This window comes from Neorhizobium alkalisoli (assembly GCF_002968635.1).
Lineage (GTDB): Bacteria > Pseudomonadota > Alphaproteobacteria > Rhizobiales > Rhizobiaceae > Neorhizobium > Neorhizobium alkalisoli.
This window is the reverse complement of record NZ_PVBN01000001.1, coordinates 56,178-286,391: the sequence shown is the minus strand read 5'-3', so window position 1 is coordinate 286,391 and position 230,214 is coordinate 56,178. Positions and strand designations below refer to the sequence as shown.

General features: G+C 59.8%; 210 protein-coding genes, 5 tRNA genes, 3 pseudogenes and 1 riboswitch (1 of these 219 cut by a window edge). Of the genes and pseudogenes, 92 read left to right on the top strand and 126 right to left on the bottom strand.

What is annotated here, in order from left to right; translation table 11 throughout:
- Positions 1-54: 54 nt before the first annotated feature.
- From C5L13_RS01385 to C5L13_RS01325, 13 genes are read right to left on the bottom strand one after another with little or no spacing between them, the layout of a single operon-like run.
- Positions 55-573 carry a flagellar basal body-associated FliL family protein gene (locus tag C5L13_RS01385; protein ID WP_105381470.1) on the bottom strand — a complete coding sequence of 173 codons (519 nt, stop codon included), beginning with the start codon at positions 571-573 and terminating at the stop codon, positions 55-57.
- A 40-nt stretch (positions 574-613) separates the two neighbouring features.
- Positions 614-1,333, bottom strand: coding sequence for a flagellar basal body L-ring protein FlgH (gene flgH, locus C5L13_RS01380; protein WP_105381469.1), 720 nt, complete (start codon positions 1,331-1,333; stop codon positions 614-616).
- Positions 1,330-1,887: a MotE family protein gene (locus C5L13_RS01375; RefSeq protein WP_105381468.1), complete on the bottom strand. Its 558-nt coding sequence runs from the start codon at positions 1,885-1,887 to the stop codon at positions 1,330-1,332. The genes flgH and C5L13_RS01375 overlap by 4 nt, the downstream gene beginning before the upstream one ends.
- Complete coding sequence (locus tag C5L13_RS01370; protein WP_245423235.1) at positions 1,884-2,963, bottom strand: flagellar basal body P-ring protein FlgI; 1,080 nt, start codon at positions 2,961-2,963, stop codon at positions 1,884-1,886. The genes C5L13_RS01375 and C5L13_RS01370 overlap by 4 nt, the downstream gene beginning before the upstream one ends.
- Positions 2,964-2,995: 32 nt before the next feature.
- Positions 2,996-3,478 (bottom strand): flagellar basal body P-ring formation chaperone FlgA, encoded by a 483-nt coding sequence (gene flgA / locus C5L13_RS01365; RefSeq protein WP_105381466.1) that lies wholly within the window; start codon positions 3,476-3,478, stop codon positions 2,996-2,998.
- An 18-nt stretch (positions 3,479-3,496) separates the two neighbouring features.
- Positions 3,497-4,285, bottom strand: coding sequence for a flagellar basal-body rod protein FlgG (gene flgG / locus C5L13_RS01360; RefSeq protein ID WP_105381465.1), 789 nt, complete (start codon positions 4,283-4,285; stop codon positions 3,497-3,499).
- An 18-nt stretch (positions 4,286-4,303) separates the two neighbouring features.
- Positions 4,304-4,639: a flagellar hook-basal body complex protein FliE gene (locus tag C5L13_RS01355; RefSeq protein ID WP_105381464.1), complete on the bottom strand. Its 336-nt coding sequence runs from the start codon at positions 4,637-4,639 to the stop codon at positions 4,304-4,306.
- Complete coding sequence (gene flgC / locus C5L13_RS01350) at positions 4,636-5,055, bottom strand: flagellar basal body rod protein FlgC (RefSeq protein WP_105381463.1); 420 nt, start codon at positions 5,053-5,055, stop codon at positions 4,636-4,638. Before flgC ends, C5L13_RS01355 begins: the two co-directional genes overlap by 4 nt.
- Positions 5,056-5,059: 4 nt before the next feature.
- Positions 5,060-5,446, bottom strand: a complete 387-nt coding sequence (gene flgB, locus C5L13_RS01345; protein WP_105381462.1) for a flagellar basal body rod protein FlgB — start codon at positions 5,444-5,446, stop codon at positions 5,060-5,062.
- 53 nt (positions 5,447-5,499) lie between these two features.
- Entirely contained in the window at positions 5,500-6,072 is a 573-nt protein-coding gene (locus tag C5L13_RS01340; RefSeq protein ID WP_105381461.1) for a flagellar protein, read from the bottom strand.
- Between the two features lie 7 nt (positions 6,073-6,079).
- Entirely contained in the window at positions 6,080-7,477 is a 1,398-nt protein-coding gene (fliI, locus tag C5L13_RS01335; RefSeq protein ID WP_105381460.1) for a flagellar protein export ATPase FliI, read from the bottom strand.
- A gap of 20 nt (positions 7,478-7,497) precedes the next feature.
- Positions 7,498-8,235: a flagellar basal-body rod protein FlgF gene (flgF, locus tag C5L13_RS01330; protein ID WP_105381459.1), complete on the bottom strand. Its 738-nt coding sequence runs from the start codon at positions 8,233-8,235 to the stop codon at positions 7,498-7,500.
- Between the two features lies 1 nt (position 8,236).
- Positions 8,237-9,013, bottom strand: a complete 777-nt coding sequence (locus C5L13_RS01325; RefSeq protein WP_170117183.1) for a DUF1217 domain-containing protein — start codon at positions 9,011-9,013, stop codon at positions 8,237-8,239.
- Between the two features lie 177 nt (positions 9,014-9,190).
- Here C5L13_RS01325 and motA point away from each other — a divergent pair, with 177 nt between their 5' ends.
- The 6 genes from motA to C5L13_RS01295 all read left to right on the top strand — a co-directional run bounded on the left by motA (position 9,191) and on the right by C5L13_RS01295 (position 14,475).
- Positions 9,191-10,060, top strand: coding sequence for a flagellar motor stator protein MotA (gene motA, locus C5L13_RS01320; protein ID WP_105381458.1), 870 nt, complete (start codon positions 9,191-9,193; stop codon positions 10,058-10,060).
- On the top strand, positions 10,060-11,013 hold the full coding sequence (locus C5L13_RS01315) for a FliM/FliN family flagellar motor switch protein (RefSeq protein ID WP_170117197.1): 954 nt from the start codon (positions 10,060-10,062) through the stop codon (positions 11,011-11,013). The genes motA and C5L13_RS01315 overlap by 1 nt, the downstream gene beginning before the upstream one ends.
- 66 nt (positions 11,014-11,079) lie before the next feature.
- Entirely contained in the window at positions 11,080-11,673 is a 594-nt protein-coding gene (fliN, locus tag C5L13_RS01310) for a flagellar motor switch protein FliN (RefSeq protein ID WP_105381456.1), read from the top strand.
- A gap of 28 nt (positions 11,674-11,701) precedes the next feature.
- Positions 11,702-12,754, top strand: coding sequence for a flagellar motor switch protein FliG (gene fliG / locus C5L13_RS01305; RefSeq protein WP_105381455.1), 1,053 nt, complete (start codon positions 11,702-11,704; stop codon positions 12,752-12,754).
- 201 nt (positions 12,755-12,955) lie between these two features.
- The gene (gene flhB, locus C5L13_RS01300) at positions 12,956-14,035 is read left to right on the top strand and encodes a flagellar biosynthesis protein FlhB (protein ID WP_105381454.1); all 1,080 of its coding nucleotides are present in this window, start codon (positions 12,956-12,958) and stop codon (positions 14,033-14,035) included.
- Between the two features lie 5 nt (positions 14,036-14,040).
- The gene (locus tag C5L13_RS01295; RefSeq protein ID WP_105381453.1) at positions 14,041-14,475 is read left to right on the top strand and encodes a hypothetical protein; all 435 of its coding nucleotides are present in this window, start codon (positions 14,041-14,043) and stop codon (positions 14,473-14,475) included.
- A 35-nt stretch (positions 14,476-14,510) separates the two neighbouring features.
- Here C5L13_RS01295 and visR read toward each other — a convergent pair whose 3' ends face one another.
- The 14 genes from visR to C5L13_RS01225 all read right to left on the bottom strand — a co-directional run bounded on the left by visR (position 14,511) and on the right by C5L13_RS01225 (position 29,192).
- Entirely contained in the window at positions 14,511-15,257 is a 747-nt protein-coding gene (gene visR, locus C5L13_RS01290) for a transcriptional regulator VisR (RefSeq protein ID WP_105381452.1), read from the bottom strand.
- Positions 15,258-15,269: 12 nt separating this feature from the next.
- A complete protein-coding gene (visN, locus tag C5L13_RS01285) occupies positions 15,270-16,007 on the bottom strand; it encodes a transcriptional regulator VisN (protein ID WP_105381451.1) in 738 nt (245 codons plus the stop codon).
- 380 nt (positions 16,008-16,387) lie between these two features.
- The gene (fliF, locus tag C5L13_RS01280; protein WP_105381450.1) at positions 16,388-18,061 is read right to left on the bottom strand and encodes a flagellar basal-body MS-ring/collar protein FliF; all 1,674 of its coding nucleotides are present in this window, start codon (positions 18,059-18,061) and stop codon (positions 16,388-16,390) included.
- 149 nt (positions 18,062-18,210) lie between these two features.
- Entirely contained in the window at positions 18,211-18,600 is a 390-nt protein-coding gene (gene cheT, locus C5L13_RS01275) for a chemotaxis protein CheT (RefSeq protein WP_105381449.1), read from the bottom strand.
- Between the two features lie 14 nt (positions 18,601-18,614).
- Entirely contained in the window at positions 18,615-19,172 is a 558-nt protein-coding gene (cheD, locus tag C5L13_RS01270) for a chemoreceptor glutamine deamidase CheD (protein WP_105381448.1), read from the bottom strand.
- Complete coding sequence (locus C5L13_RS01265; RefSeq protein WP_105381447.1) at positions 19,169-19,558, bottom strand: response regulator; 390 nt, start codon at positions 19,556-19,558, stop codon at positions 19,169-19,171. Before C5L13_RS01265 ends, cheD begins: the two co-directional genes overlap by 4 nt.
- The gene (cheB, locus tag C5L13_RS01260) at positions 19,558-20,598 is read right to left on the bottom strand and encodes a protein-glutamate O-methylesterase CheB (protein WP_105381446.1); all 1,041 of its coding nucleotides are present in this window, start codon (positions 20,596-20,598) and stop codon (positions 19,558-19,560) included. The genes C5L13_RS01265 and cheB overlap by 1 nt, the downstream gene beginning before the upstream one ends.
- Positions 20,595-21,503: a protein-glutamate O-methyltransferase CheR gene (gene cheR / locus C5L13_RS01255; protein ID WP_105381445.1), complete on the bottom strand. Its 909-nt coding sequence runs from the start codon at positions 21,501-21,503 to the stop codon at positions 20,595-20,597. Before cheR ends, cheB begins: the two co-directional genes overlap by 4 nt.
- Positions 21,500-21,967: a chemotaxis protein CheW gene (locus C5L13_RS01250; protein WP_105381444.1), complete on the bottom strand. Its 468-nt coding sequence runs from the start codon at positions 21,965-21,967 to the stop codon at positions 21,500-21,502. The genes cheR and C5L13_RS01250 overlap by 4 nt, the downstream gene beginning before the upstream one ends.
- 5 nt (positions 21,968-21,972) lie before the next feature.
- Positions 21,973-24,267: a chemotaxis protein CheA gene (locus C5L13_RS01245; protein ID WP_105381443.1), complete on the bottom strand. Its 2,295-nt coding sequence runs from the start codon at positions 24,265-24,267 to the stop codon at positions 21,973-21,975.
- Positions 24,268-24,283: 16 nt separating this feature from the next.
- Entirely contained in the window at positions 24,284-24,649 is a 366-nt protein-coding gene (cheY1, locus tag C5L13_RS01240) for a chemotaxis response regulator CheY1 (RefSeq protein ID WP_105370623.1), read from the bottom strand.
- A gap of 2 nt (positions 24,650-24,651) precedes the next feature.
- Positions 24,652-24,945, bottom strand: a complete 294-nt coding sequence (locus C5L13_RS01235) for an STAS domain-containing protein (RefSeq protein WP_105381442.1) — start codon at positions 24,943-24,945, stop codon at positions 24,652-24,654.
- Positions 24,945-26,564, bottom strand: coding sequence for a globin-coupled sensor protein (locus C5L13_RS01230; protein ID WP_105382027.1), 1,620 nt, complete (start codon positions 26,562-26,564; stop codon positions 24,945-24,947). Before C5L13_RS01230 ends, C5L13_RS01235 begins: the two co-directional genes overlap by 1 nt.
- A gap of 372 nt (positions 26,565-26,936) precedes the next feature.
- A complete protein-coding gene (locus tag C5L13_RS01225) occupies positions 26,937-29,192 on the bottom strand; it encodes a cellulose synthase (protein ID WP_105381441.1) in 2,256 nt (751 codons plus the stop codon).
- Between the two features lie 269 nt (positions 29,193-29,461).
- Here C5L13_RS01225 and bcsN point away from each other — a divergent pair, with 269 nt between their 5' ends.
- From bcsN to C5L13_RS01210, 3 genes are read left to right on the top strand one after another with little or no spacing between them, the layout of a single operon-like run.
- The gene (gene bcsN / locus C5L13_RS01220; RefSeq protein WP_105381440.1) at positions 29,462-30,460 is read left to right on the top strand and encodes a cellulose biosynthesis protein BcsN; all 999 of its coding nucleotides are present in this window, start codon (positions 29,462-29,464) and stop codon (positions 30,458-30,460) included.
- 57 nt (positions 30,461-30,517) lie between these two features.
- Positions 30,518-32,524, top strand: a complete 2,007-nt coding sequence (locus C5L13_RS01215; RefSeq protein ID WP_105381439.1) for a glycosyltransferase — start codon at positions 30,518-30,520, stop codon at positions 32,522-32,524.
- 9 nt (positions 32,525-32,533) lie between these two features.
- A complete protein-coding gene (locus C5L13_RS01210) occupies positions 32,534-34,930 on the top strand; it encodes a cellulose biosynthesis cyclic di-GMP-binding regulatory protein BcsB (protein ID WP_105381438.1) in 2,397 nt (798 codons plus the stop codon).
- Between the two features lie 7 nt (positions 34,931-34,937).
- Here C5L13_RS01210 and C5L13_RS01205 read toward each other — a convergent pair whose 3' ends face one another.
- The 12 genes from C5L13_RS01205 to C5L13_RS01150 all read right to left on the bottom strand — a co-directional run bounded on the left by C5L13_RS01205 (position 34,938) and on the right by C5L13_RS01150 (position 42,698).
- Positions 34,938-35,504, bottom strand: coding sequence for a DNA-3-methyladenine glycosylase (locus C5L13_RS01205; RefSeq protein WP_105381437.1), 567 nt, complete (start codon positions 35,502-35,504; stop codon positions 34,938-34,940).
- Positions 35,505-35,615: 111 nt separating this feature from the next.
- Positions 35,616-35,691: transfer RNA gene (locus C5L13_RS01200), tRNA-Phe, on the bottom strand.
- Positions 35,692-35,986: 295 nt separating this feature from the next.
- Positions 35,987-36,202, bottom strand: coding sequence for a DNA gyrase inhibitor YacG (yacG, locus tag C5L13_RS01195; RefSeq protein WP_105381436.1), 216 nt, complete (start codon positions 36,200-36,202; stop codon positions 35,987-35,989).
- Positions 36,203-36,266: 64 nt separating this feature from the next.
- Positions 36,267-36,887 (bottom strand): Maf-like protein, encoded by a 621-nt coding sequence (locus C5L13_RS01190; RefSeq protein ID WP_105381435.1) that lies wholly within the window; start codon positions 36,885-36,887, stop codon positions 36,267-36,269.
- 25 nt (positions 36,888-36,912) lie between these two features.
- Complete coding sequence (gene infA, locus C5L13_RS01185; RefSeq protein WP_004435948.1) at positions 36,913-37,131, bottom strand: translation initiation factor IF-1; 219 nt, start codon at positions 37,129-37,131, stop codon at positions 36,913-36,915.
- 131 nt (positions 37,132-37,262) lie between these two features.
- Positions 37,263-37,742 carry an arsenate-mycothiol transferase ArsC gene (locus C5L13_RS01180; protein ID WP_105381434.1) on the bottom strand — a complete coding sequence of 160 codons (480 nt, stop codon included), beginning with the start codon at positions 37,740-37,742 and terminating at the stop codon, positions 37,263-37,265.
- A 2-nt stretch (positions 37,743-37,744) separates the two neighbouring features.
- On the bottom strand, positions 37,745-38,218 hold the full coding sequence (locus tag C5L13_RS01175) for a UPF0262 family protein (protein ID WP_105381433.1): 474 nt from the start codon (positions 38,216-38,218) through the stop codon (positions 37,745-37,747).
- A gap of 2 nt (positions 38,219-38,220) precedes the next feature.
- Entirely contained in the window at positions 38,221-39,519 is a 1,299-nt protein-coding gene (gene hisD, locus C5L13_RS01170) for a histidinol dehydrogenase (RefSeq protein WP_105381432.1), read from the bottom strand.
- A gap of 55 nt (positions 39,520-39,574) precedes the next feature.
- Entirely contained in the window at positions 39,575-40,006 is a 432-nt protein-coding gene (locus C5L13_RS01165) for a DUF2948 family protein (RefSeq protein WP_105381431.1), read from the bottom strand.
- Between the two features lie 89 nt (positions 40,007-40,095).
- Positions 40,096-40,938 carry an oxidoreductase gene (locus C5L13_RS01160; protein WP_105381430.1) on the bottom strand — a complete coding sequence of 281 codons (843 nt, stop codon included), beginning with the start codon at positions 40,936-40,938 and terminating at the stop codon, positions 40,096-40,098.
- Positions 40,939-41,077: 139 nt separating this feature from the next.
- On the bottom strand, positions 41,078-42,370 hold the full coding sequence (gene murA / locus C5L13_RS01155) for a UDP-N-acetylglucosamine 1-carboxyvinyltransferase (protein ID WP_105381429.1): 1,293 nt from the start codon (positions 42,368-42,370) through the stop codon (positions 41,078-41,080).
- A 106-nt stretch (positions 42,371-42,476) separates the two neighbouring features.
- Entirely contained in the window at positions 42,477-42,698 is a 222-nt protein-coding gene (locus C5L13_RS01150; RefSeq protein ID WP_105382026.1) for a hypothetical protein, read from the bottom strand.
- Positions 42,699-42,857: 159 nt separating this feature from the next.
- Here C5L13_RS01150 and C5L13_RS01145 point away from each other — a divergent pair.
- Positions 42,858-42,932: transfer RNA gene (locus C5L13_RS01145), tRNA-Thr, on the top strand.
- 85 nt (positions 42,933-43,017) lie between these two features.
- Positions 43,018-44,388, top strand: coding sequence for a DUF6538 domain-containing protein (locus C5L13_RS01140; protein WP_245423203.1), 1,371 nt, complete (start codon positions 43,018-43,020; stop codon positions 44,386-44,388).
- Between the two features lie 430 nt (positions 44,389-44,818).
- Here the strand turns inward: C5L13_RS01140 and C5L13_RS01130 are convergent, their stop codons facing one another.
- Positions 44,819-46,657 carry a type I restriction-modification system subunit M gene (locus tag C5L13_RS01130; RefSeq protein ID WP_105381427.1) on the bottom strand — a complete coding sequence of 613 codons (1,839 nt, stop codon included), beginning with the start codon at positions 46,655-46,657 and terminating at the stop codon, positions 44,819-44,821.
- Positions 46,658-46,893: 236 nt separating this feature from the next.
- On the opposite strand from C5L13_RS01130, the gene C5L13_RS01125 reads away from it, so the two are divergent.
- Positions 46,894-47,436 carry a hypothetical protein gene (locus tag C5L13_RS01125; RefSeq protein ID WP_158693365.1) on the top strand — a complete coding sequence of 181 codons (543 nt, stop codon included), beginning with the start codon at positions 46,894-46,896 and terminating at the stop codon, positions 47,434-47,436.
- A 128-nt stretch (positions 47,437-47,564) separates the two neighbouring features.
- Here the strand turns inward: C5L13_RS01125 and C5L13_RS01120 are convergent, their stop codons facing one another.
- Positions 47,565-48,323, bottom strand: coding sequence for an abortive infection family protein (locus C5L13_RS01120; protein WP_105381425.1), 759 nt, complete (start codon positions 48,321-48,323; stop codon positions 47,565-47,567).
- A gap of 171 nt (positions 48,324-48,494) precedes the next feature.
- On the opposite strand from C5L13_RS01120, the gene C5L13_RS01115 reads away from it, so the two are divergent.
- Both C5L13_RS01115 and C5L13_RS01110 read left to right on the top strand, forming a co-directional pair.
- Positions 48,495-49,121 carry a recombinase family protein gene (locus tag C5L13_RS01115; protein WP_105381424.1) on the top strand — a complete coding sequence of 209 codons (627 nt, stop codon included), beginning with the start codon at positions 48,495-48,497 and terminating at the stop codon, positions 49,119-49,121.
- Positions 49,122-49,320: 199 nt separating this feature from the next.
- Positions 49,321-49,665 (top strand): hypothetical protein, encoded by a 345-nt coding sequence (locus tag C5L13_RS01110; RefSeq protein ID WP_105381423.1) that lies wholly within the window; start codon positions 49,321-49,323, stop codon positions 49,663-49,665.
- A 791-nt stretch (positions 49,666-50,456) separates the two neighbouring features.
- Here the strand turns inward: C5L13_RS01110 and C5L13_RS28605 are convergent.
- Both C5L13_RS28605 and C5L13_RS01100 read right to left on the bottom strand, forming a co-directional pair.
- On the bottom strand, positions 50,457-50,786 hold the full coding sequence (locus C5L13_RS28605) for a hypothetical protein (RefSeq protein WP_158693364.1): 330 nt from the start codon (positions 50,784-50,786) through the stop codon (positions 50,457-50,459).
- Between the two features lie 268 nt (positions 50,787-51,054).
- Positions 51,055-52,506 carry a hypothetical protein gene (locus C5L13_RS01100; protein WP_105381422.1) on the bottom strand — a complete coding sequence of 484 codons (1,452 nt, stop codon included), beginning with the start codon at positions 52,504-52,506 and terminating at the stop codon, positions 51,055-51,057.
- A gap of 647 nt (positions 52,507-53,153) precedes the next feature.
- Between C5L13_RS01100 and C5L13_RS29665 the strand changes: the two are divergent.
- From C5L13_RS29665 to C5L13_RS01085, 4 genes and pseudogenes are all read left to right on the top strand, one after another.
- A pseudogene (locus C5L13_RS29665) lies at positions 53,154-54,044 on the top strand (HD domain-containing protein); the annotation flags it as partial.
- Between the two features lie 219 nt (positions 54,045-54,263).
- The gene (locus tag C5L13_RS28600; RefSeq protein WP_158693363.1) at positions 54,264-55,706 is read left to right on the top strand and encodes an ATP-binding protein; all 1,443 of its coding nucleotides are present in this window, start codon (positions 54,264-54,266) and stop codon (positions 55,704-55,706) included.
- Between the two features lie 391 nt (positions 55,707-56,097).
- The gene (locus C5L13_RS01090; protein ID WP_105381420.1) at positions 56,098-57,498 is read left to right on the top strand and encodes a sensor histidine kinase; all 1,401 of its coding nucleotides are present in this window, start codon (positions 56,098-56,100) and stop codon (positions 57,496-57,498) included.
- Positions 57,498-58,160, top strand: a complete 663-nt coding sequence (locus tag C5L13_RS01085) for a LuxR C-terminal-related transcriptional regulator (protein ID WP_105381419.1) — start codon at positions 57,498-57,500, stop codon at positions 58,158-58,160. The genes C5L13_RS01090 and C5L13_RS01085 overlap by 1 nt, the downstream gene beginning before the upstream one ends.
- Here C5L13_RS01085 and C5L13_RS01080 read toward each other — a convergent pair.
- Positions 58,140-58,715, bottom strand: a complete 576-nt coding sequence (locus C5L13_RS01080; protein ID WP_245423202.1) for a hypothetical protein — start codon at positions 58,713-58,715, stop codon at positions 58,140-58,142. The two genes, C5L13_RS01085 and C5L13_RS01080, sit on opposite strands and share 21 nt — an antisense overlap.
- 526 nt (positions 58,716-59,241) lie before the next feature.
- Between C5L13_RS01080 and C5L13_RS01075 the strand changes: the two genes are divergently transcribed.
- The 3 genes from C5L13_RS01075 (at position 59,242) to C5L13_RS01065 (ending at position 60,712) form a co-directional block, all read left to right on the top strand.
- A complete protein-coding gene (locus C5L13_RS01075) occupies positions 59,242-60,039 on the top strand; it encodes a DUF1236 domain-containing protein (protein ID WP_105381418.1) in 798 nt (265 codons plus the stop codon).
- Positions 60,040-60,061: 22 nt separating this feature from the next.
- Positions 60,062-60,250 (top strand): hypothetical protein, encoded by a 189-nt coding sequence (locus C5L13_RS01070; protein ID WP_105381417.1) that lies wholly within the window; start codon positions 60,062-60,064, stop codon positions 60,248-60,250.
- Between the two features lie 63 nt (positions 60,251-60,313).
- Complete coding sequence (locus C5L13_RS01065; protein ID WP_105381416.1) at positions 60,314-60,712, top strand: DUF1236 domain-containing protein; 399 nt, start codon at positions 60,314-60,316, stop codon at positions 60,710-60,712.
- 74 nt (positions 60,713-60,786) lie between these two features.
- Here C5L13_RS01065 and C5L13_RS01060 read toward each other — a convergent pair whose 3' ends face one another.
- The 5 genes from C5L13_RS01060 to mscL form a co-directional block, all read right to left on the bottom strand.
- Positions 60,787-61,554: a polysaccharide deacetylase family protein gene (locus tag C5L13_RS01060; protein WP_105381415.1), complete on the bottom strand. Its 768-nt coding sequence runs from the start codon at positions 61,552-61,554 to the stop codon at positions 60,787-60,789.
- A 121-nt stretch (positions 61,555-61,675) separates the two neighbouring features.
- Positions 61,676-62,002 carry a hypothetical protein gene (locus C5L13_RS01055; RefSeq protein ID WP_105381414.1) on the bottom strand — a complete coding sequence of 109 codons (327 nt, stop codon included), beginning with the start codon at positions 62,000-62,002 and terminating at the stop codon, positions 61,676-61,678.
- A gap of 112 nt (positions 62,003-62,114) precedes the next feature.
- Positions 62,115-63,149, bottom strand: coding sequence for a UDP-glucose 4-epimerase GalE (gene galE, locus C5L13_RS01050; RefSeq protein ID WP_105381413.1), 1,035 nt, complete (start codon positions 63,147-63,149; stop codon positions 62,115-62,117).
- Positions 63,150-63,305: 156 nt separating this feature from the next.
- Positions 63,306-64,475, bottom strand: coding sequence for a pyridoxal phosphate-dependent aminotransferase (locus C5L13_RS01045; RefSeq protein ID WP_105381412.1), 1,170 nt, complete (start codon positions 64,473-64,475; stop codon positions 63,306-63,308).
- A 113-nt stretch (positions 64,476-64,588) separates the two neighbouring features.
- Positions 64,589-65,008: a large conductance mechanosensitive channel protein MscL gene (gene mscL / locus C5L13_RS01040; protein ID WP_105381411.1), complete on the bottom strand. Its 420-nt coding sequence runs from the start codon at positions 65,006-65,008 to the stop codon at positions 64,589-64,591.
- Positions 65,009-65,202: 194 nt separating this feature from the next.
- On the opposite strand from mscL, the gene C5L13_RS01035 reads away from it, so the two are divergent.
- A complete protein-coding gene (locus C5L13_RS01035; RefSeq protein WP_105381410.1) occupies positions 65,203-68,718 on the top strand; it encodes a hybrid sensor histidine kinase/response regulator in 3,516 nt (1,171 codons plus the stop codon).
- A gap of 197 nt (positions 68,719-68,915) precedes the next feature.
- On the top strand, positions 68,916-70,151 hold the full coding sequence (locus C5L13_RS01030; protein ID WP_105381409.1) for an OpgC family protein: 1,236 nt from the start codon (positions 68,916-68,918) through the stop codon (positions 70,149-70,151).
- Positions 70,152-70,172: 21 nt separating this feature from the next.
- Here C5L13_RS01030 and C5L13_RS01025 read toward each other — a convergent pair whose 3' ends face one another.
- Both C5L13_RS01025 and C5L13_RS01020 read right to left on the bottom strand, forming a co-directional pair.
- On the bottom strand, positions 70,173-71,705 hold the full coding sequence (locus tag C5L13_RS01025; RefSeq protein ID WP_105381408.1) for a UxaA family hydrolase: 1,533 nt from the start codon (positions 71,703-71,705) through the stop codon (positions 70,173-70,175).
- A 27-nt stretch (positions 71,706-71,732) separates the two neighbouring features.
- Complete coding sequence (locus C5L13_RS01020; RefSeq protein ID WP_105381407.1) at positions 71,733-72,434, bottom strand: FadR/GntR family transcriptional regulator; 702 nt, start codon at positions 72,432-72,434, stop codon at positions 71,733-71,735.
- Between the two features lie 249 nt (positions 72,435-72,683).
- Here C5L13_RS01020 and C5L13_RS01015 point away from each other — a divergent pair, with 249 nt between their 5' ends.
- The 9 genes from C5L13_RS01015 (at position 72,684) to C5L13_RS00975 (ending at position 81,665) form a co-directional block, all read left to right on the top strand.
- Complete coding sequence (locus C5L13_RS01015) at positions 72,684-74,288, top strand: sugar ABC transporter ATP-binding protein (protein ID WP_245423201.1); 1,605 nt, start codon at positions 72,684-72,686, stop codon at positions 74,286-74,288.
- On the top strand, positions 74,272-75,300 hold the full coding sequence (locus C5L13_RS01010; protein WP_105381406.1) for an ABC transporter permease: 1,029 nt from the start codon (positions 74,272-74,274) through the stop codon (positions 75,298-75,300). Before C5L13_RS01015 ends, C5L13_RS01010 begins: the two co-directional genes overlap by 17 nt.
- A gap of 96 nt (positions 75,301-75,396) precedes the next feature.
- A complete protein-coding gene (locus tag C5L13_RS01005) occupies positions 75,397-76,341 on the top strand; it encodes an ABC transporter substrate-binding protein (RefSeq protein WP_105381405.1) in 945 nt (314 codons plus the stop codon).
- A gap of 75 nt (positions 76,342-76,416) precedes the next feature.
- On the top strand, positions 76,417-77,430 hold the full coding sequence (locus tag C5L13_RS01000; RefSeq protein WP_105382022.1) for an aldo/keto reductase: 1,014 nt from the start codon (positions 76,417-76,419) through the stop codon (positions 77,428-77,430).
- A gap of 3 nt (positions 77,431-77,433) precedes the next feature.
- On the top strand, positions 77,434-78,252 hold the full coding sequence (locus C5L13_RS00995) for an amidohydrolase family protein (RefSeq protein WP_105381404.1): 819 nt from the start codon (positions 77,434-77,436) through the stop codon (positions 78,250-78,252).
- A gap of 4 nt (positions 78,253-78,256) precedes the next feature.
- A complete protein-coding gene (locus C5L13_RS00990) occupies positions 78,257-79,264 on the top strand; it encodes a zinc-binding alcohol dehydrogenase family protein (protein ID WP_105381403.1) in 1,008 nt (335 codons plus the stop codon).
- A gap of 10 nt (positions 79,265-79,274) precedes the next feature.
- On the top strand, positions 79,275-79,604 hold the full coding sequence (locus C5L13_RS00985) for an L-rhamnose mutarotase (protein ID WP_105381402.1): 330 nt from the start codon (positions 79,275-79,277) through the stop codon (positions 79,602-79,604).
- Between the two features lie 30 nt (positions 79,605-79,634).
- On the top strand, positions 79,635-80,369 hold the full coding sequence (locus C5L13_RS00980; protein WP_105381401.1) for an SDR family oxidoreductase: 735 nt from the start codon (positions 79,635-79,637) through the stop codon (positions 80,367-80,369).
- A gap of 18 nt (positions 80,370-80,387) precedes the next feature.
- Positions 80,388-81,665, top strand: coding sequence for an L-fuconate dehydratase (locus C5L13_RS00975; RefSeq protein ID WP_105381400.1), 1,278 nt, complete (start codon positions 80,388-80,390; stop codon positions 81,663-81,665).
- Positions 81,666-81,695: 30 nt separating this feature from the next.
- Here the strand turns inward: C5L13_RS00975 and C5L13_RS00970 are convergent, their stop codons facing one another.
- Positions 81,696-83,105, bottom strand: coding sequence for a mannitol dehydrogenase family protein (locus C5L13_RS00970; RefSeq protein ID WP_105381399.1), 1,410 nt, complete (start codon positions 83,103-83,105; stop codon positions 81,696-81,698).
- A gap of 196 nt (positions 83,106-83,301) precedes the next feature.
- Here C5L13_RS00970 and C5L13_RS00965 point away from each other — a divergent pair, with 196 nt between their 5' ends.
- On the top strand, positions 83,302-84,585 hold the full coding sequence (locus C5L13_RS00965; protein ID WP_105381398.1) for a cystathionine gamma-synthase family protein: 1,284 nt from the start codon (positions 83,302-83,304) through the stop codon (positions 84,583-84,585).
- A 128-nt stretch (positions 84,586-84,713) separates the two neighbouring features.
- Positions 84,714-85,265: a hypothetical protein gene (locus C5L13_RS00960; RefSeq protein ID WP_105381397.1), complete on the top strand. Its 552-nt coding sequence runs from the start codon at positions 84,714-84,716 to the stop codon at positions 85,263-85,265.
- A 14-nt stretch (positions 85,266-85,279) separates the two neighbouring features.
- On the opposite strand, the gene C5L13_RS00955 is transcribed toward C5L13_RS00960, so the two are convergent.
- The 8 genes from C5L13_RS00955 to C5L13_RS00915 all read right to left on the bottom strand — a co-directional run bounded on the left by C5L13_RS00955 (position 85,280) and on the right by C5L13_RS00915 (position 96,062).
- Positions 85,280-86,566: a mechanosensitive ion channel family protein gene (locus C5L13_RS00955; RefSeq protein ID WP_170117195.1), complete on the bottom strand. Its 1,287-nt coding sequence runs from the start codon at positions 86,564-86,566 to the stop codon at positions 85,280-85,282.
- Positions 86,567-86,696: 130 nt separating this feature from the next.
- Positions 86,697-87,089, bottom strand: coding sequence for a hypothetical protein (locus C5L13_RS00950; protein ID WP_105381396.1), 393 nt, complete (start codon positions 87,087-87,089; stop codon positions 86,697-86,699).
- Between the two features lie 750 nt (positions 87,090-87,839).
- Positions 87,840-88,451 carry an SOS response-associated peptidase gene (locus tag C5L13_RS00940; RefSeq protein ID WP_105382020.1) on the bottom strand — a complete coding sequence of 204 codons (612 nt, stop codon included), beginning with the start codon at positions 88,449-88,451 and terminating at the stop codon, positions 87,840-87,842.
- Between the two features lie 100 nt (positions 88,452-88,551).
- Positions 88,552-89,484 carry a hypothetical protein gene (locus C5L13_RS00935; protein WP_105381394.1) on the bottom strand — a complete coding sequence of 311 codons (933 nt, stop codon included), beginning with the start codon at positions 89,482-89,484 and terminating at the stop codon, positions 88,552-88,554.
- On the bottom strand, positions 89,481-90,314 hold the full coding sequence (locus C5L13_RS00930) for a HipA family kinase (RefSeq protein ID WP_158693362.1): 834 nt from the start codon (positions 90,312-90,314) through the stop codon (positions 89,481-89,483). The genes C5L13_RS00935 and C5L13_RS00930 overlap by 4 nt, the downstream gene beginning before the upstream one ends.
- Before the next feature lie 151 nt (positions 90,315-90,465).
- On the bottom strand, positions 90,466-92,682 hold the full coding sequence (locus C5L13_RS00925) for an FAD-dependent oxidoreductase (RefSeq protein WP_105381392.1): 2,217 nt from the start codon (positions 92,680-92,682) through the stop codon (positions 90,466-90,468).
- A gap of 177 nt (positions 92,683-92,859) precedes the next feature.
- Positions 92,860-94,068, bottom strand: coding sequence for an acetyl-CoA C-acetyltransferase (locus C5L13_RS00920; protein WP_105381391.1), 1,209 nt, complete (start codon positions 94,066-94,068; stop codon positions 92,860-92,862).
- A 200-nt stretch (positions 94,069-94,268) separates the two neighbouring features.
- Positions 94,269-96,062 carry an acyl-CoA dehydrogenase C-terminal domain-containing protein gene (locus C5L13_RS00915; protein ID WP_105381390.1) on the bottom strand — a complete coding sequence of 598 codons (1,794 nt, stop codon included), beginning with the start codon at positions 96,060-96,062 and terminating at the stop codon, positions 94,269-94,271.
- A gap of 474 nt (positions 96,063-96,536) precedes the next feature.
- On the opposite strand from C5L13_RS00915, the gene C5L13_RS00905 reads away from it, so the two are divergent.
- The 3 genes from C5L13_RS00905 to C5L13_RS00895 all read left to right on the top strand — a co-directional run bounded on the left by C5L13_RS00905 (position 96,537) and on the right by C5L13_RS00895 (position 102,398).
- Positions 96,537-100,418 (top strand): SEL1-like repeat protein, encoded by a 3,882-nt coding sequence (locus C5L13_RS00905; RefSeq protein WP_105381388.1) that lies wholly within the window; start codon positions 96,537-96,539, stop codon positions 100,416-100,418.
- 250 nt (positions 100,419-100,668) lie between these two features.
- Positions 100,669-101,595 carry a sulfite exporter TauE/SafE family protein gene (locus tag C5L13_RS00900; RefSeq protein ID WP_105381387.1) on the top strand — a complete coding sequence of 309 codons (927 nt, stop codon included), beginning with the start codon at positions 100,669-100,671 and terminating at the stop codon, positions 101,593-101,595.
- Positions 101,595-102,398 (top strand): TIGR02186 family protein, encoded by an 804-nt coding sequence (locus C5L13_RS00895; protein WP_105381386.1) that lies wholly within the window; start codon positions 101,595-101,597, stop codon positions 102,396-102,398. The genes C5L13_RS00900 and C5L13_RS00895 overlap by 1 nt, the downstream gene beginning before the upstream one ends.
- Here C5L13_RS00895 and C5L13_RS00890 read toward each other — a convergent pair whose 3' ends face one another.
- Positions 102,399-102,917 carry a winged helix-turn-helix transcriptional regulator gene (locus tag C5L13_RS00890; protein ID WP_105381385.1) on the bottom strand — a complete coding sequence of 173 codons (519 nt, stop codon included), beginning with the start codon at positions 102,915-102,917 and terminating at the stop codon, positions 102,399-102,401.
- A gap of 93 nt (positions 102,918-103,010) precedes the next feature.
- Between C5L13_RS00890 and C5L13_RS00885 the strand changes: the two genes are divergently transcribed.
- The 3 genes from C5L13_RS00885 to C5L13_RS00875 all read left to right on the top strand — a co-directional run bounded on the left by C5L13_RS00885 (position 103,011) and on the right by C5L13_RS00875 (position 105,182).
- Complete coding sequence (locus C5L13_RS00885) at positions 103,011-103,571, top strand: dihydrofolate reductase family protein (RefSeq protein ID WP_105381384.1); 561 nt, start codon at positions 103,011-103,013, stop codon at positions 103,569-103,571.
- A 141-nt stretch (positions 103,572-103,712) separates the two neighbouring features.
- The gene (locus C5L13_RS00880; RefSeq protein ID WP_105381383.1) at positions 103,713-104,699 is read left to right on the top strand and encodes an alpha/beta hydrolase family protein; all 987 of its coding nucleotides are present in this window, start codon (positions 103,713-103,715) and stop codon (positions 104,697-104,699) included.
- A 45-nt stretch (positions 104,700-104,744) separates the two neighbouring features.
- Positions 104,745-105,182 (top strand): universal stress protein, encoded by a 438-nt coding sequence (locus tag C5L13_RS00875; RefSeq protein WP_105381382.1) that lies wholly within the window; start codon positions 104,745-104,747, stop codon positions 105,180-105,182.
- Here the strand turns inward: C5L13_RS00875 and pdeM are convergent, their stop codons facing one another.
- Both pdeM and C5L13_RS00865 read right to left on the bottom strand, forming a co-directional pair.
- Entirely contained in the window at positions 105,183-105,911 is a 729-nt protein-coding gene (gene pdeM / locus C5L13_RS00870) for a ligase-associated DNA damage response endonuclease PdeM (RefSeq protein WP_105382019.1), read from the bottom strand.
- A 32-nt stretch (positions 105,912-105,943) separates the two neighbouring features.
- The gene (locus tag C5L13_RS00865; protein ID WP_245423200.1) at positions 105,944-108,526 is read right to left on the bottom strand and encodes a ligase-associated DNA damage response DEXH box helicase; all 2,583 of its coding nucleotides are present in this window, start codon (positions 108,524-108,526) and stop codon (positions 105,944-105,946) included.
- Between the two features lie 32 nt (positions 108,527-108,558).
- Here C5L13_RS00865 and C5L13_RS00860 point away from each other — a divergent pair, with 32 nt between their 5' ends.
- Together C5L13_RS00860 and C5L13_RS00855 are read left to right on the top strand one after the other, a co-directional pair.
- Positions 108,559-109,059: an RrF2 family transcriptional regulator gene (locus tag C5L13_RS00860; RefSeq protein ID WP_105382017.1), complete on the top strand. Its 501-nt coding sequence runs from the start codon at positions 108,559-108,561 to the stop codon at positions 109,057-109,059.
- Positions 109,060-109,086: 27 nt separating this feature from the next.
- The gene (locus C5L13_RS00855; protein ID WP_105381381.1) at positions 109,087-109,548 is read left to right on the top strand and encodes a carboxymuconolactone decarboxylase family protein; all 462 of its coding nucleotides are present in this window, start codon (positions 109,087-109,089) and stop codon (positions 109,546-109,548) included.
- Between the two features lie 18 nt (positions 109,549-109,566).
- On the opposite strand, the gene C5L13_RS00850 is transcribed toward C5L13_RS00855, so the two are convergent.
- Both C5L13_RS00850 and C5L13_RS00845 read right to left on the bottom strand, forming a co-directional pair.
- Positions 109,567-110,220: a YitT family protein gene (locus tag C5L13_RS00850; protein ID WP_245423199.1), complete on the bottom strand. Its 654-nt coding sequence runs from the start codon at positions 110,218-110,220 to the stop codon at positions 109,567-109,569.
- Positions 110,221-110,323: 103 nt separating this feature from the next.
- Positions 110,324-111,253 (bottom strand): class I SAM-dependent DNA methyltransferase, encoded by a 930-nt coding sequence (locus C5L13_RS00845; RefSeq protein ID WP_105381379.1) that lies wholly within the window; start codon positions 111,251-111,253, stop codon positions 110,324-110,326.
- A 133-nt stretch (positions 111,254-111,386) separates the two neighbouring features.
- Here C5L13_RS00845 and C5L13_RS00840 point away from each other — a divergent pair, with 133 nt between their 5' ends.
- Genes C5L13_RS00840 through C5L13_RS00830 form a run of 3 tightly spaced genes read left to right on the top strand, consistent with a single transcriptional unit; the run spans position 111,387 to position 113,496 of the window.
- A complete protein-coding gene (locus C5L13_RS00840; RefSeq protein WP_105381378.1) occupies positions 111,387-111,653 on the top strand; it encodes a DUF6460 domain-containing protein in 267 nt (88 codons plus the stop codon).
- 1 nt (position 111,654) lies between these two features.
- Positions 111,655-112,140 carry a CAP domain-containing protein gene (locus tag C5L13_RS00835; protein WP_105381377.1) on the top strand — a complete coding sequence of 162 codons (486 nt, stop codon included), beginning with the start codon at positions 111,655-111,657 and terminating at the stop codon, positions 112,138-112,140.
- Positions 112,141-112,143: 3 nt separating this feature from the next.
- Positions 112,144-113,496, top strand: a complete 1,353-nt coding sequence (locus C5L13_RS00830) for an MATE family efflux transporter (RefSeq protein ID WP_105381376.1) — start codon at positions 112,144-112,146, stop codon at positions 113,494-113,496.
- Here the strand turns inward: C5L13_RS00830 and C5L13_RS00825 are convergent.
- Together C5L13_RS00825 and C5L13_RS00820 are read right to left on the bottom strand one after the other, a co-directional pair.
- On the bottom strand, positions 113,472-114,563 hold the full coding sequence (locus C5L13_RS00825) for a quinone-dependent dihydroorotate dehydrogenase (RefSeq protein ID WP_105381375.1): 1,092 nt from the start codon (positions 114,561-114,563) through the stop codon (positions 113,472-113,474). The two genes, C5L13_RS00830 and C5L13_RS00825, sit on opposite strands and share 25 nt — an antisense overlap.
- Positions 114,560-114,910 (bottom strand): DUF952 domain-containing protein, encoded by a 351-nt coding sequence (locus C5L13_RS00820; protein ID WP_105381374.1) that lies wholly within the window; start codon positions 114,908-114,910, stop codon positions 114,560-114,562. The genes C5L13_RS00825 and C5L13_RS00820 overlap by 4 nt, the downstream gene beginning before the upstream one ends.
- Before the next feature lie 76 nt (positions 114,911-114,986).
- Here C5L13_RS00820 and C5L13_RS00815 point away from each other — a divergent pair, with 76 nt between their 5' ends.
- The 3 genes from C5L13_RS00815 to C5L13_RS00805 all read left to right on the top strand — a co-directional run bounded on the left by C5L13_RS00815 (position 114,987) and on the right by C5L13_RS00805 (position 116,983).
- Positions 114,987-115,394, top strand: coding sequence for a hypothetical protein (locus C5L13_RS00815; RefSeq protein ID WP_105381373.1), 408 nt, complete (start codon positions 114,987-114,989; stop codon positions 115,392-115,394).
- A gap of 87 nt (positions 115,395-115,481) precedes the next feature.
- Positions 115,482-116,129 (top strand): response regulator, encoded by a 648-nt coding sequence (locus tag C5L13_RS00810; protein WP_105381372.1) that lies wholly within the window; start codon positions 115,482-115,484, stop codon positions 116,127-116,129.
- Between the two features lie 188 nt (positions 116,130-116,317).
- Entirely contained in the window at positions 116,318-116,983 is a 666-nt protein-coding gene (locus tag C5L13_RS00805) for a S24 family peptidase (protein ID WP_105382016.1), read from the top strand.
- Between the two features lie 33 nt (positions 116,984-117,016).
- Here C5L13_RS00805 and C5L13_RS00800 read toward each other — a convergent pair whose 3' ends face one another.
- Entirely contained in the window at positions 117,017-117,901 is an 885-nt protein-coding gene (locus tag C5L13_RS00800; protein ID WP_105381371.1) for a transporter substrate-binding domain-containing protein, read from the bottom strand.
- A 59-nt stretch (positions 117,902-117,960) separates the two neighbouring features.
- On the opposite strand from C5L13_RS00800, the gene C5L13_RS00795 reads away from it, so the two are divergent.
- The 3 genes from C5L13_RS00795 to C5L13_RS00785 all read left to right on the top strand — a co-directional run bounded on the left by C5L13_RS00795 (position 117,961) and on the right by C5L13_RS00785 (position 123,095).
- Positions 117,961-119,484 carry a glycosyltransferase family 2 protein gene (locus C5L13_RS00795; RefSeq protein WP_105381370.1) on the top strand — a complete coding sequence of 508 codons (1,524 nt, stop codon included), beginning with the start codon at positions 117,961-117,963 and terminating at the stop codon, positions 119,482-119,484.
- Positions 119,485-119,683: 199 nt separating this feature from the next.
- Complete coding sequence (locus tag C5L13_RS00790; protein ID WP_105381369.1) at positions 119,684-121,849, top strand: McrB family protein; 2,166 nt, start codon at positions 119,684-119,686, stop codon at positions 121,847-121,849.
- A 13-nt stretch (positions 121,850-121,862) separates the two neighbouring features.
- Entirely contained in the window at positions 121,863-123,095 is a 1,233-nt protein-coding gene (locus C5L13_RS00785; protein WP_245423198.1) for an McrC family protein, read from the top strand.
- 354 nt (positions 123,096-123,449) lie between these two features.
- Here C5L13_RS00785 and C5L13_RS00780 read toward each other — a convergent pair whose 3' ends face one another.
- The 3 genes from C5L13_RS00780 to C5L13_RS00770 all read right to left on the bottom strand — a co-directional run bounded on the left by C5L13_RS00780 (position 123,450) and on the right by C5L13_RS00770 (position 128,006).
- The gene (locus C5L13_RS00780) at positions 123,450-124,937 is read right to left on the bottom strand and encodes a hypothetical protein (protein WP_105381367.1); all 1,488 of its coding nucleotides are present in this window, start codon (positions 124,935-124,937) and stop codon (positions 123,450-123,452) included.
- A gap of 60 nt (positions 124,938-124,997) precedes the next feature.
- The gene (locus C5L13_RS00775) at positions 124,998-127,307 is read right to left on the bottom strand and encodes an NACHT domain-containing protein (RefSeq protein ID WP_158693361.1); all 2,310 of its coding nucleotides are present in this window, start codon (positions 127,305-127,307) and stop codon (positions 124,998-125,000) included.
- A 144-nt stretch (positions 127,308-127,451) separates the two neighbouring features.
- Positions 127,452-128,006, bottom strand: a complete 555-nt coding sequence (locus C5L13_RS00770; protein WP_105381365.1) for a recombinase family protein — start codon at positions 128,004-128,006, stop codon at positions 127,452-127,454.
- A 260-nt stretch (positions 128,007-128,266) separates the two neighbouring features.
- Between C5L13_RS00770 and C5L13_RS00765 the strand changes: the two genes are divergently transcribed.
- The gene (locus C5L13_RS00765; protein ID WP_105381364.1) at positions 128,267-129,115 is read left to right on the top strand and encodes a hypothetical protein; all 849 of its coding nucleotides are present in this window, start codon (positions 128,267-128,269) and stop codon (positions 129,113-129,115) included.
- Positions 129,116-129,218: 103 nt separating this feature from the next.
- Here the strand turns inward: C5L13_RS00765 and C5L13_RS00760 are convergent, their stop codons facing one another.
- From C5L13_RS00760 to C5L13_RS00685, 15 genes are all read right to left on the bottom strand, one after another.
- Positions 129,219-130,679, bottom strand: a complete 1,461-nt coding sequence (locus C5L13_RS00760; RefSeq protein WP_105381363.1) for an HlyD family type I secretion periplasmic adaptor subunit — start codon at positions 130,677-130,679, stop codon at positions 129,219-129,221.
- On the bottom strand, positions 130,676-132,874 hold the full coding sequence (locus tag C5L13_RS00755; protein WP_105381362.1) for a type I secretion system permease/ATPase: 2,199 nt from the start codon (positions 132,872-132,874) through the stop codon (positions 130,676-130,678). The genes C5L13_RS00760 and C5L13_RS00755 overlap by 4 nt, the downstream gene beginning before the upstream one ends.
- A 108-nt stretch (positions 132,875-132,982) precedes the next feature.
- Positions 132,983-141,853, bottom strand: a complete 8,871-nt coding sequence (locus tag C5L13_RS00750) for an adhesin (RefSeq protein WP_158693360.1) — start codon at positions 141,851-141,853, stop codon at positions 132,983-132,985.
- Positions 141,854-141,862: 9 nt separating this feature from the next.
- Positions 141,863-142,423 (bottom strand): hypothetical protein, encoded by a 561-nt coding sequence (locus tag C5L13_RS00740; RefSeq protein WP_105381360.1) that lies wholly within the window; start codon positions 142,421-142,423, stop codon positions 141,863-141,865.
- A 226-nt stretch (positions 142,424-142,649) separates the two neighbouring features.
- Entirely contained in the window at positions 142,650-143,285 is a 636-nt protein-coding gene (locus tag C5L13_RS00735; RefSeq protein ID WP_105381359.1) for a hypothetical protein, read from the bottom strand.
- Positions 143,278-143,631 (bottom strand): hypothetical protein, encoded by a 354-nt coding sequence (locus tag C5L13_RS00730; protein WP_105381358.1) that lies wholly within the window; start codon positions 143,629-143,631, stop codon positions 143,278-143,280. The genes C5L13_RS00735 and C5L13_RS00730 overlap by 8 nt, the downstream gene beginning before the upstream one ends.
- 71 nt (positions 143,632-143,702) lie before the next feature.
- Positions 143,703-144,221, bottom strand: a complete 519-nt coding sequence (locus tag C5L13_RS00725) for a DUF805 domain-containing protein (RefSeq protein WP_158693384.1) — start codon at positions 144,219-144,221, stop codon at positions 143,703-143,705.
- Positions 144,218-144,700: a hypothetical protein gene (locus C5L13_RS29660; RefSeq protein WP_455363817.1), complete on the bottom strand. Its 483-nt coding sequence runs from the start codon at positions 144,698-144,700 to the stop codon at positions 144,218-144,220. The genes C5L13_RS00725 and C5L13_RS29660 overlap by 4 nt, the downstream gene beginning before the upstream one ends.
- Complete coding sequence (locus C5L13_RS00715; protein ID WP_245423197.1) at positions 144,697-145,092, bottom strand: DUF3768 domain-containing protein; 396 nt, start codon at positions 145,090-145,092, stop codon at positions 144,697-144,699. The genes C5L13_RS29660 and C5L13_RS00715 overlap by 4 nt, the downstream gene beginning before the upstream one ends.
- Before the next feature lie 6 nt (positions 145,093-145,098).
- Positions 145,099-145,899, bottom strand: coding sequence for a hypothetical protein (locus tag C5L13_RS00710; RefSeq protein ID WP_158693359.1), 801 nt, complete (start codon positions 145,897-145,899; stop codon positions 145,099-145,101).
- Between the two features lie 71 nt (positions 145,900-145,970).
- Entirely contained in the window at positions 145,971-146,885 is a 915-nt protein-coding gene (locus C5L13_RS00705; RefSeq protein ID WP_158693358.1) for a hypothetical protein, read from the bottom strand.
- A 113-nt stretch (positions 146,886-146,998) separates the two neighbouring features.
- A complete protein-coding gene (locus tag C5L13_RS00700; RefSeq protein ID WP_105381353.1) occupies positions 146,999-147,682 on the bottom strand; it encodes a hypothetical protein in 684 nt (227 codons plus the stop codon).
- A gap of 191 nt (positions 147,683-147,873) precedes the next feature.
- On the bottom strand, positions 147,874-148,131 hold the full coding sequence (locus C5L13_RS00695; protein ID WP_105381352.1) for a helix-turn-helix transcriptional regulator: 258 nt from the start codon (positions 148,129-148,131) through the stop codon (positions 147,874-147,876).
- Positions 148,132-148,256: 125 nt separating this feature from the next.
- Complete coding sequence (locus C5L13_RS00690) at positions 148,257-149,261, bottom strand: hypothetical protein (protein WP_105381351.1); 1,005 nt, start codon at positions 149,259-149,261, stop codon at positions 148,257-148,259.
- Between the two features lie 85 nt (positions 149,262-149,346).
- On the bottom strand, positions 149,347-150,570 hold the full coding sequence (locus C5L13_RS00685) for a tyrosine-type recombinase/integrase (protein WP_105381350.1): 1,224 nt from the start codon (positions 150,568-150,570) through the stop codon (positions 149,347-149,349).
- Between the two features lie 211 nt (positions 150,571-150,781).
- On the opposite strand from C5L13_RS00685, the gene C5L13_RS00680 reads away from it, so the two are divergent.
- From C5L13_RS00680 to C5L13_RS00670, 3 genes and pseudogenes are all read left to right on the top strand, one after another.
- Positions 150,782-151,195 carry a hypothetical protein gene (locus C5L13_RS00680; protein WP_205836802.1) on the top strand — a complete coding sequence of 138 codons (414 nt, stop codon included), beginning with the start codon at positions 150,782-150,784 and terminating at the stop codon, positions 151,193-151,195.
- Between the two features lie 100 nt (positions 151,196-151,295).
- The gene (locus C5L13_RS00675) at positions 151,296-152,165 is read left to right on the top strand and encodes a glycosyltransferase family 2 protein (RefSeq protein ID WP_105381349.1); all 870 of its coding nucleotides are present in this window, start codon (positions 151,296-151,298) and stop codon (positions 152,163-152,165) included.
- 68 nt (positions 152,166-152,233) lie between these two features.
- Positions 152,234-152,511 (top strand): annotated as a pseudogene (locus tag C5L13_RS00670) (hypothetical protein).
- A 10-nt stretch (positions 152,512-152,521) separates the two neighbouring features.
- On the opposite strand, the gene C5L13_RS00665 reads toward C5L13_RS00670, so the two are convergent.
- Together C5L13_RS00665 and C5L13_RS00660 are read right to left on the bottom strand one after the other, a co-directional pair.
- Positions 152,522-152,595, bottom strand: a tRNA-Gly gene (locus tag C5L13_RS00665).
- Positions 152,596-152,706: 111 nt separating this feature from the next.
- Positions 152,707-153,801 carry a 2'-deoxycytidine 5'-triphosphate deaminase gene (locus C5L13_RS00660; RefSeq protein ID WP_170117181.1) on the bottom strand — a complete coding sequence of 365 codons (1,095 nt, stop codon included), beginning with the start codon at positions 153,799-153,801 and terminating at the stop codon, positions 152,707-152,709.
- Positions 153,802-153,873: 72 nt separating this feature from the next.
- A riboswitch (SAM riboswitch) is annotated at positions 153,874-153,952 on the top strand.
- 43 nt (positions 153,953-153,995) lie between these two features.
- Between C5L13_RS00660 and C5L13_RS00655 the strand changes: the two genes are divergently transcribed.
- The 3 genes and pseudogenes from C5L13_RS00655 to C5L13_RS29455 all read left to right on the top strand — a co-directional run.
- Positions 153,996-155,180 (top strand): O-succinylhomoserine sulfhydrylase, encoded by a 1,185-nt coding sequence (locus C5L13_RS00655; RefSeq protein WP_105381348.1) that lies wholly within the window; start codon positions 153,996-153,998, stop codon positions 155,178-155,180.
- Positions 155,181-155,333: 153 nt separating this feature from the next.
- Positions 155,334-155,726: a Co2+/Mg2+ efflux protein ApaG gene (gene apaG / locus C5L13_RS00650; RefSeq protein WP_105381347.1), complete on the top strand. Its 393-nt coding sequence runs from the start codon at positions 155,334-155,336 to the stop codon at positions 155,724-155,726.
- Positions 155,727-156,003: 277 nt separating this feature from the next.
- Positions 156,004-157,835, top strand: a pseudogene (locus C5L13_RS29455) (methyl-accepting chemotaxis protein); the annotation flags it as partial.
- A gap of 73 nt (positions 157,836-157,908) precedes the next feature.
- On the opposite strand, the gene C5L13_RS00640 reads toward C5L13_RS29455, so the two are convergent.
- The 3 genes from C5L13_RS00640 to C5L13_RS00630 all read right to left on the bottom strand — a co-directional run bounded on the left by C5L13_RS00640 (position 157,909) and on the right by C5L13_RS00630 (position 161,249).
- Positions 157,909-158,895: an Hsp33 family molecular chaperone gene (locus C5L13_RS00640; RefSeq protein ID WP_105381346.1), complete on the bottom strand. Its 987-nt coding sequence runs from the start codon at positions 158,893-158,895 to the stop codon at positions 157,909-157,911.
- Positions 158,896-159,083: 188 nt separating this feature from the next.
- A complete protein-coding gene (gene argF / locus C5L13_RS00635) occupies positions 159,084-160,001 on the bottom strand; it encodes an ornithine carbamoyltransferase (RefSeq protein WP_105381345.1) in 918 nt (305 codons plus the stop codon).
- Between the two features lie 51 nt (positions 160,002-160,052).
- On the bottom strand, positions 160,053-161,249 hold the full coding sequence (locus tag C5L13_RS00630) for an aspartate aminotransferase family protein (RefSeq protein WP_105381344.1): 1,197 nt from the start codon (positions 161,247-161,249) through the stop codon (positions 160,053-160,055).
- A 406-nt stretch (positions 161,250-161,655) separates the two neighbouring features.
- Here C5L13_RS00630 and C5L13_RS00625 point away from each other — a divergent pair, with 406 nt between their 5' ends.
- From C5L13_RS00625 to C5L13_RS00615, 3 genes are all read left to right on the top strand, one after another.
- Entirely contained in the window at positions 161,656-162,189 is a 534-nt protein-coding gene (locus C5L13_RS00625) for a GcrA family cell cycle regulator (RefSeq protein WP_105381343.1), read from the top strand.
- A gap of 203 nt (positions 162,190-162,392) precedes the next feature.
- Entirely contained in the window at positions 162,393-162,830 is a 438-nt protein-coding gene (locus tag C5L13_RS00620) for a PACE efflux transporter (protein WP_105381342.1), read from the top strand.
- 144 nt (positions 162,831-162,974) lie between these two features.
- A complete protein-coding gene (locus tag C5L13_RS00615) occupies positions 162,975-163,631 on the top strand; it encodes a DUF6766 family protein (protein ID WP_105381341.1) in 657 nt (218 codons plus the stop codon).
- A 26-nt stretch (positions 163,632-163,657) separates the two neighbouring features.
- Here the strand turns inward: C5L13_RS00615 and phoB are convergent, their stop codons facing one another.
- The 7 genes from phoB to phoR form a co-directional block, all read right to left on the bottom strand.
- Positions 163,658-164,341, bottom strand: a complete 684-nt coding sequence (phoB, locus tag C5L13_RS00610) for a phosphate regulon transcriptional regulator PhoB (protein WP_105370536.1) — start codon at positions 164,339-164,341, stop codon at positions 163,658-163,660.
- Between the two features lie 26 nt (positions 164,342-164,367).
- Positions 164,368-165,081, bottom strand: a complete 714-nt coding sequence (phoU, locus tag C5L13_RS00605; RefSeq protein WP_105381340.1) for a phosphate signaling complex protein PhoU — start codon at positions 165,079-165,081, stop codon at positions 164,368-164,370.
- A gap of 45 nt (positions 165,082-165,126) precedes the next feature.
- Positions 165,127-165,942, bottom strand: coding sequence for a phosphate ABC transporter ATP-binding protein PstB (gene pstB / locus C5L13_RS00600; RefSeq protein ID WP_105381339.1), 816 nt, complete (start codon positions 165,940-165,942; stop codon positions 165,127-165,129).
- Positions 165,943-165,957: 15 nt separating this feature from the next.
- Positions 165,958-167,277 (bottom strand): phosphate ABC transporter permease PstA, encoded by a 1,320-nt coding sequence (gene pstA, locus C5L13_RS00595; RefSeq protein ID WP_105381338.1) that lies wholly within the window; start codon positions 167,275-167,277, stop codon positions 165,958-165,960.
- Positions 167,274-168,758 (bottom strand): phosphate ABC transporter permease subunit PstC, encoded by a 1,485-nt coding sequence (gene pstC, locus C5L13_RS00590; protein ID WP_105382013.1) that lies wholly within the window; start codon positions 168,756-168,758, stop codon positions 167,274-167,276. Before pstC ends, pstA begins: the two co-directional genes overlap by 4 nt.
- Positions 168,759-168,942: 184 nt before the next feature.
- Positions 168,943-169,977: a substrate-binding domain-containing protein gene (locus C5L13_RS00585; RefSeq protein WP_105381337.1), complete on the bottom strand. Its 1,035-nt coding sequence runs from the start codon at positions 169,975-169,977 to the stop codon at positions 168,943-168,945.
- Between the two features lie 194 nt (positions 169,978-170,171).
- Positions 170,172-171,452, bottom strand: a complete 1,281-nt coding sequence (gene phoR, locus C5L13_RS00580) for a phosphate regulon sensor histidine kinase PhoR (RefSeq protein ID WP_245423196.1) — start codon at positions 171,450-171,452, stop codon at positions 170,172-170,174.
- A gap of 166 nt (positions 171,453-171,618) precedes the next feature.
- Between phoR and ppk2 the strand changes: the two genes are divergently transcribed.
- The gene (gene ppk2, locus C5L13_RS00575) at positions 171,619-172,500 is read left to right on the top strand and encodes a polyphosphate kinase 2 (protein WP_105381336.1); all 882 of its coding nucleotides are present in this window, start codon (positions 171,619-171,621) and stop codon (positions 172,498-172,500) included.
- 3 nt (positions 172,501-172,503) lie between these two features.
- Here ppk2 and C5L13_RS00570 read toward each other — a convergent pair whose 3' ends face one another.
- Positions 172,504-173,787, bottom strand: a complete 1,284-nt coding sequence (locus C5L13_RS00570; protein WP_105381335.1) for a hypothetical protein — start codon at positions 173,785-173,787, stop codon at positions 172,504-172,506.
- A 239-nt stretch (positions 173,788-174,026) separates the two neighbouring features.
- On the opposite strand from C5L13_RS00570, the gene C5L13_RS00565 reads away from it, so the two are divergent.
- Both C5L13_RS00565 and C5L13_RS00560 read left to right on the top strand, forming a co-directional pair.
- Positions 174,027-174,983, top strand: a complete 957-nt coding sequence (locus C5L13_RS00565; protein ID WP_105381334.1) for an NAD(P)H-dependent flavin oxidoreductase — start codon at positions 174,027-174,029, stop codon at positions 174,981-174,983.
- 124 nt (positions 174,984-175,107) lie between these two features.
- Positions 175,108-175,183 (top strand) — tRNA-Thr (locus tag C5L13_RS00560).
- A 21-nt stretch (positions 175,184-175,204) separates the two neighbouring features.
- Here the strand turns inward: C5L13_RS00560 and C5L13_RS00555 are convergent.
- Entirely contained in the window at positions 175,205-176,098 is an 894-nt protein-coding gene (locus C5L13_RS00555; protein WP_105381333.1) for a glycoside hydrolase family 25 protein, read from the bottom strand.
- A gap of 186 nt (positions 176,099-176,284) precedes the next feature.
- Between C5L13_RS00555 and C5L13_RS00550 the strand changes: the two genes are divergently transcribed.
- Positions 176,285-176,992: a ribonuclease activity regulator RraA gene (locus C5L13_RS00550; RefSeq protein WP_105381332.1), complete on the top strand. Its 708-nt coding sequence runs from the start codon at positions 176,285-176,287 to the stop codon at positions 176,990-176,992.
- The gene (locus C5L13_RS00545; protein WP_105381331.1) at positions 176,989-177,915 is read left to right on the top strand and encodes a dihydrodipicolinate synthase family protein; all 927 of its coding nucleotides are present in this window, start codon (positions 176,989-176,991) and stop codon (positions 177,913-177,915) included. Before C5L13_RS00550 ends, C5L13_RS00545 begins: the two co-directional genes overlap by 4 nt.
- Before the next feature lie 96 nt (positions 177,916-178,011).
- On the opposite strand, the gene C5L13_RS00540 is transcribed toward C5L13_RS00545, so the two are convergent.
- Positions 178,012-179,127 carry an NAD(P)/FAD-dependent oxidoreductase gene (locus C5L13_RS00540; RefSeq protein WP_205836801.1) on the bottom strand — a complete coding sequence of 372 codons (1,116 nt, stop codon included), beginning with the start codon at positions 179,125-179,127 and terminating at the stop codon, positions 178,012-178,014.
- 113 nt (positions 179,128-179,240) lie between these two features.
- Between C5L13_RS00540 and C5L13_RS00535 the strand changes: the two genes are divergently transcribed.
- On the top strand, positions 179,241-180,194 hold the full coding sequence (locus C5L13_RS00535) for a D-2-hydroxyacid dehydrogenase (protein WP_105381330.1): 954 nt from the start codon (positions 179,241-179,243) through the stop codon (positions 180,192-180,194).
- Positions 180,195-180,211: 17 nt separating this feature from the next.
- Positions 180,212-181,057: a GNAT family N-acetyltransferase gene (locus tag C5L13_RS00530; RefSeq protein WP_158693357.1), complete on the top strand. Its 846-nt coding sequence runs from the start codon at positions 180,212-180,214 to the stop codon at positions 181,055-181,057.
- On the opposite strand, the gene xth is transcribed toward C5L13_RS00530, so the two are convergent.
- Together xth and C5L13_RS28890 are read right to left on the bottom strand one after the other, a co-directional pair.
- The gene (xth, locus tag C5L13_RS00525) at positions 181,054-181,827 is read right to left on the bottom strand and encodes an exodeoxyribonuclease III (RefSeq protein ID WP_105381328.1); all 774 of its coding nucleotides are present in this window, start codon (positions 181,825-181,827) and stop codon (positions 181,054-181,056) included. The two genes, C5L13_RS00530 and xth, sit on opposite strands and share 4 nt — an antisense overlap.
- A 9-nt stretch (positions 181,828-181,836) precedes the next feature.
- Entirely contained in the window at positions 181,837-182,013 is a 177-nt protein-coding gene (locus tag C5L13_RS28890) for a hypothetical protein (protein WP_170117180.1), read from the bottom strand.
- A gap of 200 nt (positions 182,014-182,213) precedes the next feature.
- Here C5L13_RS28890 and C5L13_RS00520 point away from each other — a divergent pair, with 200 nt between their 5' ends.
- Genes C5L13_RS00520 through nadE form a run of 3 tightly spaced genes read left to right on the top strand, consistent with a single transcriptional unit; the run spans position 182,214 to position 185,044 of the window.
- Positions 182,214-182,471: an acyl carrier protein gene (locus C5L13_RS00520; protein ID WP_105381327.1), complete on the top strand. Its 258-nt coding sequence runs from the start codon at positions 182,214-182,216 to the stop codon at positions 182,469-182,471.
- Between the two features lie 21 nt (positions 182,472-182,492).
- Positions 182,493-184,049 carry a class I adenylate-forming enzyme family protein gene (locus C5L13_RS00515; protein ID WP_105381326.1) on the top strand — a complete coding sequence of 519 codons (1,557 nt, stop codon included), beginning with the start codon at positions 182,493-182,495 and terminating at the stop codon, positions 184,047-184,049.
- A gap of 8 nt (positions 184,050-184,057) precedes the next feature.
- Positions 184,058-185,044, top strand: coding sequence for an NAD(+) synthase (gene nadE, locus C5L13_RS00510; protein ID WP_105382010.1), 987 nt, complete (start codon positions 184,058-184,060; stop codon positions 185,042-185,044).
- A gap of 66 nt (positions 185,045-185,110) precedes the next feature.
- On the opposite strand, the gene C5L13_RS00505 is transcribed toward nadE, so the two are convergent.
- The 3 genes from C5L13_RS00505 to C5L13_RS00495 form a co-directional block, all read right to left on the bottom strand.
- Positions 185,111-186,631: an amidase gene (locus C5L13_RS00505; RefSeq protein WP_105381325.1), complete on the bottom strand. Its 1,521-nt coding sequence runs from the start codon at positions 186,629-186,631 to the stop codon at positions 185,111-185,113.
- 162 nt (positions 186,632-186,793) lie between these two features.
- Complete coding sequence (locus tag C5L13_RS00500) at positions 186,794-187,906, bottom strand: GNAT family protein (protein WP_158693356.1); 1,113 nt, start codon at positions 187,904-187,906, stop codon at positions 186,794-186,796.
- Between the two features lie 124 nt (positions 187,907-188,030).
- Complete coding sequence (locus C5L13_RS00495; protein WP_105381323.1) at positions 188,031-188,423, bottom strand: PRC-barrel domain-containing protein; 393 nt, start codon at positions 188,421-188,423, stop codon at positions 188,031-188,033.
- Positions 188,424-188,692: 269 nt separating this feature from the next.
- Here C5L13_RS00495 and C5L13_RS00490 point away from each other — a divergent pair, with 269 nt between their 5' ends.
- The 3 genes from C5L13_RS00490 (at position 188,693) to pgi (ending at position 193,492) form a co-directional block, all read left to right on the top strand.
- The gene (locus tag C5L13_RS00490; protein ID WP_105381322.1) at positions 188,693-190,390 is read left to right on the top strand and encodes a long-chain fatty acid--CoA ligase; all 1,698 of its coding nucleotides are present in this window, start codon (positions 188,693-188,695) and stop codon (positions 190,388-190,390) included.
- A 138-nt stretch (positions 190,391-190,528) separates the two neighbouring features.
- The gene (locus C5L13_RS00485; protein WP_170117179.1) at positions 190,529-191,773 is read left to right on the top strand and encodes an alpha/beta hydrolase; all 1,245 of its coding nucleotides are present in this window, start codon (positions 190,529-190,531) and stop codon (positions 191,771-191,773) included.
- A 93-nt stretch (positions 191,774-191,866) separates the two neighbouring features.
- On the top strand, positions 191,867-193,492 hold the full coding sequence (gene pgi / locus C5L13_RS00480; RefSeq protein WP_105381320.1) for a glucose-6-phosphate isomerase: 1,626 nt from the start codon (positions 191,867-191,869) through the stop codon (positions 193,490-193,492).
- Positions 193,493-193,515: 23 nt separating this feature from the next.
- Here the strand turns inward: pgi and C5L13_RS00475 are convergent, their stop codons facing one another.
- The 4 genes from C5L13_RS00475 to pyrC form a co-directional block, all read right to left on the bottom strand.
- Positions 193,516-194,442 carry a carbohydrate kinase family protein gene (locus tag C5L13_RS00475; protein WP_105381319.1) on the bottom strand — a complete coding sequence of 309 codons (927 nt, stop codon included), beginning with the start codon at positions 194,440-194,442 and terminating at the stop codon, positions 193,516-193,518.
- A 75-nt stretch (positions 194,443-194,517) separates the two neighbouring features.
- Complete coding sequence (locus C5L13_RS00470; protein WP_105381318.1) at positions 194,518-195,213, bottom strand: orotate phosphoribosyltransferase; 696 nt, start codon at positions 195,211-195,213, stop codon at positions 194,518-194,520.
- A gap of 84 nt (positions 195,214-195,297) precedes the next feature.
- Positions 195,298-196,476 carry a GGDEF domain-containing protein gene (locus C5L13_RS00465; protein ID WP_105381317.1) on the bottom strand — a complete coding sequence of 393 codons (1,179 nt, stop codon included), beginning with the start codon at positions 196,474-196,476 and terminating at the stop codon, positions 195,298-195,300.
- A 121-nt stretch (positions 196,477-196,597) separates the two neighbouring features.
- Positions 196,598-197,635, bottom strand: coding sequence for a dihydroorotase (gene pyrC, locus C5L13_RS00460; protein ID WP_105381316.1), 1,038 nt, complete (start codon positions 197,633-197,635; stop codon positions 196,598-196,600).
- Between the two features lie 234 nt (positions 197,636-197,869).
- Between pyrC and C5L13_RS00455 the strand changes: the two genes are divergently transcribed.
- Positions 197,870-198,796, top strand: coding sequence for a tetratricopeptide repeat protein (locus C5L13_RS00455; protein WP_105381315.1), 927 nt, complete (start codon positions 197,870-197,872; stop codon positions 198,794-198,796).
- Here the strand turns inward: C5L13_RS00455 and C5L13_RS00450 are convergent.
- The 6 genes from C5L13_RS00450 to C5L13_RS00425 form a co-directional block, all read right to left on the bottom strand.
- Complete coding sequence (locus tag C5L13_RS00450; RefSeq protein ID WP_105381314.1) at positions 198,793-199,830, bottom strand: proline racemase family protein; 1,038 nt, start codon at positions 199,828-199,830, stop codon at positions 198,793-198,795. The two genes, C5L13_RS00455 and C5L13_RS00450, sit on opposite strands and share 4 nt — an antisense overlap.
- Positions 199,831-199,844: 14 nt before the next feature.
- Complete coding sequence (locus C5L13_RS00445; RefSeq protein WP_105381313.1) at positions 199,845-200,546, bottom strand: SDR family oxidoreductase; 702 nt, start codon at positions 200,544-200,546, stop codon at positions 199,845-199,847.
- Positions 200,547-200,618: 72 nt separating this feature from the next.
- On the bottom strand, positions 200,619-202,154 hold the full coding sequence (locus tag C5L13_RS00440) for a glycosyltransferase family 39 protein (RefSeq protein WP_105381312.1): 1,536 nt from the start codon (positions 202,152-202,154) through the stop codon (positions 200,619-200,621).
- Between the two features lie 116 nt (positions 202,155-202,270).
- Positions 202,271-202,347 (bottom strand) — tRNA-Arg (locus C5L13_RS00435).
- 138 nt (positions 202,348-202,485) lie between these two features.
- Positions 202,486-203,994: an ATP-binding protein gene (locus C5L13_RS00430; RefSeq protein WP_105381311.1), complete on the bottom strand. Its 1,509-nt coding sequence runs from the start codon at positions 203,992-203,994 to the stop codon at positions 202,486-202,488.
- A 160-nt stretch (positions 203,995-204,154) separates the two neighbouring features.
- On the bottom strand, positions 204,155-206,188 hold the full coding sequence (locus C5L13_RS00425) for a HAMP domain-containing methyl-accepting chemotaxis protein (protein WP_105381310.1): 2,034 nt from the start codon (positions 206,186-206,188) through the stop codon (positions 204,155-204,157).
- A 493-nt stretch (positions 206,189-206,681) separates the two neighbouring features.
- On the opposite strand from C5L13_RS00425, the gene rpmH reads away from it, so the two are divergent.
- The 4 genes from rpmH to yihA all read left to right on the top strand — a co-directional run bounded on the left by rpmH (position 206,682) and on the right by yihA (position 209,822).
- Complete coding sequence (rpmH, locus tag C5L13_RS00420; protein ID WP_025555461.1) at positions 206,682-206,816, top strand: 50S ribosomal protein L34; 135 nt, start codon at positions 206,682-206,684, stop codon at positions 206,814-206,816.
- Positions 206,817-206,843: 27 nt separating this feature from the next.
- Positions 206,844-207,236 (top strand): ribonuclease P protein component, encoded by a 393-nt coding sequence (gene rnpA, locus C5L13_RS00415; RefSeq protein ID WP_105381309.1) that lies wholly within the window; start codon positions 206,844-206,846, stop codon positions 207,234-207,236.
- On the top strand, positions 207,236-209,035 hold the full coding sequence (gene yidC / locus C5L13_RS00410; protein WP_105381308.1) for a membrane protein insertase YidC: 1,800 nt from the start codon (positions 207,236-207,238) through the stop codon (positions 209,033-209,035). The genes rnpA and yidC overlap by 1 nt, the downstream gene beginning before the upstream one ends.
- Before the next feature lie 127 nt (positions 209,036-209,162).
- A complete protein-coding gene (gene yihA, locus C5L13_RS00405; RefSeq protein WP_205836800.1) occupies positions 209,163-209,822 on the top strand; it encodes a ribosome biogenesis GTP-binding protein YihA/YsxC in 660 nt (219 codons plus the stop codon).
- 75 nt (positions 209,823-209,897) lie between these two features.
- On the opposite strand, the gene C5L13_RS00400 is transcribed toward yihA, so the two are convergent.
- The 3 genes from C5L13_RS00400 to C5L13_RS00390 all read right to left on the bottom strand — a co-directional run bounded on the left by C5L13_RS00400 (position 209,898) and on the right by C5L13_RS00390 (position 211,908).
- Positions 209,898-210,455 (bottom strand): fasciclin domain-containing protein, encoded by a 558-nt coding sequence (locus C5L13_RS00400; RefSeq protein WP_105381306.1) that lies wholly within the window; start codon positions 210,453-210,455, stop codon positions 209,898-209,900.
- Between the two features lie 182 nt (positions 210,456-210,637).
- Positions 210,638-211,369 carry an anti-sigma factor gene (locus C5L13_RS00395; RefSeq protein WP_105381305.1) on the bottom strand — a complete coding sequence of 244 codons (732 nt, stop codon included), beginning with the start codon at positions 211,367-211,369 and terminating at the stop codon, positions 210,638-210,640.
- Positions 211,366-211,908 (bottom strand): sigma-70 family RNA polymerase sigma factor, encoded by a 543-nt coding sequence (locus C5L13_RS00390; protein ID WP_105381304.1) that lies wholly within the window; start codon positions 211,906-211,908, stop codon positions 211,366-211,368. The genes C5L13_RS00395 and C5L13_RS00390 overlap by 4 nt, the downstream gene beginning before the upstream one ends.
- A 116-nt stretch (positions 211,909-212,024) precedes the next feature.
- Here C5L13_RS00390 and argB point away from each other — a divergent pair, with 116 nt between their 5' ends.
- Positions 212,025-212,912, top strand: coding sequence for an acetylglutamate kinase (gene argB / locus C5L13_RS00385; protein WP_105381303.1), 888 nt, complete (start codon positions 212,025-212,027; stop codon positions 212,910-212,912).
- On the top strand, positions 212,909-213,598 hold the full coding sequence (locus tag C5L13_RS00380) for a transporter substrate-binding domain-containing protein (RefSeq protein WP_105381302.1): 690 nt from the start codon (positions 212,909-212,911) through the stop codon (positions 213,596-213,598). The genes argB and C5L13_RS00380 overlap by 4 nt, the downstream gene beginning before the upstream one ends.
- A gap of 25 nt (positions 213,599-213,623) precedes the next feature.
- On the opposite strand, the gene C5L13_RS00375 is transcribed toward C5L13_RS00380, so the two are convergent.
- A complete protein-coding gene (locus C5L13_RS00375; RefSeq protein ID WP_105381301.1) occupies positions 213,624-214,397 on the bottom strand; it encodes an isocitrate lyase/PEP mutase family protein in 774 nt (257 codons plus the stop codon).
- Positions 214,398-214,489: 92 nt separating this feature from the next.
- Complete coding sequence (locus C5L13_RS00370) at positions 214,490-215,392, bottom strand: EamA family transporter (RefSeq protein ID WP_105381300.1); 903 nt, start codon at positions 215,390-215,392, stop codon at positions 214,490-214,492.
- A gap of 106 nt (positions 215,393-215,498) precedes the next feature.
- Between C5L13_RS00370 and C5L13_RS00365 the strand changes: the two genes are divergently transcribed.
- Positions 215,499-216,212: a pyrimidine 5'-nucleotidase gene (locus C5L13_RS00365; protein WP_105381299.1), complete on the top strand. Its 714-nt coding sequence runs from the start codon at positions 215,499-215,501 to the stop codon at positions 216,210-216,212.
- A 111-nt stretch (positions 216,213-216,323) separates the two neighbouring features.
- On the top strand, positions 216,324-216,935 hold the full coding sequence (locus C5L13_RS00360; protein ID WP_105381298.1) for a CREC-EF hand family protein: 612 nt from the start codon (positions 216,324-216,326) through the stop codon (positions 216,933-216,935).
- Positions 216,936-217,013: 78 nt separating this feature from the next.
- Here the strand turns inward: C5L13_RS00360 and C5L13_RS00355 are convergent, their stop codons facing one another.
- Positions 217,014-217,874 carry an LOG family protein gene (locus C5L13_RS00355; protein WP_105381297.1) on the bottom strand — a complete coding sequence of 287 codons (861 nt, stop codon included), beginning with the start codon at positions 217,872-217,874 and terminating at the stop codon, positions 217,014-217,016.
- Between the two features lie 135 nt (positions 217,875-218,009).
- Here C5L13_RS00355 and dapD point away from each other — a divergent pair, with 135 nt between their 5' ends.
- Genes dapD through C5L13_RS00335 form a run of 4 tightly spaced genes read left to right on the top strand, consistent with a single transcriptional unit; the run spans position 218,010 to position 221,313 of the window.
- Entirely contained in the window at positions 218,010-218,864 is an 855-nt protein-coding gene (dapD, locus tag C5L13_RS00350) for a 2,3,4,5-tetrahydropyridine-2,6-dicarboxylate N-succinyltransferase (protein WP_105381296.1), read from the top strand.
- A 21-nt stretch (positions 218,865-218,885) separates the two neighbouring features.
- Positions 218,886-220,079: a succinyl-diaminopimelate desuccinylase gene (gene dapE / locus C5L13_RS00345; RefSeq protein ID WP_105381295.1), complete on the top strand. Its 1,194-nt coding sequence runs from the start codon at positions 218,886-218,888 to the stop codon at positions 220,077-220,079.
- A complete protein-coding gene (locus C5L13_RS00340) occupies positions 220,066-220,686 on the top strand; it encodes a hypothetical protein (protein ID WP_105381294.1) in 621 nt (206 codons plus the stop codon). The genes dapE and C5L13_RS00340 overlap by 14 nt, the downstream gene beginning before the upstream one ends.
- Before the next feature lie 54 nt (positions 220,687-220,740).
- On the top strand, positions 220,741-221,313 hold the full coding sequence (locus C5L13_RS00335) for a hypothetical protein (protein ID WP_245423195.1): 573 nt from the start codon (positions 220,741-220,743) through the stop codon (positions 221,311-221,313).
- 3 nt (positions 221,314-221,316) lie between these two features.
- Here C5L13_RS00335 and truA read toward each other — a convergent pair whose 3' ends face one another.
- From truA to def, 3 genes are read right to left on the bottom strand one after another with little or no spacing between them, the layout of a single operon-like run.
- Positions 221,317-222,072, bottom strand: coding sequence for a tRNA pseudouridine(38-40) synthase TruA (truA, locus tag C5L13_RS00330; RefSeq protein ID WP_105381292.1), 756 nt, complete (start codon positions 222,070-222,072; stop codon positions 221,317-221,319).
- Positions 222,072-223,007 (bottom strand): methionyl-tRNA formyltransferase, encoded by a 936-nt coding sequence (gene fmt, locus C5L13_RS00325; protein WP_105381291.1) that lies wholly within the window; start codon positions 223,005-223,007, stop codon positions 222,072-222,074. Before fmt ends, truA begins: the two co-directional genes overlap by 1 nt.
- Positions 223,008-223,066: 59 nt before the next feature.
- Positions 223,067-223,582, bottom strand: a complete 516-nt coding sequence (gene def / locus C5L13_RS00320) for a peptide deformylase (protein WP_105382009.1) — start codon at positions 223,580-223,582, stop codon at positions 223,067-223,069.
- 205 nt (positions 223,583-223,787) lie between these two features.
- On the opposite strand from def, the gene C5L13_RS00315 reads away from it, so the two are divergent.
- From C5L13_RS00315 to C5L13_RS00305, 3 genes are all read left to right on the top strand, one after another.
- Positions 223,788-224,897 (top strand): DNA recombination protein RmuC, encoded by a 1,110-nt coding sequence (locus tag C5L13_RS00315; RefSeq protein ID WP_245423223.1) that lies wholly within the window; start codon positions 223,788-223,790, stop codon positions 224,895-224,897.
- Between the two features lie 49 nt (positions 224,898-224,946).
- Complete coding sequence (locus tag C5L13_RS00310; protein WP_105381289.1) at positions 224,947-225,846, top strand: ribokinase; 900 nt, start codon at positions 224,947-224,949, stop codon at positions 225,844-225,846.
- A 211-nt stretch (positions 225,847-226,057) separates the two neighbouring features.
- The gene (locus tag C5L13_RS00305; RefSeq protein ID WP_105381288.1) at positions 226,058-228,412 is read left to right on the top strand and encodes a methyl-accepting chemotaxis protein; all 2,355 of its coding nucleotides are present in this window, start codon (positions 226,058-226,060) and stop codon (positions 228,410-228,412) included.
- A 61-nt stretch (positions 228,413-228,473) separates the two neighbouring features.
- Here C5L13_RS00305 and C5L13_RS00300 read toward each other — a convergent pair whose 3' ends face one another.
- Positions 228,474-229,415: a nucleoside hydrolase gene (locus C5L13_RS00300; protein WP_105381287.1), complete on the bottom strand. Its 942-nt coding sequence runs from the start codon at positions 229,413-229,415 to the stop codon at positions 228,474-228,476.
- A 195-nt stretch (positions 229,416-229,610) separates the two neighbouring features.
- Between C5L13_RS00300 and C5L13_RS00295 the strand changes: the two genes are divergently transcribed.
- Both C5L13_RS00295 and C5L13_RS00290 read left to right on the top strand, forming a co-directional pair.
- Positions 229,611-230,039, top strand: a complete 429-nt coding sequence (locus C5L13_RS00295) for an Hsp20 family protein (protein ID WP_105381286.1) — start codon at positions 229,611-229,613, stop codon at positions 230,037-230,039.
- A gap of 44 nt (positions 230,040-230,083) precedes the next feature.
- Positions 230,084-230,214, top strand: the 5' portion of a protein-coding gene (locus tag C5L13_RS00290) for a BQ00720 family protein (RefSeq protein ID WP_105381285.1). 127 nt of this gene lie beyond the right edge of the window; 131 of the gene's 258 nt are visible here — the first part of the coding sequence; its start codon is at positions 230,084-230,086; its stop codon lies off the right edge, out of view.

Here is a 230,214-nt window from a genome sequence, read left to right as displayed (position 1 = left end):
GCAAAACCGGCCTGACGATGTCAGGCCGGTTTTGCCGTTTATGGTGGACTAGTCTTATTCTACCACGAAGGATCGGAGCATGATCTTGCCGACCTTGCCTTGCGAGCGAAGATCGACGCGCTCCTGGAGGTCGTCCTTCAGATACTGGAAGCCGCGTGGCCCTTCGATCTGCTGCAGCGAGACCGTGCGCATATAGGCGAGGATATCCTGATGGATATCTTCGGCAAGCGGCAGTTCCGGCGCGCCCTTGAAGGCCAATGCCACCTCAAGGCGGATCCAGTTCTCGGACGGATAGGCGAGATTGGTGGTGATCGGCTCGAGGAGAACGACACCCGCGGCTTCGGTAGAGATATGAGGAAGCCCCTCCTCCTTCTTGCCTTCGCCGTGTTCGCCGCCAGCGGCCGCTTCTTCATGCTTCGCGTCGGCTGCCGGATCCTTGGGGGCTATCATTCCGCCGACGAACCAGCCACCGCCGGCACCTACGAGCGTGAGGATGGCAAGGCCCGCGATCAGCATCACAGAACCACCCTTCTTCTTGCCACCGGCTTCGCCTGCCTGTGCTTCTTCCGCCATGGTCTTCAAACCCTCAAAAAGAGACCTTCGTCCGATGCCGTCAGAAGGGCGAGAACAGATCGACGACCTGCTGGCCGACCGGAGGCTGCTGAACTTCCATCAGGCGGCCGCGGCCACCGTACGAAATACGGGCTTCGGCGATCTTGTCGTAGGAGATGGTGTTCTGCGAATCGACATCCTGCGGTCGCACGATACCGGCGACGTTCAGGATGCGGATCTCGTGGTTGACGCGCACTTCCTGGGAACCGCTGATCAAGAGATTGCCGTTTTCGAGAATGCCGGTGACCACCGCGGCGACCAGCAGCTTGAGGGATTCGGACCGTTTGGTCTTGCCCTTGCCTTGCGAATCCGTGTTCGAGTCGGAGCCGAGATCGCCGGTGGCTTCCGCTTCCGGCGTCCAGCCGAAGAGGTTGCTCACGCCAAGCTCCCACTTCAGTCCCGTCGAATTGGTGCGGCTGCGTTCGGTCTCGTTGTCGAAGGTCGCCTTGTCGTTGATCTGGATATCGACTGTCAGGATATCACCCACGTTGAGTGCGCGCGCATCCTTGAACAGCGCCGCCTGGTTGTCGCTCCAGAGCGAATAGCCGCTTGCAAGCTGCCGGGGCTGCTTCGGGTAGGAGGACATCTGCGGCGTCTGCGCATATTGCAGGCCGCTGCCGATCGGACTCATCGACGGCGCATTGCCGATCTCCCTGATCGTCTGGCTTTGGCAGCCGGCCAGAAAGAGAACGGCCATGATGGCTGGAATGCGTTTCGTCATGAGGGCGCTTTCGGAGTATTGGGACGTGCTTTCGAGGTATTCGGATCAGTGGCGCTGGAAATGATCGTCGAGATCATGCCGGCTTTTTCCGGATCCATTTCACTCAGGAAAAGAGCGGACTGACGCGCCGGGAGCTGCATGATGATCGCCGCAGCAATCTCCATTCGCATCTCCTGAAGCTGCGGAGCCGCGGCGTCGGGTTTCATGGTCTTGAACATATCCACGAGGCCGGCCTGAGCGCGCGCAAGGAAGTCGTTGCGGCGCTTCAGCCAGTCCTGGTATTCGGTGGTGCGCTGCTCGAGCGTCTTGATGCGGGCATCAACGTCAGCCTGCAGCTTTTCAAGCTCCTGCTTCTGCAGCAGATAGCGCTGGTCCCGCGCGGCATCGGCGATGTTAGTGCAGAACTTCTGGATTTCGTCGTTGGTCGAGGCTTCCGAAATCGTCGCCGGCTGTTGTGCGCCCACCTGGGAGACCAGCGTAAGGACAGCGACTGCCGTCAGGACACGCCGTGCAAGCGTTTTGGATATGGAGATCGTGAACAGGGTCTCGGTCATTGCAGGACGAGCTCCGCTTGGAGGGCACCGGCGGACTTGATGCCCTGGAGGATGGCGATAATGCCATCCGGCTTGACGCCGATGCTGTTGAGGCCGGCGACGAGTGTCCGCAGATCCGGGCCGTTCAAAATCGCGACCTGGCCGCCATCCTTCATCGCCATGATGTCCGTCTGCTCCTGAACGGCGGTTTCGCCGCGGGAGAAAGGCTCAGGTTGAACGATCTGCGGTGTTTCCGTGACCTGCACGGTCAGCGTTCCGTAGCTCACAGCGACGCGCGAAACCTTCACGTCCGCCCCAATGACGATCGTACCGGTGCGCTCGTTGACGACAACCTTTGCGGGGGTATCGGTCTCGACCACCAGATTTTCGATCTCGGCCATCAGACGGGTCAGATCTGCGGACTTCGGTTTCTGGACGATGACTTCCTGGCTGTCGCGCGGCTCCGCAACCGGGCCGCCGTATCGGCGGGACGCAAAGGCATTGACGGTATCGGCGATGCGTACAGCCGTCGAGAAATCCGGATTGCGTAGCTGCAGGACGAGGTTGACCGAGTCCTTGAACTTGGATGGCAGTTCGCGCTCGATGATGGCGCCATTGGGAACGCGACCGGCCGTCGTGACCCCTTCGGTCAGCGTCGCGGCCTGCCCCTGGGCGGAAAAGCCGGAAACGATCAAAGCGCCCTGGGCAACGGCATAGATCTGGCCGTCGGCGCCGGAAAGCGAGGTCATCACCAGGGTACCGCCCCGCAGAGAGGTGGCATCGCCGAGCGAGCTGACATTGACGTCGATGCGGCTGCCCGGGCTTGCGAAGGGCGGCAGGTTCGCCGTCACCATGACTGCCGCAACGTTCTTTGCGTTCGCCTGGCTGCCCTGGGTGGAGATGCCGAGGTTCTGCAGCATCGCCCGCATCGACTGATCGGTAAAGGGCGAGGAGCGCAGGCTGTCGCCTGACCCCTGAAGACCGACGACGAGGCCGTAACCGATGAGCTGGTTGTCGCGGCCGGACTGCAGCGAGGCTATATCCTTGATGCGCGCGTTATCGGCGGATACCGGTACGGCCGCGAGGAGCGATCCCATCAGGACGAGTACGGGGATTAGCCAGTTCTTTTTCATTTCGCCATCACCTGTATCGTACCGTCGGCCATGACTGTGCCGCTGACCGTGACGCCCGAGTCGGTATTGCGTACGCGGATGACATCGCCGACCGCGGCATTCTCAAGCGGCGAGCCGGAGGCAGAGATGGTCATGTTGCCGATCGAAAAGGTCAGGCGCACGGATGAACCGCGCGTCACCGCAAAGGCTTCGCGCAGCGCAGAGGCCGAAATGGTGCGCCCCGGCAGCAAGGTACGCTTGGCGACCATGCCAACGACTTCCTGGGAGGAGCGGGCGTAATCGCCGGAGAGGTTCGGATTGGTAACCTCGACCTCTTCGACCTTGCCGGCGGAGATTTCCTCGCCCGGGTAGATGGTTGAGGTCGGCACGACGGCCGTTCCCATTCCGGCGAGAACGGGCGAACCCGCTCCGGCAAGGAGGGCAGCCAGCAACGGCATGGCCAGCGTGGCCCCGATGGCATTCTTCCGGCGAAACCTCATGTCTCCCGTCTCCTGTTATTACTTCAGGTTCTTACTGACGATCTGCGCCATCTCATCCGCAGTGGTGATGACCTTGGAATTCATCTCGTAAGCGCGCTGAGCGGAAATCAGGTCGGTGATTTCCTTGACCGCGTCGACGTTCGAGGATTCCAGGTAGCCCTGCTTCAGGTAACCGAAGCCCGGGTCTTCCGGGGCTGCAACGATCGGCTCGCCGGATGCGGCGGTCTGCGCGAACAGGTTGTCGCCGAGCGGCTGGAGGCCGGCTTCGTTGACGAAGTTGGCAGTGGTCAGCTGGCCGATTTCGGTGAAGTCGTTGGAGTTGCCGATACGGACCATGACCTGGCCGGTACGGGTGATCTTGGTTTCGCTCACATCCGCCGGGAAGGTAATGTTCGGTACGATCGCATAGCCGTCGATCGTTACCAGCTGCCCTTCCGCATTCTTGTTGAACGCGCCGGCGCGGCTGTAGAGCGTCGTGCCGTCCGGAGACTGGACCTGATACCAGCCGCGACCGACGATCGCGACGTCGAGGTCGTTTTCCGTATGCGACAGTTCACCCTGGGTATGGATGTTGCGCACCGCGGAGGTCTGCACACCGAGGCCGATATTGGCACCTTCGGGAACGATCGCCTGGTTGGCTCGGTTCGGCACGCCCTGGGCCCGCTCGCTTTGATAAAGCAGATCGGAAAACTCGGCACGCGCGCGCTTGTAGCCCGTGGTGTTGATATTTGCGATGTTGTTCGCGATGACTTCGAGATTGGTCTGCTGGGCATCCATGCCCGTTGCTGCGACGGAAAGCGCTCTCATGTCTTCGTCCTCAAAACTTTAGATCTGCATTTTCGTGATTTCGAGATAGGCCGAGACGATCTTGTCGCGGAGCGACATGGCCGTCTGCAGCGACTGCTGGGCTTCCAGCACCGCATCAACGACTTCACGGGTGTTCGCCTTGCCCTGGATCCCCTTGAAGGACATGGCTTCGGCGCCTTTCAGGCTGTTCATGGTGTCGGTCGCCATGTCGCCCAGAACCTGGGCGAAGTTCATGCCGGTGTTCTGGCCGGGCGTCAGCGCCGTGGTGCCGAGCGACGACCCCGTCGTAGAACCGATCTCCTCAATGCCGTTGCCGAGCGAAAGAGAGCTTACGTTTTGAATCTTGTCGATCATTGTCCGGCCTTCAGAAGGTCAATCGTCGCAGCGATCAGTTCGCGCGTCTGCTTGATGGTCTGGATATTGGCTTCGTAGGAGCGATTGGCTTCCCGCATGTCCGCCATCTCGATCAGCATGTTGACGTTGGGCAGCTTGACCATGCCCTTCTCGTCTGCGGCCGGATTGCCCGGGTCGTATTCCAGAGCGAATTTCGAGTTGTCGACGCCGAGCTTCTCGACCTCGACCACGTCGACACCACTTGCCTTGTCGAGCTCGGCACCGAAGGTGATCGTCTTGCGGCGGTAGGGGTCCGCACCGGGCGTATCTCCGGTCGAGCGGGCGTTTGCGATGTTTTCGGAAACGATGCGCAGACGGGTTGCCTGTGCTTCCATTCCCGATCCAGCGATCTTCAGCGAGGCTGAAAGCGGATCCATTTGCTTACCTCTTTACTGTCATCAGCATCATGCTGTGAAACGACTTCACGAGACCTGTGCTCAATTCGTATTGACGCTTGATTTCGCCCGTCTTCGACAGCTCTTCGGACAGCGAGACGGTATTGCCGGATTCCTGGACGCCGATTTCTTCGTTCAGTTCCGATTCCTTGATTTCGACCTCGTCGCTGATGTTGTTTGCAGCGAAGTGGGCGGAATGCGTGCGAGCCATCGGAACATATGTCTGCTCCAGAACGGCATCGAAGGGCGAGACGTCCTTTGCCTTGTATTTCGGCGTATTGGCGTTCGCGATGTTGCCGGCAACCACCTCTTGGCGTACGGAAAGCCACTCGGCCTGACGTGATGCCACTTCAAAGAGCTGAATCGGTTGCATAGGCTTATCTCCATTATTTGCCTGGAGCCTAGGCCGGTAACCTTGCGTCGGACTTACGGTCGCGACGTTTCTGCGTCCTGATAGACTTGTCCGTTGGACGTGATGATCACCCACTTGCCGTCGCGCTGCTCAAGCGTTGCAAGTTTGCTGTTGTCCGGCAGGATCGAGCCGACGCGGACCATGTACATGCCCGCCCCATCCTCGATCAGGGCACGGCCATTAGCGACATGCAGCAGCTTGAAGCCGCTTTTGCCCGGAAACGGCTGTTCTTCACGAAAAGCGCCCCTGTCACGCGCTTCGCCCACCGACGAAGTGGTGGCCGTCGTCAGCGCGTCCATGGGTTCGGGTGGGGTCGGCCAGTCCTCCTTGGAACTGTCGGTCATCGCGAGCGGCGAGACGTTGACGACCGGTCGTCCGACGCCGGGAGGCAGGTCCCGGGTGCGGCCGAGCTCGGTGGTGCGGATGCCGAACTTCTCTTCGTTGAAGAAGACATACCAGGGGAAAGACGCCGAGGCCGCTGCAAGAGCCACGCCAACCGCGATCAGGACCTTGTCGCCCAGCCGCGAAGAGGACTTTGCCGCTTTCAGCGGAGGCAGAGCCTCGTCTTCGTAATGTAAGTCGCTCATCGCACAATCACCTTCTTGCTATGGCGGTTGGCGGATTACCCTGCCCCGCGGCGGCCCGCAGGGCATTCGCCAGATCCGCGTAGGCGTCGAGAGCCGGCTTTTCTCCCGGCGTCTGTTTCAAGACCTCATAGATGACCGGCACCTGCTTGATCGCCATGTCGAGGTCCGGATCGCTGCCGGCGCGATAACCGCCGATGAGGCGCAGGTCGCGCGTTTCCTCGTAGCGATGCACCAGCGATTTCAGACGTGCGACCAGCTTCTCCTGGTCATCCGTCCACGCCTTTCGGGCGAGACGCGAGATCGAAGCAAGCGGGTTGATCGGCGGGTAACGCCCTTCCTCCGCAAGCGAACGGTCGAGCACGATATGCCCGTCCAGAATACCGCGGGTAGAGTCCGCAATCGGGTCGTTGTGGTTGTCGCCGTCGACGAGGATCGAGATGATCGCGGTGATCGTGCCCGTTCCCTCAACGCCCGGACCGGCACGCTCCAGAAGGCGCGGCAATTCCGTGAACACGGAAGCCGGATAGCCACGGGCGATCGGTGGTTCGCCGGATGCAACGGCGACTTCACGAATGGCATGCGCAAAACGGGTCACGCTGTCGGCGATGAAAAGAACGTTGTCGCCCTGATCCCGGAAATGCTCGGCAATGGTGATGGCAACCAATGGCGCCATTTTCCGGAGCATGGGGCTTTCATCGCTGGTCGCGACGACGGCTATCGATTTCGCCATGTTGTCGCCGAGCGTGTCCTCGATGAATTCGCGCACTTCGCGGCCACGTTCGCCGACCAGTGCGATCACCACCTTGTCGAAGGCATCGGCCCGAGCGAGCATGGACAGCAATGTCGATTTACCGACACCGGAACCGGCGAAGATGCCGAGGCGCTGGCCCAGGCAAAGCGGAGAAAAGATGTCGATAGCCCGGACGCCGGTCTTGAAGCCGGTCTCGACACGGCTGCGCGTCATCGAGGGCGGTGCGGTGTTGGCGATCGAACGGGGATTGTGGCCCTTGTTGATCGGCCCCTTGCCGTCGATCGGCTCACAAAGCGAGCTGATCGTCCGGCCACACCAGCTATCGTCCGGCGCGACGCGAAAAGCCCCCTTGCGGATGACGGTGTCGCCTATGCCGATCGGTTCCCCTGGCTCGATAGGGCTGACGTAGACGATGTCAGGCTCGACGCGAACCACCTCGCCCAGATGAATGCCGGTAGCGCTGCGGTGAGCGACGAATTCGCCGAGCCTTACATGCTTCGAAAGACCGGCAACGGTGTAATGTCCCGCGGCGATGGTCCTGACATGACCACCGTGAGCCACGGAAAAGGCAGGATCGGCATAACGTCCTACAAGCCCTGCGAGCTGTGCAAGCTTGCCGCCGTTGACTGCATCGAGGATAGCCGCTTCCATCATGGTGGGCTGTCTTTCCTATTTTAGCTGTTGGAGCCGCCGAGCGTCTTGATGGCGGAGCTCATCGAGTTCTCGCTGTCGCGCATCAGTGCCGAAATGCTTTCGAAGGCCCTATTGACCTGGATGAGCTGGGTCATCTCACTGATGCCGTTGACGTTGGACTGTTCGATATAGCCCTGCACCACGGAGTTCTGCATGCCTTCGAGAACCGGCTGGGGATTGTCGACCGGGATCACGCCCTCATTGTCATGGCGGACGAAGCCCTTGGAGATATCGGCGGTGAAAAGACCGAGAGTGGCGACCGGCTGGTTGTTCTGCATGATGATGCCGTCAGCGCCGGCCGTCGGGGGGCCGCCGTCACGGTTGAGCTGGATCGGTGCGCCGCCAGCGTCGAGAATCGGGTAGCCCCGAATGGACCGAAGCTGGCCGGCTTCATCCATCGTAAAGCGGCCGTCACGGGTCAGCACCTGACCGGCCGGGGTGTCGATCGCAAACCAGGCATCGCCCTTGACCGCAAAGTCCAGAGGATTGCCGGTGCGCTGCAGTTCGCCGGTGCGGGTCGACAGATAGTCGTTACCCTGCGTGACGAAGGCTACCTTCGCGTTGAGGTCGTTCTGGGTCTTGCTCAGAACTTCGTCGAACTTGACCTCCGTCGACCGAAATCCAACGGTATTCATGTTGGCCATATTGTCGGCGATCGTGTTCAAGCGGCGCTCGAGCGCGATTTGAGAAGAAATGCCGACGTAAAGTCCGGACTGCATATCATTTGCCTCCGAGTTTCAAATTGTTGATCGAGATCAGAAGATCGGTCGAAATGCCGGTCGACGAAGAGGTGAACAGACTGGCGGGATCGTAGCTTTCGGAGGAGTTCTCCAGTTCCCACATGGCGGTAAACCGCTCGAGGAATTTTCCGACCTTAGCCGGATCCTGGAAATCCTCGATATCGACGGCATCCTCGAAATATTGAGCCTGCCGTTCGATGTCTGCGCCAATGATCTCCTCGGGCAGCTGCAACGTGGTCCGCATCACCTCGGCGAGCGCGTCGTCTGCGAGGATCTCCATGCCGGATTTGATGGTTGGCGCCATGCGCTCGAAATAGAGCGCGAGGCGTACGCCCATGTTTTCCTCGCCCGCCTCTTCTTCGAGAGTCTGGCGCTGAAATTTATCGACGACGCCCTTCTGGGCCTTTTCAAAGGAGGTGGCCGACGTCCCAAAGGCTGCGAAATTCAGGGAGTCCACCAGCGAGGCGTAACGGCTGTCGGAAAGCTTCTTGGCAAAGTCGGTATCTGCGTCGGTACCTTCGGTCAGGACCTTTCGGATGAAGGCCTTGGCATAGGCCATGTCTTCCAGACCGTGGGCCTTCAGCGCGTAATCATAGACGCGTGTATCGGCCATGAAGTCGTCGATGGTTTTGATACTGCCGATCTTGGAAAGGTAATATTCCGTCTCGCGCGCAACATCCGGCTTCTCTGCAACCCGCGCCAGCGATTTCGGCAGGTCGCGGCTGATCATGGCATAGCTGGTATAGGTCGTGATCACGATGGCTCACCAAGGTCTGTGGAGCGGGCAATCCGGTCCGATCCTGGCGAGAACTATGCGCAAAGACTTGCGCGAAGCTGTCCCGGTTCTCCTTTGATCAAAGCGCTGAGAACCAGCCTCACGCAAGCCAGAGACCGTATCCCGAAACCGAACGATAACGATCGGCACAGGTTCACGATGAATATTATTATCGGCTTTATCATTTCGGTTGGCTGTATCCTCGGTGGCTTCATGGCCATGGGCGGTCACGTCGACGTTCTCGTTCAGCCCTTCGAACTCATGATCATCGGCGGCGCGGGCGTCGGCGCCTTCATCATGGGCAATCCGATGAAGGTCGTGAAGGATTCCGGCAAGGCGCTTGGCGAAGCTTTCAAGAATGCGGTGCCGAAGGAACGCAACTATCTCGACGTCCTCGGCGTGCTCTATTCGCTGATGCGCGACCTCAGAACCAAGTCACGCAACGAAATCGAAGCGCATATCGACAATCCCGACGAATCCTCGATTTTCCAGACTGCACCGACGGTGCTGAAGAACAAGGAACTGACGGCTTTCATCTGCGACTATGTCCGTCTGATCATCATCGGCAATGCCCGCTCACACGAGATCGAGGCGCTGATGGACGAAGAACTCGACACGATGTTCCAGGACAAGATGAAGCCGTATCACGCGATCACCGCGGTCGGCGATTCCTTTCCGGCCATCGGTATCATCGCGGCCGTTCTCGGGGTCATCAAGGCGATGAGCAAGATCAACGAGTCTCCCGAGGTCCTCGGCGGCCTCATCGGTGCGGCGCTCGTCGGCACCATGCTCGGCATCTTCCTGTCATACTGCGTCTGCAACCCCATCTGCTCGCAGATCAAGATCGTGCGCAGCAAGCAGCAGCGCCTCTACATCATCGTCAAGCAGACCCTGCTTGCCTACATGAACGGTTCCGTGCCGCAGGTCGCTCTGGAATACGGACGCAAGACAATCTCCAACAAAGAACGCCCCTCGATCGATTCGGTCGAGCAGGAAATGATGAATCCTGGTGGTGAAAAGGCGGCATGATGACGACCAATGAAACGATCCCAACAGTCGCGCCGGGAATGGACCTGGCGCTTCTCGCGAAACTGACCGGCGGGCTTGGTGACAAGAGGACCGTCGAGAAGATCAGCAGCGAATTTGCCCAACTCTACATGGAGTTCCTGCCGGACGTCTTTCACAGCGAGACCGGCATCCGCATCGGCGTTTCCTACGTCAGTTGCACATCCGGCCTGATGAACGACCTGGTCGCCGACCTCGGTGACGGGTTCGCCCTTACCGATGGCGGCCTTCGCAACTGGTCCCCGAATTTCGTGCTCGCCTGCGGCAACAGCTTCATCATCGCTCTCATGGAGCTGATGCTGGGAGCTGCACCGGAAACGATCGCGCAGCCGATCGATCGTCCTCTGTCCGAGATCGAACTGGATCTCGCCGTGATGGTCTTTGAGCGGATTGCCAGCGTACTCCGCTCCGGCGTCAACGCGTCTGGCGGTTTCGAGGCGAGCCTCGAACGTCCCCACAATGCCGAGGACCGGCCGAAGCCGGAAGAGGTTGCACGTCCGGAATTCGGCGTCGCGATCCGGATGGCGTTCGAACTCGGTGCGACCACCTCGGAATTCGCTCTCATCATTCCGCAGCGCGCCTTCCTCAAGACCAAGGTGACTGCGCCCAAGGCGAGAAACCAGGCTCCCAAGGCCAAACCGGAATGGACCGATCGCATGAATGACCAGGTGCGCCGCTCAAACGTAACGCTGGAAGCCCGCATTCGCCTGCAGAAACTCACTCTCGGCACGATTTCCCGGCTGGCGGCCGGCGACGTGATCGCCTTCCAGGACAAGCGGGACGTCCGGGTTCAGGTCAGCGCCAATGGCAAGGACATGTACTCGTGCGAATTTGGGAGATCGGGCGAACGTTATACAGTCCGTGTAAAGGATAACATCAGCACGGACGACGAGATACTCAGGCATCTGATAGGTTAGACCCGCATCGGCCTGTACACTTCGGCAGGGCAGGCTGACGCAAGTTTCAACAGGAATAATGACCGCATGGCTACGAAGAAGACACCTCTCACCGAAGACGACGCACTGATGCCTCTCGACAATGGAGTCGAGCTGGATCAGGCTATCGACGATCTGCGCGGCGTCTTGAAGGCTGACGCCGACGGCGATGTACCGGGCTTCGACGCCGATTTTGGCGCGTCCGCGACCAGCGATTTTTCCGCCGACACTCCGGCGTTTGGCGGCGGCTTCGAAGCACAGACCGACAGCTTCGGCGGCGGTGCAAGTTTCGGCAGCGACAACAGCTTCGGCGGCGGCAGCTTCGGTGGCAGCGATTTCGGCAGTCCTTCCGCCGCTGCGAGCTATCAGGAGCCGGGCAGCGCCCTGAATGCAAATCTCGACCTGATCATGGATATCCCGATCGACGTCGAGATCGTCTTGGGCACGAGCCGTATGCAGGTTTCCGGCCTGATGAGCCTTGAAGAGGGTGCCACGATCGCGCTCGATAAGAGGATCGGCGAACCGGTGGAAATCATGGTCAACGGCCGCCGCATCGGCAAGGGCGAGATCACCGTCCTTGAAAATGACGACACGCGCTTCGGTGTCAAACTGACGGAAGTACTGAGCACGAGAAGAACCTGATCCCTGTTTGGGACAGAGAGGGAAGACCATGATGGACTTTGAGGATTTCGGCGGTAGCGCGCTCTCTACAAAACCGTTGTCCCAGGCCGAAAAGGCTGCGGCGGTTCTCCTTGCCATGGGCAAGGGCATCGCCGGCAAACTTCTCAAATATTTTACTCAGAGCGAGCTGCAGAACATCATCGCATCGGCGCAGACATTGCGGACGATTCCGCCGGATGAACTCCTTCAGCTCGTCAACGAATTCGAGGACCTGTTCACCGAGGGCACCGGCCTCATGGACAATGCCGCGGCAATCGAAGGCATCCTCGAAGCAGGCCTGACCCCGGAAGAAGTAGACGGGCTGCTTGGGCGCCGCGCCGCGTTCCAGGGTTACGAAGCCAATATCTGGGATCGGTTGCAGGATGCCGACCCGGCATTCGTCGGCAAGTTCCTGTCGCGCGAACATCCGCAGACGGTCGCCTACATTCTTTCCCAAATGCCGTCGAGCTTCGGTGCGAAAGTACTGCTGCAACTTCCCGACAGCCGCCGCGCCGATATCATGAACCGCGCGGTCAATATGAAGGAAGTCAGCCCGAAGGCGGCGCAGATCATCGAGAACCGCGTGGTCGAATTGATCGCCGCTGTCGATGCGGAGCGCAATTCCAACGGCTCCAACAAGGTTGCCGAGCTCATGAACGAACTCGAGAAGAGCCAGGTCGACACGCTGCTCAGCTCGCTCGAAACGATCAGCAAGGAGTCCGTCAACAAGGTCCGTCCGAAGATCTTCCTCTTCGAAGACCTTCTGTACATGCCGCAGCGCAGCCGCGTCCTGCTGCTGAACGACGTCGCATCGGACATCCTGACCATGGCCTTGCGCGGCGCCAGCAACGAGATCAAGGAATGCGTGCTTTCGGCCATCAGCCCGCGCCAACGCCGAATGATCGAAAGCGACCTTCAGGTCCAGCCGGCCAGCCTCAACCCTCGGGAAGTGGCAATCGCCCGCCGCGCCGTGGCGCAGGAAGCGATCCGGCTCGCCAATTCCGGACAGATCCTTCTCAAGGAAGAGAAGAAGGAAGACGAGAAGCCTGCGGAAGCGGCCTGATATCACTGATAATGCACGAGGAAGAGAACGGAGTGGGTGACCACTCCGTTTTTCGTTTGTCGGCATGCAGGCCGACCCGGTCGCCCACAGTCTTTTTGTTGACTCGATTCGCGGCTAGCTGGCGATCGATTAAGATCATTGGTGATGGCGGCCGATTCGTTTGAGCCACGTCCTCGCAACCTGATCGATTGGTCCTGAGCCGTGTCGGACGAAGATAAAGACAGCAAAACAGAAAACCCGACCGCCAAGCGAATGACCGAGGCGGCCGAGAAAGGCAACTTGCCCGTCTCGCGCGAGGTGCCGCTGTTTGCGTCGATCCTCGCCTTCTATGTCTATCTCGTCTTTTTTCTTCCCTCGAGTGTTGCGAGGATCGGCGAAACGCTGAAGGACCTTTTCGAGCAGCCGGATCAATGGCGGCTCGAAAACTCTCCCGACGTCGTCTCGCTCAGCGCCCATCTCGGTTGGGCCGTCGCGGCCTTCCTTGTGCCGGCCATGCTGCTCTTCATCGTGTTCGGACTGGTCTCGGCCTTCGCACAAAATATGCCCTCGTTGGTGCTGGAAAGGGTGCGGCCGCAGATGTCGCGCATTTCTCCGGTGAAGGGCTTCACCCGTATCTACAGCGCCCCTGGATTTGTCGAGTTCGGTAAATCGATCTTCAAGATCCTGATCGTATCGATCATCATGTACTTCACGCTGCGGGGAGAATTCTTCGCCTCCCTGAATGCGATGTTTTCCGATCCGCAGGTGATTTTCGTCAAATTGAGCGCGATCGTCAGCAAGATGGTGATCGTCGTCTTGCTCTCTACCGGCGTGCTGGCGGCGGTCGATGTGATCTGGACGCGTTACCACTGGTATCAGCAGCTCAAGATGACCAAGCAGGAGGTCAAGGACGAATACAAGCAGGCCCAGGGGGATCCGATCGTCAAGTCGCGCCAGAGGTCCGTTGCGCGCGACCGCGCCCGCCGGCGCATGATCAACAACGTGCCGCGTGCCACATTGGTGATCGCAAACCCGACGCACTACGCCGTCGCGCTACGCTATGTGCGGGAAGAGAACGATGCGCCGGTGGTCGTCGCCAAGGGCCAGGATCTGGTGGCGCTAAAGATTCGCGAGATCGCGGAGTCGAACGGCATTCCCGTTTTCGAGGATCCGCCTCTGGCTCGCTCCATGTTTGCGCAAGTCTCGGTGGATAGTGTCATCCCACCTGCCTTTTATAAGGCGGTGGCAGAACTCGTGCACCGGATCTACGCGTCCCGGTCGCTCAAGAAACGGACACGCTGAGCGCTATGAAAAAATGCACCTATTCCACAGAACGGGAAGAAATCGTCGCTCAAGCAATCAGCCCGGTGGCCACCGAGCTGCGCTTACTCGACGCTGGTGATCTTATCTCGCTTTTGCGACTGGAGTGCTACAGCAGCCTCGCCGATCTCGTCTCGTCCGCAGCCGAGCTGTATTTTCATCCGGGTACGGTGAGTTTCGGTGCCGGGGGCGATTACAAGCTGGAATGGAGCGGCCAACCCGAAGTCGTTCTCGACCTGGAAATCAAACCGCGCGGCGTTTCTGTCTATGCAAGGTTGACCATTGCCGACCAAAAGGCCGGCCTGGAAATCGATCACATTTCCTTCCAGGAGCCGTCTGACGACCCGGACGACAATACCGCGTTCCTGGCGAAAAGCCTGCAGGAAGCGAAGTTCGTGAGAATGAGCGCGTCACAGATGTGACCGCGACACGGGCGATCCGATCTTCGTTTCGCCTGTCAGTGGATGTAGCCAAGCCTGATGGCCTTTGCGATCGCCTGAATGCGATTGACCGAATCGAGCTTGATGGTGGCGGAGCCGAGATAGGCATTCACGGTGTGAACGGAGAGCCCGAGGTTTTCAGCAATCTCCTCACTGATCCGCCCGTCTCCGGCCAGTTGCAGGCAGGCGATTTCCCGCTCGCTCAGCGATTCAGCCGGCACAGTTCGGCGCTCATCCAGCGCCAACAGATCCATCATCACCTGGCAGCTTCTGACGTGCTGGTCGATGACGACGTCGCTCGACACGTCTATGGATGTGGAGACAAAGGCCACATAGCCGTTTCCAAGTGCCCCCAATCGTACGGGAAATGCGATCCCTGAAAAGGGAACGACAGACGGCTCCAAGCGACGGGTCAGGGGAGAAAACTCTCCCGCATCCGAAAAACTGGCGTTTTCGGAGCCATCCCAAATCAGGGGAAGGAGCGACACCTCGATGTGTTCGAGCAGGACATCGCCGTACCCGTCGATGAACTGGCTGCTGCCCTCGGTCGTGCCGACGCCCCAGTTGTCCAGCTCGGAGATGAGCTTGCGCTTGTTCGGCAGGCCCGCGCCGGCAATGCGGAAAACCGCGAAATTGCGCGCCTTCAGGTTCTTCTGCATGGCAACGAGCTTGGGAAAGATATCCGACCGGCTCGAGGCGCGCTGAAGGCGCAGATACTGGATGCTTCCAGGTCCCTCTGCAATGCCGCTCCGCGTATAACCCATCGAAATTCGATCCTATACCAAGTTGTTGCGCACCGCATAGGCGATCGCCTCGGAGCGGGTCTTCGTTGCCGTCTTGCGCATCACGCTGGTGATGTAGTTGTTGATGGTGTTGCGCGATATACCGAGTATCACGGCGATTTCGTCGCTGGTCTTGCCTTCGGCAATCCAGAAAAGACATTCGAGTTCGCGCTCGGTCAGCTCGAAATCGCGTTCGGTCCGGGCGTCGGCGTTTTCGGCAAAACTGGCGCCATAGGCAGCCAACAGCCCCACTTCCTTCAGGCGTTCTTGCGAAAGGATGATCCCCTCGAGAAAAAGAAGCATGAGAGAAAAACGTGTCCTGCCTACGCAGAAGGTCAGCGAGCAATATTGCCGGCTGATATCGTCGGGCGGCGTCACGTCATCCGGCAGAAGGGCGAAACTGGGGGTCAGAAGCGAAAGACACTTCTCCAGCTCGGTGGAGCGAGCGTAGCCGCTGGCGAGTTCCGATCCGAGGCGACGCACAAGATCGAAAGGCCAGTTGGAGGTCACGATGAAATCGAGACCCTGCTCCTGGATCAGGTCATATCGGGCGAGAAGAAAGTGAGACGCGCCGACATAATCGGCGAGAAGGCGCATCACCGCCTGGACATTGTTGGAACCGGCCAACACCGAAAGGCGGCGAACCAGTTGTTCGCGCGACAGGACCCTGGACCCGACGGACTCCATATAGGGCCGCCCCTCCATCGCCATGTCTATCCCCGACAACTCCATCAGCTACTTGCTCCCTACCACGCCACGCGTTCCTGATGAACACGCACACGCGGCATTGTCACTGACGCACAACCGTTACCTTGACAAAACGATCCTCGATTTTCGGCAAAACGTCAAAAGCTACTTTGCGCAACCTCTTGTTTTTTGCCGGGCAAGGACTTCATGCTGGCCACCTCCCCGGCCTCGGAAACTTATGCGCGAATCAGGCCATTGTAGGAGAGGCCCTGCGAATTACCATTGGGCCAAGCATGGATTTCCCCAACTCCAGCCCGGTCCAAGTGATTCGCGCATCAGACGAATAAGCCAAGTCTGTGGCAGGGCTGAAAAAGAAAGGGCCGGATAAGTCCGGCCCTTGTCGATCATATTTTCGTGATGGGGTATCAAGCTGCCTTTTCGAGAGCCCATTTCCGGAGGATTTTCGCGGCCCGCTCTTCGGAAATCTCGACCATGCGGGCGAGGCGTTTCTCGGGGCCTTCCTTGACCCGACGGTTGAACCCGTCGCCCTCGTCGCCGCCCATCATGTCGCCTGCGCTGTCGAACCCGAAATCCGAGCCGAAACCATCCATGAGCGCGGGGCTGCCGCCGACCGGAGAGAAGTCCGGCAGTTCGAGACCTGCGCCGTCGGCAGCGGCCTCGCCGGCAACGCCGTTGCCGCTGACGGTGCGGATGAGCGGGCGCAGACCGAGCCAGACCACCAGGAAGGCAACTCCGACGAAGGCCAGCGAGTTGATGATGCCGCCGATATTGCGGGTCAGCACATCCATCAGACCAGGACCGCCGGCGGCCTCTTCGAGAAGCTGGTTCTCGAGGAAATCCATTGCGGTCAACGTGACCACGTCACCCCGGTTGGAGCTGATACCAGCGGCCGAGGAGACGATCTTCTGCATTTCGGCCAGATAAGCGTCAATCTTCGCCTGATCGGCGGGCTCGCCGACCATCTTGGCGATCCGGCCCTTGTTGACCACCACCGCGACCGAGACCTTCTCGATCTGATAGCTATTGCGCGTCGTGGCAGTGGTCTTCTGGTTGATTTCGTAGTTGGTCTGCTCTTCCTTCTTGTCGGACTGGTCGGAGGATTTCGGACCATTCGCACCACCCGGCTCCGGCGCCGCCTGCGGCACGTTCTGTTCGACGGTGGTTGCGTTGTCGTTCTGGGTCTGCTGAGACTTCGAAGCTTCCTTGGTGGTACGCACCGAACGCTCGACGCGCGAATTCGGGTCGAAGACCGTCTCCTGGACCTGCTGGCTGTCCGTGTTGAGAGAAGCCGTTACGCTGGAACGGAAGTTGTCCATCCCGAGGAAGGGCGCGAGCGCCTTGTCGATGTTGTTTTCGATTTCCTGCTGAACATTTTGAATGATGCTCAGCGACTTGTTCATTTCACTGCCGCCGAAATCGTCGCCGGAGGCAAGCAGCTGGCCGGTCGAATCGAGGATCGTGACATCGTCGACATCAAGGCCGGGGACGGCCGATGCCACTAGGTGACGAATGGACGATGCGGCCTTGCGGCCGGCCGTCGTGCTGGCGCGGATCATCACTGACGCGGAAGGTTTTTGTTCGCCTCTGCGGAAATTGCCGACATCCGGCATCACGATGTGAACGCGCGCTGCGGAGACGCCGCTGATCTGCTGGATCGACCTGCCGATTTCGCCTTCGAGGGCCCGGACCCGGGTAACCTCCTGCATGAAGGAAGTCAGGCCGAGCGAACCGACATTGTCAAAGAGCTCGTAACCGGCATTCGTGCTGTTCGGCAGACCGCGCTCGGCAAGCAGAAGGCGCGCCTTGCTCGTTGTTCCGACGGGAACCTGAATGCTCGATCCGTCACCGCCGACTTCGAAATCCATGTTCGATTCAGCCAGTGCCATGGTGACCTGGTTCAGGTCGGCAGTGTCCAGATTGACGTAGAGGGATTCGTAAGAGGGCTTGTTTACAAAAATGGCCGCGGCAAGGACGATCGCAATCGAGAGAACGCCAACAGCACCCAGAGCAATAAGTCGCGTCTGGCCTAGATTGGCCAGATTTTTAAAGACTTGTGAAAATTGAGCCAACAGATTCATTCTGTTCCCACATCGCAAACACGGAATAGAGCCTTCGCTCAAGCTGACCCTAGGGGGCGAAGCTTGTGCGAGCGTTTCGCAAGGCGATGGGAATGAAGATTGCAGGCGGAAGGATCAGTCGCTTCTGCGCATCGGGCCGAAACAGGTGGTCAGAAGAAGTCGAAGTCGCCGGCGGCCTTGCTCAGAGGCTGGGAATGGCCGTGGCGCATGCCGTTTGTCAAAGCCCTCTGCATGTCAGCCAGCTTGACGAGGCTGATCGCGGTCGAGACATCGACGGTCCAGCTTTCCGGAATGGTGCCGGTGATCGTGTCGATAAATTCGGCAATGCCACGCGTCTTCTGTACGGCCAGATCGATGCCCTGCAGTACCTTGATGCTGTCGGGGGATTCCAGGATGGCCATGCCTCCCAGTTCCAGCAGCTGGGGCTCGATGCGCTCGATCAGGTAGGCGACGTCGTGAAGCTCCGACACCAGCCGCATCAAAATCTCGGGTAGCGCCTCTTCCAGAGGAGCGCCTGACGGCTTTGCGATGTCGGTCATATCGTTCCTCATGCTTAAAAGAATTCGATCGAGCTTTCGACCGGCTTCGGCGCGACACGTGCCGGGCGCATCTCCAGCGCTACGGTCCGCTGAGCCTCGGCGCCGGTCAGCGGATACTGACGTGCCCGACCGCTGATGGGCCAATATTCCAACTTGCGCCCGTGCTCCCCTCCGGTGGAAGAGCCAACGACCGGAATCCCTTCGTCCTTGAGGAACTGCATCGCGAACGCGGCATTCTGTTCGCCGACGTTCGAGAAGCTCGCTATCGTCTTTGCCCCACCGAATATTTTCGCTTCCAGCCGGTCGCGCCGGGCGCCCTGCTTCAGGAGGCCGTTGATGAGAAGCTCCATCAGATGGACGCCATATCGAGTGGCATCACCGCCCGATGCCATGGCGCCACCCGAGCCGGGAAGCAAAAAATGGTTCATGCCGCCGACACCGGCGACAGGATCACGAAGACACGCAGCCACGCATGAGCCCAGGATCGTCGAAAGTACGACGTTCGGGTCGTTTACGACCTTGTACTCCCCTTGAATGATATGGACACGCTTGGCCGCAATGGCATCGTTCATTTCAATGCTCCAAACACCGCCTCGATGGCGGCCTTCATCTTCTCGATCGTGAACGGTTTGGCGAGGACATTGTTTGCCCCGAGCTGGGCTGCCCTTTGCACCAGGGCACGGTCGCCCTGGGCCGTCAAAATGATGAAGGCTGCTTTTTTCGTGTTCGGATTGCTGCGGACGGCTTGCAGGAAGCCGATGCCATCCATCTTCGGCATGTTGAAGTCCGAAATCACGAGATGGTGCGGCTGCTCGGCCATGATCTTCATGCCCTGCTCACCATCACCGGCCGAAGTGATCTGCTTGAAGCCGAGCTGTGTCAGGGCGTCGCTGAGCAGCAGGCGGCTGGTCACCTGATCATCGACGATCAGAACTTTAATTTTTTCAGCGAGAGACATTATTCGGTACCTTCTTTTCGGGCGGCTGTTAACTTCAACACTTCTTCTCCTATGGAGCCTAGCGGCAATTGTTGCTCGACGGCCCCGATTTCATGGGCGACCCTCGGCATGCCGTAGACCACACAGGTCTTTTCGTTCTGTCCGACGGTGCGCGCGCCCGCATTGCGCATCTTCAGCAGACCGGCAGCTCCGTCGCGCCCCATGCCTGTCAGGATGACCCCGACCGCATTGCGGCCTGCCAGATCGGCAACCGAGTCGAAGAGAACATCCACTGAAGGCCTGTGGCCATTCACCGGATCCCTTTCGACCAGTCGACAACATGGCGCCGACGGATTGGCTACCTGCAGGTGCCGTTCACCACCTGGCGCGAGATAGATCTTGCCGATCTCCAGCCGCGCGCCATCGGTCGCTTCCTGCACCACAGGAGCACAGATACGATTAAGACGTTCAGCAAAACTTTTGGTAAACGTCGAAGGCATATGTTGAGTAATTACGGTCGGTGGGCAGTTCTGCGGAAACTTTTGCAGCACCGTGATGAGCGCCTCGACACCACCGGTTGAAGAACCGATCGCCACAACCTTTCGACCGACCCGATACTCGGTGGCCGGTGCCACGGCTGGTGCCGGCGCGGCTGCACTCCGGCGATGGGCGGACCGGGCAGCGGCCTTCACCTTTTCGGCGAGATCCATGAAGGGGCGGGAATCTCCCGGGCTTGGTTTGCCGACGCAATCGAATGCGCCGATCTCGAGAGCCGCAAGCGTCGCATTGGCGCCGTGATGCGTCATCGCGGAAACCATGATCACCGGCATGGGACGCAGACGCATGATCTTCTCGAGGAACTCCAGCCCGTTCATGTTGGGCATTTCGATATCGAGGGTCACCACATCCGGATTGAGCTGCTTGATCGCCGCGCGCGCTTCGAGCGCGTCGCCGGCCTGGCCAACGACATTGACCTCGGGATCGGAATTGAGGACGGCGGTGATCAGTCCACGCATGGTGGGCGAGTCGTCGACGACGAGAACGCGAGCCGGAACGCTCATGCTTTCCTCCCTGCGTTCTTGCCGACATACCGATAGGTGGTGATGCCGATGTTGTCGAAGAGGTTTTTCGCGTCGCCGGAAACCCGTTCGGAGTGACCGATATAAAGATGCCCGCCGTCGCCTAGCTGCGAAGCAAAGCGCGACCAGATCTTCATCTGCGTCGGTTCGTCGAAATAGATGACGACGTTACGGCAGAAGATGACGTCGAAACTTCCCTTGAAGGGCCACTGGGCCATCAGGTTCAGTTCGTTGAAGGTGATGAGCTTCTTGACCTTGTCGTCGATCTGCAGCTTGCGGCGGCCGCCTGCGTCCACCTCGCGGAACCATTGCTTGCGCATGGCCGGCGTCATGGTTTCAGTGGCGTTCTCGTCATAGATGCCGGCGCGGGCCGCTGCCAGGATCTTGGGATCGATGTCGGTCGCGAGAATCCGGAAGTCGTAGTCCACCGCGTTCGGCAAAAGCGACAATACCGTGAGAGCGATCGAATAGGGCTCCTGTCCGTCGGAACAGGCCGCCGACCAGATCCGCACGCGACCGCCGCTCTTGGCGCGGTTGATCAGTCCCGGGAGCACTTCGTCACGCAGGTGCTCGAAGTGATGGTTTTCGCGGAAGAAGCGGGTGAAGTTGGTCGTCAGATGCGAAAGCATCTCGCGTCGCGCTGCCGCGCCTGCCGGCGATGCCACAAGCTCGCAATAGTCCCTGAACCCGCGCAACCCCAGTGCCCGGATGTGCTTGGACAAGCGAGAATAGACGAGCGATGCCTTGGAATCATTGAGATAGATCCCGGCATCCGAATAGATCATCGCCGCGATATCGGACAGGTCACGGCGCGACAGCGGGTATTCCCCGCTGGCAAGCACGTCGTCCGGTGACTGTCGGCTTTCAATGGCCCCCAAAGGCTTCATGCGGCTTCGCTTTCCTTTTCCGGGAAGAGGGCGTCCAGCTCGATCATGCAGATCATCCGCTTGTCGATGGCAAGAATTCCCCGGGCATATTGTTTCTCCAGATCGGAAGAAATTTCCGGAACCGGCTGGATATTCTCCTCGGTAATCGTGAGGATGTCGGAAACCGCCTCGACAAGCAGACCGACGATGCGGCTCTTGACCTGCGCCACGATGATGACGTGGCGGGCCGTCGGCTCGGCTTCCTGCATTCCAAGGCGAGCCGACAGATCGACGATCGGCAGAACCGCGCCGCGCAGGTTGATGATTCCCATGACGTAAGGCGGCGCATGCGGCATAGGGGTGGCGGGCGTCCAGCCGCGAATTTCCCGGACGGACATGATGTTCACGCAGAATTCCTGATCACCGATACGGAAGGCGATCAGCTCCCGACTTCCCTGAGCAAGATTTTTCACGGCGTACGACATACAAATTAACCCGTGGCTGCGAGTGACATTTCAGGTCTGAGCGACTGACCACGCGATGCAGCAACAACCGCGTCGACATCGAGGATGAGCGCGACGCGGCCATCACCAAGGATGGTGGCTGCGGCAATGCCCGGAACATGCGTGTAGTTGGCCTCCAGCGACTTGATGACCACCTGGCGCTGGCCCTGGATCGCGTCGACCATGAGGGCGCGCTGTCCGCCGCCTTCCGATTCCACCAGCAGTGCGACGCCTTCGACCGGGTTCGCCTGGGTAGACCGGTAGTTCAGGACCCGGCCGACATCGACGAGCGGGCAGAACGAATTGCGGATCGAGATCAACCGCTGGCTCGCGCCGAAGGAGTGGATCGCGGAAGCTTCCGGCTGCAGGGTTTCGACGATTGCAGTCAAGGGTACGACCAGCGTCTGGCCTGCGACCGTAACCACCATGCCATCGAGGACTGCGAGCGTCAGCGGCAGGCTCATGGTGAAAGTGGAGCCGAAGCCCGGCCGGGACGAAATCGAGATACGACCGCCCAGCGCCTGGATCGACCGCTTGACGACGTCCATGCCGACGCCGCGGCCGGAAATGTCGGAGATCTTGTCGGCGGTGGAAAAGCCCGCCATGAAGATCAGGTTGTCGATCTCGTCGTCCGACAGGTTCGCATCGGCGGCGATGATGTCGTTGTCGATCGCCTTCTGTCGAACGCGCTCGCGGTTGATACCGGCACCATCGTCCTGCAGTTCGATCAGGATGCGGCCCGAACGGTGTTTCGCGGTAAGCTTGATGGTGCCTTCCGGGTTCTTGCCGGCGGCTTCGCGCTTTTCGGGCGATTCGATGCCGTGGTCGACGGCATTGCGGATCATGTGGGTCAACGGCTCGGCGAGCTTGTCGATGACCGTCTTGTCCACTTCCGTGTTTTCACCCTCGGTGACAAGGCGGATCTGCTTGCCCACCATATCCGCGACTTCGCGGACGATACGGGACATGCGCTGGAAGACAGGCTTTACCGGCTGCGCGCGGATCGCCATGACCGAGTCCTGGATCTCGCGGGTGAGCTGTTGCAGCTCTTCGAGGCCCATGTTGATCGAAGACGTGCCTGTCGCGTCGTTCTCGATGACGCTCTGCGACAGCATCGCCTGATTGATGACGAGCTCGCCCACCAGGTTGATGAGGCGGTCGACACGATCGAGATCGACGCGGATCGTCTGTCCGGCCGAAGCGGCGGCGGCTGCGGCATTGTTCTGCGCCGCGGCTGCGGCGGCTGCGGCCGATTCTTTCCGTTCGGCAGCGCGAGCGGCAGCTCCGGCGGCCTTCGCAACGCTGGTCGCGGTCTCGGCGGCCGACACGGCTTCGGCAACGGTCTGATCGGCGCCGTGTTCGGCCTGCTTGTCGTCGTCCTCGGCGGACGGGGCATCGTCAAGGATCGAGAGGTCAAAGGGAACCGGTCTCATCGGCTGCTCTTCATCCGAAGAAGCCTCGTCGGCAAACTTCACCTCAAGATCGCAATCCCATTCGGCAAATTCGAAAACGATACGGATGTCGTCTTCGCTCTTGGTGGTCTTTACCGAGATCTTCCAGCTGAAATAGGACTCTTCCGGGTCCATCTTGTCGAGATCCGGCAAGGCATCCGTGTCGCAGGCAATGCTCATCTCGCCGACACGGGAGAGATCGCGCAGCAGGAGCGCTGCTTCATTGCCCTTGGAATAGAGCTCGCGGCGTGGCTTGAAGACGACTTCGTAGGTCGAGCCTTCGATTACCGGCTCCTCTTCCTGGCCGAAACCGTCAAATGTGAAGGGAATCGGCTGAAAACCGCTGTCGTCGGTGGGCTTCGGCGTTTCCGCCTTCGGCGCGGGAGCGGCAGCCGCGGCCGGCTTTGCGGCCGGTTTCGGCGCATCATGACCGGAGGCTGACGGCAGCTCGCCATGAGCCAGAGCTTCAAGTTCCTTGACGAGGCCGCGGGTCCTGGATTCGTCCACACTGCCACCGTCACGAGACGAGCTAACCAGATCGGCGAGCACGTCGGCAGACTTCAGCATGACCTTCAGCACGTCCTGGCCGGGTTCCAGCTTGCCGGAACGGACGCAGTCGAGGGTCGTTTCGAAAACGTGGGCGAAAGCGACCAGATCGTCGAGACCGAAGGCACCCGCCCCGCCCTTGATGGAATGAACGGCACGGAAAACGGCATTCACCGTCTCGGGGTCACGATCCCCGTCGTTCAGCTTGAGAAGACCCGACTCCAGTTCAGCGAGCTGCTCTTCGCATTCCTGAAAGAAGATCTCTTTGATTTCGTTCATATCCATCGGAGGAATTCCTGGCTCAGGCGGTTACACGCTCGATCGCATCAATCAGTTTGGCGGGATCGAAGGGCTTTACGATCCAACCCGTCGCGCCGGCCTGCCGGGCGCGGTTCTTCTTTTCGGCGTCGCTTTCCGTCGTCAGGACGAGGATCGGCACGGCGCGATATTTTTCGTTGCGACGAACGCCTTCGATAAAACCGAAACCGTCGAGGCGCGGCATGTTGATATCGGTAACGATCACATCCGGGTTGGCATCTTCGAGGACTTCGAGGCCCTCGACGCCGTCTTCGGCCTGGATGGTTTCAAAACCTGCATTGTTCAGGGTCACCAGAAGCATGTTCCGGATGGTCCGTGAATCGTCCACCGTCAGTACTTTTTTCTTCATTGCTAGATCTCCTTAGCAACCAAATTATCGATATTGATGCCGATCAGCTGCATCGTCTTCTCAAATGCGTCCGAAGCCTTTTCCACGACGAAGGACTTCTTGTCTTCTTTCCAGGCCCGGGCGCCTGCGACCAGGACCTGCGCGCATTGCACACCGACCCGATCGACATCCGAAGCGTCGAGCACGACGTCGCTTCCGCGCATGGAGATCAGCTTGCCGTGCAGGACCGATGCCTCGTTGAGGTCCAGCACCGCGGCCAGCTTCAGATTCTCCGGTCCAGCCTTCTTTGCTGCCATCAGCTTATTCCTTGTCGTTTCTGAAAGAGATGTTCCCGCTCGTCCGGGCCTTCGCTCGAGGCCCCGGCGATCGCGACGAGCGCCGGCGGATTGCGTGGGGCTGCAGGCCGACGTGTCTCCGCATAGCGGTTCTGCCGTTCGATCCGGAACTCACGGACCGTGCGGCCGAGTTCCAGAATCACGGTATGCAGATCGTCCGCACCTTCGCCTGCGCGAAGTGCCAGATTGCCGTTTGCGGCGACGCTCTCGCTCACCGATCCGACTTCCGCAGTCAGACGGTCGAGGCCCTGGGCCTGATCGCCCGTATCGCGGGCGATACCGGCGATCACATCGTTGATCGCCGAGACCTGGCGCACGATGCCGCCGATCGCATCCTGCGTGCGATGAACCATCTCGACCCCGGCATCGACCTGCGACTTCGTGCCGTTGACGAGCGTCTTGATCTCGCGGGCGGCCTCTGCGGAGCGCTGCGCAAGGGCGCGCACTTCCTGCGCAACCACGGCAAAGCCGCGACCGCTGTCGCCGGCCCGCGCTGCCTCGATGCCGGCATTCAGAGCGAGCAGATTGGTCTGGAAAGCAATGTCGTCGATCACACCGATGATCTGGCCGATCTTTTCGGCCGAGCTTTCGATATCTGACATCGCGCTGATGGCGCGGCCGACGATCTCACCGCTTGCCTCGACCGAACGGCGCGTTTCAGCCGCTGCCTTTTCGGCGGTTACCGTTTCCGTGGCGCTTCCCTTGACCTTGACCGCTATGTCGGTGAGCGCACGCGTCGCATCCTGCAGGCGCACCGCCTGCTGCTCGGAGGCCGCGGCAAAGGACTGAGCGCCCTCGGACAGCGATTGCGCGAGAGCGCCCGCTTTCTGCCCGTAGCTGTCCGATTGCTCGACCGAACTGCGGATGCCGGCGATCGCCTGGTTCAGAAGATCGGCAAGCTCGCGATAGGCTTCCGGTACGTCCGCGGGAAGACAGGCCGTGAGATCGCGGTCGGCGAGCGCCCTGACGACACCGGAGAAAGTTTCGATCGTCTGCACATGATCGGCCTCCCGCTGTTCGGCAAGGGCGCGCTGGTGTTTCTGGCGCAACTCGTTGAAACGGAGCGAAACCGCGATCTCGACATCCACCATGACGAGGCGGGTGATCGCACCGACGAGATCGAGAAGCTCCTGTTCGCGCTTGCGCCCGCCGGGCAGCAGCGATTTTGGAGCCAGGTCGGCGATCGCACCCGCGATCAGGTGCTCCAACATGACGCCATGACCGGCGACGTGCCAGCGCGGGTCGAGACCCATGCGGCTTTCCGTGTCGGAAAGAACCTTTACCCGTTCGGCATAAAGCGCGTCGAAGCGGGCGTCCGTCAGGACACCCCAATGGGATGCCTGAAGATCATGGAGCCGCTCGATCTGCTGCTCGCTGTCGAAATTGCGGGCTGCTTCTGGAAAGGACTGGAATCGTTGAAAGAGATCCCGCAGACCGGTCTTGAGATGGCGCTCCAGCTGCGGGCGGCAACGGCGCAGGAGATCGCGCAATTCGCCGTCGAGGCCGGCAAACGCCAGTCTCTCGCCCAGGCTGCCTGCCTGGTTCCGTCGCGCCTGATCCGATGGCGTTTCCTGCACCAAAACCATCCCCAAATTCGTCAATACCAATCCAAAGGATTGGCGGCATGCGGCTCCTGTCGGCCAGGCGCCAGAGATGAATCGGAGATGCTTGCCGGCACGGATCAATATCCGGCGGGCATGGGCAACGCGGCCACCGCAGGCTTTCCTGGATTTTCATGAGCGGATACCGGATTGTCACCGGTACGGCTTTGCGGCTTCATGCCTGGTGGGAGACCGCAGTCATCCCATTTCGCCGTGGTTTCCAATTTGTATGGTTAATTCCTTGCCTGAAGGTTAATAGGGGCAGAAGAGCACCCGTTTTAGCTCAATAAGAGACACAATACCCGCATGACGCGCGCCTCTCGCAAAATGCACCTGCGAGCCCCTTCTTCGTCAATTCATGCCTTCCATATCGGCCAGTCCGCGCAAGCCGGCCTTGTTGCCCATATCGGCGAGGGCCTGGAAAATACGGCGGGCGTCACCGAGCCTGCCAAGGTTCAAATGGGCATAGGCGCGCAACGCCATCAGATCCGTCTGTTCGGGGACAATCTGCGCCCGCTGATCAAGCACGATCAGTGCCTCGCGGTAGCGCCCGAGCTTGAAGGCGTTGAGCGCACGATCCGCCAGAATGGAGCTCTGCAGTTCAACTGCCCGTGCGTTCGTCTGCGGAGCATCAGCGGCGGCGACGGATGCCTGGTCGGTCAGGCCGGCACGCAGATATGCGAGGCTCTTGCCATAGGCTGCGTCGGAGCGCACCACCTCCGACGAACTCGCGTCGGCCGCATCGAAGGCTTTGGCCGCCTCCAGAGGACGGTTGAGGTCCATCAGGCACCAGCCTCTCGCCAGTGCAGCTTCCGGAGGCATCCGTCGCGGATCCTGTGTTGTCCAGCATTGCCCTCTCCGGGTCGTGGCCTGAACACGAGCGGCCCTGCGCGGCGCAGGCGTCTCAGCACGCACTTCACGAATGTCCGTCCGCGCAGTTCTGGAGGCATCCTGTGAAAGGCTTTCGTCCGAAGCCGAAGATTGCTCCCGAGCGCTCCGGCCGGCCGGTGGCTGCCGCTCCGATCCGTCCGGTTCGGCGACCTCGCCCAGTCTTGCTATGCGCTCCGAACGTCCAGCCCAGTTGCGTTGGATTTGCGCAACGCCGGCCTTGTCGCCAAGGTCGTTGCGCGTCAACGCCAGACCATAAGCCGATGGCTCATCATCCGGCTTCCAGGAGAGTGCTGCCTGAAACCACTCGGCGGCCGTTTCGATTTGCCGCATCGCACGGGCATACCAGCCGAACTGCTGGGCGGCAGCCGGATTGCGGGAGGCGATAACAACCGGCGCCATGCGCTGCAGGACCTCCTGCTGCAGCACAGGAGCCGGATCGAGCGCCAGCAGATTGGCAACGGCTGCGAGATAGGCCTCTTTGGCCCCGGGTGAGGAATCGCGCCAGCGATAGAGCACGACTTCAGCCTCTATCGGCGATTTCTGGGCGATCAGCGTCAGAGCCAGCCCTTCCGCGGCGGACGCCGTCTCATCATTGGTGAAGGCCCGCCGGAACCAGCGTTCCGCGCCGCCCAGGTTGTCGCGCCGATAGAAGTACCAGCCGAGCAGCAACGCATCGGACGTCATGCCGGAGGCTTCTGCGTTACGCTCGAGACGGGCGACGTATTTTTCGGGTACGACCAGCTTCACATCATCGTTGCCCTGCGCGACAAGGCGGCGGGCAATCTCGTCGCGCAGCGGCTCGAATTCCGGCTTGCCATCCGATGGCGTCCGCTCCTTTGCAAGCACCTCTTCCAGCATGTCCGCCGGCAGCAATTCGCTCGCCTTCTGCGCGGTCGCATAACGTTCCGAGGTGCTGTCGCAGTTATCGAGAATATAGACATAGGCGTCACGCGCCCTGCCCGGCTTCTCGGTCTTGGCGAAGGCTTCGGCGACACGCCAGAGCACGTCGACCTCGCTGCAGGTGAGCAGGCTTGAATTCTCAGCCGCAATGCGGATCACCGCTTCGAAGTTGTCGGCATCCGATGCGGTAACCAGACCAGCCCGCGCCTCGGCAAGTTTCAGGCGATCCAGCAGGTCGGTCGGAGGCTGCCATTCGGGCTCCGCAGCCTGGCGGTCGGAAATCGCCCTGCGCACGTCCGCGTAGCGGGATTGAGCATAGAGCTGCCACATATTCTCGAGCTGACGGTCGGTCGTGACCCGTGCCGCCAAAGGGTCGGCAGGCGGGGTCCAGTCCGGATAGAGAGTTCTCAGCCTGGAAATCTCAGCCTGCAGACGGGCATTGTCTCCCCGCGCGGCAAAATATCTGAGCGCGCTTTCATCGACCTCCGGCTGCGCTTCCGTTGCCTGAGGATTTGCAGAGAGTGGCGGTTCCGAAGGAGGGGCGGATGGTATTGGAACGGCCGGAGCCTGAGCGACGACAACCGGAGACGAAGCCCGCCCGGCCTCATCCGGGCGCTTCGGCTGGATGAGCTGGGCAACGATCCGCTCCGTCTTGGCGGCGAAAGTCGCTGGCTGTGCGGCCGTTTTTCCCGGCTGCGGGTTCGGCGTCACTGAACTGGTCAAGGTAGCCGGATCGACCATTACGGGACGACTGAGACCAAGGGCTCCCGCGACGGCAGCGCCCAGGATCGTCAATGCAATGAGCGAAAACCGCATAGCCACTCCGCGATCGTCCACAATCTCCGTCTACGCCTCATGCGGACGAACTTCGGCTCCCTACGCCAATAATTCCAAAGGAATGAACCGATATGGTTAACGAACAATTTAGATTTAACTCATCAAATGCCTGAGTCGACTCTTCGAAGACCGATGCGTGAAAACGAGGTTTCGCGCCTCGACATCTTGGAGCGACCGGCAGACGATGCACGTCTGCTATCTACGGTATTGCTTGGCATGACGGAAAAGCAACTGATGGGAAACAGAAAATGACCGGCCTCGGCCCTCTGAGAGCGGCGATTCTGAGCTTCCTGCTGCCGCTCCTTGCTGCCGGCTGCGCAGGGCAGCCGACGCAGATCGGTACGTTTGCGCGCAACGTTTCCGGCGAACAGGCCATGGTTTTGCCCCCTCCTGGCGGGCCGGCGATCGTGAGCGTCGTCGAAAGGCGCTTTGACAATGCGGTGGAACAGGACGTTTTCCTTGCCACTTCCGCCCTCACACCGGGCCAGAATTCAATCAGGGCGCAGTTCTTCGGCACGACCAGCCCCTTCAAGCTCAGCGACAACAAGTTGACTTCCACGCCGGTCACGGAGGGCGGCATCGCATCTGAAATGCGCCGCGCGCTGCCGGGCATCCGCATGACCCGCGCCTCGTTCTTTGTCCAGAACAACTACGGTCCCTTCGGCTACGCGTTTGGACGTGGGCCCGGCAGCGACCTCTGCATGTACGCCTGGCAGCAGATCCGATCGCCGTCGGGAACCATCTCGCCGCTTGCGAATTACGGTTCAATCCAGATCCGCCTCCGGCTTTGCCAGGCGGGCGGAACTGAGGAACGGCTTCTCGCGGTGATGTACAACTATACGATTGTGGGCTCCGTAGATGCCGGCGGCTGGAACCCCTATGGCGAGCCCAGGGCTGTCCCGTCCACTCTCGGCGGCGTCGGCGCGCCGATTTATCCCAGGCCGGCGAGCTCCGAGCCGATCGTCCCGATCATCCCGCCAAGGACGACCGTCTACACGAGCTCCGCATCAATTACCGTGCCCCAAGCGCAGCCTGCACCTCGACGGGCTGGCTCCATCGCTCCAGCTTCGGTGCTAGGTCCTGCCGCCGCGGGAAATCGGCCGAACGATGCCTCCACGCCTGCCGCAACTACCATCCAGGCGCCGCTCGTGCCTTCGCCTTCCGCGGGCGTGGAGGCGCGACAGGTAACTGTACCATCACCTTCCTGCGCCGACATGACGAGCGGAGCCCCCAATGCATGCCGATAAACCGCTCGCGATACGCCGACTGCTGACCGTTTTCCTTGACCGCTGGAGATAGCACCCATGCGGATGATCTTGTCTGCCGTCGTCTGGGCGCTCGCAAGCGCGCTGATCATCATCCTGGTAACCCTGCCGATCAATACGCGCACACAACTCATCACCAGCCTGCTGGTGGTCGGAGTGATGATGGTGATCCGGGCTCTGAAAGCCGAGGGCCAGTGGCGCCTTGTTGCGCTCGCCTTCGGTACGGCGATGGTGTTCCGCTACGTCTATTGGCGCACGACGAGCACGCTCCCGCCGGTCAACCAGCTCGAGAATTTCATCCCCGGCCTGCTGGTTTATCTCGCCGAGATGTACAGCGTGCTAATGCTGGCTCTCAGCCTTTTCGTGGTATCGATGCCACTGCCGCCCCGTCCGCCTTATGAAAGGCGCGGACGAGAGCTGCCGACTGTCGATGTCTTCGTACCGACCTACAACGAGGACGAAGAACTGCTCGCCAATACGCTCGCCGCCGCCCGCAACATGGATTACCCGCCGGATAAGTTCACGGTCTGGCTGCTGGACGACGGTGGCACCCTGCAGAAGCGCACCTCTGGCAAGGTCGCCGAGGCCCATGCGGCAGAGACACGCTATCGGGTGCTGCAGCAACTTTGCGACGAACTCGGCGTTCGCTACCTGACCCGCGAGCGCAACGAGCATGCAAAGGCGGGCAATCTCAACAACGGGCTCCAGCATTCGACGGGAGCGCTCATTGCCGTCTTCGACGCCGACCATGCGCCCGCTCGCGATTTCCTGCTCGAAACCGTCGGCTATTTCGACGAGGATCCGAAGCTCTTCCTCGTCCAGACACCACACTTTTTCCTGAACCCCGACCCGATCGAGCGCAATTTGCGCACGTTCGAAAAAATGCCGAGTGAGAACGAGATGTTCTACGGCGTCATCCAGCGGGGTCTCGACAAATGGAACGCCGCGTTCTTCGCGAGTTTCATCGGCCAGCGCAGCCGTTGGGCGCAAGGCATGATGCAAATCCTGCGCTTCCGCTTTCCGCCCCTGAAGCGCGGGCTCTCCATCCCGCAGCGTCTTTGCTACATGTCCTCGACGCTTTTCTGGCTCTTTCCCTTCCCGCGCACCATCTTCCTCTTCGCGCCACTCTTTTATCTCTTCTTCGACCTGCAGATATTCACGTCCTCGGGCAGCGAATTCATGGTCTACTCGCTTGCCTATATCGTCGTGAACCTGATGATGCAGAACTATCTCTACGGATCGTACCGCTGGCCCTGGATTTCCGAACTCTATGAGTATGTGCAGACCGTGCATCTTCTGCCGGCTGTCGTGTCGGTCATCCTCAATCCGCGAAAGCCCACTTTCAAGGTCACCGCCAAGGACGAATCGGTGTCCGCCAGCCGCCTGTCGGAGATCAGCCGCCCCTTCTTCGTCATTTTCTTCGTGCTGCTCGTCGCCTTCGGCGTCAGCGTCTATCGCATCTATACCGAACCCTACAAAGCCGATGTGACGCTGGTGGTCGGAGCCTGGAACGTGCTGAACATCATTTTCGCCGGGTGCGCGCTCGGCGTCGTGTCCGAGCGGGGCGAACGTCAGGCTTCGCGGCGGGTCAAGGTGAGCCGGCGATGTGAGCTGGGTGTCGACGGCCGCTGGTTCACCGCCACCATCGAGGACGTTTCAGCGCAGGGTTCGGCCCTTCAGATCTATGCCGAAGGCTTCAAGGATTTTGCGGTTGGAAAGGCTGGCACACTGCGCTTCCAGCCCTATAGCGACATGCCTGTCAGCGAGCTGCCGGTGGAAATCCGTCATTTCAACACTGTTGGCGATGTCACGTCGGTCGGCTGCCGCTATATGCCGCAAAAATCCACGGATCACCGCCTTATCGCAGACCTGATCTTCGCCAACTCGACACAATGGACGCAGTTCCAGATATCGCGCCGGCGCAATCCGGGATTGATCATGGGCTCGCTCTGGTTCCTGGGACTTGCGGCTTATCAGACGGTGCGGGGTCTTTCCTACCTATTCCGCAACACCGCCAATGATATGGCCGCAAGCGCGCGAAAATAGGAGAACGTCATGAAGAGAGCCCTGGCCTTCGTGCTTCTTCTTGCTGCGGCAGATATTGCCTCTGCCCAAAGCCCCACTCCCTTTGACATGAACCAGGAACGGGGGGTGGAACGTCTGCCATCCGCCCCTCCGCCTGCCACCACTCCCGGCGCACGGCCGTTTTCCCCCTCCCCGGTTCCGCCTGCCGGGGGTGATGCGCGTGCTCCTGCCGCCGGGCAACCCGCCCCGGCCCGGCAAGCTTCCACGCCATCGGAACTTTCTGCACGGCGCTATCTCGTGCCCGACAGGGCATTGCGGCTGCACGGCGAAGGTGAACAACGCTCCTGGTCGATCTATCTCACTCCGGATCAGGCGGCGGCTCCGGCCAAACTTCATATTGGCTACCAGAATTCCATCGTCGTGGCACCGGAAGCCTCGCGTCTGGCCATTACCATCAACGACACCCCTATCCACAACGACCAGATCGCCTCCCCGGAGGGCTTTCGCGACCGCGTGATCGGCATTCCCGCTGGAACCTTGAAGGCAGGCGCCAATCTCATTCGTTTTCGCGCCGACCAACGCCATCGTACCGACTGCACGATCGAGTCGACGTTCGAACTCTGGACGGATATCGACCCGCAACGGACATTCCTGACCTTCGATGCCCCAAATGCGGGCCGCTTCTCGCGCCTGGACGACATCCGCGCCGTGGGCGTCGACAACCAGGGCAATACTCGCTTCCGGCTGATCGTGCCTGCACTCGACCAATTGGGTGCGACGGACGTACTGATGCGGCTCTCCCAGGGGCTCGCGCTGATGAGCGGCATGCCGAACCAGTCCTTCACATTCGAGAAGACGCCTGGCGCTCCGCCGCAGCCGGGAGAACTCGCGATCTTCGTCGGCACCCATGACGAGCTGAGACCGATACTGCCTGCACTGTCCGATTCGAACAGAAACAGCGCCGCGGCAGGCTTCTTCGACTATCCCGGCACGGCTGGCGTTTCCACCTTCGTCCTTTCCGGCCCGGGCTGGCCGGCGATCGAAGGACTGGTCAACAGTCTGATTTCCTCCACGAACGGTTCGGCGACCCAAAGGCGGGAGACGCTCGCCACCCAATCCTGGCACGGGATAGACACGCCCTTCCTCTACTCCAACGCCGCTATCGACTTCACGCGCCTCGGCATCCAGAGCCAGGAGTTTTCGGGCCGCCTCTTCCGTACCCGCTTCACGATCGGCGTCCCTTCGGATTTCTATGCAAATGCCTATGGCGAAGCTCGCATCCTGCTCGACGCCGCCTATACGTCGGAGGTTCAACCGGGCAGCCATATCGACGTCTTCGTCAACGGCAACATCGCTTCGACCGTGCCTATCACCTCCGACAAAGGCGGCGTGCTTAGGCATCTTCCGATCAAGATGACGCTTCGGCACTTCCGGCCCGGCGTCAATACGATCGATATCGAAGCGGCGCTCCTGACCCGCCAGGATGCCGTTTGCGCGCCAGGTACGTCCGCCGATCCCAAGGCGCGTTTCGCGCTCTTTGGCAGTTCACAGTTTCATATGCCGAATTTCGCCCGCATCGCCCAGGTGCCCAACCTCGCAGCCACCGCGGGCACGGGATTCCCGTACCGGATAAGCCCGCCGCCTGTTTCTCTGTTTCTGGGGCGGATAGACGAACAGACGCTCTCTGCGGCCGCGACTTTCCTCGGCAAGATGGCCGAGGCAGCGCAATACGTCATCCCCGTCGATGTCACCACGTCGGCGGCGCGGGTATCCGGCGTCAATGCCCTGTTCGTCGGCGCCATCTCGGAATTTCCGGCAAATGTGCTTGCCCAGTTGAAGATCGACCAGGAGAGCCGCAATAGCTGGACACCGTCGGGCTCCACCTCGAGACCCGCCGGCGATCCGTCCCTGTCGCTGCAGGACTGGCAGCAGCGCGCCGGGACGAATTTCTTTGCACGGCAGTTCTCGGCGCTCGCGGAATGGGCAAAGGAGAATTTCGACCTTTCGGTTGCAATGCTGCGTTTCGCGCCTGCGACCGAAGAATTCTACAAGCCGCCGCCGACCGCGCAGCTGATCATCGCTCAACAAAGCGATCCGACAGAACTCGGGACCTGGACCGCGGTCATCTCGCCCGACACGGATTTGCTGGCCGAAGGGATGAAGAATTTTTCAGCCCGCACCGAGTGGGACAAGCTCAAGGGGCGCATTACGGTCTATGAAGGCGCGGACAAGGAACCGAGCGAGGTGCCGGTCAGCCAATTCCGCTTCACTCCGACGCAACCATTCTCGTTCGGAAACGCCCGACTGATCGCGGCAAACTGGCTTTCGGACAATATCATGTCCTATGCGCTGCTTCTGGGAGCCGGCAGCGTCCTGCTGGGGCTCGCGACCGGCGGCCTGCTTACCCTGCTCGGCCGCGACAAGTAAACAGCTCCTACGGGGTCGGAACGCCCTGGCCGGTAAACTTCTTGCTGACATACGGCGAGCCGGAAAGACCGAAACGCCACGGTTGGTCGACCGCCTGCGAAATGCCGATCCGCCGTCCGGTGACGATCAGCGGCGATATCCGCGGAGGAGTGAGGGCGAACGGCGGGGCGAGCAGCGACAGGCCGTTGTGCTCTATGGTTACCCCCAGCGCCTGGCAGACCCGCCCAGGTCCGGCGCAAAGCAGCAGGGGATCAGCCCTGCCGCGTCTTATCTCCATTTCAGCGAGCCCCCTGACCGGTTGAAGCGCCCTGACGAGCACTGCGCTGCCGGGACGGCATACGAAGTTCAGGCACCAGTGAATTCCGTAGGAACGGTAGACATAGGCGTGGCCGGGCTCGCCGAACATCACCGAATTCCGCGGCGTCGGGCCGCGAAAGCTGTGAGACGCAGGGTCGTCGGGCTCGTAGGCCTCGGTCTCGACGACGATCCCGCCAAGGCCCGACACATCGAGCTCGACGCCGATCAGATCGCGCGCCACCTCTACCGAATTTCTATCGAAGAACTGCTGATCCAAGGATATGTCCCGCGCACGTTATCGGCACATTGATAAAACGCTCGTGACGACTTGTCTTCAGCCGCTGGCGGACGCCAGAGCAAAATGAATTGCTGAATTTTCGGGAAATAATGGTGCCCGGAGGCGGATTTGAACCACCGACACGCGGATTTTCAATCCGCTGCTCTACCAACTGAGCTATCCGGGCATCGAGGCCATTCGGCCTTCCGGCCAAGGCCGGCGGGGGGTAACTCCCCCGGAAGCGAGCGGGGTTATAACATCTTGTTCGGCCATGTCCAGCACCAGAACCCACTTTTTTGACAGCTTTGCGAAATTCCCGATTTCATCAATAAAAACAGCACGGACCCCGGCCACCCACCTACCGTGACGTCAGCCGGGTTAACCGTTTCATCAAAGAGACGAAGACACACGCCAGGCCTCAAGTGCGGGCGCGCTCAAATTCGGACCGGGGAAAGGTCTTGAAACCGAGCCTGCTGGTCGGCTCAATCGCGCTCGTCGGAACCGTCTGCCTTGGTCTCGTCTTCTGCCACGGGAATGGCATAGGAGCCCGTCAGCCACCGCGACAGGTCGAGCGTGCGGCATCGGTCCGAGCAGAACGGATAATGTTCGCGCGACGAGGCCTTTCCGCATTCGGGGCAAGGTCTGGTTTTTCTCAGCGGCTCGACCTTGCCGCCGGTCTTGATGGGTTCGGATGCCATAGTTTTCAGAGGACTCCATTTCAAGGGAGACGACCACGGCCGCGGAGGCGGCCCCGGCTGTCTCTCAGGCTTCCGGCCAGACCGCAGCCACGTCGAAACCTTCGCCGGAGAGCAAGGTCGTCACCTCATAAAGGGGCAATCCGACGACATTGCTGTAGGAGCCGACGAGCTTCTGAACGAAGGTGCCGGCAATCCCCTGGATCGCATAGGCACCAGCCTTGCCGCGCCATTGTCCGGACGCGATATAGTTCTCGATTTCGCGGGTGGACAGCCGCTTGAAGCGCACCTTGGTCTGCACGACCTTCTGGCGGAACTGGCCACCCGGCGTCACCAGGCAGATCCCGGTATAGACCCAGTGGCCGCGTCCGGAAAGCAGGTGCAGGGCAGCCGACGCCTCTTCCGTATATTCCGTCTTCTCCAGAATGCGGCGGCCGACGGCGACGACCGTATCGGCGGAGAGGATATAGCTGTGCCGCCAGTTGGGATCGCCGTTCACTGCCGCGAACGCTGCCTCGGCCTTCTCTGTTGAAAGCCGGCGGGCAAGCGAACGGGGATGTTCGGACTTCTTCGGCGTCTCGTCGATATCCATCGGCATAAGCCGTGCGGGCGCCAGACCGGCCTGATTCAGGAGGTCGAGACGGCGCGGAGACCCGGAGGCCAGTATCAGCTTTTGTTCCAGCGCCATGGGTGCCCGCTGCAAAGGATGTGAGTTACTTGAAGCGGTAGGTGATGCGGCCCTTGGTGAGGTCGTAGGGCGTCATTTCGACAAGCACCTTATCGCCCGCTAGGACACGGATGCGGTTCTTGCGCATGCGACCGGCTGTGTGGGCAATGATCTCATGCTCGTTTTCAAGCTTCACGCGAAACGTCGCATTCGGCAGCAGTTCGGTAACGACGCCCGGGAATTCAAGGACTTCTTCTTTGGCCATCTAAAGGGTTTCTTCCTGTTTTTTGAATCGAGAGCGGGAGAAGACTTTTCCGCCCGCCCGAAAATGTGCGCGGAAACTACACAATCATGTCCGCTTTGTGAACCTCGCTTGAGAGCTATTCTCAATGTCTTTCAGGCCGTCTCGGCCGAACGGCGGTTCAGGCCCGAAAGTCGCTGCTCGATCAGGCGCCAGAGATGGTCGCGAACCTCGCGATAGGCGTCGAGCGTCTGGTCGCGAGTTCCCGTCGCTGCTGTGGGGTCCATGGTCGGCCAATAAACCACATCGATAGCATTGGAACGGGTCAGTTCCAGCGCTGTATGATGGGCTTCCGGCGTTAGCGTGACGATGAGGTCGAAGAAATCGTCTTCAAGTTCATCGAGCGTGCGGGGTTGATGCCGACCGATCGACAGGCCGACTTCTTCCAGCACGGCATCCACGAAAGGATCGCGTTCGCCGGCGCGCACACCGGCGGACTGGATGTAGATATCGTGTGGCAGGAGCCGTTTTGCAATGGCTTCCGCCATCGGCGAGCGGATGACGTTGAACCCGCACATGAAAAGGATGGCGCCTGGCCGCTTGCTTTTCGGTTCGGGCGTGGGCGCGGTTGCCATGCTCAGCCGCGCCAATAGAGAACGCAGACCAGGGTAAAGAGCCGCCGGGCGGTGTCGAAATCGACGCGGATCTTGCCGTCCAAGCGGTCCATCAGCGTCTGGGAGCCCTCGTTGTGAATACCGCGGCGGCCCATGTCGATCGCCTCGATCCGGCTCGGCGTCGAGGAGCGGATCGCCTCGTAATAGCTTTCGCAGATCATGAAGTAGTCCTTGATGATCCGCCGGAAGGGCGTCAGCGAGAGGATATGCGTGGCGACGTCCTCGCCAGCTTCGGTAGCGATGCCGAGCACCAGCTTGGAATCCACCAGCGAGAGCTTGAGCCTGTAGGGGCCGCCGGCATGACCGATGGGCTCGAACGAATTTTCTTCGACGAGATCGAAGATCGCGACTGCCCGTTCGTGCTCGACATCAGGGGTCGATCGCCCGATCGAGGCGTCGAGTTCGACATCGGAGAGCCGAAAGTCCCCCTGACCCATCCTCACCCTCCGTCATTCAAGCGGATGGCGACGGAACGGGCATGGGCATCAAGCCCCTCGGAATGGGCAAGCGTGATCGCCGCAGGTGCCAATTGACGCAACTGGTCCGGGCCAAGGCGCAGGATCGAGGTCCGCTTGACGAAGTCGAGCACGGACAGGCCCGAAGAGAAGCGGGCCGAACGGGCGGTCGGCAGCACGTGGTTGGAACCGCCGACATAGTCGCCGATGACCTCCGGCGTATGACGGCCGATGAAGATCGCGCCCGCATTGCGGATGCCCGGCATCAGCGCTTCCGGATCGGCGACCGCCAGTTCCAGATGTTCGGCCGCGATCCGGTTGGCGAGCGGCAGGGAGGCTTGGAGGTCCGGCACGAGGATGACGGCACCGAAATCACGCCAGCTCGCAGCAGCGGTTGCGGAGCGCGAAAGCGTCTTCAGCTGGCGCTCGACGGCCGCTTCCACTGCCTGACCGAGCTCGCGATCATTCGTGACAAGGATGGACTGGGCGCCCGCGTCGTGCTCGGCCTGAGCGAGCAGATCGGCGGCGAGCCAGTCCGGATCGTTTTCCTTGTCGGCAATGACGAGGACTTCCGAGGGACCGGCGATCATGTCGATGCCTACAGTTCCGAAGACCTGCCGCTTGGCGGCGGCCACATAGGCATTTCCCGGCCCGACGATCTTGGCGACCGGTGCAATGGTTTCCGTTCCATAGGCAAGGGCGGCCACAGCCTGAGCGCCCCCGATCCGGTAGATTTCCGTCACGCCGGCAATGCGGGCTGCCGCCAGCACCGCCGGATTGACTTTGCCGCCGCTCGCCGGAACGACCATGACGACACGCGGCACGCCGGCAACCCTTGCGGGGACGGCATTCATCAGTACCGAACTCGGATAGCTTGCCGTGCCGCCGGGCACGTATAAACCGACCGCTTCGATCGCCGTCCAACGCGAGCCAAGGCCGACGCCGATCGCGTCCTCATAAATGTCGTCTTTCGGCATCTGCCGCGCGTGATGCTTCTCGATCCGCTCGGCTGCGAATTTCAACGCGTCCAAAACCTTTGGATCGGTCTCGGCAAAAGCGGCGTCGATATCCGCTTTGCTTACCCGGATACCCGTTTTGGCAAGGTCTATGCCCTCGAAACGGGCGGAGTAATCGATGAGCGCGGCATCGCCCCGGGCGCGCACATCGTCGATGATGGCGCGAACCACGGCATTGACATCTTCCGACACCTCGCGCTTGGTGGAGAGAAAGGCGGAAAACTTCGCCTCAAAATCCTGCGATGCCTGCTCCAGCCAGATTGCCAAGCGGATATTCCTTCAACTCAAGATGACGTTCTATCACGGTCGGGGCGGTCCCGGGTCAGGGATGTCGGGGCCTCGATGCCGTTTCCCACGCGCCGCCGACATCCGCAAGAGCAACTTCGATGCATTCGACATCGAGCGCAATCGTGGCCTTGCCGGAGAGGACAAGTTCCACCGTTCCTTCCGGACCATCGCCCCTTTGCGTGAAGGTCACAGCAAGCAGCGACAGCACGTCGTCCTTCTTGTTCCGGTCGATGCCGCTCGAGCGGACCGCTTCCACACGCTTGAAGACGAGGCCGGCGCGACGACGCTCGAAGCCCTTCCGTTTCTTGCCGGCCTCTTCCCAGACGAACCGGTTGGCAGCCAACGAAAAGTTCTTTTCGGAAGGCGACCAGCGGACGTCGCCCACCTTGAATACCGCATCTTGCATGTGAGCGGAAATAATCCCCAGATCATCCGTATCCAGGGCCAGCAATTTGAGTTCGGTCATCGCCTTCGACTATCCATCCTGAGACGCGGACCCGCGCCATTGTTCCTAAAACCGAAATAGGATGCCGAGAGCTCGGACGCAACTCCAGGCTAGGCGGGAAAATCCGCTGAAAGGCTGGTTTTCTTCCAATCGTCGATCTGGCCAAGCCGCTCCTTCAGCTTGTCGGTGACCGCGCCATAGGCAATCGCGCCCAGCACCAGATGACGCGGCGCCTCGTCGGCTTGCGTTGCTGCGATCATCGCCTCGCCGGCGCGGACCGGGTCACCGGGCTGCTTTCCGCTATACCCGGCGGTAGAACTCATGCGCGCGCCTGCCGTCTCGGCATAGTCGGCGATGCGGCTGGGCGTCTGCTTCAGCGAACGGCCCGCCCAGTCGGTACGGAAGGGACCGGGCTCGACGCCGATCACCTTGATACCGAGCGGCGCGACCTCCAGGCGCAGGCTATCGGAGAACCCTTCGACGGCGTGCTTGGTCGCTGCGTAATAGCCGGAGCCCGGCAGGCCCATGAAGCCGGCCATCGACGTGATGTTGATGATGTGCCCGCTGCGGCGGGCGCGCATGCCCGGCAACACCGCCCGCGTCATGGCGAAAAGGCCGAAGACGTTTGCGTCGAACATGGCGCGGATTTCGTCCTCCTCGCCCTCCTCGATCGCCGCCTGATAGCCATAGCCGGCATTGTTCACCAGCACGTCTATGCGGCCGAATCTCTCTTCCGCCGCTTTCGCGGCAGCGTGGACCTGGCCGCTGTTGGTCACGTCCAGATCGAGCGCCAGGACGTTGTCCCTGCCATCGGCGAGATCGGCGACCCTTGCTTTGTCGCGGGCGGTCACGACCGTCGGCCAGCCGCGATCGAGCGTAAGCTTGGCCAGTTCGCGGCCGAAGCCGGTGGAACAGCCGGTGATGAACCAGACGGGATTGGAAGCTTCAGCCATGAGGAATCTCCGCGATATGCCGGATCAAGATGATGAGGCGGGAGGCAAAGGTGGAATGCCTGCGAGAGATAGGAATACAAAAAAGAACGGCAAGGGCAATGCCCCTGCCGTTCCCGCGAAATCCCGATTTCCAGGCCTGTCAGTCGCTGACGCGCTGAACCGTAGCGCCGCAACGGGTGAGCTTTTCTTCAAGCCGTTCGAAGCCGCGGTCGAGGTGATAGACGCGGCTCACCATCGTCTCTCCCTCGGCTGCCAGGCCGGCAATGACCAGCGAGACGGAAGCACGCAGGTCCGTCGCCATAACCGGAGCGCCTTTAAGGCGCGAAACGCCTTCCACTTTCGCCGTCTGACCCGACAGTGAAATCCTGGCGCCCAGACGGGCCAGTTCCTGAACGTGCATGAAGCGGTTTTCGAAAATGGTCTCGGTGATGTTGGAAACGCCGGAGGACCGGGTCATCAGCGCCATGAACTGCGCCTGCAGATCGGTTGGGAAGCCCGGAAAGGGTTCTGTGGTGATGTCGACCGGCTGAATGCCGTTGCCGTTGCGAACCACGCGAATACCGCTTCCGGTTTCGGTGATGTGCGCGCCGGCCATCCGCAAGGTATCGAGAGCACCCTGAAGCAGCGAGCCATCCGTGCCTTCCAGGGTCACGTCCCCGCCGGTCATGGCAACCGCCATCGCATAGGTGCCGGTCTCGATACGATCCGGCAAAACGCGATGACGAGCGCCTGAAAGCGTCGTTACACCTTCAACGGTGATGGTCTTGGTGCCGGCGCCGGAAATCTTGGCGCCCATTGCGGTGAGGCACTTTGCCAGGTCGACAATCTCCGGCTCGCGCGCGGCGTTTTCAATCACCGTGGTGCCCTTGGCGAGCGTCGCCGCCATCAGCATCACGTGCGTGGCGCCGACTGAAACCTTCGGGAAGACATAACGGCCGCCGACGAGCCCGCCCTTCGGCGCGCTGACGTTGACGTAACCGCCATCGATCTCGATCTCGGCCCCGAGCGCCTGCAGCGCCTCCAGGAACAGGTCGACGGGTCGGGTGCCGATGGCGCAACCACCGGGCAGCGAAACGCGCGCCCTGCCCTCGCGGGCGACGAGCGGGCCGATGACCCAGAAGCTCGCGCGCATCTTGGAAACCAGCTCGTAGGGAGCGGTGGTGTCAACGATCGTGCGGCAGGTAAAATTGACGGTGCGGGAATAGCCTTCTTCCTGGCGCTCCCGGCGGCCGTTGACGGCAATATCGACGCCGTGATTGCCGAGGATGCGCATCAGGAGTTCGACATCGGCAAGATGCGGGACATTTTCGAGCGTCAGCGTGTCGCTCGTCAGAAGGGATGCGATCATCAAAGGCAGAGCCGCATTCTTCGCTCCGGAAATCGGAATGGTGCCCCTCAGTTCATTGCCGCCGACGATTCTGATGCGATCCATGCGTTGTCACTCTTCCTTGTGCGAGTGCGAAAGGACGCGTCCTTAAACGAAATCCGCCGCTACTTCAATGATTGCTAAATTGGCCCACCGCCAAGTTCGGCATAGATCAGGATGATTCGTCCGTTTTTGCGGCAGGCAATCCCTGTGCCGTATCGGCTTCACCGGCGCGGCGGGAGCGGGCCTGGCTCTTGCGCCGCATCAGATTCTCGCGAAGCTTCGCGGCGGCGCGGGCCTTGCGCTCGGCTTCCCGGGCAGCGGCGGCGGCACGCGCACGCGCACCACGCGTTTCCTCCGCCTTTTCCGCTTGCGCGTCCTGTTCTTCGTCAATGGTCATGATTTTCCATAGCGAAAAAGCCGCTCCCGCGAAAGCCATGGCCATGTTTTCCCCATTCGGAGATAAGAACTTCGAATTTGCGGCTTGCGCTACCGATGAACCTATGGCAATAGGCCCCTCGCCGACGACGCGGACATTTCGCGCCGGCCAAATGCTGCTATAGCTCAGGGGTAGAGCACTCCCTTGGTAAGGGAGAGGCCGAGAGTTCAAATCTCTCTAGCAGCACCATTTTTCCTTGTTTAAACACAAGGACTTAGCACAAAATCAACGACTTACAGTTCCGTTTGCTACAGCACACTGCTACAGCGGAGCCATGACCGACATGCCATCATACCCTCGTCTGATAAAGCGCGGAAACGTCTATTGGTTCAGATCCTCGATCCCTCGCGACATCAAGCAATCCTACCCAAAGACGGAAGAGACTTTCTCGCTACACACGCGAGACTATCAGGAGGCGCTCAAGAAGTGGCGCGAAGCGTCAGCGGAAGTGGATCGGCGTTTCGCAGAGCATCGACTGCGCCGCCTTGAGCCACTCCTTCCCGAGTTGTCGGATGCACAGATCAAGCACGTTGAGGAAGTGTACTATTCCCACCTCCTAGACGAGGACGACGATCTCCGATTGGACGGGATGGATGAGCAGGAGTTCGCCTACTATCAAGAGCTGATCCACACTATGGAAACCCTCGATCGCGAAGGGATCGCCAGGGGTCGTCCGCCGGTTTATGCTCGCTCGGAGGCAGAAGAGGTCCTTACATGGGAAAACGTCGATCTGAAACTGGACCCAGCCTCCCCAAGCTGGCCGAAGTTAATCCGCGCGATCCTTAGCGCCAGTGTCCGTGCTGCGATCGCCAAGCGACAACGCAACGAGGGGACGCCGGTAGAAACTCCAGCGATGCCTCAGAGCAAAGCGACAGCTAGTAGCCCTGCGGCCTCGACGATCATCGAAGCATGGGTGACAGAGAAGAGCCGAGCCAAGGGCGGTTGGACCCCCGCAACGGCCAAGGCCAATCAGCTCTGGGCGGAACGCTTCATCGCGATGGCTGGTGATCGACCCATGTCCGAATACACCAAAGCAGATGCTCGCGAGTTCAAGTCCACACTACTGGCGCTCCCGCCGAACTGGACGAAGATCAAAGAGCTTGAGAAGCTGTCGATGAAGGAAGCCGGACGGCGAGCAACCACTTTAGGTCTGAAGCCGATGGCGGGAAAGAACGTCAACAAGGTTCTTGGCTTCGTCCGTGCTCTCTGGAACTGGGCAGAAGCCAATTACGACAACGTCCCAAGCAATCCCTTCGACGGTCTGAACGTCAAAATCAGCGGCAAGGCGCGTGACGAGCGTCACCCGTTTAAACGAGATGAGTTGGAGAAGATCTTCCGCTCGCCGATCTACACAGGCTGCAAGAGCGTCCGCTACCACAACACGCCGGGTGATCTGGTCCCGACTGACCAAGGTATCTACTGGGTCCCTTTGATCGGCCTGTTCACTGGTTGCCGGTCAGGCGAGATCATCCAGTTGCGCACCGAGGATGTGAAGACCGAAGGCGACATCGCCTATATCGAGGTCACCAGCGCATCTATCTTGGCGGTCTCGCGGTCGAGGAAGGCGGCGATGGCGGTCTGCTCTTGGCGCGGCGGGAGAAGCACCGGCATTCGGGAGTGCTCTTGCGGTTCAAGGTCCCACTGATTGGGGCGGATGCCCTTTGAAATGGACAGGTAACCGGCAGTGTATTCAGCGGATCGCAACAAGTAATGGAGGTATCTCGGCACTTCGGTGTGTTCCGCTTTGAACACGAAGTAGGCCGGGCTCACAATCCCACGGAATTCTGAAATCGCGACCGACCCTTGCCACGCCTTCATCTTATTGATCGCCAAATCACCCGGTTCGACGAGCTGGTAGGCACTCAGGTCATCGGAGGCCTTGTTGAAATTGTCATCTCGGCTGGCCTTTGGGACGACGCCGTAGTCACGATAAACAGAAAGCAGCCGCTCATCTTGGAAGCCACAACGCTTCACTCTTCGAAAGAGCGTCCAAAGGGGGCGGATCGTCCAGTGGTCAGGAAAGCTACCAAGCCATTGCAGGTGTGACTCTTTCTGGGCTGCATGCCGGGGGAGGTTCATGCGGAAAGCTCCCCGATCATCCGCAAAATGCGTCCGGTTACCTGCCTCAGATCCGCATCAATCTCCTCCAACGGTCGTGGCGGCTCGAAGACATAGAAGTGACGGTTGAACGGGATCTCGTAGCCCACCTTGGTCTTCTCGTGGTCGAGCCAGGCATCCTTGGCGTGGGGCAGAACCTCTCGGGCGAAATAGTCCTCGACCTGCTCCGACAACGGGACATTCTCGGTATCGCGCAGGGCGCTGTCGGCCTGTGGCTGACCCTTGGCCTTGCCCCGGGTTCCGACCACCACCTTCCCCTGCTCGTCCAGCAGCGGACGCTCCACCGTGATGGTGCGATAGCCGAAGGCCTCGTTGGGGAAGAGTCGGGACAGCGGCGCGAGCTTGACCTTGCCGCCCTCGGGAGCAACCGGCGGCGCGTCCCCGGCTGTCACGACCTCGCGTCCGATCTCCTTGCCATTGGCATCGAGGACAGTTGCGATCTGGGCCTCGGTGAAGCTGCCGAACAGCCGGGTGATGGTGGCGATGTCCGCCTCGCCGATTTCCTTGCGCTTGGAGCCGAGGCTCTTGCGCATCTTCTGCCAGAATGAGGAGCCGTCGATCAGCTGCGTCTTGCCCTTGCGGTGCGCTGGCTTGCGGTTGGACAGCACCCAGACATAGGTGGAAATGCCGGTGTTGTAGAACATGTCCGTCGGCAGTGCGATGATGGCTTCCAGCAGGTCGTTCTCCAGAACATAGCGCCGGATCTCGCTCTCTCCGCTTCCGGCCCCGCCGGTGAACAAGGGCGAGCCATTAAGAACGATGGCAAAGCGGCTACCACCGTCCACCGCCGGGCGCATCTTGGAAATGAGGTGCAGCAGGAACAGCAGCGAGCCATCGGACACGCGGGGAAGGCCAGGACCGAAACGTCCGTTGAAGCCCTTCTGCTCGTGTTCCACCCGGATCTCCTTCTCGACCTTCTTCCACTCGACGCCGAAGGGCGGATTGGACAGCATGTAGTCGAACTTCTGCCCGGCATGGCCATCATCGGACAGGGTGTTACCGAAGACGATATTGCTGACATCCTGCCCCTTGATCAGCATGTCGGCCTTGCAGATCGCGTAGGATTCCGGGTTCAGCTCCTGCCCGTTCATCACCAGACGGGCCTGTTCGTTGTGCTCGGCGAGGTATTCCTCGGCGATCGACAGCATCCCGCCGGTTCCTGCCGTCGGATCGTAGATCGTGCGGACCACGCCCGGCTTGGACAGGATGTCGTCGTCCTCGACGAACAGCAGGTTGACCATCAACTTGATGACTTCGCGAGGCGTGAAGTGCTCCCCGGCGGTCTCGTTCGACAGTTCGGAGAACTTGCGGATCAGATCCTCGAAGACAAGGCCCATCTGGTGGTTGCTGACCTTGTTCGGATGCAGGTCAATCCGGGCGAACTTCTCGGTCACCTGATAGAGCAGCTTGGCCTTGGCCAGCCGATCAATCTGGGCGGCGAACTCGAAGCGCTCGAAGATGTCACGCACGTCGGCCGAGAAGCCCCGGATATAGGCGTCGAGATTGGTGGCGATGTTGTCCTGGTCGCCCATCAGGCGGGTCATGTCGAGCCGGGAGGTGTTGTAGAAACTCAGGTCGCCGGTCTTTCTGCGCAGGAACGGCTCTGGGTTTACTCCGGCAGCGGTCTTGGCCTCGTATTCGGCAAGCACCGCTTCCTTGGTGGGTTCCAGAACGCAGTCGATGCGGCGAAGCACCGTGAACGGCAGGATGACCTTGCCATAGTCCGCTTGCTTGTAGTCCCCCCGCAACAGATCCGCGACCGACCAGATGAATGCCGAAAGTGCCTGTTGATTCATGCCATTCCCCGAATGCGTGTGCTGCGGATCTTTATGGCTGCCATGGTGAGAGGAGGCAAGGCGGGATCGGTTGCTGACCGTCGGAAATGTTTGGGCCAGGACCGTGCAAGGACCATCAGATGAAAGGCAATTCGCGGTTCCCCCCGGGTGGGGCGTCAATCCTCACTACAGCGCGTTGATCGTTTATCAACCGTTGGAAACTAGGCACCCCCACATGCAATTTTTGGGAGTTACCTATGTCACCAACGGGGAAGTATGTGATGTTTTGGGCGGGCGTGTTCGGCGCAACCGCAGCATTTTGCATGATCGGATTGAGCTGCGTAGTGGAGAGCCTAGCTATATTGATTGCGGCGGCAATTCTTATGTTTATTTCTTTTGCGGTACTTCATGCTTCGCGCACCAACATTGGCACCCTTGGGTTCTACAACTGGACGTCAAAAAATGTGATCGTTCCTCATCTTCATACCTCGCTATTCTTTAAGAAAGACGAAGAGAAACCTAAGCTCTGCCGGATTATTGCCGAACTCATGGATGCAGCAAAGGCGGTAGGCAATACGTACCCGGATACCATGGTGAGGATGTCATCCCCGCTCTGCAGCCCAACACTCATGAGGAAACTGGGGTTCACTCAGACTAAGTCAGATTTTTCGACGCGGCATCTCAGGCCCGCAGTGTATCGCGTTTTGCTCATGTTTACGTCGAGATCCAAACGTGCGTCGCTCAAGCTCAAAGTTGAACGATTTAGAACCACATGGATAGTGGCAGCACGGGACCTCTGATCCGGGTCCAAAAGGCACTTCACCAAAGTTACGTCACTAGGTTCCAGAGCTCCAAATGTTTGGCAAAAAGTTCTGAGCCACCCATCAGATACACGACTATCGCGCGATCCCCCCGGGGTACCCACTGCTCACGAGGATTGAGCGGCGTACGTCTCAACCAAGAAGGTAGCCATTGCACCCGAAAGGTTCACAGCGAGGCTAGCATGACGCTCTGAGGGTCTGACTGGGATCTTGCCACCGCGACCATGTGCATCCGACAATCTATTGCGCAGCGTACCCAAGCCATTGACCATCGTCATAGCACCACCGAGGATTGCCTTGATTGGCTCAGCGGTGTGCTGATCGGGTGCAAGGTTCAGTGCCTTGGCTGTCAAGGAGTAGAGCTTCGGAAGGTCATCTTTCTCACTGTATTCGCCACCCTTTTCATCAAGGATGCGCTTGCAAACCGTCTCCAAAAGGGTTCGAGCTACCGTGATAGCCCCTTCGGGATCATTGGCGCGACGTACCAAGGCCTTTGTCCAGACGGCGTGAACGCCATCAGCGTCGAAACTTGCCAGCGCATCCGACATTGCAGCATCCGCAGGGGCGCGACCCCGCCCTTCCAGATAATCCATGATGGGGGTGAAGGCTTCGCCAATGAGCTTTCTCCTTCTAGCATAGGTTCCCTCCTGGTATTTGATCCACCCCCAGAACGCAGACAAATCACGATAGGAGCGAACGAAGGCGGGGAGCAACGGCTTCATCTCGTCATCCTGAACTAACTCGCGGCGAAGGTGAACGTACAGTGCGTTGTCGCCGGAGCCTCCCGTTGCCGCATCAATCAGTGTCCCCTCCAGCATGGCGATCTTCTCAATCAGGCTCTCAGGAAGTTCTGCTGCGTCGATCATCTCCGTCCTCCTTTGGTTGCAGGAGAGGACACGGAGCAGGGGAGGATCGCAAGTGCCCAATAGGGTGTGCTTCTGGAGAACTAGCCCTTTGCTGGTTCGATAAATATCCATTGACAACTCAAAGCGAACTGATAATAAGCGAACCACTTAAATCGAACTTTGAGGTTCTCTATGCATCTCCGTGCCTACCTCCGCGCCAGTACCAAAGAGCAGAATGCAAGCCGAGCCAAGGATGACCTTCAGCGTTTCGCTGATGAGCGAGGAATGAAGATCGTGTCGTGGTATGTCGAGAACGAAAGCGGCGCGTCCTTGGCCCGTCCTGAGCTGTTTCGGCTGCTATCCGATTGCCTTCCCGGTGACGTGCTGCTGGTTGAGCAGGTAGATCGACTGAGCCGCTTGAATGCGGAGGACTGGGCGAAGCTGAAGACAGAGATTGCCGCTAAGCGGGTTCGGGTAGTCGCCTTAGACCTTCCCACGTCATACCAGTTGGCTAATACCGGAGACGACTTCAGCAGCCGGATGTTGGACGCCATCAATGGTATGATGCTGGACATGTTGGCTGCCATCGCTCGGAAGGATTACGAGGACAGGCGGAGGCGTCAGGCTCAGGGCATCGCCACGGCAAAAGCCAACGGCGAATACAAGGGTAGACCCGAGGACGCCAAGCGCAACGCCGAAATTATGCAAATGCTTCGGAATGGCAAGAGTTGGAGCGGCATCATGGCCGCTACCCGATGCTCTCGGTCCACCATAAGCCGGCTACTGCAGCGGGTGAAGGAGGAGGCCGAACTTCGATAGTCAGCTTTCTGCCGTCGAGCGACCGAGAACGGCGTCGCGATGCGTCTATGGGGAGGGGTAGCCAAATCATAAGGGTCACGCTGTTGGCCGCCTACGTTGGAATGGTGGCATTTCGAATAGGGGCCACAAGAGTTATCACCTACAAAGTCGTTTTGTCGTCTCGCACGGCGGCACTGCTACACAGTGAAAGGCTCACGAAATGACCATCGACACCTCCTCCTCGCTCTCCGTTCCACCCGCTTCTGCGACAGCTCACCGTCGCCAAATCCGCCGTCTCACCACCGAATTCCTTGCTGCGGACGGCTTCCGCTTCTTCTACGCCTCGTATTCTGTGGGCAATTTCCTTCCCGATGGCCATGAACGCGTTATCGTCAGCGACGACAAGAACCTTGCCCGTCTGGCTGCCGACGGTGCGGCCCCGTATGCCGAAGCTACTGTCTATATGGAAGAAGTTTCACCCGCCGAGTTCAACGAAATCCTCGACATTAACGGACGGCTCGATCCCAACCGCAAATGGATTATCGGCGTATTTCCCGAGGCATGATGGCCGATCGCCGTCCTTTGATGATGAACACATGTGCGGCCTCGGATCATTTCGGGGCCGTTCTATTTCAGGAACCGATGAAGAGACTTCTGATCACCACAGCCATCCCAAGTCGGGTGCCTCCGTTCCCCTTTTCACCGATGCCGGCTAACGAGACAGAATGAATAGGGACCACAATAGGTACGCTGGGGGTTCAACACTGTAGTTATAACCATGGTTAAAGCATGGGCCTGACCCGGTAGGTATGGACCCATGGTTGGAGACATGGGCATGACCATAGCTGCCCTTAGGTTTCCTGATGAGGAGGATGATCAATCATCATCACCTCCCTCCAAGGTCATGACTTGAGCCAAACCATTGTGGCTTCCCAAGCATGAACCTGGGGTGAAGCTTCGGCCTCTTCCCCTCGGAACTGTACCCATGGCATCCACCCAAGAGCCTCCATGTCTCTCCGGTGGTCTTCGCCTTGTCGCGAGGAGGTCGAAAAAGACCGAACCTCTCCGGCTTGAACCGAAGTCAATCCCAGTCCGGGATGGGTCTCGCTTTGACCGGATGCGAGGGCGACTTCTGGCATGTGTGGTCTTCATGCCTCGGCATCCGCCACGGCTTCTTCGTCACAATTCCACCAAAGACACGTTCGGGTTTTCCCTGAGCCTCATCCCCAGCCAGACTGCCGATGCCCCTGAATGCCTTTGACCGAGGGACGGGAAATAGCGCTCTGGCGACACCCCTCCACCCAAGCCGTCGACCCACCACCATCAACAGCAAAGGTACCTGTTCTGCAGCTTGACCTATTCCACCACCTGCGTCCGTCGATCACCATCGAATTGATCGGCTCCTACACTGCTCGGCATGTCGAAAGCGGCCTTACCGTCGACCACACTTCCAGCCGAAACCGTAACACTACCAAAGGTCCCATCTCTCCTTTGTGTCGTAAGCTCCTTGAGCTGGGCCACGATGCCGAAAGCCGGGTTCACGTCATCCGCAATCTGCCAGATCGGGTGCAGCCAATGCCGATCTTCAAGCGAGACCGTAGTCTTCGGGCATGGGCAGATGCCGACTGCGTCGAAAGCCAGACGGTGTCTGTGTCCGTCGCGAAACATAAGGCGTTCCCTCGACATCTTTTTTCCGGCCAGTGACCACAATCGTCCCGCTGCGGCCCCTCATCTCCATCAGCCGTACATGACAGTAGGAGTAATCACCCATGGCTACGCGAAAGACCTCAGGACCTAATCGAGTTCAAGCAGATGGAGTTTGGCCTCGGCAACATCTTCAAGGCTCGCTACCGGCTCCGGGAGAAGGCGGGTACACGTAAGCGGTATGATTTGAAAAGGTCATCTTCTTCGCGGAGAGGGAACTCGCAAGGATGAATCGAGAAGAGTAGGCGTATCACCGGGTTGCCGAGTTGGTGGTCACCGGCGAGGAGTCTTGTAGAGATTTGTCAGGTGGGGATGGCAGCTTAATCAACCCAGTCCCCTCCACCATAGTCTTTCTGCATTCCCGAGCGTAAACTTCGTCGGAATTGTCGGTCAAATAGTGGACCGCCAAGAATAGGTCGCTTGTCTGAACGAGTCCGATAGCCATTGACTCAGAGGAAGTCACGCATTTCTCCGTGAATTGCTGCGGTCGGGCACTTGGCTCCACTAACCGATAGCCATTCCCAAAGAGAATACCTTTAGCAGGACGAGTTACCTCATCACGCAGAAGATCCTCGTGAATGTTTGTTGAGAGCTGGCGCAGCTTGTCGATGTTGACCGGCTTGTTGTCTTTGCCTTCTGCTTCACCGAGCAAACGGCCCTCTCCACTTTCGAAGACAGCGTCAAACTCCGATGCACCGTCTTGATAATTTGTAGCACTGAACCCAAGAACGTGCAGGGCGGCAATGATGGCTGCTTCTAGTGGCTTTCCCGTTTCGTACAACAGGCCCCGCAAACCCGATGCCTTCGCAAGCTCGTCGCTTAATGCTGATCTTTTCCGATTAGCCTCTTCGATTTCAGTGTCTATCACTAGTAGTTGACGCTGGAGATCAAATTCTTTTGCAAGTAGGAATTGTTCTGATCCGGCCCAGGGCGGCTCTGCAGTTCGAGTGGCTGAGCCTGTAATTGCCTTCGCGATGCTTAAAATTTCGCTCAATAGATTGGACTCGAATTTTTTTCCCTTTGAGGTCAGAACAATGCTTTCACCGGCACAGTCCTCAAAAAATTCTTCATCATCGAAGTCAATATCTGGCAGTAACAGAATGGCTCCGCCGCTACTTTCTTCGGGAATGAGCATTCCAACAGGTAGTCCGCCATGCTTGGTAGTCAAACATGTTCCTTTGGATGCCTTGTCCCAGGTCGCGTAATAACGAGAAGCGGGGCCAAACGTCTTCCAATACGATGATAAAATCTCTCGGGCACTAGGAAGTAGGGACATTGCGGCCCCTTCCGAGCGTGTCCACTTCGCTGCGATAGGGATTGAGCTATAGTTGCTGATCAGGTCAACGATGCGTGTTCTTTTCTGATTTCTACCAGTACCCGAGGTTTGTATCTCTCCCGTTGCCACGTATACTTCTTTGGGCTCGGTAAGAAATACAACTACCAATTTTCCGGCAGTCGTTGCACTTGCAATTTCTCGCCGCCAATGTGCACAAGCTTCCTTCAGCTGGAAAGATTTAGCATCCGAAAGGGCTAGCTTACCATTGAACTGAGAGTTGGAGTAGTCGTGCGTGAGATACTCATAAATGTCGGGACGGAAGAGAATGATGTCCCAGTCAAGCAGAGACGCCTTAGCTTCAAACGGTACGTGCTCAACATGACCAGATGGCAGATCAAATCCGACGGCAACAAATTTCTTGCTCATTAGCAGCTCTAGCTTAGCTCGATGTGCGACACTTTCAAAACAATAGGGGCCACACTGGCATGTCCCAAGCCTTAACTCAGGATATTCCCCAGAAACCTTTCGTGCCCGAAGCCATTATTTCCCACCTCAAAGTTATCTTTGGGGTAAGGACGCTGTCGGAGGCCACGCTCAACGCAGCTGATCGCGAGATCGGAGCCATGGCAGCGTTACCAGCTTAATGTCGTGGTTGATGACCGCTGCCGAACCGTCCTCAAGGACTTCGAGACCGGAGAGAACTGCGTCGCCTCCGTCGGTCGGATGTTAAGGCCTACCGAGAGCGTATGAAGAAGGTGTCCAACGACCGACAAGGCGGCGGCTGAATGGAATGAAGAGCATTGTGAGGCAAGATACCCCCAGTATCGAAAATCGGCGACATGGTCCTCAACGACTGATTGGCTATAGAGGCCCCGGGTAAACTCGGGCTAGTGGCTGGGTTGAGACGCTTGTCCGACGATCGGTGCTGTCTGCGCCTACACTTTGAAAGGATCGGATCGAAAAGCCGTTTCGAACCGCCCAACAACACTCCATCGCATAAACATTGCTCAGCCAGGTAACCGAAGTTTTACTTCCGGTCCGCAAGGTATCTGACAAATGAATTGGAATTAGAAATGTCATTCGAACGCTCTCGCCTCTACTCAGAAGCCTTCCTGCAAGACCAGCCCGGGACTTCTCACCAAGAACAGGATTTTTTCAGGCAGCAGCTTATAGCTATGCGCGGCCGCGTAGAACCTTTAGTAGCACGTGTCTTGAAGGATATGCCGGGATACACGGTCCACGACATAACTCATCTAGATGCGCTTTGGGAGACTGCGAGTCTTGTTGCTGGAGATGCGCTTATTCTTAGGCCGTCGGAAGCCTTTGTCTTCGGAGCCGCTATATTATTACATGACGCCGCAATGTCACTTGCCGCATATCCCGGAGGGATTGACGAGCTAAAGTCGCTTGTAGAATGGGGTGACTTCGCAGCGTTAGCGAGCTCGTCCAAGGCCTCTTCCCCCACTGAAGGGGAGATCATGACGAACGTGCTAAGGATCTTACATGCCCGACATGCGGAAGAGCTGGCTACGCAGGGTTGGCCAAGCTCGCCTAGTGGCGCTACCGAGTTCCTGATCCAAGATAATGACATCAGGAGGTTCTATGGGCCTGCCATTGGTGTCATCGCTCAAAGCCATTGGTGGCCAATTACTCGAGTTGCGGCTAACCTCGATAGTCACCTGGGGTCGATGCCTCCCTATTCTAGTTTCAGCGTTGATCGACTCCAATTGGCGTGCCTTCTGAGGGTTGCGGATGCAATTCATCTGGATCGTCGGAGGGCGCCGCCATTCGTCAGAGCCTTGGAACGGCCACGAGGCGTATCCGACCTCCACTGGGCATTCCAAGGGAGGTTAAGCTTCCCAAGAATCGAGGGTGACGCACTGCAATTCACTGCCGGAGAACCTTGCCCGATTGGAGAGTCAGAGAGTTGGTGGCTCGGCTTTGACGCTCTTGTACTTGCGGATCGGGAGTTGCGGGAAACGGACCTTCTGCTTAGAGATCGTGGCCGAGTTGGTTTGCGAGCTCGGAGAGTCAAAGGGGTTCAAGATCCTCGCGAACTTGCACAGGATGTTCCAGTCTTAGGTTGGAAGCCAGTCAACTCACCATTTCACGTATCAGATGTTCCCCGGATTATCTCTATCCTAGGAGGCTCGAAACTCTACGGTAATGACTGGCGGGTTCCATTGCGGGAACTTCTCCAGAACGCGATCGACGCCGTCAGAGCGCGACGTCATCTTCAGTCAAACAGCAACTTAGGCCAAATCGATGTAGAGCTTTTCCTCAGAGGCGATGATTTCTGGCTGTCGGTTGAAGACGATGGCGTCGGAATGTCCGAGCATGTTTTAACCCACAATCTCGTCGATTTTGGCAGTTCATTATGGCGCTCAACAACGGTAACGGAGGAGTTCCCTGGGCTAGCCGCTAAGGGAATGAGCGCTATTGGCCGTTTTGGCATCGGCTTCTTTTCAGTCTTCATGATCGCGGAAGAAGTTAGAGTAATAACAAGACGGTTCGACCACGCGGCCTCCGATGCCTTGCAGTTGTTGTTCAACAATGGGGTGGACTCTAGGCCTGTGGTTGCGCCGGCTAGACCTGAGACGGCTCCACGCAACGGCGGTACACGTGTTGAACTAAAGCTCCACGGACGCCCCAGAAACGGTGACCGTTTCCAGTTTGTCGTACCGCGCGACAAGTCTCCTGAGCCGGACCCATATGAAAGCGCCTTCCGCGTTTCACTCTCCTCCGCAGATCTGTGCGAACTAGTGAAACAACTCGCGCCTTGTGCGGATGTGCTGATCCGTGTGACGGAGGAGCGCACTACAGCAGTAGCAGTGACACCGGAAGACTGGATCTCCTGCGCTCCCCACGAACTATTGGGACGCCTGATATCATCAAAGCCCAAGCTGCTCTCGGGTTACCTTCACCAACTAATGCGTCCAATTATAAGCGAAGATGGGAAGACTATTGGACGGGCCGCCATTTGGCCATCTCTCAGCGCCGGTAGCCAGACAGGTGTTCTGGTGGCTGAGGGATTTCGGGTTCAAGCTATTCCACACCTTGCTGGCGTTCTCGTGGGTAAAGTGGATACAGCTGTTCGCAACTCAGGTAGTGCAATCGCAGATGAAGCCGCCTTCAAGGAGTGGGCGACCGAACAAACGCCGCTAATTTCCAAGACAGCCATTCCCGACGAGACTAAAGCCCTAATGGCCGAGATCATATTGGAACTTGGCGGCTCCATCGGTGATCTTCCGATTATTCGGCGTGGAGACGTGTGGTATAGTGGGAAGAAAATGAAGACGGCCCTTCGCAGCATCAACCAGTGTACTGTATACGTTGGCGACGTGGACTACGACGAGGACGATGATGTATCAGCGAGTTCCTTTCACCATTGGTTCGAGCTGAGCAGCGATATCTTCGTCATCCCTAAACTAAGCTCCACCTTCACGTCGAGGTCACAGAAAAGCAGGCGGCGGTCAGATCGCCCCTCTCATCTTCTTCGGGAGTTCGACCGGCTTCTTCAGCAGGTTTGGAAAAAGGATTGGGAGGAGTTAGACGAGTCGGTTGTGATTGGTGAAGTAAATGGCACCGATATCTATCGAACTGCCACGATCTACAAGCGGAGCTAGCATTCTAGCGCCTGCAGCAGCTGTGCCCGAACGATAGCGATAGCTCAAATCTGCTTCGGCGGGCGGCTGACGTTTTCTTGTGACGCGAGATTGCAAGTGATACAGCGTCCTGCTACATCATCAAGAAGCAGTCGCAACTTAAGCCGTTGATTTTTATGTGGTCGCATTGAGATCTGAGAAAATTCAAATCTCTCTAGCAGCACCATTTCTCTCCGGAAAGATGACTTCCTATCGTCCGGACCAGCGATGAGCATTTGAAATTGCCTTCCTGTTCTTCCCCAGCCTTGCACGGCAGAATCCTCCACCGACCTATGCAACAAGTTGGGCCTTCGCGCGTTGCGGGGCATCGGCGTTCTTTGCGCCATCACGATTGAACGATGACCGGTGTCTCGTGCGGATAAGTGGAATTCTCAATCACTGGAACGATCAATCGCTTGCCAGGCAATTTCTTCTCGCGGGCGGGCTCGTCTCCTTCTGCGCCATGCTGCTTGTCGGAGCTTACGTCACCAGCCTCATCGAAGCTGCCGTAACCCGCAATTCCGCCGCGTCGACGGCGCTCTACGTCGACAGCATTATCGCACCGCTGCTCCCCGACATGAAAACCAGCAAGACACTCGATGACGTGACCACCCGAGCGCTGGACGAGACCTTTGGGCAGGGTGCGCTGGGCGGCAAGGTCATATCCTTCCGGCTCTGGCGCAACGACGGAACGCTCCTTTATGCCACAGACAAGAGCATGATCGGCAAGCGGTTCGAGCCCAGCGGCGATCTGAAAGCGGCATTTTCCGGTCAGATGGTAGCGCAATATGGGCCGGTCGAGGATCTGGAAAGCGAATTCGAGCGCTCGAAGGGCATTCCCCTTCTCGAAATCTACAACCCTATCCTCCAGCCCTGGTCGGGCGAGGTCGTGGCGGTTTCCGAGTTTTATGAAGCTGCCCAGGATTTTGAAACCAGCCTCCATCAGGCGCAACTGAGGAGCTGGCTTGCGGTCGCAGGCGTCACGGTGGCTTTCTTCCTTATCCTCTCGGCGATCGTATTTCGCGGAAGCCGCATCATCGACAATCAGCGGCAGGCCTTGACCCAACGGGTGGCCGAGCTTTCGGAACTACTTTCACAAAACAGGGCGCTGCATGCCCGCGCGCAGCGCGCCTCGCGGCGGGCGACCGCACTTAATGAAAGCTATCTGCGCCGTCTCGGCGCCGACCTGCATGACGGCCCCGCACAGCTCGTCGCCTATGCTGCCTTACGGGTGGATAGCAGGGTACTTACCGATCCGGCCACTCCGCCCAGCACCCGCGAAGAAGAGGTCTCGACCATCAAGGCGCGGCTGGACGAAGCCATGGACGAGATCCGCAGCATCTGCAGCGGCCTCGTCCTGCCGCAGATCGAAGCGGCGGAACTGCCGGACGTGCTTTCCCGCGCCGTAACGGCGCATCGTCAGCGAACCGGCTCGGACGTCGCTCTATCGATATCGGAGATCCGGCATCCACTTTCTCCTGCGGCAAAGATCTGCATCTATCGGTTTGTTCAGGAAGCCCTTAATAACGGCTTTCGGCATGGCGGCGGCGTCGGCCAAAGCGTGCGACAGACATTCGAGAACAGCAATGTGGTGATCGAGGTCTCCGACAGAGGTCCGGGCTTCGATCCGGCGATGGCGCGTCCGGAGGGACTGGGGCTCGCAGGTCTCAGGGAGCGGATCGAGAGCCTCGGCGGCACATTCGAGATTTCTACATCGAAAAACGGAACCAGGGTCAGGATGTCCCTGAACGTGCAGGAAATGGAGCAGGCCTGATGACAGCAGTCAAAATTGCCGTTGTTGACGACCACCCTTTATTTCGGGAGGGCGTGACCCGCAGCCTCGGTGAAATCGAAGGCTTGGAAATGGTTGGAGAAGGTGGATCGAGGGACGATGCCATACGCATCGTGCGAGAGATATGTCCCGACGTCATGCTGATGGATATTTCCATGCCCGGAAACGGCCTTGATGCGATTGCCGAAGCGCTCGATATCTGTCCTTGGCTGAAAATCGTCGTGCTCACCGTCTCGGAAGCAAGCGACGACATCGCCAAGGCGATCAAGCTCGGCGCAAAAGGATATGTCCTGAAAGGCGTGGGATCGAGAGCGCTTGCCGATGTGGTTATGACCGTCGCATCCGGCGAAAGCTATGTATCGCCGGCTCTTTCCGCCAAGCTTATCGCCGGCCTCTCTGCGCCGGCGGAAAGTGAAAAACCCGATCCGCTGGCGGAACTGACGGAGCGCGAGCAGGAAGTGCTAACCCTGGTCGCTTCGGGCCTCAGCAACAAAAGGGTGGCACGCGAACTCGACCTTCACGAGAAAACCGTCAAGCACCACATGACCCGGATCCTGTCGAAGCTGAAAGTGTCCAACCGGACGGAAGCGGCGCTCACTCTTCGCGACGCCACGGATCAGCGCTCAACGGCCGAACGACTTTAGGCGCGAAGCATCGGACGGCGTGGCAGCGCGGTTGACGATCGTCCTCGAACGGGAATCGCGCATCTCGTAACGGCCGCCGGAAAGCTTTTCTGTCGCGCCGTTGCCGTGGCGGACCGTGATCGAGGAACTACGGGGATCCACCCGAACCTCGGCGGCCCTCGACGAGGCCGGCGCCGATTTACTTGCCGAAGGGGTAGTCGCCGACGCGGATCCGGCACTCGTTCCGGCACCCTGAGCGGAACCGGCCGACGAGCCATTCCCGTTTCCATTTCCATTGCTGGCTCCACCACCGTTTTCGGAACCGTTTCCGTTTCCTGAGCCGTTTCCGTTACTTCCGGAATTGCCACTATCGTTCCCGTTACCGTTCCCGTTGCCACCATCGTTGCCGTTACCGCCGCCATTGCCATTGCCGCCACCGTTGTCATCTTGAGCCGAGGCAGCCAGCGAAGTCAGGCATGGCAGACCATGTGAATCGGTCGCCACCCGAAGCGGCAGGATGGCGAGGGCAATCGCCGTAAATGTCGTGCCGAAGGCCGAGATCTTACGCGTGGCCATCTGAAACTCCTGACATTATTTGGTTTAGATCTGTCGCTTTCGTCATAGCGATGAAACCGGATATTTCCTCACTTGTTCCGATTTCGCCAAAAAGCCCGCCGGTCGTCTGGTGACGATCGGCGGGCCAGATTCTGCGCTGAAAGGGACCGATGTCGCGCAGTAATCCTGAAATTCTTTTTCTCGTTAACCAGCGAGCGCCCCCAACGCAGTGACGACGATAAAAAGCCCAGCCACGGGAATAAGCAGCCACCGGGCCTGCAACACGCTGTTGTCCATGCGGAACCTCCTGAAGAAGCTCCGAGCCAACCGTATGATAGCTCGATGGTTCCGCGATTTCATCCCCCTTGGACCTTTGCGTCGGCCCATCGGACAAAAGGCCCAGAGACGGTGGGACTGAAGTCCCTTCTCGACCCGACTGAAGCCCAAAGGCAGGAACGCGGTCCTTTAGAGGGAGTTGAACAAGCGTATCGGGGCTCGTGCGGAGCTTCGGAGACGAAAATACACAAAAAACAATAGAGGAAACATCATGAAGGCCTTTATGAAACGCACGCTCGCGATTGCGCTTTTGGCCGGATCGACAATGTCGGTGGTGCCGGCAGTCGTGTACGCGCAGGAAAGCCAGAGCGGTACAGGCGCTCCCATCCTTCCCCGTAAGGGTTCCGGCGCGCAGGATTCGGATGCCAAGGCGCCACAGAGCGGTACCGCGGGTCAGTCCCAGGATATGGGCGCCACGACGCAACAGCCGTCAGCCTCCGGAAACGCCGGCAGCCAGAATGCGCAGAGCCAGGACGCTGATCCTAAAGTGAAGCCGAAGGGCGAAAGTGCCGGCCAGCAAAAACCGGCTGACGCGCAGAATGCGGAAAGCAGCGATCCAAAGAAGCCGCGGAGTGACGATACTGCGCAGCAGAAGCCCGCGGGTCAGACCGATCAGAGCGGCAATTCGACCGCCGCAGGCAATGAGTCGGACGCTGCAAAAACCAGTGATACCGCCGGCCAGAACAATACCGAACAGAAGAAGGATTCGAACCAGGCAGCGACAAGTGCTCCCTCGAACGAAACCACGGGCAGCATCAATGTCTCGACGGAGCAGAGGACGGAAATCCGCAGCATCCTCGTCGAGAACAAGGTCGAGCCTGTCGATATCGACATCAATGTGAGTGTCGGCGTCGCCGTGCCTACCACGGTGGAATTCCATCCGCTGCCGCCGCGTATCATCGAAATCGTACCTGCCTATCGCGGCTACGAATACTTCGTGCTGGCCGACGGCCGGATCATCATCGTCGAGCCGAGGACCCATGAGGTCGTCTACATCCTGGCCGGCTAACGCCCGTTCGTAGGAACCAACCATGAGAAACCGCGAACCTACAGTGATCAACAGAGATAGCGGCGGCGGCTGGGCCGTTGCCGCCATCCTCCTGATCGTCGTCATCACTGGCGGGTTTATTCTGTATGCGAGCGGTTATCTCGGAGACAGAAACGTCAATATCGACGTGAGCCTGCCGAAAGTCCAGGCGCTTGAACCCGTCACGAAATAGGCCCGACCATCCCGGGAAAGCGGCCCAAGACAGCCATTCCCGAACGAACAAAGGAGAATTGTCATGAATACCAAAATCATCGTTCTTTCCGCAATGGCCCTTGGCATGCTCGCTCCGGCCGCTTCGGCCCAGCAGGGCACTGTCAATGGCGCTGCCGGCGGCGCCGTCACCGGCGCAATCGTGGGCGGCCCGGTCGGTGCAGCAGTCGGCGGCGTTGTCGGCGCCATCGCCGGTACCGCGATCGACCCGCCGCCGCAGCGTGTTGTCAGCTATGTCGAACAGGCCCCGCTTCCGGCCGATCCGATCGTCGTGCAGGAAAGGATCGTCGTTGGCAAGCCGATCCCGTCGGCCGTCGTGTTGACCCCCATTCCGGATTCTCCGCAATATTCCTATGCGGTCGTCAACCAGCAGCGAGTGATCGTCGATCCGCAGACCCGTACGGTCGTCCAGATCGTCCGCTAGGACTGAAAATATCGAACGACTATTCAAAGAGGGGCCTGCGCGCCCCTCTTTACCGTTCAAGTTCAGCCCAGGTGCTAATGGGTGGTGCCGTCGTCGCCGGTCCCGCTCACGTCCGAGAGGCGAACAAACTCGAATCCTCTGCCCTTGAGTGTAAGAAGCGCGTGCGAAACGCCTTCGCCGGCCGCATGGGTCGGCTGGTTGATGTGGGCCAGTATCACGTCGCCATCCTTCGCTGCCGCAATACGTTTTTCGACGGTATTGGCATCGAGCAGGGACCCGCCATCGCCATTCAACGAATAGCCCGCGATCCGGTATCCCATGTCGCGAATCTGGCGTATCGCGGAAAGATCGTATTTTGCCGTGGAGCCGCGGAACCAATGCGGCTGGGCAAAACCCGCTGCCAACATCGCCTCCGCGCCACCAGCCACTTCCTGCCGGACGGCTTCCGGCGAACCGGCCGCCGCAATCCCATAGATGGAGGCTGGCACATCCACTGCAGGCACATGGTTTTGGCCGTGGTTTTCCAGTTCGAAGAGATCGAGATTCTGCAGGAAGATGTTCACTGCCTGCGGGTTTCTTCTGATCCAGCGAGCGGTGACAAAAATCGTCGCGGGAATTCTTTCGCGCACGAGAACGGAGAGAATCCGTTCGTCCGCTTCGCCCATGCAGGCATCGAAGGTCAGCGCCACCCGAGGCCGGGTTGCATTGCCGGAGCGCGCCACGTTCAGACGGGGCTCGATCAATTTCGGACCCTGCTGTGCACTTGGCCGGCCAGGCAGATTTTCGGCGCCCGCGGCAAAGACCAGGAGCGTAAGGAACAGGAAAGAGAAGAGACAGCGCATGAGATACCGGCGTTGGAACGACTCTCGCTAGCGCCAAATTCCTAAAATCTCCATGCGACCAACTGACCCGACAGAAAAAAGGCCGGTCTATGCCGGCCTTTTCGTAGCGAAGTTTAGTGACTTAGCAGTCGCTGGACTGGCCATTCGTATTGGCTCCAGCTTCTCCTGCCGAGGTGGAAGCACTGCCTGTGGCGTCTGGCGTCGAAGCAGAGGCCTGGGTCCTCAGGTTCGGAGCGCAGTTGGTGCGGGTGTCGGCGGTGCCGCTGCCCGTGCTGCCGCCGGTGGTGCTGTTGGTGGCGTTCGGATCCAATACCCGGTTGGCGTCGTCACTGCCTTGCTGCTGCTTCGAACCGGCACCGAGGTTCCCACCGCCGGTTCCCGATTGGGCGAAAGCGCTGGTAGCCAAGCCGAGGGAGAGAAGGGCTACAGTAAAAAGCTTGGAATTCATTGGGATTCCTCCATAAAAACCGGCTGAGCCGGTAGGTTTGTTTTGCCTACACGGACCCAACCGAAGAAAGCGGAGGAGGTTCCAGTTAAAATTTTGGTGTTCTCGTGGAACCCTAGAACCTGACGGCAGCCAGTCGGTGCTGCAGAGACCGAAGATCCTCGGCCTTTCGAGAAGCCAAGCCTCTTTCCCAGGCTATCGCCGTCTCGACGATGAGGTCCAGGCTGTCATGGCGCGGCGTCCAGTCGAGCAGCCGGCGGGCCAACGTCGAATTGGCGACCACGCTCGCAGCATCGCCGGGCCGGCGGGGGCCAAAGCGAATTTCGAATTTCCGACCACCGACCCGCATGACGGTCTGCAGAACCTCCAGGACCGAGTAACCGCGGCCATATCCGCAATTGGCGATCAGGGGCTCGCCGCCACGGCGCAGATAACTCAGCGCCTTGAGATGTGCGTCCACCAGATCGGAAACGTGAATGTAGTCACGAATGCCCGTACCATCCGGCGTCGGGTAATCCGTCCCGTAAACATCGACCCCGCGCCGCTTGCCGAGCCCTGCCTCACAGGCGATCTTGATGAGATGCGTCGCGCCATCGGTCGACAGCCCCGTCCGCCCAAGCGGATCCGCGCCGGCGACGTTGAAATAACGAAGAGCCACAAACCAGAAGTCGTGAGCCATGGCGGCGTCGCGGAGCATCATCTCCGACATCAGCTTGGATTGGCCGTAGGGATTTTTCGGCTGCAACGAGGCGCTTTCGAGCACAGGCGCGTCGTCCTTCTGGTCTCCGTAGACGGCAGCGGTGGATGAAAAGACGAAATGACGAATACCGGCTTCGACCGCGGCTGCCGCGAGCAATCGAGTATTGCCCGTGTTGTTTTCATAGTAATCCAATGGCTGGGCGACAGACTGGGGCACGACGATGGAGCCCGCGAAATGCAGGATGGCGTCGATGTGGTTTTCCGTGAAGATCTGCTGAAGGACCGCACGGTCGCCGACATCGCCGAGATAAAAACGCGCCTCGCCCGGAACCGCCCAGCGGAAACCCGTCGAGAGCCTGTCGAGGACAACGACCTCTTCCCCGGCATCGAGCAAAGCCCAGGCCATGTGGCTGCCGATGTAACCTGCACCGCCTGTCACCAGAACTGCCATGCTATTCTTCCCTGCCTCTTGTCTTTGGCAGGAGAGAACCACGGCCGGGCTTCAGCAATACTTACCCGACGCGACTTGCGACGGGTTTATCTCGCGTCAGGGCAAACCTACGCTTGAGCAGATCATTCAAATTTTATCGGTTCCTCTCAAATCGGCTCAGAGCCGGATGATATATTCCGCAAGGCGTCCGGCAGCCTCGGAGACCTGTTGCGAGTTGCGCAGGAAGCAGGCGCGCAGGAAAAGCTCTCCTCCCTCGCCGAATGCAGAGCCCGGTGCGAGCGCTACACCGATCTTGTCGACGATATCGAGCGCGGCCCTGCGGCTGTCGGTAATCCCGTCCACCTTCATGAAAGCGTACAAGGCGCCCTCCGGCTTCAAGGTCTCAACCCGATTGGTAGCGATCAAAGCATCGCAGAGAATGTCACGAGCCTTTGTCGCTCGGCCGATGTTCTCCTGGACGAAGTCATCACCCTCGTTGAGAGCCACGACCGCTCCGCGTTGCATGAACTGCGCCACGCCGGAATTCGAGTACTGCACCAGGTTTTCGATTACCTGGCCCATTTCAGGCGGAGCCACCAGCCACCCGACGCGCCAGCCCGTCATCGACCAGTTTTTGGAGAAGGAATTTGCAAAGATGATCCGGTCACCTTCCTCCATGATGTCGAGGAAGGAAGGAGCCCGCGCCGCGCCGCCGTAATAATAACGAGCGTAGATTTCGTCGGCGACGATCCAAAGACCGTGCTTGCGCGCGAGCGCCAGGATATTCTTCAAATCATCGGGGGTGGCCGTCCATCCTGTCGGGTTCGAAGGCGTGTTGATGAAGAGGCCCTTTGTCTTCGATGTGATCCTCGCTTCCAGCTTGGCGAGATCGAGTGACCAGCGGCCGCCGATGAAATCGAGCGGAAGCCCAACCGAACGGGCACCGGAAATGTCGATTGCCGAGATGATGTTCGGCCAGGTCGGCGACAGATAGATCATCTCGTCGCCCGGCGAGGTGATGGCTTGGACCGCCAGCATGATCGCGTGCATGCCCGAACCGGTCACATAAAAATGTTCGGCTGTCAGGCTGACGGCGAAATGCCTGGCATAATAGTCGGACAGTGCCTGGCGAAGTTCCGGAATACCTCTCTGCCAGGTGTAGAATGTCTCGCCGGCCAGCAGCGCATCGGTTGCCGCCCGGTTGATGAAGTCCGGGCTCGGCAGATCCCCTTCCCCCGCCCAAAGCGGAATCAGACCCTCCCGGCCACGGGCATGGTTGATGATCTCGACGATTCCGCTTTCAGGCGCGGAGACGGCGCGGGGGCTGAGGCTGGCTACTATCGACATGAAATCTTCCTGCGTGTTTTTCCCTATGTAACTCAGGAAAGCCCGAAAATCTCATGATAATCCGTGAGCCGGCGATCGATTCCGCTGATGATTTAGCCAGAGGTGATCAAGGATCACTTCGATTGAAGGATGTCTCTGATCTCGGTCAGAAGCTGGACATCGGCCGGCGGCGGAGCGGCCTCCGCCGGTTTCTTCTCCTCCATCATGCGCATCCTGTTCACCGCCTTGACCATCAGGAAAATGACCCAGGCGAGAATGAGGAAATTGATGAATACTGTAAGGAAGCTGCCATAGGCAAAAACGGCGCCCTGTTCGCGAGCCTGCGCAAGTGTCGGCGCGGTCACGCTGCTCGAGAGAGGCAGGAAGTAATTTGAGAAGTCAAACCCGCCGCCGGTGATGGCACCAACGATCGGCATGACGATGTCGTTCACAAGGGAATTGACGATTCCGGTGAAGGCGCCGCCGATGATGATACCGACCGCGAGATCGATCACATTGCCCTTGGCGACGAAAGAGCGGAATTCACTGATCATTGACATATGTACCCCCGGCTTGTCAGGTTTCGCTGCCACCGAAGATAGCGCGTTCCGGCGGTCGGAAAAGACGGAAATTTCCAGACGCCCGAACCGGGCCGCCTATTGAACTTTTTGCCGAGAGCGGCGCGATTTCCAACCGCATGCTTTTCCCCTAATGTTCAAGCTGCCGCAATTCCTTGCGGGGAGGAACGATGCTTCCAGGCTGGATCATATTGGCTGCGGCTTTCGCCTATGTGCTGCTGCTGTTTGCGGTGGCGAGCTACGGCGACCGGCGAAGCCGTGTCTTCGGCGTGCCCAAGAACGGCCGACCGGTCGTCTATGCGCTCAGCCTTGCCATCTATTGCACGTCCTGGACCTATTTCGGCGGCGTCGGGCTGGCCTCCCAGAGAGGACTGGAGTTCACCGGGATCTATATCGGCCCGATCCTGGCCTTTACCCTCGGCATGCCTCTGCTCAGACGGATCATCGATCTCGCCAAGGCGGAGAAGCTGACTTCGGTCGCGGATTTCATTGCCGCCCGCTACGGGAAGAACTCCACCGTGGCGATGATCGTCGCATTCATCGCGCTTATCGGTGCCGTTCCCTATATTGCACTGCAGCTCAAGGCGGTGTCGAGTTCGGTTGCCGCGGTGGTCAATCCGTCCGACTACGGCATCGGCAGCGGCAACCTCTATTTCATCGACCTCGCACTGATCGTGACGCTGTTGATGGCCTGCTTTGCGGTGATGTTCGGCACCCGGCATACCGATGCGACGGAGCATCAGGATGGGCTGATCCTGGCGGTCGCTATGGAATCCGTGGTGAAGTTGGCGGCCTTCGTCACGGTCGGTTTTTCCGTTCTGTTCGTGCTGTTCGATGGCCCCGCCGACCTGCTTGCCAAGGCTTCCGACAACCTGCTGGTCCAGTCGGCTCTAGCCTACGAGACGCCGCTCAGCCGCTGGCTGGTTCTGGTCGGGCTATCCGCCTTTGCAATCATCCTGCTGCCGCGGCAATTCCACGTGACGGTGGTCGAGAACCGCACCACGCGCGAACGCAAGGTCGCCGGCACGCTGCTGCCGCTCTACCTGATCGCCATCAATCTCTTCGTATTGCCGGCCGCGATGGCAGGCCTCGTGACCTTCGGCGGTATCGGCGACCCCGATCTCTATGTCCTTACGCTACCGCTCACCGGCGAACTGCAGGTCGTTTCGTTGATCGCCTTCATCGGCGGGTTTTCCGCCGCGACTGCGATGGTGATCGTCGAATCCGTCGCCCTGTCGATCATGGTATCGAACGACATCATCATTCCGATCTTTCTCCGGCAGCGCCTGATGGCCGCCCGCTCCGGCCAGCGGATGGATTTCACGAGAACGCTCCTCAATATCCGGCGGCTGGCAATCTTCGTGGTGCTGCTCCTCGGATATGGTTATTACCGCATGGCCGACAGCCAGTCCGGTCTTGCCTCTATCGGCCTGCTTGCCTTCGCGGCAATCGCTCAAGTGGCGCCTGCCCTATTCGGCGGCCTCGTCTGGCGGCGCGCCAATGCCCGCGGCGCGATCCTCGGCATGTCCTTCGGCTTCCTCGCCTGGGCCTATCTGCTTTTTGTCCCGAGCCTTGGCGGCCCGGACAATTCCTACGTAGCCGCAGCGATCCTCAATTTCATCTTTCCAGGCACGACGATATTTTCAGGCCCGGAAACCGATCCGCTCGTCAATGCGACCATCTTCAGCCTGTCGCTCAACACGCTCGCCTTCCTCCTCGGCTCCTTGTCCCGCAACCCGCGGCCGGTCGAGCGGATCCAGGCGGGCATCTTCGTCAAAAGGCATCTGCGCTCGCAGTTCGCCACGCGCGGATGGAAAACCCGCGTCAGCGTCGGGGACCTCAAGGCCGCCATCGCCCGCTATCTCGGCGAGGAGCGCATGCACCGCTCCTTCTCGAATTATGAAAGGACCGCCGGCCGGACCTTCGGCGACGAACAGCCTGCCGACATGGCTATGATCCATTTCTCCGAGCAATTGCTCGGCAGTGCGATCGGCTCGTCCTCCGCGCGGCTCGTCCTGTCGCTCATCCTGCAGAAGGCGGAAGACACCAATGCCGATACGGCCTGGCTGCTCGATCAGGCCAGCGAAGCGCTACAGTACAATCAGGACATGCTGCAGACGGCACTGTCGCAGATGGATCAGGGCATTGCCGTCTTCGACAATTCCGAGAGGCTCACCATCTGGAACCGCCGGTTCCGCAATCTCCTCGACCTACCCGAACAGGTTGGTCAGGTCGGTTATCCGCTTGCAGATATCGTCGCTCTTCTTTCGGAGCGGGGCGACATCGCTGCCGCTGATAAGGCGGAAGTGATCCGCCAGTTCCATACGCTCGACGCGCCGTTTTCCCTGGTGCTCTACGGCGGCGAGCGGATCATCGAAGTTCGCTCCAACGCCATGCCGGACAAGGGAATAGTCGCGACCTTCACGGATATTTCCGAACGCGTCGCCGCCGACAAGGCACTCAAACAGGCGAATGAGACCCTGGAGCAGCGCGTCGGGGAACGCACCGCCGAACTCACCCGCGTCAATCACGAACTCGCCGAGGCACGCGCCTCCGCCGACGAGGCCAATATCGGCAAGACCCGTTTCTTCGCCGCCGCGGGCCACGATATTCTTCAGCCGCTCAATGCCGCCCGCCTTTACTCTTCGGCTCTCGTAGAGCGGCTCGGCGGCGCCGACGCCGACAGTACGCTGGTACGCAATATCGACTCGGCGCTTGAATCCGTCGAGACCATTCTCGGTGCGGTTCTCGATATCTCGCGACTGGATACCGGGGCGATGAAGCCGCGCTTCACATCGGTCCCGCTCGATGATCTCTTGAAACGGATCGAGACCGACTATGCGCCCATGGCGCGCGAGAAGCAGCTGAAATTCGTGGTTATGCCCACATCGCTCCGCGTTCGGTCCGATGCCAATCTGCTGCGCCGTCTGGTGCAGAACCTCGTCTCCAATGCGATCAAGTATACGATCGACGGCAAGGTCCTGGTTGGCGCCCGCCGCCGGGGCGATCAGGTGGTCATAGAGGTCTTCGATTCCGGTATCGGCATTCCCTCATCGAAGTTCCGCACCGTCTTCAAGGAATTCGCCCGCCTCGACGAGGGTGCCCGAACCGCGACCGGCCTCGGCCTTGGTCTCTCGATCGTCGACCGCATTTCCCGTGTCCTCAGCCATCCGGTCCAGCTCTCGTCGACGCCGGGGCGCGGGACACGCTTCCGGGTGGAAATGCCGATCGATCTTTCCGTGCCGCAAGCGTCGCGAGCCGGCGATCAGCCGGAGCGGCGTCACCGTTCGCAGCCGCTCAACGGGCTTCGCGTTCTTTGCATCGACAACGAGCCGAGGATCCTCGAGGGCATGGCTCTGCTGATCAGCGGCTGGGGCTGCACGGTCGGCCAGGCGGATTCGATTGCGGCGCTCGACGACATCATTGCCCGCCGCGAGCCTCCGCCGGAGATCATCATCGCCGATTACCATCTCGATGATGGAAACGGCATCGATGCGATCCGCAAACTGCGGGCGGAATACAAGGCGGAGATCCCGGCTCTTGTGATCACGGCGGACCGCACGCCGGAAGTCCGTGCGGAAGCGGAGCGGCACGAGATCGGGGTACAACACAAACCCGTCCGGCCCGCGGCCATGCGCGCCTACCTCACGCAGGTTGCAAGCATCAAGCGCGTCGCCGCCGAATAGCCTTAATAAAACCCAACCTGCCGTTCATCGCGGGGTCATCACGCACTGTTTACGATATATCGAGTCTAAGCGTGTCGATTTGCCTGGAACTGTCCGGCTTTTTGCGGCGTTTAGGCGCGTGACATCCTGGCCCGCAGAGGCCTTACGGACCCACCGGCGCAAGCCATCGGGACCGGCAGAGACGGAGACCGCGACCGATGAAACGCTTTGATATTATTGATGGTATGCGAGGATATTTCCTCGTTTTCATGGTTCTGAACCATCTCATCTTCGCCGGCGGCTACTTCCTGGTGAAGATCAACCACAACCAGCTTGCCTTCGTGGAAGATGCCCAGGGGTTCGTGTTCCTGTCCGGCCTGCTGATCGGCATGGTCTATGCCAAGAAGATGATGAAGAGCGGTTATGCGGCTGGCCGTGCCGCCATCTACAACCGCGCCTTCGAGCTCTATCGCTACGCCATGGGCATCGTGCTGGTTGTGCTGGCGGCGCAGATGCTGCTGCCCGGCGCCTATACCATCTGGTTCAACTGGCTCGGCTACACGAATTTCGACGATCCGCTGCGTCTCGCCGCGATCGCGACTTTCTTCTATCAGCCGACCTTCATGGACATTCTGCCGCAATACATCGTCTACATGCTGTTTGCGCCGATGCTGGTTAAGCTCGTGCTCGAGGACAAGTGGCACTATGTCATTGCCGGCTCGGTGATGCTCTGGATGGCGGCCCAGCTCGGCCTGCAGCAGCTCGTCACCACCCCAATCCATGAAACGATCATGGGCGCGGACGACCAGGGTATCCGGGCCTCGTTCAACCTGCTCGGCTGGCAGATCGTCTTCTATTCTGCTCTGGTATTGGGTGCACTGACATCGGCCGGCAAGATCGACTGGAAGAAGATCCTTTCGCCGGAAAACACCTTCATTCCGAAGGCTGCCCTGCTGATGGTGCTTTTCTTCCTGCCGCTTCGCCTCATCACTGCGCATGAGCTGATGCCACCGCATATGATCGGCAAGTTCGCCTCGATGGAAATCCGCGCCGACTTCGGCCCGGTCTATCTCTTGAACTTCGCTGCCATGGCAATGCTGGTCACCTGGCTGATCGTTGCCGGTCCGAAGCACAAGGCCGCATGGGTACGCCGCATCGCCGCCGCGATCACCTGGGTCTTCTCGCTGAAGTATCTGCAGCTGCTCGGCCGCCACTCGCTCTATGTCTACGTGTGGCACGTCGCGATCGTCTACTTCGTCTACTATTTCGACGGACGTTCGCCCGAACTCAACGAGATCACCAAAACGGCAATTGCTCTCGTGTCGATCGGCCTCCTGTCGGTCCCCGCCCTCTGGCGCGAACGCGACAAGCTGTTTGGCGCAACGCCGGCTCCGCAACCGGTCAAGGCCCAGCAGTCGCAACCAGCTCGGCCTCAGCAGATGGTACTTCGATAGCAGAACCGACGGGGTGGTGGCTCAGGTCACCGCCCCGACCTGCCACGGAACGAATTCGTTGTCGCCGTAGTCGTAGATTTCGCTGAGTGTCTTTTTTCCTGACGCGACCGCGATCACATCCTCGAAAATCCGCCTCCCCGCCTCCTCGATCGTCTCCTCTCCGGTGACGATGCCGCCACAGTTCAAGTCCATGTCCTCCTTCATGTGCTCGTACATTTCGGAGTTTGTGGCGATCTTGATGCAGGGCGCCGGCTTGAAGCCCGAAACCGAGCCGCGACCGGTGGTGAAACAGATGACATTGCAGCCGCCTGCCACCTGTCCGGTTACCGCCACGGGGTCGTAACCGGGCGTATCCATGAAGACGAAGCCCTGGTCTGTTACGGTTTCTGCAAACTCGTAAACCGCCTTCAACGGCATCGAACCGCCCTTGGCGACGGCACCGAGAGATTTTTCCAGGATCGTGGTCAGGCCACCGAGCTTGTTGCCGTGGGAGGGGTTGTTGTTGAGCTCGTCGCCGTTGCGGGCCGTATAGTCTCGCCACCAGTCGATCCGCTGCAGCAGCTTCTGGGCAACGTCCGGCGTCACCGCACGACGGGTCAGCAAATGTTCGGCGCCGTAGATTTCCGGCGTTTCGGAAAGCACCGTCGTGCCGCCGTTGCGGACGATGAGATCGGAAGCATAACCCAGAGCCGGGTTGGCGGAAATGCCGGAATAGCCATCCGAGCCGCCACATTCGAGCGCCAGCTTCAGCTTCGACAATGGCTGCGGCGTACGCTTTGCGGCATTCACGCCCGGCAGCATTTCCTTGATGATGGCGATCGCTGCGTCGATGGTCTTCTTTGTACCGCCATGCTGCTGGATCGTCATGGTGCGAAGGCGGTCACCCTCTTCCATGCGGTAGTGTTCGAGGATCGGCGCGATCTGGTTCGTCTCGCAGCCGAGACCGATCATCAGGATGCCGCCAAAATTCGGATGCTTCGCATAGCCCTGAATGGTGCGGATGAGCAGCCGATAGCCCTCCGACTTGGTATTTAGGGCACAACCGCCGCCATGCGTCAGCGCCACCACGCCATCGACATTCGGAAAGCCTTCCAGCCCGCCCATGCGGTTGAAGTAGTCGGCGATGTAGCGCGACACCGTGGCGGAACAGTTCACCGAGGAGATGATGCCGATAAAATTGCGTGTCCCTGCCCCGCCCAGACCGCGATCATAACCGAGGAACGTGCGCCGCTCGGCTTCCGGCAGCATCCCCTTTTCCTCGATATCGACGCTGAACTGATGCTCGTGCTCCGATGGCAGCATGGCGAGGTTGTGCAGATGCACATGGCTGCCGGCTTGAATATCCTGCGTGGCGATCCCGATCACCTGGCCGTATTTCTTGACCTCGTGGCCGGCCGGGATGGGCTTGATCGCCACCTTGTGACCGCGCCCGATCAGTTCGCGCGCCACCAGGTCACGATAGCCGGTGGACCCGCCAGCCTGCATCGGCTTGCGCGCCACGCCCACATCGTCGATCGGGTTCAGGATGATGATTGGCGAAACCGCCTCGTTCATGTCTTGCTCCTCCCAAGGCGCCAGTCTTCAGCGGGCCTCGTTGTTCATCCACCGCTGCTTCGATTCTTCCAGATGCGCATGCATCATGGCCTGGGCGAGCAGCGGATTGCGCGCTTCCAGTGCGGCGTAAATCGCCTCGTGCTCGGCGAGCGCCGAACTCCAGGTTTCAGGCGTTTCGTAGCGCGCCCGAATTTGAGCCGAGAGCGGGCTGTGCCTCTCGTCGAACAGATCGCCGACAATGTGCGCCAGCACCGTATTTCCCGACTGATTGGCGATCGTCAGATGGAACAGGCGATCAAGGTCGAGCGGCTTTCGACCCTCGGCAATTTCAGCCTGCATCTGGCCCAGCGTCTGGCGCAGCGACTTCAGCCCTTCAGCGGTAATCTTCGACGCGGCCAACACTATGACCGCCCCTTCGACTGCGGCGCGAGCCTGCATCAGTTCCAGCGGGCTTTCGCCCATGGAACCGGCCTGCCATTGCCGGCGGTCCGGCTCGGCCGTCACATAAATGCCCGATCCCATGCGGATCTCGACGCTTCCGTCGATTTCAAGTGCAATCAGGGCTTCACGCAAAGAGGGCCTCGACACGCCGAGCTGCTGGGCGAGATCCCGTTCCGCCGGCAGCCTCGTGCCGATCGGAAAATGCCCGCCCTGAATGAGCGACCGGATCTGATCGGCGATCTGCTGATACAGCCGGCGCGGTTCCGCTGCCTTGATGAATCCGTTCATGGTTTCACTACCTTGAGAATGCGGCCTTACCATAACTACGGAAACCGAGGAGAGCAAGGCACAAATCATATCATTGAATTTTAAGTGTTTTTCTGACAGCAACGCCACAGGGCTCTCCAGAAATAGTGACCCTTCCGTCAAAGCCACAAAAATTGGCTTGACCAGTTTCGACGGCAGGTTTACGCATTATGGAACGCCCTTGGGAGGAGCCGAGGGCAGATCGGGCTATTCAGTCCTAGGGAGGAGATCATGGAAAGCCGGCCGGTAGAGCCCCGCGGAAGCGTTCTCGGCGTCGCCACGACGTCCACGAGCGGCTTGCCGGCTTCGAATGCAGGATTTCTGCTTCGCCTCGACAATATCAGCAAGGAATTCCCCGGCGTCCGGGCGCTGTCCAACGTGCATTTCGATCTTCGCCCTGGCGAGGTCCATGCGGTCTGCGGCGAAAATGGTGCCGGCAAATCGACCCTGATGAAGATCATCAGCGGCGTCTACCAGCCGAGCGGCGGCACGATCGTCTACAAGGGTGAGGAACGTCACTTCTCGTCGACGCGCGAGTCCGAAGCTGCCGGCATCGCCATCATCCATCAGGAACTCAACCTCGTCCCGCATCTCTCGGTCGCCGAAAACATCTATCTCGCCCGTGAACCGCGCCGCGGTTTCCTCGTCGACCGCAAGAAGCTGCGCGCCGACGCAAAGCGCTGTCTCGACCGGCTTGGCGTCGACATCAACCCGGCTGCCCCGGTGCGCGGTCTGTCGGTCGCCCAGTGTCAGATGGTGGAGATCGCCAAGGCGCTCTCGCTCGACGCCGAAGTGCTGATCATGGACGAGCCGACCTCCTCGCTCACCGAACAGGAGACGCGGCTTCTCTTCAAGGTGATCCGCGACCTGAAGGCATCCGGCGTCGGCATCGTCTATATCTCGCACCGGCTGGACGAAATGGCGGAGATCGTCGACCGGGTTACCGTGCTCCGCGACGGCCGCTACATCGCCACCGACGACTTCGGCGCCACCAGCATCGACGCGATCGTCTCGAAGATGGTCGGCCGGTCGCTGGAGGAAAAATTTCCGGACCGGACGTCCGTCCCGAGCGACGAGATCATCCTCAGCGCCGAAGGTCTTTCGCGCGCCGGCGTCTTCCGCGACGTCTCCTTCACTTTGCGCCGCGGCGAGATCCTCGGCTTTGCCGGCCTGATGGGCGCCGGGCGTACGGAAGTCGCCCGCGCCATCTTCGGCGCCGATCCGCTCGATGCCGGCACGGTCACGCTGCACGGTCAGACCCTATCGATCACATCGCCACGCGACGCCATCGCTGCCGGCATCGCCTATCTCTCGGAAGACCGGAAAGCTCAGGGCCTTGCCATCAAGATGCCGGTCGACGTCAACATGACGCTCGCCAACATGGAGGCGGTGTCCAACGGCTTCGGGCTGATCGACTTCGGCAAACATGCCCGGATCGCCAAGGAATATATCGATCTCTTGAACATCCGCACGCCGTCGATCAAGCAACCGGTCCGGCTGCTCTCCGGCGGCAACCAGCAGAAGATCATCATCGGCAAGTGGCTGTTCCGCAAATCGAAGGTGCTGTTCTTCGACGAGCCTACCCGCGGCATCGACGTCGGCGCGAAGCTTGCCATCTACCGGATCATGGACGAGCTCGCGGCCGAAGGCATCGGCGTCGTGCTGATCAGTTCCGAACTACCGGAAATATTGGGCATGACCGACCGCGTCGCGGTTTTCCACCAGGGCCGCATCACCGGCGTCCTGGAAACGAAGAAGACCGACCAGGAAGAGATCATGCGATACGCCTCCGGTTATGGCCGGCGGAATGAGGAAAGACATGGCAGAGATCACTGAAGTTTCCAAGCAGAAGAGCGTCTCGCTGAGCGACCGGCAGAAGGACGTCATCCAGAAGTTCGCCGCGCTCGGCAGTCTGTTCGTGCTGATCTCCGTTTTCTCGTTCACGAGCAGCGCCTTCTTCACCATCGACAACGGGATGACCGTTGCCCTGCAGGTAACTTCGATTGCGCTTCTCGGCATCGGCGCCACCTGCGTGATCATCACCGGCGGCATCGATCTGTCTGTAGGTTCGGTCCTGGCTCTCTCCGGCGTCGTCGCGGCGCTCGCCGTCAAGGATTACGGAACGCCGATCTGGCTCGGCATGATCATCGGTATCCTGACGGGATCGCTCTGCGGCTGGATCAACGGTTTCGTGGTAACGCGCCTGAGACTGCCGCCCTTCATCGCAACGCTCGGCATGATGCTGATCGCCCGCGGTGTCGCGCTCCAGATCACCGGCGCGCGGGCGGTTTCCGGCCTTGGCGAATCCTTCGGCGAACTCGGCAACGGCTCCTTCCTGCGCGTCGTGAATATCGGTGACGACGGCTTCCCGACGGTGATTTTCCCGGGCATTCCCTATCCGGTCATCCTGATGGTGGTGATCGCGGTCGCCGTCTCCTTCATGCTGAACCGCTCCGTTCTCGGCCGGCATATCTATGCCGTCGGGTCGAACCCCGATGCCGCCCGTCTCTCAGGCGTCAATGTCAGCCGCATCGTCAGCTTCACCTATGTGCTCTCCGGCACGCTCGCGGGCCTTACCGGCTGCGTGCTGATGTCGCGGCTCGTGACCGCCCAGCCGAACGAGGGTGTCATGTACGAACTCGACGCCATCGCCAGTGCCGTGATCGGCGGCACCTCGCTGATCGGAGGAGTCGGCACGATTTCGGGCACCGCGATCGGCGCGTTCGTCATCGGCATCCTTCGCAACGGATTGAACATGAACGGCGTCTCGGCCTTCACACAGCAGATCATCATCGGCCTCGTCATCCTGGTCACCGTCTGGATCGACCAGTTGCGCAACCGCCGCTGAGAAAGAACACGCGGTCCTTTGCCGCGACACTGTCAAGAGAGCGAGGAGCTCTCCTGAAACCGGCCGGTCAGGCCAATTAACAAGAGGAGGAATACAATGAAAAAGCTTGCTGCCGCACTGCTGACATCCGCAATCGCCCTTAGCGCGGCCTCGATGGCCCAGGCCGGCGAAATCGCCGTCATCGTCAAGACCGTCAATTCCACCTTCTGGCAGAATGTTCAGAAGGGCGCCGACGCCGCCATGAAGGCCGGCGGAGGCAGCAACACCCTGACCTTCCAGGGTCCGGCCGCGGAATCGGCGATCGCCGATCAGGTCAACATGGTCGAGAACGCCGTCAACCGTAAGGTTTCGGGCATCGTGCTGGCGCCTTCCGATCCGGACGCGCTGGTGCCTGCCGTGAAGAAGGCATGGGAGGCTCGCATCCCGGTCGTCATCATCGACTCCATGCTCTCCAAGGGCTCGGAGCAATATTACCAGTCGTTCCTCGCGACCGACAACAAGAAGGCCGGCGAGCTCGCCGCCAAGGCGCTGATCGACAAGGTCGGCAAGGAAGGCAAGATCGCGGTCATGTCCTATGTCGCGGGTGCCGGTTCCGAGATCGGCCGGGTCGGCGGCTTTACCGACTACATCAAGGCGAACTCCAAGCTTCAGATCGTCGGGCCGTTCTACTCGCAGTCCCAGATGGCGACCGCGCTCAACCAGACGACCGACGTGCTGGCCGCCAATGCCGACCTCAAGGGCATCTTCGGCGCCAACGAGCCGACCGCGATCGGCATGGGCCGCGCGCTGAAGCAATCGGGCAAGGCCGGCAAGGTGGTCGCGATCGGCTTCGACGGAAATCAGGACCTGCAGGAATTCGTGAAGGACGGAACGCTTGCCGGGATCGCCGTCCAGGGTTCGTTCCAGATGGGCGAACTCGGCGTTCAGACCGTGCTCAAGGCCGTGAACAAGGAAAAGGTCGAGAAGTTCGTCGATACCGGGGTCGTGGTCGTCACCAAGGACAATATCGAAAAGCCGGAAGCCAAGAACGTTCTCTATTAACCCTCCCCCCGCCTGGGCACGCGTCGCAAATGGCGCGTGCTCCCTTTAGTCAGTCGATTGCTCAAGGTCATATTGATGAAGGTCGCCGAAAAACGAGCCCTGCCCCGCCGCCCGGTCGAAATCACCCTTATGGGTCTTGGCTGCGCCCAGATGGGCAATCTCTACCGAAAGACGTCCTACGAGGAGTCGGCGGGCGCCTTCAAGGCTGCCTGGGACGCCGGCATCCGCTATTACGACACCGCCCCATTCTACGGCTTCACCCGCTCCGAGCGTCGGCTCGGCACGATGCTGACCGACCTGCCACGCGACGACTATGTCCTCAGCACCAAGGTCGGGCGCGTCATGACGCCGGACGAAACCATCGGCCCGGAAGAGGATGGCTATGTCGAACCGCTGCCGTTCCGCCCTATCTACGACTACACCCATGACGGCATCATGCGCTCGTTCGAGGCGAGCCAGCAGCGTCTCGGCATCCTGAAGCCCGACATCCTCTACATCCACGATATCGGCAGCATGACGCATGGAGACAAACACCAGCACTATTGGCAGCAACTGACCGACGGCGGCGGTTTTCGTGCGCTCGGAAAACTGCGAGATGAGGGCCTGACCAAGGCGGTCGGCCTCGGCGTCAACGAGTGGGAAATCATCCGCGACGCCATGCAGGTCTTCGACATCGACGTCGCCATGCTTGCCGGCCGTTATACGTTGCTGGAACAGCAGAGCCTTGCCTTCATGGACGAGTGCACCAAACTCGGCGTCGGCATCGTGGTTGCCGGTCCCTTCAATTCCGGCCTGCTCGCCGGCAACAAGAAGTTCAACTACACCGAGGCGCCTGCCGATATTCTTGCCCGGGTGGACGAACTGCAAGCCACATGCCGGGAGGAAGGCGTTTCCCTTCAGGCGGCCGCACTGCAGTTTCCCCTGGCGCATCCTGCGGCGATAACGGTGGTTTCAGGAGCACGCACTGCGGATCAGATCAAGTCGAACGTCGACTGGTTCGCGGAAGAGATCCCGACGTCCTTCTGGCGGCGCCTGAAGGAGCGCGGATTGATCGCCGAAGGCGCACCTGTCCCGCGCGAAGGCGCCTGAGCCATGCGGATCGACGCACACCAGCATTTCTGGCGGATCGCGGACCGGACGGGCCAATGGCCCCCGCCGGAACTCGCCGCCATTCACCGCGACTTCATGCCGGAAGATATCAAGCCGCTGCTTGATCAGGCCGGCTTGGATGGGACAGTGCTGGTGCAGACCATGGAGAGCGAGACAGATACAGTTTTCATGCTGGACCTCGCGGACCGCACGCCCTTCATTCTCGGCGTGGTCGGCTGGACGGATATGAAGTCCGCCGATGCTGCTTCCAATATCGCCCGGCTGGCGCAGCATCCGAAGCTCAAGGGCTTCCGGCCGATGCTGCAGGATATCGCCGACGATCGATGGATCAACGATCCTGTGCTCGATTCCGCCGTCACGGCGATGATCGAGCACGGTCTCGCTTTCGATGCGCTCGTCTTTCCACGTCATCTGGAGCCACTGCTGGCTTTCGCCCGCCGCCACCCCGGCCTACCGATCGTGATCGACCACGGCGCCAAGCCTCCTATCGCGGAGGGCCGGTTTATCGGCTGGTATGCCCGCATGAAGGCGCTCGCCGAACTGCCGAACGTCCATTGCAAGCTTTCCGGCCTGCTGACCGAAGCAGGCGACCAGAAGCCGCAGGCCGTACGCCCCTATGCCGAAACGATCCTCGATCTCTTCGGACCGGAACGGGTGATCTGGGGGAGCGACTGGCCGGTTCTCCGGCTGGCGGGCAATTATGGAGCTTGGCTCGGTCAATGCCTGGATATCGTGCCTGCCGAACATCATGCGGCGGTTTTCCGTGGCAATGCCAACCGCTTCTACCGGCTTGGAGTGTAAGTGAATGCTGACAATAATCTGTGACGAACCCGGCAAGCTCAGTGCCATCGACCGTCCAAAACCGGTTCGTGGAGAGAGTGAAGTTCTATTAAAACTCCGGCGTATCGGCGTCTGCGGCACGGACCTTCACATCTTCACCGGCAATCAGCCCTATCTTTCCTACCCGCGTGTCATGGGCCATGAGCTCGCGGCAACCGTGGAAGAGGCACCGGCCGGAAGCCGGCTCTCGCCCGGCGATACCGTGTCGATCATCCCTTATATTTCCTGCGGCCGCTGCAGCGCTTGTCTCAAGGGCAAGACAAACTGCTGCCGCAATATCGGCGTACTCGGCGTCCATCGCGACGGCGGCATGACGGAATATCTGAGCCTGCCGGAGGAATTCGTCCTCAAGGCGGAAGGCCTTTCGCTCGACCAGACCGCGATGGTGGAATTCCTGGCAATCGGGGCCCATGCGATAACCCGCGCGCGGGTGCAATCCGGCCAGAAGGTGCTTGTCGTGGGGGCGGGCCCGATCGGACTGTCGGTGGCGATTTTTGCCCAGCTCGACGGCGGCGACGTCACCATCATCGACAGCCGTGCCGACCGGCTCGAATTCGCCAGCCGGCATCTCGGCATCTCCTCCACCGTCACGCTTGGTGACGGCGACGCGGAGCAACTTTCTGCCGCGACTGATGGCGACTTCTTCGATGTGGTCTTCGACGCCACCGGCAATCCGAAGGCTATGGAGCGCGGCTTCGGTTTCGTCGGCCATGGCGGCACCTATGTGCTCGTCTCGATCGTCTCGAGCGACATCAGCTTCTCCGACCCGGAATTCCACAAGCGCGAAACCTCGTTGCTCGGCAGCCGCAACGCCACGCGGGCGGATTTCGAGCGCGTGATGCAGGCCATGCGCGCCGGGCAGGTTCCCGATGCCCTGATAACCCATCGAATGGCTTTGTCCGAAGTTCCCGAACGCTTTGCCGGACTGACCGATCCTTCGGCCGGTGTGGTCAAGGCGCTGGTAGAAGTCTGAGGGGGTCGGCATGCAAAGAATGGGCATGGTCATCGGCGTCGAGCCGGGAATGGTTGCCGAATACAAGCGGCTGCATGCCGCGGTCTGGCCGGAAATCCTCGATCTCATCAGCCGGTCCAACATCCGCAACTACACGATCTTCCTGCGGGAGCCGGAGAACCTTTTGTTCGGCACCTGGGAATATCACGGTGTCGATTTCGAAGCCGACATGGCAAAGATCGCTGCCGATCCGAAGAATCAGGAATGGTGGTCCTTCACAATCCCTTGCCAGAGGCCGCTCGAAAGTCGCAAGGAAGGTGAATGGTGGGCGATGATGGAAGAAGTCTTTCATCATGACTGACGCCGGCCGCCAAAGAGTTGAGGACATGACATGACGATCAGACTGGATGGAAAAACCGCACTCGTGACCGCTGCAGGCCAGGGCATAGGCCGGGCAAGCGCAATCGCGTTCGCCGAAGCGGGGGCTACCGTCTACGCCACCGACATCAACGAGCAGCTTCTCGCCGCCCTTCCGTCGCTGCCGAACCTGAAGACGGCGAAGCTCGATGTGCTCGACGATGCCGCCGTCAAAACCTGCGTCGAAAAAATCGGCACCGTCGACGTCCTCTTCAATTGCGCCGGCGTGGTTCACGGCGGCAGCGTTATCGACATGAAGGACAGCGATCTCGAATTTGCCTTCGACCTCAACGTCAAGGCGATGATCCGTACCATCCGCGCCGTGCTGCCGGGCATGCTGGCAAAACAGGAGGGAGCGATCGTCAACATGTCGTCCGTCGCTTCCAGCATCAAGGGCGTGCCGACCCGCTTCGCCTATGGCGTCACCAAGGCCGCCGTGATCGGGCTCACCAAATCGGTTGCCGCAGACTATGTCACGCAAGGCATCCGCTGCAACGCGATCTGCCCGGGCACCGTCGAAAGCCCTTCGCTGCAGGACCGCATGAAAGCCCAGGGCGACTACGAAACAGCTCGCGCCGCCTTTATCGCCCGCCAGCCGATGGGCCGGCTCGGCACGCCGGAAGAAATTGCCGAACTCGCCCTCTATCTCGCCGGCGCCACCTATACGTCAGGCCAGGCTTACGCAATCGACGGCGGCTGGACCATCTGACTTCACGAAGAGAGCCTCATGACCCGTATCACCGATCTCCGCGTCTTCGATCTCCGTTTTCCCACATCGCAAAGCCTTGACGGCTCCGATGCGATGAACCCGGATCCGGATTACTCGGCGGCCTATGTCATCCTCGATACCGATGGCGAAAACCTGTCCGGCCACGGCCTGACCTTCACCATCGGACGCGGCAACGACATCTGCTGCATGGCAATCAAGGCGATGCGGCATCTGGTGGTCGGCCAGGACCTTGAAGCCTTCCGCCAGAATCCCGGAAAATTCTGGCGGCACCTCACCAGCGACAGCCAGCTTCGTTGGATCGGCCCCGACAAGGGCGCCATGCATCTTGCCACCGGCGCAGTGGTCAACGCGTTCTGGGATCTTTACGCCAAGGAGGCCGGCAAGCCGGTCTGGCAGCTCGTCGCCGAACTGCCGGCAGAACAGATCGCCGATATCGTGGACTACCGTTACCTCACCGACGTGTTGTCACGCGAGGATGCCCTGGCGATCCTGAAAAAGGCGGAAGCCGGCAAGGTCGAACGGATCGAGACGCTGAAGCGCGAGGGTTATGCCTGCTACACGACGTCGGCCGGCTGGCTTGGTTATCCCGAGGAAAAACTCCGCCGCCTCTGCAAGGAAGCGGTCGATGCAGGCTTCAACCACGTCAAGATGAAGGTCGGCCGCGACCTTGAGGACGATATCCGCCGTCTCACCATCGCCCGCGAGGTGATCGGTCCCGACCGCTACCTGATGATCGACGCCAACCAGGTCTGGGAAGTCGGCCAAGCCATCGACTGGGTCAAGAAGCTTGCCTTCGCCAAGCCTTTCTTCATCGAGGAACCCACCAGCCCGGACGACATTGCCGGCCATCGCAAGATCCGCGAAGCCATCGGGCCGGTAAAGGTCGCGACCGGCGAGATGTGCCAGAACCGCATCATGTTCAAGCAGTTCATCGCGGAAGGGGCGATCGACATCGTCCAGATCGACTCATGCCGCATGGGCGGGCTCAACGAAGTTCTGGCCGTGCTGCTCGTCGCCGCGAAATACAATCTGCCGGTCTGGCCACACGCCGGCGGCGTCGGGCTCTGCGAATACGTACAGCATCTTTCGATGATCGATTATGTCGCGGTTTCCGGCACCAAGGACGGCCGTGTGATCGAATATGTCGACCATTTGCATGAGCATTTTGTCGATCCCTGCATCATCCGGAATGCCGCATACATGCCGCCCTCGCAGCCGGGTTTCTCGATCGAGATGAAGCCGCAGTCGATCGCGGATTATACCTTCAAGGGCTGACACACAAAGAGAGCTAAACGAACGCCGGCATCAGCCGGCGTTCAGCTTTTCAAGCTCCGCATTCACCCGCGCGCGCCATGCGCTATTCTCTGTGAGAGCCTGCGGAAAAAGGCCCGGGAGATCGAAGAACGTAGCCGAAGGGTCGCTGTCGGCGGACTTGGCTGCAGCCGTACGAAGCTCCTCGCGGCGCGGATCGTCGATATCCGGCGTGCGCTTGGCATAGGCAATCCACAGGGCGGTTACGAAAGCGCTCGTGCCCGCATCGCGACCGGCGGCCAGATCTTCCACCGCGCCGGCAAAGATGCGCTGCGGCAGTTTCTGGCTACCGTCCATGGCGATCTGCTTCGTCTTGTGGGCAACCGTCGGATTCTCAAAGCGCTCCATCAGTTCCGCCATATAGGCTTTAAGATCGATGCCCGGCACCGGATCGAGCGTCCTGGCGGCGGCATCCATGTGCTGCTGCGCAAGCGCCCGGTATTCCGGCACGGCCATGACGTCGCGGATATATTCCAACCTTTTCAACTGCCCGAGATAGGCCATCAGCGAATGGGTACCGTTGAGCAGCCGGAGCTTCATCTTCTCGTAAGGCTCGACATCGTCAACGAAAAGCGCGCCGCCCGCCTCCCATTTCGGCCGACCGGAAATGAAGTGGTCCTCGATCACCCATTGCAGGAAAGGTTCGGTATCGAGCGCCAGCTTGTCCGCGGCGCCGAGCAGCTTTTCGGCGCGCTCACGGGTTTCTTCCGTGGCAGCCGGCACAATGCGGTCCACCATGCTGCAGGGAAAGGCGCCCTGCGCAGCGATCCAGTTGGCGAGCGCGGGATCGCGGGCACCTGCCATTTCGATCACGAGACGGCGGACAATGCGGCCGTTGGTCGGCAGGTTGTCGCAGCAAAGCACCGTGAACGGCGCCAAGCCGGCGGCATGGCGGCGGGAGAGCCCCTCGACGATATAACCGACGACGCCGACGGGAGCCGTCGGATTGGCAAGATCTCCTGCAACCGACGGATGTTTGCGGTCAAGCCCGCCGGAGCCCGGATCGTAGCCGTATGCCTTTTCCGTGACGGTGATGGTGACGATCTTTGTTGCCGGATCGGCCATCAGCGACAGGATCTCGTCCCGGTCTTCGGTGCCGGAAAGTCCTTTCACCACCGAGCCGACGACACGGGCGCTGTCGCCGGCCGCGCTGCGGGCGACCACCGTATAGAGCCCGTCCTGGGCTCTCAGGTCATGGACGATATCGACCGAACGTAAGCTGACGCCGACAATGCCCCAATCGCCGAACTCCCTTTCCAGCGCCGCATCCGTATAGACGGCCTGGTGCGCCCTGTGGAATGCGCCGAGCCCCAGATGAACGATGCCGGGCTTCAGGGAAGCGCGGTCGTAGGCGGGTGTTGTCACATCGGCGGGAAGAGGTGTGGATGCGGTGAGACGCGGCATATTTGATCAACGATGCCCGGCACTTCACGAGGCATCCTCCCATTGAAACCGCATCGAGTGATAACCTTCGCCGGCAAGCATGGTCAACGGCATACTTCCGACATTTCTTGCTTTTCGTCTCATCCAGAAGGCGGCTTGAGAATGGCGGCTTGCACCTTATCTCCATGAGAGAATTTCTCATCCGCAGGAGACGGAAATGACGGCGCCTCACCCTTCGAAGACGCATATCGGCAATCACAAGCTCCATCCCGAAACGCAAATGCTGAATTACGGTTACGACCCGGAGCTTTCGGAGGGCGCCGTCAAGCCACCGGTCTTTCTGACCTCCACATTCGTGTTCAAATCAGCGGAAGAGGGCCGCGACTTTTTCGACTTCGTTTCCGGTCGCAAGGAGCCGCCGCCCGGCACCGGCGCAGGCCTCGTCTATTCCCGCTTCAACCATCCGAACAGCGAGATCGTCGAGGATCGCATGGCGGTCTACGAGCAGGCTGAAAGCTGCGCGCTCTTTTCCTCCGGCATGTCGGCGATCGCCACCACCCTGATGACCTTCGTCAGGCCGGGAGACAGCGTTCTCCACTCGCAGCCGCTTTATGGCGGCACCGAAACGCTGCTGGCGAAAACCTTCCTCAATTTCGGCGTTGCGGCGGTCGGCTTCGCGGACGGGGTGAACGAGGATACGGTGATAGCCGCGGCGGAAGAGGCGATGTCCAGGGGCCGCGTTTCGGTGATCCTGATCGAGACGCCGGCAAACCCGACCAACAGCCTCGTAGACGTCGCAATGATCCGCCGCGTCGCGGAGACTATCTGGGAGACGCAGGGGCATCTGCCGATCATTGCCTGCGATAATACCCTGCTCGGCCCGGTCTTCCAGCGACCGATCGAGCACGGCGCCGATATCTCGCTTTATTCGCTGACCAAATATGTCGGCGGCCATTCGGACCTGATCGCCGGCGCGGCGCTCGGCTCCAAGGCTGTCATCAAGCAGGTGAAGGCGCTGCGCGGGGCGATCGGCACCCAGCTCGACCCGCATTCCTGCTGGATGCTTGGCCGCAGTCTGGAGACGCTGTCGATCCGCATGGAAAAGGCGAATGCCAATGCGGCCGCAGTCGCCGAATTCCTGCAGAGCCATCCGCGGGTGGAAAAGCTGCACTACCTGCCATTCGACGACCCTCAGTCGCCGACCGGACAGGTTTTCGCACGGCAATGCACCGGCGGCGGATCGACCTTCTCCTTCGACATCAAGGGCGGGCAGCCGGCCTCCTTCCGGTTCCTGAATGCACTCGCGATCTTCAAGCTGGCGGTGAGCCTCGGCGGCACGGAATCGCTCGCGAGCCACCCGGCGACGATGACGCATTCCGGCGTGCCGGCGGATGTGCGCCAGAAGATCGGCGTGCTCGACAGTACCATCCGGCTGTCGATCGGCATCGAACATCCGGACGACCTGATCGCCGACCTCACCATGGCGCTCGATAAGGCGTGATGCGCCCGCTTTCCAAATCCTGGAAATCTGCTAGCAAAGAGGGCGGGTAAAGGGGATAGCGGCGGCCGCATGGCGACGGGAGCCTATGGGGTTCCGGAACATGGCGGCAGCCGGCAAAGGGGTTCGGCATGCGTTTTGCGGCAATTCTTTCGATCGGCCTCGCCATCGCTCTGGCGGGGTGTTCTCAGGTTGCGGAAAAGGCGGAGAGTGCCGCCAACCGCTCGTTCACCAGCTATGCGATGGGCAAGCCCTATCAGGAGGTCGCCAATCTCGGCCAGTCGCCGATGGCGCGGCTTTCCGGCTCGGAAGCGACGTTCGGACCGATGATCGGATCGACGCCGCTTGCAAACGGCATGACGATCTACCGGCATATGGCGCCGGGCGCCAAGACCGAGAGGGGCACGAATTTCGCCGGCCTGGTCGGCAGTTCGAGCGTTTCGCAGAACAACCGGCTTTCCTATTTCCTGGTCGGCGCCGACGGGATCGTCAGGGATTGGGCGACCGGTTCGGTGCAGGGAACGGCAAGCGACTGCGTGCAATATATCGGCGGCATCATCAACCGCTGCAGCGACATGCGGCAGTTGCAGGCTTCGCTGGCGCTCTACGACAGCCAGGTGGCGACCAAGGCGGGCCAGCCGATCTCCAGCTGGGGCGAGCCTTCCGCGCCTGCGGTGAACTGAGCGGTATCGCGAAATCATTTCTCTCCCCGGCCACGGCTGAATTCCACCGGTGTCTTCATGATGATCTCCCGGTGCGGGAAGGGTATGTCGATGCCGGATGTCTTGAAGGCATCCCAGAGCGCCAGCAGCACTTCTCCGCGGATGTTGGTGAGGCCGTTGGCGGGGTCGGAAATCCAGAAGCGCAGGCGGAAATCGAGCGACGAGGCGCCGAAGGCGGTGAGCCAGCAGACGGGCGGCTTATAGTTGTTGGCAACGCGCGGGACGGCGGAGGCGGTCTCGATGGCGATCCGCATCACCTCGTGCGGGTCGCTGTCATAGGACGTGCCGAAATCGACATCGATGCGGACATAATCGCTGGAGAAGGACCAGTTGACCACCTGCTGGGAGATGAAATCCTCGTTGGGAATGAGATATTCCTTGCCGTCGCGGGTGATGACGGAGACGAAGCGGGAGCGCAGATCCCGGATCGACCCGAACGTATCCCCGAGCGTGATGGTGTCGCCGGGCTTGATCGACTTGTCGAGGAGGATGATGATCCCCGATATGAAGTTCGACACCACTTTCTGAAGCCCGAAACCGACGCCCACCCCCACGGCGCCGGAAAAGATGGTAAGCGCCGTCAGATCGATACCGGTGGCCGACAGCGCGACCGCGCCGGCGACGACGATAAGGCTGATCTTGATCAGCTTGGTGATCAGCACCTTGAAGGACGGCGAGAGGTCGCTCGAGCGCTGCACCCAATGGCCGAGCACGTTTCCGAAAAGCACCGCGAGCCAGACGAGCGCGACCGCCAGCACGATCGCCTTGACGATGACGAGCAGCGAGAGCCGCACGGCGCCGAGCGTGATCGCCGCACCGTCCATGGCCGAAATCAGCGGTCCGTCGAGGCCGATCGCGTAAACCGCGACATAGGCCCAGCTGACGATCGCCACCAGCCGCGACAGGGTCGGGTTGCGGATGATCTTGGTGAGGACGGCGACCGCAAACCAGGCGGCGACCAGCGTCAGGACCGTACCAAGCAGCCAGCGCTGCGACGGCCAGGTTCTCGGCGCGAGCGCCGCATGGGCAATCCATAACCACAGGACGAGGTAGAGCCATCTGAGGCGCCGCATGAAGGCGATGATGACCCTGAGAAGATCCGGATTTCCCTTGATGCGGCGGGCGCGGGCTTCGAAGACCGGTTCGGTGCGCGACGCGAGGAAGGATGAGAGAACGAAGCCGACCGCGATGATCCCAAGCTGATAAAGCGTCCATTCGCTCAGAACAAAGGTCCTGAGCCAGGCTTCCAGCTCCTCGATCATCGGCATGAGATCCACGGCGGCGCGCCCCTTGTTCGGCTTGTTCCCTTCAACCCGTGGAAACGCCATTTGGTTCAACGCGGAGGCTAAAGGCACGCCGCCGAAGCCGTTTTACCGCAGGCAGCGGCTTACGCTACCATTGGTACGGGTCCTCCGTTTCCTTGCGGCCGTCATATTTCGGCCCGTCGTCTGCAGGTGGAAAAAGCTTGCAGAGGCCTTCGTAGTAGATTTTCGCGCGCCTTGCCTCTTCCTTGCGGGCGCAAGGCGGATAGGCGTCGTTGTAGCCGGCCTTGTATTGAGCGTCAGTGAGAAAGCCGACGCAGCGTTTTGCACGCCGGCACTTGCTTAAGCTGCAATCCTTCCAGAAGCCGACATGGGTGGCGCCGAATTGGCTTACCCTTTGCTGTATTTCCTGCTGCTGCCGCTCAGGCAGCCGACGGAACTCGCCCCACGTCATGCCAAAATACCAGGGCTCGGCATCCTCCTCTTCCTCTCTGCGTTTCCATTCCGCCTCGCTCAATGCCATCGCTCACTTCCTTCCGGGCATGTCTTTTCGTTCACGCAACCGGGTCGGTCCGTGGCTTGCTGGTACGGAGAGCCCACACGAATGCGGAACCTCATTGGAATTGTATAGTGTGGCTCCGCATTCGCGTGGCCTTCGGCGTCTTTTCGGGACTTCCGGTCCCTACAGGTGATCACCTCGCCCCGCTGCGTGGCTTCATTTGCGGTCTCCTTTCGGGAAACCCTGCCACTTGGACGGCTCAACCGAACCCGGCCCGGCGGCCAGGGGGAGGCTTGATAGGAATGTTCGTCTTTCGACGAGCACTTCATGGCTTTCACCTCTTCCACCGTCCCCGCACGTTACGGTTTTGATGAAAGCGCCGGCTCCCGCCTGCCCGCGAACGTCTCGCGAAACACTCCGGCGACGGAAGCGGGGGGATTGTAGGCATGGGTTTGGAGGACGGGGATAAGGAAGAGATTAAATTATTGATCTAGCAGTGCGCGGCCGGATTTTTCTCCGCCAATCGCTGCCGACGCGGGCTGCCGCCCCCCTCTGCCCTGCCGGGCATCTCCCCCACAGGTGGGGAGATCGGCTGGGCGCGCCGGCTTCCCCAAACAAGGACTGTCCCACAGGCGGATAGGGGGCGAGGCGGGAAAGCCACGCCGCTTGTGATCTCCCCCCTTGAGGGGGAGATGCCCGGCAGGGCCGAAGGGGGTGCGCCACCTTCACATTGAAAACTGGAACCGTACGCCGGTGCGACAGAAGACTACCCTCTCAATCGCTGCCGCCGCGCACCTCTTCCACCGCGAGCGAGCCTTCGGGCAGCGGCCGCAGAAGTTCGCTTTCGGGCTTTGTCAGATGCAGCCAGTGGCCCCAGTCTTCGGGCCGCAGCACCACGACCTGGCGGTTGTGGATGGGCGCGACATCCGGACCCGGCGTGGTGGTCAGCATGGTGAAGGCGGGCGGCTTGTTTCCTTGCCCCTCCCGCCAGAGGCCGGCGATCGCCAGGAACGGCGCGCCGGTGAGCGTGAAGCGGTGTTTCGCCTTCGGATATCTGGTGCCGGTAAATTCGAAAAAGGCCGAGGCCGGGATGAGGCAGCGGCGGCTTGCCGCAAAGCTGCGGCCTTCCGAGCGGAAGTTGAAGACCGGCCCGCCCTTCCTGTTTCCCCCTTTAGCCTCTGGCGGCGGAAAACCGAAGGTCATCGGGAAAAGCTCGACCGCCTCGTCTTCCGTAAGCCGCATCACCGGGCCGGTATCGCCGATGCGGATGTCATCGGCCTGAGGCAGCGCCAGTTCGCTCTCGTGGTCCGGCACCCGAAGCGCCCGCTCCTCCATCGCCTTGCGGTATTCCGCATAGCGGATGTGTTGTTCGTAGTCGTTGCACATGGGGGGAAGGTAGGGCGAGGAGGTAAGTAATTGAAGCATCAGAAGTGCCCTACCTGCTGCTCCTAATTACTTTGATCCTCAACCATGACTGCCAATCTGCTCACGCTGCTTCGCTCTTCATCAGGTGGTCGCCGATTTGCTCAACTGTCGTCATCGGTCGGAAGCGAATTTCTTCCTGATCAGCTTGCCTCTCAAGCTCGCGGATACTTTCCATAATCTTGTCAACCTGTCGCTGCGCCAGTTGAGGGTCATTCTCTGGCGGATGTTGCACGAGCATTTCATGGTTTCGGCCGAAGAAACCGGCTCGCTCGTCATCGCGAGAAATTTTCAAATCCCACATTCTACGCTTAATGCGATCAATCGAAGCTGCGTAACCACTTGTGGAAAGGATTCCAAAGTTCGCTACGATCTTTGAACCAGCGAAATCAATAAATACGCTGTGGGCACTCCCTCTTCGACGGCGAGCCTGTACTCGAATTTCTTCGCTAAACGCGTCGATCAGCTTTGGCTGCTTTTCTCCTACGTAATTGAGTAAGAGCTGGCCCAACCGATCAGAGGCGCGGTCAAATGCCTGAGGCTCTTCGAGATCGCGTCCTGCTATTGCTAGCTTTACAAGCGCACCGTTGGATATTTCCGGCACATAAACAGACGACATGCCCGCTAACCATGATGAAGCGATAATCTCTAAAGACACGCCTTCCGCGTCATGCGAGGGACCAATGGCTATGCCGGACATAGCGGCAAGATATTCACCAGACGCCAGAATGGGGTCAGCAGCCAAATCTAGTGCCAGTTCCTCAAGCGCCAGTTCGATTGCTAAGATGGCACCGGTGGCGTGATCATCGTAAAAGCACTGGAGACGATTAAGGCGGTTAGCCCGAGCGAGATGGGCGCTCTGCCCATCATATGCGATCGCACCGATGACCAATTGCTCAACTGACCCGATGATAGGGCGAAATATAACCGCAGCGCGCTTTGCCCTCACAAAGCCGCTTCGGGGTTGCGGAAATATCGTTTTGTCCAGAGCGTTCACATCAGTCGTCCTAAAGCATCCGCGGTCAACCGTCTTACTTCTGGAAGTCGATCGGTTAGAAATGCCAAAAGCGCTTCAAAATCATCATTCCCAATCAAGTCAGGAATGCGTCCGCGTTTGCCGACTTCCCTAAGATCAACGTTCTCGGCTTTCGCACATATCGCACCGATTGCGGCTATCAACTGATCCACTTCATCTTTGGAAAGATATGGCGTTACCCAGTTCTTTAGTCGATTGGTAAAAGCGGCAGATGCAACCAAATCAGCAGGAGCCCAATTAGGCCCAGAAAAACAGTAGCCCTGGTCAATCAACCAGAATGATCCACTTCCTGACAAAAGGATATTGCCAGGGTGGCGATCAATGTTGGCGCTCCATGTATCGAATTCGTAGACTCCTGCGAGATCGCCCCCTAGCAGGATTTCTACAATCTTTCGAATTGAGGCCGGTGAGAATGTCGTTTTGCTTACAAGGCTAGCCACTGATGGCGAGGCGACATCACCACTTGCGAATAAAATGTACCCGCCCTCGATACGTGGCGCATATTTTACTTCAAGATCACCCTCAGGGATGAAGGCAAGATACGCAGGCGGGACAGGCAAACCCAATGCTACCGCTGCCGCTGCGGCCATAATTTCATTGGCTAACTCCCTCGCCGGGATGTCCTTTATTATGGCAAATCGCGTCTCATGATCCGCTGTATAAATCTGGCCACGATAAGTTTCGCTGATATTTGCAATACCGCTGTCTTTGAATGAAGTAGCGCCGGCAAGAACGCGCGCGAAACCAATACCCAAACCGGCCTCAACTTGGCCGCCTCCAGAATCAGACAAAAGCTCCCCCTATGCACCCCTTTGAATTTAATAAAATCCCGAACTAGAATTTAGGCGAGTCTTTTTTTGAAAAATCGTTAAAGTTGAACAGAGGACAACCCCTCTGCAGCTCCTTCAGTTATCGCTGGCCGCTGGAGACATTAAAGGCGGCCTAAGCCGCCCTCTCCACTTTCCCATACGGGTCGAACCGCCCGTAGAACGTTTCGCCCTTGGCGGCCATGTCTTTCAACAGGTCCGTCGGCTTGAAGTGTGGGCCGTAGCTCGCCGCCAGTTTTTCGCAGAGCGCGACAAAATTCTTCAGGCCCATGCCGTCGATGTAGGAGAGCGTGCCGCCCGTATAGGGGGCGAAGCCGAAGCCGAGGATGGAGCCGACGTCGGCTTCGCGCGGGTCGGTGACGATGCCTTCTTCCACCGTGCGGGCGGCCTCGAGCGCGATCGTTACCAGGAGGCGCTGCTTCAGCACGTTGACGTCCACCGCGGAAGCGGGCTTCTGCGGGTAGAGCGTCTTCAGTTCCGGCCAGAGGTATTTCTTGGCGGGCTTGGCCGGGTATTCGTAAAAACCCTTGCCGTTCTTGCGGCCGCGGCGGTCGAGCACGTCGACCATCTGGTCGATGAGGGCCATATGCTCCGGCCTGACGGCGTTGGGCCCGAGATCGGCGATCGAGGCCTTCATGATCTTCTGGGAGAGATCGACGGCGACCTCGTCGTTCAACGACAGCGGGCCGACCGGCATGCCTGCCATCTTGGCGGCGTTTTCGATCATCGCCGGCGGAACGCCTTCGATCAGCATGTCATAGGCTTCGTTGATGTAGCGGAAGACGCAGCGGTTGACATAGAAGCCGCGGGTATCGTTGACGACGATCGGGGTCTTTTTGATGGCCGCGACGTAATCGAGTGCTGCGGCGATCGCCTTGTCGCCCGACTTTTCGCCGAGGATCACCTCGGTCAGCATCATCTTTTCGACCGGCGAGAAGAAATGCACGCCGATGAACTGGTCGGGGCGCTTGGAATTTTGCGCGAGACCGGTGATCGGCAGCGTCGAGGTGTTGGAGGCGAAGATGGTGGTTTCCGGGATCACCGCTTCCACCTGCTCGATGACCGCCTTCTTGACCGCGCGGTCTTCGAAGACCGCTTCGACGACGAGGCTCGCATCGGAAAGGGCGGCGTAATCCGGCGTCGGGGTGATGAGCGCGAGGAGCTTTTCGCCGTCTTCCTTGGTCATCCGGCCCTTACCGACCTGATCCGCCACCAGCTTTTCCGAATGGGCCTTGCCCTTGTCGGCGGCTTCCTGGTCGCGGTCGATGAGGGTGACCGGAATGCCGGCTGCCGCCGTGACATAGGCGATCGAGGCGCCCATGAAGCCGGCGCCGACGACGCCCACCTTTTTGAACTCCGTCTTCGGCGGGCCGGCCGGGCGGCGGGCGCCCTTGCCGAGTTCCTGCATGGAGACGAAGAGCGAGCGGATCATCGAGAAGGCTTCGGTTGTCTGCAGGATCTCGGTGAAATAGCGCTGCTCGACCTTCAAGGCCGTATCGAAGGGCAGCTGCAGGCCTTCATAGACGCATTTGAGGATGGCGAGCGCGCCCGGATAATTGCCGGCGCTCTCGCGGCGCAGGATCGCCGGGGCGGCCGGCCAGAGCTGGGCTGCTGCCGGCGTCCAGACGCCGCCGCCGGGCACCTTGAAGCCCTTTTCGTCCCACGGGGCGACGGGCTTCAGGCCGTCCTTGATCATCTGCTTGGCGGCATTGACGAGTTCGGCGGGCTCGACGACCTGGTGCACCAGGCCCATGGCCTTGGCGCGCTGGGCGGTCAGCGACGAGCCTGTCGTCATCATCTGCAGGGCATCCTGGGCGTTCGCGAGCCGCGACACGCGCTGGGTGCCGCCGGCGCCCGGGAAGATGCCGACCTTGACTTCCGGCAGGGCGATCTTCACCGACTTCGAATTGGCGGCGACGCGGCCGTGGCAGGCGAGCGACAGTTCGAACGCGCCACCCATGCAGGTGCCGTTGATGGCGGCGACCCAGGGCTTGCCGTTCAACTCGACCTTGCGCCACAGCCAGGACATGCGGCCGGCGGCATCGAAGAGTTTCTGCGCGGCGGTGGCCGGGTCCCTGGCCTGCTCTTCGGCGAGCATCGAGAACATCGACTTGATCATGGTGAGATCGGCGCCGCCGGAGAAGGACGACTTGCCCGACGTGAAGACGACGCCCTTGACGGCGCTGTCGGCGACCGTCGCGTCAACGATCCGGTCGATCTCGTCCATCACCTCCATGGTGAAGACGTTCATCGACTTTTCCGGCATGTCCCAGGTGACGAGTGCAATGCCGTCTGCGTCGGTTTCGACGGTGAAGTTCTTGTAGGTGCTCATGGTGGGATTCCTCTTCCCTGAAAATTTTATGGCGTGCCGTGCCGCCCCCTCACCCGGCCTCCGCTTCGCTCGGCCACCCTCTCCCCGAGGGGGAGAGGAAGATTGGCGGCGTTGCGGCTGTTTCCCTTCTCCCCTCGGGGAGAAGGTGCCGGCAGGCGGATGAGGGGGGCTAACCCCTCAGACGCGTTCGATGATCGTCGCGGTGCCCATGCCGGCGCCGATGCAGAGTGTGACCAGCGCGGTGTTGAGATCGCGGCGTTCCAGTTCGTCCAGCACCGTGCCGAGGATCATCGCGCCGGTGGCGCCGAGCGGGTGGCCCATGGCAATCGCACCGCCGTTGACGTTGATCTTGTCGTGCGGGATCTCGAAGGCCTGCATGTAGCGGAGAACCACGGCGGCGAAGGCTTCGTTGAGCTCGAAGAGGTCGATGTCGGAGATCTTCATGCCGGAGCGCGCCAGCAGCTTTTCGGTGACGTCGACCGGGCCGGTCAGCATCAGCGCCGGATCGGAGCCGATATTGGCGAAGTGGCGGATGCGGGCTCGGGGTTTGAGGTTCATCGACTGGCCGCCGGCCTTGGAGCCGATCAGAACGGCGGCGGCGCCGTCGACGATGCCGGAGGAATTGCCGGCGTGGTGGACGTAGTTGATCTTCTCGATTTCCGGATGGGCCTGGATGCCGACCGCTTCGAAACCGCCCATCTCGCCCGGCATCTGGAAGGACGGGTTCAATGAGGCGAGCGACTGCATGTCGGTGGTCGGGCGCATGTGCTCGTCGCGGTCGAGGATAACAAGGCCGTTCTGGTCCTTCACCGGAACGACGGACTTCTTGAAGTAGCCGGCTTCCCAGGCCGCACCGGCGCGCTTCTGGCTTTCGACGGCATAGGCGTCGACGTCGTCGCGGGTGAAGCCGTATTTGGTGGCGATCAGATCGGCCGAGACGCCCTGCGGCATGAAGAACGCCGGGAAATTGACGGACGGGTCCATGTACCAGGAGCCGCCGGACATGCCCATGCCGACGCGCGACATCGACTCGACGCCGCCGGCGATGACGATGTCGTCGGAACCGGCCGCGACCTTGCCGGCCGCGAAGTTCACGGCGTCGAGGCCGGAAGCGCAGAAACGGGAGATCTGCATGCCCGGTGCCTTGGTCGAATAACCGGCTTCAAAGGCGGCAGCTTTCGGGATAACGGCGCCGGCATCCATGACCGGATCGACGCAACCCATGATGATGTCGTCGACGGTGGCGGTGTCGAGGCCGTTGCGGTCGCGGATCGCTTCGAGCGTCTTGGCGGCGAGGCGGACGGAGGGCACTTCGTGCAGGCTGCCGTCCTTCTTGCCGCGACCGCGCGGCGTGCGCACATGGTCGTAAATGAAGACTTCGGTCATGGTGTCATCTCCCTGGGTGGCGCAAGGGCGCCGTAGAATTCTTTGTCTTCCCTCTTCTCCCCAGCGGGGAGAAGTGCCGAGCGAATGCGAGGCGATGAGGGGTCTCCCGCAAAGCCGGAGCCGGAAACAAGACCCGCCTTCGGCGCGCCGCCTCATCCGGCTCTTCGGGCCACCTTCTCCCCGAGGGGAGAAGCGGAAACTCAAAACGCCTCGGCCGCGAGTTCCATCAGGCTGTCGGCGCCGGCCTCGATGCGGGCTTTCCGCGTGGTCGTTTCCGGCATGATCTTCTCCATGAAGAACTTCGCCGTCACCAGCTTGTTCTTCAGGTAGTCGGCGCGGGCATCTCCGGCGGCGATACGTTCCTGCGCGGCCTTGGCCATCTTCGCCCACATGTAGCCCAGCGTCACGAGGCCGAAGAGGTGCATGTAGTCGGTGGAACCGGCGCCGGCATTGTCGGGCTTGGCCATCGCGTTCTGCATGAACCACATGGTGGAGGCCTGCAGGTCATTCAAGCCCTTCTTGAGCGCCTTGGTGAAGGGAGCCAGTTGCTCGTCGGCGCGGTTTTCCTCGCAGAAATCACCGATCTCCTTGAAGAAGGCCATGACGGCGCGGCCGCCGTTCAGCGCCAGCTTGCGGCCGACGAGATCGAGTGCCTGGATGCCGTTGGCGCCCTCGTAGATCATGGTGATGCGGGCATCGCGCACATACTGGCTCATGCCGTGCTCTTCGATATAGCCATGGCCGCCGAAGACCTGCTGGGCCATGACGGCGTGGTCGAAGCCCTTGTCGGTCATGACGCCCTTGAGGATGGGGGTCGCGAGACCAAGCAGGTCGTCGGCGTTCTGCCGTTCGGCCGCGTCTTCCGAGCGGTGGGCGATGTCCGACTTCAGCGCCGTCCAGAGCAGGAAGGCGCGGCCAGCCTCGTTGAATGCGCGGATCGTCATCAGCGAGCGACGGATATCCGGATGGACGATGATCGGATCGGCCTTCTTGTCCGTCGCCTTGGGACCGGAAAGCGAACGGCCCTGAATGCGCTCGCGAGCGTACATAACGGCATTCTGATAGGCGGTTTCGGCAATGGCGAGGCCCTGAAGCCCGACGCCGAGGCGTGCCTCGTTCATCATCACGAACATGGCCGCGAGACCCTTGTTTTCGGCGCCGATCAAATAACCGGTCGCCTCGTCATAGTTCATGACGCAGGTCGAGTTGCCGTGGATGCCCATCTTGTGCTCGATGGCACCGCAGGTCACGCCGTTGCGCTTGCCGAGCGAACCGTCGCCCTTGACCATGAACTTCGGCACGATGAACAGCGAGATGCCCTTGGTGCCATCGGGCGCACCTTCGATGCGGGCGAGAACCAGATGCACGATGTTGTCGGTCATGCCGTGTTCGCCGGCGGAGATGAAGATCTTCTGGCCGGAAATCTTGTAGGAGCCATCGGCCTGCGGTACGGCCTTGGTGCGCAGAAGACCGAGATCGGTGCCGCAATGGGGCTCCGTGAGGTTCATGGTACCGGACCAGGTGCCCTCGACCATCTTAGGCAGGTAGGTCTGTTTCTGCTCTTCCGAACCATGTACGAGGATCGCAGCAATCGCGCCCTGGGTAAGGCCCGGATACATCATCAGCGACATATTGGCGGACGACATGTATTCGCCGACGGCCGCATGCAGCGTGTAGGGCAGACCCTGACCGCCAAATTCTTCCGGCACGGCAAGACCGATCCAGCCCGCCTGGCAATACTGGTCATAAGCTTCCTTGAAACCCTTCGGCACCGAGACGGTACCGTTATCGTGGCGGGTACAGCCTTCCTGGTCGCCGGAAAGGTTCAGCGGAAAGAGAACATCCTCCGCCACCTTTGCGGCTTCGCCGATGATTGCTTCCAGCATATCGGGCGTGGCATCGGCAAAACCCGGAAGGTTGCCGTAGCGCTCCAGCCCCAGCACGTCGTTCAAGATGAAAAGCGTATCGTTTACCGGCGCCTTGTACACTGGCATGGTCGAGCTTCCTCCATATCCTCGTCCCGGGCCTTCGGCTCTTGGCGGGCCCGCAATTCCGCTAGCATAAATAATTGACGTTTGCGTAAACGTCAAATGTGAACAACGGGATTTTTCGTCGCGACGTCAAGTTCCTCCTACCCTTCCGACATCCGGTTAATACCTCAAGCGATCGCGAGGCTGGATGGGAGACGTGGGAAGATAGGGCGAGCAGGCGAAAGAGCATCACGACAAAAGAGGCCATGGACGCCAAAAAGGTTAAAATTTTCGGCCGGATTAACGGCTTGTTTACCACGTTTCGGGAAATAGTGGACCTTGGCACGACGTAGAGCATTCATCCGCAAGGGATGCCACGTCCGCCGAATGGCAAGTCCTGCGCAGGCGATCTCGAACATGCGGCTGAATTGACGGAGGAGAGCACTCCGGCCGGCCCTGGCGAGAGCTTGCAGGACCAACGTCGAAACGAGCGAGCAAATGACCGGATCACGATCGACCTCTCACCGTCATGGCGACCGCTCCTCCCTGGATGCGTTGAACCGCACCATCGAAGGGCTGGAGGCTCGTATCGAAGGACTGATGTCTGGAAAGGGCCGCGAAGGGCCCAAGCCGAAGACCGGCGACTATCGTGATCCGCGGCAGGAAGTGCGGGCCTCCGAACCGCGTACGGCCCCAGCCGCTCCCCATCGTACGCCGACCTTCTCCAACGACCCGCTTGCCGAGATCCGCGAGCGGCAGCGGATGCTGGATGCCGGACGCGAGCGCGGCACCCGGCCGGAACGTGTGCCTACGCCCGAGCGGCGGCGCGAGGAGCCCCGTTATGCCGAGCCCCGCCGCAACGAGATCCGGCCGCCGGAAGCGCATAGGCCATCCGATCGTCCGGCATTCCGCGCCGAACCGGCTCGTTACCCGGAGACGCGCCCTCTGCGCGAAGAGGCACGGCGGGCCGTGCCTCAACCACGTCCGCAAGCGCCCCAGCCGACGCAAACCGACAGTCTTCGGGACATTGCCCAGGCACTGATCAGCCTTCGACAGGACCTGAAACAGGATATTTCCGAGGGCGTGGCGCGGGAGATGAACGCGCTTCGCGGCGAGATCCGGTCAATCCGGTCGATTGCCGAGGATCAGCGGTTCGCAGACGATCTGCGCAGCGATCTTGCCCGGCTTGCCGGAAGCATCGACCAGCTCGGGTATCAGGCAACGCCGGAGGCTGCCGGCCTGCGAACTGAATTCGAAGAGCTGCGCTCGGTCATGGAAGGGCTTGCCCGCGAAGACTCGGTTCGCCGGATGGAAAGCCATTGGCAGGGTCTTGAAGAGCGGATGCACGATCTTGATTCGGCGGCTCTTCGCGAAGAGCTGATCGCGCTGGCCTATCGCATCGACGACATCAAGAGCCAGCTCGGCGAAATGAGCGACAGCCCGGCCATCCGAGCGCTCGAACAGAAGCTGATCGCGGTGGCGAGCGCCATGGAGCAGCTCGGTTCGCGCATGCAGCCGAATGACGCGATCATTGCCGAACAGTTCGCGAGCCTCGACCAGCGGCTCGACGAGATCAGCCGCGCCATCGCCGTCGGCGGCCGAGCTTCCGCGGCGGCTTCCATCGACCAGTCGTTCCTGCAGCGGCTCGAAGGCCGGATCAACGTGCTCTCCGACCAGATCGAGACGATGGCCCAGGCGACCAGCCGCCGGCCCGATCCGACCGAGGCGCTATCGGCCCGCATCGAGGCCCTGACGGTTCGCATCGAGGAACTTTCGGACGAACAGGCCGGTATGCGGCTGGAGGAGCGACTTGAGCAGCTTTCTCTGCTCATGGAACAGTCGCACAGGCCCATTCAGCAATCCGACCTCTCCGACCATCTCGCCGACATATCCCGCAAGATCGACGGGCTGGAACAGGGCACGGTCAACGACGTGCTTGCCGAGCGGCTCGATTACCTGGCCCGCCGGATCGAGGAAATGGATTTCCAGCCGCGTAATCAGCCGGCACCAGACCAGACAGCCTTCGGACGGATCGAGGACAGGCTGAGCGACATCGCCGCACGTCTGGATGAAGCGACGACCGCCCCGCGGGGCGACGAAAGCGCTCTGCGCAATCTCGAAGACCAGATCGCCCATCTTTCCGCTCTCATCAGCCAGCCTCAGCCGGCCGCCGGCGCCCTGCCCGCCGATTTCGATGACCGCATGAGCGCGATCGAAGGTTACATGGCGACCAACGACGAATATATCATCGAAGCCGCCCGTCAGGCCGCCGAGGCGGTGGTCGAGGTCTATTCCCGCAACACGGCGGCGGGCAGCCCCGTTGCGGCCTCCGATATGGCGGCACTTTCCGCGCTTGCCGACGATCTGCGGCATCTGGAGGACCTGACGCGCAGCTCCGAGGAGAGAACCCACCAGACGTTCGAAGCCCTGCACGGCACGCTGGTACAGATTGCCGACCGCCTGGACGGCATGGACGAGCGGCTGGCGGCTGCGGCCCACGCGGAACCCCAGCGCCAATATGCCGAGCCGGCACCACAGGAAGTTCGCCGCGCCGCCGTCATGCCGGCAGCGACGCCGCTTGCCGTCGCACCGGTGGAGATGGCGGACGAGGAGATCGCCGAGGCAAGAGCGCAGGCCGCAACCTTCGGCACCCGCGAAGCGATCGTCGACGACGCTCAGGAAGCGGACGTGATGCTGCACGCGGACCGCGCCGAGTCGAAGGCCGCGACGCCCGAGAAAGCTGCCAAGCCGAGCCTGCTGACCGAACTTTCGCGCCGCTTCCTGCCCGGCCAAAAAGACCAGGCACCTAAAAACACGCGCGCCCTCATCGACCCGACGCCGTCGATCGACCCGTCCAACGTTTTGCCGCTCGACCACGAGAACGATTTGCTGGAGCCGGGCTCGGGCGCCCCGGACGTGAAGAAAATCCTGGAGCGGGTCCGCGCCAGCCAGGCAGCCGGCGACTTCGACGGAGACCGGGCGAGCGGTACCGCCAAAGCGGACTATATCGCAGCGGCTCGGCGCGCCGCCAAGGTAGCCGCGCAGGAAGCCGATCCCGCAAAGCCCGTCTCGCCGGCCAAGGACATGCGCAAAGCGGCACAACCTTCATCCGGCGGCATCGGAAGCCTGCTTTCCCGGCACCGCCGCCCGATCCTGATGGCTGTCGGTGCCGTGCTTCTGGCTCTGATGGCGATGCCGCTTGCCAAGACGTTCACCAGCGGCGCGAAAGCACCCGAGACGCCTGCCGCGAGGATCGAAGCACCGTCCCAGCCTGCGGCACCTGCCAATGTCACCGGCCGCAGCGACACCTCGGCGATCCAGACCCAGCCCGCAACCGACGGCGCCGAGCCAGACGCCCCGCGGCCCGCAGCCGCGGAGCCTCCCCGGCAGATCGACGCCGGCAGCCACCTTACCGATCCGCAACCCACGGCAGGCGAGATTTCCGCAGTGCAGCCGGCCGGCACCCCGGTCGAAGCGACCGGCGGGTTCACTCCGCCCGAGAAGGCACAGGCGGAGGCGCAGATCGCGGTTCCGGCCGGTCTCGCCCCCAAGTCGCTCGCCGATGCCGCCGCAGCCGGCGATCCCAATGCGCTCTTCGAGATCGGCGCCCGCTTCACCGAAGGACGCGGCGCCAAGGCCGACCTTTCGGAAGCCGTCAACTGGTACAAGCTCGCCGCCGACCGCGGCCTTGCCCCGGCACAATACCGGCTCGCCAATCTCTTTGAAAAAGGTACCGGCGTTACCCGCGACCTCAACAAGGCGCTCAACTACTACAAACAGGCGGCAGAGGCCGGCAATGCGAGCGCCATGCACAATCTCGCGGTCCTCTATGCTTCGGGAGCCGCAGGCCAGGCGGATTATCCCGCTGCCGTCGAATGGTTCGGCAAGGCCGCCGATCTCGGCGTCTCCGACAGCCAGTTCAACCTCGCGATCCTCTATGCCCGCGGCAACGGCGTGAAGCAGGATCTCGAGGAATCCTACAAATGGTTCGCAGTCGCCGCCAAGGACGGCGACAAGGATGCGGCACAGAAGCGCGACGAGGTGGCGAACGCCATGCGCAAGGAGCAACTCGAAAGCGCCCGCGCCAAGGTCGATCGCTGGAAGGTGACGCCGCTCGATCCCAAGGCGAACTCGGTCAGTCTGCCCGACGAATGGGCCTCGGGCAAACCGCTCACCACCGCTTCCGTCGACATGGAAAAGGCGATCCGCAACATCCAGGCGATCCTCAGCAAGAACGGCTTCGACGCCGGCACGCCGGACGGCAAGATGGGCGCCAAGACGGTTTCGGCCATCAAGGCCTTCCAGACTTCCGTCGGCCAGGAGCCGAACGGCAAGATCAACGACGCGCTGGTGAAGGAACTCCTGGCGCGCAACAAGTAACTCGACTTACCTGACCGGACTTGAGGAGAAGCGGCATATTCATCACGCCGTCGCGAAAACGGTAAACCTGCCGCCTTATCCGACACTTGCGGTTTGACTCGTGCGGTGCCTGGGAGCATGACGGATGAAGCCCTTCATGCTCCGTTCACGCGGCATGTGAGATTGATTTCCCATCACCGCAGCGGGCGGATAGCCACATCGCGAGCTGCCCGCGGGGTGTCGCGTTTTTTTGCCTTGTCGGGGTTCGGCCGTGACTGTTTACCTGCCGATCGCAGAGCTGTCGGTGAACATTTTCATCATTCTCGGCATGGGCGCAGCCGTCGGCTTCCTCTCCGGCATGTTCGGCGTGGGCGGCGGCTTCCTGATCACACCGCTGCTGATCTTCTACAACATTCCGCCGGTGGTGGCGGTGGCGACCGGCGCAAACCAGGTCGTGGCTTCTTCGATTTCCGGAGCAATCACGCATTTCCGGCGCGGCACGCTGGACATGAAACTCGGCTGCGTCTTGCTGGTCGGAGGTCTCGCCGGCGCCACGGCGGGGGTCTGGGTGTTTTCGTGGCTCCGTCGGGTCGGTCAGCTCGACCTGTTCATTTCGATCCTCTACGTCGTGCTGCTCAGCACGATCGGCGCGCTGATGCTGCAGGAGAGCCTGCGGGCCTTGCGCCGCGCCAGGAACAAGGAGCAGCTGCCGCTCAAGCGCCCCGGCCAGCACAACTGGGTGCACCGGCTTCCGCTCAAGATGCGGTTCAAGAAATCGAAGATCTATCTCAGCGCCATTCCGGTCGTCGCGCTGGGCTTCGGCATCGGCGTGCTGACCTCGATCATGGGTGTCGGCGGCGGTTTCATCATGGTGCCGGCGATGATCTATCTCCTGCGCATCCCGACCAGCGTGGTCGTCGGGACCTCGCTCTTCCAGATCATTTTCGTCACGGCCTATACGACCATGGTGCAGGCTGCCACCAACTACTCCGTCGACATCGTGCTGGCGACGATCCTGATGGTCGCCGGCGTGATCGGAGCACAATACGGCGTGCGCGTCGGGCAAAAGCTGCGCGGCGAGCAGCTGCGCGCCCTGCTGGCACTTCTCGTTCTCGCCGTCGGCATCCGTCTGGCGATCGGCCTCATCGTGACGCCGGAGGAGATCTATTCGGTCGCGGTCGGGGGGCTTTCCTACTGATGCGCCGGCTGCTTCGCACCCTCCTTCTCGTCCCTCTCCTGGGGTTCGCTGCGCCGGCACTGGCGCAGGTGCCGATGGGCGAAGCATCGACGGTGAAGGAAGGGCTCGAAATCGGAACCTCGACGAGCGAAATCGCGATTGCTTCCGACTTCCGCGGAGCGGATCTGACGATCTTCGGCGCTCTCACTAATGCGGACGAACTGTTCCTGGCCATCGGCCAGTATGACGTCGTCGTGACGCTGGAAGGCCCGCGGGACTATGCGACGGTGCGCCGCAAGGAGCGAGTCTTCGGCATCTGGATGAACACCGAGTCGATGACCTTCGAACAGGTGCCGGAAAGCTATTCGCTCGCCAGCACGCGCCAGATCGACAGCATCGACGAGGCACCGAGTCTCAACAATATCGGCGTGGGTATTGCGCATATGCCGCTGAACCCGGTCGGATATATTTCAGATTCCGGATCGATCAGAGAGTTCCGGGACGCCTATCGGCGCCTGAAGCTGGCGAACGGCCTCTACCAGCGGGACACGAGCGGGGTGCAATTCGTCTCGTCCAGCCTCTTCCGGGCGTCGCTGAAGCTGCCCGCCAACATTCCGGACGGAATCCACATGGTGCGCGCCTACCTGTTCAAGGGCGGGCAGCTGATTGCCCAGCGCGAGCTGCCGCTCAGGGTGGTGAAGACCGGCATCGAACAGGCGATCACCGACGCAGCCCACGAGCGGCCGTTCGCCTACGGTTTCCTCTGCGTCCTGATCGCAGTCGTCACCGGTTGGGGCGCAAGCCTGCTGTTCCGCAAGGATTGATCACTCGGCGGCAGCCGCGGCCGCCTTGTTGCGGGCGACAACCTCGAGATAGGCGACGCGTAACCGATCGAACACGGAGGGTTTGGAAGGATCGCGCGGCGCATGCAGATGCAGCACGCGCAACTCCTCCATGAAGTCCTCCCAGAGCGGCCGACCCCCCTCTTCCAGAAGCTGAGCCCGGATCGACAGCTCTTCCGATACCGGCATGAAATGCCGGCCCCAAGTGCCCATTTCCGCGAAGATGGGTACGAGGCGAATGGACATTTCGGTAAGGCTGTAGATCCCCTTCTGCTTGTGGCTCGGGTCATCCTCGCGGGAGAGCAGTCCCCGCTCCACCAGCCGCTTCAGGCGGTCGGCCAGGATATTGGAAGCGATCCCTTCTTCCGAATTCTGCAGCAGTTCGCGGAAATGCCGGCGGTTGCCGAACATGATGTCGCGAATGACGATCAGGCTCCAGCGGTCGCCCAGTACTTCCAGCGTGAGGTTGATCGGGCAACCCGAGCGATAGGTGTCTTGCATTTTTCTCTCCAAACTGCTTGCAATATAAAATCAGTTTGGCTAACTTTCAACCAATTGCTAATCGCAACTGGTTTTAACGATGGAGGAATGGACATGAGAAAGCTGGTGGCTTGGAACCTGATGACGCTCGATGGTTATTTCGAAGGCGAGAAGCCCTGGGACCTAGCCTTTCACAACTATGCCTGGGGTCCGGAGCTCGAAAAACTTTCGGAGCAATTCGGAGAGCAGGGCGACCTGCTGGTCTTCGGGCGCAAAACTTATGAAGGCATGGCAGCCTATTGGCCGACGGCCGAAGAAGGCGACAAGACCAAGAACTACATGAACAACATTGCCAAGCTCGCAGTCTCCAAGACGCTGAAGGAGGCCGCGTGGAACAATACGCGGGTCGTCAGCGATCCCGCCGCCGAACTGAAGAAGCTGAAAGCCGAAGAGGGCAAGACGATCTTCATCTTCGGCAGCGCCGAACTGGTCGCCTCGCTGATGAAGGAGGGCCTGGTGGACGAATATCGCATCTGCATCGCACCGGTCCTGCTCGGCTCGGGCAATCCCCTTTTCAAGCAAACCGGGCAGCAGACGGAATTGAAGCTGATCTCGTCCAGCATAGCGGCCAATGGCGCCGTGATCCTCAACTACGAGGTGGGGAAGGCCGTTTGAGATGGCGGATGAAATGAAAGGCCTGTTTCGGTTGACCGGCCTTTCTCCCCCGTAATTGCATTCCTGAAGGCCTTGTCTTCTCCCTTTGGCTTATTGCGTTGCAAACCGCGGTGAATATCCTCCTCTCTGGAGGAATTACCAATGCCCGACAGCCAATCCGCGGAGACCGCTGACATCGCGGACGTCAGCGCAACACCAAGAGGGCGTCCAGCCGGCGAAGCGGTTAGCCTGACTTGCCGCGACGGCATCGCGCTGCACGGCCATTTCTGGCCAGCCCAAGGGTCGGCGGTTGCGAGCGTCATCATCAATCCGGCCACGGGCGTGCTCGCGCGTTACTACCACTATTACGCGGACTTCCTGAGCCGGGAGGGCTTCGACGTCCTGACCTATGACTATCGCGGAATCGGCCTCTCCCGGCCTGTGACACTGAGAGGCTGCGGTTATCGCTGGCGGGAATGGGGCGAACAGGATTTCGACGCCGCGCTCCGGCATATGGATCTGGTCCGCCCCGGCCAACCGCTTCACGTCGTCGGCCACAGCATCGGCGGCTATCTGCCCGGGCTTTCACCGAAGGCGGAGCGCATCGACCGGATGCTGACCATGGGCGCGCAATATGCCTATTGGCCCGATTATGCGGCGGGCCATCGCATGCGGCTGTTTTTCAAATGGCATTTGGCCATGCCGGCGCTGACGGCACTGTTCGGCTACTTCCCGGGAAAGCGGCTCGGCTGGCTGGAGGACCTGCCGGCGGGCGTCGCCAACGAATGGAGCTTTCGCCGCGCGAGAATGGAACTCACCCACCCTGCGGCGGAACGCCGGGACGTGCTCAAACGGTTCGAAGCAAACAGGGCCGCGATCCTTGCCGTGGCGGTGGAAGACGACGACATCGGAACGCCGGCGGCAGTCCAGCGGACGCTCGGTTACTATCGCAATGCCGCCGTACAGCAAGTCCTGCTGTCGCCCGCACATTACGGACTTCGGGAAATAGGGCATTTCAGCCTGTTCCACTCCCGACATCGCGATGGCTTCTGGCGCGATACGCTTTGCTGGCTGCGGGATGGAGTAAATCCCTGGGCAGATAGCGAGCCCGCCTCCCTCTTCCACCGGAATTGCGCGATATCAATGTAAGATCGCGTTGGGCGGCCATACTATCCCAAAACATGGAGGCCTCAGATGTATAAACACGTTCTCATCCCGACCGACGGATCAGCGCTTTCCACGCAGGCGCTCGAAAAGTCCCTCGATTTCGCCCGCGAGATCGGAGCGGAAGCCACGGTGCTTGTCGTCATGGAGCCGCTGCAGGTCATGACTGTCAACCCGACCGGTCTCGAAGCCGCCTATGCGGCCTACGATCAAAGCAACAACAATGCGGCCGACGGCATCCTGGCCGATGCAACCCAAGTGGCCAAGCAACGCATGGTCGCTTGCGACACCTTGAAGCTGATGAGCCTGGATCCGGCAGGCACCATCGTCGAGACTGCCGAGAAATATCATTGCGACATCATCGCCATGGCGTCGCACGGCCGGTCCGGCTTCAAGGCCTTCATGCTCGGCAGCGTAACCATGAAGGTGCTGGCGCATTCCAAGACGCCGGTGCTGGTCTATCGCTAATCAGCCGGTCAGGTTGGCGTAGCGAACCGAATAGATGCGGTCGCGGCCCAGCAGGTGGGCGACAAGCGCTTCGCGATCGAAGAGGCCGTGCATCGCCTTGTGGCGAAGATCGAGACCACCGGCGAGCACGCCGAAAGCCGGCATCAGCAGGCGGCTGCCATCACTCGCAAAGCACGGGCGGCGGACCGATTTTTCGCGGCGGCGGACGGTGGCAGACGGATGCAGGTGGCCGGCGATTTCGCCCTTGCCGGAAATCAGGCTCGGTTCGTGCCGGAAAACGAGGCCACCATAAACCAGCTCGTCGGCGCAAGTGCCGGGCAGATCAACCGTGCCATCTGGATCGTGGTTGCCGTTGATCCAGATCCAGTCGCGGCCGCGCGCCATGCCGGTGATCAGCGCACGATGCTCTGAGACAAGATGTGCCGAGCCCTTGCGGTCATGGAAATTGTCGCCGAGCGAAACGACGACCTTCGGATCGTAGCGGGTGATGACGGCGGCCAAGATGTTGAGGGTCGCGACCGTGTCGTAGGGCGGCAGCATCATGCCTCGGCGGGCAAAGGCGGCTCCCTTTTCAAGATGCAGGTCGGAGACGACGAGCGTGCCGGTTTCCGGCAGATAAAGACCGCCAAGCGGATCGCAGACGGCAAGGACGCCGTTGACGACGATCTCTTCCGCACCGGTGGGGGCCATTCCCCCTGAAATCGTTCGCGCCAAAGCGAGGCGATGCATCAATTCCAAATCTTTCAACAATGCGCGAGGCGTCATGCGAGAGCCTCCGCGATCAGCTCTTCGGCGGCCTCCTGCAGCACCGCATCGTGCGCCTCGCCCGGCACGGACTCCTTGCCGATCTCCAGCATGATGGGAACGGCAAGCGGCGAAACCCGGTCGAGATCGCGGTGGGTGATGTGCCCCCTGATTCGCTTAAGCATATCGCCTAAACGGCTCAAATCCAAAAGCCCGGACGCCGCATCCCGCCTTGTGGCCTCCAGCAGGATGTGATCCGGCTCGTGGCTTCTGAGGACGTCGTAGATGAGATCGGTCGAGACCGTGACTTGTCGCCCGGTCTTTTCCTTGCCCGGATGACGGCGCTCGATCAAACCGGAAATCACGGCGCAATTGCGGAAGGTGCGCTTCAGCATATAGCTTTCATTGAGCCAAGCCTCCAGATCGTCGCCCAGCATGTCCTCGTCGAACAGGTCGGAGAGGCTGAGACGCCGTGACTTGATCATCGCGCCGATGTCGTTCAAGCCCCAGACGGCCAGCGAATAATCCGTCGCCACGAAACCGAGTGGCCTCGCCCCTGCCCTTTCCAGCCTGCGGGTGAGCAGCATGCCGAGCGTCTGATGCGCCAAGCGCCCTTCGAAACAATAGGCGATCATGAAGAAGCGTTTTCCACGCGGAAAAGTCTCGATCAGGAGTTCATCCTTTTTCGGCAGCATGGAGCGCTCGCGCTGGATATTGAGCCAGTCGCGGACCTGATCCGGCAGCACCGACCAACGATCCGGGTCGGCGAGCATGCCGCGCACCTGATCGGCGAGATAGGTGGAGAGCGGAAATTTGCCGCCGGCATAAGCCGGTATCTTCGGATCCAGCGAGAAGGCGTTGGACACGAGGCACTCGTTCTCGCGGATGCCTTCGAAGCGCAGCACCTTGCCGGCAAACAGGAAGGTATCGCCCTGCACGAGCTGCTCAAGAAAATACTCCTCTACCTTGCCGAGCGACATTCCTCCGCGCCCAACCGCACCATTGGCGCCGCGGCGGACGAGCCGAACGTTGAGTTCGGTCGCCTCGATGATCGTGCCGAGATTCAGCCGGTATTGCTGCGCCACCTGTGGATTGGAAACGCGCCAGCGGCCGTCCTTGGTCTTCCTGATCTTGGCATATCGCTCGTAGGAGCGCAGCGCATAACCGCCGGTCGCGACAAAATCGACGACGCGCTCGAACATTTCCCAGGAGAGACCCGCATAGGGCGAGGCTGAAATGATCTCATCGTAGAGTTCGAGCGGATCGAAGGGTTCGGCGCAGGCCATGCCGAGCACATGCTGGGCGAGAACATCGAGCGCGCCCTCGCCCACCGGCGGCGTATCCTGTGCGCCGAGATAATTGGCATCAAGCGCCGCCTGACATTCCATCACCTCGAAACGGTTGGCGGGCACCAGGATCGCCTTGGACGGCTCGTCCATGCGGTGATTGGAGCGGCCGATACGCTGGGCGAGCCGCGAGGCACCCTTTGGCGCACCGACATGCACGACGAGATCGACATCACCCCAATCGATGCCCATGTCGAGCGTCGAGGTAGCGACGATGGCGCGCAGTTTGTTCGCCGCCATCGCGGCCTCTACCTTGCGGCGCTGGCCGACATCGAGCGAGCCGTGGTGAAGCGCGATCGGCAGATTATCGTCGTTGATCGTCCAGAGCGTCTGAAAGAGAAGTTCCGCCTGAAAGCGGGTATTGACGAAGATCAGCGTCATCTTGTGACGTTTGATCTCATCATAGACCTCCGGCATGGCATAGGTCGAAACGTGGCCGGACCACGGAATGCGGTCCTCGGTCTTCATGATCGTGATGTCGGGTGCCGCGCCGCCTATGACATGCACTAGGCCGGCAGGAGGCGCCGGATCTTCACCTTGCGGGACGAGCCAGCGCTGCAGATCCATCGGGTCGGAGACCGTTGCCGAGAGACCGATGGTCTGCACCTTTGGCGCATGGCGGCGGATGCGGGCGAGCCCGAGGGACAGAAGGTGGCCGCGCTTCGAGGTGACCAGCGAATGCAACTCGTCCAGCACCACATATTTCAGGTCCTTGAAGAAGCGTTCCGCCTCCTTGTTCGCAAGGAGAAGCGCTACCTGTTCCGGCGTGGTCAGCAATATATCCGGAGGATTGAGCTTCTGGCGCTGGCGCTTGGCCTGCGGTGTGTCGCCGGTGCGATTTTCGACGGTGACGGACAGGCCCATCTCCGTCACCGGCTTCATCAGATTGCGCTCTATATCCACCGTCAACGCCTTCAGCGGCGAAACGTAGAGCGTGTGGATGCCGGTGAAGGCCGAGCCGGGCGGAATTTTGCCGCGACGGGTGAGATCGGTGAGCGAGGGCAGGAAACCTGCAAGCGTCTTGCCGGCCCCGGTCGGTGCGATCAGCAGCATGTTCTCGCCGGCGGTGGAACGCGAAAGCAATTCGAGCTGGTGGGCGCGCGGCTGCCAGCCCTTTTCGGCGAACCATTTCAGGAACGGCCGGGGCAGAAGCGCGGCATCACGGCCGGAAGATGAGGTTTCGACGATATCCACGCCGATAAGGTAGTCGCGAACAGGCGAAAAAGAAGTGTCTTGACGCCGGGACATAATCATGGATAAAAAATATCCGCGATATGGAGTGAATGATGAAACTCAGCGAAGGCATCGAACAGGCGATCCATTGCATGACCATGCTTTCGGGCGTTTCCGAAGGCGGCGTGCTTTCGGCCGCGGCCCTGGCGGAATTTCACGGCGTATCGACGAGCTATCTGCTGAAACATCTGCAGGCGCTTTCAGGCGCCGGTCTGGTCAGCACCGTGCCCGGTCCGAAGGGCGGCTATCGGCTGGCGAAGAGGCCGAAGGAAATCACGCTGCTCGACATCGTGCTGGCGGTGGAAGGGCCTGCGCCGGCTTTTCGCTGCGCCGAAATCCGCCAGCGGGGGCCGAACCCGCTGCCGGGGCGATATTTCGCCAAACCCTGCGGTATCAATGCCGCGATGCTGAAGGCCGAAAAGGCCTATCGCGCCGAACTCGCCAAGGTGTCGATTGCCGACATCCTGGCGGATCTGGAAGCCACCGACGACGGCGGGATTGCCGCACGCGGCTGCGCCTTCCTCGAAATCCATGAACGCAGAACGGCCCGCTGAGACGGCCACAACCCAAGGAGAAGACCAATGCAGCCTCGTTTGAACTTCGCCAAGGCCTCGCAGGATGCCTACAAGGCCGTTCTTGATCTGGAAAACTACGTGCAGAAATCCGGCCTGGAGCGCCGCTTCATCCACCTGATCAAGCTCAGGGCCTCGATCATCAATCACTGCGCCTATTGCGTCGACATGCATGTCAAGGAAAGCCGGCACGACGGGCTTTCCGAGCAGTGGATCAACATGATGAGCGTATGGGAGGAATCGCCGATCTATGACGAGAAGGAACGTGCCCTTCTGACCTGGGTGGATGCGGTCACCAGGGTTGCCGACACGCATGTTCCGGACAGCGCCTATGAGGTGTTGAAGGCGCATTTCTCGGAAGAAGACATGATGAAGATCACCGTCGCGATCGGCGTGATCAATGTCTGGAACCGGCTCTGCGTCGGCTTCCGCGCCCTCCACCCGATCGACCAGCCGGCCAAGGCCGCCTGATCCTCCCGGCCTTCGTAATCACCGCACGACGATATAGCGGTCGGAGCGGTGATTGATGGCCAGGAAAAGGTTGAGAACGACGGCGCCGACCACGGACCAGGCAACCGTCATCGGGCTCACGACGGCAAAGGCACAGAGCATGACGCAGAGGTCGAAGGCGAGCTGGATGAGCCCGGCCTGGATGCCGAACCGGTCCTGAATGTAGATCGCCAGAATGCCGACGCCGCCGAGGCTCGCCCTGTGGCGGTAAAGTGCCAGGAGACCATAGCCGAGAAGCAGGCCGCCGAGCAGCGCCGCCCAGAAGGGGCTGATGTAATCGATCAAAAAGAAGCGGCCTTCGATTTCAGAGATCAGGGACACGAGGCCGATCGCGATGAAGGTCTTCACCGAGAAGGCCAGCCCGAGCCGGCGAAACGAAAGATAGTAGAACGGCAGGTTGACGATGAAGAACAGGAGGCCGAAGGAAATACCCAGGGCATAGTGCAGAAGAAAAGCAACGCCTGCCGTGCCGCCGGTGAGCAGGCCGACCTTGTTCAGGAAATAGAAGCCGAGGGCAGCGACCATGGCGCCCGTCAAAAGCCCCTGACCGTCTTCGAGAGCCGTATGCTGCGAGGGGTCGGTGCTATAAAAACCGAGGCTTTTTCTTTGAACCTGCTTTTGCTGCCCAGCCAATTCCGACCCCTTCATTTTCAGCGATATTGCACTGCAATAAAACCGTCATCAAGCCTGTTCAAGCGGGGATGTGGCGGGAGCGAAAAAAGCAAGAAATATTCGGTCAGGCGGGCTTTCGCGACAGAAAGAGGATGCCATGGATCGGTTTGCCGGCGTCCATGCGGATCGCGGTCTTTTCCAGCCCCAGAATTTCAAAACCGTAGCGGTCCAGAAGGGAACGGATATAGGCTTCGGAATGGGCATAACGCAGTGAATCCCGGAGAACGAAAGACTGCTCCCCGCCTGCATCCTCGACGGAAAAAGCGAAGAGGCCCGCGGATGAGAGCAGTTCGAGAACCAGCGGGAAGACGGTTTCCAGCGAGCCGAGATACATCAGCACGTCGGCAGCCGAAACAAGATCGGCGCGATGCTCGGCGAGATTGCCGGAAAAGAGGCCGGATAGTTCCGGAGAAAGGCTGAGATCCGATTGGCCGAGACGGTCATAGAGGCCCTTTGCGTCTGCCTTGGCGAGCATATTCAAGGAGAGATCGAAGCCTTCGAGATGCTTCGTGTGACTACGGATCTCGGCGCCGAACAGGCCCGTGCCGCAGCCGAGATCAACGGTGTTCGCAAAGGGAGCATAAGGCGCGACCAGCGCCGCGAGCTTGCCGGGAACCGAGTAATTCAACTTCTCTACCAGGGCCGTGTCGAACCGGTCGGCATAATCGTCGAACAGGCCCTCGACATAGCGACTCGGTGGCTGGGCCGGCATCTCCTCGGCACCGAGCAGCGCGAGCTTCAATCTTGCGCCGAAGATATCGTCCGGCTGAAGATCAAGCGCCTGGCGATAGGCATCTACGGCTGGCGCAAGTCCGGCCTTCTCACGATATTCGCCGAGCCGGAACCAGCCCGCGGCCCAGCCGGGGACGAGTTCCAGAGCCTGCTCGATGAGTTCCGCCGCGGCAGCGAAATCGCCCGCCTCCGCCAGCATGCGGGCATAATCGGCACGGCGGTCGGCGATCACATCGCCGGAGGAGAACTGGCTGGCGGACATGATCGGCTCCCAAGGGTCGCGGGTTCTTTGCCGAAGCCACAAAAAAACTCAAGTTCTATTTGACGAGGCCAAGGCGCTTGCGGCGCAGACGAGCCGCGGGTATGCGTTTCAGGCAATTCGGAGACAGACAAGGATGGCGGACGGGATGAACAGGTTCCTGGGCGATACGCCGGGTCGCACGATCATCAAGCTGATCGTCGTGTGCCTCATCGTGGGTTTCGTACTGGCGTTTTTCGGCTTCACGCCGGACAATATCGTCGACACGATCCGCTATTGGTTTCTGGACCTCTGGTACAACGGCTTCAGGGCTCTCGGCCGGGTCGGCAACTATCTTGTGCTGGGCGCGATCATCGTCATTCCGATCTTCGTGATCCTGCGCCTGCTGAGCTACCGCCGCTGACATGACCGGTTTCCATCTTTCTTCCCGCCGGGGTTTTCTCGTGCTCTCAGGAATGGGACTGCTGCTAGCCGGCTGTTCCACGACTTCGGTTCTCACCCCGACGGCCGGTGCCGAGGACGAAACGCAAGCGGCGCTGCCGATGGTCAACAAGCTGAGACAGAGCCGCTCCCTCGCGACGCTCACTCTCGATACGCCGGCGCGCAAGGCTGCCGCGCAGCAGGCCATCCGCATGGCAAAAGCCGAAAAGATGAAACACCTGATCGGCTTCGGCGACGATTTCGGCTCAAGAATGAAGCGCAACGACGTGGCGCTGCCGGCCGCTGAAAATATCGCCAGCGGTCAGGATTCGGTAAACGCCGCCGTGCAGGCCTGGATCGACTCTCCCAAACATCTCGAAAACATGCTCGGTTCCTTCAGGGGGCTCGGCGTAGCCGTGGCGCGCGCCGGTGACAGCCGCACCTATTGGGCCATGGTCCTTTCGGGTTAATCGATGGAGGATCGCGGGCCAGAAGGGCAGGCCGCCAAGCCGTTCGACGTGACGCACCGGCTGGTGCTCGGCATCGCGATCCCCATGACGCTCGGTTTTCTCACGACGCCGCTGCTCGGTCTTACGGATACCGCCGTCGTCGGCCAGCTCGGAAATGCCGAGGCGCTCGCCGGGCTGGCGATCGGCGCCATCCTCTTCGACCTCATCTACGGCAGCCTGAGCTTCCTGCGCACCTCGACGACCGGGCTCGTGGCCCAGGCTTTCGGCCGAGGCGATCATCGCGAACAGCAGGCGGTGTTCTGGCGAGCGCTGCTCAGCGCATTCGGGCTCGGCATCGTCATGCTGGCGCTCTCTCCCCTGATCCTCGCTTTTGCGCCGGAATTGATGACCGGAGATCCCGCAGTCGCCGACGTGACACGCCAATATTTCGGCATCCGCGTGCTGACGAGCCCCGCCACCTTCGCCAATTTCGCGATCCTCGGCTTCGTGCTCGGGCGCGGCCAGGGCATGCTCGGCCTCGTATTGCAAATCATCCTCAACGGTACGAATATCGTGCTCGCCATCCTTTTCGGCCTCATGCTCGGCTGGGGTGTTTCGGGTGTGGCCTGGGCGACGGCCATGGCGGAAACGGTGGCCGTCATCATCGGGCTTGTCGTTGTCAGCAGGCAGTTTTCGGCAGCCCACAGGCCGAGCCGCGCCGACATTTTCGACGCCGCCAAGCTGAGACAGCTTTTCCAGCTCAATGCCGACATCCTGATCCGCTCGCTGATCCTGAATGGCGCGTTCGCGCTGCTGACGCGCGTCGGGTCCAGCTTCGGCGCGGTGACGCTCGCCGCCAATGCAGTGCTGATGAACGTCTTCATGCTCTCCGCCTTCTTCCTGGACGGTCTGGCGGGGGCTGCCGAACAGCTGGCCGGGCGGGCGGTCGGTGCCCGGTATCGCCCCTCCTTCGACCGGGCGCTGAAGCTGACCGGCCTCTGGTCTTTCGCCATGGCAGGCGCTGTCGGACTGTTCTTCATCGTGTTCGGACAGCCGATCATCGACATGCTGACGACCTCCGAAGAGGTGCGGCAGGCGGCCTATACCTATCTCGGCTGGGCGGCATTGACAGGTTTGACCGGGGTACTTGCCTTCCAGATGGACGGCGTATTCATCGGTGCCACCTGGTCGCGCGAGATGCGCAACATGATGCTCGCCTCCTTCGCCGGATACTGCCTAGGGCTTGCCGTGCTCGTGCCGCTCTTCGGCAATCACGGGCTGTGGCTGTCGCTCAACCTCTTCCTGCTGATGCGCGGCTTCTTCCTCGCTGCGATGGTGCCGCGCAAGGCGCGTCAGAGCTTTTCCGCCGCCCACTGATCGAGGCTGGCGTCGCGGAGTTCCCGGATCGAGGAAACCTTCTCCCGGTCAAGCAGCGAGGAAAGCCCCTTGAGGATCGTTGCCGGCAGGCCGGGGCCCTCATAGACCATGCAGGAATAGAGCTGCACCAGATCGGCGCCTGCCCGAATTTTCTCAAGAGCGTCCGCGGCGCTGGAGACACCCCCTACCCCGATAATCGGCAGAGCCGGGCCGACACGCTTTCGCATCTTGGCAAGCACCGCCGTCGACCGCTTGAAGAGCGGCGCGCCGGAAAGACCGCCTGCCTCCTTCGCCTGGACCTGGTCCTTCAGCCCGTCGCGGGCCAGCGTGGTATTGGAGACGATCAGGCCGTCAAGCGGATGGGAGGTCGCTTCGGCGGCGATATCGTCCAGTCCTTCCTCAGTCAAATCGGGAGCGATCTTAAGGAAGACCGGCACGGTCTTTCCATACCGCAGCCCTTCTTCAGCCCGCACCGCAAGCACGGCTTCCAGCAGTGTCTTCAGGCTGTCGCGGGCCTGCAGGTCGCGCAGGCCCGGGGTATTGGGAGAGGAGATGTTGACCGTGAAATAGGTGGCGAGCGGATAAAACTTGCGAATGCCGGCGACGTAGTCGGCGACGCGGTCGGTCGCATCCTTGTTCGCCCCGATATTGACGCCGACGATTCCCGGCGCGTTGCGGCGGGAGGTCAGCCGGACGAACGCTGCCTCATGCCCCTCGTTGTTGAAGCCGAGCCGGTTGATGACGCCGCGGTCCTCCACCAAGCGGAAGATGCGCGGCTTGTCGTTGCCGGCCTGGGGTTTCGGGGTCACCGTGCCGATCTCGGTAAAGCCGAAGCCGAGCTTCAACATCGCATCCGGTACTTCCGCATTCTTGTCGTAACCGGCGGCAAGTCCGATCGGGTTCGGAAAGGTGATCCCGGCAATCTTTTGGACAAGACGTGGATCCTTCGCAATACGGCAGGCGGGCACGAGACCCGTCTTCAGTGCCGCGATCGACAGCCCATGCGCCGTTTCCGGGTCGAAGACGAAAAGGCTGCGCGAGGCAAGTCCGGCAAAGGGGCCGATCATGGCATCTTCTCCGGAAAGGCATGCAGGCCGTCGGCGCCGATCAGCAACGGCATTTCCCAAAGCACCGCGGAGAAAGGCAGCTGGCCGTAAAGATGGGGGAACAGATCGCCGCCACGCGACGGCTCGTATCTCAGCGCCTCGCCGAGCGCCGGGGCGTTGACGGCCACAAGGACAAGGCCGGCCATGCCGGAAAAATGCAGCCTGGCCGTGTCCCTCGCCTGCGGCCCCGTCGACAAATGGATGTAGCCGTCCTGGAGATCGATACCCGCGCCCTCGAAGGCACTCTTACCCTTGGCCTGGCGCCAGAGCGTTTCCGGCACGATCTTATACACCATATCCGTCATCATGAACTCTCGAGTATCTGTTATAATCGGTGCGTTTGCCGCAAAGCCCGGCACTTGTCCACCTGAGGAGGACCAAAAGATGAAGGTTCTGGCACTATTCACCATGACGCTCATCATTCCGGCGGCTTCCTACGCCCAGGCGCCGCCGGAGAACCGTTTCCAGCTTGAACGGACCGAAAGCGGCGTCGTTCGTCTCGATACGAAGACCGGCGCCATGACGCTCTGCCGCGAGGAGAACGGGACACTGACCTGCCGCATGCAGCCGGACGAGCGGGCGGCTTACGAAGAGGAACTCGACAGACTCGAAAAGAGGGTGACCTCGCTCGAGGAGCGGTTGAGCCAGACGCCGCCGAATGCACTGCCCACCGACGAGGAAGTGGACAAGTCTCTCTCCATCATGGAGAAGTTCATGCGGCGTTTCATGGCAATCGTCGGCGAATTCATCGACGAGCGGGAAGCGGACAAACCCCAACCAAATCGTACGTGATTTACCGCACTTGTCTCCGCCGCTCCGGAAGGTTACAACTTTCGAAGATACAGAAGCACAACTATGCTCTTGGGAGGGAGCGTGGGAATGCAGGCACTCACAATCATCATCGCAGACGACCATCCACTGTTTCGCGGCGCACTGCGCCAGGCTGTTCAGGGGATTGCCGAAAAAGTCCTGATCATCGAGGCGGGCGATTTCGAAGCCGCGCGACGCGCCGCCGATTCCAATCCCGAGGCAGACCTGATGCTGCTCGACCTGGCAATGCCGGGCGTCAGCGGTTTTTCCGGACTTATGTCCCTCAGGGCGGAATTCTCGGGCCTGCCGATCGTTATCGTCTCGGCAAGCGACGACTGCACGACGATACGGCGCGCGCTGGAACTCGGAGCATCCGGTTTCATTTCAAAATCCTCCGGCCTCGACGACATCCGGACCGGCGTTCAGGCCGTTCTCGAGGGTGACATCTGGGCACCAAAGGGCGATTCCACCCAGCCTGAGGAAGATCCCGGCCTTGCGGAACTTCTGGATCGGCTGAAGACGCTCACGCCGCAGCAGAGCCGGGTGCTGACCATGCTCGGCGAAGGCTTGCTGAACAAGCAGATCGCCTACGAACTCGGCGTCTCCGAAGCGACCATCAAAGCGCATGTTTCGGCGATCCTGCTGAAGCTCAACGTCGACAGCCGGACGCAGGCGGTGATCAAACTCGGCAAGATCAACATGGCCCTGGTGGCCTAGGGCCGACCTACTCCATACCGCAGGATTTTATTCCTTTCCTCCCTTTACGCGAGGCCCGTCCTCCGTTAAAATCGGGAGTGTCTGGGCGTGCCATCGAGCATGCTTGAAGGCCGTGGAGAGATTGATCGAAGGGGTGCCGCCGAGCGCCGGTTTGTCCGGCCCTGTCTCGCGCGCCGGGTATGGGCAAAATGCTGTCACATGAAACGATCTGGAACGCGATCGATACGCTGGCCCAACGCCATCAACTGACACCGTCGGGTCTTGCGCGGCGTGCCGGTCTCGATCCCACGTCCTTCAACAAGTCGAAGCGGCTCGGGCCGGATGGGCGCCTGCGCTGGCCTTCGACGGAATCGATCGCCAAGGTGCTGGAAGCGACCGGGGCGACGGTAGACCAGTTCATGAGCTATCTGCCGACCTCTTCCAGTCGTTCGGCGTTTCCGGAAGGCAATTTCCCGCCGCAGGGCGGCACGATCCCGCTCCTCGGCTTCGCCCAGGCCGGTGCGGGCGGCTTTTTCGACGACGGCGGCTTTCCTGCAGGCCAGGGCTGGGACGTGGTGGAATTTCCGGTCGATCCTTCGCGCAAGGCCGGCGTCTATGCCCTTGAAGTCCAAGGCGAGTCGATGATGCCGCTTTATCGCGACGGCGATGTGCTGATCGTGGAACCCGGCGCACAGGTGCGGCGCGGCGACCGCGTCGTCCTGAAAACGCGAGAAGGCGAAGTCATGGCCAAGGTCCTCTCGCGCCAGTCCGCCCGTACGGTCGAGCTGATGTCGCTCAATCCCGAGCATCCAAACCGCAGCTTCGATCTTTCCGAGGTGGAATGGATGGCGCGCATCATCTGGGCGAGCCAATAATCGCGGCGAGCTTTTAGGAAAGAATTCCGGCCGTCAATAAAGCCCGTTCGGGAAGTACCGCAGGTAGATGTCCTGCAAGCGTCCGTTGCGGGAGAGCGCGCCGAGAGCGTGGTCGAAAGCCGCAACGAGCACGGGATCGTTTTTCCGGAACATGACGGTCAATGCCTCGCCCAGGAACTTTTCCGAAAGATAGGGGCCGTCGAAGAGCGCACAGCATTTTGCCGAAGCTTCGCCCGCAACCCAGAAGGGCAACCTCAGGCCATCTGAAAAGACCGCATCCACCTTGCCGGCCTTCAATGCCTCGAGCATCGCCTCGTAGCTCTCGAACGAGGTGGCCGTGACCTTCGGGAAAAAGGCTTTCAGCATCACCTGATGGGCAGTCCCCTCGACCACGCCGACCGGCTTGCCGGCAAGTGCCGCCGCCGTATCGCCGTCGATCCTTGCGGCGAGGTTGCGGGCGAAACGGGCGGGCACACCGAGATAGGGGCGTGAGAAGGAAAACCGCTGACGCCGATCCGGGGTCACCGCGACGCCGGCCATCACCGCCTCGCCTGCGCCGCTTTCCAGCGTCTTTTCCAGTTCCTCGAATGGCAGCGCCTGGATCTGGCACTTCGCCTCGATCTTCAACTCGGCGCAGATTTCGCGGGCGAGATCGACATTGAATCCGGCGAGCCGGCCCGTCTGATCGGCGAAGTTGAAGGGCGGAAAATCGATGGTCGTCAGGATCCTCAGCCGGACGACGCTGGAAAGATCCGGCCGCGGGAGACGCTCGCGGGCATCGAACATCAACGGCAACCCTTCGCCCGCACCGGCCGCATAGCCTGGCAAGACAAAGGTGAACCATGCGCCAGCCGCAAGGCAAAGCTGCAGAATGTTGAAGAACCCCTTAATTTTCGGGGATGCAATCGGAAGACGCATCGCTATGATCCAGATCGGGACAGGTTGGGGCGTCCGCTTGCGGGCGGTGTAGCAGAGTCATGCGTTTAGGGGAATATCCGCCGGCATCGCCGCCGGTGCAAGATGGCGTGTGGCAAGATCACGCTCCACCGGCAAACAAGGCTGCCGAAGATGTCCCGGATGCGGATCCGGAGTTCATTGCCCTTTCAGCGCTCGGTTTTTCCAAACCGCTGCTTGCAACGCTTGCCGAAAGGGCGCGGCAAAACGGCACCAGCATCGAACGCGAGTTGCTCCATAGCGGCCAGGTCGAGGAAGCCGCCTATTACGGAGCTATGGCGCGCTTTCTGCGCCTGCCTTTTGTCGGGGCCATCGATCCGTCCCTGGTAACCGACATACCCTTGCTCGATACGCAATTGCAGCGGCCCAGCCAAATCCGCATCGCCCACCGGCATCGTGCTCCACAGGTGGCCGTGGTGCCGGAAGCCTTAAGGCTTGCCGACCTCGGCACAGCCCTTGCGGCCATGCCGGCCCTCGGGCGCGACCTTGCAATAACCACGCCTTCGACGGTCCGTGGCGCCGTCTGGAAGGCCGGCGCCCGCAGACGGGCGCAGGACACCGTCAACGCTCTTTTCGACCGCTTTCCCGATTTTTCAGCGCGCATTGTCTTGGCCGGGCATCAGGGGTTTTATGCGGGACTTGCCCTTGCCGCCGTCGTCTCTGCACTGATCGTCATGCCGCTCGCGACGCTGCTACTGCTGCATATCGGGCTGTCATGCATCTATCTGGCGTCCCTGTTTCTGCGATTCGCCGCTTTCACCCGGCAAAATTTCGCGCCGGTCATGCTGCCGGCTCTGCCCGTTCGAGACGAGCCGCTTCCTTGCTACACGGTGATGGTGGCGCTCTACCGCGAGGCCACCGTCGCCGAGCAACTGATCGCAAGCCTCAAGCGGCTGGACTGGCCGGCCGCGCTGCTCGACATCAAACTCGTCTGCGAGGCGGACGACCAGGAGACTATCGCGGCACTCAAGGCGCTGTCACTCGGCCCATGTTTCGAGATCGTCGAGGTGCCGCCGTGCAATCCACGCACCAAGCCGAAGGCCCTCACCTATGCGCTGGCTGCGGCGCGCGGCGAATATCTGGCGATCTATGACGCAGAGGACCGACCCCATCCGCAGCAACTTCGCGAGGCTTACGGGCGCTTTCAAACCTCGCCCGCGGAAATCGCCTGCCTGCAGGCACCGCTGATCGTCACCAATGCCCGGGATTCGTGGATCAGCGCGCTATTCTCCCTGGAATATTCCGGCCTGTTCCGCGGCCTGCTGCCGATGCTCGCCGAGAGCAAGCTGCCGTTGCCGCTCGGCGGCACCTCCAATCACTTCCGCACTGAAACATTGCGCGCCGTCGGCGGATGGGATCCGTTCAACGTCACCGAGGATGCAGATCTCGGCTTGCGCCTCTACCGCCTCGGCTATCGCTCGGATGTGATCGTGCGTCAGACGCTCGAGGACGCCCCGACCACGGTCCGTGTCTGGATGGCTCAGCGAAGCCGGTGGTTCAAGGGCTGGCTGCACCCATACATTTGGAGCAACAAACACTTGATATAATTATATTTTATAGGGAAAACGTGTTCGCAGCTACAACTTATAGCAACGCTGTAGCAACATCGATTGAACGGTTAAGGCGTACGAGCGCTCCAAGCTTCCGATCCGCTCGAGGTTTCAACACAATTCAATCGTAGATTGCTTTTAAACTCATACTTAACTTCGCCTCCCTATTAAGGTGACACCGCCGCAGGGAGAGAACATGTCGCGCTACAGTCCGTTCCATTCGAATTCCGACACTACCTTGAACGCCGCGGCCGTCTGGCGTGATCGCTGCCTTACGAGCGAAGGTTCCCTCTTCTGCGATAATAAACTTTGGACAAGCGAGCTGCTTTCCGAGGTTGACCAGCGTTTCAACGGAACGCCAGAGGGTGGTGGAGGTGGCTTTTACGACAAGCTGAAACGGCAGTTCGATGGTGCGTCGCCTAGCACCTGCAAGCTGCTCGCCGAGATCCTCTGGATCCTATATCTGTTCCCCATCAATATGGGGCCCAGAGCGAAGCGAGACCCAATTCGCGACGTTTGGGGCTGGTCTGGAGAAGCGCTACTTGGAAACCAAGCTGACCTTTTTCTTTCGGACGAAGTGCTGCGAGGTCTTGGCTCGGGTGGACCGGGATTTATGAATCACAGACCGCGTGAGCTAGGTTTTTTCATCAGGGCGATGATTTCCTTTAAGGCTCTTCACAACGGTGAACGGGCGGTGATCTTGGACGACCCGTGGACGTTTGCTACGTGGCTAGACTCGGTGCCCGATAACGGAAGGCGCCAGCTTAAACATATCCTCCCACATTTACTCTTTCCCGAAACCTTTGAGCGGTTTTCGAGTCCCGGACATATCAAACAGGTTCTCACCGTTTTTGGTAATCTCGACCGGAGAACCCTGCGCCAAATGAACAAGATCGGCAAGGATCGCGAACTCGCGAGAGTGAGACGTGAGCTTGAGGAACAGCGGGGCGGACCTATCGATTTCTATCAACCCGAAATCAAAGAAATTTGGGCCCCCAGTGACGAGATCGAAGAGGCACCACCTTCGACCAGCACTGGGAGCGCCGAGTCCTTTGGCATGATTAAGCCAGCCATTCCGCTTAATCAAATTCTCTATGGGCCTCCTGGTACGGGCAAAACGTATCAAGTGGTTGACCGAGCCGTCGCTATCCTTGACCCAGATTTCTTTGCTCAGTCGGAAGGTGATCGTGACGCCTTAAAGGAGCGTTTCGATGAGCTAGTTGAAAGTGGCTTGATCCGCTTTCTCACGTTCCACCAGAGCTTCAGCTATGAGGAGTTTATCGAAGGATTACGCGCCGAGACCACCGACGATGGCGCAGTACGATACGCAGTGAAGGACGGCGTGTTGAAGTCGTTCTGCACCCCGACAAGCAATTCATTTCAGGTCGGCGAACAGTTCTCCAGCGGCTACGTAGTGAGCAAATGCACCGAGGAGATCCTCTGGCTCGACAAGCCAAACGGCTCGCGGCTACCGTTTGCGTGGGAGATGCTCAACGAGCTGGCCGGAATGGTTAGACGCGGGGAAATTAATTTGCAGGATATTCGGGATAAACGTGTTTTTGACATTGCTCCGAATAGCCGGCTCGAGAAATTCCTCATTAATGGCTACAACAACATAATACCTGTTGTCGTTGAGCGACTTTTGGAGCGTCAAACGAACGGCAGGGACGCCATCCTTCAAAAGAAGGTCCTGATCATCGATGAGATCAATCGCGGCAATATATCCAAAATCTTCGGCGAAACGATCACTCTGATCGAACCGTCGAAACGCCTAGGAACGGACGAGGCGTTGACAACCGTCCTGCCGTACTCCCAATCCCGATTTGGTATTCCCGTCGGGCTTCATGTCATCGGCACGATGAATACTGCAGACCGCTCGCTCGCTTCAATTGATATGGCGCTGCGCCGGCGATTTGTCTTCGAAGAAGTAGAGCCCGATGCATCCCCGCTGGAAGGCGTTGAAATCGCGGGTGTGGACGTCGCCGACCTGCTTACGGTAATGAACGCCCGGATCGAGGCGCTTCTTGATCGCGATCACCGCCTTGGCCATGCCTATTTCATCCATCTACAAGCGGCCGATGAAATCACGCAGCTACAACACCTTTTCTCGCGGCGGATCATCCCATTGCTAAAGGAATATTTCTTCGATGATTGGCAGCGCATCCGCTTCGTATTGAACGATCACCGCAAAGCGAATGCCCAAGATCGGTTCATCGTAGAGGGTCCGTCCAGCTCCGGTTCATTGTTTGGCACTGAAAGTCTCAGCGTCGCGATCAATAAGACTTGGTGCATCAATGAGGCGGCGTTCGGGCGCCCAACAGCTTACAGATATATCATTGGCCCCCAGAATGCTGACAGTTAAGGAATTCGCTCGGTTGACGACCAAGGAAGTACCCGCTTCGCTTGATCGGATTTCAATCCCCCCGAGCGCTTTCGATTGGCTGTTCGAGCACGGAAGAGGAGATGACGACACGCTTCCGTTGGTACAGATCGAATCCCCAGACACTATCAGCGTGCAAAACTATGTTGGCGTTATAGAAACCCCCTGCGGAACTCAGATCGAAATCCTCCCGAAGCACACCTCCGACGAGAATGACGCAGGGGTTGCCCGCCGCCTACTCATCACAATGATTACGGAGAGCATGAAAATAACGCCACGGCGTGCGCCCAATGCGGAAATAGCGGCTTTCAATCTACCTATGACAGAATGGCTTGCCAGTGCTTTCCTTGACGAAGCATCTGAGCTCGTTCGGCGCGGCCTAAGATCTGGCTATACGACATTCGAGACGCGCGAACCATTTCTGCGAGGAAAGCTTGATGTAGCCCGACAGATCAGCGCCACGGGGGGATTGCACAGATTTAGCATCCGTTTCAACGAATTTTCTCTCAATCGTCCAGAGAACCGAATCTTGCGATCCGCCGTCGAACATGTGGCCCGGCGTACGAAGTCAGACCAGAACTGGCGTAGGGCCAGAGAGCTTTCAATCCTCCTTGGCGACGTGCCCGTAAGCAACGATATCCCGTCCGACCTTGGGAGTTGGGAGCAAAGTCGTCAGCTTGCAGACTACATACAAATTAGGCCGCTATGCGATCTCCTGCTGAGTAATCGATTGCCCTTTGCGGTGGCAGGAAACCATAGAGGCGCAAGCATGCTGTTCCCAATGGAACGGTTGTTCGAGCGTTATGTTTTCTCCTCGTTAAAATCTCAAGTACCCGCAGGTGTTCAGGTCCTTTGGCAATCGCATGATAAATATCTGTGCGCACTAGATGCGGAAGGATGGTTTCGGATGAAACCGGATATCGTAGTCATCGATGGCACCCGCACATGGGTCTTCGACGCCAAATGGAAACGGCTAACAAGCAGCCGTAAGGGGTACTTCGGATTGGACCAATCGGACTTCTACCAGCTTTTCGCATATGGTCAGAAGTATATGGCAGGAGCAGGTGACATGTTTCTTATCTATCCTGCTGTGCCAAATTTCCCAGTATTTGCAGAGCCGTTCGAGCTGACAAAGGATCTTCGACTACACGTGCTGCCCTTCGATCTCTATACGCGGGATGCCCCAATGTGGCATTCCGTCATCTGCCAACCACATTGTAATGAATAGGGCAAGATTCCGAGTTCCGGGAGAAATTGGTATGGTTCAGCGGTTTTGCCGTTGGAGGATTGATGAGCAAACTACCGCGTGATGTGACCCTCGCATATATCGTGAACAATGGCCGGGTCGATCGACCGTCCGACTGGATAAGGTGCAGCTGGTTCAAAGGATGGTTGCGCCTCACTATGACGCGTATCGGATTGAAATCATTTTTATTGTGAATTTTCACGAGGGCCGGTTCGCGCACGCTAACGCCTTCAAAACAATACCTAATTCCTAACCCTCAAATCCGGCCACGAGCCTGCGCGTTTAGCTCTTCCTCGTGGTTTCCTCAATATGTTGACGGTCTACCTCTGTTGCAGTCTATTCCCAAAGCAATGGGTTATTAAGCACGCTCACTGGAGCAGCTGAGAACTCGCGCCACTTCAGGATGGACGGCGACAAACTCGATCTTGCAGCAAAATTACTGCGCGCCCTATCCATTATTTTGGAAACTTCCTCTATGGCGTTCTCATCGCGCCTTTGGATGAAACCCGACAGCAGCAATCCGACAGCTGGTAGAGACCAATGTGCATCGGCATCGTTATAAAGATCAGCGACCCCCGCGACATGTCTGTGTGATGACGCGGGATGCAGCAGATAAAGGAGCTTTGCCGCCGTCCTAACCGATCTACTTAATTCTGGAATCTCGCTAAACCGCCTCAATTCCTCCGAATCCGGAAGAAATCCATTGATTGCTTCTCCTGCCGTAAGTATTGCCGATCCTCTCTCAGTATCATTATAGTTTATAGCATCACTATGAAGAAAACTTACCCAATGGCAGACGAACGGCAGAAGTATCGCGTGCCTTGGCAGTTCAATAGGGAAGGGCCGCATGTCACTATAGAACGCCAAAATCGGCCCAAGCATCACATTTTCTTCAGTCAAATAATCAATAATTTTATCGAAAATGCGCTTATTACTTGAGTGGATAGGCTCGAGATAGTGCAAGAATATCGTACCGTTTTCACCTACCATAGCCGCAGCTTGTGCCGCAAATACGTCGATCTCCTTTTCGTTTTCAAGACTACCGAACAGCGATGGGTTTCCTAGGTTGTGCAATACAGTCTGCGGATACTTTTCGAAGATCGTTTTATATTTTTCGAGCGACAGCTGGGCTGAGCCTTCGATCCTGGCGAAACTGATGGAGCCAATGATATTTGACGTGTTGATGTCAGCGATGGCGAGCCTAGGTGAACCCGTGGAAACCTTGTCGATCGTTAAAAATCTTCGCAGAGGATCCGGAAGCAAATTTAGATCGTGTGGTGATCCTCCGAGAGCCTGAGTCAGATAACTTACATTGTCATCAGAAGGATCTCTCAAAAGGCGGAACACCCGATACATTGCTCCGAACGCACCCTTACCATTCTCGAACTCTTTCCAGTCTTTGTCGGACCAGCGGCGCCAGTTTAGGCTCTCCTTAGCGTGATAATATTCGACTATGACTGGGCCATCCGCTTCCACGCTGTCCGCCGATCCGGTGAATAAATCGTCATCATCGTCCAGCATGTCGATGACTTTGACGGCGATCGAAGGCCCTAGTTGTGACGAGAGCAGTTCCATCAGGTCATGACTATGGCGGAGCACTCTAAAGAGAACCTTGTGGTACCGGGCCGCTACTGAATGCCATTGTTCCGAGCTTAGTAACCTGAAGGCGATTGTTCCGACCCATTTGGGCAGACGCTTATTACGGCCATTATCGTCGTACGAGTCGGCAAAGGCGAAGGCAGCGGATATGAATTCTCCGGATTTCGTTTCAAGCAACTTATTTACGTGATCGACGCGCGGATCGTAGTCAGAAAGAAGTGTCACTAGCGTAGCCGCCGCGCCGACCGTTTCACTCTCTGCCTGCTCAGTTAGAGCTAGGATTAATCAATCAATCACCCAACTCTTAGAGTGAGGTGACGCGACGGCTGCGAGAAAATCCTCTGAGTCGTTCGCACTGATTAACGAGTCAATGCATTTGCCAAAAAGGCTCCGTATTCTCTTGTCATGCTCAAGAACCCCTTCTCGAAGGAGTCTAGCCGCTATGATGCCGCCTTTTGCCAACTTGCGGTAAAAAAGCCGGTCAGCAACAGCATCTCCCTCGTCTAGCTCGATCAGAAGCGACACTGCAACGGATAGCTCCGTTTTTCTGTTGTTCTCGACAAGTGCGCTTAAGATGAAGTGGACAACCTCACTCCAATGCGAATCCCCTGAAATCGTCCGCATGCGCTCAGAGAATCCATCTGAATTAGCGGAGTCATATATGTGCTCCGCAGCGAAGAACTCCTGAAGCGGTCGTATGTCAAACCGTACGGCCTCGCCTGACTCTGGAGTATTAACGAGTACAAGCCGTTCAGTTGCCGCCTCCATAAGGACTTCGACCGTTTCTTCGATATCTGCTTCCTGAAGCGAACTGACAACTTGACGAACTATCGACCTGAACTCGTCGCGCTTGAGGGAGGTAACGGCACCGCTTTTCGTTTCGGCGCGTGAATGGAGTTCAAACCCAAGGCGATTGTGGAGTGTCTTGATTAGCACATCGCCGGCCCTCAGCAGGGCAGCTAGCTTTCGATTTGGAAGATTTCGGTTTGCCTCCCTCTTCTTGATCACTTTATAGAACGTGTCAAAAAGCTGCCACTTTCGCTCCGGCGGCCGTCCGCCGTCTCTAACTACAACCGCCATAATGTGCGACTGAAGTGGCGTAGTCATGATTTCTTTAATGCTCTCGGAATGCAGTGCATCTTCTAGGATCGATATATAGTCGCGGCTCTCGCTGGTAGAACGACCTATTTTTAAGAGTGGCTCAGCGCAGCTGAGCGCTTCTCCCGGTTGAAGCTTAGCCAGTGTCACAGTGGCAGCATCGAGATTGTCGAACTGCCCTGAGTAACCCTGTGGACGCGACGTCGCTATGGCTGCGGCGTCACACCCACAGCCGATAAGCACGTCATCCACGAAATGTATGACTTCATTTGCTACAAGATCTTTGATGTCTCCGGGCACTTCATCCAAGCCGTCGAAAATGAAAAGCCATCGGCCCGCTGAAAAGGCTGTTTTTAACGTTCCTGCACGAACAGGTTGGCCTAGTTCGTTCTCCAATAAAAAGCAAAGATAGGGTAACATCCGTTTGCTGCCACTGGTTTCGCCTATCCACTGGGCGTAGTTCTTGAGTTCGACGTACACCGGCACGCGTGGTGCTATTGGCCACAGGTTCCCTGCTGTGGCGAACTTCTTTACATTCTCCGCCAGTACACGTTGTGCAGGCGTTACGACGAAACCCTCACTTTCAAGAATGTAGGCTGCTCTCTGGATCTGCGCGATGTACTGCGTGACAGTCGACTTGCCTTGCCCGGGACCACCCTTAATAAACCACATTCGCGAACGCTCAGGCTCATGTTGCCAACGTCTCCAGGCTTCACCATCGGGAATGTCTGCTCTTACAACATGCCGTTCTGCGAGTGTTTTTGCCAAGGCTATTGCGACATGCGCCTGCCTTTGTCGCCCAATAGAATGAAATGGCAAATCAGAGAAAAGCTCTTGAATGCCGGGCCGGTTGTCGGCGGTTGATCCGGCCTGCTCGAGCTTAGTGTACTGTTGCTGCACAAAGTCGCTTACTATCCAGTGCCGCAGGATTTCTTGCACACCAGCGCTCGAGCCGCTGAGTTGCCGATAGAGCTCGCTGATGAGATGTCCAGAGGTTAAGAATTGGGAATAGTGGTGCAGCACAGACTTGTGCAGGCTTAGAAGCGTCAGGATCTTTTCGCCGCCCCAAATATGAAATTTATCGACGAGCTGGGGTCTTACTGCGCGGATCAACTCTTTGGCTTTGTCAAAGGTACCGTGTTTTGCCGCTGCCGATGGGTCCACATTCGTTGCGAGTATCCAATTGTCCGGCCACTCCCTATTTGAAGCGGGATCGGAAAACGCGTCCAGCTCCTCCTGGATACGGTTTAGTAGCCATTTCTGGGGATTGCCCGACACTCCGGGCGCATGGAATTTTGATTGAATGTACCAAACACCGCTCCAGGCTTCCTCTGCGCTTGGATAGCTGCATCTTCCTTCAAAGTAACCGTCACGTCCCCCGTCGGCACCGGGACCAAACCCTGTGTGCCCCTTACCTAGGACCTCGGTCGCAAGCATGTTCACCATGTGTTCAAAGGTATTACTATCAAGTCTTGTCAGTTCGAATGACCGCGCCAAGGAAATATCCACTCTAAGTTGAGGAGGTGCGCGCACAATGAATTAAAAACTGATTCTAAACAACGAGATCACAACTTTTTTGCACATTTATAATGCAGCTACGAAGTTGAAGCAGAAGCTGGTTTCCTTTGCGTTGAAATTGGCTTAGAAAATCTTCGTTTTGGCAAGTACTCTGTAAATCTGCATACGGCTACAGTTCAAATTCCTGGCGATGTTGCCGGGTCTCATCCCTTTTTCGTGTAGTTTCCAAATCATATTGTAATCCAGCCGCTGCTTTCCTCCCTTGTAAGTCCCGGCTGCCTTGGCGCGTGCTATACCTTCGCCTTGACGTTCTTTGATAAACCGACGCTCCATCTGCGCGACCATGCCAAGCACGGTGAGGATAATATGCCCCAATTCTCCCCGGGTCGAAACATGAGGGTCGACGATTGTAACAAACGCGCCTCGCTGCTGGCACTCGTGCACGATGTTAAGCACGTCACGGGTGTCACGACCTAGCCGGTCAAGCCGGGTAACCACAAGCTCGTCATCTTGCCGCAAAAACTCAATAATGGTTGCCAGTTCGGTGCGACCCTCACGGCTTCCCCCCGACACTTTCTCCGAACGGATGATCTCGCAGCCCTCACGTCGAAGCCGGTCAAGTTGAACCTGTAAATCTTGATCGATGGTGCTGACGCGGGCGTAACCGATGCGGGCCATGTGTAACCTCAAGCTTTAAGCCCAAGGCTACCTTGTCACAAATAGGCACCGTCAACCCAGATGTTACGGGACGACGGGTAACAGGCTGCTTGTCACTTCGGGGTATACCCCGATGTGACCCGCATTAGTTGCTCAAGGGTTGAAGCAACCCACGAATCTACGCCGATCGATTTGCGCATCGCAATTCTCTCCTTGGTTGAGGATACCCTCGACAGTTGTGCGCGTTGTGGTAATCTTCGTTATTCTTGGGGGCGACAATAATGAAAAACATAGTCTTTTGCGGCTTTGCCATTTTGAATCTTACAGGATGTACGAGTCTCCCCCAAATGCCGGAGAGCGAGCCTGAAAGTATTGTGAAACTGGCTGATATCGTTGAATGCGAAATTCTAACGACTTTCGCCAACAATGCCAAAGCCAGCGGACTGAACTTTGATAGGTGGGGAGCAAGTTACACGATCACACAAAACGCGACAGAAACGGACGACGCGATAGCTAATCCTATTACTTGGTTATCCCCAGCCGGGGTGGACAAATTGTTATTTTCCGCCGACGCGAAATATGAACGCGAGGCATATCGCAACGGGAAAGTCGAATACAGTGTCTTCGTGACTGAGAAGAACTCTCGCGCCTGTGAGCGGGTCAGTGCATATAAGGACATCAAGGTCGAACCGCGTGATTTCAAGCTGAACGACTGGATCTCGCAGATTTCGCATTCAGGCAACTACGCGCAGATTAACAACTTCAGCTATGCAGTACGCGTGCAAGTGACGACAGGGGCGGGGATAGGTTCCGATTTTTCGGACAAGAAATGGACTGCGGCAGGCGGTCTATCTCGAACAAGAGTAAGCGTGAAAACCGTTGATTTCGCGTTCTCGCCAAAACCGACAAAGCCCGAGCCACTCGAAGTTATCGTCGTCGCTCCTATCCCTGAGAGAAAAGCAGCGCCTCCGGAAACTCAACGGATAGTGCCGCGGAATCGGAAAATTATTGTGCCGCCCGGCTCTGCACGCCCTGCGATTGTACCGCAGTCGATCATTCGAGAAAACCGCTCAATCACGCAGGGGCAGCAGCTAGACCGGGTATCCCCGAACGGGATATTGGACAGATAGCCCCAAAACGCTGGCGTTGAGAAGCTGGTGGCCAGACGGACTTCTACATTGTTGGAAGGCGAGCAACAAAAGGGTTTTGGGACCGCAGACCGGCCGCACCCCCTCAACGCTCACCCATAGCCGTCGAGGTTATCTCTGCCAGTGGCGAAAACAGATATTCAAGAATACGACGCTGACCGGTTTTGACCTCGATGGTTACCGTCATACCGGGTGCCAGCGGCACTATCTTGCCATTGACATTCAGCGCCGTCTCGCGAGGCTCGATGACGACGGGGTAGACGAGGTTCTGCACGCGCTGGACGTTCGTCACGGGCACGAGCGACTGCAGCGGTCCCGACGACATCTCCTCCAATTGACGAGCATCGGGCTCGGGAATGGCGTCAGTCGCGACCCGCGAGACTTCGCCGTGCAGGATACCGAAGCGCGTGAACGGGAACGCCTCGACTTTTATGACGGCCTCTTGGCCAGCCGCGACGAAACCGATGTCGCGGTTTGGGATAAAGGCTTCGATTTCCAGTTTCTGGTCGGCTGGCACAATCCGCATTAGCTCAGTGGCCGGTGACAGAACCTGCCCGACTGTGGTGATCGCCGATGCCTGGACCGTACCCGCCTCAGGACTTCTGATCGTCATGGCGGCAAGTTTGCGCTTTGCCTTGGCCAGTTCCTGCTTGACCTGATCGGCCTCGCGGAGCGCGTCGGAGAGCCGCAACATGTTTTCAGATGAGAAGATGCTAAATTGGCTCGCCGCTTCGGTCTTGATGACCTCCAAAGCGGAGGCCGCTTCCCGACGTTCTCCCCGGCGGGAAACAAGATCGCGCTCGCCTTCTAGCAGCGCCTCCTGGGCATCGATCATGATTGCTTTCGTTCCGGCTTCTGCCTCGACCAGACGGCTTCGCATCGCTACCCGTTCGGCAAGGGTGGAAACAAACACCTGCTGAGCGGCAATCGTGTTATCCAGGCTTTCAACCTGCGCCGCGGCCTTCTGGTACTGCGCGCTCAAGTTGGCAATCGTGTCGCTTAGCTTTCGAAGCTCCGTCTCATACAGAGACTGCTCCCGCTCGGCGATTGCCGCACCGATGAAGCCTGGAAAAACAGGTCGCGACCCTTCCAACCCAGAAGAAGACAAAGCATCGCCCGCAGCCCATGTTCGAATGGTCTCCCGCACGGCTTGCCTGCGGATGATCTCACCCGTGAGAGCCTGAAGACGCAGGTCGAGCGCCTGTTCTTCGGCTTTGGCCGTTGTCGGGTCGAGCTCAATTAAGATCTCGTCCTTGGTCACGAGAGTGCCATTGGAAGCCTTCGCGAAGACAATGCGTCCCGGCTCTTCCGATTGCACGATCTTGACGCGCCCAACCGGCTGGACCTTTCCCTGTGCCGTTGCGATGATATCGAATTTACCGAAATAGGCCCAAATCAGACTGAGGGCGGCAAACAAGCAGATTAGCCAGATCAATGCTGCCCTGACAGGTGAAGCGGGGGTCTCGAGAATCTCGATGGCGGCGGGCAGAAACTCGCTGTCGCCCCTATGGATTGGTTTTCTCTTCTGCGGCTGCTCGCGGGTCATGCCGGCGCTCCCGCCGCGACCGCGGCCATGCCGTTCTGCAACTGCCAGAGATGGGCATAGAGCCCGTCAGCACGTTGGATCAGTTCATCATGAGTGCCGACTTCGACGATCCGGCCTTCGGACATGCCGATGATGCGGTTACAGGCTCTGACGGTCGCCAAACGATGGGCAATGATGACCACTGTACGGCCCCGGACAATCTGGCGCATGTTCGCCAGTACGATCCGCTCGCTGTCGTAGTCAAGGGCACTGGTGGCCTCGTCGAGGATCAACAGTGGAGGGTTCGTGGACAATGCGCGTGCGATGGCAATCCGCTGCCGCTGCCCCCCTGAAAGATTGGCGCCGCGCTCCTCGATCATCGTGTCGTAGCCGCCGGGAAGCTTGGCAATGAACTCGTCGGCGCCGGAGAGCCGAGCCAGATTGATCACGGCCTCTCGCGACATTGCCGGGTTGGACAACGCGATATTGTCATGGATGCTGCGGTTGAAGAGCAGGTTTTCCTGCAGGACAACGCCGACATGCGACCGGAGCCAGCCGGGATCCACCTGCGCAATATCAAGTCCGTCGACGAAGACTTGGCCGGACGTCGGGATATAGAAGCGCTGCATCAATTTGGTCAGGGTCGATTTTCCCGAGCCGGAAGGGCCGACGATACCGATGACTTCGCCCGGCTGGATTTCAAGGTTGACCGTCTTCAGGATCTCCGGCCCATTCGGGGAATATCGGAAGCTGACATTCTTAAAGGAAATCGCTCCACGCGGCTTCGGCAGTGAAATCGGCTGTGAGGGTCGAGGCTCTGCCGGCGCGTTCAAAATATCGGCCAGCCGTGTCACCGATATCTGCACCTGCTGAAAATCCTGCCACAGCTGCGACAGACGCAGGATCGGTTGAGCGACCTGTCCAGCGATCATGTTGAAGGCCACCAATGCCCCGACGCTTAGCTCCCCGTTGATGACTGCTTGCGCGCCGAACAGGAGAAGTGCTGCACTGGTGATCTTGCTGACATACTGGATTGCGTTCTGACCCTTCGCTGCCAGCATAGTCGCAAGGAAGGAGGAGCGCACATAACCGGCCAGCCGCTCTTCCCATTGCGACGCCACCACGGGCTCGATTGCAGACGCCTTCAACGTCTGCATGCCGACCACGGATTCCACGAGAAGCTGCTGACTGAAGGCGCCTCGTTCGAACTTCTCATCGATCCGCTCACGGAGGAATGGGCGGATTAGGAACCCGATCGCCACGTAGAAAGGAATGGAGGCAATGACGATCCAGGCAAGCGTCGTTGAATAGGCGAAAAGAACCGCTATGAAAACGAAAGCGAAAATAGCGTCAAGGCCACTGAAGAGCCCTTGCCCGGTGAGGAACTCGCGGATGGTTTCCAGTTCGCGCATCCGTGCCACCGTCTGGCCGGCCGCCCGCGTCTCGAAATAGCTCAAGGGCAGGTTGAGCAGATGGCGGAACAGGCGACGTCCAAGCTCGACGTCGATCCGGCTGGTGGTATGTGAAAGTGCATAGGTCCTAAGATATTGCAGGACGACATCGAACAGGCCGACGACGACCAAGCCCAGAACAAGGACGGTCAGGGTCGAATAACTCCGATGCGCCAATACCTTGTCGACTACCACCTGGAAAAACATCGGCGTGATGAGCGCGAAGAGCTGGACGAACAGGCTTGCCAACAGCACATGGCCGAGCGAGCGGCGATAACGCCAGATCGAGGGCAGGAACCAGCGAAATCCGAAAGCGGCTGATGAGGCGCCGGGACCCAAAAGTTTGCGCTGAAGGAGGATAAAGCTGCCGCCCGTCTGGTCAAGAAGCCCAACAGTATCGACCTCGTTTGCCTCCATGGTCAGCGGGTCAACGATCCGAAACTCACCCGTGGATGTAACGCCGGCAAGAATTGCAAAGCCGCCCGTCTGCAAGCAAGCGATTGCTGGCGTCGGCAATCCGGAGAGACGTCCGGATGATACACGACTGACGTGGCGGGATTTTAGGCCAATCAAGCGCGACGCCCGGAGGATGTCGCCGGCTACCGCCGGTTCGGTAAGCGCCAGCTCCTTTGCCAGCACTTCCGGCTGAGCGGCAATGCGATAGAAACCTGCCACAAGGCAGAGCGCCGTTAGGCCCCTATCCTTCTCGGTTTTGGAAATGGGAAAGGTCTCGCCCGATTGCAGCGGGGCCGGCGCAGTGTCCATCAGAAAAAGTCAATCGCTCGCAGGTCGTTCGACGCTGGGGTTACTAATACGAATGACAGCCTGCCCCAGGAAGGGCAGGCTGTTTTTGGTGATCGAAGGTTCGCCCCGTTAGACGGGCGGCTGCGCTGAAACATGCCGATAGTTCAGCGTCACATCGCCTACGAGTGCGCTTGTCCCGTCTCCCTTGAGATAGGAGCTGGTCCCCGTGATCATCGATCCGTCGGCGAACTCGCGTGCACCGTCGGAAGACGGCACAAGACCAATCAACCGGATATCGGCCTCATCAAGCGTACGTAGCTCTCCCGCATCGGTGATGCCGTTTTGGTTGGCATCCTGCCAGATCCGGAATTCACTCCACCGTTCATCGCCGGCATCCAGAACGTTGTTATGGTTGGTGTCGAATACGAGGCGCAGTGCTTCAAGGTCGGTAATCGCCTGTTGCTCGTCTGCCAGCTCACCGGGCGTTTTCCACATCGTGAAAGCCAGTTCCCTCGCCTGATTGATCACCCCATCCGGCCCCGCGCCTCCATCGGCGGCAAGGTCGATCGTCAGCCAGCCGTCCGACGGTCCCACCCAAGCGGTGCCGTCGGCGACCCCGTCACCATCCAGATCGAAACGAGGTCCATCCCCTGCTTCGAACTCGGCGGGAGAGAACATACGAAGGTCAATGTGTTGATCGCCGTTAAGGTCCAGCGCAACCGGCCGAGCCCACGACGCTCCGTACCGGTTGTTGACATATTCAGGGTAGCTAGCCAAAACCTCTCGATTATCTCCGCTGATGATGTCCCGCAATTTTTCTTTGATAAACCGTTTTGGATCAAGCTGTGCGCCCTCAGAACTTGGAGCAGTTGCTAAAGCGTATTGCGCAAACTGCCGCATTTCGGCAATACGGGCCAACTGTAAGTCTGCAAACGCCGGCTCCGATATTCCCGCCAAATCTGCCTGTCGCCGTGCGTCGAAAACCTTGTAGGATGCATAAGGCAGACGACCTTCAGCGTGGCCATTTTCCTTCCAGTGTAGGAATGGGTTTAAGCCAGCATTCTTGATGTCGGGATTCTGGTTCAGATAGTAGGTTGGGTCGAACCAAGCGTTGGGCTTCCGACCCTCCTTCCAGCCATACTGATTGAAATGTTCGATTGGCGGAGCATGCCAATTCGCCGCCAAGTCTGGGTTTTGCGCGAGATAGTAGTTTGGATCGAATGTGGCTACTTGCTTGGCGGTTGGTCCTCCGCTCCGAACTTCTTCTATGGTGCCGTTGTCGAGGACTTTGTATTGGGCTGTTACTTTTCCGGATGCGTCCACCCATTGCTCTATATGAGACCAAGGCTGGGCACTGTTGGGATCCCAATGTTTCCGATGAGTGGAATTGTCCGCAAAATACGCAAACGATGTCAGCACCGCTCCCGCGGCATTCTTGGTCTCGACGTGCTTAGACCATGGCTGCGTATTGGAAACGTCATAGGTGATTTTTTCGGTGTTGCCAGTATCATACCGGTTGAACTGCCATTCCATGGCGCCGGCGCTGTTATACCGCTGCTCAATACTTGACCAGTCTTTCGCGTCAGGGACGTCCCAATGGTAGACGTTACGGCTGCCATCGTCATTATAGTTCGTCTGCTGCAACCTGTTCCCTGCAGCGTCCAGATATCGGTCGTAATGATGCCACCCAGCAGCGTTGGTGACGTCGTAGTCGGTCCTGTTCTGGGTGCCGTTGTCGTTCAGTTGGTAGAAGCTGTAGAGCCTATTGGACGAGTCAAACAACTGCTCTTGGCGCGACCACGTTTGGGCGTTCGTGACGTCATAGAGGAAGGTGTGGCGAACACCATCATCATTGAAGTTGGTCTGGCTCAGGATATTTCCGGCAGCATCCTTGTACCGCTCGTACCTGATCCAGGTTTGATTACTGTCGACGTCGTAGTTGACGGTATTGTGGGTGCCGTCATCATTTGTTTGGTCGACGAAATAGAGCTTTCCTGCTGAGTTGTAGCGCTGGGCATATGTGGACCACGTTTTCACGTCAGTCGGATCGTAGGTGTATTGATATTTTACGCCGTCGTCATAGAGGTTTACCTGCGCTGTAAGCTGCCCAGCGGTGTTATAGTTCTTTGTGATTTGGGACCACGTGTCCGCGTCAGCGACGTCAAAGTCCACGCTGCTTGTCAGCTGGTTGGCTGAATTGAAGTATCTGACCTTCTGCTGAGCGCCGGTTGAGACATAGAACGTGATCTCCGTTCTCGTGCCATTGTCGTTGTACTGGTTTTCCACGGTCTTCCGACCAGCGGAATCGAATTGTTGCTCGACCCGCGTCCAACCCTGCGCTCCTGCCGCATCGTAGATGGTAGCGCTCGTTTGCACCCCTGCACTGGTGCGACGAATGATGTTCAGGACCGTGCCCGCGGCGTTGAAGCTGGTCGTAACCGTGCTTCCATCCACTGCGGTCTCAACCTGTGCCGTCTTGCGGCCGGCCGTGTCATAGTTGATCTGGGTCTTGGTGCCGTTGTCGTTGACATAGAGCTCGGCGGTAACCCTGCCGGCCGTGTCATAGTTCCGGGTGACCTGTGACCAGCCAGCGGTGTTGGTGACGTCGAAATCAACCACGCTCGTGAGGTTGCCGGCGGAATTGAAGTACCGGATTTTCTGCTGTGCGCCGGTTGCGACATAGAAGGTCAATTCTGCTCGGGTGCCGTCGTCACCATATTGGGTCTCCGACGACTTCTTGCCGGCAGCGTCGAATACCTGTTCGACCCTCGACCAGCCCTTCGTGTTGAGCGGATCGTAGAGCGTGGCAGTCGTCGGCAACCCGGCCTTGTTGAAGCGGGTGACCGTCAGGATCTGCGCGCTTGCGGCATCGTAAGTGGTGGTGACCGAAGTACCGTCGGCTGCGACCTCGGTCTGTGCGGTCCTGCGTCCTTGACCATCGGAGGTGACGCGGGTTGTCAACGAGCCAAGCGAATTGACCTTGTCGACGACCGTCTGGGTCAGGGCGCCGCTGGTATTGAAGTCAGACTTGGTCAGCGTCACCGAGCCGTCGGCATGGGTCACGGCAGTTTCGGTATGGTCAAAGGTTCCGTTGTTGTCGGTGTCCTTTGACAGCTTGGTGATCAATCCGTCGGCGCTGGTGTAGATTGTACCCCGCGCTTTGACTGCCCCACCCGCAACCGTCTCAGTGATGGTCGTAACAGCCGAACCATCGATCTGTACGACCTTCTGCATCGTCGTTTCGAAGATGCCGTCGCCGTCGTAGTCATATTTGAGAGTCGTGGTCCTGCCATCGAGTGACGTCGCCGTCTCGGTCTTCGCCGCAACTGCCTGCTTCCAATAAACTCCACCTTGGCTCAGGTATTTGACGTCGCGTGCCGTCACGTTGTTGGTGACGACCGAAACCTTGGCGCCGGTCGAGTCGGTCGTGGTCGTTTCGACGTGGTCTACGGTGCCGTCGCCGTTGACATCCTTCGATGTCGTCGCAATTCGGCCGTCTGCCGACAATCGTGAAGTTGTGGTGGCAGACAGCGTTCCGGTCTGGAGGTCGGTATCGGTCGCGACGGTTGTCCGGCTGCCGTCTGCATTCTGGGAGTCATCGATGACGCGCCGCCGGTCGGCGCTGCCGTTTCCGTCGAAGTCCCACGTGATGGTGGTCTTTCGCCCGTCGGCAGAAACGGTGCGCGTAAAGCTGTCGCGGACTGTCCCATCGCTCTTCAGATCGGTTGTAACCGCCGTCAGGATGCCGGCATCGCTGGTGATCGTCTGCTGGCGCTGGTCAACGATGCCGTCGCCATTTGCGTCTCGTTCAAGGGTAACCGTCAGCTTGTCCGCGCTGGTGGCTGCCGTTGTCTTGTCGATAAGGCCCCCACTCGAATTCAAGCGGGTAAATGTCTCGCGGGTTGCCCCATCCGCAAGCACTTCAAGCTTTGCCGTGCGGCTCTGGTTGGTGAAGCCCGGACGCTCCTCCGCCGTTGAAATGACCCTGCCAGTGACATCGGTGGTCGTGACAGCCTTCGAGATCAACGTGCCGTCTGACCTCATATTGGTGATCGTCCGCGTGGTGGTGCCGTCCGCATTGATCGTCGTCACATCCGTCGCGGTCTGGCTGTAGGTGCCCGAACCCGACGCATCCCATTTCTCGGTAACGGAGAGACCGTTTGCACTCGTGGTGATCGAGTAGCGGCTGGCAAGCGAAGCGCCGGTGTAGGTGCTGATTGTCCGGGTGCGGGAACCGTCGGCATCCAATGTGGTGATATCGGTCTGGCTCTTGTCGAACGATCCAGAACCCGAAGTATCCCACTTGGTGGATACGGTAAGCCCATCATCGGAAATGTCGACGACCGTGGTTGACTTGAGTGTAAGCCCGCTTGCGCCGGCGACGAACTCCTGTGTCGTCGTGGTCTTGCCGCCATCGGCATTCAAAACCGTGACGCTGGTGATCCTTTTGTCGATCGTTCCGTTGCCATCGGTGTCGAAGTCGGCTGTACGACGCAATCCATCTGCGCTGGTCGTGATGGCTTTGGAGTCCTTGGCCGCGCCGCTTGACGCCAGATCGGTCAGAACCAGTTCGACCGACCCATCGGCTTTCTTTGTCGAGATCGAGCGCTGATCCACCGTGCCGTTGCCGTCGACATCGAGTGTGACGGTGGTCGTCAATCCATGGGCCGCGATCGTCGTAATCTGCTTGCTTTCGAGCGATCCGTCTGCCTTGAAGTAGGACAGTGTCTCGGTCAGTCCGCCGTCGGGCTTACGAATGGTGACGTCGCTCGACGAACGGACAGTCGCGCCGCTCCCATCGGTCCATGTCGTGGTCTTGGTCAGGCCATCGGCACTGACTCGGGTCAAGATTCGAGACGTGAGCGTGTTACCGGCGCCGAATTTCGAGACGGTGCGGGTCTGCCCGCCATTGCTGTCGATGGTGGTCGTATCCGTTACCACCAGATCGAAGACACCGTTGCCGTCGAGGTCGGAACTCGATGTTTTGGAGAGTCCATTCGCCGCTGAGCTGACGACCGACCGGCTGTCGAGAGTACCGTTGGCCTTGTAGGCCTCGACCGTGTCCGTCGACACGCCGCCAGAGCTGACGGAAATCGTCTCGCGGACGTCGATAGACCCGTTTCCATCGAGGTCAATCGCTTTGGCGGCGGATCTGCCATCGGCGCTGACATCGGTCGTCACGCTCGAAATCAAGGCGTTATTGCCCGCTTTGACAACCGCAGTGGTCTGAGTGGAGCCATTGGCGTTGAGCGTCTTGGTTGAGGTGGAACGTCTGTCGATCGTACCGTTCCCATCGGCATCGACCTCGGTCTGAGCCAACAAGCCGCTTGCGCTGACGGTGGTGACGCTACGACCGGTCAGTGTCGTCCCGATGTTGTTCGACACCGTCTTGGTGACTGAACCATCGGCATTGAGCGTGGATTGCTGCAGGTTGCTGACGTCGATGATGCCGTCGCCATTCAGGTCATCGCTCGTCGTGACGGACAACCCATTGCCACTGGTGACGATGCTGCGCCTGTTGAGGAGGTTTCCGTTTCCGGCGGCTACCGACACGGTCTGGGTGCGACTGCCATCGCTACCGATCAAAGTCTGGTCCGTGGCAACGCGGTCGTTGCTTCCGTCGCCGGTCGAATCGACCGACGACGTGGTGGTCAGTCCATCGGCGCTGACGCTGGTCGCACCCGTCGCTAGGACAGTACCATTGGCGGCGTAGCTGGTGTTCGAAACGTCTATCCGGCCGTCGACGCGAACGGAGCGAACTTGGACGCCGTCGGCATTGCCGTCGCCGTCGGCATCGGTCGTCACAGTGGTCGTCTTGCGATCCGCGCTGACGACCGTCATGACCTCACCCTTGAGGGTGCCGTCGGCGCTGCGAACGGTTACGGTCTCGGTCCGCGTTCCATCGGCGCCAAGGGAGATAATGTTGCTCGCCGTGTGGTCGAAAGTGCCGTCACCATCGAGGTCGGATTGAACCGTCTGGCTGAGGCTGTCGGCGCTCGTTGTGGTGACGGTTTTACCGAGCACTGCGCCGCTGGCGCTGGTGATCGTGGCCGTTTCCATTCGCCCGCCGTCTGCGAGGGCGGCAACTACGGTGGAGAGCGTTCGATCGTCGGTGCCGTTGCCATCCATGTCGCTACGGGTCGTCTTCGAGAGACCGTCGGCTGAAGATACAGCAACGCTTTGGCTGACAAGCGAACCATCGGCGTTGAGCGCGCGGACCGTGGTGGTCGTCACCCCGTCAGCGCCAATGACTGTATCTGAGATGACATCGCTGGCACCGTCGCCATTCGTATCGGCCGCAATCGTGGTTGTCTTACGGTCGCCGCTCGTCGTCGTGACCGACTTAGAAAGCAGGGTGCCGTCAGCGCTGGTCGTCTGCACCGTCTGCGTCATAGCCCCATCACCCGCGATGATTTTTACGTCGCTCGCGATCCGGTCGGCGACGCCGTCGCCAGTGATGTCGGACGATACGGTCTTCGATAGACCGCTCGCGCTGGTCACCGATGTAGACTTACCGCGGAGCGTGCCGTCGCCGTTGAAGACCGACGACTGAGCCGTGATATCTCCCGAAGTCGAAACAACTGTTTCTGTCACCGTGCGGGTGTCGATGCTGCCGTTGCCGTCAGCATCCCCGGAAACCGTCTTGGTCTTGTTGTCGGCAGAGGTCAGAGAGGTGGTTTGGGAAAGGCGGGTTCCATCCGTCGCGAGTTGCGTCACCGTCCTGGTTCGGCTTCCATCGGCGGCAACGACGGTCGTCTCCGCAATCACGAGGTCGTTGGTGCCGTCCCCGTTGACGTCTATGGTGCTCGTTTTGCTCAATCCGTCAGCGGCGGCGTCGATGACCACGCTGCTGAGAACCGTGCCGGCAGAACTCAAGCGCTCAGTCGTCGTCGTTGTGGAGCCGTTGACCTGCCTGACGAACGTCTGGCGCTCGTCGGCTGCCCCATCGCCATCCTGATCGATCGTTGTCGCGATGGCCGAGAGGTGGGCGCTGGTCGTGGTGGTCGTGCGGTCACGTAGCGAGCCATCGGCATTGAAGTTCGAAACTGTTTTGACGCGTGCCCCAGCACCATCGACGGAGACTACGTTCCACTGCGATCGGTCGATGGTTCCGTTTCCGTCGTCGTCGAACTGCGTGTGGGTGGTGTTTCCGTCGGAACTCGTGGTGACGAGGTTGCGGAAGGCAAGGCTGCCGTACTCGTTGTAGCCGAGGATGGTGTTCGTGGTCGACCCGTCGGCACTGGGCGTGCTCGACTGACGGATAATGTAATCTTCGCCATCGACAGCAAGGACAGCGTCGCCGACCGTCCCCGTGGTTCCATCGGCGCGGGTGAATGTAGCCGTTCCCGTGATTGCGGAGCCGTCCGTGAAACTCTGTCCGCTGCCCGTGGCCGTCAGGTCAATTGATACGATGCCGAGGCTATCTAGCGACACTAGCTGGCCATCGACTTCGACTTTGAACTCCGACCAGCGCGCATCGCCGCTATCGAGCTTGCCATTGCCGTTGGTGTCGAAGACGTTCTTGATTGCCTCAAGGTCGCTGTTGGCCGAAGAATCCCACTCCGTAAAAACGAATTCGTTGGAGCGGCTGATCTTGCCATCGCCATCTGCGTCCAGCACCAGAACGCCCGTGCCTTTTCCGGCCCAAGCTGTCCGGCGTTCGTGGCCGTCGCCTTTCCGATCTAGGAATTTGTGGGAAGAAGAAAGCTCATCGACACTCAAGCCCTCGCCTGAGATGTCAAGAAGAACAGGCACCCATCCGACCCCAGTCGTGCCAGAACCGTCGCCGCCGATGCCCCCGCTGCCCCAACCCATGTCGCTTGCGGCGCTGCCCCTGTCGCCTTCATCGGGGCCGTTCCAGTCACTGAAACCACCGCCACCGGAACCCCCACTGCCCCAGCCCATGTCGCTTGCAGCGCGGCCCCTGTCGCCTTCATCGGGGCTGTTCCAGTCACTGAAACCACCACCACCAGACCCACCTCCGCCTCGTGACGATCCACCGCCACCGGTCGATGAGCCGGAACCGCCTCTCGACGATCCCCCTCCGGAGCCGCCGGAGTCGCCCGAGCCGAAACCGCCGTAGTAGTCTCCATTGCCGCCGTAGCCATCGCCTCCGCCGCCTCCGTTGCCTCCCCAGCCGAAAAATCCGCCTGAGCCCCAATAGTGCCCGCCGACCCCAGCCTGCGGATCGACGTTGGGTCTGGGGTCAGCGACAGGATCAGATGGCGGAGCCATAGGATCTAGCGGAGTTGGAACAATCGGATCGAGCGTCGGAGACGGCGTCGTCTGCGTGATCGTGGGAGTCGGCTCAAAGTTATATGGGTCCGAAAGCGGGAGATCGCCGAGATCGGTGACGGGCGAAGTGGGCGAGATTTCTGGTTCCGTAGGTGAGCTCGGCCGATCGTGTGCGTTGAGTTCTGCCGGGGTGTCATACCCGGTGGCCGGCCCCGTGTAACCGCTGAAATTATAACTCAATGGACTGAAAGGGTCGAACTGCGTATAGGGGTCCCGCTCGAGTTCTGGACGAGTAGTCGAAGGATCGAATCCTTCATGTACCCAAGGAAAATTGTTTGAATCTCGATTCATATCGAACGGAGTGTGGTGTGGATCGATTGCGGCATCGAAAAGTGATTGGGCGATTGATCCCCCAGCTCTTCCGCCGACCAAGGCTCCGCCCAGCATAGCAGCCCACCCGACTGGCCCCGATGCAGTACCGACCATGGAACCCAGCACGAATGTCCCGAACGCAGCTCCACTTAACGAGCCACCGAACCCAACAACTTCTCTGGCAGCGCCAGCAGGTGTTGCTCGTGCCGCAGCCAGCCCGGCTGTGACAAGTGAACCCATCCCTAGCCCTACGACGCCCATGACCCGGGAGTAACGTGCAAAATCATCTGGGGAAAGGCTGAATCGCGCGAACGCCTCGTTCAGGGAATTCACAATATCTGCAGTATTGTTTATATAATCGCTCGCGCGATCAATGGTTTCATCTCGATTCATAACAACCCCTCACTGCATTTTTACCCGGATCAACGAAATAATCTTGGCCAAAGACTCGCCGAGGCAGGCATAAAACCCACCTATAATAATTATATTGTGGAAGATGTTTGATTGCACTGAGGCCTCAAAACTCAGGGAGTATCTCGAATACTCCTCACTAAAAGGTTTGAAGGCTACAAATATTATAGGGATCAACGCCAAGGCGCATATGGTCAGAACGTCTTTCGAGACATATCTGTGGCGCCTCGCTACGAATTCGAAGATAAGCCGCCCAACAAGCCACAAGAGATATAAAAGACTGGTAACTGCGCCGGAATTCAAAAATAGTAGCGCATCGTGTTTCGCTATGTGATTTTCTGCAAGCTGGTCAACGAAAAAGTAGTTTGGAGGCCACAGCCAAAACGTCGGCTTGTATCCGAGTATGAATGTCAGATCGAAATGTATATTGGACAAAAAGAGCCACATAACAGCGCTTACTGCACCAACAGCAACCGCTGAAAAGAACGATATGCCAGTTGTTCGTTGTTCGAACGCTATTGCTTCAGATGGCTGAAAATCATGTATTTTCATAGAAACAATTCAATTCCATTTCTTTATCCCAGCTCAAGGTAGATAATTCCATGACCCTACGTCGGAGCAAATTGCACGACCGAAATCTCTACCAGTGCGAGCATTAACGCGACTCAGAGTTAGATTTCAAGGGGCGCAATGAATGGTTGCGAAAGAATGTTGATGCGCCAATAATGATGCCGAACTGACGACGGGTTCTTGAGGCTCAACTTAGCAATCCGGTGGGCTATTCGGCGAACGGAGACGTCTTGCCATCGGGCGTTTGACGGCCGGAATAGAAGTCACCGCCTTTGCTTCGCAGCTCGCCAATGCATTTCCGAAACGCCGCATTCAGCTGATATGCCTCCAATTGATCCATTGCGGGGATAAACCACTCTGGCTCGCTGCCGGCAAACTTGACGCGCATGTTGATGCCCGTGCGGCGTGAATCCAGCATGTAGGACAACGCGACTTCAAAAGCGAAGGACTTATCTTTTCCGACAATTTTCGGATCGATCGACGCCGTCAGGTAGCTCGCGCTGGTTGCTTCCAGCTCGAATCCCAAAGGGCCTGCGACGGTCACGAGATCGACTTTCGTCTTTTTCCCAACCGGAAGCTCCCAACCTGTTGAATAGATCTGCAGCCATGGCTCGACATAATCCGCACTGGTCAGCACATACATGACGTTCAAACCCTTCTGGGGCCATGTGCGTGTACCGAACAGGCAGTGCGGCTTTTCCTCAGGATCGGCATCTTCACCTTCGGGCAGCACCTGCCAGACACCCCAAACATCGCCCATAAAATACTGCGTTTGTCCGCTCGTCGCCGGCAGGGCACTCATGGTCAGCAGAACGGTACCTGCCAGTATAAAACCCCTAGCCATTACCTTGCTCCACCTTGGCTTTGCGGGCTGATCGCCAAATGAAGAATGAACCAACGGCGAAAGCCAGTGCCACAAACGCCCACAGTGTGAGATCGGCAAAGCTTCCTGCCGCGCTGGCGGCAAAGCCCAAGAGAGCGGCAACGGCGAACACGATCATAGCCACGGCAGGCAATCCGAACGAAAACGCTCCGCCGACAAAAAACAGGAAGCCGACCAGAATGCCGACTGCTCCGGCATCACTGGTCGCCTGATCTCCCAGCATGTGTGAAGCGGTGCGGACCGTGCAGGACTGCAGCAGCACCAGCAGGCCCAAAAATAGCGAAATGATCCCAATTGCGATTTTCATGTTTACCCCCTAATGCCCGGCATAACCAAGGTGGGGAACGTACCGCCGAGCGAGGCACGCCCCTCCAACTGTCAGCGAGCAGTACCGCCCAGAATGTCGGCCTTCATTCGCTGAAATTCGTCTTCATCGATCGCGCCTGTAGCGCGCAGAGAGGCAAGTTTCTCGATGCGCTCGACGTTTGATGCGGCGGCGGGGCGAGAAGCCGCTGTCTGGCCAACCTCGGGCGAATGCGGGGCGGTCGCCGTGGCGCGGTCGAAGCGATTGGGGCCCGGGGTGGGGGCCAAGCAGCCGAACACGATGAAGGCGATAACACCAAGTCCTGGCAGCAGGCAAAGCAGCACCAGCCAGCCGCTCAGGTTGGCATCGTGCAGACGGCGAACGATGATGGCGAGCGATGGGATGTAGTGGCCGATGACGATCAAGGCGGAAACCAGCGGCTGCGGTTCGCCGCCTCCGCTGATCGCGATGTCAATGATAAATCCGACGATGGCCAGCACCAGCAGTGTCAGGTGATAGATCCAAAATTGCGAGCGCGACGACCTACCGGAGAAGGTGAAATAGCGGCGCATGGCATCGAGGTAGGCACTCATGAAGCTTCTTTCTGTGTTGTGGGTTGGATCGCCGGACAGCGCGCCGCCGACACGGTGCGCGGTTTTGATCTGATAAATATGTTGGATATATCCGATGGATAAAACAACCACAAGATGGTGGCGATGCGGGTATGAAAGTACGCGCCCGCGTTGCCTGGAACCTTCGTGTGTTGAGAACCGCTCGGCAGATCACCCAAGAGAATCTTGCGGTTGATGCCGACGTTGACCGCACGACCATCAGCGGCCTTGAACGCGGCGATTTCAACGCCTCGCTGGATGTTGTCGAACGGATTGCCGAAGCCTTGGGCGTTGATGTTCTCAACTTTTTCCAGATGCCCGCCGCCGGTGCCGGCGAGCCAGCGCCGCTTAAGCCGGGCAGGAAAAGCAGGGTTGGCGCCCGCGAAGCGTCGGGCAGAAAAAAAGCCGCGGAGTGAGCGCGGCTTTATGGTTTGGTTCTTGGTGCGACGCGGCAGGATCAATACTCGTCCTCCCGCATGATCGTCATGACGCGGGCGGTGACGGTGGCGTCAGCCGGGTCCGGCGATTGGAACCGAAAGTCCAGGTCGTAGCAGTCGATTTTCCAGAAGTAGTCTTGCTCCCCGACAACCACCCGGCCGAAATCGTGCTCGCCATAGGGGTCGTTGCCAGCATTGAAGTCATCAAACGTCTGAACCGCCTGCAGCAGCTTAATCCGGTCGCCTTCATCGAGAGCTTGAACGCCACTGGTGAGCAGCACGCGGCCACCGCTGAAGGATGTCCGCAGCTCGTCGTTCAGGTCGCGGACCCTGCTGTCGCTGCGGTTCATGTTCGACAGGGCTCCCAGACTGTTCGAGGTCACGTGAGCCATCGGCAATATGGTTATGGTCCCCATGGTGCCTCACGCCGCCACGTAGTTGGGATGCAGCAGGGCGATCTCAGCGAAGGCGCGGGTGAAGGTCGGCAGTTCGGGCCAGCCGCGCCAGCGAAGCCGGAACCGATCATCGCCGGCGGCTTCGAGCACAAGGGCCTCGTACCATCCGTCCTCTGGATCGTCCGTGGCGAGCACAAGATCCCCTACTGCGAGCTTAGACCAGTCCTCCGGCTGCCGAGGCGGAATTTCGCCTTTGCTCACCTTGGCATATCCCTCAGCCGATGCCGCCTGAACAGCCTCCACACGGGCTGCCGCTGTGGTCAGGTAATCGTCGTCAAGATACTTCGCCAACTGCTCATAGACTGTCCGCTTGACGAACGGCACGAACGCCTTGCCGCTCTCGAACAGCTTACCACGCGGCAACTTGGCGGCGATGGAGGCGAGCTCTTCCGAGGTAATGTCAATCAACGCCATATTCATGAGGTCGGCCGCAACGGCGGCGGCATCGCCGTCCTCTTCTGCGAACCATGACGCATGTGGCTTCGCCTGATCGTCCAACCCGACCATGATAAACTTCGGCGGTTCCGGCGCAAGAGTTGCCTCGGGTTGCGGTTTGGCGACGGCCTTGGTCGGCGATTGGCCTCCTTGAATTGAAATGTATGGCAACGTGATTTGCGCACGGCTTTGATTGCTGCTGGAAGGCATCTGCATCGGGTGGCTCCTTAAACGAAAAAGAGCGCCGTTTCGGCGCTCAAGGTAAACAATTTTCGAGTAGCTCGGCACGATAAATCGCTTTAAGCGAACATCGAAAATGAAGTCATTATACATATTTCCGCATATTTGTCAATATCTTAGCAAGACGTAGCTTGCCAACCGAAGCTCGAGGGTGCCAAAACCATCTACCTTTTCGTCGGTGTTAAATTCGCCGCAGTGACAGCCTCTCTGATCGCTTTATCTCGGCAAACTCGCTGTTTTCGGAGGGCCCTTCGGGCCGTCTTAAATGCAACGCTCTTTATGTCCTTCCCCGCCCCACTTGCAAAGCAAAGTGAACGCAATGGACGCGAGCCCATAGCGAGCGTGACTCTCGCGATTGATCCGGGCCGGATCGGTCGTTTTCGGTTCATCCAAGTGGTTCCGGGTACCTTAAAAATTTCTCCGGTTGCGGGATCGATTACGTCTCGGGACAAGGGGTAGGCGGTATATTCAGATAAACACCCCTTTGCCATGTATATGACGCGGCCTAGGGCTTGCCGCCGCGACAACGCACGATAGTGGAATGCGTCCCGTCCCGGCAGAAAAGCCAATTCCGCTTTGTTGGTGCGGTCCCGCTGCTTGATGACATCGGGTTCAGTCACGTTCCAAGTTAGGAGATGTGCATGCCAGACGGCGTGAGGTTTGTGTCCGGCCTTGAGAAACGGTGAGCGATAATAATAGGCAATTTCCCAGAACCCTATATAGTCGCCATCACCGATAATGCTCTTTATCCAGGCCCTGCCCTCCGCCGTTTTGAAACGGTTCGCTTGATCGAGCGTGACCGAAAATTTCTGGGAGATGAGCGTTACGAAGAATAGCTTGCCGATTTCCTCACGCTCCCAAAGAGCTTGCGCACCCTCATAAAGTACTCGAACTAGAGCCATCCGTGAGACCGCATTAATCGCTTTAAGCGATTCAGCGCGTCTTAGTGACAAATGCTTCTTCATTCGAGGGTTGAATATGTGTCTTCCTAGTTTCGAAACCCTGTATCGTCGTAGGGTATCATCTAGCTCGCTATGTTGCTTATCGAATTCATCTAAGGTGATAACTGGTTTTCTCATCGCTCTATCCTAAGCAACAGGCACAGGGCTTCGTTCAGGCGGTGTGCCTGTTGCATGGTTGATAATTTTTGGGGTGGTAAAACGTGTACTACAAGGGGTATCGCGACCGCCCACTATTCAGCAGGCGGAAACTTCTTTCCGTCAACGGCACGCCATTTCTTAAAAGCCACGGCGAACTGTTTGAGCGAAGGATAGCCGTTTTCTTTCGCCGTACCTGCTAAGATTGTCGCTTGAACTTCGGCGGCACCGCCCTCTTCGAAACGAACAAGAAGAATTGCGTCCAGGCCGACGCCACCTCGTTCTGCGATCACTTTCGTGAAGCGATTAGGCATGAAAAAGACTGGGAGGTGCTTTGCCTGCTGAACATTCTGCTGCTTCAGCTTTTCGATGCCGCCTGACGCCTTGATTACATTGGGTACGTCGCTCGGTGCAACCTTGCTGATCCAGCACCCTTCCAATGCCTTCTTGTAACGATAGGCAGCTTGGTTCGACGAGGTTCCATCGAACCCCACGGCGTAACGTACCGCGTATCGCAAGGCATTTTCACGATGGGAATCGATAGGCTTGGGCCGCTGTCGAAAAGACATCCATTCCTCTTGCTCGCAGAAGGTTTGCCACTGATCTTTATCGTGACTCAACACGATGGCAGCAGCGTAAACCTCCCCTAGCTTTTGCCGCAGGCTCTCGTCTGTGCTGTCAAGCAGGTTTGTCATGTCCGTGCGAATGGACCGCAAAAACGCGCTGGCATCGCTCTTCAAGAGGTTGTCGATTTTTTCTGTTGGCGTCGAAGTTGTCATTTCGGTGTTCCTTATATTGGTGAAGGCAGGTCGACGTGCGCCGACATCCACGAAGGTTTTTCAAACGAACCCGCGTCCCGGGCGAGTGCTAATAAGCGATTGCAGGCACTACGCCGGTAGCGGCTGGTGATCTGGCTGGGTGAGGTCGAGGGCGTGGTTCAGTGCATCTTGCGCCTACAGGGCGGAGCCGACTAAAGTGCACCCAGTTCGATCTTGGCGAGCAGGGCGCGGATGTCTTCGGCGCGCCATACCGTCACCCTTGCCGATATTTTACGGGGCTTAGGAAACTTGCCGTCCTTCACCCCGGCCCAAAAGCCTGATCGGCTGATAGGCAGCGGTCCATTGGGCCCAAGGATTTGCTTCAAGCGAACGTAGCCGCTTTCAGGAAAAACATGCCCGCCATCGGGCTCGTCGCTGCGCTTCGTGACGTCAGAAATAGTGTGGGGCATCGCTGTCTCCTTGATGCGTGTTGATCACGACGAGGAAGATGACAGCTATGATGGCTGTTTAAAATATTGCGCTTTGCTATGGACAATAGGCATCAGAATGGACACCAAACCTAAAGTAATTACAGTTAGTTAACTGACGGATTCCGAAACTTCTTACGGAATTGCGCAGCGATGATGCGCTCTTCCCGATCATCGTTGATTCTCGGAGGAGCGAAAGGCTGCGGCTCGACGCCAGCTAGGATACGCATTGTCGTGCGCTGGAGGTGGTTGGGGTCCATCTTGGCAAAAACATGGTCGCTGACGTATCTTGCCCGCCCGACCCACGTTGCGAATTGCTTCTGGTGTTCTCGATAATGAAAATCGCCGGCGGAGATAATTTGAAGAAGGCTCTTTCTGCCGACCTTTACGGTTGAGGCCGCATAGACCAAAGCCACTGTTTGCTTCGACTCACTCCAACGTTGATGCAAGAGGGAGCGCGATACGTAGTGCTGCTTGTAGTCGGCGTCACCCAATCGCTTCTTCCACTCGGCTAAGACGGTGACTGCTCGGTTAAGGCTAGGGGCAAAATCAAACTCAGGATCTTGGTATCTGTCTGCACCGTAATGCAAATATGTCATTGCCCGCACAACAGTGTTAATCTTTTTTGCTTCAGCATCAAAAAGTATATCAACCGAATCTTTGCTATCGTGTCTTGTGAATGCTTGGTATCCTCCGAACGGATGATAGATATCCGCAAGGAAATCAAAACCCACGAGCACATAGCGAGCGACAATATCTCGAGCTAGAGTAACTGGTTGATCTGCGAAGCCCGCTTCCAACTCAGCGTCGTCTAGATGCTCCAGTATGGCGTGGGTCATAAAATTGACGCTCAACCCATTAGTTTCAGGGAAAAGTGCCCAGCCAACAAATCCAGCGGCAAGCACCTCCTTAAAGCCGGGGTACTTTGGTTCGGGAGAAAGTAAGATCTTCAAGACATCTGAAGCCTGAAACGTCTTTCCCAGTGCGAGATCTTTGAAAGATTTTTCCGTGGCTGCTTTTGTTATCCAATCACGCTTTGAAAGCAGACCCTCGATCGCTCGAACGGCATCGTTCACTTCTTTTGATTTAAGGATCTCACGTAGCTCGACCATTCACCCATCATCTCCCGGCGCATTTTTAAAAGATCGCCGCGACGATAAGCTGCTTCGACTCCGTTTTCGATAGGGGATTGTCAGCTCAGGATTTCAGCAACTGGTCAAGATGTTCATCCCAAATCAGCAATGCCGCTTCGATGCGGCTGTCAAGATTGGGACGACTGTAGTGCTTGATGAGGGTTCTTGTATCCTTTCCTCCCCGCCGATGACCGACCACAGCTGCGATCGTTTCAAGCGGGACGCCAAGTTCATCCAGGCCCGAGACAACTGTACGCCTGAGGTCGTGGGTCGTGAAATGCTGAATCGGGCGCGTTCGATGGTTCAGTGCGAGACCGATATCGTCGGATCTAAGTGTCCGACTTTTATCCAGTATGCGGAATAGCGCTCCCTTCGGTTCGGGTTCGAGGAGGCCTTCAACTATCGACCGAGCCCGCCCTACCAATGGTCGAGTATGGGACTTTTTATTTTTTGAACGTTCTTCGGGCAGGGTCCAAAATAGGCGCCCTCCCTCAAACCAAATTTCCGACGTCTCGATTCCTGCGATTTCGCCAACACGGGCGCCGGTCAGAAGTTGCAACTTCAAAACCCTAATGGTGTCCGGCGGCATGTTGTCGGCGCCATCCTCTAACCAAAGCCAGAGCTTTTTGATTTCATCACGGCTCAAAACTCGGTCACGCGGGGCGCCAGTGCCGTAGGAGGGTAATCCTTGGACAGGGTTTGTCTCCACATATCCCTTGGCAACGCCCCATCTGAACATCGCGTCTATTACCTGTCGACGTTTTTCTGCCTCCCTTGGAAACTCGACTGCTACAGGGTCCAGAAGGGACGAAATGTCTCGCCGAGTTAACGATTGCGCCGGATTGGTCAGCTTCGCCGCAAGTGCACGCTTGAGACGCCTACGAATTTCTTCCGCTGTTCGTAGCGCTCCTCCCTTACGATTAGGATTGGCGATATCCTTACCATAGCTATCGATCAAGGCAGAAGTCTTGGTCAGGTTCTCCCGTGCCTCCCGACTGGCACGCTCTTCAGCTATAAGGTTCGTTCCCGTCCTTGCTGCTTTTACGATCGCCGCCGCTCGCTCTCTTGCGCCAGCTAAGTCGAGCCCATTTCGCCCTTCGTGGTCACATCGGCCCAAAGAAGTACTGAGCAGCTTCCCGTGTTTGATCCGGACCGTGACATTCCACGTGAGTTTCCCATCAGGCGCAACACGTAAACGGAGTCCATCTTGCTTGGCGTCGCCCACATAGTAAGCCGTTGCTGTCGGCTTCAGCGCGGCGATCGTTAACGCTGTAAGGGCCTTCTTCATAGTCTCTCCTTAAAACGACAACCAAGCATAGCAACACTATAGCAACAAATCGACTGGATTTAGCTGGACAAATATGATCTCCGTAATCCGACGCTATAGGTGAAATTCTTATATCATATTGATGATAAATAATATTTTCCATTGCAGCTGGATCAACATATCCATTCTGGACAATTGACCAAAAGGCTGGCTGCAGACCTGGCTGGTGCTGATGCGCAACCCCCGCCGTCTTGCTCGGGAGATGGGACTGAAGGCTTTCTGCACTTTCCAGCTGATGATCGGAGGCATGCTGGTCTCCTCGCTCCTGCATCCCCTGGTCATCGTCTTTGCCGGCATCGGCGCCTATTCCATGCTGGAAGCACCGACCGGCGATATCCCGACCGGGATGCTGTCGCTGTTCGTGATCGACATGGTCAATATTCTCGGCAGCTATCTGGTTTTCCTGGCATTGGGGCTGAGCTCGATGATAGAGCACGAGAAGCGGCTGATCGGCCGGCGCTGGATCGCCGTGCCCCTCTACTGGCTGATGACGTCGGTCGCAGCCTGGCAGGCAGTCCTGGAACTGAGGTCGAAACCATTCGTCTGGAACAAGACGCCGCACCAACCCAGCAACAGGAAAATGTAGGGTCCTCGGCGCAACCCGCCCAACTGCCGCCTGCCTTTTGCGCTTACCAGCGGGCATGATATATGCGCAGCGCAGCCCGGCCGCCGAGGATAAGAACAACATGGAAAAAGCGAAGCTCGTCGTCGTCTTCCCGATCTACAATGGCGCCCAGACGATGCGCAAAAGCCTGCAATGCATCGCAGACCAGGACTTTTCGGATTTTCGCGCGATCATCGTCGACAACAAATCCACGGACGCAACGCTGGAAATCGCCCGTGAATTCTGCACCAAAGACAGTCGTTTCGAGGTCATCGAACAGGAACGCCATCTCGGCGTGATCTACAACTTCATCTTCTGCATCAAGCTCGGCGCCGAGAAGGGCGAATATTTCTGCCTGCGGGCCTGCGACGATCTATCGACGAGCGATTACCTGTCCGCGCTGCTCCATGCGCTGGAGCAAAACCCGGACAAACTGCTGGCCGTCGGATCGTCGGAGCGGATCGACGCGGACAAGACGCAAATACTGAAACCGGAACCGAACATATTCAATTTTCAGGAGAATGCGTCGCAAGGCAAGGTGCCGCGCGGCCTGAGGTTTCCTTCCGAATGGTTCTACGGGGTCTACAGGTCGGCAGGCGGCGCGGAGATCCTGCTGGAAAGATGGCCGGCTCTCGGTGGTCCGTGGTGCGCAGCCTCTTATGCCGTTGCCGAATTCGTCATGCGTGACCTGATCGTCTGGGTGGACGGGCCGATGTATATCTTTTTCCGCGGCTCGGAATCCGAACAGCTCTACGCGGCGAAATCCATCACCCACAAGATCCAGCAGCGCTGGCTTTACGCGGTCGGATGCTATCGCGTCGTCGACAAGCTTCCACCTCTTTCCTGGAACACGCGCCGGAAGATATTCAAGATGGCCTGGCGAGATGCCCGCGGGAAGACGAACTATCGCATCCGCAGACATGTGCTGCACAAGATACGGTCGCTTTTCTGAGAGTTATATGGGGAACATTTCCGGGCCTCCGGACGTCAGATAGCTGACTCTGACAATGGAGGCGTGAGATGCATACCTACTACCGCTATAGTGGAGCCGATCCGGCTCCCGGCGCTCTGATCATCACGTTCTACCATTCAGGCGACCAGATCCGCGGCTTCATCCGCAAGGTGGCCGAACCTTCGGAAGCCGACATGATTTTCCCCGGCGAGGAAATGGAGCCGGAAGCGGCCTTTCGCATGGCCGAGAGCAAGAGCCCAAGAGCCGCGGTCCCTAGCAACACCCGATCTACGTGGAACTGGCCGAGGGGCTGGAATGGAACCCGGCATGGAGCAGACTGATCTGAAGGATGAAGCTGGAGCGGGTGAAGGGAATCGAACCCTCGTATTCAGCTTGGGAAGCTGCTGCTCTACCATTGAGCTACACCCGCTTTTCGCATGCCGCCCCAGAGCGAGAACCGGTTTCGGGGCAGCTGCATCCGTAGAAGGACAAGTCGAGACTTTCAACAGATGAGGCCGGCTGTCAAGCGGTGCCCTGTGGCTCAGGCGCGAAAATGCTTCGAGAGCTTCAGGCCCTGCGCCTGATAGTTGGACCCCATACCCGTTCCATAAAGACCTTCCGGCTTTTCCTGCATGTGCTCATAGACCAGCCGCCCGACGATCTGGCCGTCCTCCAGGATGAAGGGCACCTCGTGGCTGCGAACCTCGAGCACCGCGCGGCTGCCTCGGCCGCCGGCGGCTTCATGGCCGAAACCGGGATCGAAGAAACCTGCATAGTGGACGCGGAATTCACCCACCAGCGGATCAAAAGGCGTCATCTCGGCCGCATAGAGCGGCGGTACATGAACCGCCTCGCGCGAGACGAGGATGTAGAATTCGTCCGGATCGAGAATGAGTTCGTTACGGCCGCGGCTATAGAGCGGTTCCCAGAAATCGAAGATGTCGTGCTGGGCTTTCTTGTCGACGTCGACGACAGCCGTGTGATGCTTGCCGCGATAACCGATCAGGCCTTCCTTGTCGCCGGTAAGCTCGATCGACAGGGCGATACCGCCGCCTGAGACATTCGGGTTGCTTGCGGCTACGAGTACCTCGTCCTTGTGGAGCTGCAGCAATTCCGGCTCGCTCAAAAGAGCATTGCCCACCCGGAACCGGATCTGCGACAGGCGCGAGCCGCGGCGAACGACGATCGGAAAAGTGCGGGGCGAAATCTCGAGATAGAGCGGACCGGAATAGCCGGTCGGGATCTTGTCGAACTCCTGGGCGTAGTCGGTGATCACTCGGGTGAAGATATCTAGACGGCCGGTCGAGCTTTTCGGATTGGCCGAGGCCGACATAGTGGCCGGCAGGTCGAGGCGTTCCATCAGCGGCACGATGTAGACGCAGCCGGTTTCCAGAACCGCTCCTTCGGAAAGGTCGATGACATGCAGCTTGAGGCGATCGAGCTTGTCGGAAACGAGGCTCGTCGGGCCGGGCATGAAGCTCGCGCGGACGCGAAAAGCCTTGGCGCCCAGGCGCAGGTCGAGGCTCGCCGGCTGGATCTGGTCCCGATCGAGCTCGCGCTCCGAGATCAGCCGTCCACTGTCGAAAAGCGCCGCGATTTCGCGGTCCGCCAGAATTCCTGTTTCGCGAGCCATCATGTCTCTCTCAAGTTTCGAGGCGACAAAACCAAATGCGAGCCATTGACGCAAGCGGGACGCGGCGCTATGCCACTCTTATCCCGTGGTGATTTGGCCGGTCGGCTTGCAGCCACGTTAAATAAGTGGCTAAAAAGACCGGGTGCGAAACCGGTCTGCTTTTGCGACCGGTTTTTTTGTTCTTGATGGGGACACGCATGACTAACAAATGGCGCCCGGCAACTCAGCTCGTACATGGCGGCACGCTGCGCTCGCAATATGGCGAAACCTCGGAAGCGATCTTCCTGACCCAGGGTTTCGTTTATGACACGTCGGAAGCGGCGGAAGCACGCTTCAAGGGTGAGACCGACGGCTTCATCTACGCCCGTTACGGCAGCCCCACCAATGACATGTTCGAAAAGCGCATGTGCGTGCTGGAAGGCGCCGAAGATGCGCGCGCCACGGCGTCGGGCATGGCCGCCGTCACCGCCGCGATCCTCTGCCAGCTGAAGGCAGGCGACCATATCGTCGCGGCGCGCGCTCTCTTCGGCTCCTGCCGCTGGGTGGTCGAGACGCTCGCTCCGAAATACGGCATCGAATGCACGCTGGTCGACGGCCGCTACCTCGAAAACTGGGAAAAGGCGATCACGCCGAAGACCAAGGTGTTCTTCCTGGAAAGCCCGACCAACCCGACCCTCGAAGTGATCGACATTGCCGGCGTTGCCAGGCTCGCCAACCAGATCGGCGCCAAGGTCGTCGTCGACAACGTGTTTGCGACCCCGCTCTTCCAGAAGCCGCTGGAGCTTGGCGCGCATATCGTCGTCTATTCGGCGACCAAGCATATCGACGGCCAGGGCCGTTGCCTCGGCGGCGTCGTGCTTTCCGACAAGGCGTGGATCGACGAAAACCTGCATGACTATTTCCGCCACACCGGGCCGGCCATGTCGCCGTTCAACGCCTGGACGCTGCTGAAGGGCATCGAGACGCTGCCGTTGCGGGTCAAGCAGCAGACGGAGAGCGCGTCGGGGATCGCCGACTTCCTCGCCGAACAGAAACAGGTTGCGCGGGTTATCTATCCCGGCCGCAAGGATCATCCGCAGGCCGATATCATCGCCAGGCAGATGACGGGCGGTTCGACGCTTGTCTGCTTCGAGCTGAAGGGCGGCAAGGAGGCAGCCTTCAAGCTGCAGAACGCGCTGGAGATCGTCCGGATTTCCAACAATCTCGGCGACTCCAAGAGCCTGATCACCCATCCGGCCACCACGACCCACAAGAACCTGACGGATGAGGCTCGCGCAGAACTCGGGATTTCGGCCGGCACCGTCCGCCTGTCCGCCGGCATCGAGGACACAGAGGACCTGATCGAGGACTTCGCCAAGGCACTTTCCAGGATTTCGGCCTGACGCAGTTATGGTAAATCCGGTCTTGCCGGATTTACCAACTTAGTTATCCCTAACTTCAAGAAACGCTCACACTCGCTTGTTCAAACCGCGAGAATTCTTGACGTTTCCGCCGCTCTGTACAATATCGACTAAGTAACCATTCTCAGGTGCCGCATGTATCGCGCCCGTACAAGAGACATAGAAGTTGCCGTCGAGCCCTACTATCTGGAGGAGCAATCCAATCCGGAAGAGAGCCGCTATGTCTGGGGTTACCGCATCGTCATCGAGAACCATTCGTCCCTGACCGTTCGGCTCGTTCATCGCTACTGGCACATCACCGACCAGAACGGTCTGGTCGATGAGGTGGAAGGCCCCGGGGTCATCGGTGAGCAGCCGCGACTGGAACCCGGCGACTCCTATGAATATTCATCCGGCTGCCCGCTCGACACGCCCTCGGGCATGATGTTCGGCCATTACGACATGCAGACCGATGAGGGCGAGACTTTCCAGGTGACAATTCCCGCCTTTTCGCTGGATTCCCCAGGCCTCATGCGCGTTCTCAACTAGGGGCCGTCCTCGCTGGACGGCGCAAAGGACGGCACCTGGGCATCCGGTTTCTCACGCCGCGGGCCGGACCTTTGTCCGCCTCCCAAAGATGCGATCGTCATCAGGGCAAATTTAGCCTTATCTTAATTTTTGTGCAATTTATTCAAAATGAACGAAGCGGCACCGCCGCTCGCATGATGCGCTCGTCACCAGCCTGCCTGAGGCATTTCCCTCCCCCATTCCCAAACCACTGTCCTGTGGTCGTCGGCACCGACGACATGGGCGACAAGGAACTTCCATGCTTGCAAGAATTGGAATCAAGGCGAAGATTCTCTCCGTATTGCTCCTGCTTGGGCTGATCTCCCTTTCAGGCCTCGGCTATATCTCGCTGCGGTTCAGCCAGGCGAACCAAACCTATCACGGCTTCATCACCAATGAGAGCAAGGCTGCTGTGCTCGGAGCACGCGCCGCAGCGGGCATCTGGACCGCCGTTTCCATGGCTGGTCGCCTTATGGAAGTTCCTCCGACCGCACCGAACTATCAGCCGATGAAGGACAAGGTCAACGGCGACTTCAAGACTGCCATGGAGCGCTTCCAGATGATCGGCGAAATGGTGCCGAGCCGGAAGGAGGCGATGGCGAAGATCCTGGCGATCGTCGGCGCGGTGAAGACCAATTTCGACAAGGCAATCGAGCTGTCTGCCGCGGGCGACAAGGCTGCGGTTCAGGAGATCCTTACGCAGAACGATGAACTCCTGAAACAGATGTCGTCCGAAACGGGTTCCAACAATACCGTGATGATGGATTTGCTGACGTCGGGTGGCGACAGGATGTCCGCGTCGGTCCACTCGACGATCACCACCAGCATCGTTGCGTTGAGCATCGGCGTGGTGCTCAGCATCGCGCTGGCAACCTACGTATCGCATGCCGGCATCACCGCGCCCATGGCGCGTCTTCGCGCCCGGATGACGACGCTTGCGGAGGGCCAAACGAGCGAGGAGATCGAAGGCATCGACCGAGCCGACGAGATCGGCCAGATGGCCGCTGCCGTCGCGATCTTCCGTGCCAACGCCATCGAGCGCACCAAACTTGCCCAGGAGGCCGATTCCACCCGTCAGATGGGCGAGACGGAACGGCTCCAGCGCGACGCCGAAAAGGCAAAGGAAGCGGCTTGCGTGCAGCATGCGGTCGATGAACTGGGCGCGGCGCTCAACCGCCTGTCCGACGGCGACCTTGCCTACCGCATCGAGACGCCTTTCCAGGGTCAGATGGACAATCTCCGCCGCAACTTCAACAATTCGGTCGATAAGCTGAACCAGGCGATGAACAGCGTCGGCACCAACGCCTCCGCGATCAATGCCGGCGCCACCGAACTGCTGAACGCGGCCGACGACCTGGCAAAACGTACGGAACAGCAGGCCGCCTCGGTCGAGGAGACCGCCGCTGCTCTGGAGGAAATCACCACGACCGTCAAGGACGCGGCCAAGCGCGCTGAAGAAGCAAGCCATCTGGTGCTGCGGACCAAGGGCGGTGCGGAAGTCTCCGCGGCAAGGTCGTCAACGACGCCATCGACGCCATGCGGCATATCGAAAAGTCATCGAACGAGATCGCCAACATCATCGGCGTGATCGACGACATCGCCTTCCAGACCAACCTCCTCGCGCTCGACGCAGGGGTGGAAGCCGCTCGTGCGGGCGATGCCGGCAAGGGTTTCGCGGTCGTCGCCCAGGAGGTTCGCGAACTTGCCTCCCGTTCGGCAAATGCTGCCAAGGAAATCAAGACCCTGATCACCGCTTCCAGCCAGCAGGTACAGTCGGGCGTGGATCTGGTGGTGCAGACCGGGACTGCGCTGCAAAAAATCGTCGGCGAAGTCCAGGAGATCAACCGCCACGTCCAGGCGATCGCCGAGGCATCACGCGAGCAGTCGCTCGGCCTGCAGGAGATCAACACCGCCGTCAACACGATGGATCAAGGCACCCAGCAGAACGCCGCGATGGTTGAAGAGTCGACGGCGGCAAGTGCAGCGCTGGCAAGCGAGGCCCGGAGCCTGACCGAAATGCTCGGCCAGTTCCGCCTCTCTGCGGCAGGCGCCTACCGCCAATCGACTGCCTCCGGCTCACGCCGCGCGGCTTGAAAATCAAAAAAAATGCGGCGGTTCCGTGCAGGACGGAACCGCCGCATTGCATGACTTCAAAGCGGCTCGTTCAGGCCGCGGCGAATTCCGCCACTTCGTAGTGATAGGTGGTCGAGCAGAATTCGCAGGTGACGGCGATATGGCCGTCCTCCTGGCTTGCTTCAATCTCTTCGGCCGTGAACCCGTTCAAGACGCTTTTGATCTTGTCGCGCGAACAGCTGCAGCGATCATGGACCGTTTGCGGCGCGTAGACGCGAACGCCGCGCTCATGGAAAAGGCGGAAAAGCAGCCGTTCGATTGCGACCTGCGGGTCGGTCAATTCGTCCGTATCGATCGTTTCCACCAGCGAACGTGCTTCGTTCCAGGCGTCGTCGATCACTTCGGTGTCACGTTCGTCGCCATCACCGCCATGCAGATCCGGCTGCCGCATGCGCTCCGGCGCCTGGGGCAGAAACTGCGCGACCAGGCCGCCGGCCCGCCAGTTATGGCGTGGCTTGCCCTCCGCATCCCGGTCGAAGAGCTCGGCGACCCCGAGGCGTACCTTCGTGGGGATCTGCTCCGACTGGCGGAAATAGACGCCGGCGATCTCTTCAAGCGACGAGCCGTCGAGCGGCACGATGCCCTGATAGGGCTGCATGCCGCGACCCTGATCGATGGTGAACGCCAACACGCCCTGCCCCAGAAGCTCCGGCGGAGAGGTGCGGCCGTCCTTGATCGCGTCGGCCAGCGCGTCTTCGTCATAACGGGCATAAGCGCGCAGACTGTCGGGCGTCGAAAAATCCGCAACCAATAGATCGACCGGGCCGTCGCCCTTGGTCTGAACGGTAAATTTGCCATCGAACTTCAAGGACGTACCGAGCAGAGCGGTCAGCACGATCGCCTCCGCCAACAGCCGGGCAACCGGCCCCGGATATTCGTGACGGCCGAGAATAGTGTTCAGCAACGGACCGAGCTGCACGGCGCGTCCGCGCACATCGAGCCCTTCTACCTGGAAGGGAACGACCCGGTCGTCTCCGGCAAAATGAAGATCGTTCAGGTTCACAGTCGCTTCCGCCATGACTTCGCTCCTTCGCGCCGAGCCCTTACAACTTTTACACAAGCGCCGGCCAGAGCGGAACCTCAGGCCGGAGGAAAAGACGTCGACGAAGTGTGTTGAAACGCCGGTCGTCTGAAAACACGGCGCAAATGATAGCCGGTAGATGGGCCCGGCTCTTCTGAAAATCAAGATTTGGCCGGTGACGGCATTCAGACGGCGCCGAAACACCAGGCGAGGATGGATTTCTGGGCGTGCAGCCGATTTTCCGCTTCATCGAAGACGACCGATTGCGGCCCGTCGATGACTTCATCGGTGACTTCCTCGCCTCGGTGGGCGGGCAGGCAGTGCATGAAGAGCGCGTTCTCATCCGCCCGCTTCATCAATTCGCCATTGACCTGGAAGGGTTGGAAAACGTTGTGACCGCGAGCCTTGTGCTCCTGGTTCATGGAAACCCAGGTGTCGGTGACGACGAGATCGGCACCCGCGACAGCCCGTTCGGCATCGTGGCACAGCATGATTTCGCCGCCGTTGTTGCGTGCCCAGTTCAGAAACTTGTCATGCGGTTCGGATCCCATCGGCACGGCCATGTTCATGCGATAGCCGAACCGCGCGGCCCCCTCGACAAAGGAATGGAGCACATTGTTGCCATCACCCGTCCAGGCGAACGTCTTCCCCGCGACCGGGCCGCGATGTTCTTCGAACGTCATCAGGTCGGCCATAATCTGGCAGGGATGCGTATCATCCGTCAGGCCGTTGATGACCGGTACGGTTGCGTGTTCGGCAAGCTCCAGCAGGCGAGAATGATCGGTGGTGCGGATCATGATCGCATCGACATAACGGGAAAGAACCTTCGCGGTATCGCCGATCGTTTCGGCTCTACCGAGCTGCATTTCCGTGCCGGAGAGGAAAAGGGTTTCCCCGCCGAGCTGACGCATGCCGACATCGAAGGAGACGCGGGTGCGGGTGGACGGCTTCTCGAAGATCATCGCCAGCATCTTGCCAGCCAGAGGTTTTCCCGCCGTCCCGGCCTTGGTCGCCTGTTTGCGGGTCTTGGCGTCTTCCAGGATCACGCGCAGGTCTGCGGAGGAAACGGCAGAAAAATCAAGAAAATGCTTCGGTGATGCCATTTTGGTTCCCTGTCGAGAGGGAACCAGAAACGGCGCCCCCTTCCTACCCTCTCAGGCCGATTTTTTCATCAACGACGCGGAAAGCTTTTCCGCTGCCTTTTCGATACGGGCAAGCCCTTCTCGGGCCTCCTCCGCGGTAACCGTAAGCGGCGGCAGCAGGCGCACGACGTTGTCGCCAGCCGGAACACCCAACAGGCGCTCGCCACGCATTGCACCGACCAGATCGCCCGCCGGGACTTTCGCCTTCATGCCGAGCAGCAGGCCCTCGCCGCGAATTTCCTCGATGATCTCGGGGAAGCGGTCCTTGAGACTGGCCAGACCCTGACGGAAAACCAGCGAGACGTCGCGAACATGATCGAGGAAGCCCTCTTCGAGGACGACATCCATCACCGCGTTGCCGACTGCCATGGCAAGCGGATTGCCGCCGTAGGTCGTGCCGTGGGTGCCGGCGGTCATGCCGGATGCCGCTTCAGCCGTCGCCAGGCAGGCGCCGAGCGGGAAGCCGCCGCCGATACCCTTGGCAAGCGCCATGATATCCGGCGTCACGCCCGACCATTCATAAGCAAACAGCTTGCCAGTACGGGCGACACCGCACTGCACCTCGTCAAAGACAAGGAGGATGCCGTTGTCGTCGCAAATCTTGCGCAGCGCCTGCAGGAATTCCTTGGGTACAGGACGAATGCCGCCCTCGCCCTGGATAGGTTCGATGAGGATCGCGGCCGTCTTTTCGCCGACCACCGCGTTCAAGGCAGCGAGATCGCCAAAGGGAACCTGGTCGAAACCTTCAACCTTGGGACCGAAGCCCTCAAGATATTTTGCCTGTCCGCCAGCGGCGATGGTCGCCAGCGTGCGGCCGTGGAACGCGCCCTCGAACGTGACGATATGGAACCTCTCGGGGTGGCCCTTCACATATTGATAGCGGCGGGCCGTCTTGATGGCGCATTCCAGCGCCTCGGCTCCGGAATTCGTGAAGAACACCTTGTCCGCGAAGGAATTGTCGGTCAGGCGGCGGGACAGCGTCTCCTGACCCGGCACTTCATAAAGGTTCGACGTATGCCAGACCTTCTCCGCCTGCGCCTTCAACGCCTCGACGAGATGCGGATGAGCATGCCCCAGAGAATTGACGGCAACGCCGGCGCCGAAGTCGAGATATCGCTCCCCGCCTTCCGTCACGAGCCATACGCCCTCGCCACGTTCAAAACGCAACGGGGCCCGGGCAAAGGTGTCGAAAAGCGTGGCTTCAGCCATGGCGACATCACTCCTCTAGGCAGTTCAAAAGACCCGACAAACGAGCCTGAAAAATTAAAAATGCCGCCCAATGGGCGGCCAGCTGCAGTATCGATGTTTAGGCCCCGGATGTCAATAAAGCTCGGCGTTCTGCCGGGCTACAACCGAAAACAGGCGGCGCCCGCCCATGTGACAAAAATGACTCTTCCCGACAGCAAGTTGGGGAAAACCAAGAAATCGATTCTCTGCGAATCCTGCGACTCTTGCCACGGAGTCAGCCTCACACTAGGTTAAAGATCAATTACTAGACTGCATGCGGCGGAACTAGTCACCTCAAACATATATGTAGTGTGTGCTGCGGAATGATGTCTGCGGCAAAGGTGGAAGGATTCTGCATGCCGATAACGTTCAAAGGCGGAGAACGGGCATGAATTGGACAGACGAGCGTGTCGAGAAACTCAAGAGACTGTGGTCGGAAGGTCTGAGCGCCAGCCAGATCGCCGCTCAACTCGGAGGCGTAAGCCGCAATGCCGTGATCGGCAAGGTGCATCGCCTCAGCCTGCCGGGCCGCGCGAAAGCTGGAGGCACTGTCGCTACGGGCCGCACCGCGGCCAAGCGGACGACTTCAGCGCCTCGGGCCCCGAATTATGCATCCCGCGTCGCGACCCGGACAGTTGCCCGTGCTGTCGGCGCGACCGTGGTTAAGGAAGAGATCGAAGTCGAAGCCTTCGAGGAGATGGAATATCGCCCCGCTTCCAACGTGGTGGTGCCGATCTCCCGCCGCCTCGTGCTGACCGAGCTCACGGAACGTACCTGCAAGTGGCCCGTCGGCGACCCGCTGAAGGAAGACTTCCATTTCTGCGGTTGCGAATCTCCGGATTCCTCGCCCTATTGCAGCTACCACGCTCGGCTTGCCTATCAGCCGATCCATGATCGCCGCAGGGCTGCTGCCCGGGCATAAGACTATATCCCGAGACGGGAGTTGAAGCGGGCTGCGGCCCGCTTTTTTCGTTTTGCATGGCAGCTATGCCCGCCAGAGCTTGCCTCACCGCTCTTCAGCGCCTATCTCAATGGGTGCGAGGACGACCTCCCCCTCATGGGCATCACTCCGGGACGACCCGGCCGAACAAAGGGCTTTTAGATAAAGGCTCCTTGGAGGTTATCATGCGCTCCACACTCGACCGCATCCGGCACGCGATCAGCTTCGAATTGATCGGGCTCGCTCTTATCACGCCACTCGGCGCTCTAGCTTTCGACATGCCGGTCGAAGATATCGGGATCGTGGGGGTTGGCTCTGCCACCCTGGCGACGGGATGGAACTATCTCTACAATATCGGTTTCGACCACCTGATGCGGCGGCTGATCGGCAGCACGCAAAAGAGCGCTGCCGTGCGCATAGCACATGCGATACTGTTCGAACTCGGTCTGCTTATCGTACTGCTGCCGCTGATCGCCTGGTATCTCGACGTGAGTCTCATTCACGCACTGACGATGGATATATCCTTCGCGGTCTTCTACGTGATCTATGCCTTCGTCTTCAACTGGGCCTACGACCGGCTGTTTCCGCTGCCGGAATGGTCCAAGGAAGCTACCGCGGGATAACGATCCCTCGACGCGTCAGCATGGACGCCAACCCACGCACGATCATAGGGCAACGCTCTGTTTTTGCTAGCAGAACTGGCGTGGAACGTTCTATGTCGTCAGCCGTTGATGCGGGTATCCGCATCACGGTTTGAAGGTTCGATCATGTCTTTCCTGCGGGCTAACGGTCTGACGATCGTGCTGATGGTGGCGGCACTCGCCACTGTCGGCGGTACGTTTATTTCCGGGTGGAGCGTTCACAACGACGAACTCACCGAGCACGGGCAGGCGGCACTCTCGGCTGCGAGCTATCTCACCTCCGGACATTTCCTCTCCGCCATCTTCGAGAACTGGGAAAGCGAATTCCTGCAGATGTCCGCCTATGTGATGCTGACGGCGATGCTCTATCAAAAAGGCTCGGCGGAATCGAGGGACCCGGATGAGCCCAGCCCGCAGGACGAGGATCCGCTCAAGCATCTTAACGACCCTGAGGCGCCGTGGCCGGTAAAGGCAGGCCCTCTCATTCGCGGGCTCTATTCCTATTCACTCGGGATTGCGCTCGGCCTGCTGTTCCTGCTCACATTTGTGCTGCATCTTCGCTACAGCTTCGAAGCTGCCAATGTGGAAGCGGCCATGCACGGGCAGCCGACAATGCCTTTCTGGCAATATCTTGGAGACGCACAATTCTGGTTCGAATCCTTCCAGAACTGGCAGTCGGAATTCCTGTCGACCGCGGTGCTCGTGGTGCTGTCGATCTTCTTGCGCTTCAAGGGGTCACCGGAATCCAAGGCCGTGGCCGACCCGACCAGCAAAACCGGCTGAACGGACAGCGCCCCAACGGTTGGTATTCAGGATTCCATCGAATAACCGGCGCCGCGAACCGTGCGGATGACATCCTGCATGTTGGAGAAGTTAAGCGCCTTGCGTAGACGCCCGACATGCACGTCAACCGTGCGCTCATCCACGTAGATATCGTGCCCCCAGACGCCATCCAGGAGCTGGGAGCGGGAAAACACCCGACCTGGCGAGGCCATCAGGAACTCCAGCAGGCGGAATTCCGTCGGTCCGAGGCGGACCTCCCGGCTCTTGCGATGCACACGATGCGTCTCGCGATCGAGCTCGATGTCGCCGCAGCGCAGCACGCTGGACAGCACTTCCGGTCGGGCACGCCGCAGCATGGCCCTGACGCGCGCCATGAGTTCCGGCGTCGAAAACGGCTTCACCACATAGTCGTCCGCACCGGTCGCGAGGCCACGAACGCGTTCGCTTTCCTCGCCGCGGGCGGTCAGCATGATGATCGGCAGGCGCTCGGTCTCCGAACGCATGCGCAAACGGCGGCAAAGCTCGATGCCCGAGACGCCGGGCAGCATCCAGTCGAGGATCAGGAGATCCGGGGTCCGTTCCTGGAGCCTGATTTCGGCTTCGTCGCCGCGCAGGATCGTCTCGACCTCATAACCTTCAGCTTCCAGGTTGTAGCGAAGAAGCACGCTCAGTGCTTCTTCATCTTCCACCACAGCAATTTTTGGCAGCATCTCAGCTCTGCTCCGTCAGCATTCCGTCATTCGGTGATCGCACCCAGCGTATTCGACGTATCGTCCTTCGGGCGCTCGCCTTCCAGCTGGGCGCCCGTCGTCATGTAGTAGATCGTCTCGGCGATGTTGGTGGCGTGATCGCCGATGCGCTCGATGTTCTTGGCGCAGAACAGAAGATGCGTGCAGGTGGTGATGTTTCGCGGATCCTCCATCATATAGGTGAGGAGTTCCCGGAACAGCGAGGTGTACATCGCGTCGATCTCTTCGTCGCGGATGCGGATCGCTTCGGCCTTTTCGGCCGAGCGGCTGGCGTAGACATCCAGCACTTCCTTGAGCTGAACAAGCGCCAGATCAGAGAGATGCTCGATGCCGCGCGCAAGCTTGCGCGGCACGCCGGTGCCCTGGACGGCGATGACGCGCTTGGCGGTGTTCTTGCCAAGATCGCCGACGCGCTCGAGGTCGGCGCCGATGCGCAGGGTACCGACGATCTCACGCAGATCCGCAGCCATGGGCTGGCGTCTGGCGATCGTGACGATGGCCTTGTCCTGGATTTCGCGTTCGGCATGATCCAGGATGACGTCATCCGAGATGACCTTCTGGGCAAGTGCCGAGTCCGAATTGACCAGCGCGCGCACGGCATCGCCGCACATTTGTTCTGCAAGCCCGCCCATTTCGGAGATGCGGCGGCTCAGATATTTCAGTTCGTCGTCATAGGCCGACAGGATATGGGTCGATGCCATCGTCTAGTCCTCGAAATTGGGTTGTCAGGCGGCGCAGTCGGCGGATCAGCCGAAACGGCCCATGATGTAATCTTGAGTGCGCTGGTCGTCCGGATTGGTGAACATCTTGTCGGTATCGTTTTCTTCGACAAGCTGCCCCAGGTGGAACATGGCGGTGCGCTGCGACACGCGAGCTGCCTGCTGCATCGAATGCGTCACGATAACGATCGTATAGTTGGCCCGCAGTTCGTGGATCAGCTCCTCGACCTTGGCGGTTGCAATAGGATCGAGCGCCGAGCAGGGTTCATCCATCAGGATCACTTCCGGCGAAACGGCCACCGCACGGGCGATGCACAGACGTTGCTGCTGTCCGCCGGAGAGACCGGTGCCGGATTCGTGCAGACGATCCTTAACCTCGGTCCAGAGGCCCGCACGCTGGAGGCTCGCTTCGACGATCTGATCCATGTCGGTCTTGTTTCTGGCAAGACCATGGATGCGCGGGCCGTAGGAAATGTTCTCGTAGATCGACTTCGGGAACGGGTTCGGCTTCTGGAAAACCATGCCGACGCGGGCGCGCAACTCAACGACGTCGATATTCTGGTCATAGATATCGTCGGTATCGAGGGTGATCCTGCCGGTGACGCGGCAGTTCTCGATCGTATCGTTCATACGGTTGAGGCAGCGCAGGAATGTGGACTTGCCGCAGCCGGAAGGGCCGATGAGGGCAGTGACCGTGTTTTCCCGGACGTTCAGGTTAACGTCGAAAAGCGCTCTCTTTTCTCCGTAATAGACCGACACGTCCTTGCCGATCATCTTGTAGGAAGCATCGTTCATCTTCTGATCCAGGGCCTTTTCGACTGCTGCTTCTGACATCATATTCATCGTGTCCTACTCCTTCTACCAGCGCCGCTCAAAGCGTCGCCGCAAGAGAATTGCGCCAACATTCATTACGATGAGGAACAGGAGCAGAATGATGATCGCTCCAGAGGTACGCTCGACGAACGCACGTTCCGCCTCGTTCGCCCACATGTAGATTTGGACCGGCAGCGCCGTCGAAGGATCGAGCGGCGTCGTCGGATAGTTGGCCACGAATGCCACCATGCCGATCAAAAGCAGCGGGGCCGTCTCGCCGAGTGCGTGAGCAAGCCCGATGATGGTGCCAGTCAGGATGCCAGGCATGGCGAGCGGCAGGACGTGGTGGAAGATGGTCTGCATCTTCGACGCACCGAGACCAAGGGCGGCCGCCCGGATCGACGGCGGCACCGCCTTCAGTGCGGCTCGCGTCGCGATGATGATCGTCGGCAGGGTCATGAGGGTCAGCACCAGGCCGCCGACCAGGGATGCGGAGCGAGGCAGGCCCATGAAGTTGACGAACACGGCAAGGCCCAGCAAGCCGTAGACGATAGACGGGACCGCCGCGAGATTGTTGATGTTCACTTCGATCAAGTCCGTGAACTTGTTCTTCGGTGCGAACTCCTCGAGATAGATCGAGGCAGCGACGCCGATCGGCAGCGACAGGACCAGCACGATCATCATCATATAGAACGAGCCGATCAGCGCGACGCCGACGCCGGCGGCTTCCGGACGGCTCGACGCGCCGTTAACGAAGATGCCGGTGTTGAAGTGTTTGGCGAGCACGCCGGTTTCGGCGAGCTGGTTCATCCAGGTCACCTGCAGGTCCGATACCTTGCGGTTTTCTTCGGCAACGGAGAGATTGATCTGGCCCTTGAAGGCAGAATCGATATCACCGGCCGCCAGCAAGGTGATGTTCTGTGTCGTTCCGATGATCGCCGGGTTGGCAACGACCATGTCGCGAAGCTGGGTACGGACGCCATCCGACAGCAACTGGCCGACAGCGCGGATCTTCACCCGGTCATCGACGCTGACGCCGAGCGCCTTGGCAAGCGAATTGCGGGCGACGACCGGATAATTAGCCGTCAGCAGCTTCTGGGGATTGGTGGCGCGCTCGTTCTGCGGATCGATGACCTGCTCGGAGAATTCGACCGGTATCGTGATCATCGTCTGCTGGAAGGCGGTGTAGCCCTTGGAGACGACCGACCAGAGGAGAATCATCAGGAAGATGATGCCGAAGGAAAGAGCGGCGATACCATAAGTCCTGAACCGGCGCTCGGCGGCGTAGCGGCGCTTGATGCCGATATCCCTGCGGCCGGACTTGGCCTTGGGAATACCTGAGACGGGAGAAACCACATCGGTCATTCGTACTGCTCCCGATATTTGCGCACGATGTAAAGCGCGTAGATGTTGAGGCAAAGCGTGATGGCAAAGAGCGTAATGCCGAGCGCGAAGGCCACCAGTGTCTGCGGCGACGTGAATTCGAGGTCGCCGGTCAGCTGGTTGACGATCTTGACGGTCACCGTCGTCATCGGCTCGAAGGGGTTGAGCTGGATGCGGGCAGCAACGCCGGCGGCAAGAACTACGATCATGGTTTCGCCAACCGCACGCGAGGCGGTCATCAGCAGTGCCCCGACGATACCGGGCAGCGCGGCCGGCAGGATAACACGCTTGATGGTTTCCGACCGGGTGGCGCCGAGGCCGAGGGAACCGTCGCGCAGGGCGCGGGGTACGGCGGTGATGATGTCGTCCGACAGCGACGAGACGTATGGGATCAGCATGATACCCATGACGAAGCCGGCTGTCAGAACGCTCTGGGCCTGAATGAAGTTCGAATAGTCACCGGTCACAAGCCCGTTCAGCTGCGAAGACAGATCCCTGAGGAACGGGCCAACGGTCGTCAGGGCGAAGAAGCCGTAGACGATGGTCGGAATACCGGCGAGGACTTCCAGCAGCGGCTTGGCCACCGACCGCACCTTCGGCGAGGCATATTCGGCCATGTAGATTGCCGAGAAGAGACCGATCGGCACGGCGAAAAGCATAGCGACAAAGCCGATATAGAGCGTGCCGAGCAAGAGCGGGATCAACCCGAACTGACCCTCCGAGCCCCCCGAGCCAGCCGCGGCGAAACGCGGGTCCCAAACGGTACCGAAGAAGAACTCCCAGGCCGGCACATGCGTAAAGAAGCGCGTTGCTTCCGTCAGCATGGACAAGACGATGCCGACAGTCGTCAGGATCGCGATGGAGGATGCAACAACCAGGCTGACAAGGATCACCTTCTCCACCCGGTTGCGAGCACGGAAGCGCGGCGCGATCTGACGGTAGGCGAAAGCGGCGCCCAGCCCGGAAATCGCCAGCACCGCGGCGGTCATCGCCAGGCGGCTGGCATAGGTCATGGTGTTCAGGTTGCCGGCAGCCTCGACCATGTAGGGCTGCGGGTCTCCGGCGAGCGGAACACCCTTGGCACCAAGCGCCGAGCGCAGGTCGACGGGATTGCTGCCGACCCGGTCGATTTCTTCGAGGCTCAGAACGTTCATTCCGCGGGCGATCGACGTGATCATCCCGAACGCCAGTCCCTGCTCTGCTTCGGACTGCGCCTTCACCTCATCAGGAAAGGCACCGCGTATCGAGGAACTGATATAGGTCGGACTGGCAACCAGCCAGATGAAAAGGACAAAAACAGCAGGAACGATGGCCCATACGGCCACGAAGGACCCATAGTAGCCGGGCCGCGAATGGAGCTTGGAGGAAAGTCCTCCACCGACAGCCAGCGAGCGCCGCGCCCCGATCACGTAGCCGGCGAGGCCGACCATCGCCACAATCAACAATATCAATGATGTACTCATCAAGATCCCCCGGCGTACCGCCTTCGGCGGCAATCCATCACCGCCCAGCTCCGCCCATCGGAGCCGATCGCATTCGCCGCCGCGCCTGCGCAACAATCACAGCAACAAGCCCGCTTGCCAGCCGGATATCCCAACCCCGGCAACAAGGAAGCCGGCGCCACCTTCGCGGCGCCGGCTCTTGGCATTACATCGTCTTGCCAGCGGCAAAGTCCTTGCGAACCTGCTCGCGCTGAGCGTCCGGAGCCGCTACGAGGCCGTATTCGGCCAGCGGGCCTTCAGGACCGACCATGTCGTCGGAGACGAAGAATTCCACATATTCCTTCAGGCCCGGGATAACGCCGAGATGAGCCTTCTTGACATAGAAGAACAGCGGGCGGGAAACCGGATACTTGCCCGAGGAAATCGTTTCCGTGGACGGAGCAACGCCGTTGACGGTGGCAACCTTCAGCTTGTCGGCGTTGTTTTCATAGAAAGCGAGACCAAAAACACCGAGGCCGGTCTTGTTGGCAGAGATACGGGCCAGGGTTTCGGTGTAATCGCCGTCGATGTCGACAGCCACGCCGTCCTTGCGGACTGCAACGCACTTGGCAGCTGCCTGCTTGGCGTCGGTGATGGCGGCCTTGATGACGTCCTGAGCGCCAGCGTCCTTGCAGCCGTGCGTCATGATCTTCTCTTCGAAGACTTCACGGGTGCCGTGCTTCGAGCCCGGGATATACGCAGCGATCGGGCCCTTCGGCAGCGTCGCGTTGATTTCGGACCAGTTCTTGTAGGGGTTTGCGACGAGCTTGCCGTCAACGACGACTTCTGCAGCAAGAGCCTTGTAGAGGTCCTTCGGCTCGATCTTCATCTCGCCGTTGCTGGAGTCGGTGGCGAATACGATGCCGTCGTAACCGATGCGGATTTCCTGGACGTCGGTAACGCCGGCTGCCTTGCAGGCCTCGATCTCGCTCTTGTTGATCGGACGCGAGGAGTTGGCGATATCGATCGTAGCCTCACCGACGCCCTTGCAGAATTCCTTCAGGCCAGCGCCCGAACCGCCCGACTCGACGATCGGCGTCTTGAAGTTCGGGAAGGTTTCGCCAAAGGTTTCAGCGACGATCTTCGCATAAGGAAGAACGGTCGACGAGCCAGCAACCTGGACCTGATCGCGTGCGGCGGCAGCGCCGGCAAACGCAACAGAGGCCACCAGGGCTGCTGCAGAAAGTTTCATGATGTTCATGAGGGATCTCCCATTATGGGGCTTGTGTGAATACGGACGTCACCGGCTCTCACTCTCGCCGGCGTTCAGCCCGCTTGTCTTAGCCGCTATTGCCCGTCCCTTTTATGTCAGTTCAATGAAACATTTATGACACATCAAGTATTTGAAATTTTTACATAAAATTTATTGCCGACATAAAATAAACTGGCTTTATGTCAAAACCTGACGGTGAACTCGCTGCCCTTGCCAACCTCGGACTTCACGATCAACCGGGCGCGGTGGCGAGTGAGAATATGCTTAACGATCGCAAGCCCGAGACCGGTGCCTTTCTTGGAGCGGCTATCTGCCACGCTGACCCGGTAAAATCGCTCCGTTAGACGCGGGACATGCTCGGCAGGAATGCCCGGCCCGCGATCGACGACGCTCACCTCCACGGGCTCCGCGCTATCATTCCGGACATAGACATCGACAACTTCGCCCTCCTGCCCGTACTTGCAGGCGTTCTCGATAAGGTTTTCAAAAACCTGCACAAGTTCGTCCCGATCGCCCAGCACCTCGACCTTGCCCTCCGGCAGATGTGTGCGGATCTCTACGCCAAGGTCTTCGGCAAGAGGCAGGAGTGCGTCCCGTACATGACCAATCAGCGGCTTCAGATCGACCGTCTGATCCGGTGCGATGTGTGATTTGAGCTCCAGGCGCGAGAGCGACATGAGGTCATCGATCAACCGGCTCATGCGCGTCGCCTGATCGAACATGATCGCAAGAAAGCGCTCCTGGGCGGCCGGGTCGGATCGCGCAGGGCCCTGCAACGTCTCGATGAAGCCCCGCAATGAGGCAAGCGGGGTGCGCAGCTCGTGGCTGGCATTCGCGACGAAGTCCGAGCGCATCCGGTCGATCCGGCGCAGTTCCGAAATATCCTTGAACGACAGCAGATAGAGCTTCGGCGGCGCTTGATCCGGCTGACCACCGATCCGACGGCCGAAATCGATCGGCGCGATGCGCAATGTGTAGACGCGCTCGGACGGCAGCCGTTCGGAATGTTCGATCTGGTTCGGTTCATCGGTGGCGATCGTCTCGCGCACCATGTCGAGAATGCCCGGTGAGCGAAGTCTCGCGGAAAGATGCGAACCGGTCGGAAGGGCTCCGAGAGCCCTTTCCGCCGCCTTGTTCTGGAAAAGGACGATGGCATCCTGGCCGAGTATGAATGCCGGCATGTCCAGCGCGGCCAAGGTCGCCGCCACCTGCGGCATCGGATCGAAGACCGGCTCGTCTTCCACCACTATCGGTCGCTCCGCCTCCGGAGCCGAGATGGGCTTGCGCGCCACGACCACCAGCAACAGCAACAGCCATCCGGCAAGCACGCCCGGCCATTGCATGCCGGCAACAAGAGCGAGGGTGGCGAGCAGCGTCAGCAGCAGCAGCAGGGGCCGCTCCTGACGTGCCCGCGCCGTGATTTCCCCAAACCTGTCCCACCAATTGGTCTGCGCCGACTCCACGATCCGACTCGCTGTTTTCGATGTTGAACACGCGCACATATACTGCTTGCATGACAGATATACATCGCCCGCAAGGGTCAGCGCAAAAAACGACCGGTGCAGGATGGTGGCCGAATGTCCAAGCTGCTTTACATATGAGGGAACCAGCACATCGGAGGAAATGATCATGGCGGACGCGACCGGGAACCGGGCAGTCAATCTGGAAATCGACGGCAAGCTCAGGCGGTTCGACGTCGATGATCCCGTCCTGCCGGACTGGATCGAGGACGCATCCCTGGCCTGGGGCGGCTATCCCTATGACGACAAGATGGACAAGGACAAATACGAAAAGCAGCTTGAACACCTGCAGATCGAACTCGTGAAGGTGCAGTTCTGGCTGAAGGCCACCGGCAAGCGCCTAATGGCACTGTTCGAAGGGCGGGACGCGGCCGGCAAGGGGGGCACGATCTTTTCGATCCATGCCTATCTCAACCCACGCTCGGCCCGGGTCGTAGCCTTGAACAAGCCGACGGAGACCGAGGCCGGGCAGTGGTATTTCCAACGGTACATCGCGCATTTCCCGACAGCGGGCGAAATCGTTCTCTTCGACCGCTCCTGGTACAATCGGGCCGGAGTGGAACCGGTCATGGGATTCTGCACTCCCAAACAATACGAGGACTTCCTGACGGCCGTGCCGCGGTTCGAGGACACGATCCACGACGAGGGCATCATCTTCTTCAAATTCTGGTTGGATATCGGCCGCGAGATGCAGCTCAAGCGCTTCCATGATCGCCGACACGACCCACTGAAGATCTGGAAGCTCTCGCCGATGGACATTGCAGCGCTCGACAAGTGGCACGACTATACCAAAAAGCGCGACATCATGCTCGAGAAGACGCACAAGCAGGAGACACCCTGGACGATCCTGCTGGCCAACGACAAGCGTCGCGCCCGGCTCAATGTCATTCGCCATATGCTGTTGGCGCTCGACTACGACGGGAAGGACAGGAACGCCATCGGCGAGATCGACCACAAGATTCTCGGCCAGGGGCCGAAATTCCTGAAGTAGGGATTATTGTCCCGGCAAGATGCGGACCGAATAAAGCAGTACCGGCAGATCAGGCCCGTCGAGACCGGCATTGATGACCAGACGGCCGGGAGCATTCGGCGCCAGCGAGCGCTCGAATGTGACGCGGAAGAGCGCCTCCAGCTTTTCCTGCGTGGCAGTAAAGCGATGACGGCTGCAGTTGCCGAGGCTTCCGAAGTCGCAACGCACGGACAGCTGCACGGAGCGATCCTGCGCCGATTGCAGCGTCAGCGCCACGGTCGAGCTCTTGCCGGCCATGGCGCGAAGTACCTCGGCGGGCACCTCGATCGCAACGTCGCCTCCCTCGCCGCTCGTCATGGAAAGGATGCGAACCGCCTGACCCTCCGCTCCAGCCACGGCTTCGACCCGCGCCTGGCCGGAGGGCTTCAGCCTGGCGATGTCGGAAGGAACGAAAATTTCCACCCAATCGTCGGAAAACCCGTTGCGCGGATCGAAAGCTCCTGCCTCCCGCCCAGTCTGCTGACGGCTCAGAGACTGATCGGCAACCTTCATCGCCTCGTCGATGAACGACTGGACCATTCCGGATTGGTAGAACCACCAACAGGCCCCACCCACTATGGCGAGGGTGATCAACCACGTGAGGAGATGCGACAGGAATCCGCGGCGCTTGCGCGGTTTGGCGGCCCGCTCCGGCGGCACGTCCAGCGTTGTGCCGGAGGGCGCGGCCTGGCTTTTTCCGGATTTCCCCGGCTTGGGCGTCTTTACCGGCGGACCGGCTTCAATGCGTTCGTCGCGTTCGACCGCAATCCGGCCAAGATCGCCCTCGGATGCAACCGAAGTCTCCGGCAGGGGCGTCGGATCAGGCGCAACGACAGGCGCCACAGGCGAAGCCTCGGGAGTGACGGGGGCAACCTGGTGAGCGGCTTGAGGCGTGGAGGGAGCGACGGAGCGCGTTTCGCCACCGAGCGTCACGTCCGGCCCCAGCTCCGCAGGGCGCTGAGCTGGGACAACCACGGGCGGCGCGACCGGCTCAGAAGCAGGAATATAGGGAAGCTCCGTATCGAGCTCGATCTCGGGCGGTGGCGGTGCCTCGGCCAGCCGGCGCACTTCCTCCATCTCGATCTGGTGGATCTTGTCTTCCAGCAGCTCGTGCTGCTGCATGATGATCAGCCGATCGCTCACGCCCTGCTTGCGAAGACCGGCATCGAGCGCTTGCCGCGCCGACTGATAAATACGAACCCGGGTATCCCGATCCGCTCTGTTGGAGCGATCCAGTGCGTTCCTGATGGCCGTTTCCAAACCGCTCACTGCCGGTCCTTCTTCTACTCATTCCCGATACGCGGGACTTTACCTTTCGGTAACCTCTCTCACCCGGAACTGCAAGCGCCGCACCATGCCGAGAAATAAGGTCAGGATATGTCTCATACGCTCCTGGAACAAATGGGCGATAAATGTTCTGAAATTTTTCCACCGGCTTTTCCCGCGCGACTTGATCTGCTAGACAGATTGACGTTTGCGTAAACGTCAATCGGGAGGTTCTTTTCCGCATGCTTCCAGCAATCCTCAGGGACAGGCTGCGTCTGCCCGTCGTCGCGTCGCCACTTTTCATCATTTCTCATCCGGAACTGACGCTGGCGCAATGCAAGGCGGGCGTCGTCGGCGCTTTCCCTTCGCTCAATGCGCGGCCGGAAAGCCAGCTCGACGAGTGGCTTGCGATGATCACCGAGGATCTCGCCGCCTATGATGCGGCCAATCCTGAAAGGCCTGCCGCTCCCTTCGCCGTCAACCAGATCGTGCACACCTCCAACAAGCGGTTGGAACACGACCTGATGATGTGCGTGAAATACAAGGTGCCGATCGTCATCTCGTCGCTCGGTGCCGTACCGGAGGTCAACGCGGCGGTGCATTCCTATGGCGGCATCGTTTTGCATGACGTCATCAACAACCGGCATGCCAGCTCGGCGATCCGAAAAGGGGCGGACGGATTGATCGCGGTTGCCGCGGGCGCTGGAGGCCATGCCGGAACGCTTTCGCCCTTCGCGCTCGTCCGGGAAATCCGCGAATGGTTCGACGGGCCGTTGTTGCTGGCCGGGGCGATCGCAACGGGCGGCGGCATTCTCGCGGCACAGGCGATGGGCGCGGACATGGCCTATATCGGCTCACCCTTCATCGCCACCCGGGAGGCACGCGCGGTCGATGCCTACAAGCAGATGATCGTCGATTCGAACGCCGCCGACATTGTCTATTCCAACTATTTCACCGGCGTTCACGGCAATTATCTGAAAGGTTCGATCACGGCGACGGGCATGGACCCCGATGCTCTGCCGGTCGCCGATCCCACCAAGATGGATTTCGACCAAGCAGTGAGCGGTCCGAAGGCCTGGAAGGAAATCTGGGGTGCCGGACAAGGCGTGGGCGCGGTGAAGTCGGTGGTTCCCGTCGCCGAGCTTGTGGAGCGGCTCGAGAGCGAATACGAGGCGGCACGGAAGCAGCTCGCGCTTTGAGCGCGGGTCCCGGCCGCAACCGACAGGAAAATCGCAGAGGGGATCAAATCACGGCTTGAAATTGCAGGTCATTGCCTGTATCAGCCGCATCACTCGCAGCCCGGCCGAGCCGTTCGCTGCCCGTGCCGCTTTAGCTCAGTCGGTAGAGCACATCATTCGTAATGATGGGGTCACGTGTTCGAGTCACGTAAGCGGCACCACTTTTCACACCATGAGACGGATTAGAACGGACGATAGAGTAAGTCCGCTTCTGCGATCAATGCCGGGTCCGGGGTGTTGGACGGAAGAAGTTCGCCCTTTGCCCAAACACGCTTCAGCTCATCGAGGTTCACTCCGGCGACATTGACGTCGATATCCGTCGACGTCCCCGGGACACGGTACGGGCAGTGTCGCTTTGAGCAATTCGATGCCGAGGAAAACTGCCAGAGAAAGTAGTTCGACCAGCTTCCCATCGGGAAGACCTGTGCAACATCCGGCTTGTAGCGGGCGTACCAGATCGGCAGCCGGGACAAGAGCCGGTAGTCGTTGCGGCGCGCGGCGATATAGCGGGCGACGCTGTGGTTCGTGTAGAGAATGGGATAGCGGCCGGTCCTGGTCTTCAGATGGCGCGCGAAAATTTCGGCGTCCTCAAGCGACATGAACTTGTCTTCCAGATCCTCGATGTCGAGGACCATCAGATCCTTGTCGTCCGGCTCGGCATAATCCAGGAAGTGGTTTGCCTGGTCGATCGGATTTCCCGGCCGCGCAAGATGATAGGCGCCCCAGAGCAGGCCGGCCCCCCGGGCAACGAGGCGGCGCGTCTGGTAGAGTTCGCGGCTGACCGCATATTTCCGCCACATGGTCTTGCAGTGCCCGACGGTATCGCCGCCATGTTTTCCGGTACAGCTGTAGCTTTCCGGAAGTCCATCCGACGCCTTGTGGATGAAACCCGCTATGCGCTTGTCGGTGAGAAGCTTCTGCCAGTCGATGATGTTGAGTTCGTAGGCATCGATGACGAGCGGAGCCTTGGTATCCCGCCAAACCTGCTTTTGCCCGGCATGCCCGTCCGCCGGGCTCACGAGGCTGAATGCGAGGGCGGCCAGCGCAGCGGCCAATCGGAAAATCCCCTTGTCCATTTCAGGAGAGTAAGTCCTTAACCTTAAGCGAGGCTTAATTTAGAGATCACTCAACATCTGTTGCCGGGCCGTCTGCGGCCCGGAACGCCCGCGGGAGAGTTCGCCGTTCCTTGACGAAGGAAGCCAGCCGAAGGAATATCCCGCGCGCCGCCGACTCCGGCACTCAGCAATCCCCAAGGAGAATTCATGTCGCTGGATCCTGACATCATCGAGACGCTCAAAAGCGTTTCCACCGCCACGCTCACCACGGTGCTTTTGAAGAAGGGGCTGCGAAACGTCTGGATGCGCGGCACCAAGCCGCTGAAGCCCGGCCAGGGCCGGGTCGTCGGCAAAGCCTTTACGCTGCGCTTCGTACCGGCGCGTGAAGATCTCGCCACGCCGGAAAGCTGGTCTTCGCCGATCTCCACCCGCGCCGCGATCGAAGCCATGCCGGAAGGCTGCGTGGCCGTTGCCGACGCGCTCGGCGTGACCGATGCCGGCATCTTCGGCGACATCCTCTGCGCCCGCATGGCAAAGCGCGGCGTCGCGGGGCTGATTACCGACGGGGTGATGCGCGATGCGGAAGGTGTCTTCGCCAGCGGCATGAAGGTCTGGTGCAATGGTATTGCCGCACCGCCATCGGTCGCGGGCCTCACCTTCGTCGGCTGGCAGGAGCCGGTCTCCTGCGGCGGAGTCGCCGTGTTTCCGGATGACGTCGTCGTTGTGGACGAGGACGGTGCTGTTCTGATCCCCGCAAAACTTCTCGATACGGTGCTTGCCGAAGCCCCGGAACAGGAGCGCATGGAAGCCTGGATCATGACAGAAGTCGACCGCAACGTGCCGCTGCCGGGTCTTTACCCCATGAACGCGGAAACCAAGGCCCGCTATCAGGCCTGGAAGGATGGCCAGAAATGACATTCGGCGTGGAATCCAAAGGGGTCTATGCGATTGCGACCACGCCGTTTCTGGAAGACGGGTCAATCGACTTCAACTCGGTCGACCGGTTGACGGACTTCTACCAGGAAAGCGGCTGCACCGGCATAACCATCCTCGGCATCATGGGCGAAGCGCCCAAACTGGAGCCGGAGGAAAGCCGGGCAATCGTCAAACGGGTCGTTTCCCGCGCCAAGATACCGGTGATCGTCGGCGTCTCGGCACCCGGCTTTGCCGGCATGCGGTCCCTGGCCCGCGATTCCATGGAAATGGGCGCTGCGGGCGTGATGATCGCCCCGCCGCCGGCGCTCAGAACCGACGACCAGATCGTCAACTATTTCGCCGGGGCCGTCGAAGCGGTCGGCGATGACGTGCCCTGGGTGCTGCAGGACTACCCGCTGACGCTGACCGTCGTGATGTCACCCGGCGTGATCGCCAAGATCATTTCCAACCATCCGTCCTGCCTGATGCTGAAGCACGAGGACTGGCCGGGGCTGGAGAAGATCTCCAGGCTCCGCGCCATGCAGAAGTCCGGCGAATTGCGACCCTTCTCGATCCTTTGCGGCAATGGCGGCATGTTCCTCGATTTCGAACCGGAGCGAGGTGCCGACGGCGCAATGACCGGCTACGGCTTTCCGGACATGCTGACGGAACTCGTGGGCCTCTTTGCGGACGGCAAGCGGGACGAGGCCCATGATCTCTTCGACGCGCATCTGCCGCTGATCCGCTATGAACAGCAGCTGGGCGTCGGCCTTGCCGTGCGCAAGCATGTGCTGAAGCGGCGCGGCGTCATCGCCACGGACGCGCAGCGCAAGCCGGCGCAGATGCTTTCGGCTACGGCCAAGGCGGAGGTGGACTACCTGCTTGGCCGGCTTGCGAAGCGGGACAAGCGCGCGGCCCTCTAAGAAGGCATCGCTTGCTGCGGCGAGCCCCCCTCATCCGCCTGCCGGCACCTTCTCCCCGCTGGGGAGAAGGTGCCCGAAGGGTCGTATCCTCAAGGTTCAGCCCAACGTCAGGCTTTTGACCTTCTCCGCTATCGCCATGGAGGCCGTCAGGCCGGGGGATTCGATGCCGTAAAGCGCGACATAGGCAGGATGCGTGGTTGCGTCCGAGCCCTGAATGATAAAGTCGCCGCCGCCTCCCGCTACCGGCCCCACCACCTTGGGCCGCATGCCGGAATAGGCAGGCTGCAGCGCGCCATCCGCCAGATCCGGCCAATAGCGCCGGATTGCCGCATAGAACTTGTCGGCCCGGCGAGAATCAACGTCATAGTCGATCGCCTCCACCCATTCGACATCCGGGCCGAACCTCGCCTGTCCCGCCATATCGAGCGTAAGATGGACGCCAAGCCCACCCTGCTCCGGAACCGGGTAGATCAATCGTCCGGCTGGAGCGCGGCCGGCAAGGGAAAAATAGCAACCTTTGGCGTAGTAGCGCTCCGGCACCGTCGTTCGATCAAGGCCGAGGATGCTCTCGGAGACGGCCCAGGCGTTCAAACCCGCGGCGTTCACCACCAGCTTGGCCTCGATCTCGACCGGATCACGGCCGCCAACCGAAAGCCGCACGGTATCCGGCAGAAGCTCGCCTCCCAGAACGGGTGCTTGCAGGACAATGGCACCGCCGTGAGCTTCGATATCCGCGATATAGCTTTCCATCAGACGATGGCTGTCGATGATACCGGTGGAGGGTGAAACGAGTGCCGCAAAGCCCGTGATCTGCGGCTCCAGCCGAGCCAGTTCGACGCTATCGATCAAGAAACAGTCGTCGACGCCATTTGCCTCGGCCTGCTTCAGAAGCTTTTCGAGATAGGCGACCTCCACCTCGCTCGAGGCGACGACCAGCTTGCCGCACCGCTTGTGCGGGATATATCGCTCCCTGCAATAGTCGTAGAGCTTGCGCTTGCCGGCAACGCAGAGCTCGGCCTTGAGGCTGCCGGTCGGATAGTAAAGACCGGCATGGATCACTTCGCTGTTGCGGGAAGACGTCACGCTGCCGGTCATTGGCTCGGTTTCGAGAAGCACCACTTCGCGACCGGCGATCGCCAGTTCACGCGCCACCGCGAGCCCCACCACGCCGCCGCCGATGACGACGCAATCGAGTTCCAGCACTTCCCCCATTCCTTGCTCCGCACTTTTACCTTCCGGATGGCGGGCGGGATGATATACGAGAAATCGAACGCGGCCAGCGCTTTGGACGACGGGAGGATGTGATCAATGCGGGATTTCAGGCAATGCTGAAGGTGGTTTTTCTCGACCGCGACACGATCGGGCCGTCCGTCGAAATCACTCGGCCGGCCTTCGCTCATGAATGGGTGGAATACGGCAAAACGGCGCCGGAAGATGTGCCCGCACGTATTGCCCATGCCGACATTGTCATCACCAACAAGGCTCCGGTCCGCGAGGGGGCTATCGACGGCGCGTCGAAGCTGAAGATGATCGCGGTGGCCGCTACCGGCCATGATGTCATCGATCTCGCCTTTGCTAGAGAACGCGGCATCATCGTTTCCAACGTGCGCGGCTACGCCATCAATACCGTGCCCGAGCACACGTTCGCGCTGATTTTTGCGCTGCGCCGTTCGATCGTCGGCTTCCGGCAGGACGTGATCGGCGGCGAATGGCAGCGCGCCAACCAGTTCTGCTTCTTTACGCACCCGATCCGCGACCTCGCGGGTTCGACGCTCGGTATCTTCGGGCGCGGCACGCTCGGCAAATCCGTGGCCAAGATCGCGGAAGCCTTCGGCATGAAGGTAGTTTTCGCAGCCCGCAAGGATGCGGAGACGGTCGGAGCCGGCTACACCGCCTTTGATGAGGTCCTGGAGACCGCCGATATCATCAGCTTCCACATGCCGCTGACGCCGACGACCCGCAACCTGATCGGCATGGAAGAGTTCCGCAGGATGAAACGGAAGCCGCTGATCATCAACACGGCGCGCGGCGGGCTCGTAAACGAGGCTGATCTGGTGACGGCTCTCGATGAGGGGCTGATCGCCGGTGCCGGTTTCGATGTGCTGACGAAGGAACCTCCCTTGCCGGACAATCCGCTGCTGACGATTCTCGACCGGCCGAATGTCATCGTCACACCGCATGTGGCATGGGCGAGCGACGAGGCGATGCAAACGCTTTGGGCGCAAGTCGTCAGCCATGTGGAAAATTTCGAAAAAGGAACGCCGACCAACGCACTGTAACTCCGGAGGGACAATCGATGGATCAGAATGCGACCGTCACTCGTCGCCCGCTTTCAGCCTCTTCGCTCGACGACGCGGCCAAGGGATTTACGGAAGGTTTCGTCGGCTATGTCGTGCCAGTCAGCGTCAAACCGGAGGCCTTGGCACTTCGTATTGCACGGGAGGATGTCGACGCTGATATCAGCGAAGTATTTTTCGACGGCGACAGGCCCGTCGGCATCCTGCTCTTGGCGAGGCGCGGCGAACGCTCACGCATCAGCGCGCTCGGGGTCGGTCCGACGATCCGCTCCAAAGGTTTCGGCCGGCGCGTCATGCGGGAGGCTATAGAGGCCGCTCGCAGCCGTGGCGAAAGGCAGCTGATCCTGGAAGTCATCAATTCCAACGTCAAGGCTCGCGACCTCTATCTGTCGCTGGACTTTCAAATCACCCGAAAGCTGGTGGGCTTCAGCAGAGCCGCGACGCTTCCAGCACCGGGTGTCACGCCGGCTGAGGAATGCGATCTCGGTACAGCCGTCGAAATGCTGTCTCGATTTTCGGATGCCGGTCCCACCTGGCAGACGGACCCCATCTCCTTTCGGCAGGCAGGCCCGCCTCTCAGAGGAGTTGCACTCGAAGACAAGGCGGCCGCGCTCGTCGACGACAGCGGCACGGACGTACGCCTCTATGGCTTTGCGGTCGATCCGGCTTATCGCCGTCAGGGTGTCGGCCGGTCGTTTGCGGATGGCCTCGCCGCCCGCTATCCGGATCGCAAGCTCTACATCATCGAGAACGTGCCGGCAGGCCTGCTCGACCTGTTCATGCGGCGCATCGGCTGGCGCAAAAGCAGGCTGACCCAATCGGAGATGTCGCTCGATCTCGCCTAGTCGGCGATTTCGATCCAGGCCGGCGCGTGATCGCTGGCGTGATCCCGGCCGCGGACATGGCGGTCGACACCTGCATCTTGGAGCCGATGGGCAATCGAAGAGCTGAGCAGCAGGTGATCGAGCCGCAGCCCGGCATTGCGGCCCCAGGCATTCCGGAAATAGTCCCAGAAGGTATAGATGCGCTCGTTCGGATGGAGACTGCGAAGCCCATCCGTCCAGCCCTGCTCGAGAAGATCGGTAAAGATATCCCGAACCTCGTGCCGGAACAGCGCGTCGTCGCGCCATCGTTCCGGCGCATAGACATCAAGATCGGTCGGAATGATGTTGTAGTCGCCCGCGAGAATGACGGGAGCGCCGGTATCCAGCAGTGCCCGCGCATGCCCCAGGAAGCGCTGATACCAGGCGAGCTTGTAGTCGAACTTGGGCCCGGGCGCCGGATTGCCGTTCGGCGCATAGAGGCACGCGATCAGCACGCCCCCAACTGCCGCTTCGATATAACGGCTGTGCTCATCCTCCATATTGTCGGGAAGGCCACGCCGCGTCTCTATAGGATCGGTGTCGTGAGCCAGAATGGCGACGCCGTTCCAGCTCTTCTGACCATGCCAGATGGCGCCGTAACCGGCCTTCTCGATGGCTGAAAGTGGAAACTTCTGTTGCGGAGCCTTCAGTTCCTGCAGGCATACGACATCCGGCCGCGCCTCCCCGAGCCAATCGAGAAGAATGTCCAGGCGACCGTTGACGCCGTTCACATTGAAGGTCGCGATCTTCACCGGAGACTGTCAGCGCGGGCGGTCGCCTCTATCGCCCTCGCCCGCCTTTGCCTTCGCCTTGGCGCTTTTGCGGACATCCTGAGCCAGCGAGCGGCCGACGTCGTCGGATTCCTTGAAGCGGCCTTTGTCGTCCCGGCGGACATAGCGCTTGTCCGTGCCCGTATCGATCAGCTCTCGTTTTGCCATTGCCGGCCTCCCTATTTGAAGTCTCACACAACGCAGAACGTCGCTTTTGGATGCAAAATCGGGAACAGTTCAAAACAACACGGATGCTTTAGCGAAAGATTCAGGACTATCGGCAAAGGATAGCCGCAGTAAAAACCGGTGTGTCTTCGATCCTTCGCGGTTCGAAGGGACGTGGTGTGGCTTTTTGAAGGGGCTGTTCGATGACTGAACGTTTCACAGGTACCGTGCGCGAGTTTATTGCCGAGAACTTCCTCTTTCGCGCCGATGCCGATATTTCCAACAGCCAGTCGCTGCTCGATACGGGCGTTATCGACTCCACCGGTGTCCTCGAGCTGATCGCATTTCTCGAAAGCACCTATGGCATCACGGTCGCTGACGAGGAAATCATTCCGGAAAATCTGGACAGCGTCGACAACATGACAAAATACCTCGCAAGCAAACTTCCCGCCGCTGCCTGACACACCGAAAGGCTATCTAAGATGCGGCTTGAGGCAAGGCTTCGCGACAGTGCCCGGCGCTTTGCCGGCAAGACGGCGCTTGTGGCAGGCGACATCCGCCTGACCTATGGCGAACTCGATGCCCGCTCGGACCGCCTCGCAGAAAGCTTCGCCCGCAATGGAGTGAAGCTTGGGGATCGCATCCTGGTGCTCCTCGACAATGGGCCGGAGGCTGTTTTGAGTTTCTTCGGCGCCTGGAAGATCGGCGCCGTCCCCTGCCCTCTCTACCCCTCCATCAAAGCGGACAAACTGGCCGCCATCCTCGACAGTACCGAAGCTTCTGCAATCATCACCCAGGCCCGGCTGCAGCCGACGGTCGAAGCGGCGGTTGCCGCGACGAGAATTCGGCCGGCCGTGTTCGTGGCTCAGAGCGAGGTGCGTGACGAGGCCGCCTCCACACTGCGTTTCGAAGGCGCCGTCGACGGCTTGGCGAGCACGACTATCGAGATATTGAACGACACCGACAGCCTCGCACTGCTGATCCATACTTCCGGCTCGACAGGGAAACCCAAGGGCGTGATGCTCTCACATGCCAATGTTGATGCCGCCTGTCAGTCGATCGTCAGCTATCTTGGCAATACGTCCGAGGATATCGTCCTGAACGTGCTGCCGCTCTCTTTCGGATACGGCATCACCCAGGTTGTCACCATGATCATGGTCGGCGGCACGTTGATCCTCGAAAAGAGCTTCGCCTTCCCTCGCAAGATCCTGGAGCGGCTGGCGCAGGAAAAAGTGACGGGCCTTCCTCTCGTGCCACCCATGGCCGCGCTCGTCGTCGGCATGAAGGATCTCGAGCCGGGTTTCCTGCCACACCTGCGCTATATCACGAGCGCAGCAGCGGCAATGCCGCCCGCGTTCACCGAACGGCTAGAGCATCTATTCCCCCAAACCCAACTCTTCCTGATGTACGGGCAGACGGAATGCATGCGCGCCACCTATCTGCCGCCGGCAGAAGTCGCTCACCGGCCGCTGTCCGCCGGAAAAGCTATCCCCGGGACCCATGCCTATGTAATCGATGAAGACGGCAATCCTGCGCCGCCCGGCGTGATCGGCGAACTGATCGTCGAGGGGCCGCATGTCATGCTGGGCTATTGGCACGACGCATCGACGACACTGGAAAAGCTTGTGCCGCTTCCGCTCGGCCGGCGCCTCCATACCGGCGATCTCTTCCGCGCCGACGAAGATGGCTTTCTCTACTTCGTCAGCCGGCGCGACGACATCATCAAGACCCGCGGCGAAAAGGTCAGTCCGCAGGAAGTCGAGCGGACGCTCTACGAGCTAACCGAGATCGCCGAGGCGGCCGTCGGCGGGGTGCCGGACCCGGTTTTCGGCGAGGTCATCCGCGCCTATGTCGTGCTCCGCCAAGGCGCGATCCTCACCGAGCGCGATATCATACGGCACTGCGCAAGCCGGCTCGAAGATTACATGGTGCCCAAAAGCGTCGAGTTCCGCGACGCTTTGCCGAAAACCACCACCGGAAAAATCAGGCTGAACGCCAATAACAGCAACAACGAACCGATACAGGGGAATGTCGCGTGATGCGAGCCATGAAAGTTGCCGACAAGACGGGAAAATTCTCTCCAGATACGCTGAAGCTCGATGCGGAGGCGGAGATCGAGCACATCTCAAACTGGATACGCGAAACGGTGATGAAGGACCTGAGGAAGCGCGGCGTCGTGCTCGGGCTTTCCGGCGGCATCGATTCCAGCGTCACGGCAGCACTTTGCGCCCGCGCGCTCGGACCGGCAAAGGTGACGGGCATCTTCATGCCCGAGCATGACAGCGACCCGGAGAGCCTGCGCCTCGGCAAGGCGCTCGCCGAGGCAGTGGGCGTCGAAACCGTCCTCGAGGACATCGGTCCCGCACTTGCGGCAGCGGGTTGCTATACCCGCCGCGACGGTTTCATCCGCCAGATCGTGCCTGAATTCGGCGAAGGCTGGGGCTGCAAGGTGGTGCTGGAAGATGCATTGACCGGTCGCGGCTATAATATTTCCTGGTTGGTGGTCGCCAATCCGGCCGGAGAGCAAAGCCGCCACCGTATGCCGCTCGATGTCTATCTCGGCATGATCGCCGCCGCCAACATGAAGCAGCGGACACGCAAGCAGATCGAATATTACCACGCCGACCGCCTGAATTCAGCGGTCGCGGGTACACCGAACCGACTGGAATACGACCAGGGATTTTTCGTGAAGAACGGCGATGGCGCGGCCGATTTCAAGCCGATCGCTCATCTCTACAAGAGCCAGGTCTACCAGCTTGCCGAAGCACTCGGCGTGCCCGCCGAGATCCGTAGCCGCCCGCCGACCACCGATACGTGGTCGCTGCCGCAGGGCCAGGACGAATATTACTTCTCGCTGCCTTATGACCGGATGGACCTTTGCCTCTACGGCCTCGACAACGGCATTGCCCGCGAAGAAGTCGGCGAGGCAGCCGGACTGACGCCTGATCAGGTGGATGCCGTCTGGCGCAATATCGCGTCGAAGCGCAAGGTCGCGGAATATCTACACGCCCAGCCATCGACCATGCTCGGCTGAGGCTACGGATTATTTGACCGGCAGGATGAGGGCGGGAAGCGGACAACTTTCCGCCTGGAAGGCAGTCTAATCGAGCGCCGCGCCGGCCGACCTCGGTGTGGCATATGCCGAAGGCTTGCGCTCGTTCCAAGGCCTCGCAGCCTCGATCTGGCCAGCCAATCGGAAAAGTGTCTCCTCTTCGGCAAATCGTCCCACGACGTGCATGCCGATCGGTAAGCCGCCGGCGGACCAGGACAGCGGCACGGACATGGCGGGCTGTCCTGTTACATTGAAGACGGGCGTCCACGGGATGAAACCGAATGTTTCGGCCGCCACTCGCTTCACGAAGCCAAGCTTCGTGAGAAGCCATCCCGCATTCGTTCGCGCCAGAGCGCGAATGATCCGCTTCTCGTTTGGTGAAGGTTGAAGTGCGCCGATTGGCGGAGGAACAGCGGAAAGCACCGGCGTCATCAGCACGTCGCACGAACTGAAGAAAGCCGAAATCCCTCTGGCAGTCAGCTTGAGATAGCGCAATGCCGTGGCAAGTTCGCTTGCCGAAATGGTTTGTCCAATCATTCCAAGCCCAAGCGTGGACGCGTCGAAATCATCGACGCGAACTGGTACGCCTGCCGCCTTGGCCGCCCCTTCGATGTCTGCCCGCATTTCCGCGGCAAGCACCGTCAGGAATGACAGCGAGAATTCATCCGCGTCGACAACCGGTGCCGCCTCGACCACGTCGTGTCCGAGTTCCTCCAGCAGTTTCACAGCGTCGGCAAATGCCAGGACGACCTCCGGGTCGACTTTCGTGCCGAGCATCGGGCTCGACGACACTGCAATCCGAAGCTTACCCGGTGGCCGTTCAAGCGCCTTGAGGAAAGAGCCCGAAAAAGGCGGAAGATAGTGAGGGGCACCGGTATCGGCGCCTTGGGTGAGATCAAGCAGGGCAGCAGAATCACGTACCGAGCGCGTCAGAACATGCTCCACGGAAAATCCTGCCCAAGGCTCGCCCATGAACGGGCCGGCGGGCGTTCTGCCGCGCGTCGGCTTTAATCCAAAGAGACCGCAGGCGGATGCCGGGATACGGATAGATCCCCCGCCATCTCCGGCCGAGGCGATCGGGACCATCCGGGAAGCGACCGCCGCCGCCGAACCCCCGCTGGAACCACCGGGAGTTCGGGTCGGATCCCAGGGATTTCGCGTCGGGCCAAAGGCATCGGGCTCCGTATAGGGTGTCAGTCCGAATTCCGGAGTATTGGTCTTGCCCAGGATGATCAGTCCTGCCTTTTTCCAGCGCTTCACGAGTTCGGAATCACCCGACGCCGGGAGCTTTGCCAAGAGACGGTTACCCTGCGACGTGGGTACCCCGGCCACCATCGAAAGCAGGTCCTTCAGCAGAAAGGGAACGCCCGCGAATGGCGCATTAGCATCGGTCGTAACTGCCGCCCGGCGCGCTTCGTCGAACATCGGCCGTATGACCGCATTGAGAGCCGGGTTCCTCGTCTCTATCCTGTCGATCGCGGTTTCGACCACCTCGGCGGCGGATACCGCTCGCGCCCTGACCAGTTCCGCCAGCCCCAGGCCATCAAGATCGTCATATTCAGCGATCACGCAAACCTCCCCGGCCCGGATTGCCCGGCAAGCCAAGAATACGCGTACTTGAGCGACCGATCTATGCAGCCTTCCGCATGAAAGGAGGGGGCTTTACAAGGACCGCGATGCGATCAAACTCTTGCGACCACGAACAACAAGTTCGGCTTTCGAGATCTTTGGTTAGTCGAAATCGTCGCCGATCAGGCGGGTCCAGTTCTCGCCGGCAAGGCCGCTGATCAGGCCTTGCCCAGTCTTGACCGGCTCCAGCAGCGACTTGTCCTTGGCGTGTGCAACGAAGAATGCGCGGCCATAGAACATCGTCTTGCGGCTGATGAGTTCCGGCGTCAGCCAGGGATGACCGGCGCCACGGATCGCGGCGCAACCGCTGGCATCGGCGTGAGCGAAGAGATCCTCCACCAGATCGCCCGCGACTGCCGGCGAGCAGAGCGCCTGCAGAAGCCAGGCGATACCACCGGGACGGCCGTAGTAGACGTAGCAGCCGACGAGCTGCCCGCTGCGGGATTCGGCGATACGCCAGACGGGCTTTCCATATTGGCGTTTCTGTTCCGCCTGGTCCATGAACCATTCGAGTGTCGGCCGGTCCCATTGCGGCTTCAGCGGGAAAGTATCAGCAAGTTTCAGGACCGCCTCGATGAACTCCTCGCGCGGCGCATCCCAGAAATTCGCCCGGCCCACACCATGGACTTTGGGCGCGCGGAAGGGTGAAGCGCCCATCTTTTCCACCAATCCGTCGGCAAAGGCGCCGACGGGACGCAAGAGGCGCGCAGCTTTTACCGCACGTTCGGCAACCTGAACCGCAGCCGATACGGGGCGCAGGACGCGCAACCAGTTGAGGCTGTAGGCAATATCGAGCGGCAGGGCGAGCTTCTGCCACATGCCAAGGGCAAGCGCATTGGCGGTTTCGGTGAGCGATATATCCTGCGGCCCCGCCAGGAAGGAACGCAGAAGGCGCGCACCCGCCAATGGGTTTTGTTCCGGCCGGTCGACCATCATCGAACCCGCGAAGGCCGCCCGCAGCGATCTGCCGTTAAGCTCCAGCCGCGATGGAAAAACGCCTATGAATCCCTCGACCTCGCCAGCCGCGCTGACAAACACCTTCGAGCGGATTTCGTCGTCGTACCAGGGATGGTCGAAATAGATATCGCGGAAATACTGGATCATCGACGGCCGCAATGGCTCAGAATCCCGGAAGGTCTTCTGAAACAGCTGAGCGACCGACGGCAGATCCTCCCGCTCCAGATCCCGGACGCCACCCGCCTTATCCGCCATCATGCCCATTTGCCGTCCTCTCGCCTCGTTTTCCATCGGGGCGGACGGCAGCGTGCCAGAATAGATTTAAGCAAATGAAAAGAGGCCCCGCCAACCGCGGAGCCCCCTGAAGCTTCTGGCTATCGGGTTACATCCAGTAGGGCGGCACGCCGTAATAGTCGTAGATCGTCCGGCCCTTGTCATTGTACCAGGTATCGTCGTTGAGATCGCGATAGCGCGGGGCGCCCGTGATCTGGTCCTTGGTCAGATCGATGCGATATCCGTCGAGTTCTTCGTCGTAGCGCAGTTTCTCCCACGGGAGCGGATAATAGTCGTCACCGATTCCGAGGAAGCCGCCAAAACTCAGGACCGCATAGGCCACCCGGCCGCCGCGCTTTTCGAGAAGCACGCGCTCGATCGAACCGATGTGCTTGCCGTCCGCGCCATAGACCCGGGTGCCTTCCACCTTGTCGCTCGCAATCAGCGACGGCGTATCCTTGACGTAGGGATCCTGACCGGCTCGGGGTTCATGATGCAACATAACGCACCTCCTTGGTTTCCTCGTGTTACTATGATGTTACTCAGGGAAAACGTCTTGCCGTCTCCTATGTTCCTCCCCGCTGGCGAAGGTGACGGACCTACTCGGCAGCCCGGTTGACGTTTACGTCAAGGTTATATAGCTGTTCAAAACAGAGACTATGGCTTTACGCCACAGGACCATGGCATAATCTGTTTCTGGCGGCAGGGTGGAGGACCTTGCTGCACGCTTTGGCAAGCGCGAAACAAGAAGAATGATGGAGGAGGTTCCATATGAGCGAAGTCACTGCACGCACCGACGCCAATCCCGACAAGATCTGGCTGGCCTCGTATCCGCCGACGGTGCCGGAGGAAATTCCGCCGCTGACCCATCGCTCGCTGGGCGAACTTTTCGAAGACAGCTGCTCGCGCTTTGCGGACCGACCGGCATTTTCCAGCATGGGAAAGTCGCTCAGCTTCCGGCAGCTTGAAGCGGAAAGCCGCAAGATTGCGGCTTGGCTGCAGGCGCAGGGACTGGTCAAGGGAGACCGCGTGGCGGTGATGTTGCCGAACATCCTCCAGAACCCGGTGATCGTCTACGGCATCCTCCGCGTCGGCCTGGTCGTCGTCAACGTCAACCCGCTCTATACGCCGCGGGAGCTGGAGCACCAGTTGAAGGATGCCGGCGCCAAGGCAATCTTCGTCCTGGAGAATTTCGCCCATACGGTTCAGCAGGCGCTGCCGAATACGGAAGTGAAGAATGTGGTTGTCGCAACCATGGGCGACATGCTCGGCCTCAAGGGACATATCGTCAACCTGGTCGTGCGCAAGATAAAGAAGCTCGTGCCGGAATGGTCGCTTGCCTCGGCCAAGAGTTTCAAGCAGGTGCGTGACGAGGGCGCGCGACTGACCGTGAACCCGGTCGAGGTGAACGGCCGCGACATCGCTTTCCTGCAATATACCGGCGGCACGACAGGTATCTCCAAAGGGGCGATCCTCACCCATTCGAACCTGCTTGCCAACAAGGAGCAGATGGGGACCTGGCTCGAGACTGCATTCCTCACCAAGCCGCGGCCGGATCAGCTCCAGTTCCTCTGCGCCCTGCCCCTCTACCATATCTTCGCGCTCACGGTGAACTCGCTGATGGGGGTCGCGACGGGCAGCCACAACATCCTGATCGCCAACCCACGCGACATCCCGGCCTTCGTCAAGGAACTTCAGAAGTACAAGATCCACGTCTTCCCGGGTCTCAACACGTTGTTCAACGCGCTGATGAACAATCCGGATTTCCAAAAACTCGACTTCTCGTCGCTGCTGCTCGTGTTCGGCGGCGGCATGTCAGTGCAGCGCCCGGTCGCCGAGCGCTGGCTGAAGATGACCGGCTGCCAGATCACCGAGGGTTACGGCCTGTCCGAGACCTCTCCCGTCGCCACCGCAAACCGGCTGGATGCCACCGAGTTCAGCGGTATGATCGGCCTGCCGATATCGTCGACGGAAATCTCGATCCGCGATGACGACGGTGCGGAAGTCGAACTCGGCGGCGTGGGTGAAATCTGCATCCGGGGGCCTCAGGTCATGGCCGGCTATTGGAACCGTCCCGATGAAACAGCCAAGGTGATGACCGCGGACGGCTTCTTCCGGACCGGTGACATGGGTTATATGGACCGGCAGGGCTATACCAAAATCGTCGACCGCAAGAAGGACATGATCCTGGTTTCGGGCTTCAATGTCTATCCGAACGAGGTCGAGGAGGTCGTCGCCAAGCATCCGGGCGTGCTCGAATGCGCTGCGATCGGGATACCGGACGAACATTCCGGCGAGGCGGTCAAACTCTTCGTGGTCAAAAAGGACCCCAACCTGACGGAATCGCAGATCAAGGCCCATTGCGTCGAAAATCTCACGAATTACAAGCGGCCACGCTTTATCGAGTTCCGCACCGAACTGCCGAAATCGAACGTCGGGAAGATCCTGCGGCGCGAGCTGCGCGGCTGACGGACGTTGCATTGCGGCGACAGATCGACAACAAGGACCGGTCCCACTGCTTGAATCGAAGCCTTGGCTATGGACGCAGCAGTGTTCCTTGACTAGCGCTTCTCGTGAGGGGTGGGCAAAGAGCATGTTGGAGTTCGCTTGGTTAGCCGCGCCGTTTATCCGCTTCGTCTGATTGCCGTCGTCGCGACACTGGCTGCCTTGCCGGGCTGCGCCGGGCGGCCAGAAGGCGTATTGATCCCGACCGCTGCTCGAGCTGACGGCGCCACCAAGGTCGATGTACTCGTGGCCACGACACGGCGGCCAACCGAAACGCCGGGCGTGCTGTTTTCCGGGGAACGCGGCAAGGAGCCGCAGATCACCGAAATCGCCGTCTCCATTCCTCCCGACCGCGCCCGCAAGGTCGGCCAGGTTCAATGGCCCGCCAAACTGCCCGCCAATCCCGCCAAGGAATTTGCGACGGTTTCGGTAACGCCGCTCGACCGGCCCGGTGCACAGGGCTGGCTGAGACAGCATCTGCCGAAAAGCCGGCGGGTGATGGTCTTCGTGCACGGGTTCAACAACCGTTACGAGGACGCCGTCTATCGCTTCGCGCAGATCGTCCATGACTCCAAGGCGGACGTGGCGCCGGTGCTGTTCACCTGGCCGTCGCGCGGCAGCATTTTTGCCTACAACTACGACAAGGAAAGCACGAACTATTCGCGCGACGCGCTGGAAGAGATGCTGCATCGCCTGTCGAAGGAGCCGAGCGTCGGCGAAGTCACCATCATGGCGCATTCGATGGGTTCCTGGCTGACGGTCGAGGCCCTGCGGCAGATGGCGATCCGCGACGGACGCGTCGCGCCGAAAATCCAGAACGTCATTCTCGCTTCTCCCGACCTCGACGTGGACGTGTTCGGCCAGCAGCTTGCCGAGCTTGGTGAAAAGCGACCGCATTTCACGCTCTTTGTTTCCCGAGATGACCGTGCACTCAGCCTGTCCCGGCGGATCTCCGGCAACATCGATCGCCTCGGCCAGGTCGATCCGACAGTCGAGCCCTATCGAACGGAATTCGAAAAAGCCGGTATCGTCGTCCTCGACCTTACGGCTCTGAAGGGTGGTGATCGGCTCAACCACGGGAAATTCGCCGAAAGTCCGGAAGTGGTGCAGCTGATCGGCAACCGGCTGATTGCCGGCCAGGCGGTTACCGACTCGGACGTTGGGCTCGGCGATCGCCTTGGTGCCGTGGCGCTCGGCGCCGCGCAAACGGTCGGAGGTGCGGCGAGCGTCGCCGTCAGTACCCCGATTGCCGTCTTCGATCCTGCGACGCGCCGGTCCTACGATGAGCAGATCCTTCGCTTGGGAACTGCTGCCGGCAACACGGTGACGACGGCGGTCGGCCAGTAGAAGGCTGCCAGACCACGGCTCTAAATGGGTTGATTTGACCGGGAAAGCGAATAGGTTCCCCGTTCATCATTTCCCCGACCGCGAGGAACCTCCATGCAGGCCATCATCCAAGACCTGAAATCCGCAGTGGCAAAAACCAATGCCACGAACATTCGCGCTGCATTCGCGTCCGATCCCGGCCGCTTCGAACGGTTCAGCGCGTCCTTCGATGACCTGCTGATGGACTATTCCAAAACGGCGGTGAACGACGACGTGCTGTTGCTCCTCGAAAGGCTGGCCGAGGTCGGCGGCGTCGCCAAAAAACGCGAAGAGATGTTTTCGGGCGTTCCGATCAATTTCACGGAAGGGCGCGCCGTGCTGCATACGGCGCTCCGCAACCGATCCAACAGGCCGGTTCTGGTCGACGGCAAGGATGTCATGCCGGATGTCAATGCGGTCCTCGCCGCCATGGGCGCGTTTGCCGACGGCATCCGCGCCGGCGCGCTGAAAGGCGCTACCGGCAAAAAGATCACCGACGTCGTCAATATCGGCATCGGCGGTTCCGATCTCGGCCCTGTCATGGCGACGCTGGCCCTTGCTCCTTTCCACGACGGCCCCCGCGCGCATTTCGTTTCGAACGTCGACGGAGCGCATATTGCCGACACGCTGAAGCTGCTTGATGCCGAAACGACCCTTTTCATCATTGCCTCGAAAACCTTCACGACGATCGAGACCATGACCAATGCGGCTTCCGCCCGTGCCTTCATCGCCGAGAAACTCGGAGAGGCGGCGGTGAAGCATCATTTTGCGGCCGTCTCCACCGCACTCGACAAGGTTTCGGCCTTCGGCATCGAAAGCGACCGCGTGTTCGGCTTTTGGGACTGGGTCGGCGGCCGCTACTCCATCTGGTCGGCGATCGGCCTGCCGCTGATGATCGCCATCGGGGCGGAAAATTTCGGAAAGTTCCTCGATGGCGCCCATGCGATGGATGTGCATTTCCGCACCGCCTCCACGCGGCAGAACCTGCCGATGCTGCTTGGACTGATCGGCTTCTACCATCGCAACGTGCTGGGTTACCCGACCCGCGCCATCCTGCCCTACGATCAGCGGCTGTTGCGCTTTCCCGCCTATCTGCAGCAGCTCGACATGGAATCGAACGGCAAGGGCGTGACGATCGACGGCAAGCCGGTCGAAGGCAATTCCGGCCCCGCTGTCTGGGGCGAGCCTGGCACCAACGGCCAGCACGCCTTCTACCAGCTGATCCATCAGGGCACGAGCATCATCCCCGCGGAGTTCATGATCGCGGCCAACGGTTTCGAACCGCATCTGCGCCATCAGCACGAACTGCTGATCGCCAATTGCCTTGCCCAGTCCGAAGCGCTGATGAAGGGCCGGACCTTCGGCGAAGCCAAGGAACAGCTGACATCCAAGGGCATGGACGAGAAGCAGGCCGATTTCATCGCCCCGCACCGCGTCTTTAACGGCAACCGGCCGTCGATCACCTTCGTCTACGACAAGCTGACGCCGTTCGCGCTCGGCCGGCTGATCGCGCTCTATGAACACCGCGTCTTCGTGGAAGGCGTGCTGTTCCGCATCAACTCCTTCGACCAATGGGGTGTCGAGCTCGGCAAGGAGCTTGCTACGGGCCTGCTGCCGGTGGTCGAGGGCAAGGAAAGTGCCGCCGGGCATGACAGCTCGACGCAGGGGTTGGTGAAGGCACTGCTGTCAGCCCGAAGCTGACAGCGCCTCCAGTAGGAGCTCGGCTAGAGCCCAATCTCGTTTGCGAAGGGCGGATTGGCGCCTGCACGCGAGACGGTAACGGCGGCGGCCTTGGCACCGAGTGCCAAGGCGTTGGCGATCTGGTCTTGCGAGAGGTTTGCGACCTGTTCCTTCGTCAGAAGGTTCTGCATCTTCAGCGAAGCAAGAACGCCGGCGTCGAATGTATCCCCGGCGCCCACGGTATCCACGACAGTTACCTTCTCGCTCGGCACGGTCACCTTGTGGTTCGCCGTGTAAGCAGCCGCACCTTGTGCACCGCGCGTGACGACAACCAGTTTTGCGCCGTGATGCAGCCAGTGGCGGGCCAGTGTCTCCTCGTCGCCCTCAAGGCCGAACCAGGCCAGGTCCTCGTCGGAAAACTTCACGATGTCGGACATCGCCGCCATGCGACGGATACGCGCCATGTGGGACGCCTTGTCCTTGATGAAACCGGGACGGATGTTGGGATCCAGCGATATGACCCGCTTTGCATGCTCCCGTATCAGCAGGGCTTCATAGGTCGAGCCGCAGGGCTCGGGAATGAGGCTGATCGCGCCGAAATGCAGTGCTTCGCAATCCTCCCCGAGAGCGGGCAGATCCGCCTCGGTGATCATCCGGCCGGCAGTGTTCTCGTCATAGAAAGCGTAGGAGGCGTGGCCGTCGACCAGCTTGACAAAGGCGATGGTGGTGGGCCTGGAGAGCGTCGCGCAATAGCTGAAATCCACCTTGCTCTTGCGCAGGGTGTCCCGAAGGATATCGCCCATCATGTCATCCGACAGACCCGTGAAGAAGGCGGTAGGCTGCTCCAAGCGGCCAAGCGCAATGGCGGTGTTGAAGACCGCTCCGCCGGCGTAAGGGGCAAAGCCGTTTTCCCCGAGCGTCGTTTCGCGCGGAAGCATGTCGATCAGGGCTTCGCCGCAGCACAAAATCATAGAGTCCTCCCGCGCCAGTCCAAGGTGTATTTCAATCGATTAAGCGAGCTTTTGTAAAATTGCCAGAGCAAAAATTCAGAGAGCGAGTTCGCTGACGCCGCCGTTGCGCCCCGACCAGGCGAGTGGCGCGTCGAGAAACGCTTCGACTTCGGAGAGCGTCTTGTCATCGAACAGCCTGCCTTCGCGGGCAGCGGCCAGCACGTATCGCCATGTCGCGATATGATGAAGCTGAACCTTGCCGTTTGAGAAGCGCTGTTCGGCTTCCGGAAAGATGCCGTAGAAAAAGAGCGCGATGCCGTGATCGACCACGCCGCCGGCAGCTCGGATCGCGTCGATGAACTTGAACATGCTGCCGCCGGCGGTCGTCAGATCTTCGATCACCAGAACGCGGGTTCCCTCAGGCATATGACCTTCGATCTGGGCGTTGCGGCCATGGCCCTTCGGCGCCTTGCGGACATAGATCATCGGCAGGCCGAGGCGTTCGGCCAGGAAGGCTGCGAAGGGAATGCCGGCGGTCTCACCACCTGCCACACAATCGAATTTCTCGAAGCCCGCATCGCGCATCACCGTCGCCGCGGCAAAATCCATGATCGCCGAGCGGATGCGAGGATAGGAGATCAGCTTGCGGCAGTCGATATAGACCGGGCTCATCATGCCGGAGGAAAGCTTGTAGGGCTTGTCGGCGCTGAAATGAACGGCTCCGATCTCCCAGAGCATCTTCGCCATCAGTTCGGCCATTACGCCGCGTTCCGGAAATGTGGTCTGAATCATGCGCCCGCTCCTGTTTGGCAACCACGGGCCGCAATAGCAGCATGCGGGCCGGCGCGCCAGACGATGCAATAAATAACGGTGAGATCAGGCGCTGCTGCGGGTGTCGGAAAGGTCGACAGGCCGCAGGTAACCCGCCACCTCGACGCGGTTGCGGCCGGCGCGCTTGGCTTCATAGAGTGCGCCGTCTGCAAGACCCAATACGGTTTCGAAAGGCTGCCCGCCCGCGGCACCCGTTGAAACACCCGCGCTGACCGTGCACATCACGGCGCATTCGCCGACCGGTATTTCACGCGCCGCGAAACGACGGGCGATATCATTGGCAATCCGTTCCGCCCTGCCAGGCAGTACGTTATCGAGGATCAAGGCGAATTCCTCGCCGCCCAGGCGCGCGGCAGTTTTGGCATGCGACGTCCCGTGTAGCAGATCCTCGGCAAATGTCTTCAGCACCATATCACCGGCGGCGTGACCGTGCTCGTCGTTGATGGACTTGAAGCGATCGATATCGAAAACGACCACGGCGGTGGAAGGACCGATCCGGCGCGTACCATGCTCCTCGAAAAGAGCGCGCCTGTTCAGGAGACCGGTGAGCATATCGGTCATGGCCTCGCGTCGATGATGAGCGGCCATGCGCCACTGGTGCAGCGCGAGCGAGAGGGATCCGATCCCCGTCATGCCGGCAATACAGACGCCGATATTGAGATTTTCGGCCCAGTTGTCAGGAGCATGGCCCAGAACCCAGTTGCCGTCGCTGATCAGGACGCCAGCGCACAGCGCAAATGACAGACCGCTGAGGACGTAGAGAACCGCCATGCCGCAAAGCGGACCGGGCGCTTCCGCACGGGTGCGCCAATATTGCCAGCCCGTACCTGTCAACAGCAGCGCAGCGAGGATGTTCATCACAATGAGCCCGACACCGTCGAACCCGGCAATCAGCAAAGGAAGACCGAAGACGATGGTGACGACGGCGAGAGCGGCGGCGAGCCTCCACGGCTTGTTGCCCGTGCGGAACTGCACGGACGCAGCATAGGTGGTGCAGAAGCCGGCCATCAGGAATGCATAAGCGATGGATACGCGCAGGATGCCTGTTGCCACGGTATAGGAGCTATAGGCGATGATGCCCGAAACGATAAAGCAGAGGGCTGCTACCAGCGTGAGCAGAAAGGAATCGGTGCGGCGCGAAACCCAGGTGCCGAACAGCGTTACCATCAGGCACGCCGCCGAAACGCCCAAGGCGAGGAGAAGAGATTGATAATCGAGCATCATGCCAGCTTCTCTTCGGTCTACCCGCCGGAAAATCTTGCATCGAAGCTAGATCTCGATCCTCTCCAAAAGGTTACTTCTAAAGTATCAATGTTACTAACCTTGTTTTGATTAGGAATTACTTTTAAAGCACCTCCCAATGCAGCGGAAACCCGGGGTCGAAGACTGTGATCAGTCCCGCACCAGTATCGCGTTTGCTTGGGAAATTCACCGGCTGATCCCGCTTCTCAAGCGTGATCATTTCGTCATTCGGCTTCAGCCCGTACCATGCCGGACCGCTGAGCGAGGTAAATGCCTCGAGCTTGTCCAAGGCATTTTCCTGCTCGAATACGTGGGCCAGGCAGCTCATGGTATTTACGGAGGTGTATATGCCGGCGCAGCCGCAGGCGCATTCCTTCAACGGATCGACGTGCGGAGCGGAATCGGTGCCGAGGAAAAAGCGTGGATCGCCAGAGGCCGCCGCGGCACGAAGCGCCAGGCGATGGTTCTCGCGCTTGGCGACCGGCAGGCAATAGTAATGCGGACGAATGCCGCCGACCAGGATGGCATTGCGATTGATGATCAGATGGTGGGTGGTGATGGATCCCGCCAGATTGCTCTTGGACGACTTGATGTAGTCGATCCCGTCCGCGGTCGTCACATGCTCCATAGTAATCTTAAGTTCGGGCAGGCGCCGGCGCAGCGGGTCGAGGACCGTCTCGATGAACACGGCTTCACGGTCGAAGATATCCACCTCCGGTGTCGTTACCTCACCATGCACGCAGAGCGGCAGACCGATTTTTGCCATGCGCTCCAGCACCGGCATGGCTTTGTCGATGTCCCGGACACCGCCATGGGAATTGGTGGTGGCACCCGCAGGGTAAAGTTTTACTGCGGTGATGAGGCCGCTTTTGCGGCCCTCCTCCACGTCGCTCGGATCGGTGCTCTCCGTGAGATAGAGCGTCATCAGCGGCTCGAACCGGTCGCCCGCGGGAAGGGCTGCGAGGATGCGATCGCGATAGGCCCACGCGTCGGCCGTCGTCACCACCGGCGGCACGAGGTTGGGCATGATGATGGCGCGGGCGAAATGGCGGCTCGTATCGCCGATCACGCCTTCCAGGACCGCGCCATCGCGCAGATGCAGATGCCAATCATCGGGGCGGCGGAGAGTGAGTGTCTTCATCAGGAGCTTCCGGAAGTGTTCGATTGCACCCGCATACCACCAACGACTCATCCAAAACAATCACATGTGATGATTGAGCCGGTACCGGGCATCTCATCTGCCAAATATCAAGCATCACGCAAATGTGCAGAATAGGAAGAAGAGATCGCGGCGGAAAGCCCGAGACGCAAGGAACCCGCGTCCGCTTTAGGCGTTCGTTAGTCAATCTTAAGGATCTGTGAAGCGGAGCACACAATGAAATCCCGCGTCTTTAAAGTCAACAAGGGATTCGCCTTTGCCACTGGCACTGTCGTTGCGCTTTGCGCACTGACGGCTTCCCCGGGCGCCGAGGAGCGCGCAAGCCTGAAGCTCGTCTCGACCATGCAGGGCGAATGCGACCGGCTCGCCGGGAGCCCCTATGATCAGCAGCGCAACAACGAGTTCGCACCGGTCGACATCGGTGAAATCGATGGAACCGCAGTCGACGCCTGTCGCGTGGCCTTCGAAAGCACCGGCAATCCGCGTTTCGCCTATCAGCTCGGCCGCGCTCTCAACAAGGCTCAGCAGGCGGATCAGGCGATGAGCGCCTATAATGTCGCCGTCCAGGCCGGATATCCGGCCGCGAAAGTGAATTTCGGCATGTTGATGGGCCGGTTGGGCGACGAACAGGCGGAATTCAAATTTTACCAGGAAGCAGCCCAGAGCGGTAACGTGCTTGCCGCCTATAACCTGGGTGTCGCCTATCGCGACGGGCTCGGCACGAAATCGGACGTTCAAAGCGCCCTGCAGTGGTTCGGCAAGGCTGCAGCCGAAGGTGACGACACCGCCGCCTTCAACATCGGCGCGATCTATGACGAAGGTCATCTCGTGCCGGAGGACGATCAGACGGCTATCGCCTGGTACGATCTGGCCGCACAACGCGGCAATACGGACGCCATGATCAATCTCGGGCTGATGTATGAAGCCGGCGAAGGCATCGAAGCCAATGTCGTCAAGGCAGCCGAAATGTACCGCGAGGCCGGCGAGAGCGGCGACGTTTTCGGCGCCTACAAATTCCTGCAGATGCAGGAACTCGGTGCCGTTCCGGCGCCAGCCGACCCAACGGAATCTGAAAGCGTCAACTCGCTCGTGCTGAAACCGGGCGACATGAACACTCCCACGACCACCGGCAAGGAGATCTAGATCTCCCCTGCGGAGGGGCCCCAGACATCGGTCATTGCGAAACCTTCTGCCAGCGGGTCAAAGGGATCGAGCGCAATCTGGTGAAGCCCAAACGTAAAGCCGCGGCCGGTGATCGTGGGAATGATCGCCGGCTTGCCCGCAACCGTCGTTTCCGCTGCAAGCCCCACTTCGAACTGGGAGCCGATGATCGAGCGCGACCTGAATATGTCGCCCACCCTCACCCGGCCGCGCGCGTGAAGCGCCGCCAGATTGGCCGAATTCCCGGTTCCGCAAGGAGAGCGATCCGCACGGCCTGGCCACATGGTCGTGCAGGTACGGACCGTGCCGTCCGGCTCCGTATCCCGGAACATGACGTAGGCGACGCCGGAGATCGCGGGGATTTCCGGATGGACGACCGGGATTTCGCTGTTGATCAGATCCTTCAGCACCATTCCCGCCTGAACGAGCCCCGCAGCATTGCTCTTTTCGATCGTCAGGCCGATCTGGCTGACATCGACAAGGGCGTAAAAGATGCCGCCGTAACAAAGATCGAGCTTGATCCGGCCCCATTGCGGCGTCTCCAGCGTCACATCGAGGTCATGCACGAAGGACGGCACCATGGTGAGTTTCACCTTTTCGCAGCGTCCATCGCGGCAGGTTGCCATTGCCTTCACCAGGCCAGCCGCTGTTTCCAGGGTCACGACCGTCTCCGGCTCTTTCATCTCGACGATTCCCGATTCCAGCAGGGCCGTCGTGACGCAGATCGAATTGGAGCCGGAACTTGCGTGCGCCTGGTCCGGCTGCAGGATGATGAAGGCGGCATCTGCGTCCGGGTGTTTCGCCGGCAAAAGCAGGTTGACGGAACCGATCGGCGCACCCCGCGGCTCGAGGCAGAGAAAGCGGCGAAGCTCCCTGCCCTTCGGATCGGTATTCAGCCACTGAAGCTGCGCAGCGAGTGTTTCGCCTGGGATTTTCGGAACGCCCCCGATCGCGACCTTGCCGATCTCCCCTTCGCAATGGACGTCCAGCAGTTGAATGGTGCGCTTCCACCTCATCTCGTTCCCTCCGATCAGACGTGACGTGTGACGCCGCCATCGACGCGGATGTTCTGACCGGTGATATAGCCAGCGCCATCGGAGAGCAGGAACGCCGCCGTCTTGGCGATCTCCTCCACATGACCGATTCTTTTCATCGGCACCTTGTCGGCCGTTTCCGGCTTATGGTTGAGGCTGTCGATATATCCCGGCAGGATGCAGTTCATCCGGATATTGTCGGCCGCATACCGATCGGAATAGAGCTTAGTGAAAGCGCCCGCCGCCGCGCGGTAGGTGCAGGAAACGGGGAAGACCAGCGACGGCTCGTAGGCCGCGAAAGTGGTGATGTTGACGAAGGCGCCCTTGCCCTGTTTCTGCATAACCGGCGTGACAAGGCGGGCCATACGCACCAGCGACAGGATCATCATGTCGGACCCAAGCGTCCAGGCCTCGTCCGAAATGTCCAGCAGATCTCCCTTGGGCGGATGGCCGGTATGGTTCACGACCGCGTCGATCCGACCGTAGGTCTTCATGGTCAGGTCGAATATCGACTGGATGTCTTCCGCCTTCTCGGCAACGCCTCGAGAGGCGACCCCACCCAGTTCTCCTGCCAGCTTTTCGCAGCTTTCCGAAGGCGACATCAGCGCCAGTTTATATCCCTCGGCATGAAGTTGACGGGCGATCGCTTCGCCCATTCCGCGCCCGCCACCGGTGATCAGCGCCACCTTTTCCGCCATCCGGGATCTCCTTGAGGTTTTTCTGGTCGCTTTACGACCTTGGCCAGAGATATATCAGGTTCCCTACGGCCTTCAACGAAGCCAGAGATAACCGAGGTTCAATCCGGTTGTGCCATCACCATATTCATGCGGAAACGACAGGGACTGCAGCGGAGAGGCCGTAAGGCCCAGCGCGGACACTTCCGGCGGAAGAACAAAGGGCGGCTGTTGCACCGTATCCGCATTGATCGGCCAGATGAGCAGGATTGGCGATTGTAGAGACTCCGCAGGCGGAAATCCCGCGATAGGCCGGCCCGGATCGACCACGGGAGTGCCGGGGAACCGCAGCCGCATATTTCCGCCCAAGTGAGTACCGCCGGCAACGATCAGCGACGGCTGCCCCTCCGCTTTCAGCGTTTCGGTGATGCGTGCGAATGGATAATTGATCCTCGTATAACCGCCGGTCATTCCTGCCGTCACCGTCTTTGCCGCCAGCGGGATCAGCGTAACCACCATGATGACCAGGAAAACTGGCACGAACCGCTTGAGGCTGCCCACGATGTCCGCTCCAGCCCCTCTGAACTTCAGCAGCAGGTAAAGCGGCAGCACCAGAAGATAGGGATCCAACCAGCGTTCGGTGATTTTCGTCGTGCCCGCGAAAAGGATCACCAGAACCACGCCAAGCAGCGAAACCAGCATCGTGATCCCCAGGAGACGGGTCCATCGGGTGCTCATTTTCAAAGCCTGCCTGACCTGCCCTTTGAAGGCTACCGCGAAAATGACCACGGTCAGGGCGCCGAAAGCGATGCAGGCGAGCACGAGCGAGCCGAGGGCGCGGGCAATGCGGGCAATTCCATGCGGGGCGTTCGCTTCGACCATCTTGCTGATCGTGCCCCTGGTTGCCAGATCGAGATTACCGAGCAGCCAGAGCGCATGCGGCATGATGATCGCCAGGCTGATCGCCGCCGTCAGCAGGATACGGATATCAAAGAGGCGGGCGCGCCATTCCCTGTCGGCAAAGACGGCGACGACCGTCGCTGCGGGGAGCAGCACAAAATTGTATTTCGATATGGTGCCGATGCCGATCGCCAGCCCCAGCACGGCATAACCTGCCCAATCCGGACGGGCGAGCGTTCGGAACAAGCCGTAGAGAAACAGCGAGGTCGCCATCAGAACCGCGACCGTATGCGTGAGATCCTGCTGAGGCATGTAGGAGACCTGCGGCAGGGTCAGCAGGCTGAGCATCGCCATCGCCACGAAGCCCGGCCGCCCGTCGATCTCCCGCGCCGCCAAACCAAAGAAGAGATAGCAAAGAAGCAGCATCGCGAACTTCGGGAGCGTCAACGCGAGCAGCGAGATCCCCATGACGCTTACAAAGGTGTTCTGTAGCCAGTTGTAGAAGGGCGGCTGCGGGCCGTAACCGGCGAGCCAATATTGCGAGAACAGCGACTGCTCGGCCTCATCGAGTGTCAGCGAATGGGGCAAAGCCAAGCGTGCAACGATGCTGAGGATAAAATAGAGGCCAAAAAAAAGCGTCGCCGGCCACAATCCGCCCGCCAGAAAATTCGCGAGCCTGCCGCCCTGCCCCGGCCGCTCCCTCAGATCCACAACGCCGCCATCTCGATCCATTGCCGCCCCTCGCGGAAGAACACTTCACCTTGCACGTGGCACGGCCAGCGACGAGGATCAACAGGCAAGTGGCAGTTCGCGTCGCTTCGGGAGAGTATCGTTGATGTGGGAGAAAATGGCGCACCCGAAGAGATTCGAACTCCTGACCCCCAGATTCGTAGTCTGGTGCTCTATCCAGCTGAGCTACGGGTGCGTAGGCAAGCAGTGCGTTACCGCTTGCGTGGCGATCCTCTAATGGGTGCCGCGAAAGATTGCAAGCGATTTTACCGAGGGCAACGTCATTTTACTGTCACTTCTCACTCAAGCCGTTGAGAAGTAACACCTAATAGCATCAGGCCCGGGCCCGGTAGTCGTCCAGCGAAACCGGCCGGTCGGGAATCTCGATCCTGAACTGGGTTCCGGGACCGGGCTTTTCCACCAGCGCGATTGTGCCGCCGTGCGCTAGAACGAGCTCGCGGGCAATCACCAAACCAAGACCCGTGCCGCCCGAACGGGCCGAGCCGCGGAAGGCGGAAAACAGGTTTTCCCGCGCCTTGCGCGGCATGCCGGGGCCGGTATCGTCGACCGTGATGCTGACGACGCTGCCGATCCGATGCGCCGAGACGGTAATGCGCCGGACCATGGACGTGTCCTCGGGGTCGAAGTTCACAAGGGCCTGCAAGGCATTGCGGCAGATATTGTGGATGACCCTGAAAAGCTGCTCGCTGTCGCAATCCACCTCGACATCGGAGGGGATCTGATCGAGAAATTCGATGCTGGCGTCAGGGTCGATGGCAAGGATGTCGCGCACGTCCTGGCAGAGATCGGCAAGACGAATTCGGCGGCGGCGCGGCGCAGCTTCGGATGCCTGCCCATAGGCCAATACTTCGCTCGTGTAACCCACGGCCCGATCGATCGTCCGCAGGAGCTTCGGCGCAAAACTGCGCACCATCGGGTCGTCGACATCAGTCAACCGGTCGGACATCAATTGGGCCGACGCCAGGATGTTGCGCATGTCGTGATTGATCTTGGAGACCGCCAGGCCGAGATCGGCAAGGTTCTTCTGCTGTTTCAGGGTGCGCTGCAGTTCCACCTGCATAGAGGCGAGGTGCCGTCCGGCGACGGCGAGCTCTCCGCGCGACCGGTCACCGGTAAAGACGCGATTCGGGTCTTCCGGATATTCGGAGAAATGCTGCATGCTGTGGGTCAGCCTGCGGATCGGCATGATCATCATCCGGTTGATGGCCAGGAAGATGAGCACCGCCGTAATCAGCGAAATCAGCAAAGACAGCAGAAACATCATCTTCGAATATTTCAGCATGTCCTTGCGCAGCGCATCGTCGGTCATGACCAGCTCGATGATCATGTCGCTGTCGCCGATCGGCCCGAAAACGCGCATGACACGGCCGCCGCCCAGGAACAGGGTATCGAGCGCATCGCGCATGGAAACCAGCATCGACACATCCGTGAGGTCAAAGACCTGGTCCACCTGCGGCGGCATGTCGGCAGCGGCCAGCAGACGGGAGGTGCCATCCTTCTTGAGCGCGATGACCTTCGTGCCGGTCGCCAGAAGCGTATCGTCCTGCACCGCGCGGGGAAGCTCCGACGGCTGCAAGCCGTCGATGACGATACCCGCAGCCGCAGCCGTATCCAGCCTGTCGCGCAGCCAGTTCATGCGCATGCCTGCGACGGACGGGACGAAGATCAAGATTTCCGCCAGCATGACGAAGATGACGGTGAGCCAGAGAAGTCTGCCGGAAAGGCCGCCAAAAAGGCGCGGCATGGGTTCCGGTCCTGCGCCGTCCGGCGAGGATCCCGAGTGCCCCGAGGTGTGAACCTCGCCGTCCATGCGGGTCTCCATTTCCGAATTCCGGTTCGGCCACATCAGGCCAACTAACGGATGATCGACTATTTTAGAGATTCAACGCTTTTTTACCAGCCCCTCTTTCGGCAGTGCAAAAAGAGAAAGCGGAGACGATATCCGTCTCCGCTTCTGTATTCGTTTGATGAGGCCGATCGGATCAGAATTCTTCCCAATCCGCGGCCGCTGCGGTTGCTGGGGCGGCAGCAGCTCCTCCGAAAGCACGCGTCAGCGCGCCAGTCATCGCCTTGACCGGAGAGACACGCGGACGGGGAGCTGGAGCTGCTGCCACCGCTGGGCGCGAAGATCTTACAGGCTCGACGGCGCGATGCTCCTGGTGGCCGATGTTGAATTTGGAGACGATGGCAAACAGGACATCAGCTTCCGAAGAAAGCTTCTGTGTCGCGGCCGAGGTCTCTTCCACCATGGCGGCATTCTGCTGGGTCACCTGGTCCATCTGGTTGACGGCGGTATTGACCTCCGCCAGCCCTGTCGCCTGCTCGCGGGAGGCAACCGCGATCGAGTGAATATGATCGTTGATGCGCAGCACGCGGGTCTCGATTTCGGACAGCGCCTCGCCCGTCTTCTGCACCAGCATCACGCCGCCGGCGACCTCGTCGCCCGACTTGCTGATCAACGCCTTGATGTCCTTTGCAGCGTTTGCAGAGCGTTGGGCGAGCTCCCGAACTTCCTGCGCCACGACCGCAAACCCCTTGCCGGCTTCGCCCGCACGGGCAGCCTCGACCCCCGCGTTGAGTGCAAGGAGGTTCGTCTGGAAGGCGATCTCGTCAATGACATTGGTAATCTGCGCAATCTCGCGCGAAGCCTGCTCGATCCGACCCATGGCGTCGACGGCATTGCGCACGACCTCGCCCGACTGCACCGCGCTTTGCTTGGCCTCGCCCACCATCACGGTTGCCTCGTGGGCTCTTTCCGTGGAAGTCCGCACCACAGCCGTGATCTGGTCGAGTGCGGCGGAAGTCTCCTCCAGCGCAGCGGCCTGCTGTTCCGTGCGCCGCGACAGGTCATTGGTGGCCTTGCTGAGTTCAGCGGCGCTACCGTTCATGGAACCGCTGGCGTGCCGAACATTGTTCATCGTTCCGCGCAGCGTCTCCATGGTGGCGTTGACGTTGTGCTGCAGCTCGGCGAACGCGCCCTTGAAATTGCCGTTCATGCTGTCGGTAAGATCACCCTCGGCGAGGCTCCTGACGACCCGCCGCGTTTCCGAAACGCCGGCGTCGACGCTTGCGACCAGCTGATCGACATTGTTGGCGAAACGGTCGAGGCTCTCTTCCCCCCACTGCTTGTCGATGCGGCGGGTGAAGTCACCCTCGGCCGCGGCGGCAACCACGGCAGACATCAGTGCCTGCAATTCGTTGTTCTTCCCGCGCATGGTGGATTCGGAGGCATTCATCCGCGCCACCTCGATGCCATTCTTCTTGAAAACCTCGACGGCTGCCGCCATGTCGCCGACTTCATCCTTGCGGCCGACCAGCGGAACATCCACGGAGTAATCTCCATCCGCTAGCGTCTTCATCGACGACGTGAGGTCGAGAATGGGCTGGCTCAGCTCCTTGCGTCCGAGATAGAGACCAAAAGCCATGCCGCCGGCAACGCCCACCACCGTCACGATAAGCACGCTGTAGAAGACCATGTTGCCGAAAGCATCCATGCCGGCGCTAAGCTCGTCGAGCTGTGCCTGGTCCATCTTCACGACCGCATCGATCTCGGCCTGGTAGGCTTTGCGGTTGGCGCGGTTTCCTTCGTTGTTGCCCTGGACGTTGGCAGCAGCCGGGCCCTCCGTCTGGCTAAGCCTGACGGTTTCGCTGCGGAACTGCTTGAACTCCGCCGAACGCGCCACCAATTTTTCGAAGATCGCCTTCTGCTCCGCCGGCACTTTCGGCTGCCACACGGCAAGCAGCTTTTCCATTTCTGCCAGGGACTTCGTGACCCCTTCACCGAACTGCTTGGCGGCTGCGGAGTCTTTCGCCGCGTAGATACCGCGCGCATCCATCACCACGGCAGTGACCAACCGGTTGAGATGCTCTCCGTTATGAGCGCGATCGGCCACATCCGCATATTGCTGGCTCTGGGCTCGGTACTTCTCGACCGCAAAAAGCGAAAGACCGCCAATGAGGCAGGCAAAGAGGCTCATCAGCCCGACGAGAAGGTTGATCTTGGCTCTAATTCTCACTGCAGTATTCCCCCTGCAAAAACACCACGGGATGCTGGCGACGCGGCACACCGACGCGGGCTACCCGCGACATCACCGCTAGAATTAGCACCCAGTCATTAACAATCCTTGAGCAGAAAGGCTTTGAGCGCATCGGAAGGAAGAGGAAAATTTGTCAACAAGCCTCGAATTTTCCCCAAAATTTGCCAGGAAAGATGAGCACCAATCGCAATCTTGAATTTTTTTACCAGACTTGAAGCCATTTTTAGTTGCGCAGGCAATTGCCGCAACCTTTAATGGATTCGATAAAATTGCGCGTTTTACGGGGCTGCATCGACTGCAAAAGCTGCCCGGCAATTGACTTTTGCGACAGAGTCCACTTATAAGCCGCGCACGTTCAGCTCCGGGGGCTTGCACGAGTGCAGCTGCTTGCGCAGATCGTTTTTTCTAAACGCTCTTGCTTCCTTTGCGGAAGCAAAATCCAAGAAGGGCCGCACACCGCGGTATTAAATAAATGAAGCGTACGTACCAACCGTCCAAGCTTGTTCGCAAGCGCCGCCACGGATTCCGCGCCCGCATGGCCACCAAGGGTGGTCAGAAGGTTCTTTCCGCACGCCGCGCCCGTGGCCGCAAGCGTCTCTCGGCCTAAGGCTGGGATGCCCGAGACCAACGGGCGATGACAGACGAGACAAAGAACAAGAAGACTGTCGGGCGGCTGAAAAGCCGGCCGCAGTTTCTTGCCGTTCGGCAGGGCGAAAGCCGTCGGGGACGCAACTTCCTTCTGGAAGTGCTTGACCGAAATGCGCCGGACGAAGCGCCGCGCGTCGGCTTCACCGTCACCAAGAAACATGGCAACGCGGTCGAGCGCAACCGTATGCGTCGGCGCCTCAAGGAGGCCGTCAGGCACTCCGCCGGATTTGCAATGAAGAGCGGACACGACTATGTGATTGTCGCGCGTCGGGAGGTGCTGTCGGCTCCCTTCGCTGATATGACGGCTCAACTCATCGAGCGCATTGAAAACAGGCCGAAGCCGAAGCGGTCCGAGGAGACCCGTTCCAGGAAAGCATGATGGAAAAAAATCGTAACTACTTCATCGCGATCGCGCTCTCGCTGCTGATCGTCATTGCCTGGCAGTTCCTCTATATGAATCCCAGGATGGAAGCGCAGCAGCGTGCCGAAGAGGCTCGTCGCGCTCTCCAGGGAGAAACCGCCCAACCTGTTTCTCCGGAAAGCCCAGGCGCCTCCAGCGCGCCGACCGGCAACCTCCCGGGTGCGGCTTCCGGCCAGACGACCATTACTCGCGATCAGGCTCTTGCAAGGTCGCAGCGTGTTCAGATCGAAACCCCTGCCCTGATCGGCTCCATCAATCTGACCGGTGCGCGTTTCGATGACCTGAAGCTGCGCGAATATCATGAAACCGTCGACGACAAGAGCCCGATCATCACGCTCTTTTCGCCCTCCGACACCAAGGACGGGCATTTCACGGAACTTGGCTATATTCCGAACGAATCCATCGGCACCGTACCGGGTGCGGGAACCCAGTGGACGGTAGCAAGCGGCGATAAGCTGACCCAGCAGACGCCGGTGACGCTGTCCTTCACCAATGAGAAGGGCATTACCTTCACCCGCACGATCTCGGTCGACGACCACTACATGCTGACGGTCAACGACAAGATCGACAACACCAGCGGTGTACCGGTCACATTGGCGCCCTATGGGCGGGTTCTTCGCTACAACAAGCCCGCAACCCCCTCGGTCTGGGTCATCCACGAAGGCTTCATCGGCGTAATGGGTGAAAACGGCTCGCTCAGCGAACACACCTACGCCAACATCGAGGAAGAACAATACACCCACGAGAAGGCAACCACCGGGTGGTTCGGCATCACGGACAAATACTGGGCCGCGACCATTGCTCCGCCCCAGTCGGTGCCTTACGTCACCCGTTTCTCGCATTTCACCGACGGCCGGCCGAGCTACCAGGCAGACTACAAGGGCAGCGACCTGACGATCCAGCCGGGTCAATCCACCGAACTCAAGAACCTCGTTTTCGCCGGTGCGAAGGAAGTGCCCCTGATCTCGCGCTACGAGACGGAACTCAAAATCCCACAGTTCAACCGACTGATCGACTGGGGCTGGTTCTACTTCATCACCAAGCCGATGTTCCAGCTGATGGACTTCTTCTTCCGTCACGTGGGCAATTTCGGCGTCGCGATCCTGCTGACGACCGTCGTGGTCAAGGCGATCTTCTTCCCGCTGGCCAGCAAGCAATATGCCTCCATGGCCAACATGAAGCGCGTGCAGCCGAAGATGGAAGAGCTGAAAGCCAAGTTCGGCGATGACCGCATGGGCATGCAGCAGGCGATGATGGCGCTCTACAAGGAAGAAAAGATCAATCCGATCGCCGGCTGCTGGCCGGTCGTGCTTCAGATCCCGGTCTTCTTCGCGCTCTACAAGGTCATCTACGTCACGATCGAAATGCGGCATGCGCCTTTCTTCGGCTGGATCCAGGACCTTTCGGCCCCGGATCCGACGTCGCTCTTCAACCTGTTCGGCCTGCTTCCCTACGACGTGCCGCACTTCCTGCTGATCGGCGTCTGGCCGCTCGTCATGGGCGTCACGATGTTCCTGCAGATGCGCATGAACCCGACGCCCCCGGACCCCACCCAGGCCATGATCTTCACCTGGATGCCGCTGGTATTCACCTTCATGCTGGCGTCCTTCCCGGCCGGCCTCGTCATCTACTGGGCCTGGAACAACACGCTCTCGATCACCCAGCAGGCGATGATCATGAAGCGCCACGGCGCCAAGATCGAGCTCTTCGACAATCTGAAGGGACTCTTCCGGCGAAAACCGGCAGCCTCGAAATAGCTTCCGAAAACCCCGGTCCGCCGGGGTTTTCTTTTTGCGGCGATAGGCAAATATCTTCCCTAGCTTGACATTGGCAGGCAAAACCCGGAAGCCGTGTCGCTTCGATTGAGACAGGACCGATACGCCGATGCCCGCAGACAGGAACATGGACGAAAAGCCGCTCTTCGGCCGCCCCTGGATCTTCATCCGTGGCGTACCCTCGATGAAATTCCTGCCGCCCGAGGGCCCGCTCGAAGTGGCCTTCGCGGGCCGTTCGAATGTGGGCAAATCGTCGCTCATCAACGCCCTCGTCGGCCACAAGGGTTTGGCACGCACCTCCAATACGCCGGGCCGCACCCAGGAGCTCAACTATTTCGTGCCGGAGGGCTATTCGGGCGAAGGCCTGGATCTGCCGCCCATGGCCCTGGTCGACATGCCCGGCTACGGCTATGCGCAGGCGCCGAAAGAGCACGTCGACGCGTGGACGAAACTTGTCTTCGACTATCTGCGCGGTCGTGCCACGCTGAAGCGCGTCTACGTGCTGATCGATAGCCGCCACGGCCTCAAGAAGAACGACGAGGAGGTTTTGGACCTGCTCGACAAGGCGGCCGTTTCCTATCAGATCGTGCTGACCAAGACCGACAAGATCAAGGAGCCGGCGGTTGACAAGCTGATCGCCGAAACAACGGAAAAGATCCGCAAGCGGCCGGCTGCCTATCCTTTCGTGCTCTCGACATCTTCCGAGAAAGGCAAAGGCCTGGACGAACTCCGTCAGGCGATTGCGGAGACGATCGGGCAGTCCCTGTAAATTCGAAAAGACAAGCCGGCCGCTTTCAAGGAAACGACCGGCTCGGATGTAAAGCAAACTTCTTGCGACCTGCCCTTACATCTTGGGCAGCACGACCTTGTTGACCACGTGAATGACGCCGTTCGACTGCTTCACGTCGGCAATCGTCACCTGCGCGACATTGCCGTTCTCATCGGTCAAGGTGATCTTGCCCATGTCCTGCTTGGCTTTCAGGACGCAGCCGCCGACGGTCTTGACGTCATGCGTGCCCTTGTCGTCCTTGATCATCTTCCCGATGGCAGCCGACATGGCGTTCGCGGCGACAACGTGGCAGGTCAGGACCTTGGTGAGCTGCGCCTTGTTTTCCGGCTTCAAAAGCGTGTCGACCGTGCCTTTGGGAAGTTCGGCGAACGCGTCATTGGTCGGCGCGAACACGGTGAACGGACCCTTGCCCTGCAGCGTTTCGACCAGACCGGCCGCCTTGACGGCCGCGACCAGCGTCGTGTGGTCCTTGGAATTCACTGCGTTCTCGACGATGTTCTTGTCTTCGAACATGGCTGCGCCGCCGACCTTCGGGTTGGCCGCATAAGCGGTGATTGCGACTGCCGAGAGAGCCGTTGCGACGACAAAAGTGCGGAGTGCGAATTTCGACATTGTGCTTTCCTCTTCCTCTCAAAGGATATGATCGCCCCGGCACGGATGCGCCTCCCAGGGCGGTTGGCGTCCCGCTCTCGGCGGGAACGCAACAAGGGACGAAAGGCGGAGGAAAAGAGTTTCAGCTACCGCGGAGAAAACGGCAGAAAAACTTCAACTCACTGGATTTTAAAAGCTAATTTTTAATTTGAGCGACGCGTCTGGCCCACGGCGATCACCGGCCCTGTGGCTTGGCCGGTCGGAGAGCCGCCAAACGGCTCGAGACTGACGGCAAGGGTCACGCCCTCGCCAAGCCTCGGACGGAGGTTGGCCGGGATTTCGACAGATCCCTCGCCTGTCTGAGGCAGTACGCCGAGGGAGATTGCCGGATCATCGCCACCAGGCACCAGCCAGAGCTCGAGCGAATGCTGATCCGCCGCACCGGCCGCAACCGGGGTGACCCGCAAGCGGCCATCGGCGACGTCGTAGGCGGCAACCAGGCTGATCGAATTGCCTTCGCCCGCAAGCTCAGCGACCAGCGGACGAGACTGCGGCCCGCCGCCTATCCAACCCGTATCAAGCGACACGTAGGTGATCAGCACAGCCAGTGATCCGAGCGCGACGCCGCGCCACAACAGGAGCGAGTTCCACCATCTGCCGGTCGCGACGAGTTCCTGCGCGAAGGTTTTGTGCGGGAAAAGCCGGGTCTCTATCTTCGAATAGACGCCCGGGGGTGGACGAACCTCATCATAATCGTCGTTGAAGCTCGCCAGATTGTCCTGCCATCGAGCGACGATCGCCGCAAAGACCCGGTCTCGCGCGATGCGCGCAGCGACGCGCTCGCGATCGGCAAGCGAGAGTACGCCCAGGACGTATTCCCCTGCGAGCAGTTCATCGCGGGAGCGGTCTCCTTCGCTCTGTTCCGGCGTCGTCATCGGTCGAGGCACTCTCTCAATTTCAAAAGGCTGCGCCTGAGCCAGGTGCGTACCGTATTCAACGGCACGCCGTGGCGGTCCGCCAGCTCCTGATAGCTTAGACCTTCCACATATGCGCTCCGCACGGCGCTGGCCCGTTCAGATTCCAACTCTTCCATGCACCTGTCAATGCGTTTGCCCTCTCCTTTGAGGACAGCCGTGGTTTCGGGATCGCGCGCCGCATCCGCAACGTCCCAGGTCTCGTCGATGCTGTCGGCAACGGGCTTGCGGGCACGCATGAGATCAATGGCCTGATTGCGCGCCACTGCCACAAGCCACCCTAACGGGCTCGCACCGGAAGCGGCGAAACGATCGGCCCGCTGCCATATCTTGACGAAAATTTCCTGCAGCGCATCTTCCGCGTCGGCTCTGTCCTTGAGGATACGAAGACAGACCGAAAAAAGTTTCGGAGATACCGCAGCATAAAGCGCAGCCAGACCCGCTCGATCGCGCAATGCGACGCGTCCGATCAGCTCGGCTATTTCGGTGTCTGTCGCCAAGCACGTGTCTCCCCGCGGCGTCTCGTTGCCGGTATACGGGCAAATCTTGTCAGCGGATTGTTTCCCCCGTCAAAAACATGCGCTAAAAGGCGCCCACTCACATCACGGGGAAATCGATGACGACTTCCGATAGCGAACTTCAAGCCAAGCTTCTGGCGCAGGCGCTGCCCTATATGCAGCGGTACGAAAACAAGACCATCGTCGTGAAATACGGCGGTCACGCCATGGGCGACTCCGATCTCGGCAAGGCCTTCGCGGCCGATATCGCGCTTCTCAAGCAGTCCGGCGTCAACCCGATCGTCGTGCACGGCGGCGGCCCGCAGATCGGCGCGATGCTGACCAAGATGGGCATCGAGTCCAAATTCGAAGGCGGATTGCGCGTTACCGACCGGAAAACGGTCGAGATCGTTGAAATGGTGCTGGCCGGCTCGATCAACAAGGAAATCGTCGCGCTGATCAACCAGACCGGCGAATGGGCGATCGGCCTTTGCGGCAAGGACGGCAACATGGTGTTTGCCGAAAAGGCGAGAAAAACCGTCGTCGACCCGGACAGCAATATCGAACGCGTGCTCGACCTCGGTTTCGTCGGCGAAGTGGTGGAAGTCGACCGCACGCTGATAGACCTGCTCGCCAAGTCGGAAATGATCCCGGTCATCGCTCCGGTCGCGCCCGGCCGCGACGGCGCCACCTACAACATCAATGCCGATACGTTTGCGGGCGCCATCGCCGGTGCGCTCAACGCCACCCGTCTGCTTTTCCTCACCGACGTCCCGGGCGTGCTGGACAAGGACAAGCAGCTCATCAAGGAGCTGACGGTCGCTCAGGCCTTAGCGCTGATCAAGGACGGAACGATTTCCGGTGGCATGATCCCGAAGGTCGAGACCTGCATCGACGCGATCAAGGCCGGCGTCCAGGGCGTCGTCATTTTGAACGGCAAGACCGCCCATTCGGTGCTGCTCGAAATCTTCACCGAGCACGGGGCCGGCACGCTGATCGTGCCATGAGATTTGCCTGGATCGCGGAACCCCCTTTCAACTTCCGAAAGGGCGGGACCCTGACCGGCTGTGACGTCGAACTGGCTCGATATGTCTTTTCCCGTCTGGGACAGGTTTTCGAGCCTATTGAGACCGAGTTCGGCGATCTTCTGAACGGCCTGACGAAAGGGCGCTGGGACGTCGCGACGGGCATGTTCCTGACGCCTGAGCGCCTCGAGCGTGCGTCTTTCACCATACCGATCTGGTCGCTTCGGGACGGCCTGCTCGTGCGGAAGGTCGATGCCGGTTTGATCGCGGGATACCGGGATATTGCCCGAAACAGTTTGAGGCTTGCCGTTCTCGAAGGACAGATCCAGCACCAGACAGCACTGGATCTCGGCGTGCCAGTCGGCAATATCGTCGTCCTGCGAAGCTACGAGGCGGCGGCCGGGGCCGTGGCAAGCGGTGAGCTGCACGCGTATGCAAGCGTCGATTTGGCTCACCGTGCCCATATCCAGACTAATAACACCTTGGCCTGCGTGCCCGTCCCAGAGATCGAAAAGCCTGCCGAAACGGGCGGGTTTGCATGCCGAACCGCTGCAATCCGCGAGCGTCTGAACTCAGTCCTTACCGATTTTATCGGCAGCGATGATCACGATGTTCTCCTGCGGTCTTTCGATCTCGATCCGGAGACGCTTCGCCCCACTGCCCGTTGAGGCGAAGATTGCGGCCGGATAGAGATCAGCCCGCGGCGGTGAAGACCGCCGCGGCATCCTCCTTGAGCTTCGCCATCATCGCCCGGTAGGGGCCTGGACCATAGCTCACGCGTGCGACGCCGAGTTCGCCAAGGCGCTTCGGTGCCGACACGCCCGGCATCATCATGATATTGACCGGCACCGGCGACGCTTCGCAAAGCTTAACGATCAGCTCTTCGTCAGCCAGGCCGGGCGCAAAGAAGCCGCTGCCACCGGCCTCCGCATAAGCTTTCGACCGTTCGATCGCCTGATCGAGCAGCGCTGCGTGCTTTGTCCGGTCGCCTTCCTGAAGGAAAAGATCGGTCCTGGCATTGATGAAAAGCGGAACACCACGCGCGTCTGCCAGAGCCCGGATGGCGCGAATGCGCTCCGCCTGTCCCCCGACCGGATAGACACCGCTGCCGCCGACCACCTGATCTTCAAAATTGATGCCGATGGCGCCTGCATCGATAACCTTGGCAACATTTGCGGCAAGTTCCTCCGGATCTTCCGCGTAGCCGCCTTCGAAATCCACCGACAGCGGCAATTCGACAGCGGATGTGATCGATTTCGCGGTCGAAAGCAGCGCTTCCATCGGCAGGTTCTCGCCATCGGCATAACCCTGCGCCGCAGCCACCGACCAGCTTCCGGTACCCAATGCCTTGGCGCCGGCATCCGCCACGGCCTTTGCCGTGCCGGCATCCCAGATATTGTAGATGATGACCGGATTGCCCTTTTGATGAAGCGCAGCGAATGCGGCTGCCTTGCCTGCCTGATCCATGATTCTCTCCCTGTTGACCTCTGGTTATACCCACATATGCGCCTCTCGCCGCCGTTTATCGGGCGCCGATTTGTAAACCTGGAAGGCGAGCCTCAGAAGAACAACAGCCCGAGAATGCCGCAGACGATCAACAGGCAGCCGATCGCTTCCATACGGTTCACCCGCTCTTGGAAGAGGAAATAGGACGCCATGAAGGTGAAGACCAGTTCGATCTGACCGAGCGCACGAACGTAAGCCACCTGCTGCAGTGTCATCGCCGTGAACCAGCAGGCCGATCCGACCACGCCGGCAACGCCCACCAGAGAGGAGGACCGCCAGGTGCGGATGACCTGGACGATTTCGCGCCTGTCTTTCCAGAACATCCAGACCAGCATGAAAGCCGTCTGGAAGGTCGTCACGCAGGCGAGAGTGACCGCCGCATCCATGACCGGCCCCGGCCCTCCGAGCGAAAGCGCAGCGCTCCGATAGGCGACCGCCGAAATACCGAATACCGCACCCGAGGCAATGCCGATCAATGCAGTCCGCCCCGTCAGGGCGACGGCAAGGTTGCGCCATGACAGCGGCATCCGCGCCGTGGAAATCATCATCACGCCGAGGACGCCGACGATGATCGCCGAAATGGCGCCGAGGGTGAGTTTCTCTCCAAGGAGGATGAAGCCGAAGATGGCGGCCTGCACCGGTTCGGTCTTCGAATAGGCGGTGCCGACAGCGAAATTCCGAAGCGAAAAGAGGTGCACCAGCATGATGGTGGCGAAGATCTGCGCCAGACCGCCGATAGCGGCCCATGCGGAGAAGGTCAGGTTCAGCGTCGGATAAGGGTAACCGGCGATATGGCGCAACGCCAGCACATAGAGGATTGCGATCGGAAACCCGTAACCGAAGCGCACGAAGCTCGCGCCCCGCGTGCCGAGCTGGCCTTGCAGATGCTTCTGGAGTGCAGAGCGCAGGTTCTGCATAAAGGCCGCAGCAATGGTAATGGGGATCCAGAGTTCCATACTGCTGGCGGTATCATGCCGGCTGTCTGGCGGCCAAGTCCGGATTTGACCTGAACCGGTCGCCTTTTTCGATTTTCTTCGAGGTCCAAGCCGTGCATAAGACAGCATGGACAGACAACCGAAGACATCCCCCGATCCTGCCGATTTCGCCGATATCAGTGAATGGGTGTTCGATCTCGACAACACGCTCTACCCGCATCACATCAATCTGTTTGCCCAGATCGACAAGAACATGACGGCCTATGTGCAGGAATTGCTGCAACTCGAGCCGGACGACGCGCGGGCGCTGCAGAAGCGCTATTACCACGAGCACGGAACGACGCTGCAGGGCCTGATGCTGAACCATGGCATCGACCCGGACAGCTTCCTCGAGCGCGCCCATGCGATCGATTATTCGGCGCTGCTGCCGCATCCGGAACTCGGAGAGGCGATCAAGGCGCTGCCGGGCCGCAAGTTCATCTTCACGAACGGAAGTGTGCCGCATGCCGAAGCCGCCGCGCGGGCGCTCGGGATCCTCGACAACTTCGACGATATCTTCGACATCGTGGCCGCCGGTTATGTTCCAAAGCCTGCGGGCGCCACCTACGACAAGTTCGCTAGCCTGCACCGGGTCGATACCAAGCATGCCGCAATGTTCGAGGATTTGCCGCGCAATCTGCAGGTTCCGAAGGCGCTCGGCATGCGCACCGTCCTCCTCGTTCCCCGCAATCTCGACACGGTTCTGATGGAGCGTTGGGAAACGCTGTCCGACGAGGACGACCATATCGATTATGTCACGGACGATCTGGCAGGTTTCCTCTCCGGGCTCCGGCTCGCCTGAGTTCTCGCCGCCTTACCAAAAGTTCATCCACATTACGGATGTTTAAGTGGTTCTGGCGGGTTGCCGGGGCTACCTTCAGGCTATCGGAATTAGCTGGAAAGGAACCCCTCGATGACCGCGAAGAAGATCGTTTTGGCGACCCTCAGTGCCGTTCTGGTGGCGGGAGCCGCTCTGCCGGCATTCGCTGGTCCCGGTCGAGACGGTCCTGGCCGCCACGGCGCCGGCCGCGCAGCCATGCAGGACGTCATGTTCGTTCGCCTCCTGAAGAATGCCGACGGCAACAAGGACGGCAAGATCTCCAGGGAAGAACTGACCGCCCGCCAGGATGCGCTGTTTGCCGAAATCGATGCCAACAAGGACGGGACCGTTACCCGAGGCGAATTGATGGATTTCCGTCAGACCAGGCTCGACGAGTTCCGCAAGAACAACCCGCAGCCCGAGCAGGCGGAAAACCGGGATGGCGATCGTCACCACCGGGACCGGGAATCGGCGGACCGCCGCGGATGGGATCACCGTGACCGGGATCGCCATGATGCCCGCTGGGATGGCCAGCGGCATGGCGGGATGATGGGACGCGGCCTCTTCCGCATGGTCGACGAGGACCGCGACGGCAAGATCACCAAGGCCGAGGTAACCACCGCCGGCGACCAGCTGTTCACACGCATGGACGTCAACAAGGACGGCACCATTTCCATCGACGACCTGCCGGACCGCCCCCTCTAGTTCCCCGCCGCTTTCGGAACTAGTACCGGCAGTCGTCCTGAAGAACCCGTCCCTCGCGAGAGGGGCGGGTTCTTTCCTTTAATGCTCGTAGAAGTCCGAGATGATCTTCCAGGCCTCCTCGGCAGTTTCCACGAAGCTGATGAGATTGAGGTCCTCCGGCGCGATCGTACCGAATTCCGCAAGCGCCCCGAAATTGATGATGCCGCGCCAGAATGCCTCGCTGAACAGGATCAGTGGAATACGCTCCATGCGTTTGGTCTGGATGAGCGTCAGCGCCTCGAACATCTCGTCGAGCGTCCCGAAGCCGCCCGGGAATACCGCAACCGCCTTTGCGCGCATCATGAAATGCATCTTGCGGATCGCGAAATAGTGGAAATTGAAGCTGAGTTCGGGCGTTACGAAGCGGTTCGGCGCCTGCTCGTGCGGCAACATGATGTTGAGCCCGACGCTCGGGGCACCGGCGTCCGAGGCTCCGCGATTGCCCGCCTCCATGACGCCCGGTCCGCCGCCGGTCACCACCACATATTCCTGGTGATTGTATCCGGCCGAGTGTTTTCCGCAGAGTTCGGCGAATTTGCGGGCTTCCTCATAGAATACGGAGGCCGCCTCCAGGTTCTTCCGCTGCGTTTCATTCCGTGCCGCCCAGGCGCTCTGCCCGGGTGCCGGAATGCGCGCGCCGCCAAACAGCACCACCGTCGATTTGATGCCGCGTTCGGCAAGCATCATCTCGGCTTTGGTAAGTTCCAGCTGAAGACGAAGCGGCCTCAGCTCTTCCCGGCTGAGAAAGTCGTCGTCCGCATAGGCGAGGCGATAGGACGGAGATTCCGTTTGCGGCGTCCTCGGCTGGCCGGCGGCTGCATATTTGTCGGCCTTGTTGTCCTTAAGAGGATCCCAAACGCCATCCTTGCGCCGCGGTCCGTCCTTCTTCGCCTTTGCCATTGCATGACCCTTCCGGCGCCAACATACGTTGACGCCAATTCACATTGACGCCTGAGTGGCGGTCGCTTAGAGCAAATAGAACTAAATGGCCACCTCTCCACCATCACGATACCGAGTGACGTTTAAGGATTTCCCATGAGCAGCCCTGACTTTTCCTCCCTCGAAAAGACTATCGAGACCGCCTTCGAGAACCGGGACGATGTGGCGGTATCGACCAAAGGCGAGATCCGCGACGCAGTCGAGGAAGCGTTGAACCTGCTCGACAGCGGCAAGGCGCGCGTTGCCAGCCGCGGCGCCGACGGAAACTGGACGGTGCACCAGTGGCTGAAGAAGGCGGTGCTGCTTTCCTTCCGCCTGAACGACATGGAAGTGGTGAAGCACGGCCCCGGCAACGCCACCTGGTGGGATAAGGTGCCCTCGAAGTTCGAAGGCTGGGGCGAAACGGAATTCCGCGCCGCCGGCTTCCGCGCTGTGCCGAATGCGATCGCTCGCCGCTCGGCCTATATCGCCAAGAATGTCATTCTCATGCCCTCCTTCGTCAATCTCGGCGCCTATGTGGACGAAGGCACGATGGTCGATACCTGGGCCACCGTCGGCTCCTGCGCCCAGATCGGCAAGCATGTCCACCTGTCGGGCGGCGTCGGCATCGGCGGCGTTCTGGAGCCCATGCAGGCCGGCCCGACCATCATCGAGGACAATTGCTTCATCGGCGCGCGGTCCGAAGTTGTCGAAGGCTGCATCGTGCGCGAAGGTTCGGTGCTCGGCATGGGCGTTTTCATCGGCAAGTCGACCAAGATCGTCGATCGCGCGACCGGCGAGATCACCTACGGCGAAGTGCCCCCCTATTCCGTCGTCGTCGCGGGCTCGATGCCGGGCAAGCCGTTCCCGAACGGCGAACCGGGACCGAACCTCTATTGCGCCGTCATCGTCAAGCGCGTCGACGAAAAGACCCGCTCCAAGACCGGCATCAACGAACTTCTGCGCGACTGATCTCAAGGCTGGTCATCCGAAATGTCCGCATCCGATCCCGTCGCCAATCTTCAAGACCTCATTCGCTGCCCTTCGGTCACCCCTGCCGAAGGCGGCGCGCTCACCGCCCTGGAATCGATGCTCATTCCGCTCGGGTTCAAGGTCGAGCGCATGGTGGCGACGGAACCGGGCATGCCGGATATCGAGAACCTTTATGCACGGCTCGGCACCGACGGCCCGCACCTGATGTTTGCGGGCCATACAGATGTCGTGCCGCCAGGCGACGAGGCATCCTGGAGCCATCCGCCTTTTGCGGCCGAAATTGTGGGCGACGAGCTTTTTGGTCGCGGCGCGGTCGACATGAAGGGCGGCATCGCCTGCTTTGTGGCAGCAATGGCGCGTCACATCGAAAAGCATGGCGCGCCGAAGGGTTCTATCTCCTTCCTGATCACCGGCGACGAGGAAGGCCCTGCGGTCAACGGCACCGAGAAGCTGCTGAAATGGGCCGCCGAAAACGGCGAGCGCTGGGATGCCTGCCTCGTCGGGGAGCCGACCAATCCGGATCAACTCGGCGACATGATCAAGATCGGCCGGCGGGGATCCATATCCGGCAAAGTGACCGTCTTCGGCGTGCAGGGTCATGCGGCCTATCCGCATCTCGCCGACAATCCGGTTCGCGGCCTTCTTCCCTTGGCGAGTGCGCTGATGGACCCGCCCTTTGACACGGGCACGCCTGAATTCCCGGCCTCCAATCTCGAAGTCACCTCTGTGGATGTCGGCAATTCGGCCACCAATGTCATACCGGCCAAGGCGGGGTTTGCCTTCAACATCCGTTTCAACGACACGTGGACGGCCGATACGGTGAAGGCGGAAATCGTTCGGCGGCTCGATCTCGCAGCGGCCGAAAGCCCGTTGCGTCCGGGCCGCGATCCGGCGCGTTACGAGATTGTCTGGGCCGAACGCCCCAGCCACGTCTTCCTGACCCGCAACAACGCGTTGATCGCCTCGCTTTCGAGTGCCGTAGAAAAGGTCACCGGCCGCACCCCGCAGCTTTCGACCACCGGCGGCACATCGGACGCACGCTTCATCAAGGATTACTGCCCGGTCGTGGAATTCGGCCTGGTCGGCCAGACCATGCATATGGTCGATGAACGGGTGGCCCTTGCCGATCTGGAGATGCTCACCCAAATCTATGGGACCTTCATCTCCCGCTGGTTCGATAATGCCCTCCTATGACGAAGTCCGATCATATCTCATCGGCCTGTGGCTGTTGATCAAGGGCGACGCCCGCGGCCTGCGGCCGTTCGATATTTCCGATCGCGGCGTTGCCCGGTCTTTCTGGGCTTTGGCCTGGGCATTTCCGGTATTGGCGCTTTCGGGGATTTATTACAGAAGCCTTTATCTCGAGGAGTTTCCGGAAGCCACCGAGCCGGCCCTGACATATATCGCGAAGGCCATGCTCGTGGACATGGCAGCCTGGTTTTTGCCGATCGTCGCGCTCATGCTGGCCGCTCCGTTTCTAAAGATCCGACTGCTTCTGAGAACCTTGATCGTCGTGTGGAACTGGGCCTCGATGGCAGCACTCTATTTCGGTTCCGCGCTGGTGATACTTTTGCTGTCGTTGCCGGAACCTCAGGATGAAAGTTGGGTGACGATAGCCGCATTCGGTTGGATCGGAGCCGCGATCCTGCTCCTGGCATTGTCCGTTGCGCTCTTCTGGCGGATTTTGCGGACGATCGTAGGGGGTAGCGTGCTGATACGGCTTCAGGTGTTTGCGGTCGTGTCGCTTCCCATGCTGCTGCTGGAACCACTGGAAAAACAGTTGGGCATCTACGTACCATGACATTGCCCCCGTTACTGGAGCGTGACCGCCTTGCCCTCGTACCCTGAAGTCAGGTTGTATCTCAGCGGCCTATGGCTGTTGATCAAAGGCGACGCGCAGGGATTCCGCCTGCTCGATGTTTCCGATCGCGGCATGATGCGTTCCTTCTGGGCCTTTGTCTGGTGCCTGCCGGCCGTCCTTGTGTCCTGGATCTGGCTCCGGTCCCTGCTGGTTCAGAGCATACCGCCGGGCACGCGGCTCGGAGGCATGTTCTTTGTCCGCGTCGCGATGCTGGAAGTCCTCAACTGGCTGCTGCCGATCGTATTGGCGGCTCTCCTCTGCCTGGTCATGGGCATCCACCGCAAATTCCCGGCAATCGTAGTTACGATCAACTGGCTGGGCGTTCCGTTCGCATGGATCTATGGTCTGTTGTGCCTGGTCATGCTTCTGCTGCCCGTCCTGACGCCGTTCATCGGGCTGATACAGCTCATGCTGCTCATGGCTTTGGTCTTCGCGGTGTCGCGGATCATGCGGATGATCTGCGGCCCGCAGCTGCTGATGATCACCGCGCTGGTGCTTGTTCTGCTGGTGCCGAACATGATCCTAACCGGCGCCCTGCAGCGCTTCCTCGGAATCTATCCCTTCTGACGGTCAGGGATCGCCGGGATAATCCACTTTCAGAAAGTAGAGCCCTTCCGGCGGTGCGACAGGTCCGCAGGCAGCGCGGTCCCGCGCATCCAGCGCCGCGCGGACGTCGGCTGGCGTCATCTTGCCCTCACCCGCCAATTTGAGCGTGCCGGCGAAGGAGCGGATCTGATTGTGCAGAAAGCTCTGGGCGCTCGCCCGGATTTCGATCAGATCTCCGGTGCGGGTCACGTCCAGCCGGTCGAGCGTCCGCATCGGGCTCGTCGCCTGACAGTGGGCGGAACGAAAGGTCGTGAAGTCGTGATGCCCCACCAAGGTCTGCGCGGCCGCATGCATGATCTCGTGGTCGAGCTCGCGGGTCACCCACCAGGCACGCTTGGCTTCGAGCGCAAGCGGCGAGGGTCGATTGAAGATGCGGTAGAGATAGTGCCGGCGAAGGGCCGAGAACCGGGCGTCGAAACTGTCATCCACAGCCTGGACGTCGAGGATCGAAACCTTTTCGCCGGCCATCATCAAGTGGGCGTTCAACGCGTTGCGCAGCTTGTAGGGCTTCCAGTCGCGCGAAAGGTCCGCATGGACCACCTGTCCCACGGCATGCACGCCTGAATCCGTCCGACCTGCACCGCGGATCGAGACTGCCTCTCCGGTCAGGGACAAGATACCGCCCTGCAGAGCGGCTTGGACGGAATGGCCGTTTTCCTGCATCTGCCAGCCCACATAGGGCGTGCCGTCATATTCGACGGTCATGCGGTAGCGCGGCATCAGAGAAGCCTCGTGCCGGCGGGAATTGATGTTCCGCGCAGAAACTCGGTCGCCGCCAGGGGCTTGCCGCCCGCCTTCTGCAGCTTCAGGAGCCGCACAGCGCCTTCGCCACAGGCCACGGTCAACGCGTCATCAAGAACAGTCCCAGCCTCACCCTGCCCTTCCGCTACTTCCGAAGCGAGTACTTTCACGCGTTCAGGCCTGCCGTTGATCTCGGCTTCGAACCAGCCGCCGGGGAAGGGCGACAGTCCGCGGATATGGTTGTGCACGTCGTGCGCGGACCTCGAAAAATCGATGCGGGTCTCGCCCTTGTCGATCTTTGCGGCGTAAAGCACGCCTTCGTCCGGCTGCGGCGTCAGCGGCAGGTCGCTGCCTTCAAGCTTGTCTATAGCCTCGACCATGGCGCGCGCACCGGTGAGCATCAGCTTGTCGTGCAGCTCCCCGGCCGTCATGTTTTCGCCGATCTCGACCTCTTTGGTAAGGGCGACCGGTCCGGTATCGAGGCCTTTCTCCATCTGCATGATCATCATGCCGGTCTTTTTATCGCCGGCCATGATGGCGCGCTGGATCGGCGCAGCACCGCGCCACCGCGGCAGGAGCGAGGCATGGCCGTTATAGCAGCCAAGCCGCGTGCCGGTGAGGACCGCTTCCGGCAGCAGCAGGCCGTAGGCGACCACCACGGCCACATGCGCGTTCAGCGCGCGGAATTTCTCGCGCTCTTCCGGATCCTTGAAATTGACCGGGGTGAAAACGGGAATGCCGAGCAGCTCGGCCGCCTGATGTACCGGCGACTTCACGAGGTCGAGCCCGCGGCGGCCGCCCGGACGCGGCGGCTGGGTATAGACCGCAACGATCTGGTGCCCCGCGTGCTTCAGCGCTTGCAGCGTCGGCACGGAGAATTCCGGCGTGCCCATGAAGATGATGCGGAGAGACATGGCGTTTCACGCTTTCGGAAAGCGCGCCTTCGAGCTGAAGGCCGTTTGGGCGTCAAGCCTTAGACGGCCTTCGCCTTGGCGGCCTTGGTGAACTTTTTGATGACCATTTCGCGCTTCAGGCGGGAGATATAGTCGATGAACAGCACGCCGTTCAGATGGTCGATCTCATGCTGCAGGCAGGTTGCGAGAAGGCCATCGGCCTCGACCAGATGTTCCTTGCCGTCGCGGCCGATATGCTTGACCGTGACGACGGCCGGGCGCTCCACTTCTGCATAATATTCGGGAATGGACAGGCAGCCCTCCTCATAGACCGAACGCTCGTCCGAGGATTTGACGATCTCCGGATTGATGAAGATCTGCGGATTCTTGTCTTCGCCCTCGCGAGCGATATCCACCACCAGAATTCGGCGCGGGATACCGATCTGGATCGCCGCCAGGCCTATGCCCGGAGCGTCATACATCGTCTCCAGCATGTCGTCTGCGAGCTTCAGGATTTCGGAATCCACCTGCTCGATAGGCTTGGACACCTGGCGCAGGATCGGGTCGGGCAAAATAATCAGCGGCTTGATCGTCATGATCTCCCCATAACGCAACTCTTTTTCGGATGGAACAGGAATTGCGCGGCGGCGCCCGCAAATGTTCACGTTTTGATCTTTTCACGTTGTGAAAATCTGTTAGGTTGAGGGCATGAACGATCTCTTCAACCGTCTTTCTCCCCTTTTGGCTCAGCAGCAAACGGTTGTGTTTTTGGCCGCCGCTGCGGCTGTCATCCTGCTTTTCATGGTGCTCGTTCTGCGCAGCAGCCGCCGCCGGCAGCAGGACGCCGCGCGACAGGCTGAGGAAGCAGACGCTCGGCTTTCCGAGCTCATCCGGGCGCAGAGCGAGATGCAGGGGCGCCTGTCGGCGATGGCCGAGAGCCTATCGACCCGCCAGTCGGAGCTCAATCAGGCGGTCAGCCAACGGCTCGACGGCATGACGCATCGGATCGGCACGACGATCACCGAGCAGACCAAGTCGACGCATGAGAACCTGCGAAAGCTGCAGGAAAGGCTCGCCGTGATCGACGCGGCACAGAACAACATCCAGACGCTCGCCAAGGACGTGGTGGGGTTGCAGGCCATTCTGTCCAACAAACAAACCCGCGGCGCCTTCGGCCAGGGGCGCATGGAGACCATTATTGCCGACGGTTTGCCGCTCGGCGCCTATTCCTTCCAGTCGTCGCTTTCCAACGGCACTCGCCCGGACTGCACGATCCGGATGCCGAACAACGCGCCGCCGCTGGTGGTGGACGCCAAGTTTCCCCTGGAAGCCTGGAACGCGTTTCGGGAGGCTGCAGCGTCTGAAGCACGCCGGTCTGCGGCCCAGCAGTTTCGGCGCGACCTGGAGGTCCACATCAAGGATATTTCCGAGAAATACCTTCTGCCCGGCGAAACGCAGGAGATGGCCTTCCTCTTCGTCCCCTCCGAGTCGGTCTTCGCGGAAATCCACGAGCATTTCGAAACGGTCGTTCAGAAGGCGCAGCGCTCGCGTGTCGTCTTCGTATCGCCCTCCCTTCTGATGCTGTCGATCCAAGTCATCCAGGCCGTCCTGAAAGATCAGCGGATGCGCGAGCAGGCGCATCTCATCCAGGGTGAAGTGGCACTGCTCATGGAAGATTTGACGCGCCTCGACGATCGGACACGCAAGCTCCAGGGGCATTTCCTGGCGGCCCAGAGAGATGTCGAGCAGATCGTCACGTCGAGCGAAAAGCTCAGCAGGCGCGGCGCCAAAATCGGAGCGCTGGAACTCGAGGCGCCGGAACAATCCGAAACGCCCGCCGAAACGCCGCAAACCAAGGTCGTCGAAAGCAGGACCGGGCTTCTGAAGTTGAGGGTGGTTGACGAGGAGTGATCCTCTCGGGCAGTGTGCCGCGCATTCAACAAGCAGTAGCAGGCCACGCATGATCACCGTTCTCGGCTCCATCAATATGGATCTTGTCGCAACCACCGAACGGCTGCCTGAGCCAGGCGAGACGGTGGCCGGATCGAGCTTTTCGACCGCGGCCGGCGGCAAGGGAGCCAACCAGGCGCTTGCAGCGCGACGCGCAGGCAGCGTGGTGCACATGGCCGGCGCCGTGGGAGAAGATGACTTTGCGACCCAGGCACTGATGCTCCTCAAGGAGGCCGGCACCGACCTTTCTGCGGTCGCGCGAGTCGGCGAGCCTACCGGTACGGCTCTGATCCTGGTCGGCGGCACGGGCGAAAACATGATCGCCGTCGTCCCGGGCGCAAACGGCACCGTAAACGAAGCACAGGCGCTTGCAGCGGTCGGCCCTATGCAGTCCGGCGATATCCTGATGCTGCAGCTCGAAATCCCGGCCGCAACGGTGGAGGCCGCCTTGAAGGCTGCTCGCGCCAAAGGGATCACGACGATAGTCAACACCGCTCCTCTGACGGCAGACGCGGCACGGCTTGCGCGTCTCGCCGATATCGTCGTCGCCAACGAAACCGAATTCGAACTGCTGGCCGGCGAACCGCTGGCCGATCAGGAAGCGCGGAAAGCTGCGCTTGGCAGGCTCCATGCGGAAACCGGGCAGACATTGGTTGTCACGCTCGGCGCCGAGGGCGTCATCGCCATTCGCGACGGCGGATTTGCTTCAGCCCGGGGCCTCAAGATTGAACCGGTGGATACGGTTGGCGCGGGCGATACCTTCTGCGGCTATCTGGCTGCAAGCCTCGAACAGGGCTTGGATTTCAACAAGGGGCTCCGCCGGGCGGCCGTCGCCGGTTCGCTTGCTTGTCTCAGCCACGGCGCGCAGCCGTCCATCCCTTATGCCGGTCAAGTGGACAGTCAGGGCTGAGAGTGAAACGCAACGCCAAACGGTGTTGCCGGCGCGCAGCGGCCGATGCATCCGATTTTAGTTAAAGTTAACATATCGCAGCTAGGGTGACGCCAGCACCTCTGCGGCAGCGATTTCGCGTCCAGCTTCTCCCTCCGCGGGCAGCCTCATGAAGGGGCAATCTCCGATCCAGGTGTATTTACCCGTCATTCCGTTGCGAGCCGCGCGCCCCATGTCTCTGCTCAAGATCAAGTCCCTGTCCACCAAACTCATTCTGGTAACGAGCCTGGCAATCGCCGTCGTCCTCGTCATCTCCAACCTCTTCCTGATCTCACAGACACGCGACCGCGTATCGTCGCTGACCATGGCGCAGGCAGAGGCCGAAGCCCGCTCGATCGCCAATGAAGTCGCCGTCGATATCGGCCAGCTTGCCGGTGCTGCCCGTTCGATTGCAGGCGTGATCGGCCGCGGCCATGCGGGTGGATATCTCGATCGGAAAGGCGTCATCGACGCGCTCAAAGCGAACCTGGAGCAGAACGCTTTCGCGTTTGGAAGCTGGTTCGCCGAAGTTCCCGGCACGTTCGACGGCAAGAACGCGGAGCTTGTCGGCAACAAGGAAATGGGCGGCAACAAGAAGGGTGAACTGGCACCCTACTGGACGAAGAGCCGTTCGGGCGAGATCGCCTACAGCGTCTTCGAAATAGATACCCAGGCGGAATGGTATTTGCTGCCTGCCAATTCCAAGAAAGGCTCTCTGACGCAGCCTTACGTGGAAACTTCCACTGGCGACGCAACCGCAATGAGCTCGGTCGCCTATCCGGTCATGTCCGGCTCCAAATTCCTCGGCATCGCTGGCCTTGATGTCTCGCTTGCTACGCTTTCGAAGAAGCTGCAGGCCATGCGTCCCTTCGGCTCCGGCCGCGTTCTTCTCGTGTCCCAGGGCGGCAAGTGGATCGTTCCCGTCAATGCCGACAAGCTGATGAAGCCGGTGGAGGGCGAAAAGGCCAGTGAGCTTCTGGCAGCATTGAAGGCGAATACGCCTCTGCACCTCACCAACCTGACTGCCGATGCTCCCGAGGCCTACGAGCGGGTCGTCTATCCCTTCACGGTGCCGGACCTCAACACCACATGGGCCATCGTTCTCGACGTGCCGCATAGCGTCGTTGCCGCACCTGTCCGGGATCAGACGTGGATGATGGTCATTGGCGGCGTGATCATCATGGGTGCCTGCATCGCGACCCTCTATTTCGGCAGCACGGTGTTCGTGCGCCGTCCTCTGGGTGCGCTGCTTGGCAGCGTCGATCTCCTCAGCAAGGGCCGTTACGAGAAGCCGGTCGAAGGCCAAGACCGTTCCGACGAGATCGGTTCTCTTTCGTCGTCGCTCGAAGGTTTTCGGCACACACTCGCCGATGGCCGCCGGCTGGAGACCGAGGCCGAAGCACAACGCAATGCCGCCGAAAACGAGCGGAACCGGTCGGAAAACGAGCGGGAGGCGAATGCCCACGAGCAGCAGCGTATCGTGGCGTCGCTCGCCAAGGGCTTGGCCGAACTCTCCAACGGCAACCTCGGCTACCGGGTCCAGGAAGAGTTTCCGGGCGAATATGCAAAGCTGAAGACCGATTTCAACAGGGCTCTTGAGAGCCTCGAGGATACGATTGCGACCGTCAACTCCACCGTGCACAACATCGGCGACGGCACCCGCGAAATTGCGTCCAGCGCACAGGATCTGTCGCGCCGGACGGAACAGCAGGCGGCCAGCCTCGAAGAGACCGCCGCCGCGCTTAACGAACTCACCGCCCAGGTGAATTCGAGTGCCGAAAACGCGGGCTCCGCAGCCTCGACCGTCAATCTTGCTTGCGACGACGCGGAAAAGTCGGGCGAAGTGGTACAAAAGGCTGTCGCCTCGATGCAGGGCATCGCCCAGTCCTCGCAGGAGATTTCCCGCATCATCGGCGTCATCGATGAAATCGCCTTCCAGACCAACCTGCTTGCCCTCAACGCAGGCGTGGAAGCAGCCCGCGCCGGGGAGGCCGGCAAGGGCTTCGCCGTCGTCGCTCAGGAAGTGCGTGAATTGGCCCAGCGCTCCGCCAATGCCGCCAAGGAGATCAAGGCGCTCATCAACGCCTCGACGACGCAGGTCGGCGAGGGTGTCGAACTGGTTGGCAGGGCGGGCGACGCGCTGCAGAAGATCGCGGTCCAGGTCATGCAGATCAACGGGTTGATCCGCCAGATCTCCGCCTCCGCCAGCGAACAGGCAACCGGTCTCAAGGAGATCAATTCCGCTGTCAATCAGATGGACCAGGTCACCCAGCAGAATGCCGCGATGGTGGAAGAGACCACCGCTGCCAGCGCCGTGCTGAGTTCCGAGGCGGATACGCTGAGATCGCTCGTTGCCCGCTTCCGCGTCTCGACCCAGACAACCGGTCATCACGCGCAGAGCGCGCCAAAAGCATCGAAGCAAGTGGCTCAGACCCGTCCACAACCGATGAACGCGGCAGCTTCGGCACCTCGTGCCAGGCCGGTTCCGAAGGCAGCAGCAGTCTCCCACGGTTCGGCAGCGGTTGCCGAGGAGTGGCAGGAATTCTGATTGCCAAAGCAAACGCGAGAAAGGCCGCCGGTCATGCTTCCGGCGGTTTTTTTGTCGGAGTTCAGAGACGAGCCACCCGCTCCGTCAAAAGCGCGAAAAAGCCGTCGGCATCCACATCCCGCATGACTTTGGCGTTCGGCTTGCGGCCGGAAACCCGCCACCAGTCCACCACGGTCATCCCGACCGTCAGCTCCGACTGCGTCTCGATCTCGACATTGCAATCGCGGCCGGAAAAGAGCTCCGGCTTCAGAAGATAAGCAATCACCGTGGGGTCATGCAGCGGCCCGCCGTCGGAACCGTATTTCTCCACGTCGAACCGTTCGAAGAACGCCAGCCAATCGACCAGAACTTGCGCCGGCCGCGTGCCCAACGCGGCGATCTTCGCCACGCGTGCCTTGGTGGTGAGAAGCTGGTGGGTCACATCGAGCGGCATCATGACAATCGGCATGCCCGAGGAGAAGACCGTCTTTGCCGCCTCCGGATCGACGAAGATGTTGAATTCGGCCGCCGGCGTGATGTTACCCCCTTCGAAGAAGCCGCCACCCATCATGACGAGCTCCTTGACACGCGCAGCTATGTCCGGAGCCTTTTGCAGCGCCAGAGCCACGTTGGTGAGCGGGCCAAGGGTGCAGAGCGTTACTGTTCCCGCAGGTTCTGCACGGAGCGTCTCGATGATGAAATCGACAGCATGCTGATCGCGAACCGACATGGTCGGTTCCGGCAGTTCGGCGCCGTCGAGGCCCGTCCGGCCATGGACATGCTCGGCCGTCACCGGCGGACGGACCGTCGGCTTTTGCGCTCCTTCATAGACCGGGGCGTCCGGCCTGCCGCAGAGCTCACAGACAAGCCTCACGTTGCGGCTCGTATAGGAAAGCGGCACATTCCCGGCGACCGCGCTGAGCCCCAGCACCTCGAGCTCCTCGGGGCTTGCGAAGGCCAACATGATCGCTGCTGCATCGTCCTGGCCGGGGTCGGTATCGATAATGATCTTTCTGCGCTGCATCTATAGCCCCTTCATTTGTTGCGGTTTGTTGGCCTCCGGGCAAGGCCTTGTCAAGTATGGACAACTGACGGATCAAACCCTCTCGGGACCTGCCTCATAATCCTTGCGGTCTCTGCCGCCGCTCCCCATATAGTTTTTCGAGCTGGCGCGCCGACTTCCGGGCGTCGGCAGGGTCGCTTGTCGCAAGGACTGATAATGAGCCGAATAACGCCGTTTGCGAGCCCCTTGCTTCTGGGCTTCGACGCCATGGAAAAGACCCTCGAGCGCCTTGCGAAGGCAAACGACGGGTATCCTCCCTACAATATCGAACGGGTTCGCGCGGATGCCGCCGGCAATCCGGAGCGCCTGCGCATCACGCTTGCGGTTGCCGGTTTTTCCGAGGCGGACCTCGATGTGATGACCGAGGAAAACCAGCTCGTCATCCGAGGTCGTCAGGTTGAGCAGGCCGAGCGGGATTACCTCTATCGCGGCATCGCGGCCCGCCAGTTCCAGCGTGTATTCGTGCTGGCCGATGGAATGCAGGTTTCCGGTGCCACGCTTAAGAACGGGCTTCTCTCAATTGATCTGATCCGTCCGGAACCCGCCCGTATGGTGCGAAAAATTAACATTTCCGTCTCAGAGTAGGTCAACGGCGGTAATGCCGTTGCATCCTCACCATGGAGGCTGGAATGCTCCTGAAAGAAGCGAATACGCGTTTGACGCAGTCCGAACTTGCTCATCTGGGCGCTGGAGAGGTCGGATATATTCGCAAGATGCGGTCGGACGAGGTGTCCCGCTGTTTCCCCGAAGCCCCCGAAAT

Coding starts and splice junctions, on each gene's coding strand:
- C5L13_RS01385 (WP_105381470.1), bottom strand. CDS start 573: ATGGCGGAAGAAGCACAGGCAGGCGAAGCCGGTGGCAAGAAGAAGGGT.
- flgH (WP_105381469.1), bottom strand. CDS start 1,333: ATGACGAAACGCATTCCAGCCATCATGGCCGTTCTCTTTCTGGCCGGC.
- C5L13_RS01375 (WP_105381468.1), bottom strand. CDS start 1,887: ATGACCGAGACCCTGTTCACGATCTCCATATCCAAAACGCTTGCACGG.
- C5L13_RS01370 (WP_245423235.1), bottom strand. CDS start 2,963: ATGGGATCGCTCCTCGCGGCCGTACCGGTATCCGCCGATAACGCGCGC.
- flgA (WP_105381466.1), bottom strand. CDS start 3,478: ATGAGGTTTCGCCGGAAGAATGCCATCGGGGCCACGCTGGCCATGCCG.
- flgG (WP_105381465.1), bottom strand. CDS start 4,285: ATGAGAGCGCTTTCCGTCGCAGCAACGGGCATGGATGCCCAGCAGACC.
- C5L13_RS01355 (WP_105381464.1), bottom strand. CDS start 4,639: ATGATCGACAAGATTCAAAACGTAAGCTCTCTTTCGCTCGGCAACGGC.
- flgC (WP_105381463.1), bottom strand. CDS start 5,055: ATGGATCCGCTTTCAGCCTCGCTGAAGATCGCTGGATCGGGAATGGAA.
- flgB (WP_105381462.1), bottom strand. CDS start 5,446: ATGCAACCGATTCAGCTCTTTGAAGTGGCATCACGTCAGGCCGAGTGG.
- C5L13_RS01340 (WP_105381461.1), bottom strand. CDS start 6,072: ATGAGCGACTTACATTACGAAGACGAGGCTCTGCCTCCGCTGAAAGCG.
- fliI (WP_105381460.1), bottom strand. CDS start 7,477: ATGATGGAAGCGGCTATCCTCGATGCAGTCAACGGCGGCAAGCTTGCA.
- flgF (WP_105381459.1), bottom strand. CDS start 8,235: ATGCAGTCCGGACTTTACGTCGGCATTTCTTCTCAAATCGCGCTCGAG.
- motA (WP_105381458.1), top strand. CDS start 9,191: ATGAATATTATTATCGGCTTTATCATTTCGGTTGGCTGTATCCTCGGT.
- C5L13_RS01315 (WP_170117197.1), top strand. CDS start 10,060: ATGACGACCAATGAAACGATCCCAACAGTCGCGCCGGGAATGGACCTG.
- fliN (WP_105381456.1), top strand. CDS start 11,080: ATGGCTACGAAGAAGACACCTCTCACCGAAGACGACGCACTGATGCCT.
- fliG (WP_105381455.1), top strand. CDS start 11,702: ATGATGGACTTTGAGGATTTCGGCGGTAGCGCGCTCTCTACAAAACCG.
- C5L13_RS01295 (WP_105381453.1), top strand. CDS start 14,041: ATGAAAAAATGCACCTATTCCACAGAACGGGAAGAAATCGTCGCTCAA.
- visR (WP_105381452.1), bottom strand. CDS start 15,257: ATGGGTTATACGCGGAGCGGCATTGCAGAGGGACCTGGAAGCATCCAG.
- visN (WP_105381451.1), bottom strand. CDS start 16,007: ATGGAGTTGTCGGGGATAGACATGGCGATGGAGGGGCGGCCCTATATG.
- fliF (WP_105381450.1), bottom strand. CDS start 18,061: ATGAATCTGTTGGCTCAATTTTCACAAGTCTTTAAAAATCTGGCCAAT.
- cheT (WP_105381449.1), bottom strand. CDS start 18,600: ATGACCGACATCGCAAAGCCGTCAGGCGCTCCTCTGGAAGAGGCGCTA.
- cheD (WP_105381448.1), bottom strand. CDS start 19,172: ATGAACGATGCCATTGCGGCCAAGCGTGTCCATATCATTCAAGGGGAG.
- C5L13_RS01265 (WP_105381447.1), bottom strand. CDS start 19,558: ATGTCTCTCGCTGAAAAAATTAAAGTTCTGATCGTCGATGATCAGGTG.
- cheB (WP_105381446.1), bottom strand. CDS start 20,598: ATGAGCGTTCCGGCTCGCGTTCTCGTCGTCGACGACTCGCCCACCATG.
- cheR (WP_105381445.1), bottom strand. CDS start 21,503: ATGAAGCCTTTGGGGGCCATTGAAAGCCGACAGTCACCGGACGACGTG.
- C5L13_RS01250 (WP_105381444.1), bottom strand. CDS start 21,967: ATGTCGTACGCCGTGAAAAATCTTGCTCAGGGAAGTCGGGAGCTGATC.
- C5L13_RS01245 (WP_105381443.1), bottom strand. CDS start 24,267: ATGGATATGAACGAAATCAAAGAGATCTTCTTTCAGGAATGCGAAGAG.
- cheY1 (WP_105370623.1), bottom strand. CDS start 24,649: ATGAAGAAAAAAGTACTGACGGTGGACGATTCACGGACCATCCGGAAC.
- C5L13_RS01235 (WP_105381442.1), bottom strand. CDS start 24,945: ATGGCAGCAAAGAAGGCTGGACCGGAGAATCTGAAGCTGGCCGCGGTG.
- C5L13_RS01225 (WP_105381441.1), bottom strand. CDS start 29,192: ATGCGGTTTTCGCTCATTGCATTGACGATCCTGGGCGCTGCCGTCGCG.
- bcsN (WP_105381440.1), top strand. CDS start 29,462: ATGACCGGCCTCGGCCCTCTGAGAGCGGCGATTCTGAGCTTCCTGCTG.
- C5L13_RS01215 (WP_105381439.1), top strand. CDS start 30,518: ATGCGGATGATCTTGTCTGCCGTCGTCTGGGCGCTCGCAAGCGCGCTG.
- C5L13_RS01210 (WP_105381438.1), top strand. CDS start 32,534: ATGAAGAGAGCCCTGGCCTTCGTGCTTCTTCTTGCTGCGGCAGATATT.
- yacG (WP_105381436.1), bottom strand. CDS start 36,202: ATGGCATCCGAACCCATCAAGACCGGCGGCAAGGTCGAGCCGCTGAGA.
- C5L13_RS01190 (WP_105381435.1), bottom strand. CDS start 36,887: ATGGCGCTGGAACAAAAGCTGATACTGGCCTCCGGGTCTCCGCGCCGT.
- infA (WP_004435948.1), bottom strand. CDS start 37,131: ATGGCCAAAGAAGAAGTCCTTGAATTCCCGGGCGTCGTTACCGAACTG.
- C5L13_RS01180 (WP_105381434.1), bottom strand. CDS start 37,742: ATGGCAACCGCGCCCACGCCCGAACCGAAAAGCAAGCGGCCAGGCGCC.
- C5L13_RS01175 (WP_105381433.1), bottom strand. CDS start 38,218: ATGGGTCAGGGGGACTTTCGGCTCTCCGATGTCGAACTCGACGCCTCG.
- C5L13_RS01165 (WP_105381431.1), bottom strand. CDS start 40,006: ATGACCGAACTCAAATTGCTGGCCCTGGATACGGATGATCTGGGGATT.
- C5L13_RS01160 (WP_105381430.1), bottom strand. CDS start 40,938: ATGGCTGAAGCTTCCAATCCCGTCTGGTTCATCACCGGCTGTTCCACC.
- murA (WP_105381429.1), bottom strand. CDS start 42,370: ATGGATCGCATCAGAATCGTCGGCGGCAATGAACTGAGGGGCACCATT.
- C5L13_RS01140 (WP_245423203.1), top strand. CDS start 43,018: ATGACCGACATGCCATCATACCCTCGTCTGATAAAGCGCGGAAACGTC.
- C5L13_RS01130 (WP_105381427.1), bottom strand. CDS start 46,657: ATGAATCAACAGGCACTTTCGGCATTCATCTGGTCGGTCGCGGATCTG.
- C5L13_RS01125 (WP_158693365.1), top strand. CDS start 46,894: ATGTCACCAACGGGGAAGTATGTGATGTTTTGGGCGGGCGTGTTCGGC.
- C5L13_RS01120 (WP_105381425.1), bottom strand. CDS start 48,323: ATGATCGACGCAGCAGAACTTCCTGAGAGCCTGATTGAGAAGATCGCC.
- C5L13_RS01115 (WP_105381424.1), top strand. CDS start 48,495: ATGCATCTCCGTGCCTACCTCCGCGCCAGTACCAAAGAGCAGAATGCA.
- C5L13_RS01110 (WP_105381423.1), top strand. CDS start 49,321: ATGACCATCGACACCTCCTCCTCGCTCTCCGTTCCACCCGCTTCTGCG.
- C5L13_RS28605 (WP_158693364.1), bottom strand. CDS start 50,786: ATGTCGAGGGAACGCCTTATGTTTCGCGACGGACACAGACACCGTCTG.
- C5L13_RS01100 (WP_105381422.1), bottom strand. CDS start 52,506: ATGAGCAAGAAATTTGTTGCCGTCGGATTTGATCTGCCATCTGGTCAT.
- C5L13_RS01085 (WP_105381419.1), top strand. CDS start 57,498: ATGACAGCAGTCAAAATTGCCGTTGTTGACGACCACCCTTTATTTCGG.
- C5L13_RS01080 (WP_245423202.1), bottom strand. CDS start 58,715: ATGGCCACGCGTAAGATCTCGGCCTTCGGCACGACATTTACGGCGATT.
- C5L13_RS01075 (WP_105381418.1), top strand. CDS start 59,242: ATGAAGGCCTTTATGAAACGCACGCTCGCGATTGCGCTTTTGGCCGGA.
- C5L13_RS01070 (WP_105381417.1), top strand. CDS start 60,062: ATGAGAAACCGCGAACCTACAGTGATCAACAGAGATAGCGGCGGCGGC.
- C5L13_RS01065 (WP_105381416.1), top strand. CDS start 60,314: ATGAATACCAAAATCATCGTTCTTTCCGCAATGGCCCTTGGCATGCTC.
- C5L13_RS01060 (WP_105381415.1), bottom strand. CDS start 61,554: ATGCGCTGTCTCTTCTCTTTCCTGTTCCTTACGCTCCTGGTCTTTGCC.
- C5L13_RS01055 (WP_105381414.1), bottom strand. CDS start 62,002: ATGAATTCCAAGCTTTTTACTGTAGCCCTTCTCTCCCTCGGCTTGGCT.
- galE (WP_105381413.1), bottom strand. CDS start 63,149: ATGGCAGTTCTGGTGACAGGCGGTGCAGGTTACATCGGCAGCCACATG.
- C5L13_RS01045 (WP_105381412.1), bottom strand. CDS start 64,475: ATGTCGATAGTAGCCAGCCTCAGCCCCCGCGCCGTCTCCGCGCCTGAA.
- mscL (WP_105381411.1), bottom strand. CDS start 65,008: ATGATCAGTGAATTCCGCTCTTTCGTCGCCAAGGGCAATGTGATCGAT.
- C5L13_RS01035 (WP_105381410.1), top strand. CDS start 65,203: ATGCTTCCAGGCTGGATCATATTGGCTGCGGCTTTCGCCTATGTGCTG.
- C5L13_RS01030 (WP_105381409.1), top strand. CDS start 68,916: ATGAAACGCTTTGATATTATTGATGGTATGCGAGGATATTTCCTCGTT.
- C5L13_RS01025 (WP_105381408.1), bottom strand. CDS start 71,705: ATGAACGAGGCGGTTTCGCCAATCATCATCCTGAACCCGATCGACGAT.
- C5L13_RS01020 (WP_105381407.1), bottom strand. CDS start 72,434: ATGAACGGATTCATCAAGGCAGCGGAACCGCGCCGGCTGTATCAGCAG.
- C5L13_RS01015 (WP_245423201.1), top strand. CDS start 72,684: ATGGAAAGCCGGCCGGTAGAGCCCCGCGGAAGCGTTCTCGGCGTCGCC.
- C5L13_RS01010 (WP_105381406.1), top strand. CDS start 74,272: ATGGCAGAGATCACTGAAGTTTCCAAGCAGAAGAGCGTCTCGCTGAGC.
- C5L13_RS01005 (WP_105381405.1), top strand. CDS start 75,397: ATGAAAAAGCTTGCTGCCGCACTGCTGACATCCGCAATCGCCCTTAGC.
- C5L13_RS01000 (WP_105382022.1), top strand. CDS start 76,417: ATGAAGGTCGCCGAAAAACGAGCCCTGCCCCGCCGCCCGGTCGAAATC.
- C5L13_RS00995 (WP_105381404.1), top strand. CDS start 77,434: ATGCGGATCGACGCACACCAGCATTTCTGGCGGATCGCGGACCGGACG.
- C5L13_RS00990 (WP_105381403.1), top strand. CDS start 78,257: ATGCTGACAATAATCTGTGACGAACCCGGCAAGCTCAGTGCCATCGAC.
- C5L13_RS00985 (WP_105381402.1), top strand. CDS start 79,275: ATGCAAAGAATGGGCATGGTCATCGGCGTCGAGCCGGGAATGGTTGCC.
- C5L13_RS00980 (WP_105381401.1), top strand. CDS start 79,635: ATGACGATCAGACTGGATGGAAAAACCGCACTCGTGACCGCTGCAGGC.
- C5L13_RS00975 (WP_105381400.1), top strand. CDS start 80,388: ATGACCCGTATCACCGATCTCCGCGTCTTCGATCTCCGTTTTCCCACA.
- C5L13_RS00970 (WP_105381399.1), bottom strand. CDS start 83,105: ATGCCGCGTCTCACCGCATCCACACCTCTTCCCGCCGATGTGACAACA.
- C5L13_RS00965 (WP_105381398.1), top strand. CDS start 83,302: ATGACGGCGCCTCACCCTTCGAAGACGCATATCGGCAATCACAAGCTC.
- C5L13_RS00960 (WP_105381397.1), top strand. CDS start 84,714: ATGCGTTTTGCGGCAATTCTTTCGATCGGCCTCGCCATCGCTCTGGCG.
- C5L13_RS00955 (WP_170117195.1), bottom strand. CDS start 86,566: ATGATCGAGGAGCTGGAAGCCTGGCTCAGGACCTTTGTTCTGAGCGAA.
- C5L13_RS00950 (WP_105381396.1), bottom strand. CDS start 87,089: ATGGCATTGAGCGAGGCGGAATGGAAACGCAGAGAGGAAGAGGAGGAT.
- C5L13_RS00940 (WP_105382020.1), bottom strand. CDS start 88,451: ATGTGCAACGACTACGAACAACACATCCGCTATGCGGAATACCGCAAG.
- C5L13_RS00925 (WP_105381392.1), bottom strand. CDS start 92,682: ATGAGCACCTACAAGAACTTCACCGTCGAAACCGACGCAGACGGCATT.
- C5L13_RS00920 (WP_105381391.1), bottom strand. CDS start 94,068: ATGACCGAAGTCTTCATTTACGACCATGTGCGCACGCCGCGCGGTCGC.
- C5L13_RS00915 (WP_105381390.1), bottom strand. CDS start 96,062: ATGCCAGTGTACAAGGCGCCGGTAAACGATACGCTTTTCATCTTGAAC.
- C5L13_RS00905 (WP_105381388.1), top strand. CDS start 96,537: ATGACCGGATCACGATCGACCTCTCACCGTCATGGCGACCGCTCCTCC.
- C5L13_RS00895 (WP_105381386.1), top strand. CDS start 101,595: ATGCGCCGGCTGCTTCGCACCCTCCTTCTCGTCCCTCTCCTGGGGTTC.
- C5L13_RS00890 (WP_105381385.1), bottom strand. CDS start 102,917: ATGCAAGACACCTATCGCTCGGGTTGCCCGATCAACCTCACGCTGGAA.
- C5L13_RS00885 (WP_105381384.1), top strand. CDS start 103,011: ATGAGAAAGCTGGTGGCTTGGAACCTGATGACGCTCGATGGTTATTTC.
- C5L13_RS00880 (WP_105381383.1), top strand. CDS start 103,713: ATGCCCGACAGCCAATCCGCGGAGACCGCTGACATCGCGGACGTCAGC.
- C5L13_RS00875 (WP_105381382.1), top strand. CDS start 104,745: ATGTATAAACACGTTCTCATCCCGACCGACGGATCAGCGCTTTCCACG.
- pdeM (WP_105382019.1), bottom strand. CDS start 105,911: ATGCATCGCCTCGCTTTGGCGCGAACGATTTCAGGGGGAATGGCCCCC.
- C5L13_RS00865 (WP_245423200.1), bottom strand. CDS start 108,526: ATGATTATGTCCCGGCGTCAAGACACTTCTTTTTCGCCTGTTCGCGAC.
- C5L13_RS00860 (WP_105382017.1), top strand. CDS start 108,559: ATGAAACTCAGCGAAGGCATCGAACAGGCGATCCATTGCATGACCATG.
- C5L13_RS00855 (WP_105381381.1), top strand. CDS start 109,087: ATGCAGCCTCGTTTGAACTTCGCCAAGGCCTCGCAGGATGCCTACAAG.
- C5L13_RS00845 (WP_105381379.1), bottom strand. CDS start 111,253: ATGTCCGCCAGCCAGTTCTCCTCCGGCGATGTGATCGCCGACCGCCGT.
- C5L13_RS00840 (WP_105381378.1), top strand. CDS start 111,387: ATGGCGGACGGGATGAACAGGTTCCTGGGCGATACGCCGGGTCGCACG.
- C5L13_RS00835 (WP_105381377.1), top strand. CDS start 111,655: ATGACCGGTTTCCATCTTTCTTCCCGCCGGGGTTTTCTCGTGCTCTCA.
- C5L13_RS00830 (WP_105381376.1), top strand. CDS start 112,144: ATGGAGGATCGCGGGCCAGAAGGGCAGGCCGCCAAGCCGTTCGACGTG.
- C5L13_RS00825 (WP_105381375.1), bottom strand. CDS start 114,563: ATGATCGGCCCCTTTGCCGGACTTGCCTCGCGCAGCCTTTTCGTCTTC.
- C5L13_RS00820 (WP_105381374.1), bottom strand. CDS start 114,910: ATGATGACGGATATGGTGTATAAGATCGTGCCGGAAACGCTCTGGCGC.
- C5L13_RS00815 (WP_105381373.1), top strand. CDS start 114,987: ATGAAGGTTCTGGCACTATTCACCATGACGCTCATCATTCCGGCGGCT.
- C5L13_RS00810 (WP_105381372.1), top strand. CDS start 115,482: ATGCAGGCACTCACAATCATCATCGCAGACGACCATCCACTGTTTCGC.
- C5L13_RS00805 (WP_105382016.1), top strand. CDS start 116,318: ATGCTGTCACATGAAACGATCTGGAACGCGATCGATACGCTGGCCCAA.
- C5L13_RS00800 (WP_105381371.1), bottom strand. CDS start 117,901: ATGCGTCTTCCGATTGCATCCCCGAAAATTAAGGGGTTCTTCAACATT.
- C5L13_RS00795 (WP_105381370.1), top strand. CDS start 117,961: ATGCGTTTAGGGGAATATCCGCCGGCATCGCCGCCGGTGCAAGATGGC.
- C5L13_RS00790 (WP_105381369.1), top strand. CDS start 119,684: ATGTCGCGCTACAGTCCGTTCCATTCGAATTCCGACACTACCTTGAAC.
- C5L13_RS00770 (WP_105381365.1), bottom strand. CDS start 128,006: ATGGCCCGCATCGGTTACGCCCGCGTCAGCACCATCGATCAAGATTTA.
- C5L13_RS00765 (WP_105381364.1), top strand. CDS start 128,267: ATGAAAAACATAGTCTTTTGCGGCTTTGCCATTTTGAATCTTACAGGA.
- C5L13_RS00760 (WP_105381363.1), bottom strand. CDS start 130,679: ATGACCCGCGAGCAGCCGCAGAAGAGAAAACCAATCCATAGGGGCGAC.
- C5L13_RS00755 (WP_105381362.1), bottom strand. CDS start 132,874: ATGGACACTGCGCCGGCCCCGCTGCAATCGGGCGAGACCTTTCCCATT.
- C5L13_RS00750 (WP_158693360.1), bottom strand. CDS start 141,853: ATGAATCGAGATGAAACCATTGATCGCGCGAGCGATTATATAAACAAT.
- C5L13_RS00740 (WP_105381360.1), bottom strand. CDS start 142,423: ATGAAAATACATGATTTTCAGCCATCTGAAGCAATAGCGTTCGAACAA.
- C5L13_RS00735 (WP_105381359.1), bottom strand. CDS start 143,285: ATGGCTAGGGGTTTTATACTGGCAGGTACCGTTCTGCTGACCATGAGT.
- C5L13_RS00730 (WP_105381358.1), bottom strand. CDS start 143,631: ATGAAAATCGCAATTGGGATCATTTCGCTATTTTTGGGCCTGCTGGTG.
- C5L13_RS00725 (WP_158693384.1), bottom strand. CDS start 144,221: ATGAGTGCCTACCTCGATGCCATGCGCCGCTATTTCACCTTCTCCGGT.
- C5L13_RS00715 (WP_245423197.1), bottom strand. CDS start 145,092: ATGGGGACCATAACCATATTGCCGATGGCTCACGTGACCTCGAACAGT.
- C5L13_RS00710 (WP_158693359.1), bottom strand. CDS start 145,899: ATGTATAATGACTTCATTTTCGATGTTCGCTTAAAGCGATTTATCGTG.
- C5L13_RS00705 (WP_158693358.1), bottom strand. CDS start 146,885: ATGAGAAAACCAGTTATCACCTTAGATGAATTCGATAAGCAACATAGC.
- C5L13_RS00700 (WP_105381353.1), bottom strand. CDS start 147,682: ATGACAACTTCGACGCCAACAGAAAAAATCGACAACCTCTTGAAGAGC.
- C5L13_RS00695 (WP_105381352.1), bottom strand. CDS start 148,131: ATGCCCCACACTATTTCTGACGTCACGAAGCGCAGCGACGAGCCCGAT.
- C5L13_RS00690 (WP_105381351.1), bottom strand. CDS start 149,261: ATGGTCGAGCTACGTGAGATCCTTAAATCAAAAGAAGTGAACGATGCC.
- C5L13_RS00685 (WP_105381350.1), bottom strand. CDS start 150,570: ATGAAGAAGGCCCTTACAGCGTTAACGATCGCCGCGCTGAAGCCGACA.
- C5L13_RS00680 (WP_205836802.1), top strand. CDS start 150,782: ATGCGCAACCCCCGCCGTCTTGCTCGGGAGATGGGACTGAAGGCTTTC.
- C5L13_RS00675 (WP_105381349.1), top strand. CDS start 151,296: ATGGAAAAAGCGAAGCTCGTCGTCGTCTTCCCGATCTACAATGGCGCC.
- C5L13_RS00660 (WP_170117181.1), bottom strand. CDS start 153,801: ATGATGGCTCGCGAAACAGGAATTCTGGCGGACCGCGAAATCGCGGCG.
- C5L13_RS00655 (WP_105381348.1), top strand. CDS start 153,996: ATGACTAACAAATGGCGCCCGGCAACTCAGCTCGTACATGGCGGCACG.
- apaG (WP_105381347.1), top strand. CDS start 155,334: ATGTATCGCGCCCGTACAAGAGACATAGAAGTTGCCGTCGAGCCCTAC.
- C5L13_RS00640 (WP_105381346.1), bottom strand. CDS start 158,895: ATGGCGGAAGCGACTGTGAACCTGAACGATCTTCATTTTGCCGGAGAC.
- argF (WP_105381345.1), bottom strand. CDS start 160,001: ATGGCATCACCGAAGCATTTTCTTGATTTTTCTGCCGTTTCCTCCGCA.
- C5L13_RS00630 (WP_105381344.1), bottom strand. CDS start 161,249: ATGGCTGAAGCCACGCTTTTCGACACCTTTGCCCGGGCCCCGTTGCGT.
- C5L13_RS00625 (WP_105381343.1), top strand. CDS start 161,656: ATGAATTGGACAGACGAGCGTGTCGAGAAACTCAAGAGACTGTGGTCG.
- C5L13_RS00620 (WP_105381342.1), top strand. CDS start 162,393: ATGCGCTCCACACTCGACCGCATCCGGCACGCGATCAGCTTCGAATTG.
- C5L13_RS00615 (WP_105381341.1), top strand. CDS start 162,975: ATGTCTTTCCTGCGGGCTAACGGTCTGACGATCGTGCTGATGGTGGCG.
- phoB (WP_105370536.1), bottom strand. CDS start 164,341: ATGCTGCCAAAAATTGCTGTGGTGGAAGATGAAGAAGCACTGAGCGTG.
- phoU (WP_105381340.1), bottom strand. CDS start 165,081: ATGGCATCGACCCATATCCTGTCGGCCTATGACGACGAACTGAAATAT.
- pstB (WP_105381339.1), bottom strand. CDS start 165,942: ATGAATATGATGTCAGAAGCAGCAGTCGAAAAGGCCCTGGATCAGAAG.
- pstA (WP_105381338.1), bottom strand. CDS start 167,277: ATGACCGATGTGGTTTCTCCCGTCTCAGGTATTCCCAAGGCCAAGTCC.
- pstC (WP_105382013.1), bottom strand. CDS start 168,758: ATGAGTACATCATTGATATTGTTGATTGTGGCGATGGTCGGCCTCGCC.
- C5L13_RS00585 (WP_105381337.1), bottom strand. CDS start 169,977: ATGAACATCATGAAACTTTCTGCAGCAGCCCTGGTGGCCTCTGTTGCG.
- ppk2 (WP_105381336.1), top strand. CDS start 171,619: ATGGCGGACGCGACCGGGAACCGGGCAGTCAATCTGGAAATCGACGGC.
- C5L13_RS00565 (WP_105381334.1), top strand. CDS start 174,027: ATGCTTCCAGCAATCCTCAGGGACAGGCTGCGTCTGCCCGTCGTCGCG.
- C5L13_RS00555 (WP_105381333.1), bottom strand. CDS start 176,098: ATGGACAAGGGGATTTTCCGATTGGCCGCTGCGCTGGCCGCCCTCGCA.
- C5L13_RS00550 (WP_105381332.1), top strand. CDS start 176,285: ATGTCGCTGGATCCTGACATCATCGAGACGCTCAAAAGCGTTTCCACC.
- C5L13_RS00545 (WP_105381331.1), top strand. CDS start 176,989: ATGACATTCGGCGTGGAATCCAAAGGGGTCTATGCGATTGCGACCACG.
- C5L13_RS00540 (WP_205836801.1), bottom strand. CDS start 179,127: ATGGGGGAAGTGCTGGAACTCGATTGCGTCGTCATCGGCGGCGGCGTG.
- C5L13_RS00535 (WP_105381330.1), top strand. CDS start 179,241: ATGCTGAAGGTGGTTTTTCTCGACCGCGACACGATCGGGCCGTCCGTC.
- C5L13_RS00530 (WP_158693357.1), top strand. CDS start 180,212: ATGGATCAGAATGCGACCGTCACTCGTCGCCCGCTTTCAGCCTCTTCG.
- C5L13_RS28890 (WP_170117180.1), bottom strand. CDS start 182,013: ATGGCAAAACGAGAGCTGATCGATACGGGCACGGACAAGCGCTATGTC.
- C5L13_RS00520 (WP_105381327.1), top strand. CDS start 182,214: ATGACTGAACGTTTCACAGGTACCGTGCGCGAGTTTATTGCCGAGAAC.
- C5L13_RS00515 (WP_105381326.1), top strand. CDS start 182,493: ATGCGGCTTGAGGCAAGGCTTCGCGACAGTGCCCGGCGCTTTGCCGGC.
- nadE (WP_105382010.1), top strand. CDS start 184,058: ATGAAAGTTGCCGACAAGACGGGAAAATTCTCTCCAGATACGCTGAAG.
- C5L13_RS00500 (WP_158693356.1), bottom strand. CDS start 187,906: ATGATGGCGGATAAGGCGGGTGGCGTCCGGGATCTGGAGCGGGAGGAT.
- C5L13_RS00495 (WP_105381323.1), bottom strand. CDS start 188,423: ATGTTGCATCATGAACCCCGAGCCGGTCAGGATCCCTACGTCAAGGAT.
- C5L13_RS00490 (WP_105381322.1), top strand. CDS start 188,693: ATGAGCGAAGTCACTGCACGCACCGACGCCAATCCCGACAAGATCTGG.
- pgi (WP_105381320.1), top strand. CDS start 191,867: ATGCAGGCCATCATCCAAGACCTGAAATCCGCAGTGGCAAAAACCAAT.
- C5L13_RS00475 (WP_105381319.1), bottom strand. CDS start 194,442: ATGATTTTGTGCTGCGGCGAAGCCCTGATCGACATGCTTCCGCGCGAA.
- C5L13_RS00470 (WP_105381318.1), bottom strand. CDS start 195,213: ATGATTCAGACCACATTTCCGGAACGCGGCGTAATGGCCGAACTGATG.
- C5L13_RS00465 (WP_105381317.1), bottom strand. CDS start 196,476: ATGATGCTCGATTATCAATCTCTTCTCCTCGCCTTGGGCGTTTCGGCG.
- pyrC (WP_105381316.1), bottom strand. CDS start 197,635: ATGAAGACACTCACTCTCCGCCGCCCCGATGATTGGCATCTGCATCTG.
- C5L13_RS00455 (WP_105381315.1), top strand. CDS start 197,870: ATGAAATCCCGCGTCTTTAAAGTCAACAAGGGATTCGCCTTTGCCACT.
- C5L13_RS00450 (WP_105381314.1), bottom strand. CDS start 199,830: ATGAGGTGGAAGCGCACCATTCAACTGCTGGACGTCCATTGCGAAGGG.
- C5L13_RS00445 (WP_105381313.1), bottom strand. CDS start 200,546: ATGGCGGAAAAGGTGGCGCTGATCACCGGTGGCGGGCGCGGAATGGGC.
- C5L13_RS00440 (WP_105381312.1), bottom strand. CDS start 202,154: ATGGATCGAGATGGCGGCGTTGTGGATCTGAGGGAGCGGCCGGGGCAG.
- C5L13_RS00430 (WP_105381311.1), bottom strand. CDS start 203,994: ATGGAGACCCGCATGGACGGCGAGGTTCACACCTCGGGGCACTCGGGA.
- rpmH (WP_025555461.1), top strand. CDS start 206,682: ATGAAGCGTACGTACCAACCGTCCAAGCTTGTTCGCAAGCGCCGCCAC.
- rnpA (WP_105381309.1), top strand. CDS start 206,844: ATGACAGACGAGACAAAGAACAAGAAGACTGTCGGGCGGCTGAAAAGC.
- yidC (WP_105381308.1), top strand. CDS start 207,236: ATGGAAAAAAATCGTAACTACTTCATCGCGATCGCGCTCTCGCTGCTG.
- yihA (WP_205836800.1), top strand. CDS start 209,163: ATGCCCGCAGACAGGAACATGGACGAAAAGCCGCTCTTCGGCCGCCCC.
- C5L13_RS00400 (WP_105381306.1), bottom strand. CDS start 210,455: ATGTCGAAATTCGCACTCCGCACTTTTGTCGTCGCAACGGCTCTCTCG.
- C5L13_RS00395 (WP_105381305.1), bottom strand. CDS start 211,369: ATGACGACGCCGGAACAGAGCGAAGGAGACCGCTCCCGCGATGAACTG.
- argB (WP_105381303.1), top strand. CDS start 212,025: ATGACGACTTCCGATAGCGAACTTCAAGCCAAGCTTCTGGCGCAGGCG.
- C5L13_RS00380 (WP_105381302.1), top strand. CDS start 212,909: ATGAGATTTGCCTGGATCGCGGAACCCCCTTTCAACTTCCGAAAGGGC.
- C5L13_RS00375 (WP_105381301.1), bottom strand. CDS start 214,397: ATGGATCAGGCAGGCAAGGCAGCCGCATTCGCTGCGCTTCATCAAAAG.
- C5L13_RS00370 (WP_105381300.1), bottom strand. CDS start 215,392: ATGGAACTCTGGATCCCCATTACCATTGCTGCGGCCTTTATGCAGAAC.
- C5L13_RS00365 (WP_105381299.1), top strand. CDS start 215,499: ATGGACAGACAACCGAAGACATCCCCCGATCCTGCCGATTTCGCCGAT.
- C5L13_RS00360 (WP_105381298.1), top strand. CDS start 216,324: ATGACCGCGAAGAAGATCGTTTTGGCGACCCTCAGTGCCGTTCTGGTG.
- C5L13_RS00355 (WP_105381297.1), bottom strand. CDS start 217,874: ATGGCAAAGGCGAAGAAGGACGGACCGCGGCGCAAGGATGGCGTTTGG.
- dapD (WP_105381296.1), top strand. CDS start 218,010: ATGAGCAGCCCTGACTTTTCCTCCCTCGAAAAGACTATCGAGACCGCC.
- dapE (WP_105381295.1), top strand. CDS start 218,886: ATGTCCGCATCCGATCCCGTCGCCAATCTTCAAGACCTCATTCGCTGC.
- C5L13_RS00340 (WP_105381294.1), top strand. CDS start 220,066: ATGCCCTCCTATGACGAAGTCCGATCATATCTCATCGGCCTGTGGCTG.
- truA (WP_105381292.1), bottom strand. CDS start 222,072: ATGCCGCGCTACCGCATGACCGTCGAATATGACGGCACGCCCTATGTG.
- fmt (WP_105381291.1), bottom strand. CDS start 223,007: ATGTCTCTCCGCATCATCTTCATGGGCACGCCGGAATTCTCCGTGCCG.
- def (WP_105382009.1), bottom strand. CDS start 223,582: ATGACGATCAAGCCGCTGATTATTTTGCCCGACCCGATCCTGCGCCAG.
- C5L13_RS00315 (WP_245423223.1), top strand. CDS start 223,788: ATGGTGCTCGTTCTGCGCAGCAGCCGCCGCCGGCAGCAGGACGCCGCG.
- C5L13_RS00310 (WP_105381289.1), top strand. CDS start 224,947: ATGATCACCGTTCTCGGCTCCATCAATATGGATCTTGTCGCAACCACC.
- C5L13_RS00305 (WP_105381288.1), top strand. CDS start 226,058: ATGTCTCTGCTCAAGATCAAGTCCCTGTCCACCAAACTCATTCTGGTA.
- C5L13_RS00300 (WP_105381287.1), bottom strand. CDS start 229,415: ATGCAGCGCAGAAAGATCATTATCGATACCGACCCCGGCCAGGACGAT.
- C5L13_RS00295 (WP_105381286.1), top strand. CDS start 229,611: ATGAGCCGAATAACGCCGTTTGCGAGCCCCTTGCTTCTGGGCTTCGAC.